The 230,686-nt window shown below is 64.5% G+C and carries 179 protein-coding genes, 2 tRNA genes and 27 pseudogenes (2 of these 208 cut by a window edge); 99 read left to right on the forward strand and 109 right to left on the reverse strand.

The window, feature by feature from the left end:
- From AB8Z38_RS21435 to AB8Z38_RS21450, 4 genes and pseudogenes are all read right to left on the reverse strand, one after another.
- A protein-coding gene (locus AB8Z38_RS21435; RefSeq protein ID WP_369719817.1) for an amidase family protein crosses the window boundary here: on the reverse strand, positions 1 to 717 show its 5' portion. The gene continues 198 nt to the left of window position 1, outside the view; 717 of the gene's 915 nt are visible here — the first part of the coding sequence; its start codon is at positions 715 to 717; its stop codon lies beyond the left edge, outside the window.
- A gap of 128 nt (positions 718 to 845) precedes the next feature.
- A pseudogene (locus tag AB8Z38_RS21440) lies at positions 846 to 1,184 on the reverse strand (amidase family protein); the annotation flags it as partial.
- 92 nt (positions 1,185 to 1,276) lie between these two features.
- Positions 1,277 to 2,562, reverse strand: a pseudogene (locus AB8Z38_RS21445) (cytochrome P450).
- Positions 2,563 to 2,766: 204 nt separating this feature from the next.
- A pseudogene (locus AB8Z38_RS21450) lies at positions 2,767 to 3,987 on the reverse strand (citrate synthase family protein).
- 79 nt (positions 3,988 to 4,066) lie between these two features.
- Between AB8Z38_RS21450 and AB8Z38_RS21455 the strand changes: the two are divergent.
- Both AB8Z38_RS21455 and AB8Z38_RS21460 read left to right on the forward strand, forming a co-directional pair.
- Positions 4,067 to 5,160: pseudogene (locus AB8Z38_RS21455) on the forward strand (citrate synthase/methylcitrate synthase).
- A gap of 144 nt (positions 5,161 to 5,304) precedes the next feature.
- On the forward strand, positions 5,305 to 6,351 hold the full coding sequence (locus tag AB8Z38_RS21460) for a sensor histidine kinase (RefSeq protein ID WP_369719818.1): 1,047 nt from the start codon (positions 5,305 to 5,307) through the stop codon (positions 6,349 to 6,351).
- A 14-nt stretch (positions 6,352 to 6,365) separates the two neighbouring features.
- Here the strand turns inward: AB8Z38_RS21460 and AB8Z38_RS21465 are convergent, their stop codons facing one another.
- Complete coding sequence (locus tag AB8Z38_RS21465) at positions 6,366 to 7,001, reverse strand: J domain-containing protein (RefSeq protein ID WP_369719819.1); 636 nt, start codon at positions 6,999 to 7,001, stop codon at positions 6,366 to 6,368.
- Between the two features lie 121 nt (positions 7,002 to 7,122).
- Here AB8Z38_RS21465 and AB8Z38_RS21470 point away from each other — a divergent pair, with 121 nt between their 5' ends.
- Positions 7,123 to 7,398, forward strand: a complete 276-nt coding sequence (locus AB8Z38_RS21470; protein WP_369726565.1) for a BolA family protein — start codon at positions 7,123 to 7,125, stop codon at positions 7,396 to 7,398.
- 117 nt (positions 7,399 to 7,515) lie between these two features.
- Here the strand turns inward: AB8Z38_RS21470 and AB8Z38_RS21475 are convergent.
- From AB8Z38_RS21475 to AB8Z38_RS21485, 3 genes and pseudogenes are all read right to left on the reverse strand, one after another.
- Positions 7,516 to 8,824 (reverse strand): annotated as a pseudogene (locus AB8Z38_RS21475) (HlyC/CorC family transporter).
- Positions 8,825 to 8,972: 148 nt separating this feature from the next.
- On the reverse strand, positions 8,973 to 10,121 hold the full coding sequence (gene aroB / locus AB8Z38_RS21480; protein WP_369719820.1) for a 3-dehydroquinate synthase: 1,149 nt from the start codon (positions 10,119 to 10,121) through the stop codon (positions 8,973 to 8,975).
- Positions 10,118 to 10,743: pseudogene (locus AB8Z38_RS21485) on the reverse strand (shikimate kinase). Before AB8Z38_RS21485 ends, aroB begins: the two are co-directional and overlap by 4 nt.
- Positions 10,744 to 10,886: 143 nt before the next feature.
- Between AB8Z38_RS21485 and AB8Z38_RS21490 the strand changes: the two are divergent.
- The 4 genes from AB8Z38_RS21490 (at position 10,887) to AB8Z38_RS21505 (ending at position 15,332) form a co-directional block, all read left to right on the forward strand.
- Positions 10,887 to 11,033 (forward strand): histidine kinase, encoded by a 147-nt coding sequence (locus AB8Z38_RS21490; RefSeq protein ID WP_369719821.1) that lies wholly within the window; start codon positions 10,887 to 10,889, stop codon positions 11,031 to 11,033.
- Between the two features lie 17 nt (positions 11,034 to 11,050).
- Positions 11,051 to 12,022: a site-specific tyrosine recombinase XerD gene (gene xerD / locus AB8Z38_RS21495; protein WP_369719822.1), complete on the forward strand. Its 972-nt coding sequence runs from the start codon at positions 11,051 to 11,053 to the stop codon at positions 12,020 to 12,022.
- A gap of 312 nt (positions 12,023 to 12,334) precedes the next feature.
- Positions 12,335 to 13,297, forward strand: a complete 963-nt coding sequence (locus AB8Z38_RS21500) for an acetyl-CoA carboxylase carboxyltransferase subunit alpha (protein WP_369719823.1) — start codon at positions 12,335 to 12,337, stop codon at positions 13,295 to 13,297.
- A 511-nt stretch (positions 13,298 to 13,808) separates the two neighbouring features.
- Positions 13,809 to 15,332, forward strand: coding sequence for a L,D-transpeptidase family protein (locus tag AB8Z38_RS21505; RefSeq protein WP_369719824.1), 1,524 nt, complete (start codon positions 13,809 to 13,811; stop codon positions 15,330 to 15,332).
- Positions 15,333 to 15,424: 92 nt separating this feature from the next.
- Here the strand turns inward: AB8Z38_RS21505 and AB8Z38_RS21510 are convergent, their stop codons facing one another.
- From AB8Z38_RS21510 to AB8Z38_RS21540, 7 genes are all read right to left on the reverse strand, one after another.
- Positions 15,425 to 16,120 (reverse strand): ABC transporter ATP-binding protein, encoded by a 696-nt coding sequence (locus tag AB8Z38_RS21510; RefSeq protein ID WP_369719825.1) that lies wholly within the window; start codon positions 16,118 to 16,120, stop codon positions 15,425 to 15,427.
- Positions 16,113 to 16,847, reverse strand: a complete 735-nt coding sequence (locus tag AB8Z38_RS21515) for an ABC transporter ATP-binding protein (RefSeq protein WP_369719826.1) — start codon at positions 16,845 to 16,847, stop codon at positions 16,113 to 16,115. Before AB8Z38_RS21515 ends, AB8Z38_RS21510 begins: the two co-directional genes overlap by 8 nt.
- The gene (locus tag AB8Z38_RS21520) at positions 16,834 to 17,928 is read right to left on the reverse strand and encodes a branched-chain amino acid ABC transporter permease (RefSeq protein ID WP_369719827.1); all 1,095 of its coding nucleotides are present in this window, start codon (positions 17,926 to 17,928) and stop codon (positions 16,834 to 16,836) included. The genes AB8Z38_RS21515 and AB8Z38_RS21520 overlap by 14 nt, the downstream gene beginning before the upstream one ends.
- Positions 17,929 to 18,183: 255 nt before the next feature.
- The gene (locus AB8Z38_RS21525) at positions 18,184 to 19,404 is read right to left on the reverse strand and encodes a substrate-binding protein (protein WP_369719828.1); all 1,221 of its coding nucleotides are present in this window, start codon (positions 19,402 to 19,404) and stop codon (positions 18,184 to 18,186) included.
- 4 nt (positions 19,405 to 19,408) lie between these two features.
- A complete protein-coding gene (locus tag AB8Z38_RS21530; RefSeq protein ID WP_369719829.1) occupies positions 19,409 to 20,266 on the reverse strand; it encodes a branched-chain amino acid ABC transporter permease in 858 nt (285 codons plus the stop codon).
- Between the two features lie 36 nt (positions 20,267 to 20,302).
- Positions 20,303 to 21,817, reverse strand: a complete 1,515-nt coding sequence (locus AB8Z38_RS21535) for an amidase (RefSeq protein ID WP_369719830.1) — start codon at positions 21,815 to 21,817, stop codon at positions 20,303 to 20,305.
- A gap of 167 nt (positions 21,818 to 21,984) precedes the next feature.
- A complete protein-coding gene (locus AB8Z38_RS21540; protein ID WP_369719831.1) occupies positions 21,985 to 23,166 on the reverse strand; it encodes a substrate-binding domain-containing protein in 1,182 nt (393 codons plus the stop codon).
- A 180-nt stretch (positions 23,167 to 23,346) separates the two neighbouring features.
- On the opposite strand from AB8Z38_RS21540, the gene AB8Z38_RS21545 reads away from it, so the two are divergent.
- Positions 23,347 to 23,781: a MarR family winged helix-turn-helix transcriptional regulator gene (locus AB8Z38_RS21545; RefSeq protein ID WP_369719832.1), complete on the forward strand. Its 435-nt coding sequence runs from the start codon at positions 23,347 to 23,349 to the stop codon at positions 23,779 to 23,781.
- Positions 23,782 to 24,127: 346 nt separating this feature from the next.
- On the opposite strand, the pseudogene secA reads toward AB8Z38_RS21545, so the two are convergent.
- A pseudogene (gene secA / locus AB8Z38_RS21550) lies at positions 24,128 to 26,967 on the reverse strand (preprotein translocase subunit SecA).
- A gap of 353 nt (positions 26,968 to 27,320) precedes the next feature.
- On the opposite strand from secA, the gene AB8Z38_RS21555 reads away from it, so the two are divergent.
- The 3 genes from AB8Z38_RS21555 to AB8Z38_RS21565 all read left to right on the forward strand — a co-directional run bounded on the left by AB8Z38_RS21555 (position 27,321) and on the right by AB8Z38_RS21565 (position 30,050).
- Positions 27,321 to 28,256, forward strand: a complete 936-nt coding sequence (locus AB8Z38_RS21555) for a peptidylprolyl isomerase (RefSeq protein WP_369719833.1) — start codon at positions 27,321 to 27,323, stop codon at positions 28,254 to 28,256.
- A 101-nt stretch (positions 28,257 to 28,357) separates the two neighbouring features.
- Positions 28,358 to 29,599, forward strand: coding sequence for a bifunctional glutamate N-acetyltransferase/amino-acid acetyltransferase ArgJ (gene argJ / locus AB8Z38_RS21560; RefSeq protein ID WP_369719834.1), 1,242 nt, complete (start codon positions 28,358 to 28,360; stop codon positions 29,597 to 29,599).
- Between the two features lie 40 nt (positions 29,600 to 29,639).
- A complete protein-coding gene (locus AB8Z38_RS21565; RefSeq protein WP_369719835.1) occupies positions 29,640 to 30,050 on the forward strand; it encodes a (deoxy)nucleoside triphosphate pyrophosphohydrolase in 411 nt (136 codons plus the stop codon).
- Between the two features lie 169 nt (positions 30,051 to 30,219).
- Here AB8Z38_RS21565 and AB8Z38_RS21570 read toward each other — a convergent pair whose 3' ends face one another.
- Positions 30,220 to 31,068: a methyltransferase domain-containing protein gene (locus AB8Z38_RS21570; protein WP_369726566.1), complete on the reverse strand. Its 849-nt coding sequence runs from the start codon at positions 31,066 to 31,068 to the stop codon at positions 30,220 to 30,222.
- Between the two features lie 64 nt (positions 31,069 to 31,132).
- On the opposite strand from AB8Z38_RS21570, the gene AB8Z38_RS21575 reads away from it, so the two are divergent.
- Genes AB8Z38_RS21575 through AB8Z38_RS21590 form a run of 4 tightly spaced genes read left to right on the forward strand, consistent with a single transcriptional unit; the run spans position 31,133 to position 33,619 of the window.
- Positions 31,133 to 31,930, forward strand: a complete 798-nt coding sequence (locus AB8Z38_RS21575) for a ComF family protein (RefSeq protein ID WP_369719836.1) — start codon at positions 31,133 to 31,135, stop codon at positions 31,928 to 31,930.
- 47 nt (positions 31,931 to 31,977) lie between these two features.
- Positions 31,978 to 32,253 carry a glutaredoxin 3 gene (gene grxC, locus AB8Z38_RS21580; RefSeq protein WP_369719837.1) on the forward strand — a complete coding sequence of 92 codons (276 nt, stop codon included), beginning with the start codon at positions 31,978 to 31,980 and terminating at the stop codon, positions 32,251 to 32,253.
- Positions 32,250 to 33,128, forward strand: coding sequence for a carbon-nitrogen hydrolase family protein (locus AB8Z38_RS21585; protein ID WP_369719838.1), 879 nt, complete (start codon positions 32,250 to 32,252; stop codon positions 33,126 to 33,128). The genes grxC and AB8Z38_RS21585 overlap by 4 nt, the downstream gene beginning before the upstream one ends.
- Positions 33,125 to 33,619, forward strand: coding sequence for a DUF1178 family protein (locus tag AB8Z38_RS21590; RefSeq protein ID WP_369719839.1), 495 nt, complete (start codon positions 33,125 to 33,127; stop codon positions 33,617 to 33,619). Before AB8Z38_RS21585 ends, AB8Z38_RS21590 begins: the two co-directional genes overlap by 4 nt.
- Here the strand turns inward: AB8Z38_RS21590 and AB8Z38_RS21595 are convergent.
- From AB8Z38_RS21595 to AB8Z38_RS21605, 3 genes are all read right to left on the reverse strand, one after another.
- Positions 33,616 to 34,515 (reverse strand): EamA family transporter, encoded by a 900-nt coding sequence (locus AB8Z38_RS21595; protein WP_369719840.1) that lies wholly within the window; start codon positions 34,513 to 34,515, stop codon positions 33,616 to 33,618. The two genes, AB8Z38_RS21590 and AB8Z38_RS21595, sit on opposite strands and share 4 nt — an antisense overlap.
- 258 nt (positions 34,516 to 34,773) lie before the next feature.
- Positions 34,774 to 35,547, reverse strand: a complete 774-nt coding sequence (ubiG, locus tag AB8Z38_RS21600) for a bifunctional 2-polyprenyl-6-hydroxyphenol methylase/3-demethylubiquinol 3-O-methyltransferase UbiG (protein WP_369719841.1) — start codon at positions 35,545 to 35,547, stop codon at positions 34,774 to 34,776.
- Positions 35,548 to 35,561: 14 nt separating this feature from the next.
- Positions 35,562 to 36,029, reverse strand: coding sequence for a PH domain-containing protein (locus AB8Z38_RS21605; RefSeq protein ID WP_369719842.1), 468 nt, complete (start codon positions 36,027 to 36,029; stop codon positions 35,562 to 35,564).
- Positions 36,030 to 36,190: 161 nt separating this feature from the next.
- Here AB8Z38_RS21605 and AB8Z38_RS21610 point away from each other — a divergent pair.
- The 3 genes and pseudogenes from AB8Z38_RS21610 (at position 36,191) to prfA (ending at position 41,145) form a co-directional block, all read left to right on the forward strand.
- A pseudogene (locus AB8Z38_RS21610) lies at positions 36,191 to 37,448 on the forward strand (aspartate kinase).
- Between the two features lie 282 nt (positions 37,449 to 37,730).
- Positions 37,731 to 40,000 (forward strand): annotated as a pseudogene (gene ptsP, locus AB8Z38_RS21615) (phosphoenolpyruvate--protein phosphotransferase).
- 59 nt (positions 40,001 to 40,059) lie between these two features.
- Positions 40,060 to 41,145 (forward strand): peptide chain release factor 1, encoded by a 1,086-nt coding sequence (prfA, locus tag AB8Z38_RS21620; RefSeq protein WP_369719843.1) that lies wholly within the window; start codon positions 40,060 to 40,062, stop codon positions 41,143 to 41,145.
- A gap of 3 nt (positions 41,146 to 41,148) precedes the next feature.
- On the opposite strand, the gene AB8Z38_RS21625 is transcribed toward prfA, so the two are convergent.
- The gene (locus AB8Z38_RS21625; RefSeq protein ID WP_369719844.1) at positions 41,149 to 41,631 is read right to left on the reverse strand and encodes a MarR family winged helix-turn-helix transcriptional regulator; all 483 of its coding nucleotides are present in this window, start codon (positions 41,629 to 41,631) and stop codon (positions 41,149 to 41,151) included.
- Between the two features lie 109 nt (positions 41,632 to 41,740).
- The gene (locus tag AB8Z38_RS21630; RefSeq protein WP_369719845.1) at positions 41,741 to 42,139 is read right to left on the reverse strand and encodes a hypothetical protein; all 399 of its coding nucleotides are present in this window, start codon (positions 42,137 to 42,139) and stop codon (positions 41,741 to 41,743) included.
- Positions 42,140 to 42,590: 451 nt separating this feature from the next.
- On the opposite strand from AB8Z38_RS21630, the pseudogene AB8Z38_RS21635 reads away from it, so the two are divergent.
- The 4 genes and pseudogenes from AB8Z38_RS21635 (at position 42,591) to AB8Z38_RS21650 (ending at position 47,476) form a co-directional block, all read left to right on the forward strand.
- Positions 42,591 to 43,936, forward strand: a pseudogene (locus AB8Z38_RS21635) (substrate-binding protein).
- 110 nt (positions 43,937 to 44,046) lie between these two features.
- Complete coding sequence (locus tag AB8Z38_RS21640) at positions 44,047 to 44,922, forward strand: branched-chain amino acid ABC transporter permease (RefSeq protein ID WP_369719846.1); 876 nt, start codon at positions 44,047 to 44,049, stop codon at positions 44,920 to 44,922.
- An 11-nt stretch (positions 44,923 to 44,933) separates the two neighbouring features.
- The gene (locus tag AB8Z38_RS21645; protein ID WP_369719847.1) at positions 44,934 to 46,781 is read left to right on the forward strand and encodes an ATP-binding cassette domain-containing protein; all 1,848 of its coding nucleotides are present in this window, start codon (positions 44,934 to 44,936) and stop codon (positions 46,779 to 46,781) included.
- The gene (locus AB8Z38_RS21650; RefSeq protein WP_369719848.1) at positions 46,778 to 47,476 is read left to right on the forward strand and encodes an ABC transporter ATP-binding protein; all 699 of its coding nucleotides are present in this window, start codon (positions 46,778 to 46,780) and stop codon (positions 47,474 to 47,476) included. The genes AB8Z38_RS21645 and AB8Z38_RS21650 overlap by 4 nt, the downstream gene beginning before the upstream one ends.
- Positions 47,477 to 47,482: 6 nt before the next feature.
- Here AB8Z38_RS21650 and AB8Z38_RS21655 read toward each other — a convergent pair whose 3' ends face one another.
- Positions 47,483 to 47,908: an HIT domain-containing protein gene (locus AB8Z38_RS21655; protein ID WP_369726567.1), complete on the reverse strand. Its 426-nt coding sequence runs from the start codon at positions 47,906 to 47,908 to the stop codon at positions 47,483 to 47,485.
- 88 nt (positions 47,909 to 47,996) lie between these two features.
- Between AB8Z38_RS21655 and prmC the strand changes: the two genes are divergently transcribed.
- Both prmC and AB8Z38_RS21665 read left to right on the forward strand, forming a co-directional pair.
- On the forward strand, positions 47,997 to 48,890 hold the full coding sequence (gene prmC, locus AB8Z38_RS21660) for a peptide chain release factor N(5)-glutamine methyltransferase (protein WP_369719849.1): 894 nt from the start codon (positions 47,997 to 47,999) through the stop codon (positions 48,888 to 48,890).
- A 456-nt stretch (positions 48,891 to 49,346) separates the two neighbouring features.
- Positions 49,347 to 50,120, forward strand: a complete 774-nt coding sequence (locus tag AB8Z38_RS21665; protein WP_369719850.1) for a DUF4167 domain-containing protein — start codon at positions 49,347 to 49,349, stop codon at positions 50,118 to 50,120.
- Positions 50,121 to 50,183: 63 nt separating this feature from the next.
- Here AB8Z38_RS21665 and AB8Z38_RS21670 read toward each other — a convergent pair whose 3' ends face one another.
- Complete coding sequence (locus tag AB8Z38_RS21670; RefSeq protein WP_369719851.1) at positions 50,184 to 50,924, reverse strand: methyltransferase domain-containing protein; 741 nt, start codon at positions 50,922 to 50,924, stop codon at positions 50,184 to 50,186.
- Positions 50,925 to 51,032: 108 nt separating this feature from the next.
- Between AB8Z38_RS21670 and gloB the strand changes: the two genes are divergently transcribed.
- The 3 genes from gloB (at position 51,033) to AB8Z38_RS21685 (ending at position 53,018) form a co-directional block, all read left to right on the forward strand.
- Complete coding sequence (gene gloB, locus AB8Z38_RS21675) at positions 51,033 to 51,800, forward strand: hydroxyacylglutathione hydrolase (protein WP_369719852.1); 768 nt, start codon at positions 51,033 to 51,035, stop codon at positions 51,798 to 51,800.
- Positions 51,801 to 51,836: 36 nt separating this feature from the next.
- Positions 51,837 to 52,259 (forward strand): cupin domain-containing protein, encoded by a 423-nt coding sequence (locus AB8Z38_RS21680; RefSeq protein WP_369719853.1) that lies wholly within the window; start codon positions 51,837 to 51,839, stop codon positions 52,257 to 52,259.
- Between the two features lie 75 nt (positions 52,260 to 52,334).
- Positions 52,335 to 53,018, forward strand: coding sequence for a flavin reductase family protein (locus AB8Z38_RS21685; RefSeq protein WP_369719854.1), 684 nt, complete (start codon positions 52,335 to 52,337; stop codon positions 53,016 to 53,018).
- Between the two features lie 163 nt (positions 53,019 to 53,181).
- Here AB8Z38_RS21685 and AB8Z38_RS21690 read toward each other — a convergent pair whose 3' ends face one another.
- From AB8Z38_RS21690 to AB8Z38_RS21700, 3 genes are all read right to left on the reverse strand, one after another.
- On the reverse strand, positions 53,182 to 54,051 hold the full coding sequence (locus tag AB8Z38_RS21690; RefSeq protein ID WP_369719855.1) for a DMT family transporter: 870 nt from the start codon (positions 54,049 to 54,051) through the stop codon (positions 53,182 to 53,184).
- Between the two features lie 207 nt (positions 54,052 to 54,258).
- The gene (gene phbB, locus AB8Z38_RS21695) at positions 54,259 to 54,984 is read right to left on the reverse strand and encodes an acetoacetyl-CoA reductase (RefSeq protein ID WP_369719856.1); all 726 of its coding nucleotides are present in this window, start codon (positions 54,982 to 54,984) and stop codon (positions 54,259 to 54,261) included.
- A gap of 293 nt (positions 54,985 to 55,277) precedes the next feature.
- A complete protein-coding gene (locus AB8Z38_RS21700; protein ID WP_369719857.1) occupies positions 55,278 to 56,456 on the reverse strand; it encodes an acetyl-CoA C-acetyltransferase in 1,179 nt (392 codons plus the stop codon).
- 303 nt (positions 56,457 to 56,759) lie between these two features.
- On the opposite strand from AB8Z38_RS21700, the gene phaR reads away from it, so the two are divergent.
- Positions 56,760 to 57,359 carry a polyhydroxyalkanoate synthesis repressor PhaR gene (phaR, locus tag AB8Z38_RS21705; protein WP_369719858.1) on the forward strand — a complete coding sequence of 200 codons (600 nt, stop codon included), beginning with the start codon at positions 56,760 to 56,762 and terminating at the stop codon, positions 57,357 to 57,359.
- A gap of 115 nt (positions 57,360 to 57,474) precedes the next feature.
- Positions 57,475 to 58,095 carry a trans-aconitate 2-methyltransferase gene (locus AB8Z38_RS21710; protein WP_369719859.1) on the forward strand — a complete coding sequence of 207 codons (621 nt, stop codon included), beginning with the start codon at positions 57,475 to 57,477 and terminating at the stop codon, positions 58,093 to 58,095.
- A gap of 64 nt (positions 58,096 to 58,159) precedes the next feature.
- Here the strand turns inward: AB8Z38_RS21710 and AB8Z38_RS21715 are convergent, their stop codons facing one another.
- A complete protein-coding gene (locus tag AB8Z38_RS21715; protein ID WP_369719860.1) occupies positions 58,160 to 59,047 on the reverse strand; it encodes a branched-chain amino acid aminotransferase in 888 nt (295 codons plus the stop codon).
- 161 nt (positions 59,048 to 59,208) lie between these two features.
- Between AB8Z38_RS21715 and AB8Z38_RS21720 the strand changes: the two genes are divergently transcribed.
- Positions 59,209 to 60,144, forward strand: a complete 936-nt coding sequence (locus AB8Z38_RS21720) for an alpha/beta hydrolase (protein WP_369719861.1) — start codon at positions 59,209 to 59,211, stop codon at positions 60,142 to 60,144.
- Positions 60,145 to 60,390: 246 nt separating this feature from the next.
- Here the strand turns inward: AB8Z38_RS21720 and AB8Z38_RS21725 are convergent, their stop codons facing one another.
- From AB8Z38_RS21725 to AB8Z38_RS21740, 4 genes are all read right to left on the reverse strand, one after another.
- Complete coding sequence (locus tag AB8Z38_RS21725; RefSeq protein ID WP_369726568.1) at positions 60,391 to 60,639, reverse strand: hypothetical protein; 249 nt, start codon at positions 60,637 to 60,639, stop codon at positions 60,391 to 60,393.
- A gap of 111 nt (positions 60,640 to 60,750) precedes the next feature.
- Positions 60,751 to 61,311: a carboxymuconolactone decarboxylase family protein gene (locus AB8Z38_RS21730; protein WP_369719862.1), complete on the reverse strand. Its 561-nt coding sequence runs from the start codon at positions 61,309 to 61,311 to the stop codon at positions 60,751 to 60,753.
- 125 nt (positions 61,312 to 61,436) lie between these two features.
- Positions 61,437 to 62,582, reverse strand: a complete 1,146-nt coding sequence (locus AB8Z38_RS21735) for a PLP-dependent cysteine synthase family protein (protein ID WP_369726569.1) — start codon at positions 62,580 to 62,582, stop codon at positions 61,437 to 61,439.
- Between the two features lie 66 nt (positions 62,583 to 62,648).
- Positions 62,649 to 63,113: an Lrp/AsnC family transcriptional regulator gene (locus AB8Z38_RS21740; protein WP_369719863.1), complete on the reverse strand. Its 465-nt coding sequence runs from the start codon at positions 63,111 to 63,113 to the stop codon at positions 62,649 to 62,651.
- Between the two features lie 162 nt (positions 63,114 to 63,275).
- On the opposite strand from AB8Z38_RS21740, the pseudogene AB8Z38_RS21745 reads away from it, so the two are divergent.
- Positions 63,276 to 64,288: pseudogene (locus AB8Z38_RS21745) on the forward strand (1-aminocyclopropane-1-carboxylate deaminase).
- 227 nt (positions 64,289 to 64,515) lie between these two features.
- Here AB8Z38_RS21745 and recQ read toward each other — a convergent pair.
- The 5 genes and pseudogenes from recQ to AB8Z38_RS21770 all read right to left on the reverse strand — a co-directional run bounded on the left by recQ (position 64,516) and on the right by AB8Z38_RS21770 (position 69,999).
- A pseudogene (gene recQ / locus AB8Z38_RS21750) lies at positions 64,516 to 66,382 on the reverse strand (DNA helicase RecQ).
- Positions 66,383 to 66,475: 93 nt separating this feature from the next.
- Positions 66,476 to 67,218: pseudogene (locus AB8Z38_RS21755) on the reverse strand (polysaccharide deacetylase family protein).
- Between the two features lie 105 nt (positions 67,219 to 67,323).
- Positions 67,324 to 68,326, reverse strand: a pseudogene (locus AB8Z38_RS21760) (homoserine O-succinyltransferase).
- A 12-nt stretch (positions 68,327 to 68,338) separates the two neighbouring features.
- A pseudogene (locus AB8Z38_RS21765) lies at positions 68,339 to 69,639 on the reverse strand (O-acetylhomoserine aminocarboxypropyltransferase/cysteine synthase family protein).
- A 270-nt stretch (positions 69,640 to 69,909) separates the two neighbouring features.
- Positions 69,910 to 69,999: transfer RNA gene (locus tag AB8Z38_RS21770), tRNA-Ser, on the reverse strand.
- A 197-nt stretch (positions 70,000 to 70,196) separates the two neighbouring features.
- Here AB8Z38_RS21770 and AB8Z38_RS21775 point away from each other — a divergent pair.
- Positions 70,197 to 70,538 carry a hypothetical protein gene (locus AB8Z38_RS21775; RefSeq protein WP_369719864.1) on the forward strand — a complete coding sequence of 114 codons (342 nt, stop codon included), beginning with the start codon at positions 70,197 to 70,199 and terminating at the stop codon, positions 70,536 to 70,538.
- A gap of 88 nt (positions 70,539 to 70,626) precedes the next feature.
- Here the strand turns inward: AB8Z38_RS21775 and AB8Z38_RS21780 are convergent, their stop codons facing one another.
- From AB8Z38_RS21780 to AB8Z38_RS21795, 4 genes are all read right to left on the reverse strand, one after another.
- Complete coding sequence (locus AB8Z38_RS21780; RefSeq protein ID WP_369719865.1) at positions 70,627 to 72,096, reverse strand: trehalose-6-phosphate synthase; 1,470 nt, start codon at positions 72,094 to 72,096, stop codon at positions 70,627 to 70,629.
- A gap of 239 nt (positions 72,097 to 72,335) precedes the next feature.
- Positions 72,336 to 73,160 carry a trehalose-phosphatase gene (gene otsB / locus AB8Z38_RS21785; protein ID WP_369719866.1) on the reverse strand — a complete coding sequence of 275 codons (825 nt, stop codon included), beginning with the start codon at positions 73,158 to 73,160 and terminating at the stop codon, positions 72,336 to 72,338.
- 3 nt (positions 73,161 to 73,163) lie between these two features.
- Positions 73,164 to 74,651, reverse strand: coding sequence for an MFS transporter (locus AB8Z38_RS21790; RefSeq protein ID WP_369726570.1), 1,488 nt, complete (start codon positions 74,649 to 74,651; stop codon positions 73,164 to 73,166).
- 273 nt (positions 74,652 to 74,924) lie between these two features.
- Positions 74,925 to 76,964: a methyl-accepting chemotaxis protein gene (locus AB8Z38_RS21795; protein WP_369719867.1), complete on the reverse strand. Its 2,040-nt coding sequence runs from the start codon at positions 76,962 to 76,964 to the stop codon at positions 74,925 to 74,927.
- A 307-nt stretch (positions 76,965 to 77,271) separates the two neighbouring features.
- On the opposite strand from AB8Z38_RS21795, the gene AB8Z38_RS21800 reads away from it, so the two are divergent.
- The 4 genes and pseudogenes from AB8Z38_RS21800 (at position 77,272) to AB8Z38_RS21815 (ending at position 82,332) form a co-directional block, all read left to right on the forward strand.
- Complete coding sequence (locus tag AB8Z38_RS21800; protein WP_369719868.1) at positions 77,272 to 77,757, forward strand: (2Fe-2S)-binding protein; 486 nt, start codon at positions 77,272 to 77,274, stop codon at positions 77,755 to 77,757.
- Between the two features lie 85 nt (positions 77,758 to 77,842).
- Positions 77,843 to 80,184: pseudogene (locus AB8Z38_RS21805) on the forward strand (xanthine dehydrogenase family protein molybdopterin-binding subunit).
- Positions 80,185 to 80,196: 12 nt separating this feature from the next.
- A complete protein-coding gene (locus AB8Z38_RS21810; RefSeq protein WP_369719869.1) occupies positions 80,197 to 80,997 on the forward strand; it encodes a xanthine dehydrogenase family protein subunit M in 801 nt (266 codons plus the stop codon).
- 198 nt (positions 80,998 to 81,195) lie between these two features.
- Positions 81,196 to 82,332, forward strand: a complete 1,137-nt coding sequence (locus AB8Z38_RS21815) for a CaiB/BaiF CoA transferase family protein (protein WP_369719870.1) — start codon at positions 81,196 to 81,198, stop codon at positions 82,330 to 82,332.
- Between the two features lie 218 nt (positions 82,333 to 82,550).
- Here AB8Z38_RS21815 and hppD read toward each other — a convergent pair whose 3' ends face one another.
- The gene (hppD, locus tag AB8Z38_RS21820; RefSeq protein ID WP_369719871.1) at positions 82,551 to 83,669 is read right to left on the reverse strand and encodes a 4-hydroxyphenylpyruvate dioxygenase; all 1,119 of its coding nucleotides are present in this window, start codon (positions 83,667 to 83,669) and stop codon (positions 82,551 to 82,553) included.
- A gap of 121 nt (positions 83,670 to 83,790) precedes the next feature.
- Between hppD and AB8Z38_RS21825 the strand changes: the two genes are divergently transcribed.
- Together AB8Z38_RS21825 and AB8Z38_RS21830 are read left to right on the forward strand one after the other, a co-directional pair.
- Positions 83,791 to 84,270, forward strand: coding sequence for an Lrp/AsnC family transcriptional regulator (locus tag AB8Z38_RS21825; RefSeq protein WP_369719872.1), 480 nt, complete (start codon positions 83,791 to 83,793; stop codon positions 84,268 to 84,270).
- Positions 84,271 to 84,343: 73 nt separating this feature from the next.
- Positions 84,344 to 84,520, forward strand: a pseudogene (locus AB8Z38_RS21830) (DUF1272 domain-containing protein); the annotation flags it as partial.
- A 140-nt stretch (positions 84,521 to 84,660) separates the two neighbouring features.
- Here AB8Z38_RS21830 and fahA read toward each other — a convergent pair.
- The 5 genes and pseudogenes from fahA to AB8Z38_RS21855 all read right to left on the reverse strand — a co-directional run bounded on the left by fahA (position 84,661) and on the right by AB8Z38_RS21855 (position 90,317).
- A pseudogene (gene fahA / locus AB8Z38_RS21835) lies at positions 84,661 to 85,931 on the reverse strand (fumarylacetoacetase).
- Positions 85,932 to 86,125: 194 nt separating this feature from the next.
- Positions 86,126 to 87,472: a homogentisate 1,2-dioxygenase gene (hmgA, locus tag AB8Z38_RS21840; RefSeq protein WP_369719873.1), complete on the reverse strand. Its 1,347-nt coding sequence runs from the start codon at positions 87,470 to 87,472 to the stop codon at positions 86,126 to 86,128.
- Between the two features lie 2 nt (positions 87,473 to 87,474).
- A complete protein-coding gene (locus AB8Z38_RS21845) occupies positions 87,475 to 88,431 on the reverse strand; it encodes an MBL fold metallo-hydrolase (RefSeq protein WP_369719874.1) in 957 nt (318 codons plus the stop codon).
- Positions 88,432 to 88,454: 23 nt separating this feature from the next.
- A complete protein-coding gene (locus AB8Z38_RS21850; protein WP_369719875.1) occupies positions 88,455 to 88,679 on the reverse strand; it encodes a DUF2783 domain-containing protein in 225 nt (74 codons plus the stop codon).
- A 9-nt stretch (positions 88,680 to 88,688) separates the two neighbouring features.
- Entirely contained in the window at positions 88,689 to 90,317 is a 1,629-nt protein-coding gene (locus AB8Z38_RS21855; protein ID WP_369719876.1) for an FAD-dependent oxidoreductase, read from the reverse strand.
- A gap of 109 nt (positions 90,318 to 90,426) precedes the next feature.
- Here AB8Z38_RS21855 and AB8Z38_RS21860 point away from each other — a divergent pair, with 109 nt between their 5' ends.
- Positions 90,427 to 90,969, forward strand: coding sequence for a MarR family winged helix-turn-helix transcriptional regulator (locus AB8Z38_RS21860; protein WP_369719877.1), 543 nt, complete (start codon positions 90,427 to 90,429; stop codon positions 90,967 to 90,969).
- Between the two features lie 99 nt (positions 90,970 to 91,068).
- Here AB8Z38_RS21860 and AB8Z38_RS21865 read toward each other — a convergent pair.
- Together AB8Z38_RS21865 and AB8Z38_RS21870 are read right to left on the reverse strand one after the other, a co-directional pair.
- Positions 91,069 to 91,254: pseudogene (locus tag AB8Z38_RS21865) on the reverse strand (lanthionine synthetase); the annotation flags it as partial.
- Positions 91,255 to 92,529: 1,275 nt separating this feature from the next.
- Entirely contained in the window at positions 92,530 to 93,336 is an 807-nt protein-coding gene (locus AB8Z38_RS21870; protein WP_369719878.1) for an N-acyl homoserine lactonase family protein, read from the reverse strand.
- Positions 93,337 to 93,706: 370 nt separating this feature from the next.
- Between AB8Z38_RS21870 and AB8Z38_RS21875 the strand changes: the two genes are divergently transcribed.
- From AB8Z38_RS21875 to AB8Z38_RS21890, 4 genes and pseudogenes are all read left to right on the forward strand, one after another.
- On the forward strand, positions 93,707 to 95,221 hold the full coding sequence (locus tag AB8Z38_RS21875; RefSeq protein ID WP_369719879.1) for a caspase family protein: 1,515 nt from the start codon (positions 93,707 to 93,709) through the stop codon (positions 95,219 to 95,221).
- Between the two features lie 140 nt (positions 95,222 to 95,361).
- Complete coding sequence (locus tag AB8Z38_RS21880) at positions 95,362 to 96,033, forward strand: OmpA family protein (RefSeq protein ID WP_369719880.1); 672 nt, start codon at positions 95,362 to 95,364, stop codon at positions 96,031 to 96,033.
- A 144-nt stretch (positions 96,034 to 96,177) separates the two neighbouring features.
- Entirely contained in the window at positions 96,178 to 97,107 is a 930-nt protein-coding gene (locus AB8Z38_RS21885) for an efflux RND transporter periplasmic adaptor subunit (RefSeq protein WP_369719881.1), read from the forward strand.
- A pseudogene (locus AB8Z38_RS21890) lies at positions 97,107 to 100,270 on the forward strand (efflux RND transporter permease subunit). The gene AB8Z38_RS21885 and the pseudogene AB8Z38_RS21890 overlap by 1 nt, the downstream one beginning before the upstream one ends.
- A gap of 77 nt (positions 100,271 to 100,347) precedes the next feature.
- Here the strand turns inward: AB8Z38_RS21890 and AB8Z38_RS21895 are convergent.
- On the reverse strand, positions 100,348 to 101,022 hold the full coding sequence (locus tag AB8Z38_RS21895; RefSeq protein WP_369719882.1) for a Crp/Fnr family transcriptional regulator: 675 nt from the start codon (positions 101,020 to 101,022) through the stop codon (positions 100,348 to 100,350).
- A 261-nt stretch (positions 101,023 to 101,283) separates the two neighbouring features.
- On the opposite strand from AB8Z38_RS21895, the gene AB8Z38_RS21900 reads away from it, so the two are divergent.
- The gene (locus tag AB8Z38_RS21900) at positions 101,284 to 103,362 is read left to right on the forward strand and encodes an AsmA family protein (protein ID WP_369719883.1); all 2,079 of its coding nucleotides are present in this window, start codon (positions 101,284 to 101,286) and stop codon (positions 103,360 to 103,362) included.
- Between the two features lie 150 nt (positions 103,363 to 103,512).
- Entirely contained in the window at positions 103,513 to 105,975 is a 2,463-nt protein-coding gene (locus tag AB8Z38_RS21905) for an adenylate/guanylate cyclase domain-containing protein (RefSeq protein ID WP_369719884.1), read from the forward strand.
- 312 nt (positions 105,976 to 106,287) lie between these two features.
- Here the strand turns inward: AB8Z38_RS21905 and AB8Z38_RS21910 are convergent, their stop codons facing one another.
- The 3 genes from AB8Z38_RS21910 to AB8Z38_RS21920 all read right to left on the reverse strand — a co-directional run bounded on the left by AB8Z38_RS21910 (position 106,288) and on the right by AB8Z38_RS21920 (position 109,211).
- Positions 106,288 to 107,568, reverse strand: a complete 1,281-nt coding sequence (locus AB8Z38_RS21910; RefSeq protein ID WP_369719885.1) for a Spy/CpxP family protein refolding chaperone — start codon at positions 107,566 to 107,568, stop codon at positions 106,288 to 106,290.
- 386 nt (positions 107,569 to 107,954) lie between these two features.
- Positions 107,955 to 108,989 (reverse strand): LysM peptidoglycan-binding domain-containing protein, encoded by a 1,035-nt coding sequence (locus AB8Z38_RS21915; RefSeq protein ID WP_369719886.1) that lies wholly within the window; start codon positions 108,987 to 108,989, stop codon positions 107,955 to 107,957.
- A gap of 33 nt (positions 108,990 to 109,022) precedes the next feature.
- Complete coding sequence (locus AB8Z38_RS21920; protein WP_369719887.1) at positions 109,023 to 109,211, reverse strand: hypothetical protein; 189 nt, start codon at positions 109,209 to 109,211, stop codon at positions 109,023 to 109,025.
- On the opposite strand from AB8Z38_RS21920, the gene AB8Z38_RS21925 reads away from it, so the two are divergent.
- The 4 genes from AB8Z38_RS21925 (at position 109,184) to AB8Z38_RS21940 (ending at position 113,714) form a co-directional block, all read left to right on the forward strand.
- Complete coding sequence (locus AB8Z38_RS21925; RefSeq protein WP_369719888.1) at positions 109,184 to 109,879, forward strand: hypothetical protein; 696 nt, start codon at positions 109,184 to 109,186, stop codon at positions 109,877 to 109,879. The genes AB8Z38_RS21920 and AB8Z38_RS21925 overlap by 28 nt on opposite strands.
- Positions 109,880 to 110,188: 309 nt before the next feature.
- On the forward strand, positions 110,189 to 112,852 hold the full coding sequence (locus AB8Z38_RS21930) for an EAL domain-containing protein (protein WP_369719889.1): 2,664 nt from the start codon (positions 110,189 to 110,191) through the stop codon (positions 112,850 to 112,852).
- Between the two features lie 192 nt (positions 112,853 to 113,044).
- Positions 113,045 to 113,404 carry a hypothetical protein gene (locus AB8Z38_RS21935; RefSeq protein WP_369719890.1) on the forward strand — a complete coding sequence of 120 codons (360 nt, stop codon included), beginning with the start codon at positions 113,045 to 113,047 and terminating at the stop codon, positions 113,402 to 113,404.
- Between the two features lie 49 nt (positions 113,405 to 113,453).
- Positions 113,454 to 113,714 carry a hypothetical protein gene (locus tag AB8Z38_RS21940; protein ID WP_369719891.1) on the forward strand — a complete coding sequence of 87 codons (261 nt, stop codon included), beginning with the start codon at positions 113,454 to 113,456 and terminating at the stop codon, positions 113,712 to 113,714.
- Positions 113,715 to 113,862: 148 nt separating this feature from the next.
- Here the strand turns inward: AB8Z38_RS21940 and AB8Z38_RS21945 are convergent, their stop codons facing one another.
- From AB8Z38_RS21945 to AB8Z38_RS21955, 3 genes are all read right to left on the reverse strand, one after another.
- Complete coding sequence (locus AB8Z38_RS21945) at positions 113,863 to 115,962, reverse strand: methyl-accepting chemotaxis protein (RefSeq protein WP_369719892.1); 2,100 nt, start codon at positions 115,960 to 115,962, stop codon at positions 113,863 to 113,865.
- Positions 115,963 to 116,107: 145 nt separating this feature from the next.
- On the reverse strand, positions 116,108 to 116,230 hold the full coding sequence (locus tag AB8Z38_RS21950; RefSeq protein ID WP_369719893.1) for a hypothetical protein: 123 nt from the start codon (positions 116,228 to 116,230) through the stop codon (positions 116,108 to 116,110).
- Positions 116,231 to 116,355: 125 nt separating this feature from the next.
- Positions 116,356 to 116,544, reverse strand: a complete 189-nt coding sequence (locus AB8Z38_RS21955) for a hypothetical protein (protein WP_369719894.1) — start codon at positions 116,542 to 116,544, stop codon at positions 116,356 to 116,358.
- A 149-nt stretch (positions 116,545 to 116,693) separates the two neighbouring features.
- Here AB8Z38_RS21955 and AB8Z38_RS21960 point away from each other — a divergent pair, with 149 nt between their 5' ends.
- From AB8Z38_RS21960 to AB8Z38_RS21970, 3 genes are all read left to right on the forward strand, one after another.
- A complete protein-coding gene (locus tag AB8Z38_RS21960) occupies positions 116,694 to 116,831 on the forward strand; it encodes a hypothetical protein (RefSeq protein ID WP_369719895.1) in 138 nt (45 codons plus the stop codon).
- 182 nt (positions 116,832 to 117,013) lie between these two features.
- Positions 117,014 to 118,144: a lactonase family protein gene (locus tag AB8Z38_RS21965; RefSeq protein WP_369719896.1), complete on the forward strand. Its 1,131-nt coding sequence runs from the start codon at positions 117,014 to 117,016 to the stop codon at positions 118,142 to 118,144.
- A 330-nt stretch (positions 118,145 to 118,474) separates the two neighbouring features.
- Entirely contained in the window at positions 118,475 to 119,368 is an 894-nt protein-coding gene (locus AB8Z38_RS21970) for an efflux RND transporter periplasmic adaptor subunit (RefSeq protein ID WP_369719897.1), read from the forward strand.
- A gap of 250 nt (positions 119,369 to 119,618) precedes the next feature.
- Here the strand turns inward: AB8Z38_RS21970 and AB8Z38_RS21975 are convergent, their stop codons facing one another.
- Entirely contained in the window at positions 119,619 to 120,485 is an 867-nt protein-coding gene (locus AB8Z38_RS21975) for a caspase domain-containing protein (RefSeq protein ID WP_369719898.1), read from the reverse strand.
- A 400-nt stretch (positions 120,486 to 120,885) separates the two neighbouring features.
- Between AB8Z38_RS21975 and AB8Z38_RS21980 the strand changes: the two are divergent.
- From AB8Z38_RS21980 to AB8Z38_RS21995, 4 genes and pseudogenes are all read left to right on the forward strand, one after another.
- Positions 120,886 to 122,612 (forward strand): annotated as a pseudogene (locus AB8Z38_RS21980) (hypothetical protein).
- Positions 122,613 to 122,787: 175 nt separating this feature from the next.
- Positions 122,788 to 123,528, forward strand: coding sequence for a thermonuclease family protein (locus AB8Z38_RS21985; RefSeq protein ID WP_369719899.1), 741 nt, complete (start codon positions 122,788 to 122,790; stop codon positions 123,526 to 123,528).
- 106 nt (positions 123,529 to 123,634) lie between these two features.
- Positions 123,635 to 124,822: an alanine--glyoxylate aminotransferase family protein gene (locus tag AB8Z38_RS21990; protein ID WP_369719900.1), complete on the forward strand. Its 1,188-nt coding sequence runs from the start codon at positions 123,635 to 123,637 to the stop codon at positions 124,820 to 124,822.
- 257 nt (positions 124,823 to 125,079) lie between these two features.
- Complete coding sequence (locus AB8Z38_RS21995; RefSeq protein WP_369719901.1) at positions 125,080 to 127,182, forward strand: S9 family peptidase; 2,103 nt, start codon at positions 125,080 to 125,082, stop codon at positions 127,180 to 127,182.
- Positions 127,183 to 127,378: 196 nt separating this feature from the next.
- Here AB8Z38_RS21995 and AB8Z38_RS22000 read toward each other — a convergent pair whose 3' ends face one another.
- Complete coding sequence (locus AB8Z38_RS22000; RefSeq protein WP_369719902.1) at positions 127,379 to 128,098, reverse strand: ribonuclease activity regulator RraA; 720 nt, start codon at positions 128,096 to 128,098, stop codon at positions 127,379 to 127,381.
- 141 nt (positions 128,099 to 128,239) lie between these two features.
- Positions 128,240 to 129,978 (reverse strand): annotated as a pseudogene (araD, locus tag AB8Z38_RS22005) (L-arabinonate dehydratase).
- A 261-nt stretch (positions 129,979 to 130,239) separates the two neighbouring features.
- On the opposite strand from araD, the gene AB8Z38_RS22010 reads away from it, so the two are divergent.
- Together AB8Z38_RS22010 and AB8Z38_RS22015 are read left to right on the forward strand one after the other, a co-directional pair.
- Positions 130,240 to 130,668, forward strand: coding sequence for a response regulator (locus AB8Z38_RS22010; RefSeq protein ID WP_369719903.1), 429 nt, complete (start codon positions 130,240 to 130,242; stop codon positions 130,666 to 130,668).
- Positions 130,669 to 130,735: 67 nt separating this feature from the next.
- Positions 130,736 to 134,244, forward strand: a pseudogene (locus tag AB8Z38_RS22015) (PAS domain S-box protein).
- Between the two features lie 110 nt (positions 134,245 to 134,354).
- Here the strand turns inward: AB8Z38_RS22015 and AB8Z38_RS22020 are convergent.
- The 9 genes and pseudogenes from AB8Z38_RS22020 to AB8Z38_RS22060 form a co-directional block, all read right to left on the reverse strand.
- Complete coding sequence (locus AB8Z38_RS22020) at positions 134,355 to 134,990, reverse strand: response regulator transcription factor (protein ID WP_369719904.1); 636 nt, start codon at positions 134,988 to 134,990, stop codon at positions 134,355 to 134,357.
- 138 nt (positions 134,991 to 135,128) lie between these two features.
- Entirely contained in the window at positions 135,129 to 135,314 is a 186-nt protein-coding gene (locus AB8Z38_RS22025; RefSeq protein WP_369719905.1) for a hypothetical protein, read from the reverse strand.
- Positions 135,315 to 135,346: 32 nt separating this feature from the next.
- Positions 135,347 to 135,850, reverse strand: coding sequence for a response regulator (locus tag AB8Z38_RS22030; protein ID WP_369719906.1), 504 nt, complete (start codon positions 135,848 to 135,850; stop codon positions 135,347 to 135,349).
- Positions 135,851 to 135,992: 142 nt separating this feature from the next.
- A complete protein-coding gene (locus tag AB8Z38_RS22035; RefSeq protein WP_369719907.1) occupies positions 135,993 to 136,304 on the reverse strand; it encodes a PilZ domain-containing protein in 312 nt (103 codons plus the stop codon).
- A 2-nt stretch (positions 136,305 to 136,306) separates the two neighbouring features.
- Positions 136,307 to 137,185 (reverse strand): protein-glutamate O-methyltransferase CheR, encoded by an 879-nt coding sequence (locus AB8Z38_RS22040; RefSeq protein WP_369719908.1) that lies wholly within the window; start codon positions 137,183 to 137,185, stop codon positions 136,307 to 136,309.
- Positions 137,186 to 137,255: 70 nt separating this feature from the next.
- Positions 137,256 to 137,642, reverse strand: coding sequence for a PleD family two-component system response regulator (locus AB8Z38_RS22045; RefSeq protein ID WP_369719909.1), 387 nt, complete (start codon positions 137,640 to 137,642; stop codon positions 137,256 to 137,258).
- 30 nt (positions 137,643 to 137,672) lie between these two features.
- A complete protein-coding gene (locus AB8Z38_RS22050; protein ID WP_369719910.1) occupies positions 137,673 to 138,146 on the reverse strand; it encodes a chemotaxis protein CheW in 474 nt (157 codons plus the stop codon).
- Positions 138,147 to 138,174: 28 nt separating this feature from the next.
- Positions 138,175 to 140,972, reverse strand: a pseudogene (locus AB8Z38_RS22055) (chemotaxis protein CheW).
- Between the two features lie 420 nt (positions 140,973 to 141,392).
- Positions 141,393 to 141,860: a response regulator gene (locus tag AB8Z38_RS22060; protein WP_369726571.1), complete on the reverse strand. Its 468-nt coding sequence runs from the start codon at positions 141,858 to 141,860 to the stop codon at positions 141,393 to 141,395.
- A gap of 717 nt (positions 141,861 to 142,577) precedes the next feature.
- Here AB8Z38_RS22060 and AB8Z38_RS22065 point away from each other — a divergent pair.
- The 3 genes from AB8Z38_RS22065 (at position 142,578) to AB8Z38_RS22075 (ending at position 144,169) form a co-directional block, all read left to right on the forward strand.
- The gene (locus tag AB8Z38_RS22065) at positions 142,578 to 143,273 is read left to right on the forward strand and encodes a Crp/Fnr family transcriptional regulator (RefSeq protein WP_369719911.1); all 696 of its coding nucleotides are present in this window, start codon (positions 142,578 to 142,580) and stop codon (positions 143,271 to 143,273) included.
- 170 nt (positions 143,274 to 143,443) lie between these two features.
- Positions 143,444 to 143,821: an Hpt domain-containing protein gene (locus AB8Z38_RS22070; protein ID WP_369719912.1), complete on the forward strand. Its 378-nt coding sequence runs from the start codon at positions 143,444 to 143,446 to the stop codon at positions 143,819 to 143,821.
- A gap of 99 nt (positions 143,822 to 143,920) precedes the next feature.
- Complete coding sequence (locus tag AB8Z38_RS22075; RefSeq protein WP_369719913.1) at positions 143,921 to 144,169, forward strand: hypothetical protein; 249 nt, start codon at positions 143,921 to 143,923, stop codon at positions 144,167 to 144,169.
- A gap of 69 nt (positions 144,170 to 144,238) precedes the next feature.
- Here AB8Z38_RS22075 and AB8Z38_RS22080 read toward each other — a convergent pair whose 3' ends face one another.
- Positions 144,239 to 144,850, reverse strand: coding sequence for a LuxR C-terminal-related transcriptional regulator (locus tag AB8Z38_RS22080; RefSeq protein ID WP_369719914.1), 612 nt, complete (start codon positions 144,848 to 144,850; stop codon positions 144,239 to 144,241).
- A gap of 341 nt (positions 144,851 to 145,191) precedes the next feature.
- On the opposite strand from AB8Z38_RS22080, the gene AB8Z38_RS22085 reads away from it, so the two are divergent.
- The 3 genes from AB8Z38_RS22085 to AB8Z38_RS22095 all read left to right on the forward strand — a co-directional run bounded on the left by AB8Z38_RS22085 (position 145,192) and on the right by AB8Z38_RS22095 (position 149,524).
- The gene (locus AB8Z38_RS22085) at positions 145,192 to 146,355 is read left to right on the forward strand and encodes a hypothetical protein (RefSeq protein WP_369719915.1); all 1,164 of its coding nucleotides are present in this window, start codon (positions 145,192 to 145,194) and stop codon (positions 146,353 to 146,355) included.
- A gap of 325 nt (positions 146,356 to 146,680) precedes the next feature.
- Positions 146,681 to 148,018 (forward strand): MFS transporter, encoded by a 1,338-nt coding sequence (locus AB8Z38_RS22090; RefSeq protein WP_369719916.1) that lies wholly within the window; start codon positions 146,681 to 146,683, stop codon positions 148,016 to 148,018.
- 291 nt (positions 148,019 to 148,309) lie between these two features.
- On the forward strand, positions 148,310 to 149,524 hold the full coding sequence (locus tag AB8Z38_RS22095; protein ID WP_369719917.1) for an EAL domain-containing protein: 1,215 nt from the start codon (positions 148,310 to 148,312) through the stop codon (positions 149,522 to 149,524).
- A 68-nt stretch (positions 149,525 to 149,592) separates the two neighbouring features.
- On the opposite strand, the gene AB8Z38_RS22100 is transcribed toward AB8Z38_RS22095, so the two are convergent.
- The 5 genes from AB8Z38_RS22100 to AB8Z38_RS22120 all read right to left on the reverse strand — a co-directional run bounded on the left by AB8Z38_RS22100 (position 149,593) and on the right by AB8Z38_RS22120 (position 156,031).
- Positions 149,593 to 150,204 carry a GDYXXLXY domain-containing protein gene (locus AB8Z38_RS22100; RefSeq protein WP_369719918.1) on the reverse strand — a complete coding sequence of 204 codons (612 nt, stop codon included), beginning with the start codon at positions 150,202 to 150,204 and terminating at the stop codon, positions 149,593 to 149,595.
- Complete coding sequence (locus AB8Z38_RS22105) at positions 150,201 to 151,469, reverse strand: DUF2157 domain-containing protein (RefSeq protein ID WP_369719919.1); 1,269 nt, start codon at positions 151,467 to 151,469, stop codon at positions 150,201 to 150,203. The genes AB8Z38_RS22100 and AB8Z38_RS22105 overlap by 4 nt, the downstream gene beginning before the upstream one ends.
- 217 nt (positions 151,470 to 151,686) lie before the next feature.
- The gene (locus tag AB8Z38_RS22110; protein ID WP_369719920.1) at positions 151,687 to 152,667 is read right to left on the reverse strand and encodes a Bug family tripartite tricarboxylate transporter substrate binding protein; all 981 of its coding nucleotides are present in this window, start codon (positions 152,665 to 152,667) and stop codon (positions 151,687 to 151,689) included.
- A 53-nt stretch (positions 152,668 to 152,720) separates the two neighbouring features.
- The gene (locus AB8Z38_RS22115) at positions 152,721 to 154,364 is read right to left on the reverse strand and encodes an FAD-dependent oxidoreductase (protein WP_369719921.1); all 1,644 of its coding nucleotides are present in this window, start codon (positions 154,362 to 154,364) and stop codon (positions 152,721 to 152,723) included.
- Between the two features lie 977 nt (positions 154,365 to 155,341).
- Positions 155,342 to 156,031, reverse strand: a complete 690-nt coding sequence (locus tag AB8Z38_RS22120) for a hypothetical protein (RefSeq protein WP_369719922.1) — start codon at positions 156,029 to 156,031, stop codon at positions 155,342 to 155,344.
- A 113-nt stretch (positions 156,032 to 156,144) separates the two neighbouring features.
- On the opposite strand from AB8Z38_RS22120, the gene AB8Z38_RS22125 reads away from it, so the two are divergent.
- Positions 156,145 to 156,276: a hypothetical protein gene (locus tag AB8Z38_RS22125; RefSeq protein WP_369719923.1), complete on the forward strand. Its 132-nt coding sequence runs from the start codon at positions 156,145 to 156,147 to the stop codon at positions 156,274 to 156,276.
- Positions 156,277 to 156,824: 548 nt separating this feature from the next.
- Here the strand turns inward: AB8Z38_RS22125 and AB8Z38_RS22130 are convergent.
- The 5 genes from AB8Z38_RS22130 to AB8Z38_RS22150 all read right to left on the reverse strand — a co-directional run bounded on the left by AB8Z38_RS22130 (position 156,825) and on the right by AB8Z38_RS22150 (position 161,811).
- Positions 156,825 to 157,955, reverse strand: coding sequence for a hypothetical protein (locus AB8Z38_RS22130; RefSeq protein ID WP_369719924.1), 1,131 nt, complete (start codon positions 157,953 to 157,955; stop codon positions 156,825 to 156,827).
- Positions 157,956 to 158,198: 243 nt separating this feature from the next.
- Positions 158,199 to 158,630, reverse strand: a complete 432-nt coding sequence (locus AB8Z38_RS22135) for a hypothetical protein (RefSeq protein WP_369719925.1) — start codon at positions 158,628 to 158,630, stop codon at positions 158,199 to 158,201.
- Positions 158,617 to 159,819 (reverse strand): tyrosine-type recombinase/integrase, encoded by a 1,203-nt coding sequence (locus AB8Z38_RS22140; RefSeq protein ID WP_369719926.1) that lies wholly within the window; start codon positions 159,817 to 159,819, stop codon positions 158,617 to 158,619. The genes AB8Z38_RS22135 and AB8Z38_RS22140 overlap by 14 nt, the downstream gene beginning before the upstream one ends.
- 128 nt (positions 159,820 to 159,947) lie before the next feature.
- A tRNA-Ser gene (locus AB8Z38_RS22145) sits at positions 159,948 to 160,037 on the reverse strand.
- A 637-nt stretch (positions 160,038 to 160,674) separates the two neighbouring features.
- A complete protein-coding gene (locus tag AB8Z38_RS22150; protein WP_369719927.1) occupies positions 160,675 to 161,811 on the reverse strand; it encodes an ROK family protein in 1,137 nt (378 codons plus the stop codon).
- Between the two features lie 333 nt (positions 161,812 to 162,144).
- Here AB8Z38_RS22150 and rplU point away from each other — a divergent pair, with 333 nt between their 5' ends.
- The 3 genes and pseudogenes from rplU (at position 162,145) to AB8Z38_RS22165 (ending at position 163,645) form a co-directional block, all read left to right on the forward strand.
- Positions 162,145 to 162,534 (forward strand): 50S ribosomal protein L21, encoded by a 390-nt coding sequence (gene rplU / locus AB8Z38_RS22155; protein ID WP_369719928.1) that lies wholly within the window; start codon positions 162,145 to 162,147, stop codon positions 162,532 to 162,534.
- Positions 162,535 to 162,631: 97 nt separating this feature from the next.
- Positions 162,632 to 162,900: pseudogene (gene rpmA, locus AB8Z38_RS22160) on the forward strand (50S ribosomal protein L27).
- Between the two features lie 151 nt (positions 162,901 to 163,051).
- Positions 163,052 to 163,645 carry a GNAT family N-acetyltransferase gene (locus AB8Z38_RS22165; RefSeq protein ID WP_369719929.1) on the forward strand — a complete coding sequence of 198 codons (594 nt, stop codon included), beginning with the start codon at positions 163,052 to 163,054 and terminating at the stop codon, positions 163,643 to 163,645.
- 178 nt (positions 163,646 to 163,823) lie between these two features.
- On the opposite strand, the gene AB8Z38_RS22170 is transcribed toward AB8Z38_RS22165, so the two are convergent.
- On the reverse strand, positions 163,824 to 164,738 hold the full coding sequence (locus AB8Z38_RS22170; RefSeq protein ID WP_369719930.1) for a DMT family transporter: 915 nt from the start codon (positions 164,736 to 164,738) through the stop codon (positions 163,824 to 163,826).
- Between the two features lie 263 nt (positions 164,739 to 165,001).
- Here AB8Z38_RS22170 and AB8Z38_RS22175 point away from each other — a divergent pair, with 263 nt between their 5' ends.
- The 3 genes from AB8Z38_RS22175 (at position 165,002) to AB8Z38_RS22185 (ending at position 168,634) form a co-directional block, all read left to right on the forward strand.
- The gene (locus AB8Z38_RS22175; protein ID WP_369719931.1) at positions 165,002 to 165,481 is read left to right on the forward strand and encodes a MaoC family dehydratase; all 480 of its coding nucleotides are present in this window, start codon (positions 165,002 to 165,004) and stop codon (positions 165,479 to 165,481) included.
- A 247-nt stretch (positions 165,482 to 165,728) separates the two neighbouring features.
- Positions 165,729 to 166,769, forward strand: a complete 1,041-nt coding sequence (gene obgE, locus AB8Z38_RS22180) for a GTPase ObgE (RefSeq protein ID WP_369719932.1) — start codon at positions 165,729 to 165,731, stop codon at positions 166,767 to 166,769.
- A 230-nt stretch (positions 166,770 to 166,999) separates the two neighbouring features.
- Complete coding sequence (locus tag AB8Z38_RS22185) at positions 167,000 to 168,634, forward strand: alkaline phosphatase family protein (protein ID WP_369719933.1); 1,635 nt, start codon at positions 167,000 to 167,002, stop codon at positions 168,632 to 168,634.
- Between the two features lie 137 nt (positions 168,635 to 168,771).
- On the opposite strand, the gene AB8Z38_RS22190 is transcribed toward AB8Z38_RS22185, so the two are convergent.
- On the reverse strand, positions 168,772 to 169,749 hold the full coding sequence (locus AB8Z38_RS22190) for a Bug family tripartite tricarboxylate transporter substrate binding protein (RefSeq protein WP_369719934.1): 978 nt from the start codon (positions 169,747 to 169,749) through the stop codon (positions 168,772 to 168,774).
- A gap of 190 nt (positions 169,750 to 169,939) precedes the next feature.
- On the opposite strand from AB8Z38_RS22190, the gene proB reads away from it, so the two are divergent.
- The 10 genes from proB (at position 169,940) to AB8Z38_RS22240 (ending at position 179,664) form a co-directional block, all read left to right on the forward strand.
- Positions 169,940 to 171,061 (forward strand): glutamate 5-kinase, encoded by a 1,122-nt coding sequence (gene proB, locus AB8Z38_RS22195; RefSeq protein ID WP_369719935.1) that lies wholly within the window; start codon positions 169,940 to 169,942, stop codon positions 171,059 to 171,061.
- A gap of 276 nt (positions 171,062 to 171,337) precedes the next feature.
- On the forward strand, positions 171,338 to 172,582 hold the full coding sequence (locus tag AB8Z38_RS22200; RefSeq protein ID WP_369719936.1) for a glutamate-5-semialdehyde dehydrogenase: 1,245 nt from the start codon (positions 171,338 to 171,340) through the stop codon (positions 172,580 to 172,582).
- Between the two features lie 22 nt (positions 172,583 to 172,604).
- Entirely contained in the window at positions 172,605 to 173,249 is a 645-nt protein-coding gene (locus AB8Z38_RS22205; protein WP_369719937.1) for a nicotinate-nucleotide adenylyltransferase, read from the forward strand.
- Between the two features lie 214 nt (positions 173,250 to 173,463).
- Positions 173,464 to 173,820 (forward strand): ribosome silencing factor, encoded by a 357-nt coding sequence (gene rsfS, locus AB8Z38_RS22210; RefSeq protein WP_369719938.1) that lies wholly within the window; start codon positions 173,464 to 173,466, stop codon positions 173,818 to 173,820.
- A 103-nt stretch (positions 173,821 to 173,923) separates the two neighbouring features.
- A complete protein-coding gene (gene rlmH / locus AB8Z38_RS22215; protein ID WP_369719939.1) occupies positions 173,924 to 174,406 on the forward strand; it encodes a 23S rRNA (pseudouridine(1915)-N(3))-methyltransferase RlmH in 483 nt (160 codons plus the stop codon).
- Between the two features lie 33 nt (positions 174,407 to 174,439).
- On the forward strand, positions 174,440 to 175,765 hold the full coding sequence (locus AB8Z38_RS22220) for a murein hydrolase activator EnvC (RefSeq protein WP_369726572.1): 1,326 nt from the start codon (positions 174,440 to 174,442) through the stop codon (positions 175,763 to 175,765).
- On the forward strand, positions 175,762 to 177,123 hold the full coding sequence (locus AB8Z38_RS22225; RefSeq protein WP_369719940.1) for a S41 family peptidase: 1,362 nt from the start codon (positions 175,762 to 175,764) through the stop codon (positions 177,121 to 177,123). The genes AB8Z38_RS22220 and AB8Z38_RS22225 overlap by 4 nt, the downstream gene beginning before the upstream one ends.
- Positions 177,124 to 177,270: 147 nt before the next feature.
- Positions 177,271 to 178,500: a divergent polysaccharide deacetylase family protein gene (locus tag AB8Z38_RS22230; RefSeq protein WP_369719941.1), complete on the forward strand. Its 1,230-nt coding sequence runs from the start codon at positions 177,271 to 177,273 to the stop codon at positions 178,498 to 178,500.
- A 72-nt stretch (positions 178,501 to 178,572) separates the two neighbouring features.
- Entirely contained in the window at positions 178,573 to 179,076 is a 504-nt protein-coding gene (locus AB8Z38_RS22235) for an RNA pyrophosphohydrolase (RefSeq protein WP_369719942.1), read from the forward strand.
- An 81-nt stretch (positions 179,077 to 179,157) separates the two neighbouring features.
- A complete protein-coding gene (locus tag AB8Z38_RS22240) occupies positions 179,158 to 179,664 on the forward strand; it encodes an RNA pyrophosphohydrolase (protein WP_369719943.1) in 507 nt (168 codons plus the stop codon).
- A gap of 235 nt (positions 179,665 to 179,899) precedes the next feature.
- On the opposite strand, the gene AB8Z38_RS22245 is transcribed toward AB8Z38_RS22240, so the two are convergent.
- The 6 genes from AB8Z38_RS22245 to AB8Z38_RS22270 all read right to left on the reverse strand — a co-directional run bounded on the left by AB8Z38_RS22245 (position 179,900) and on the right by AB8Z38_RS22270 (position 186,794).
- A complete protein-coding gene (locus AB8Z38_RS22245) occupies positions 179,900 to 181,543 on the reverse strand; it encodes an adenylate/guanylate cyclase domain-containing protein (RefSeq protein WP_369719944.1) in 1,644 nt (547 codons plus the stop codon).
- Between the two features lie 150 nt (positions 181,544 to 181,693).
- Positions 181,694 to 182,101, reverse strand: a complete 408-nt coding sequence (locus tag AB8Z38_RS22250; RefSeq protein WP_369719945.1) for a F0F1 ATP synthase subunit epsilon — start codon at positions 182,099 to 182,101, stop codon at positions 181,694 to 181,696.
- A gap of 86 nt (positions 182,102 to 182,187) precedes the next feature.
- Positions 182,188 to 183,630: a F0F1 ATP synthase subunit beta gene (atpD, locus tag AB8Z38_RS22255; RefSeq protein ID WP_369719946.1), complete on the reverse strand. Its 1,443-nt coding sequence runs from the start codon at positions 183,628 to 183,630 to the stop codon at positions 182,188 to 182,190.
- 52 nt (positions 183,631 to 183,682) lie between these two features.
- Entirely contained in the window at positions 183,683 to 184,558 is an 876-nt protein-coding gene (locus tag AB8Z38_RS22260; RefSeq protein ID WP_369719947.1) for a F0F1 ATP synthase subunit gamma, read from the reverse strand.
- A 146-nt stretch (positions 184,559 to 184,704) separates the two neighbouring features.
- Positions 184,705 to 186,234: a F0F1 ATP synthase subunit alpha gene (gene atpA, locus AB8Z38_RS22265; protein WP_369719948.1), complete on the reverse strand. Its 1,530-nt coding sequence runs from the start codon at positions 186,232 to 186,234 to the stop codon at positions 184,705 to 184,707.
- A complete protein-coding gene (locus AB8Z38_RS22270) occupies positions 186,234 to 186,794 on the reverse strand; it encodes a F0F1 ATP synthase subunit delta (protein ID WP_369719949.1) in 561 nt (186 codons plus the stop codon). Before AB8Z38_RS22270 ends, atpA begins: the two co-directional genes overlap by 1 nt.
- Positions 186,795 to 187,432: 638 nt before the next feature.
- Here AB8Z38_RS22270 and AB8Z38_RS22275 point away from each other — a divergent pair.
- Positions 187,433 to 187,942 (forward strand): septal ring lytic transglycosylase RlpA family protein, encoded by a 510-nt coding sequence (locus tag AB8Z38_RS22275; RefSeq protein WP_369719950.1) that lies wholly within the window; start codon positions 187,433 to 187,435, stop codon positions 187,940 to 187,942.
- 186 nt (positions 187,943 to 188,128) lie between these two features.
- On the opposite strand, the gene AB8Z38_RS22280 is transcribed toward AB8Z38_RS22275, so the two are convergent.
- Positions 188,129 to 190,339, reverse strand: coding sequence for a primosomal protein N' (locus AB8Z38_RS22280; protein ID WP_369719951.1), 2,211 nt, complete (start codon positions 190,337 to 190,339; stop codon positions 188,129 to 188,131).
- A gap of 121 nt (positions 190,340 to 190,460) precedes the next feature.
- Here AB8Z38_RS22280 and AB8Z38_RS22285 point away from each other — a divergent pair, with 121 nt between their 5' ends.
- On the forward strand, positions 190,461 to 191,426 hold the full coding sequence (locus AB8Z38_RS22285) for a tyrosine recombinase XerC (RefSeq protein WP_369719952.1): 966 nt from the start codon (positions 190,461 to 190,463) through the stop codon (positions 191,424 to 191,426).
- Between the two features lie 82 nt (positions 191,427 to 191,508).
- On the forward strand, positions 191,509 to 192,102 hold the full coding sequence (locus AB8Z38_RS22290; RefSeq protein ID WP_369719953.1) for a DUF4337 domain-containing protein: 594 nt from the start codon (positions 191,509 to 191,511) through the stop codon (positions 192,100 to 192,102).
- A 165-nt stretch (positions 192,103 to 192,267) separates the two neighbouring features.
- Here AB8Z38_RS22290 and AB8Z38_RS22295 read toward each other — a convergent pair whose 3' ends face one another.
- The 11 genes from AB8Z38_RS22295 to zapE form a co-directional block, all read right to left on the reverse strand.
- Positions 192,268 to 192,798: a hypothetical protein gene (locus tag AB8Z38_RS22295; protein ID WP_369719954.1), complete on the reverse strand. Its 531-nt coding sequence runs from the start codon at positions 192,796 to 192,798 to the stop codon at positions 192,268 to 192,270.
- Between the two features lie 36 nt (positions 192,799 to 192,834).
- Entirely contained in the window at positions 192,835 to 194,235 is a 1,401-nt protein-coding gene (gene lpdA, locus AB8Z38_RS22300; RefSeq protein WP_369719955.1) for a dihydrolipoyl dehydrogenase, read from the reverse strand.
- Between the two features lie 56 nt (positions 194,236 to 194,291).
- Entirely contained in the window at positions 194,292 to 195,041 is a 750-nt protein-coding gene (locus AB8Z38_RS22305) for an SDR family oxidoreductase (RefSeq protein WP_369719956.1), read from the reverse strand.
- A gap of 14 nt (positions 195,042 to 195,055) precedes the next feature.
- Entirely contained in the window at positions 195,056 to 195,280 is a 225-nt protein-coding gene (locus AB8Z38_RS22310; protein ID WP_369719957.1) for a hypothetical protein, read from the reverse strand.
- 11 nt (positions 195,281 to 195,291) lie between these two features.
- Complete coding sequence (gene odhB, locus AB8Z38_RS22315) at positions 195,292 to 196,536, reverse strand: 2-oxoglutarate dehydrogenase complex dihydrolipoyllysine-residue succinyltransferase (RefSeq protein ID WP_369719958.1); 1,245 nt, start codon at positions 196,534 to 196,536, stop codon at positions 195,292 to 195,294.
- A 179-nt stretch (positions 196,537 to 196,715) separates the two neighbouring features.
- The gene (locus AB8Z38_RS22320) at positions 196,716 to 199,697 is read right to left on the reverse strand and encodes a 2-oxoglutarate dehydrogenase E1 component (protein ID WP_369719959.1); all 2,982 of its coding nucleotides are present in this window, start codon (positions 199,695 to 199,697) and stop codon (positions 196,716 to 196,718) included.
- Positions 199,698 to 199,830: 133 nt separating this feature from the next.
- Complete coding sequence (gene sucD, locus AB8Z38_RS22325; RefSeq protein WP_369719960.1) at positions 199,831 to 200,715, reverse strand: succinate--CoA ligase subunit alpha; 885 nt, start codon at positions 200,713 to 200,715, stop codon at positions 199,831 to 199,833.
- 33 nt (positions 200,716 to 200,748) lie between these two features.
- The gene (locus AB8Z38_RS22330; protein ID WP_369719961.1) at positions 200,749 to 201,228 is read right to left on the reverse strand and encodes a DUF1579 family protein; all 480 of its coding nucleotides are present in this window, start codon (positions 201,226 to 201,228) and stop codon (positions 200,749 to 200,751) included.
- 4 nt (positions 201,229 to 201,232) lie between these two features.
- Positions 201,233 to 202,429, reverse strand: coding sequence for an ADP-forming succinate--CoA ligase subunit beta (sucC, locus tag AB8Z38_RS22335; RefSeq protein WP_369719962.1), 1,197 nt, complete (start codon positions 202,427 to 202,429; stop codon positions 201,233 to 201,235).
- 212 nt (positions 202,430 to 202,641) lie between these two features.
- On the reverse strand, positions 202,642 to 203,610 hold the full coding sequence (gene mdh / locus AB8Z38_RS22340; protein WP_148755121.1) for a malate dehydrogenase: 969 nt from the start codon (positions 203,608 to 203,610) through the stop codon (positions 202,642 to 202,644).
- Positions 203,611 to 203,852: 242 nt separating this feature from the next.
- Positions 203,853 to 205,037: a cell division protein ZapE gene (gene zapE / locus AB8Z38_RS22345; protein ID WP_369719963.1), complete on the reverse strand. Its 1,185-nt coding sequence runs from the start codon at positions 205,035 to 205,037 to the stop codon at positions 203,853 to 203,855.
- A 140-nt stretch (positions 205,038 to 205,177) separates the two neighbouring features.
- Here zapE and AB8Z38_RS22350 point away from each other — a divergent pair, with 140 nt between their 5' ends.
- On the forward strand, positions 205,178 to 205,432 hold the full coding sequence (locus tag AB8Z38_RS22350) for a type II toxin-antitoxin system VapB family antitoxin (RefSeq protein ID WP_369719964.1): 255 nt from the start codon (positions 205,178 to 205,180) through the stop codon (positions 205,430 to 205,432).
- A gap of 68 nt (positions 205,433 to 205,500) precedes the next feature.
- Here AB8Z38_RS22350 and thpR read toward each other — a convergent pair whose 3' ends face one another.
- On the reverse strand, positions 205,501 to 206,037 hold the full coding sequence (thpR, locus tag AB8Z38_RS22355) for an RNA 2',3'-cyclic phosphodiesterase (RefSeq protein WP_369719965.1): 537 nt from the start codon (positions 206,035 to 206,037) through the stop codon (positions 205,501 to 205,503).
- Positions 206,038 to 206,210: 173 nt separating this feature from the next.
- Complete coding sequence (locus AB8Z38_RS22360; RefSeq protein ID WP_369726573.1) at positions 206,211 to 206,855, reverse strand: arylesterase; 645 nt, start codon at positions 206,853 to 206,855, stop codon at positions 206,211 to 206,213.
- Positions 206,856 to 206,910: 55 nt separating this feature from the next.
- Between AB8Z38_RS22360 and AB8Z38_RS22365 the strand changes: the two genes are divergently transcribed.
- The 4 genes from AB8Z38_RS22365 (at position 206,911) to AB8Z38_RS22380 (ending at position 212,073) form a co-directional block, all read left to right on the forward strand.
- Positions 206,911 to 207,633, forward strand: a complete 723-nt coding sequence (locus AB8Z38_RS22365; RefSeq protein WP_369719966.1) for an ABC transporter ATP-binding protein — start codon at positions 206,911 to 206,913, stop codon at positions 207,631 to 207,633.
- Positions 207,630 to 210,200 carry an ABC transporter permease gene (locus tag AB8Z38_RS22370; protein WP_369719967.1) on the forward strand — a complete coding sequence of 857 codons (2,571 nt, stop codon included), beginning with the start codon at positions 207,630 to 207,632 and terminating at the stop codon, positions 210,198 to 210,200. Before AB8Z38_RS22365 ends, AB8Z38_RS22370 begins: the two co-directional genes overlap by 4 nt.
- Positions 210,201 to 210,471: 271 nt before the next feature.
- Complete coding sequence (locus AB8Z38_RS22375; protein ID WP_369719968.1) at positions 210,472 to 211,263, forward strand: Bax inhibitor-1/YccA family protein; 792 nt, start codon at positions 210,472 to 210,474, stop codon at positions 211,261 to 211,263.
- 279 nt (positions 211,264 to 211,542) lie between these two features.
- Positions 211,543 to 212,073 (forward strand): N-acetyltransferase family protein, encoded by a 531-nt coding sequence (locus tag AB8Z38_RS22380; RefSeq protein ID WP_369719969.1) that lies wholly within the window; start codon positions 211,543 to 211,545, stop codon positions 212,071 to 212,073.
- Positions 212,074 to 212,174: 101 nt separating this feature from the next.
- Here AB8Z38_RS22380 and AB8Z38_RS22385 read toward each other — a convergent pair whose 3' ends face one another.
- The 3 genes from AB8Z38_RS22385 to acnA form a co-directional block, all read right to left on the reverse strand.
- On the reverse strand, positions 212,175 to 212,546 hold the full coding sequence (locus tag AB8Z38_RS22385; RefSeq protein WP_369719970.1) for a DUF2794 domain-containing protein: 372 nt from the start codon (positions 212,544 to 212,546) through the stop codon (positions 212,175 to 212,177).
- 590 nt (positions 212,547 to 213,136) lie between these two features.
- The gene (locus AB8Z38_RS22390; RefSeq protein WP_369719971.1) at positions 213,137 to 213,916 is read right to left on the reverse strand and encodes a DUF1223 domain-containing protein; all 780 of its coding nucleotides are present in this window, start codon (positions 213,914 to 213,916) and stop codon (positions 213,137 to 213,139) included.
- A 228-nt stretch (positions 213,917 to 214,144) separates the two neighbouring features.
- Positions 214,145 to 216,865 (reverse strand): aconitate hydratase AcnA, encoded by a 2,721-nt coding sequence (gene acnA, locus AB8Z38_RS22395; protein ID WP_369719972.1) that lies wholly within the window; start codon positions 216,863 to 216,865, stop codon positions 214,145 to 214,147.
- Positions 216,866 to 217,132: 267 nt separating this feature from the next.
- Between acnA and ccmA the strand changes: the two genes are divergently transcribed.
- The 5 genes and pseudogenes from ccmA (at position 217,133) to AB8Z38_RS22420 (ending at position 220,374) form a co-directional block, all read left to right on the forward strand.
- Entirely contained in the window at positions 217,133 to 217,735 is a 603-nt protein-coding gene (gene ccmA, locus AB8Z38_RS22400) for a heme ABC exporter ATP-binding protein CcmA (protein WP_369726574.1), read from the forward strand.
- 312 nt (positions 217,736 to 218,047) lie between these two features.
- The gene (gene ccmB, locus AB8Z38_RS22405; protein WP_369719973.1) at positions 218,048 to 218,716 is read left to right on the forward strand and encodes a heme exporter protein CcmB; all 669 of its coding nucleotides are present in this window, start codon (positions 218,048 to 218,050) and stop codon (positions 218,714 to 218,716) included.
- Between the two features lie 92 nt (positions 218,717 to 218,808).
- A pseudogene (locus AB8Z38_RS22410) lies at positions 218,809 to 219,599 on the forward strand (heme ABC transporter permease).
- On the forward strand, positions 219,596 to 219,793 hold the full coding sequence (gene ccmD, locus AB8Z38_RS22415; RefSeq protein ID WP_369719974.1) for a heme exporter protein CcmD: 198 nt from the start codon (positions 219,596 to 219,598) through the stop codon (positions 219,791 to 219,793). Before AB8Z38_RS22410 ends, ccmD begins: the two are co-directional and overlap by 4 nt.
- On the forward strand, positions 219,790 to 220,374 hold the full coding sequence (locus tag AB8Z38_RS22420) for a DsbE family thiol:disulfide interchange protein (RefSeq protein WP_369719975.1): 585 nt from the start codon (positions 219,790 to 219,792) through the stop codon (positions 220,372 to 220,374). Before ccmD ends, AB8Z38_RS22420 begins: the two co-directional genes overlap by 4 nt.
- Positions 220,375 to 220,470: 96 nt before the next feature.
- Here the strand turns inward: AB8Z38_RS22420 and AB8Z38_RS22425 are convergent, their stop codons facing one another.
- Positions 220,471 to 221,073, reverse strand: coding sequence for a septation protein A (locus tag AB8Z38_RS22425; RefSeq protein WP_369719976.1), 603 nt, complete (start codon positions 221,071 to 221,073; stop codon positions 220,471 to 220,473).
- A 3-nt stretch (positions 221,074 to 221,076) separates the two neighbouring features.
- A complete protein-coding gene (ftsY, locus tag AB8Z38_RS22430; protein WP_369719977.1) occupies positions 221,077 to 222,024 on the reverse strand; it encodes a signal recognition particle-docking protein FtsY in 948 nt (315 codons plus the stop codon).
- Between the two features lie 44 nt (positions 222,025 to 222,068).
- On the opposite strand from ftsY, the pseudogene AB8Z38_RS22435 reads away from it, so the two are divergent.
- Positions 222,069 to 222,771: pseudogene (locus AB8Z38_RS22435) on the forward strand (RluA family pseudouridine synthase).
- A 206-nt stretch (positions 222,772 to 222,977) separates the two neighbouring features.
- Entirely contained in the window at positions 222,978 to 224,087 is a 1,110-nt protein-coding gene (locus AB8Z38_RS22440; RefSeq protein ID WP_369719978.1) for a DUF2336 domain-containing protein, read from the forward strand.
- A 188-nt stretch (positions 224,088 to 224,275) separates the two neighbouring features.
- On the opposite strand, the gene mtaB is transcribed toward AB8Z38_RS22440, so the two are convergent.
- Together mtaB and dapF are read right to left on the reverse strand one after the other, a co-directional pair.
- On the reverse strand, positions 224,276 to 225,529 hold the full coding sequence (gene mtaB, locus AB8Z38_RS22445) for a tRNA (N(6)-L-threonylcarbamoyladenosine(37)-C(2))-methylthiotransferase MtaB (protein ID WP_369719979.1): 1,254 nt from the start codon (positions 225,527 to 225,529) through the stop codon (positions 224,276 to 224,278).
- Positions 225,529 to 226,404 (reverse strand): diaminopimelate epimerase, encoded by an 876-nt coding sequence (gene dapF / locus AB8Z38_RS22450; RefSeq protein WP_369719980.1) that lies wholly within the window; start codon positions 226,402 to 226,404, stop codon positions 225,529 to 225,531. The genes mtaB and dapF overlap by 1 nt, the downstream gene beginning before the upstream one ends.
- 233 nt (positions 226,405 to 226,637) lie before the next feature.
- On the opposite strand from dapF, the gene AB8Z38_RS22455 reads away from it, so the two are divergent.
- Positions 226,638 to 227,366, forward strand: coding sequence for a GyrI-like domain-containing protein (locus AB8Z38_RS22455; protein WP_369719981.1), 729 nt, complete (start codon positions 226,638 to 226,640; stop codon positions 227,364 to 227,366).
- Positions 227,367 to 227,371: 5 nt separating this feature from the next.
- Positions 227,372 to 228,073, forward strand: a complete 702-nt coding sequence (locus AB8Z38_RS22460) for an SIMPL domain-containing protein (protein WP_369719982.1) — start codon at positions 227,372 to 227,374, stop codon at positions 228,071 to 228,073.
- 208 nt (positions 228,074 to 228,281) lie between these two features.
- Here the strand turns inward: AB8Z38_RS22460 and AB8Z38_RS22465 are convergent, their stop codons facing one another.
- Positions 228,282 to 229,346 (reverse strand): MBL fold metallo-hydrolase, encoded by a 1,065-nt coding sequence (locus tag AB8Z38_RS22465; RefSeq protein ID WP_369719983.1) that lies wholly within the window; start codon positions 229,344 to 229,346, stop codon positions 228,282 to 228,284.
- Positions 229,347 to 229,796: 450 nt separating this feature from the next.
- On the opposite strand from AB8Z38_RS22465, the gene ffh reads away from it, so the two are divergent.
- Positions 229,797 to 230,686, forward strand: partial view of a signal recognition particle protein gene (gene ffh / locus AB8Z38_RS22470; protein WP_369719984.1) — the 5' portion only. Its footprint extends 664 nt past the window's final position; only the first 890 of its 1,554 coding nucleotides appear in the window; its start codon is at positions 229,797 to 229,799; its stop codon lies beyond the right edge, outside the window.

Genomic DNA, 230,686 nt, shown 5'->3' on the forward strand with positions numbered 1-230,686 from the left:
GTAATGACCCAGCCGGCTGTTAAGGTTGACGGGGTCCTCCAGCATGTCCGCAATGGTGTAGGGACGTGGTGCGGTCGGCACCACAAGAACATCCATTTGCCTGAACAGCAGCTCCACCTGCCGCCGCAGCTTCAAGAGACGGTGTTGCGCCGCGAATGCATCCGCTCCGGTGAACTGCGCCGCGGAATGCAGAACCTTGCGCGTGACCTCCAGCAACTCACCATGATCGATGTCGATGAGCTTGCTGACCGACGCATAGCGTTCGGCGATCCAGGGTCCCGAAAACAGCATTTCGCCGGCCTCGGCGAAAGGCGTGAAGTCGATCTCGATGGCCTGGCCCCCCAAGCCCGCAAGCCGCTCGCAGGCCTGCTCGTAGAGCGCGTCGCATTCGGGCATCCCGAATGAATTCAGCTGTGAAGCGGACATGCGTCCGAAGCGGAATCGATCGGGAAAAACGGGCGATGCAGCCAGTGCCTTGCGGCTATATGGATCGTGGTCGTCGAAGCCCGCGATGAGCTCCAGCAACAGTTTGCCCTCGGCGGCGGAATTGCAAAAGATCGACGGACAATCGAGCGTCGGGCAGTTCGGGACCAGCCCGCGCGACGAGACCAGGCCGACCGTCGGCTTGACGCCGACGATGCCGTTGAAACCTGCCGGTATCCGGCCGGAGCCGCCGGTGTCGGTTCCAAGCGCGAAAGCAACATGGCCGGCCGCCACGGCAACCGCCGAGCCCGAACTCGATCCGCCCGAGACATAGCGCTCGTCGGCGACGCTCGGGCAGACGCCATAGGCGACCGGGCGCCGGAGAGCCCGGTGGCGAACTGATCCAGATTGGTCTTGCCCAGACAAATGGCGCCCGCGGCAATCAACCGCTCGACGCAGCGGGCCGACCGCTCGGCAACATGAGCGAATGAGGGACAGGCCGCCGTGGTCGGCATGCCCGCCACGTCGATGTTGTCCTTCACGCCGAAGGGAACGCCGAGGAGCGGCAGGTTTTCGCCTTGCGCGCCGCGCCGCGCGAGAGCCTCAACCTCCGCCAGCGCCTGATCGATCGGCTTGAGATGAATCCAGCAATGGCGGCGCCTGTCACGTTCGATGCGGTCGTAGGCCGTTGCGATCGCCGAGCTGAGTTCGGCGGATGTGCGAGGGGCCGGGCTTCGGCTATGCAGGGCGGCTTGCGACACGAACGGCTCCCGGGGAATGACAAGGCGCTGCAACGTGCCGCAGGGAGCGACCGCGGGTAAAGCAATTAAGCGCTCACCTGTTATGTGAGGCCCTAAAGGGCCTTGTTTTGGATTAGTCGCATCGGCAGCCCGTTTGCGGGACGCAGCGTGATGCGCTGGAGCGGCCAGACTTCGGCGTGCGGCAGCAGCTGCATCTGGAAATCGCGGGTCAGGACGGCCAGGACGATTGCAGCCTCCTGCAAGGCGAAAGTCGAGCCGATACAGGTCCGCGGCCCCACTCGAAAGGCAAATAGGCAAAACGCGGAATTGCGCTGCGGGCCTCCGGGAGAAATCGTGAGGGATCGAATGCATCCGGGCGGCTCCAGAGCCGGCGATGTCGATGGAGAACATAGGGCGCGATCACGATCAGCGATCCTGGCTTGACCGCCATGTCACCCAGCACGTCGGCATCGAGCGCGGCACGGCTGAGTGCGGCGATCGGCGGGTAGAGGCGAAGCGCTTCTTCGATGACGGCCTTGGTCACGATCAGCCGGTCGGCCAGGTCATCCCCTGGATTGGTCAATTCCCGTTCAGCTTCCTCAGCGACGCGCGAGCGCCATTCCGGTGCCTGCGACAGCAGGAAGATCGACCAGGCGAGCGTGTTGGCCGTCGTCTCATGTCCCGCCGAAAGAAAAGTGAGGATGTTCGAGCGAACCTCGGTGGGGCTGAGCTGCCGGCCGGTCGAGGGATCCAGCGAACGCAACAGCAGCGTCAAAAGATCGTCCGGCCCCTCGTTTGTGGCAATGGCCGCAAGCCTTTGCTGTCTTGTGCGTATGATGGTGTCGATCACCCCTTCGAAGTAAGCCATCGTGCGACGCAAGCGGCGATGGCCCGGGCGTGGCACGAACTTGGGGACGCCGAACAGGTCGAGCACCCCGATCCGGCCGATCACGCTGAAATAGGCATTCATGGCTTCCCGAAATTCATCGAGGTCGCCACCGATCCCGTCGGAAAAGATCGTGAGCGCGAGCACGTTCAGAGTGACCAGAGCCATCTCTGCGGCGACGTCGACGGTGGCGCCTGGCCCCAAGGCGGCCCACCGCGCGGCCAGTGCGTTGGCAGCCGACAGCATGGCCTTGCTGAAAGAGTTGACGGTCCTGCGCGCGAAGATGGGTGCGAGAATTCGCCGCTGCAGCTCCCAACGCTCGCCTTCGACGCTCAACAAACCGTCGGACAGACCGGCCGCGAGGATGCGGCGCTGGATCGCATCTTTCCGATAGTTCTTGGCATTGTCCATCAGCACGCGCTTGATGGCCTTGGGATCATGAACCAGAAGAGCGTCGGCGAATGGCAGGCGAAGTTTGGCTATCGGCTCGTGGAAAAATCCGCGCTCCAGCATTCGAGCGGGTTTCGCTTCAATCTGATCAACAGCTCGACGAATCCCAGCCGGACGGGCGGCGGATCCGGGGCAGGCGGGCAATAGTGCAATTCGGGGCGCTGCAACATGGCGCGACCAAAAAGAAAAGAGATGCCTGAACTGTAGCGGAATCGGAAAACGTGGCAATCGGTTCCTCGCGCAATCCTTGAGCGGCGGATGGCTTGCCTACCCCTTGGACGCCGTCGCCCTCCGCCCCGACGCCGGCTCCACATAGCGCGCCCGCGGGCGGATCAGTTTGCCGAACTGCAGCTGTTCGCTGGCGTGCGCGATCCAGCCGACGCTGCGGGCCATCGCGAACAGCGCGAGCTCGCTGCCGGCCGGACAGCGCAGCGCGTGCACGAGGACGGCCAGCGCATAGTCGATGTTAACGAACTCGCCGGTCGCCTCCGCGATCCGCTCCGGCACTTCGCGGGTGAATTTTCGCGGTGCGCCGGCGCGCGAGAGCGCGTTGAGCAGCGATTGCGCACGCGGATCGCCGTGCTTGTAGACGCCGTGGCCGAAGCCGGCAAAGCGCTCGCCGAGCGCGACGCGTTCGCGCACCATCGGAGCGACGTCGCGATCGATCAACGCCTTCACGAGCTGCGAGGCGAGCACCCCGGCGCCGCCGTGCTTCGGCCCCTTCAGCGCGGCAAGGCCGGCGATGACGGAATCATAGAGATTGAGCCCGGTCGAGGCCGCGCAACGCGCGGTGAAGGTCGAGGCGTTCAGTTCATGATCGGCCAGCAGCACCAGCGCGCGGCGGATCAGATCCGCGGCATGCTTGTTGTCCGGCGCCCAGGCCCGCGCGATCTGCTGGTGCAGCGGCTCGGATGATGGCTCGGTCGTGAGCATGATCGCAACAAGGAGCCGGACGATGCGCGCGCCGACCAGCGCGCGGCCCTCGGGCGCGCGTGAAGGCGCGGGGATCGGCGCTCGAGGCGAGTGCGAGCACCGCGATGGCGCGGTCAATCGGCGCGGCACGGCGCGCGGCCACCCGATCGCGCGCATCTCGTCGGATATCTCGGGCATGTTGTCCGGCGCAAAAGGATCGATGCCCGAAACGTCCCAAAGCAAGGTCGCGGTGTGCTCGAGCGTGTCGTTCTCGGCGAGGTCGACGCAATTGACGCCGCGGTAGATCGCGCCCGCTTCGGTGATGGTGGAGATCTCCGTGTCCATTACCGGCAAATCGGCGTCGAAACTGCGCAGGCCACGCGGCTCCGGCGACGGCACGCGGCGCTCCTTCAGGGCGCGGACGTCCTCGGCGCGATAGCGGTTTTTTCGCGAGTCCTGGGTCGGCTCGGAGCGGATCAGGCCGCGGCTGACATAGGCGTAGAGGGTGGCCGGCGAGATCGCCAGTTCGGCGGCGGCCTCGCGGGCGGAGAGGTAGAGGCCTTCGGCATTTTTCATATTGATTGATGTAATCAAGATTGATCAATCTGTCGAGAGGCCCGATTTTCCTTGTGGGTAGAACAAGGAGATTTGGGCCATGAACATTCACCTCACCAAAAGCCAGATCGGGCTGGACGGCGTTGCCGCGGCCGAAACCGTGCTGAGCCATGTCGACGGCGAGCGCGGCGAGTTGATCATCGCCGGCGAGCATGTCGGCCGGCTGGCCGCCCAGTCGAGCTTCGAGGGCGTAACCGCCCGGCTCTGGAACGGTGCCAGCAAAACCACGCTGAGCGAGGCCAATATCCGGTCGAGCCTGGGCGCGGCCCGTGAGCGCGCCTTCGCCCGGCTGCCGGACCTACTGCCGGCGACGCGTGGCATGGGCATTGTCGACGGATTTCGTGCGGCGGTCGCCGGCCTTCGCGCCGAGAACGGTTTGGAGCACGAAGCGACCATCGTCGGCGCGTTTCCGGTGATCGCAGGCGCGCTGGTCCGGCGCGCCAAGGGGCTCGATCCCGTCACGCCGGATCCGAACGCGAGCCATGCCGCCGATACGCTTCGGATGCTGCGGGGCACGCCCCGGAGCCGCGTGAGGTCGCAGCGCTGGATGCCTATTTCGTCACGGTCTGCGACCACGGCATGAACGCGTCCACCTTCACCACGCGCGTGGTGGCGTCCACGCAAGCCGATCTGTTCGCTGCGGTCACCGCCGGATATTGCGCACTGACGGGTCCCCTGCATGGCGGCGCGCCCGAGCCCGTGCTGGAAATGCTGGACGCGATCGGCTCGCGCGAGCGGATCCAGCCCTGGGTCGATGCGGCGCTGGCGCGCGGCGAGCGGCTGATGGGTTTTGGCCATCGCGTCTATCGCGTTCGCGATCCGCGCGCCGACGTGCTGAAGGCCGCGATCGAGCGGCTGTCCTCCGATGGCGCCGACCTGCCGTTCGCCGGCGAAGTCGAGGCCTATATCCGCGCAGCGTTGCGCAAGAAGAATCCGGAGCGGCCGCTCGAGACCAATGTCGAGTTCTTCACCGCGATCCTGCTCGATGCGCTCGCGATCCCTCGGCAGGCGTTTACGCCGATCTTCGCGGTCGCGCGCGCCGCAGGGTGGACCGCGCATGCGCGCGAGCAGCAGCGGACGGGGCGGCTGATCCGGCCGAGTTCGTCCTATGTGGGGGCGATGCCTGGCGAATGACGCGCAGGCTGCATGCAGCGAAGCGTATCCGGGTCTACCGATCGTGGTTGCGCGAAAGGCCGGATGACGCTTGCGCTGCATGAGGCTTGGAACGCCGGGGCTTCTGACGACTTATCTATCTGCCCCCCGCGGATCTGGAACGCAATGCTGGACTTGTTTGGACAATCGGACGAGGCCAGGATTGGCGAGATCGCGACCCGATATGCGGCGAGCCGGAGCGAGGCGGGCCCGGATCCTGAACGGCGGTTCCGCGACTTGCTTCAGGCGCTGCCTGCCGCGATCTACACGACCGACGCTGAGGGTCGCATCACCTTCTTCAATCATGCCTGCATCGATTTCGCCGGTCGCACGCCAAAGATCGGCGAAATGTGGTGCGTGACCTGGAAGCTCTATCTGCCCGACGGCACCCCGCTTCCGCACGACGAATGTCCGATGGCCATCGCGCTCAAGCAGAACCGGCCGGTGCGCGATGCCGAGGCGATCGCGGAACGGCCGGACGGCTCCCGGATCTGCTTCATGCCCTATCCGACGCCGCTGCGCGACGAGCGCGGCCGGCTGGTCGGTGCGGTGAACATGCTGGTCGACATCACGGCGCGAAAGCAGGCGGAGGAGCGGATGGTGCTGCTCACGTCCGAAGTCGATCACCGTGCGAACAACTTGCTCGCAGTGGCTCAGGCGATGCTGCGGCTGACCAAGGCGGATAGCGCGGAAGAGTTCCAGGCCGCCTTTCAAGGCCGGCTCAGCGCGCTTGCCAACGTGCAGCGGCTGTTCTCGGCGTCGCGCTGGACCGGCGCTAATCTGAAGACCATCGTCGAAGAGGAACTGAGGCCTTATGCAAGCCGCGACGGCGAGCGGATCAGGATCGCGGGAGACGACGTCCAGCTGCCGGCGACGCTGGCGCAATCGATCGCAGTCGCCGTGCACGAGCTTGCAACCAACGCCGCCAAGTACGGATCGTTGTCGACGCCTTCGGGAAAGCTGGAGATCCGCTGGCGGACCGATGATGCAGGACCTCTCGTGCTGCACTGGTCGGAGAGCGGCGGTCCGGGGGTCAACGCGCCACCGACGCGCAAGGGCTTTGGGGTCGGCGCGGTCGACGGCATCGTCCGGACCTTGCGCGGAAGGGTCACCCGGCAGTGGAGGTCGGAGGGACTGTTGTGCGAACTGTCCTTCCCGCAGATCGTTGCCTAGCCTAGCTCTGTTGCCTAGCTCTCGCGCACCACCGTCTTCAGATAATTATACGCCTTGATGATCTCGATCAGGCGGTCCTCGGTGGAGCGATCGCCGCCATTGGCATCGGGGTGGTGCTGCTTCACCAGCGCCTTGTACTTGGACTTGACGTCGGCGAGCGTGGAATCGGGGCCGAGGCCCATGACCTGGAGCGCCTTGCGCTCGGCGTTCATCACCTTGCGGGTTTCAACCTTGGGCTGGGCCTCCGGACCCTTGCGCCAGCCGGTGCGGCCGTTGAGCTCCGCGAACATGCTGAACGGATCGAAGGCGCCGTCGATCTCGGCTTCGGCGCCCTTCTTGACGCCGCCATTGGCGCCCATTTTCCAAGTCGGACGGTGGCCGGTCAGCGCATCCTTCTGGTAGCGCGCTACGGCGTCGGCATTCATGCCGGAGAAGAAATTGTAGTTCTGGTTGTACTCGCGCACATGGTTCAGGCAGAAGTGCCAGTACTCGCGCGAATTCTCGCGGCCCTTGGGCGCGCGGTGCGCGCCCTTGTTCTGACACCCCGTCCATTCGCAATTGACCACGGTATCGCGCGGCTTCGCTTCCGGCTTGCCCTTGGTCGGCTTGACCCGGATCGAGTCGAAGAATTTTGATGAATCGATCGGCATGACCAACTTTGACTACGCAATGCAAAAACGTTCAAGTCTTGACATTGCAATTAGGACGAAACGGCCGCCAAGGCGGCCTATCGGCATTGACGGCGTGCGATCGCGCACCTTAATGGCAAACATGGCCACACGAGACACTATCAGCAACAAGTTGCAGGAAGCTTTCACGCCGGAAAGCCTCCGCGTCGTCGACGAGTCACATTTGCATGAGGGCCATTCCGGCCATCGGCCGAGCGGCGAGACGCACTTCCGCGTTTATATCGTGTCTCAGGCCTTCAAAGGGAAGAGCCGGGTCGAGCGCCACCGCATGATAAATGCGGCGCTGGCCGCGGAACTCTTGGGCAGCGTGCACGCGCTGGCGATCCACGCGCAGGCACCGGGGGAAGGCGGGACGTAAAACTCCGCCGTCATGCCCCGCGCAGGCGGGGCATCCAGTACTCCGCGGCAGTACGGCAGGAAACGAACCGCCGCGGCGTACTGGATCGTCCGCTTTCGCGGACGATGACACCGTAACTTAAAACGACGTTCCGGCCCGTCTCGGCTTGGCTTCTTCCATCTCCGCGTCGCGCGCCACCGGTGAAATACGGAGTGCGGTGATGCGGTTGCGTTCGCGGCGGAGGACGCGGAAGCGGAAGCCGTGGAAGGTGAAGCTCTGGCCGCGGTCGGGGATCGAGCGCGCCTCGTGAATGACGAGGCCCGCCACCGTCGTTGCCTCTTCGTCAGGCAGGCGCCAGTCCATGGCGCGGTTGAGGTCGCGGATCGGCACCGAGCCGTCGACCACGACCGAGCCGTCCGGCTGGGGCGCGCACGCCGGCCACCACGACGTCGTGCTCGTCGGAGATATCACCGACGATCTCCTCCAGAATGTCTTCCAGCGTCACGAGACCTTCAACTTCGCCGTATTCGTCGACGACGAGCGCGAAATGGGTTTTGCGGCGCCGGAACGCCTTGAGCTGTTCGGAGACGGGGCGCATCTCCGGCACGAACCAGGGCGGCAGCGCGATAGTGGAGACGTCGATGCGCGAGGTATCGCCGTCCGAAGCCCGGATCGCGCGCAACAGATCCTTGGCGTGAAGCACGCCGATGATGTTCTCCGGCTTCTCGCGCCACAGCGGGATGCGGGTGTATTCGGTCGCCAGCACCTCGCGCACCAGTTCCTCCGGCGGCAGGTCGGCATTGATCATCATCATCTCGGTGCGATGGATCATGACGTCGGAGACCTGGAGTTCGCGCAGATCGAGCAGGCCGCCCAGCATGTCGCGGTCGAGCTTCTCGACCTTGCCCTCGTGGTGCAACAGGTCGACCGCGCCGCGCAGGCGCTCGGTCGGCGACAGGATCGGCTGGTTCTCGCCGATCGCGACGCCAAACAGCCGCATCAGGAACCGCACGATGGTTTCGACCACCGCGAGCACCGGGCCCAGCACAAATACGGTGAACCGCATCGGCCGCGCCACCGCCAGCGCGGTGCGGTCGGGCGCGTTGATGGCGATGGTCTTGGGCAGCACCTCCGCGAAAATCACGACCAGCGCCGTCATCACCCCGGTCGCGTAGAGCACGCCGACCTCACCGAACCAGGCGGTGAAGATGCCGGTCGCAATCGCCGAGGCGCCGATATTGGCGATGTTGTTGCCGAGCAGTAGCGCGCCGATCAGCCGTTCGCGATTGGCGATCAGCCGCGAGACGACGACGGCGTCATGATTGCCCTGTTTCGACAGTCGCAGCATGCTGGCGCGCGAGGCGCCGGTCAGCGCCGTCTCACTCGCGGCGAAGAATGCTGAGACGAGAAGGCAGAACACGACGATGGAGAGTCCGAGCCAGTCCATGCACCACTCTGGTTTCTTGCTTTGACGCGTTATCCCGCCGCGAACCGTACCCGCTTCGCTCGAAAACACTCTGTTATTTGAGCATGATCTTTTCGGAAAACCGCTTCGGACTTGTCCGGATCATGCTTTAGCGCCGTTCAGCCACGCCTCATATCTTCTGCGCGAGCTTTTCCTTGAGGAAGTCGCGGACCGGAGCAGGCTCGACGTCGTTGGCGATGACGGCGCGCCCGACCGCCTCCAGCAGAATGAACGTCAGCTTGCCGCGCTTGACCTTCTTGTCCTGCGCCATCAAGCCCAGCAGCGCGTCGGCATCGGCAAGGCCTTCCTGCGCGAAGCCTGCGATATCCTGCAAGCGGGTCGGCAGGCCGGCCTCGATGAGATGGCGTTCGACACGCGCCGCATCCGCCTCGCTGATCATGCCGAGCCTCGCCGAGAACTGCGCGGCCAGTGTCATGCCGATCGCGACGCCCTCGCCGTGGAACAGACGATCGGAGAAGCCGGTCGCGGCTTCCAGCGCGTGACCAAAGGTATGGCCGAGATTGAGCAGCGCGCGTTCTCCGGTCTCGCGCTCGTCGCGTGAGACGACACCTGCCTTGGCGCGGCAGGACGTCGCGATCGCGTGCTCGCGCGCGGAGCCGCCCTTGGCGATATCGGCGTGGTTTGTCTCCAGCCAGCTGAAGAAGCCCTCGTCGCCGAGCACCCCGTATTTGGCCACCTCGGCATAGCCGGCCCGGAATTGCCGCGGCGACAGCGTGTCGAGCACGGCGGTGTCGGCGACCACCAGCACCGGCTGGTGGAACGCGCCGAGCAGGTTCTTGCCCTGCGGCGAATTGATGCCGGTCTTGCCGCCGACGGAGGAATCGACCTGCGCCAGCAGCGAGGTCGGGACCTGCACGAAATCGACGCCGCGACGCAGGATCGCCGCCGCAAAGCCGGCGAGATCGCCGACCACGCCGCCGCCGAGCGCGATGACGAGATCGTTGCGCTCGATTTTTGCGGCGATCAGGGCCTCGCTGACCTTGCTCAGCCCGGCATAGGTTTTCGAGATCTCGCCTTCCTCGACGACGATGCGCGAGGTCGGAATGCCGCTCGCCGCGAGCGACGCCTCGGCGGGTTCGAGCCAGTGCTTTGCGACGGTGCGGTCGGTCACCACAGCGGTGCGCACGCCCGGCCGCAAGGCCGCAATCCGCGCCCCCAGCGAGCCAAGCACGCCGCGGCCGATGACGATGTCATAGGCACGGTCGCCGAGCGCGACGTCGACGACGACGGAATCGGAATGTTTCAAAGGCGCAGTCATCGTACGGCACTCGCGACGTCGGCTGGGGTTCGGATGCGGCGGCCTGGCCGCAGAGATGCGCGTGCAGCGTCTCGATGGTCTCCTCGACGATCTTGTCGTGCGGCACGTCGCGCGAGGCGATCGTCAGATCGGCATTGCCGTAGACCGGCTCGCGCTCGGTCAGCAGCCGCGTCACGGTTGCTTCGGGATCGGCGGTCTGGAGCAGCGGACGATCGGCGCGGCGGCGCACCCGGCGCATGATGACGTCGTGGTCCGCCTTGAGCCAGATCGAGACCGCCTTGGCGGCGATGCGGGCGCGCGTCTCCTCGCGCATGAACGCGCCGCCGCCCGTCGCCAGCACCACGGGCCCGCCGTCCAGCAGCCGCGCGATCACCCGCGCCTCGCCGTCGCGGAAATGCCGCTCGCCATGGCGCTCGAAGATCTCCGGTATGGTCATGCCCGCCGCCGCCTCGATCTCGGTATCGGCATCGACGAAGGGCAGCTTGAGCCGGGCTGCCATGCGGCGGCCGATGGTCGACTTGCCGACCCCCATCATGCCGACCAGCACGATCGAACGCGTCCCGAGCGCCGACAGGATGTCGGCCTCAGGGGAAGCAGGTGCTGGCAACGCGGCGTCGGACATGTCCCTCGCTCGATCTGCCGCCAGATGCGGCATCCGGCCACCTATACTACCCCCAAGCTTCCCTCGCCAGAGGACTCTTGCCACGAAACGGCGAACATGTTGGATGATTTCATTGGTAAATTTGGTTATCCGAGACCCTGCCGATGCCCAGCCTGTTCCGCTTCCTGACGGTCGTCGCCGTGATCGCCGGCATCGTCTACGGCGTGGTCTTCGCGCTGGCGAATTACGTCAATCCCAAACCGCGGGAAATGACCGTGACCATCCCGCCGGATAAGTTTCTCAAGAAATAGCAGCTAGGCTGCGGGCCATGCCTGTCAAATCTTCCGCCAGCAAGCCCTCTGACACCAAGCTCACCGGCCTGTTCCTCGACATGCTGGCCGCGGAACAAGGCGCCGGCGCCAACACGCTCGATGCCTATCGCCGCGACCTCACCGATTTCTCGGAATTTCTCGCCCGCGCCGGCCATCATTTTGCGGACGCGGAGACGCAAGATCTGCGCGACTACCTCGCCGATCTCGACGCGCGCGGCTTCAAATCCTCCAGCGTGGCGCGGCGGCTGTCGGCGATACGGCATCTGTTCCGCTTCCTCCTCAACGAGCGCATCCGCAGCGAGGATCCCGCAGCGATCCTGTCCGGGCCCAAGCGCGGCCGCGGCCTGCCCAAGGTGCTGTCGATCGCCGACGTCGACCGCATGCTGACGCACGCCAAGGAGATGAGCGAGGCGGCGGAGGTTTCACCCTCGCAGCGGTTGCGCGCCTTGCGGCTCTATTGCCTGCTGGAGGTGCTCTACGCCACGGGCCTGCGCGTCTCCGAGCTGGTGGCGCTGCCGCGTACGGCGGCCAAGCGCGACGCTCGCATGATCGTGGTGCGCGGCAAGGGCGACAAGGAACGGCTGGTGCCGCTCAACGAGGCCTCACGGCAGGCCATGGCGGATTACCTTGCGGCGACCGACGCCGCAAAGGCGGACAAGAAAAGCAGCCTCGCCGCCTCGAAATGGCTGTTTCCCTCGTTCGGCGAGAGCGGACACCTGACGCGGCAGCATTTTGCCCGGGACCTGAAGGAACTCGCGGTCGCCTCGGGCCTCCAGGCCCGGCTGGTCTCCCCGCACGTGCTGCGCCATGCCTTCGCCAGCCACCTCCTGCACAACGGCGCCGACTTGCGCATCGTGCAGACCCTGCTCGGCCATACCGACATTTCCACTACGCAGATCTACACCCATGTGGTCGAGGAGCGGCTGAAGAGCCTGGTCCGCGACCTGCACCCGCTGGCGGAGAAGTGAAACTGTCGTCCCGGCGAAGGCCGGGACCCATACCGCGTGATCTATCCCCAACGGGCGGTATCGGTACCGCGGAAGGACCTCTTCACGATAAGTCTTCGCCAAACGCCTCCCTGTGGTTATGGGTCCCGGCCTTCGCCGGGACGACAACTCCGCCTTGACTTCGTCGACATCTCCGCAGAAACAGCCGGGGCCTCACGAAGGATTTGGCGCGCTGCCGAGCAGCGCACAGGTCAACTCTTTGAAGAAGCTACACTTCTTTCCGAGAAGCCAACCTCGCTTCGCTCTCCAGCCCCGTCCCGCTATATTGAGTTGATGCCAGACCCGATGCGCAGCTATCTCGATTTCGAAAAGCCCGTCGCCGAGCTCGATTCCAAGCTCGACGAATTGCGCAATTTGGCTGCCTCAGGCAGCGACATCGCCGAGGAGATCGGGCGGGTCGAGGACAAGGCGGCGCAGGCGCTGGCCGACCTCTATACCAACCTGACGCCGTGGCAGAAGACGCTGGTCGCACGGCACCCGCAGCGGCCGCATTTCTCCGACTTCATCAAGGGCCTGGTCACCGAATTCACCCCGCTCGCCGGCGATCGCAAGTTCGGCGAGGACGAGGCGCTGGTCGCGGGCTTCGGCCGCTTCCGCGGCGAGGCGATCTGCGTGATGGGCCAGGAAAAGGGCGATTCCACCGACAGCCGCATCAAGCACAATTTCGGCATGGCGCGCCCCGAGGGCTATCGCAAGGCGGTGCGGCTGATGGAGATGGCCGAGCGTTTCGGCCTGCCGGTGCTGTCGATCGTGGATTCCGCCGGCGCCTATCCCGGCATCGGCGCGGAGGAGCGGGGACAAGCCGAAGCGATCGCGCGCTCGACCGATGCCTGCATGGCGCTGGGCGTGCCGAATGTCGCGGTCATTACCGGCGAAGGCATGTCGGGCGGCGCCATCGCCATCACCACCACCAACAAGGTGCTGATGCTGGAGCACGCGATCTACAGCGTGATCTCGCCGGAGGCCGCCTCCTCCATCCTCTGGCGCGACGGCACCAAGGCGCAGGAAGCCGCCAACAACATGAAGATCACCGCCCAGGACATGCTCCGTTTCGGGGTGATCGACAGCATCTTGAAGGAGCCGGTCGGCGGCGCCCACCGCGACCCCGCCGCCATGATCGCCACCACCGGCGAGGCCATCGCCAAGGCGTTCGACGAGCTGCGCGGCCTGGACGCGGACGCCATCCGCAAGCAGCGCCGGCAGAAATTTCTCGATATCGGCCGGAAACTGGGCTGATTCGGACGGGTTTTGTGCCCCGACGGACGCGTCAACCTCCGCCCGTCGTCCTGGCGAACGCCAGGACCCATACCGCGGAATCTCTCGATTGGAGGCGCTAGGAGTACCGAACAACGGATCTTCGCCAAACCACTCGTTGGGGCTATGGGTCCGGTCCTTCGCCAGGACGACACTGAATTTGAGACCGGGCCACACCGACTACCGCCCCCGGTAACCCCGCATTAACCCTTTTTTTGCCCAAATCAGCGATCTCAGTCGTAATTGGGCCGGAAGGCCCAACTAGCGTCCAAGTTCAGTCTCTGTTGACTATGCCGATGGGCCAACGGGCTCGTGATCCCCGCTCGGGTTGCGACGCCATGACCCAGCGGTTAGAATTTTAATCAATGGCTTCAGGGCATAAGGCTTGGAGCTTGGCCACCAGGACACCGTCGATACCGATCTCGGATCGACGGTCCGGCCAAGCTTGCAATCGGGGTTTCCGAGCCTTGCCCGGCACGTTGTGGGGTTCGTCTTGACTGCTAGCTCGCTTGCTCGCGCGATTTTGGCTTCGGTTGCGCTTGCCGCCAGTGTTGTGCTGGCCGGCTGCGATACCGATCAGGTCTCGCTGGCGACCAACGCCAAGGCCAATCAGCCGGTGCCGCCAAAACTTCTCGCCGCGATGGTCGAGAAGGACATGGACCTGCAATCGCCGATCCTGGTCCGCCTGTTCAAGCAGGAGGCCGAGCTCGAGATCTGGAAGCAGACACGCTCCGGCCAGTTCGCGCTGCTCAAGACCTATCCGATCTGCCGCTGGTCGGGCGATCTCGGCCCGAAGGTTCGCGAAGGCGACCGTCAGGCGCCCGAGGGATTCTACTCGATCAATCCGAGCCAGATGAATCCGCAGTCGGCCTATTACCTCTCGTTCAACACCGGCTTCCCCAACGCCTTCGACAAGGCACTCGGCCGCACCGGCTCGCAGCTGATGGTGCATGGCGATTGCTCGTCGCGTGGCTGCTACGCGATGACCGACGAGCAGATCGCGGAAATCTATTCGCTGGGGCGGGAGTCGTTCTTCGGCGGCCAGAAGGCGTTCCAGTTCCAGGCCTATCCGTTCAGGATGACGCCGGTGAACATGGCCAAGCACCGCAACAATCCGAACATGGCGTTCTGGAAGATGATCAAGGAAGGCTATGATCATTTCGAGGTGACGCGGCAGGAGCCGAAGGTCGATTTCTGCGAAAAGAAATACGTGTTCGACGCGGCGAAGGCGCCCGACGCCAAGCGCGATCCCGTGTTCGACGCCTCGGCAAAATGCCCGGCCTATGTGATCCCCGAGGACATCGCCAGCGCCGTGCGCGAGAAGCAGGCGCGCGACGAGGCGGAATACGCGAAGCTCGTCGCCAAAGGCATCCCGGTGGCGCGCATGAACACCGGCATCGACGGCGGCATGAACAAGGTCTTTGCCGCCAAGATTCCGGAAGCAAGCACCGGGCTATCGGAGGAAGCCGAAGGCTCGACGCTGCAGCTGCTGGCGATGTCGAAGGCGCCGGGCACGATCCCCGGCACCGTCAACCCGCCCAAGCCGAATTTCGGGGCAACTGCGGCCGCCGCGCAGGAAGAGCCGGTCGTCGCCGTCGCTCCGTCCGCCACGAACACCCGCCTCGCCACCGCCCAGCCGGCCGAGAAATCCGGTGGCTTCTTCGCCAATCTCGGCCGCAAGATGGGCATGGGCACCGCTGAGACCACGGCCACCGCGACGCCGCCGCAAGCCACCGCATCTGTCGCTCCGGCCGCAACCCCATCGACCGCAGCCTCGAGGCTGAAAGCCGCAGTGACCCGCTTCGTGCCCAGCCGCGACACGTCCAAGGACGCGCCGAAATCGGTTGTCGCGGTGAAGCCGCCCGAGCCCGCCAAGCCGGATACGCGGCTCGCCGCAACACGGCCGGCCTTGAAGCCTTCGGTGTCGGAGCGCGCAGGTGACAGCACGCAGCTGGCCGGCGCCGCGCCGGTGGTGCAGTCGAACTCGTTCGACAGCCGGTTCGGGGCAGTGAAGTAAGGGCGAAGGCTGCGCGCGTTCTCTCCGGTCCATCCCAGACTGACGGCGCCATTCCCGGCGAAGGCGGGGAATCGCAGCGTACTCAGCCGCGCCTACGGCGCCAGATAGCGCAGCAGCTCCGGATTGCCGCGCACCTCGGCCGCCGCGCCGTGCAGCGCGACGCGGCCGCGATCGAGGACATACGCATAGTCGGCGACGCGGAGCGCGAGGTCGAGATGCTGCTCGACGATGATGACGGCGATGCTTTTCGCGAGCTCGATCAGGCGCTCGGTGATCTCCTCGATGACGCCGATCCAGACGCCTTCGGTCGGCTCATCGAGCAGCAGCAGTTTTGGATCGCCTAACATCGCGCGGCCGATCGCCAGCATCTTGCGCTCGCCGCCGGAAAGCGTGCCGGCGGGCTGGTCGAGGCGTTGGCCGAGTTTTGGGAAGATGGTCAGCACGTGGTCGACCGCGTCGGCTTTCCTGCTCGCGAGCGAGCCGACCGCGAGGTTGTCGCGCACCGACAGGCGCGCGAACACCGAATGCTCCTGCGGCACGTAACCGATGCCGGCGCGCACGCGCTCCTGGGTCGCGCGGCGGCTGATGTCGCGGCCGTCGAACCCGACTTCGCCCTTCCATACCGGCAACTCGCCGACGATGGTCTTCATCAGCGTGGTCTTGCCGGCGCCGTTGCGCCCCAGCACGGCGACGCCGCCGCGCCAGGGAATACCGAGGTTGACGTCGAACAGGACCTGGCTGCGGCCATAGCCCGCGTCGAGATGCTTGATCTCCAAAAATTCAGGCACGGCGCAGATAAATCTCCTGGACGGCCTTGTTGGCCTGGATTTCGGACACGGTGCCGGACGCCAGCACCTTGCCCTGGTCGAGCACGGTGAGGCGATCGCAGATGTCGCGGATGAAATCGAGATCGTGCTCGACGATGACCAACGAGCAATGCTGCTTGATCGGCTGCAACAATTCGCCGGTGACGCGCCGCTCTTCGAGGCTCATGCCGCCGGTCGGCTCGTCGAGCAGCAACAGTTTCGGCTTGCCGGCGAGCGCCATCGCGATCTCCAGCCATTGCTGCTGGCCGTGCGACAGCGCAGCCGCCGCGTCGAACGCGCGATCGGCGAGACGAAACTGCGTCAGCATGGTCATGACCTGATCGTGGAGAACGTCGCGCGTGCGGGAGAACACCAGGTCGAACAGCGAGGACTGCGCCTGGAGCGCGAGCAGGATGTTGTCGTACAGCGTCAGCGACGGCAGCACCGAGGTGATCTGGAATTTCAGGCTCATGCCGGCCCGCGCACGCTCGGTCGGCGTGAACGCGGTGATGTCGGTATTGATGAAGGAGACCTTGCCCTGGGTCGGCACCTCGGCACCGGCAATGCACTTCATCAGCGTGCTCTTGCCCGAGCCGTTCGGGCCGATCAGGCCGTGAAACTCGTGCTCGCCGACGGTGAGCGCGGCGCCATCGAGCGCGGTGAGCTTGCCGAAGATCTTTTTGATACCGGCGGCCTCAAGGAGCGGCATTGCGCTTCTCCTTGCGTGCCGCACCGAAGCTGCCGACCCGTTCGCGCTCTCCCAACACGAAGCTGATCAGCCCCAGCGGGCGGAACAGGATGACGAGCAGCAGCAACACTCCCAGGATGATCGGCCAGATGTCGCGGTAATTGTCCGAGAGCCAGAAGCTGACGCCCTCGACGATGACAGCGCCGATCACAGCACCGATCAGCGTGCCGGAGCCGCCGAACAGGACATAAAGCACCACTTGCGTCGAGACGACGACGCCGACCATGTTGGGCCAGACGAAACCTTCGTGGAACGCATAGAGGCTGCCGGCAAGGCCGGCGACCGCGCCGCCGATCGCAAAGATGATCGCCTTGAGATGTTGCGCCTTGTAGCCGAAGAAAGCGATGCGCTGCTCGTTCTCGCGCAGCCCTGCCAGCGCCAGCCCAAACTGCGAGCGCACCAGGAAGCGACAGAGCAGATAGACCACCACGAGAATGCCGAGCACGAGATAGTAGAAGGGAGGACCTTCCGAGAACTCGTAGCCGCCGAGCGTCATCGGCGCGATCGAGGGGATGCCGTTCTGGCCGCCGAGATAGTACCAGCCGCGGGCAAGCCGGTCGGCGGCATAGGAGCCGGTGAGCGTGCCCAGCGAGACGAAGATGACGCTGGACGGGTGCCGGCCCAGCAGCAGGAAGCCGCCGAGCAGGAGCGCGAAGGTGAGTCCGATGATCGTGCCGGCCGGAAGCACCAGGAAGATGTTGGTGATGTCGAGGTCACGCGCGAGCAGCGCGACGCCATAGCCGGCCGAGCCGAAAAAGAGAGCCTGGCCAAAACTCATGATGCCGGCATAGCCCCAGACCAGGTCGAACGATAGCGCGAACAGCGCGAGGATGATCACGCGGGTCGCGAACACGGTGAGATAGTCCTGGAGCAGCAGCGGCGCGACGAGCGCGGCGACGAGCACCACGCCCTCGACGATCGGCAGGATGTTTCGGCCCGAGCGGACCGGTCCCGCTGCTGTGCCTTCGGCCATCGCACCATCCGCTTCATCGCCCGTGTCGGCGACGATGGCTTCTCTTACCACACTCATCGACTTCAGCATTCCGAGTTAAACATCGTGAGAAGCGGCTGGTTGGTGGCGGGTTCACCTCTCCCCAACGGGGAGAGGTCGGATTGCTTCGGCGCGCAATTGCGCCGGAGCAATCCGGGTGAGGGGCCGCCGCCGCATCCAGCGAGACCTGATCCCCTCACCCGGATCGCATCTTGCGATGCGATCCGACCTCTCCCTCCGGGAGAGGTGAAGAGCGAGCCCTCTGGCTCGCACCGCTGCAAGGAAAGATGATGGCTCGGCATGGCCTCAACATTCCTTGGGATCGACGAGCCCGTCGCTGCGCCCGACGATCTCGTAGTTTCCGCCCTTGGCGACTGCGGTGTACATCTTCATCTTGCAGTGCCGCTTGCCCGGAACCATCTCGGCCGGTCCGCCCGGACCTTCCGCGATCTTGGCGTGGTCGAGCGCGGCGGCGACCGACTCGCGATCGACCTTGCCCGCCTCTTTCACAGCGGCCTCCCACAATTTCAGGCCGCGATAGGTGCCGGTCGCGGCGCTTCCGGCGGCGAACAGGAAGTTGCCGGGAAACTCCTTCTCATAAGCCGCCTGGATGTTCGCGTCGAACGCATCCTCCTTGGTCAAGACCTTGAAATAGTCGAGACAGCTTGCCAGCCCCTCGATCTCGGCGGCCTGATTGATGTTGAGGGTGTTCTCGTCATAGTAGACGCAGGCCAAGCGCCCGCCGTTCTTGAGGAAGCCGGCCTCATAGAGCTGCTTGAAGAAGGGGCCGACGCCCGGCGGAATGACGGTGTTGAAGACGACGTCGACCTTGTTGGAGATGATGCGGTTGACCGTCGAGGAGAAGTCGATCTGGTCGAGCGGGTAATATTCCTCGAACACGACCTCGCCGCCATTGGCCTCGATCACCTTGCGGGCATAGACATTGAGCGTGTGCGGCCAGACATAATTGGCACTCGGCAGTGCGAACTTCTTGCCACCGTTCTTGATCAGCCAGGGGATGAATTCGTCGCATTGCTGCGCCGGCGTCGGACCGGTGCAGAACAGATAGGGCGTGCACTCCTTGCCCTCATAGAGCTGCGGATAGATGTAGAGCGTCTTGCCGCGCGCCACGATCGGATCCTTGATGGCGTTGCGCATCGACGAGGTGATGCCGCCCAGCACCATGTCGACCTTGTCGCGCTGGATCAGCTTTCGCACGTTGCCGACGGCGACCGATTCGTTCGAGGCGGTGTCCTCGATATAGAGCTCGAGCGGCCGGCCGAGCAGGCCGCCGGCATCGTTCATCTGCTTGACAAGCATCTTGGCGACGTTGGCGTCCGCCGTGCCGGCATAGGCGATCGGTCCGGTCAGATCGGTCGCGATGCCGACCTTGATTGGCCCTTCCGCCGCATTGGCCCAGCCGGCTGGGATCACCCAGCTGCCCACGCCGGTCGCGACCGCGCCGGTGGCAAAGGCGAAATTGCCGAGAAAGCGGCGGCGGGTGAGATTGGATCGATCAGTAAACATTGGACTAAACCCCTTTTCCAGCGATGAGGCCCTGTGGGCGGAATTTGATGAAGACAATGGCGAGTACGAAAACGAGGACATCCGCGACGACAGGTGCCATCACCCATGGCAGCGCGGCACTCAGCGTGCCGATGACGCCGGCGCCCGCGACCGGCCCGATGAAGGAGCCGACGCCGCCGACCATGACCGCGACAAAGCCCTGGATGAGGAAGCGCAGGCCGAGATCGGCAAAGAGACTGAACACCGGCACGATCAGCGCGCCGGCAAGTCCGGCGAGCGCTGCGCCGAACGCGAAGGTTGCGCCGTAGATCAGCGGCGTCGAGATGCCGGACGCCCGGGCCAGCGCAGGATTTTCCAGCGTGGCACGCACGCGCAGGCCGAAGCTGGTGCGTGACAGCAGCAGATAGCAGCAGCCCATCACCAGCAGCGTGATGATGATGATGGTGAAGCGCCATGCCGAGATGTGCATGGCCCCGATATCGATGGAGCCGCCGATCGGCTCGGGCACGGTCAGATAAAAGCCGCCGATCAGGCCGCGCACGGTCTCGCGGATGATCAGGCCAAGCGCATAGGTGCCGAGCATCGCGACGATCGGTGCGGCATAGAACCGGCGGATGATCAGCGCCTCCAGCACGAAGCCGAGCGCGCCGACCAGGAAGGGCGCCGCGACCATGCCGGTCCAGATCGGCAGGCCTTTGGCATAGGCCAGATAGGCGATGTAGGCCCCGAGCAGGACGAACTCGCCCTGCGCGAAGTTGAAGATGCCCATCATGCTGGCGATGATCCCGAGCCCCAGCACGATCAGGACGATGATCGCGCCAAAGCTCAGGATCTCGAACGCCGCGACGAACGCGTTAGCCATGTGATGCTGTTCCGTTCGCCTGCATCAATGTCTCGCTCACATCTTCTTCCAGTCGCCGATCTGCTCGAAAGCGTGCGCGGCGCGGTAGATGGTGGATTCCTCGAACATGCGGCCGACCAGCATCAAGCCGACGGGAAGGCCGTCGACCATGCCGCAGGGCAGCGACATCGCGGGATGATGGGTGATGTCGAACGGCGCGGTGTTGGAGATCATCTCCAGCGCCCGGGCGACATAGTCCTCGCGGCTCGCGGTGGGCTCCGGCAGCTTGGTCGCCTTCATCGGCGTCGTCGGCAGCAGCAGCAGGTCGTATTCGCCGAACGCCTTGTCATACGCGGCGGTCAGGCGGCGGGAGATGTTGAGCGCCTTGCCGTAGTAGCGCGGACCGAAATTGTTGTTGATGTAGGTCCCGAGCAGCAGGAACAGCTTCGTCGTCTCGGACAGCGAATCCGCCTGACGCCGCCAGCCGCGATGAAAATCCATCAGCGAGGTCGAATAGAGATCGGACCGGCTGAGACCATAGCCATCGCCATACATCATGGTCTGGGTCATGCCCTCGGTCCCGATCGGCGTCCAGATCGCAGGGCCCATGAGGTGCATCGGGATGGAGATGGTCTCGACATTGGCGCCGAGATCCTTGAAGCGTTTTGCCGCCTCGCGCACGCTTTCATTGACCGCCGCTTCCGCATTCGCCTGCTCAAAGCCCTCCTTGAGAATGCCGATCTTCATCCCCTTCACGCCCTGGCCGAGCGCCTTGGTGTACTCTTCGACCTTCGGGGCCTTGATGCGAGGATCGTAGCCGTCGTCGCCGGCGAGCACTTCGAGCATGAGCGCGTTGTCGGCGACATTGGCCGTCATCGGGCCGGTGTGATCGACGAAGATCTCGATCGGCATGATGCCGGTGTAAGGCACGAGGCCCCAGGTCGGCTTCATGCCGTAGCTGCCGCAGAACGAGGACGGCATGCGGATCGAGCCGCCCTGGTCGCCGCCCATCGCCATGTCGGCTTCGCCCAGGGCCACGACAACACCGCTGCCCGAGGACGAGCCTCCGGCCGAATAGCCCATCTTGTAGGGATTATGCACCGCGCCGACCGCGCCGGTGTGGCTGCCGCCGGACATGCAGAAGGATTCACAGTGGGTCTTGCCGAGGATTTCCCCGCCGGCATCCAGGATGCGCGTGACGACGGTGGCGTCGAAATCGGGGACGTAGCCCTCGAGCGTCGCCGAACCGTTCATCATAGGAACGCCGGCGAGCATGATGTTGTCTTTCAGCGCGACGGTCTTGCCCTTGAGCTTGCCGTGAGCTGCGCCCTTCACGGTGGATTTGCGATACCAGGCGTTGCGTGGGTTCTCTTCAGCCGGCGGCCGGTAGCCCGGCGTACGCGGATATTTCACCTCCGGCACCTCGTCCGGCATGGCGCCGACGAGATTGTAGGCTTCGATCGAGCCTTGCATCAGGCCGCGGAACGAGGCGACGTCTTCATCGGTCAGCGCGAGGCCGCATTGCTCGGCGACGCTGCGAAGTTGGGCGGGCGTGGGAAGGGCAACTGTCACGGCGCTCTCCTTGAGGCTTCTTGATCCCTGGCTTTGGACGGACAGCCTCTCGGGTCGCGCCTGCGCGGCGCGGCCCAATCGGCGTCACGTCGATATTACAGACGGAAATATTTTCCTTTTCAAGTATTATTTAGGATCGAGGTCGTATCGGAATGGCCGCGCCGGCGTCAGACCGGCTTGATCAGCTTGAAGTCGAGGCCGTCGGCTTCGGCGAGATACATCTGCATCCGGGCATGGCCGTTGCGAACGGTGACGGGGCCGCGCGCGCCGCCATAGACGATGTTGCGGCCCGCCGTGAGCATCGGCCCCATCGCCAACGTGCCGGCCTTGTTCGCGACGGCTTCGAGGAAACGCAGCCCTTCATAGGTGGATTGGCCGAGCGAGCCGATCGGCGGCCCGTTCGGCCCGAACATCAGGCGGTAGCGGCTTTGGAAGTCGTCATTAGCCCGCGAGCCGATGCCGGGAAAATAGCCGGAGGCGCAGAACATGTTCTCGCTGTTGTCGGCGCCGATGCCGAGCAGCACGGTCTCGTCCATGGCACCGGCCAGCCGCAGCGTCGTGGCGGCAAGGCCGCATTCGCCGAACGCGCGGTTGAAGGTGATGCTGTCGGTGCCGATCAGCGAGATCAGGACGACGTCCGGCCTCGCGGCACGGATACGCGCCAGATGCGGCTCGTGATTGTCTTCACCGAGAGGAACGAACTCCTCGCCGACGACCTGGCCTCCGGCCTCCTTGATGTAGCGCTTGACCGCGCGGTGGGACTGCCATGGCCAGACATAGTCGCTGCCGATCAGGTACCAGCGCGCCGCCTTCTTGACGTCGGCAAGCCAGTGGATCGACGGCCGGCTCTGCCAGCGCGGCGTCTCGCCGATCGCCATGACGCCCGGCGTCTGCTCGCCGCCCTCGTAAACGGGCGTGTAGATGTAGGGAATGCGGTGCCGCGTGGTGACCTTGCGCAGACCGACCCGTACCGCGCTGGTGTGCAGTCCGACGATGAGATCGACCTCGTCGAACGCGATCGCCTGCTCGGCGCGGTCCAGGATCTCGTCGAGTGGACCGCCGGCGTCGTAGATCGAAAGCTCGATCTCGCGTCCGAGAATGCCGCCGCGCTTGTTGATCTCGGCGACCGCGAGCTGCGCACTGCTGGTCGCACACGGACCCCAGACGCCGGGCGAGCCGGTGCAACAGATGAAGCCGCCGATGCGAAGCTTGTTGGCGCCGCGCCGCTTGAGGAAGGCATGATCACCCGGCGAGAGCGCGCCGTCGGCCACCGACGACAGATTCCGCAACAGCAAGGACGGCGGCAACGCCGGACCGCCGTGAGCCGGGAAGTTTACCGTCGCGTGCACGCCAACTCCTGTCTGGCACCAGACTTGAAAGCACATTGAGGCAGGCGGCCGCGGCATCCGCCCTTTTGTTGTGCAATCATCCTATTTTGAAAATATTGAATATTCAAGAATTGAAGTGCATATAGATGCAGCATTGATTGCAAGACATTCACTCAATTGGGTCAAGACGAAGCCTTAGCCGTGGCAAAACCGAACTCCCCGATCACCGAACACCTCGCTTATTTGCTCGCGCAAGCCAACCGGGAGATCAACCGGCAGCTGGAACTGCGGTTGAGCAAGGAAGGCGTCCCCGTCGAGCAGTGGCGCATCCTCAAGGTTCTCTCCGATGGCAACGGCCATTCGATGGGCGAGCTTGCGGATGCCGTGCTGCTCAACCATCCGACGCTGACCAAGATGATCGACCGCATGGTCTCCGACACGCTGGTCTATCGCGTGCAGGACCCCAACGACCGCCGCAAGGTTTTGATGTTCATCTCCGACCGCGGCAAGGTGCTGAGCAAGAAGCTCAACACGCTCGCGGTGGACCAGGAGGAGCACATCCTGGAGAGCTACGGCGACAAGTCGACGAGCGAGCTCAAGCGGTTGTTGGAGAGTTTGATCGACAGCTCGAATTGAGTGTTGGTTAGCGCACGCCATCTCAACACACGTCGTCCTGGACCAGCGAAGCGGAGCGCCGATCCAGGACCCATTACCCCAGAACGCGGCTTGGCGAAAACTCGCCGTCGCCAGCTTCGCGCCACAACCTCTCCCCGGGATAATGGGTCCTGGCTTTCGCCAGGACGACGTGGTGAGAGCGCTGAGCACCACACACAGCTGTCATCGCCCGATTTAATCGGGCGATCCAGTATTCCAGAGACTGATGTGTTTTGAGCCGAGAAGCCGCGGCGTACTGGGTCGCCCGGCTAAACCGGGCGACGACAGCGGAGAGTGAGGCACCGACTTCGCACCTCACACCTTATGTCTACGCGTACCGCCCGTGGCAGTGCTTGTACTTCTTGCCTGAGCCGCACGGGCAGTCCTCGTTGCGGCCGATCTTGCCCCAGCTTGCCGGATTCTTCGGATCGCGCAACGCGGCGTCGGTGGCCTGCGCGCCGAGCGTGATGCTGGCGAGCGCCATCTCGTCTTCGCCGGTGTTCGGGTCGAACTTGTGCGCTTCCATCGCGGGCAGCACCGGGGCTTCCTGCTCCGGCGGGACGATCTCGACCCGCATCAGCTGCGCGGTGACGGCCTCACGCAGATGCGCGCTCATTTCCTGGAAGAGGTTGAAAGCCTCGGTCTTGTACTCCTGCAACGGATCGCGCTGGCCGTAGCCGCGCAGGCCGATCACCTGGCGCAGATGGTCGAGCATGATCAGATGCTCGCGCCAGAGATGGTCGAGCGTCTGGAGCAAAATGGTCTTCTCGACGTAACGCATCACGTCGGGGCCCCATTGCCCGACCTTGGCCGCCATGTGCTCGTCGGCGCGGGTCTCGATGCGGCTGAGCAGCTCCTCGTCGGCGATGCCCTCTTCCTTGGCCCAGTCCTGGACCGGCAGGTCGAGATCGAGCACGCGCTTCAGCTCTTCCTTCAGACCGGCGACGTCCCACTGCTCGGCATAGGCATGCTCGGGCACGTGTTTGGCGACGAGGTCGTCGATGAAGGCGTGTCGCATGTCGGCGACCGTCTCGGCGACGCTCTCGTCCCTCATCAGCTCGACGCGCTGGTCGAAGATCACCTTGCGCTGGTCGTTCTGGACGTTGTCGAACTTGAGCAGATTCTTGCGGATGTCGAAGTTGCGGGCTTCGACCTTCTGCTGGGCCTTTTCGAGCGCCTTGTTGATCCAGGGATGGATGATGGCCTCGCCCTCCTGCAGGCCGAGACGCTGCAGCATGCTGTCGAGACGATCCGAGCCGAAGATGCGCATCAGATCGTCTTCCAGCGAGAGGAAGAACTTCGAGCGGCCGGGGTCGCCCTGACGGCCGGAACGGCCGCGGAGCTGGTTGTCAATGCGGCGGGATTCATGCCGCTCGGAGCCGATGATGTAGAGGCCGCCCGGCTTCGTCACGGTCTTGGCGGGCTTCGATCCCTTGGCCGGCTCGATCTCGACGGTCTCCTCGGCCTTCAGCACGATCTCGCGGAAGCGCTCGACGTCGGCCTTGATCTGCTCGATCTTCCTGGCCTTCTCGGCCTCGTCCTCGATGCCGGCAGTTTCCTTTGGGATGCGCATCTCGAGCGAGCCGCCGAGCTTGATGTCGGTGCCGCGGCCGGCCATGTTGGTCGCGATCGTGATCGCGCCGGGCACGCCCGCTTCGGCAACGATATAGGCTTCTTGCTCGTGGAAGCGCGCGTTCAGCACCGCGAACAACTTTGCGGGCTTGCCAGCACGGGCGGCGGCATAGAGCTTGTCGAGGGCGTTGTCCTTGCCGAAATCGATCTGCTTGTAGCCGTGTGCCTTGAGGAACTCGGCGAGCACTTCCGACTTCTCGATCGAAGCGGTGCCGACCAGCACCGGCTGCAGCCGCGAATTGGCGCGCTCGATCTCGGCGAGGATGGCGCCGTATTTTTCCTTCTGGGTGCGATAGACCTCGTCGTCCTCGTCGAGGCGCCCGACCGGCACGTTGGTCGGAATCTCCACCACTTCGAGCTTGTAGATGTCAAACAGCTCGTCGGCTTCCGTCAACGCCGTGCCGGTCATGCCGGCGAGCTTCTCGTACATCCGGAAATAGTTCTGGAACGTGATCGAGGCCAGGGTCTGGTTTTCCGGCTGAACCTGCACGTGCTCCTTGGCTTCCAGCGCCTGGTGCAGGCCTTCGGAATAGCGGCGGCCCTGCATCATGCGTCCGGTGAACTCGTCGATGATGATGACCTCGTCGTCGCGGACGATGTAGTCCTTGTCGCGGGTGAACAGCGTGTGGGCACGCAGCGCCTGGTTGATGTGGTGCACGACGGAGACGTTCTCGACGTCGTAGAGCGATTCGCCCTTGAGCTGGCCGGCGTCGCGCAGCAGCGTCTCGATCTTCTCCATGCCGGCTTCGGTCAGCGTCACCGTGCGCTGCTTCTCGTCGACCTCGTAATCGGTCTTGTCGAGCTTGGGCAGGAAGCCGTCGATGGTGTTGTAGAAGTCGGAACGGTCGTCGAGCGGGCCGGAAATGATCAGCGGCGTGCGCGCTTCGTCGATCAGGATCGAGTCGACTTCGTCGACGATCGCGTAGAAATGCGGCCGCTGGACCATGTCCTCGAGCCGGTACTTCATGTTGTCGCGCAGATAGTCGAAGCCGTATTCGTTGTTGGTGCCGTAGGTGATGTCGCAGGCATAGGCCGCCTTGCGCTCGGAATCGTCGAGGCCGTGGACGATGACGCCGGTGGTCAAACCGAGGAAACTGTAGATCTGGCCCATCCAGGCGGAGTCGCGGCGGGCGAGGTAGTCGTTGACGGTGACGACGTGGATACCTTTGCCGGCCAGCGCGTTGAGATAGACCGCAAGCGTCGCAACCAGCGTCTTGCCTTCGCCGGTCTTCATCTCGGCGATGTCGCCCTCATGCAGCACCATGCCGCCGATCAGCTGGACGTCGAAATGGCGCTGACCGAGCGTGCGCTTGGCGGCCTCGCGCACGGTGGCGAAGGCCGGCACCAGCAGATCGTCCAGCGTCCTGCCCTCGGCGAGCTGCTTCTTGAATTCGGCGGTGCGCGCCTTGAGCTCCTCGTCGGAGAGCTTGACGAGCTCGGGCTCCAGCGCGTTGATCGCGTTGACGCGGGACTGATATCCCTTCACCCGCCGGTCGTTGGCGGAGCCGAAAACTTGCGGGCGAGCGCGCCGATCATACCTAGTTCCTGTGTTCGCGATTCAACCGCGTTGCGGCCAAGAAGTTGTCGTCCGCCTGCCCATCAACTCGCCGTGACGCCCGATGGCACCAGAGCCCGGACCGCGGGGTTCATCCGCCATATGGGTGGGAATTGAGCAAGTCCGGGTTCAACGGCCAAAAACGCAGCAAAATAAACGCCATCGCCATGGTCGCGACCGGGCAGAGATATGGCCCGGTCAGGGCCTTGTCAACGGCAGCCGCATTGCCGCTAATTCATCATTTTGACAGAGTTTTCGCGTTGCCAAGCCCCCCTGAATTGGGCGAGTGTCCGCCCCGCTCGAGCAGCCCCCTGCTTCAACAAAAGGATTTTCCATGACCACCTCGTTCCCGGTAACCAAAACCGGCCTGCGCTTCGGCCTCGCCACCGCCCTCGCGGGCTGCCTTGCGCTGGCGCTGATCGCAGGTCCCGGCCGGGCCGCCGATGACCCTGTTCTGGCCAAGGTCAACGGCGCGGACATCAAGAAGAGCGACGTGGCCATGGCCGAGGAGGAACTCGGGCCGAGCCTTGCCCAGATGGACCCCGCGACCAAGGACGAGAACGTCCTGTCCTTCCTGATCGACATGAAGATCGTGTCCAAGGCCGCCGAGGACAAGAAGGTCGCCGACGGCGAGGAGTTCAAGAAGCGGATGGCGTTCGCCCGCAACCGCCTGCTGATGGACAGCCTGCTCGCCCAGGAGGGCAAGGCCGCCACCAACGATGACGCCATGAAGAAGGTCTATGAGGAGGCCTCCAAGCAGATCACCGGCGAGCAGGAGGTGCGCGCCCGCCACATCCTGGTCGAGACCGAGGACGAGGCCAAGGCGGTGAAGGCCGAGCTCGACAAGGGCGCCGATTTTGCCGAACTCGCCAAGAAGAAGTCCAAGGATCCGGGCTCTGCCGACGGCGGTGACCTCGGCTTCTTCACCAAGGAGCAGATGGTGCCGGAATTCTCCGCGGTCGCCTTCGCGCTCGAGCCGGGCAAGATTTCCGACCCCGTCAAGTCGCAGTTCGGCTGGCACATCATCAAGGTCGAGGAAAAGCGCAACCGCAAGGCGCCGGAGTTCGAGCAGGTCAAGCCCCAGATCGAGCAGTATGTGACCCGCAAGGCCCAGGCCGATTATGTCGCCAAGCTGCGCGCCGAGGCCAAGGTCGAGCGGATGGACCAGCCGACTGCCGACGCGTCCAAGGACGCCAAGCCGGCTGACGCTGCCAAGCCTGCCGATGCAAAGCCGTCCGACAGCAAGATGGCGCCGCCCGCGAAGAAGTAAGAATTCGCTGTCACTTCGCGGACGCCAATAGTATCTAACGTCGCAATGGCCGGGCTTTGCCCGGCCATCTGCGTGTCCAGACCCTACCAAGGCGCCCTCCGATGTCCTCAGCCGTCTCCCCGCTCGCCCCGACACATGTCCCCGAGATGCCCGCAATCGCGGGAATCCGTCTCGCCACGGCCGAGGCCGGCATCCGCTACAAGAACCGCACCGACGTGCTGCTGGCGGTGATGGACAAGGGCACCGCAGTCGCGGGCGTCTTCACCAAGTCGAAATGCCCGTCCGCGCCGGTGGAATGGTGCCGCGCGAAACTGAAGGGCGGCAAGGCCCGCGCCCTCGTCGTCAATTCCGGCAACGCCAATGCCTTCACCGGCAAGACCGGCCGCGGCTCGACCGCGCTGACCGCGAAGATCGCGGCGAAGGCGGTCGGGTGCAGCGAGAGCGAGATCTTCCTGGCCTCGACCGGTGTGATCGGCGAGCCGCTGGACGCGACCAAGTTCGACGGCGTGCTCGGACGGCTGGCCGAGACCACCGAGCCGGCCTCCTGGCTCGGCGCGGCCCAGGCGATCATGACCACCGACACCTTCCCGAAGGTCGCGACCGCCACCGTCAAGCTCGGCAAGGCCAAGGTCACAATCAACGGCATGGCCAAGGGCGCCGGCATGATCGCCCCCGATATGGCGACGATGCTGTCGTTCATCTTCACCGACGCGCCGATCGCGCCCGCCGCGCTCCAGGCGCTGCTCAAGAGCGGCGTCGAGGACACCTTTAACGCCGTGACGATCGACGGCGACACCTCGACCTCGGACACGCTGCTGGCGTTCGCGACCGGCGCCGCCGCCGAGCAGGGCGCGCCGAAGATCAGCCGCGCCAGCGATCCGCGCCTGAAGGCTTTCACCGAGGCGTTCCATCGCGTGCTGGCCAATCTCGCCGAACAGGTGGCGCGCGACGGCGAAGGTGCGCGCAAGCTGGTCGAGATCACGGTCGAGGGCGCCGTTTCGAAGGCATCGGCGCGCAAGATCGCGATGTCGATCGCCAACTCGCCATTGGTGAAAACCGCAATCGCCGGCGAGGACGCCAATTGGGGCCGCGTGGTGATGGCGGTCGGCAAAGCCGGCGAGCCGGCCAATCGCGACAAGCTCTCGATCGCCTTCAACGGCATCCGCGTCGCCAAGAGCGGCGCGCGCGATCCGTCCTATGACGAGGCGCAGGTGTCGGAAGCGATGAAGGCGCCGGAGATCGCGATCAAGGTCTCGCTTGGCCTCGGCAAGGGCCGCGACCGTGTGCTGACCTGCGACCTCACCAAGGAATATGTCGCGATCAACGGGGATTACAGGTCATAGATCCTCTCCCTCAACCCAAACGCGGGCAGCCTTTCCGAGCATGGCCGATCTCAAACTGACATTGGTGGTGGCCTGCGCACTGATCGACGCCGACAAGCGCGTGCTGATCGCGCAGCGTCCCGAGGGCAAGACGCTGGCCGGCCTGTGGGAATTTCCGGGCGGCAAGTGTGAGCCCGGCGAGCGGCCGGAGCAGAGTCTGATCCGGGAGCTCGACGAGGAACTCGGCATTACCGTCGCCGAACCTTGCCTCGCGCCGCTGACCTTTGCGAGTTACGCCTACGAGACCTTCCACCTGCTGATGCCGCTCTACGTCTGCCGCCGCTGGGAAGGCTTGGTGACGGCGCGCGAGGGCCAGACGCTGGCCTGGGTCCGCGCCAACAAGCTGCGCGACTATCCGATGCCGCCCGCCGACATCCCGCTGATCCCGCATTTGATTGATTTGCTGATGTGAGACGATACGCACAGCACGCCTCAATCTCCATCGTCGTCCCGGACAAGCGCGCCCAAAGCGCGCGCAGATCCGGGACCCATAACCACAGGGTCATATTGTAGAGGAAGTGGTCACTCCGAGTCGTGGCAACAACTGCTTCCTGTGGCTATGGGTCCCGGCCTTCGCCGGGCTATGTCTTCCTCACCTTCTTCACCGCCTCCGCCAGACTGGCTTTCGCCGATCCCGGCTTCAGCGGTTGCTGCTGGCTTGCATGCGGCGCCCAGCCGGAAAGCCAGATGATGTCGAAGGTCGCGCGGATGCGGCCGTCGGCATCGGCAAAGCGCTCGGCATAGATTTCGGCCATGCGCAGCAGCGTCGCGCGCCGGGACGGTGTGCGGCGCCGCTCGATCAGCACATTGGCCGCGCCCATGCGGCGGAGATCCTGCATCAGCGCAAAGGCGTTGGAATATCGCACCACGACGCGGTCGACGTCGGTGACGGGCAGCGCGAAGCCCGCCCGTTGCAACAGCGCGCCGATGTCTCTGAGATCAGCGAAGGGTGCCACGCGCGGCGATACGCCGCCCTCGCATTCGGCTTCGGCTGCCGCGAAAGCCTGGCGCAGCTCGGTCAGGCTGTCGCCGCCGACCATCGCCGCCAGTAGCAGCCCGTCCGGCTTCAGCGCGCGACGGATTTGCGCGAGCACGCCCGGCAGGTCATTGACGAATTGCAGCGCCAGCGCCGACACGACGAGGTCGAGGCTCTCGGGCGCGAAGGGCAGCTTCTCCTCGCCGGTTGCACCAGGCGCAATCCGCTGAAGAGAGGGCAACTGTGCACGCAAGGCTGCGAGCCCCTCGCCGGACGTCCAGAGATCGGCCGGAGCGTGAAACTCGCGCATCACCGCGCCCAGCCGGTCCGACATGTCCTCGGCCACGCGATCGAGCAGAAATCTCACCGCACCTTGCGCCTGCGCGCGCCGTTGCCGCGCATGCAGCAACGCACGATCGAACAGAGCGGGCGGGATTTGCGAGTCTTGAGCCATGCCGCTGGTTACGCCGATCACGACGGTTCTGGCAATCCACTGCGTGTGGCGCTAGCCTTCCCCTATGGAAGTCGACACCGCTCGCTTGCGTTCCATCGCTGCGCCCCTGCGCAGCGCGTGGACGGCCGGCCGCCACGTGCTGTCGCACGCGGCAAGGCTCGCGCTCGACATTGCGCTGCCGACCTTGTGCGTATCCTGCCGCGAGCCGGTCGATGGCGAAGGCGTCTGCGCGGCCTGCTGGGCAAAATTGTCGTTCATCGCCCCGCCCTATTGTCCGCGGCTCGGCATTCCCTTCGTCTACGACCCCGGCCCCGACATGCTGTCGATGGAGGCGATTGCAAGCCCGCCGGCGTACCAGCGGGCCCGCGCAGCGGTGCGCTATGACGACGTCGCGCGCACGCTGGTGCATGCGCTGAAATACCAGGACCGCACCGATCTGGCGCCGGCCATGGGCCGCTGGATGGCGCGGGCGGGGGGCGAGCTGCTCACGGGTGCCGACATGCTGGTGCCCGTTCCGCTGCATTGGCGAAGGGCCTGGCGCCGCCGCTACAACCAGTCCGGGGCGCTGGCGCGCGTCATCGAGCGCCAGAGCGGCGTGAGGGTGCGCGGCGAGGTGCTGCGCCGGGTGCGCGCCACCGAGCAGCAGATCGGCCTGTCGCGGGCCCAGCGCGCCACCAACGTGCAGGGCGCGTTCCAGGTATCTGCTGACCGTCAGCCCGAGGTTCAGGGCCGCCGTATCATCCTGATCGACGACGTTCTGACCTCCGGCGCGACGCTGGACGCCTGTGCGCGGGCCTTGCTCCGGGCCAAAGCGGCGCAGGTCGACGTGCTGGTCTTCGCCCGGGTTGTCGAGAGCCGGTGAAGTCCCATATAATTCAATGAATTCATGACATGAGAGCGCCAGGCAACATGACCGCTGCTGTCGAGATCTACACCAGGCCGGGCTGCGGCTACTGTTCCGCCGCCAGGTCGCTCTTGGCCCGCAAGAAGGCCAGTTTCACGGAATTCGACGTCGCCAAGAACCCGTCCTGGCGCGACGAGATGTACGATCGCGCCGGCGATGGCGCGACATTCCCGCAAATCTGGATCGGCGGAACCCATGTCGGCGGCTGCGACGAACTTTACGCACTCGACCGCGCAGGCAAGCTCGACGCCCTGCTTGAGAGCGTGAAAGCCGTATCATGAGCGAGAATCGGAGCTTCACCGCTGCCATGGTGCAGATGCGCACCGGCCTGATGCCCGAGCCGAGCCTCGCGCAGGCAACCAGGCTGATCCGCCAGGCGGCGGCGAATGGCGCCGACTACGTGCAGACGCCCGAAGTCAGCAATATGATGCAGCTGAACCGCAAGGCGCTGTTCGAGCATCTGCAGCGCGAAGAGGACGACACCTCACTGAAAGCCTACCGCGCGCTCGCAGCCGAGCTGAAGATCCACATCCATGTCGGCTCGCTGGCGCTGCGCTTCTCCGAGGAAAAAGCGGTCAACCGTTCCTTCCTGATCGGGCCCGAGGGCGATCTGCTCGCGAGCTACGACAAGATCCACATGTTCGACATCGAGCTGCCGGACGGCGAGAGCTATCGCGAATCCGCCAATTACCAGCCGGGCGAGACCGCCGTGATCTCCGACCTGCCGTGGGGCCGCATCGGACTGACGATCTGTTACGACGTGCGCTTCCCAGCGCTCTATCGCGCGCTCGCCGAGAGCGGCGCCTCCTTCATCACCGTGCCCTCCGCCTTCACCCGCAAGACGGGCGAAGCCCACTGGCACGTGCTGCTGCGGTCGCGCGCGGTCGAGACCGGCTGCTTCATCTTTGCCGCGGCACAGGCCGGCCTGCACGAAAACAAGCGCGAGACGTTCGGTCACTCGCTGATCGTCGATCCCTGGGGTGAGATTCTCGCCGAAGGCGATGTCGAGCCCGGCATCATCATGGCGAAGATCGACCCGGCCAAGGTCGAGACCGCGCGCCGGGCGATCCCGTCGCTCCAGCACGGCCGCCGCTTCGGTGTCGCCGACCCCAAGGCGGGGCCGGACCATCTGCACCTGGTGCGGGGATCGGCATGATTCGCTACGCGCTCCACTGCGACCGCGACCACGCGTTCGAAAGCTGGTTCCAGAGTTCGGCCGCGTACGATTCGCAGGTGAAGCGCAAGCTCGTGACCTGCCCGGCCTGCGGTTCGGCCAAGATCGAAAAGGCGATCATGGCGCCGCGAATCGTCGGCAAGAAGGGCCGCGGACGGGCAACGCCGCCGCCGGAGCCGGCCACCACGACCACCACGCCCCCCACACCGGAGGCTGCGCCGTCCGGATCGACCTCGCTGCTGATGGCGCAGGAGCGCGAGCTGCGCAGCAAACTAAAGGAGCTGTGCGATCACATCGTCAAGAACGCCGACAACGTCGGCGAGCGCTTTGCGAATGAAGCCCGCGCGATGCATTACGGCGACAAGGAGCACCGCCCGATCTACGGCGAAGCCTCGCCGGACGAGGCGAAGTCGCTGATCGACGAGGGTATCGAAGTGTCGCCGCTGCCGACGCTGCCGGAAGACCGGAATTAGGCGCCCACCAGCACCGCGACGCCGATCACAATCAGCACGATGCCGAAAATTTCGCGCGGGGCGATCGGCTGCTTGAACGAGTAGTACGCCACCGCTTGCGCGAACAGCACCTCGATCAGTGCGAGCGTGCGGACATTGGCGGCGGCCGTCAGCGCGAACGCCAGGAACCAGAACTGAGAGGCGAAGGCGCCCATGAAGCCCGCCAGCAGCGACGGTTTCCACAAGCCCAAGATCGCCTGAAGCACTTTCGGCGCGCGCCAGAGCAGGTAGATCGTCAGGATCAGCGTCTGCACGAACAGGCCGAGCACCAGCGTGAACGATGCCGCCGTCACGAACGAGATATCAGGCACATTGATGATCGCGCCGCGAAAGCCGACTGCTGAGAGCGCGAATGCCGCTGCGGCGACGAGGCCGGTGATGGTCGGCTTCAATTCGGCAAAGCTCTTCTCACCGCCCGGCCGCAGCGCCGTGATGACGACGCCGACGGTCGCGATCACGATCGCCAGCACCTTCAGCCATGTCAGGTGATCGCCGAGGAAGACGAAGCCGAAGATCGCGGTCTGGATCGCCTCGGTCTTGAGGTACGCCGTCGTCACCACGAACGAGCGGTCGTTCATCGCGAGCAGCATCAACCCGGTGGCAACGATCTGGCTGAGCGCGCCGAGCAGGAGCCACGGCCAGAACACCGACGGCGGCATGTCCAGATGATCGCCGGTCGCGACCAGCACCGCGCCGAGGAACAACAGCGAGAACGGGAAGCCGAACAGGAAGCGGATATTGGTCGCGCCCCAGGTCCCCAGTGGCTTGGTCAGCGACCGCTGCATCGCATTGCGCGCGACCTGCCCGAGCGCGGCAATAACGGTGAAGGGAATCCAGAGGCTGGTGACGGTGAACATGGGGGGTGTGTGCGATGGGGAGAGGAAGATTGCGGCCAACGTGCCGTCAGCAGTTCGGCAGGTCAACTGCACGAACGTCATGGGAGCGATGCCGGCGTCTCGAATACGCTGTCGTCCTGGCGAAGGCCGGGACCCATAACCACAGGATTTGGTTTGGCGAAGACTCGTGGTTACGAGCTTCGCGCCACGACTGCTCCCTGGGGTAATGGGTCCTGGCTTTCGCCAGGACGACACCGAATGTTTGCGAGCCGCGCCGCCTCACACCATCGCTTCCGCCACCACCATGTAGTTCACGTCCATGTCGGAGGAGAGCGTCCATTTGTCGGCGAAGGGGCTGTACACGACGCCGGTCTGCTCGGTGATGACGAGACGGTTGTCGAGGAGATGCTTCGTCAGCTCGTCGGGGGTGACGAATTTGTTCCACTCGTGGGTGCCGCGCGGCAGCCAGCGCAGGACGTATTCGGCGCCGACGATTGCGAGCGCAAAGCTCTTCCAGTTCCGGTTGAGCGTCGAGACCACCATCAGCCCGTTCGGCTTCAGCATCGACGCACAGCGCTTCAGGAAAAGCCCGACATCGACGACGTGCTCGACGACCTCCATCGCCAGCACGATGTCGAAACGCTCGCGGGGGTCGATCTCCTCCACCGTGGTGCAGCGATAGTCGATCGACAGATGGCTCTTGTCCGCATGCAGCTTTGCGGCCGCGATGTTGCTGACCGACGGATCCACGCCGATGACCTGCGCGCCCAGCCGGGACAGCGGTTCGCATAACAGGCCGGCGCCGCAGCCGATATCGAGCACGCGCAGGCCGCCGAGACAGTTGAGGCTGCGCATATTGCGCTCGAACTTGCGGCAGGCGGCATCGCGGATGTAGCCGAGCCGCAGCGGATTGATCCGATGCAGCGGCGCCATCTTGCCCTTGGGGTCCCACCACTCCTCGGAGAGCTTTGAGAATTTTGCGATCTCGGCGGCGTCGACGGTCGAGCCCGGCTGCGGGCTTGCGGTTGCGGAAATATCTTGCTGCATGCTCATGATTGCGCGCGGTCCTACCGCGTGGTGATCGAACTACGGAAAGCGAGCGGCGAGGCAATGGTCGCGATGGTTTCGCGCCCCTCGCCGACACCGTTGATGGTGACGTCGCCATAGTTGAGAATTCGTCCGAGAATCGTCTGGTTGACGTCGACGCTCTCGACCTTGTCCAGCGCCATCTCGAAGGTGCGGCGCTTGATGAATCCGGTCTTGTGCACGACCCGCAGATTGGTGACGTCGGTCTCGGTGGTGAAGCGGTGGAACCAGCCCCTCACCGTCCAATAAAGTGCCGCCAGCGCCACCAGGCCGGAGGCGACGAGGCAGAGCAGCACAAGTCCTTCGACGATGGTTTGCCGGGACAGGATGAACAGGATGAGGGCTGCGATCCAGGCCAGAATGGCCGGGAAATAGAAGATCCAGTGCGCATTGGTCGAGTACAGCACCCGCTCGCCCGGCTGGAGGATCTCGTCGATATAGCGCGCCATGATCTCGGTTAACCCATTGCCCCAAGCTTGACCTCAAGCCTGCCCCCGCAGGAACCCGCTTGCCCCCGGCCCCGCCGCTATGTATACGCGCGGTCGGCATCCGTGGCCCCGTCTCGCGCGGGTCACCATACTTATCATTATAAGGGAATGCACGCGTCGTCATGAGCCGCCTCGTGATGAAATTCGGCGGCACATCCGTCGCCAACATCGAACGTATCCGCAACGTCGCACGCCATGTGAAGCGTGAGGTCGACGCTGGCCACGAGGTGGCGGTGGTGGTCTCCGCGATGTCCGGCAAGACCAACGAGCTGGTGGCCTGGTGCACCGAGGCCTCGCCGATGCATGACGCGCGCGAATACGACGCGGTGGTCGCCTCCGGCGAACAGGTCACTTCGGGCCTGCTCGCCATCGTGCTCCAGGGCATGGGCATCCAGGCCCGCTCGTGGCAGGGCTGGCAGATCCCGATCAAGACCAGCGACGCCCATGCCTCGGCCCGGATCGAGGAGATCGACGGCACCGAGATCATCAGCCGCTTCAAGGAGCAGAAGGAAGTCGCGGTGATCGCCGGCTTCCAGGGCATCAATCCGCAAACCAATCGCATCACCACGCTCGGTCGTGGCGGCTCCGACACCTCGGCGGTGGCGATCGCCGCCGCCGTCAAGGCCGACCGCTGCGACATCTATACCGACGTCGATGGGGTCTACACCACTGACCCGCAGAATCGTGCCGAAGGCCAAAAGGCTCGACAAAATCGCGTTCGAAGACATGCTGGAACTGGCCTCCCAGGGCGCGAAAGTGCTCCAGGTGCGCTCGGTGGAACTCGGCATGGTCCACAACATGCCGATCTTCGTCCGCTCGAGCTTCGACAAGCCCGAGGATATTGACCCGCATGCCAACCAGCCGCCCGGCACGCTGATCTGCAGCGAGGAGGAGATCATGGAAAGCCACGTCGTGACCGGCATCGCTTTTTCGAAGGACGAGGCCCAGATCTCGGTGCGCCAGATCGAGGACAAGCCCGGCGTGGCTGCGTCGATCTTCGGCCCGCTCGCGGATGCCAACATCAACGTCGACATGATCGTGCAAAACGTCTCCGAGGACGGCAAGACCACCGACCTCACCTTCACCGTGCCGGCGGCCGACTACACCCGCGCCAGGGACACGATCACCGGTGCCAAGGCCAAGATCGGCTACCACAGGCTCGACACTGCGACCGACGTCGCCAAGATTTCGGTGATCGGCAGTGGCATGCGCAGCCATGCCGGCGTCGCCGCCCAAGCGTTTTCGGCCCTCGCCGGACGGAACATCAACATCCGGGCCATCACAACCTCCGAGATCAAATTCTCGGTTCTGATCGACACTGCCTACACCGAGCTTGCGGTGCGCACGCTGCACACGCTCTACGGCCTCGATCAATCTTAGACTAATTTTCTCTTAGCGGCCGCAGCAAACGCGAAGGTGTAGACACCTTCGCGTTTGGCAGGCGTTTTGCTTGGCAAAACAAGCCCCAATTCGCTATACGGCGAACAGGGTGGTCTGCCACAGACTGCGCCCCAGTTGAGGCGGTGCTGATTCGGCTCAGGCGTGGGCCCGGACGATTGCCTGGGCCGGCGCCGGATGAGCAAATTCGTTGTTTTTCTGGATTTTTCGGGTGAGCCGCCGGCGTCCCTTTCGGGCCCGGCTGACGAGGGAGATTGAGGGGACATGCGGAGCGCGTCGGGAGGTCCCCGCGTCTTGTTGAGACGGCTCCGCGAAACCATGGCGGAGCAGGTCTCGGCCCAGGAGCGGCTGGACAAGATCGTGGTGCTGATCGCCGCCAACATGGTGGCCGAGGTGTGCTCGGTCTACGTGCTGCGCGTCGACAATACGCTCGAGCTCTACGCCACCGAAGGCCTCAACCGCGAAGCGGTGCACCACACCGTGCTGACTGCCCATGAGGGCCTGGTCGGTCTCGTCGCCAGCGAGGCAACGCCACTCAACCTGAACGACGCGCAGAGCCATCCAGCCTTCTCGTTCCGCCCCGAGACCGGCGAAGAAATTTACCACTCCTTCCTCGGCGTGCCGATCCTGCGTGCCGGCAACACGCTCGGCGTGCTGGTGGTGCAGAACCGCGCCAAGCGCACCTATGTCGAGGAAGAGCTCGAGGCGCTGCAGACCACCGCCATGGTGCTGGCGGAGCTGATCGCCTCCGGTGAATTGTCCGCGCTGGCCCAGCCCGGCCAGGAGCCGGCTGCGCGGCATTCCATGCAGAAGGTCGGCGCCATTCTGTCGGAAGGCATCGCGCTCGGCCATGTCGTGCTGCACGAGCCGCGCGTCGTCATCAAGGATTACATCGCAGAGGATCTGCCCAAGGAGATCAAACGGCTCGACACCGCGCTCGCCAAGCTGCGCTCCGACCTCGACCGCATGCTGGAGCGCGGCGACGTCGCCGAAGGCGGTGAGCATCGCGACGTGCTCGAAGCCTACCGCATGTTCGCCAACGACCAGGGCTGGTCGCACAAGCTGCACGAGGCCGTGGCAACCGGTCTCACGGCGGAGGCCGCCGTCGAGCGCGTGCAATCCGACACCCGCGCCCGCATGCTGCGTTCGACCGATCCCTATTTGCGCGACCGGCTGCACGATCTCGAGGATCTCGGCTACCGGCTGATGCGGCAGCTGGTCGGCCAGGACCACGCGCCCTCGCGCGAGCAACTGCCCGACAACGCCATCGTCATCGCACGCGCGATGGGACCGGCGGCGCTGCTCGACTACGACCGCAAGCGCCTGCGCGGCATCATCCTGGAGGAAGGCACCGCCAATTCCCACGTCTCGATCGTGGCGCGCGCGCTCGGCATTCCCGCGGTCGGCGAAGTCCCGAATGCGCCGGGTATCGCCGATCCCGGCGACGCCGTCATCGTCGACGGTACGTCGGGCTCGATCTATGTGCGCCCGTCGCAGGAAGTCGAGGCGGCCTTCGCCGAGCGCGTGCGCTTCCGCGCCCGCCGCCAGGCGCGCAGTATCTGGCGCTCCGCGACCGGCCTTGCGTCACCAAGGACGGCGAGAAGGTCGAGTTGCTGATCAACGCAGGGCTGGCGATCGACCTGCCGCATATCGAGGACACCGGCAGCGCCGGCATCGGCCTGTTTCGCACCGAGCTGCAATTCATGGTCGGCCAGAGCCTGCCCCGCACCAGCGACCAGCTCGCGCTCTACCGCGCCGTGCTGGATGCGGCGGGCAGCAAGCCGGTCACCTTCCGCACCCTCGACATCGGTGGCGACAAGGCGCTGCCCTATATGGAGACCGTGATCGAGGAGAACCCGGCGCTCGGCTGGCGCGCGATCCGACTCGGGCTCGACCGTCCCGGGCTGCTGCGCGGCCAGATCCGCGCGCTGTTGCGCGCCGGCGGCGGCCGTGCGCTGCGCATCATGTTCCCGATGATCTCCGAGGTCGCCGAGTTCGATGCGGCAAAGGCGCTGGTCGAACGCGAGCTCACTTATCTTCGCCAGCACGGCCATACGCTGCCGGAGCGGATCGACATCGGCACCATGGTCGAGGTGCCGGCGCTGCTCTACCAGCTCGACGAGCTCCTGAAGAAGGTCGATTTCATCTCGGTCGGCTCCAACGATCTGTTCCAGTTCCTGTTCGCGGTCGACCGCGGCAATGCCAAGGTCTCGGAGCGCTTCGATACCATGTCGGCGCCGATCCTGCGTGCGCTGCGCGACATCGCGCGCAAATCGCACGCGGCGAAGAAGTCGCTCTCGCTCTGCGGCGAGATGGCCTCGAAGCCGATCGGTGCACTGGCGCTGATCGCGATGGGCTATCGTTCGCTGTCGCTCTCGGCGACCGCGCTCGGCCCGGTCAAGGCGATGGTGATCGACCTCGACGCCAAAAAGGCCGAAGCGATGCTCGGCCCGTTGCTGGACGCGCCCGCCGGCAGCGTCTCGATCCGGCAGAAGCTGACGGAGTTCGCCGAGGCTGAGGGGCTGGCGTTGTAGCGGGCCTGTCCGCCCGTCTTCGCCGCCTCGCCTCCGTCCGCCCTTTTGAGACCATACCGATGTCGTCACTCCCCGAAGCCAAACTGGATGTCCTGCTCGCCCATCACGCCTCCCTCGAGGCCGAATCGCTCGGCCAGCTCTCCTCCGAGCGTTATGTGCAGATCACACGCGAGCTCGCCGAGATCGGTCCGCTGATCGAGGCGGTCAAGGCTTATCGTTCTGCCGCCAAGGAGCTCGCGGATACCGAGGCGCTGATCGCCGATCCCGCCACGGACGCTGAGATGCGCGGCATGGCGGAGGCCGAGCGCGACGAGCTACGTCCGAAGATCGAGGATCTGGTCCAGAAGATCCGGGTCGCGCTGTTGCCCAAGGATGCCATGGACGACCGCAACGTGGTGCTGGAAATTCGCGCCGGCACCGGCGGCGACGAGGCTTCGCTGTTCGCCGGCGATTTGTTCCGGATGTACGAGCGCTTTGCGAGCTTGCAGGGCTGGAAGGTCGAGGTGATCTCGGCGAGCGAGGGCACGGTCGGCGGCTACAAGGAAATCATCGCGGAGGTTCAGGGTCGCGGCGCCTTCTCGAAGCTGAAGTTCGAGTCCGGCGTGCATCGGGTGCAACGCGTGCCCGACACCGAGACCCAGGGGCGCATTCACACGTCCGCAGCTACCGTCGCCGTGATGCCGGAGGTCGAGGAGGTCGACGTCGAGGTCAAGAACGACGATTTGCGCATCGAGACCATGCGCGCGGGAGGCGCCGGCGGGCAGCACGTCAACAAGACCGAATCGGCGATCCGCATCACGCACATCCCGACCGGCATCGTGGTGATGATGCAGGACAGCCGCTCGCAGCACAAGAATCGCGCGTCCGCCATGAACATCCTGCGTTCGCGCATCTACGACGCCGAGCAACAGCGGCTCGACGCGGCGCGCTCGGCCGAGCGCAAGGAAAAGGTCGGGTCCGGCGACCGCAGCGAGCGCATCCGCACCTATAATTTCCCGCAAGGACGCGTCACCGACCACCGCATCAATCTGACGCTCTACAAGCTGCCGCAAGTGATCGCGGGCGAAGCGCTGGGCGAGCTGATCGACGCGCTGACCACCGAGCACCAGGCCGCGCAACTCGCCGCGCAAGGCGCGGCGGCGTGATGCTCACAGCTCCTTGAACTCTCGAAACGACTTCAGCAACCGGCTGAGCGCCGGACTCGCGGCGCGGCGAAGCTCCTCGAGGTTTTTCCGCGAGAGCGCGTGGAGCTTCTGCTCTCCCTTCTTCGTCAGCCTGAGATGAACGCGCCTGGCGTCCTCGGGATCGGCAAGCCGGCTGACCAAGCCGAGCTTTGCGAGACGGTTGATCAACTCGACCGCCGAATGATGCCGGATCAGCAGGAACCGTGCGACATCGCCGACGGTCGAGGGGCCCGGACCAGCAAAACCCTTGATGCCGAGCAGCGCCTGATGCTGCGTCGGCGTCAATCCCTGCTGCGCGGCGGCTGCCTCGCTGAACGCCAGAAAGCTCCGGATCTGGTAGCGAAACTGCGCCAGTGCGGTGTAATCGGCGTCGCGCATCGTGCGCTTGCTCGGACGGCGAGCGGACGCTGCCGCCTTGGATCGCTGTGGCCTCTTCGCCTCCGCCATGCCGCGCTGTCCGACTCTGCTGCCCGGCGAGGCGGGCAGCTTGGCAAAGTAACAAGCCACCGGCTCCGGACCAACCGGCCGGTGTGGCGATACACAGATATCCGGTCGCCTATTCGAAGCTGGAGAGCAGGATTTTTACGAGAATGACCTGGAATGCGATCGGTATGCGGACGCTCTTCCGCCGGATCGACCGCTGCAGCGCACTGGCGACCTCAGCGCTGGTCAGAGCGCCGGAAGCCGCGTTGGCGATCAACCGTTCCCACATCTTCGAGAGCGAGCCGCCGGGCCGGAGCACCGGCGTGATGGTCACCCCGCATCCCTGCGCCCAGACGATGATCTCGCGCATCGTGCGAGGGCCGCAATTGCGCGCAGTTGCGAGGCGCTCGGCGGTCAGCGCCAGCAGCAACTCGCGAGAGGGCGACCATTTCCCCTTCGGCGGCTGCTCGCCGGTGAGCTCGACCGCGAGTTCCTTGAGCACGTTCTGGGCGCGCACGCTCAGCGTCATCATCGGGCCGGGCGCCCGCTTCCCCTGAACCGAGCCTGCGGACGTACCGCGCCAACCTCCCGGGCGGTTGCGCAGCTCGGATATTTGGGGCGTGTCGCCGGGCTGCGGGCCCGTGCGCTGGTCGCCTCCGTCAGCGGCCGGCCGCTCCGCTACTTGCGGCCAGGACTGCCGCTTCCGACCCTCCGCTGCTCGCCTCTGCCGTGTCATCGCGCTCGCCAAACCCGCCCGTCTCGTACTCACAAAGGCTAATGTATATCGTGAGACGATATGTTTTCACGAGATAATTTTCGTCGTTCGACCAAAGGCGAAATTGACAGAAAGCCTTCACAAGCAATGCATAGGGCAAGAACTACACGCGGATGTGACGCGCCCGGCGTTCGGCGATCGAGACCGGACACGCCGGGCGGGTTCCGTCTCGCCGGCACGCAAGACCGTCATTCAGGAGGAACCGATCATGAAGGACTCACTCATCCACCGCGGCTTGGCCTACGATATCTCGCGCCGCCGCCTGCTCCAGGGCGGCGCTGGCATCATCGGCGGCACGCTGCTGCCCGCGCTGCCGGCATTTGCAGAAGACCAGCCGGCGATCGGCACCTATCCCGCAGGCGTGTCGGGTTCCACGGCGTTCATCGGGATCTCGGTGCCGCGCACCGGCACCTATGCCGTGCAGGGTGAGGACGAGCTCAAGGGTTATCAGCTTGCGATCGAGCACATCAACGAGGGGCACGACCTGATCAAGAAGATCTCGCCCAAGACCAGCAAGGGCGTGCTCGGCAAGGAGCTGAAATATGGCGTTGCGGACTCCGCTGCCAAACCAAACGAAGCGGTGCAGGCGCAACAGCGCTTCATCAGCGAGAACAAGGCAATCATGATCACCGGCGGCACGTCAAGCGCCGTTGCGGTTGCGCTCAACAAGCTCGCGCAGCGCGAGCGTGTCCTGTTCGTGTGCGGCATTTCCGGCTCGAACGACACCACCGGCAAGGACTGCGTTCGCTACGGCTTCCGGCAAAACTTCTATGGTCAGACCGCGGCCGCGGCGATCGGGCCGGTGATGGTGAGGAGTTCGGCAAGAACAAGAAGGCCGCCTATCTGACGCCGGACTACACCTACGGCCACACGGTCACCAAGTCGATGCAGGATTTCCTCGCGACCGCGGGCTGGACCACGGCGACCGATCAGGTCGCGCCGCTCGGCGCCCCCGATTATTCCTCTTATCTCCTCAATGTCGCGAACTCCGGCGCGGACGTGCTGATCAACGTCAACTGGGGCCACGACGCGGTGCTGTCGACCCAGCAGGCCAAGCAGTTCGGCGTGCTCGACAGGATGAAGCTGGTCGTCCCCTATCAGGTACCGTTCATCGCGCGCGAGACCGGCGGGCTGATGCAGGGCGTCTATGCCGCCACGGACTATTGGTGGACGGTCGAGGACAAGTTCCCGCTGGCGAAGATGTTCAACGAGGCCTTCGAGAAGAAGTACGGCTACAAGCCGGAATGGGGCGCGGAGAACGCCTATGTCAGCTTCGCGCACTGGGCCCACATGTGCGAGGAGGCCGGCACTTTTGATCCGCCCGATGTGATCAAGACCTATGAGAAGGGCGAGACCCTGCCTTCCCTGGTCGGCGACGTGCACTACCGGCCCGAGGACCACCAGTGCGTCCGTCCCGTCATCATCGTCAAGGGCAAGATGCAGAAGGACATGAAGAACAAGGAAGATTGGTACGACGTCGTCGAGATCGTCCCGGGCGAAGGCCTGATGCAGAAGCCGGACGCGTTCGGTTGCCATCTCGGCGCCTACACCTGATCCCGTCTTCATCCCTGTGACGCCGCGGGCCGCATCTGCTCCTGCGGCGTCACGTTTTTTCGTCGCTCCTGCTTTCGTGCGCTCCCTGCGCCCAACCGCGACCGTCATGCATGATTAGTTGGCCCAATCTCGTTTCGCAGCTGTTCAACGGCCTCGCGCTCGGCGCGTTGCTTGCGCTGATCAGCTCCGGCCTGACGATCATCTACGGTACGCTCGGCGTGCTGAACCTTGCGCATGGCGCGATGTTCATGATCGGTGGCTATGCCGGCTTCGTGGCCTTCCAGTACACAGACTCGTTCATTCTCGCGGTCCTCGCCGGCTCGCTGTTCGTGATGCTGCTGGGCGTTCTGATCGAACGAATCATTATCCGTCATTTCTACCACCGTCCGCACGAAGACCAGTTGCTCGTCACCTTCGGACTCGGCATCTGCTTCGTCGAGACCGTGCGCCTGATCTTCTCGAGCCAGTCGCTGGTCGTGCCACCCCCGGCGCTGTTCCAGGGCATCACCAATCTTGGCTTCATGTTCTACCCGACCTACCGCCTCGCGCTGGTCGGCATCGTCGCGATCGCGCTGGGCGCGCTGTTCCTCGTCCTCTACCGCACCCGGCTCGGCATGATCGTGCGCGCCGGCATCGAGGACTCCGTGATGGTGGATTCGCTCGGTATCAACGTCTATCGCGTCTTCATGGTGGTGTTCGGCATCGGCGCCATGGCCGCCGGGTTCGCCGGTATCGTCAACGCGCCGGTGGTGTCGCTGACGCCGGGTGTCGGCGACGACATCCTCGTCGAAACCTTCGTGGTGGTGGTGATCGGCGGCGTCGGCTCGTTCCCGGGCGCCATCCTCGGCGGCCTGATCGCCGGCGAGATCATCAGCGTCACCTCCATGTTCAACCCCGGCTATGCCTATGTGATGCTGTTTGCGGCCATGACGCTCGTACTGGTGGTACGTCCGCACGGCCTGCTCGGCGTCCAGGGCCGCGAATAAGTGACCCCCAGATGCTCAAGCAACGCCCGTTCCTGATCGAGATCCTGACCGCGGCCGGGCTGATCGTAGCTCCCTTCGTGCTGCCTCATCTCGGCTTCGCACCGAACACCGTGAACCGAATCCTGGTCTGGGGCCTATTCGGGCTCGGCTTCGACATTCTGTTCGGCTTCACCGGGCTGCTGTCGTTCGGCCAATCCGCCTTCTACGGCACCGGCGGCTTCGTCGCGGCCTATCTGCTGACCCGCGCCGGGTTCAGCAATGTGCTGGGCGCGCTGGTCATCGGCATGATCGCTGCGGCTGCGACCGGCTATCTGGTCGGGCTGGTCGCGCTGCGCCGGACCGGCATCTACTTTGCCATGATCACGGTCGCCATCGCGGAGGTGTTCTTCTTCGTCGAGTTCAATCCGCTCTCCGACTTCACCGGCGGCGAGAACGGCCTGCCGGGTGTTCCGATGCCGAGCTTCAATCTCGGCTTCACCGCGATCCACTTCACCGACGGCTGGTCGCTCTATCAGTTCATTGCCCTTTGTTATTTCATCGGTGTCGTGATCGCGCTCAGGATCGTTCGCTCGCCGGTCGGCGCCATCTTCAGCGCGATCCGCGACAACCCGCTGCGCGCCACCGCGGTCGGCCACAATATCCACGGCTACAAGCTGACCGCCTTCGTGATCGCCGCGGCCTATGCTGGATTCGCCGGCGGCCTTCTCGGCGTGCTCCAGGCCTTCATGCCGCCCGATGCTTTCACCTTCGACACCTCCGGCCAGCTCGTGATGCAGACCGCGATCGGCGGCAGAGGCACACTATTCGGCCCGCTGGTCGGCGCCGCTGTCTGGCTCTTCCTCCAGGACTTCCTCCAGGGAGCGGTGGGCCTGGGAGCGGCCTGGAAGCTCGTGCTGGGCATCGTATTCGTGCTGCTGGTCTGTTTCCTGCGTGGCGGCATCGTCGGCGGTCTCGTGGACCTCTATCACTTTGTGTTCGGCAAGCGGTCGCGGCCGGATACGGAGCCGGACCAACAGAGCGCCCACGTCGAGGGCGCCCAGCAATCCCTCCCGGCCCCGATGCAAGCGAAGCAGATCGAAAACCCCGCCTTCTCCGGACCGATCCTGAAAGCCAGCGGCCTCACCAAACGTTATGGCGGCCTCCTCGCCAACAGCAACATCGACTTCAGCGTCAACCAGGGCGAGCTGCGCGGCATCATCGGCCCCAATGGCGCCGGCAAATCGACCTTCTTCAAGATGCTGACCTGTGAGATCGCGCCAAGCTCCGGCCGAATCACATTCGAGGGGCGCGACATCACCGGATTGAAGATCACCGACGTCTGCCAGCTCGGGCTCACCAAGAGCTACCAGGTCAACCAGCTCTTCACCGGACTGACGGTGCGGCAGAACCTCACAATCGCCGCGCTCGCCGAGTTGCGCGGAAAGTTCCGGCTCGATCTGTTCCGCAAGCTCTCCAGTGTCAAAGGCCTGTCGGAGCAGGTGGAGCACACGCTTGCGCTGGTCAACCTGACCGGCCGCGCCGACACCGAAGTCGCAGAGCTCGCCTATGGCGAAAAGCGGCGGCTGGAGATCGGGCTCGCGCTCGCCACCTCGCCCCGCCTGCTCCTGCTCGACGAACCGCTCGCCGGCATGAGTCCGCGCGAACGGGTCGAGACCGTCAAGCTGCTCAAATCAATCGCCCGCGGCCGCACCATGATCATCATCGACCACGACATGGATTCGCTGTTCGAGCTGGTCGAGCGCGTCACGGTGCTCCAGGAGGGTCGGGTCCTGCTCGACGGCACGCCGGAGGAGATCAGGACCAACGCCGCGGTGCAGGAAGCCTACCTCGGCGGCGTGCATGGAGAGATCGCCGCATGAGCCTGATCGAGGTCAACGGCCTGAACAGCTATTACGGGGACTCCCACATCCTGTTCGACGTCGCCATGCACGTCGAACAGCACGAGGTGGTCGCGCTGCTCGGCCGCAACGGCGCCGGCAAGAGCACGACGCTGAAGAGCCTGATGGGCGTCGTCACGCCGCGCAGCGGTACCGTGAAATTCGACGGCATCGATATCGCCGGACGCAGGAGCCACAAGATCGCTCAGGCCGGGATGCAGCTGGTGCACGAGGAGCGCCGCATCTTCGGCAGCCTGTCGGTCGAGGAGAACATCGTCATCGCCGGGATCACCGCGCCGAAACGCTGGCCGCTCGCGCGCATCTACGAGATGTTTCCGCGATTGAAGGAGCGTCGCAACAACCGTGGCACCGAGCTCTCCGGCGGCGAGCAGCAGATGCTCGCGATCGCCCGGGCGCTGGTGCGCGATCCCAAGATCATCCTGCTGGACGAACCCTTTGAAGGGTTGGCACCCGTCATCGTCCATGACCTCATCAAGGCCTGCCGCGAGCTCGCGGCCGCCGGCCAGACCATCGTGCTGGTCGAGCAGAACCTCGCGGCGACGCTTGCGCTGGCAAGCCGCATCTACATCATCAACAATGGCCACATCGTGCACGAGGGCCCGGCGCAAGAACTCAAGGCTCAGCCGGAACTGCTGCAGCGTTATCTCGGCGTCTAGATTTCGTCAGCCGCCGATCGCCGCGATCAGGCGCCTGGCGTGGTCGGCGAGCACGGCGGGATCCTCTCTGCGCGTCTGCGCCGGCAGCAGTTCGACACCAGCCTTGACCGGCATGACGTGCATGTGCAGGTGCAAGACCACCTGCCCGCTGGCCGGCTCGCTGAACTGCTGGAGGATGATGCCCTCGGCATCGAAAGCCTTCATTGCCGCGATCGCAACCCGTTTGGCGGTTCGGGCCACAGCGGCGAGATCGTCCTCCGCGACGTCAAGGATGCCGCGCGCCGGCGCCCTGGGGATCACCAGCGTGTGCCCGGGCGAGCGCGGCATGATGTCCAGGAAAGCGAGGCTGCGGTTGTCCCTGAACACCTCGAGGCAGGGAATCTCGCCGCGCAGGATTTTCGCGAAGACATTCTGATCGTCATAGGCCGTCATGGTCTCACCGCCGCTGCCGCCGCGATCAAACGCCACCATGTCCGTTGACGCAAGCAGGCCCGCCGATCTATCCACGATGCCAGGCAGGATGGTTCCATTGGCAGATTCCGGGTCCGGATCCAGCATCGAGAGTGCGCGGCGTGCGCTTGCGGCACGGCTGCAATCGGCCGGCATCGAAGAAGCCGCGCTCGATGCGCGCCTGCTGGTCGGCGCCGCGCTGGGCCTCGATCTGACCGCGATGGTCATGCAGGCGGGACGACGGCTCACGCCCGAGGAGGTCGTGCGGGTCGAGGGATATGCGGAGCGCCGGCTCGCGCATGAGCCGGTCGCGCGCATTGTCGGCGCGAGGGAATTCTGGGGCCTGCCGTTTCGCTTGTCCGAAGCGACGCTGGTGCCGCGCCCCGACACCGAGACGGTGGTCGAACTGGCGCTCGAGCTTTTCCGCGAGCTCACCATATCGGGACGGCGCCCGCGCATCGCCGACATCGGCACCGGGTCCGGAGCGATCCTGCTCGCGCTGCTGCACGAAATTCCAGACGCCTTCGGGGTCGGCACAGATCTCAGCCTCTCCGCGCTCGACACCGCCAGGGGCAATGCCGCGGCTCTCGGTCTTGCCGACCGCGCGGCCTTCGTCGCCTGCTCCTATGCGACCGCGCTTTCGGGCCCGTTCGATCTCATCGTGTCGAATCCACCCTACATTCCTTCGGCTGAAATTCCGAAATTGAGCATCGAAGTCCGCGCGCACGATCCCCATCTGGCGCTCGATGGCGGCAACGACGGATACGACGCCTACCGCGCCTTGATGCCCCAGGCGGCCGAGCGCCTCGCCCCCGGCGGAGCGCTGATCGTCGAGGCAGGCCAGGGCCAGGCGCGAAACATTGAAACCTTGATGGCCGCCGCCGCGTTGGTGGTGGACAGGCCGCCCAAGGCCGATCTGGCGGGAATCCCGAGGGCCGTTTCGGCCCGAAAAATGCCCCCATAAAAGCCGGATTGGGCGCCAAAAAACCTCTTGGAATATCCTATGGGAACGACTACCTTCTGCTTAGCACATCGGTGTCGGCCCCGTAGAACTACGGGCGAAAGCCGGGCTCTCGAGCGAGAGCTTCACTGATTTTAGGTTCCAAGCCGCAGGTCCCGTTAAGCGCGATAGCCCTTGAGGTGCGCTGCTTTCCGACCGCAACGTGAACGAAAGCCTGATATTGCGCGCGAAGACTAACGCAAGAAAACAAGGCTTGTTTTGGCAAGCAAAATGAATGGGTTCGCTGGCGCTGAATGCTGGCGGATGGGGAACGCGTCTTTGTTGAACGCGACGGTCGACGAACATCGGCAGGGTCTAGTCCGCTCTTGTGCGCAGTGCGCGCGAGACGTGTGAACCGCTGGGTCAGTCTCAGCAATCAGTAATGCGTACAACCTTTAGGGCTGGAATTAAAGGCAGGACATGAGAAACGGTCAGAACAAGCAGCGGATGCGCAACCGCAACAACAACAATAACAGCAACAACAATCATAACCGGCGCGGCCAGAACCCGATGACCCGGGTCTACGAATCGAACGGACCCGACATCAAGATCCGCGGTACGGCCTCGCACATCGCCGAGAAATATCTTCAGCTCGCGCGCGATGCACGTTCCTCAGGCGACCCGGTCGCCGCCGAAAACTACTACCAGCATGCCGAGCATTATTTCCGCCTGATCGCGACGGCCCAGGAGCAGTTCCGCCAAAACCAGCAGCCGCGCGGCGACGAGCCCGTCAGCAGCAGCGACGACAGCGAGGACGACGGCGAGAATTTCTCGAATTTCGGCCAGGAGCCGGGCTTCGTGCCGCAACCGCCGCCGCAGCCTTATGTGCGCGAGGGCCAGCGCGAGCACCAGCGCGATTTTCAGCCGCGTGACAACCACCCCTATCAGCGTGACAATCAGCAGCCGCGCGAGCACCGCGAGCGCGACCACCGTCCGCAGCCGCAATACCAGCCTCAGCCGCAGCCCCAACCGCCGAACCAGCCGCAGCCCGCGATCGCCGAGGCCGGCAACGTGGATCGCCTGCCCTCTTTCATCACCGGCCCGCAGCCGCAGTTGAACGGCGGCCAGAGCGTGGAAGGCGGTGGTGCTGGCGAGCGCTTCCCGCGGCGGCGCCGCCGGCCGCATGCCGGCCCGCGCCCCGAGCGCGAGGCAGCGCCGGCCGCTTCCGGCGACGATCTCGCCCCCAGCGAGTGAGCCGCAGCGCCTCTTCTGATGTCCCGAACCGCATCGTCCCGGCCTCGCCGGGACGATTTGCTTTTATGTGCGTGTCACGGTCGAGGACGGCACCAGAACCGGCTTCAACGACGGAATCAGCCGCGCCCGCTCGCGCTTGGCGGGGATCGCCCGATAGACCTGCTTGGTGGCCTCGACGATGTGGACGCCGGCAAAGGGCAGCGACAGCGCCGCACCGGCGCGCTCCCACATCTGCGCCGATTTGAGCACCCAGCCACCGGCGTAAGGCGGCATGAACAGCGCCTCGCCCCACGAGGTCGGCGTGAACCAGGTCTGGCGCAACAAGTCCGTGATCTGCGAACGCGAATAGGGCCGACCGTGGCCAAATGGCGTGTTGTCGCTGCGGGTCCACACCCCGCGCCGGTTCGGAATCACCGCGATCACGCGCCCGGACGGCGACAGCACCCGCCAGATCTCGCGGAGCAGCGCCGCCGGATCGTCGGACATCTCCAGTGCATGCACCAGCAGGATGCGGTCGACCGCGGCGTCCGGCAACGGCAGGGAGAATTCATCCACCAGTGAGGCCAGCGCCGGGCGCCCTGTCGGCCATTTCAAGACACCCTGGGCCGCCGGCATGAAGGCGATGCAGCGCTCCGCGTCTTCGCGGAACAAGCCAAGATAGGGGGTGGGATAGCCGATGCCGAGCACACGCTGACCCTTGGCGCCGGGCCAGCGCTCCTTGATGCCGCGATTGATCATTTGCCGCGCCACGATGCCGAGGCGCCGGGAATAAAACTCGCGAAGGTCGACGACATCGATGGTCATGCGGGTAATGTAACATGCACAAGGCAGCAGCTGCGCGCTGAATATTGCATTGCCTGAGCAACGCTAACGCCATATTTGTCTGGCGGGGCTGAGCCCGATGGAGATGTCATGGCCGCCGAAATTCGTACTTTCAACTGTTTAAACGACAATTTCGGTTATCTGATCCACGATCTGGAAACCGGCGCGACGGCGTCGATCGACGCGCCCGAGGCCGGTCCCATCCTTGACGCTCTGGAGCACGAGGGCTGGCAGCTCACCGACATCCTGATCACCCATCATCACGGCGATCATGTCGGAGGCGTCGCCGAACTCAAGCAGAAATACAATTGCCGCGTCGTCGCGCCGCATGACAAGACGACCAGGATTGCGAACGTCGACTTGCGCGTCGCCAACGCCGACGTGGTCAAGATCGGAAACCTGCTGGCCCGCGTGCTGGAGACGCCCGGCCATACGCTCGACCACATCTCCTACGTGTTCGACACCGAAAAGACGCTGTTCGCCGCCGACACGCTGTTCTCGATCGGCTGCGGCCGCGTGTTCGAGGGCAATTATCCGATGATGTGGGACTCGCTTCTCAAGCTGCGCGCCCTGCCCGACGACTTCATGCTCTATTGCGGCCACGAATACACCGCGTCCAACGTCAAGTTCGCGCTCACCGTCGAGCCCGACAATGCGGCGCTCCAGGCGCGCGCGGCGGAGGTGGCGAAGCTTCGGGCAGAGAACAAGCCGACGATTCCCTCGCTGCTTGGTGACGAGAAGCGAGCAAATGTGTTCCTGCGCGCTGATGAACCCTCGGTCGCGGCCAGGCTGCACATGAAGGGCGCGGATGCCGCCACGGTGTTCGGCGAATTGCGCGAGCGCAAGAACAAGTCCTGAAGAACAAATCCTGAAGAAAAATCCGGACGGGGATCGATGCCGACCGCAGCCGAGATCATCGCACGTCTCGAACTCCGCCCGCATCCCGAGGGCGGACATTACCGCGAGACTTTTCGCGACCAGGCTACCGACGCCAACGGCCGTTCGCGCTCGACCCTGATCTATTTCCTGCTCGCCCGTGGCGAGCGCTCGCACTGGCATCGCATCGATGCGGCCGAGATCTGGCACTACTACGCCGGAAGCCCGCTTGCGCTGCGCATCGCGCACGATGGCTGTTCGCAGCACGAGGTGCGCCTCGGCACCGATCTCATCAACGGCGAACGGCCGCAGGCGATTGTTCCGGCCGATGCCTGGCAAATGGCGGAGACGACCGGCGAATGGACGCTGCTCGGCTGCACCGTGGCGCCCGCATTCGAGTTCGCAAAATTCGAGCTCGCGCCGAAGGGCTGGGAGCCGTAACGCCCTATCTGGAATCGGGTGGGTTCGATCCGTTGCACAACGTAACACAGCGCATCCAGTGAACAGGAGCGCGTGATGCACGGAACATTTGACCCGCCAGCAATTCAGATAGACCCGGCCATTTTGTATTTCGGAACGCCCGTCGTTTTGATTGGCTCAACCAACGAAGACGGCTCCTCCAATCTCGCGCCAATGTCGTCGGCATGGTGGGTGGGATGGCGCGGCATGCTCGGGCTCGCGCGCAATTCCAAGACCACGGAGAACATGATTCGCACCGGGGAATGCGTGCTCAACCTGCCGTCCGCGGACCTCGTCGCTGCCGTCGACCGCCTCGCCCGCACCACAGGCTCGGATCCGGTGCCGCCGGGAAAGCTCCATCGCGGTTACCGGCACGAGAAGGACAAGTTCGGTCTTAGCGGATTGACGGCGCTACCGGGCGAGACGGTCGGCGCGCCACGCGCCGCCGAGTGTCCGGTGCAGCTGGAAGCAAAGGTCGCGCATGTGCATGAGATGGCGCAGGACGACGCCGTCTGGCGTGGTCATCTCGCCGCAATCGAGGTCCGTATCACGCGGGTCCATGCGCATCCCGACATTATGATGGAAGGAGCGAGCAATCGCATCGATCCCGACAAATGGCGGCCACTGATCCTGAGCTTCCAGGAATTTTACAGCCTGACGCCGCAGCGATTGCAGCGCTCCGAGCTCGGGCAGATTCCGGAAACGATGTATCGACCGCCCGGCTGGCAGCCGGCGCCTTAGCCGCGGATCAATCCTGATCGATCGCTTATCGTAACCGTCTCGGGCCGGCCATTCGCGTGCTCGTTCCGATAAATGCCGGTGAACGTTTCAGGCGTCGCACGGACTTGCGCCATGGCGCCCGGAGCAGCGAGCATCGAGATCAACAGTACGGCGAACGAACGCCTCATCGCTTCCGCAGCACCATGTCTTTCGCCGCAATCAGACCGCCGCCGGCGATCAGGATCGCGGCGATCGCGATGTTTGCACTCGCCTTGGCGAAGCCGGCAGCGATGAGGAAGCCGGTCGAGAGCAACGGCGTCGCATAGGATGCCGCGCCGAGCACACGGATGTCGCCGCGCTTCATGCCGATGTCCCAGGCGTAGAACGCGGCACCGACCGGGCCGATGCCGAGCGCGATGACGGAGAGCCATTGCAGTTTCGTCTCCGGCCACACCGTCGTCTCGAGCGCGGCATGCATCAGCGCGGCAAGCGCGGCGGTCACAAGGCAGAATCCTGCGACCGCATCGGTCGGCACCGCCTTGAGCCGGCGTGACAACACCGAATAGGTTGCCCACACGAACGCGGCGACGAAGGCCGCGATCAGTCCGGGCCACTGCCCCTGCGCGAAGCCAGCGGTGTTGCCGGCGAACAGCAGCACGGTGCCGACGAGGCCGAGCATGGCGCCGATGATGTGATGCGGGGCGAGCCGCTCGCCAGGCAGCAACGACGAGAACAACACGATCAACAGCGGCCAGAGATAATTCAACAGGCCCGCTTCGGCCGGTGGCGCGAAGCGCAGCGCAAGGAAGTACAGCGCGTGATAGCCGAATAGTCCGCCAACGCCGACGGCCCACACGACGGCTGGCTGGCGCAAGCTTTTCGCCGCCTCGCCGCGGCCGATCCAGGTGAGAAGGCCGACCAGACCGCCAATCGCGAACGTCATCGCGGCGAGCTGGAACGCCGGAATCCTTCCGGTCGCCACCGTCATCACGGAGAGCAGCGACCACATCAGGATCGCGGTCAATCCGATCAACGTCGCCGTGCGGGGAGTCATTGGCCAAATACTCTCGTCATGGCCGGGCGTAGCCGTCCGAGGGACGGCGTCGCTTGCGCTCGCCTATGTCCCGGCCATCCACGTTCTTTCGTGGCGACGGCTGTTGTAAGGCCGTGGATGCCCGGGACGTCTAGCGCGAAGACGCGCTTCGCGCTTTTGCCCGGGCATGACGAAGTTACCGATATGATCAAGCGTGATGCGATCGCATCACACCATGTACTGGCCGCCGTTGACGGTCAGCGTCGAGCCGGTGATGGCGCCGGCTTCATCGGCGGCGAGGAACACGACCGCGCGTGCAATTTCTTCGGGCTCGCCGAGACGGCCGATCAGGATCAGCGGCAGGATGGCCTTTTCCAGCACGTCCTTCGGCACGGCCTGCACCATCTCCGTGTTGATGTAGCCCGGGCAGATCGCGTTCACGGTGACGCCGGCCTTGGCGTTCTCCAGCGCGAGCGCCTTGGTGAAGCCGATCTCACCGGCTTTGGCTGCGGAATAGTTCACCTGGCCGAACTGGCCCTTCTGTCCGTTGATCGAGGAGATGTTGATGATGCGGCCGAACTTGCGGCCACGCATGCCTTCGATGACCTGGCGCGACATGTTGAACAGCGAACCGAGATTGGTCCCGATCACGGCGTTCCACTGCTCGAGGCTCATCTTGTGGAAGGCGCCGTCCTTGGTGATACCGGCGTTGTTGACGAGCACATCGATTGACCCGACCTCGGCTTCGACCTTCTTCACGCCTTCGGCGCAGGCATCGAAACTGCTGACGTCCCATTTGTAGACGGCGATGCCGGTCTCAGCCTTGAATTTGTCCGCAGCCGCATCGTTGCCGGCGTAGCTCGCCGCGACCTTGTAGCCGGCCGCCTTCAGCGCCTTGCTGATCGCAGCTCCGATGCCCCGCGTACCACCCGTCACCAATGCAACACGTGTCATATCGTATTCCTTCCCTAGGACTCTTCGGACGTTTCTGAGTGATCGTTTTAGATGCGGATTATGCGGGACGTTTGATGGACATCAAGAACAAAACGCCCGGCATCGAGCCGGGCGTTTCTCTTTAGTCGAGGCTTGCGCGATTGCGAAGAATATTTGATTTGCAACCGCCGCCTTTTTAATCGCGTGCAATGCACTCACTCATGTGTGCAACGCACGCACAGATGAGGCGTAAGCTGCGCGTCAGCTGTTTCAGTCGCGCGCGATGCATGTCCTCGTTTGGTGCCTCGCCCGCATCAATCGCGGGCGATGCACATGGCAATGCCCATGCCGCCGCCGATGCACAGCGTGGCGAGGCCCTTCTTGGAATCGCGCTTCTGCATCTCGTGCAGCAGCGTCACCAGCACGCGCGCACCGGAGGCACCGACCGGGTGGCCGATCGCGATCGCGCCGCCATTGACGTTGACCTTGGAGGTATCCCAGCCGAGGTCCTTGTTGACGGCACAGGCCTGCGCCGCGAAGGCCTCATTGGCCTCGATCAGGTCGAGATCGCCGACGTTCCAGCCGGCCTTCTTCAGCGCGGCACGCGAGGCCGGGATCGGGCCCGAACCCATGATCTTCGGATCGACGCCGGCCTGCGCCCAGGACACGATGCGCGCGAGCGGCTTCTTGCCTTCCTTGGCGGCCTGCTTGGCGGTCATCAGCACCACGGCGGCGGCGCCGTCATTGATGCCGGAGGCCGAGCCCGCGGTGACCGTGCCTTCCTTCTCGAAAGCTGGCTTCAGTTTTGCCATACCGTCGAGCGTTGCGCCGTGGCGCGGATATTCGTCGGCGCTGACGACGATGTCGCCCTTGCGGGACTTGATGGTGACGGGGACGATCTCGTCGTTGAACTTGCCGGCCTTCTGTGCGGCCTCCGCCTTCTGCTGCGAGGCGACCGCGAACTCATCCTGCTGGGCGCGGGTGATCTGCCACTGCCGCGCGACATTCTCCGCGGTGTTGCCCATGTGGTAGCCGTTGAAGGCATCCCACAGACCGTCCTTGATCATGGTGTCGACGAACTCGACCGGGCCCATCTTGACGCCGCCGCGCAGATACTGGGCGTGCGGGGCCATGCTCATGGATTCCTGGCCGCCGGCGACCACGATCTCGGAATCGCCGTTGAGCAGCGCCTGATAGCCGAGCGCGACGGTCCGCAGGCCCGAGCCACAGAGCTGGTTCACGCCCCAGGCCGGGCTCTCGACGGGAATGCCGGCATTGATCGAGGCTTGGCGGGCGGGGTTCTGGCCTTGGGCAGCAGTCAGGATCTGGCCCATGATGACTTCGGAGACCCGGCCGGGCTCGATGCCACCGCGCTCGAGCGCGGCCTTGATGGCGATCGCGCCGAGATCATGGGCGGGAAGGGTCGCGAACGCTCCGTTGAAGCTTCCGACCGGGGTGCGGGCGGCGCTGACGATGACGACATCGTCTGACATGGGCATCTCCTGGGTTGTATGGGGGCAGACGGGGCTGGGAAAACGGCTCGCCAGTCTCGGACGGCATCCTGTTAACGTCGTTGAGGCATGTCAATCGGCTGGCGATCGAATTCATGCCGCAGCGCATTCAAAATAGCGTTCTTGGCGATTTCGCAAGCACGTTTTTGCTGTGCAATTAACCGTGCCGCACAAAACGGTAGCGTGCCCCCGTTGAAAATGCTTATTTTGTTGCGTTGCGTACTCTTCCCGCCCTGCGGCATTGCCCGTCAGGTTCCCGTTCTCCGTGCTTGCAAGTGAGAGCCCATGGCGAAATCAGACCAACCCACAACCATCAAGAAATACGCGAACCGCCGGCTCTACAACACCGGAACGAGCACCTATGTGACGCTGGAAGACCTCGCGTCCATGGTCAAGGACGGCGAAGATTTTCTGGTCTACGACGCCAAGACCGGCGACGACATCACCCGCTCCGTGCTCGCCCAGATCATCTTCGAGCAGGAGAACAAGGCCGGCCAGAACCTGTTGCCGACCACCTTCCTGCGCCAGCTCATCCGCTTCTACGGCGACAGCATGCAGATGGTGGTGCCGAAATATCTGGAGCAGGCCATCGCATCGCTGACCCAGGAGCAGGAAAAGTTCCGTAAGCAGATCGCCACCTCGCTCTCCGGGACCCCATTTGCCCCGCTCGAAGAACAGGTCCGCCGCAACATGGAGCTGTTTCAGCAGACCTTCTCGATGTTCAAGCCTTTTGTCCCCACTCCGGGCCGCCCGGCGGGAGCCCCACCGGAGGCCGAGCCCGAGGCCAGCGCCGAGCCGGCAAAGGACACCAACATCGACGACCTGCGTCAGCAGATGAAGGAGATGCAGGAACGCCTCGAGAAGATGTCGAAGAAGGAAGAGTAGATCCTTCATTCGCGCGGAGTGCCCGCGGGCAGCGGCCGCTTTTACCGGACGCCGCCAACCGGTCTGGGTCGTCCCCGAAGGCCTGCTGACACGCCGGAGGGCCAAGGCATACGCCATGTCCGACCGAACCACGCATTGGGACCACGTCTACACCACCAAAGGCGAGACGGAGGTCAGCTGGTTTCAGGACACGCCGACGATCTCGCTGGGGATGATCCGCGCGGCCGATTCGGATCATACTGCCGCGATCATCGATATTGGCGGTGGCGCGTCACGATTGGCCGACAGCCTTTTGCAGGCGGGATATCGCAACATCGCCGTGCTGGATCTCTCGGTCAGCGCGCTTGAGGCCGCAAAGACGCGAATCGGGGCGGCCGCCGCAGCGATCGACTGGATCGTGGCCGACGCAACGACATGGCGACCGGCGAAGGCATACGATGTCTGGCACGATCGCGCTGCATTCCACTTCCTGACAGATCCGGGCGACAGGGCAGCTTACGTCGACCGCCTGCGGTCGGCGGTCGCGCCCGGCGGCCACGTCATCATCGGCACCTTCGCGCCGGATGGTCCCGAAAGGTGCAGCGGCCTGCCGGTCCAGCGGCATGACAGCGCGAGCCTTTCGATGGAGCTCGGACCGGGATTCGAACTCGTCGAAACGCGCGGCGAGACGCATCATACGCCGTGGCGTTCCACGCAGGCCTTTCAGTTCAGCCGATTTCGACGGAAAACCGGTTAGCTACCGCGTACGCCTGCCGCACTGTCAGTATCGTCTCGGCGAAAAACAGGACGCGCGTGAAGGCCTACGCCGCCAGTTTCACCGCATGCGCAAAATCCCAATAGAGCTTGCGCGCCCTGGTGTAGAGCGGACCCGGCTTCAGCTCGCGCTCGTCGATGCGGATCACGGGCGCGACCTTCGCAAAATTGCCGGTGGAGAAGATCTCGTCGGCGGCAACGAAGTCGGCGTAGCGCAGCGTCGTCTCGACCACGGTCACTCCGTCGGCGCGAAGCAGGCCGATGACGCGCTGGCGGGTGATGCCGTTGAGGAAGGTGCCGTTCGGCGCCGGCGTGAAGACCACGCCGTCCTTTGCCATGAACACGTTGGAATTGCCGAACTCCGCGACGTTGCCGAGCATGTCGAGCATCAGCGCGTTCTGGAAGCCGCGCGAGGCGGCCTCCGCCAGCGCGCGCGAATTGTTGGGATAGAGACAGGCCGCCTTGGCTTCGACCGGCGCGCATTCGGCGGTGGGCCGGCGGAACGGCGACAGCGTGATCGCGTTGCCGACCGGCTTGGGCATCGGCGCCTCGTAGATGCACAGGCACCAATTGGTGGTGTCGGGGTCGAACAGCACGCCGCCGCCGGCGCCGTTCTGTGCCCAGTACATCGGCCGGATATAGAGCTCGGCATTCGCCGCGAAGCGCGCAATGCCTTCCTTCGCGAGCGTGAGCCAGGTGCCGGCATCGACCACCGGCTTCAGACCGAAATTGATCGCGGATTGATTGGCGCGCGCGATGTGGCGATCGAGATCAGGCGCGACGCCCTCGAACGCGCGCGCGCCGTCGAACACGACCGAGCCGAGCCATGCGCCATGCGTGCGCGGCCCCATGATCGGCACGTTGCCCTCATGCCATTTGCCCTCGAAGAAGGTCCAGCTCGGCGAATATGCGATAGGCTTTGCGATATTGGCCATGACCGGCCTCCTTGGGTAATATCCGGTGCACTATTCTCCCAACTTCTAAACGATTTCCTGCGGGAAAGGCACCTCCCCCGGGAGCTCGGCCAGTAATGCCGGGGCGACACCAAATCGAGCACAAAGCGGGCTATAATGCGGGTTACCTTACGGAGTGTTCCATGCCACTCGATCCGCTTGCCAAGCGCTTGTTGACCATGATGGCTGCGGCTGCGCCGGAGGCGCGGAGCCGGCCCAGCGTCGAGGCCCGGCGGCAGTCGCTGGCGAAGCTGATGCAGTTCGCGCGTACTGATGCGCCGGATGTAACGACGTCCGACGGCGCGCTTCCCGGCCCGGGCGGCGAGCTTCCCTATCGCCTCTACACGCCCGCGGGTGCCGGCGAGCGCGCACCCGGCTTCGTGTTCTTTCACGGCGGCGGTCTCGTCGCCGGCAGCATTTTGACCCACGACCGCATCGCCGCAGCCCTCGCCCATGCGACCAACTGCCGCCTCGTCTCGATCGACTACCGCCTCGCGCCCGAGCACAAATTCCCCGCCGCCGTCGACGACGCGATGGCGGCGACCGAATGGGTCGCCCGCGAAGCGGCATCGCTCGGCATCGACGCCGAACGGCTGGTGATCGGCGGCGATTCCGCCGGTGCCACGCTGGCTGCGATCGTGTGCCAGGAGGCGCAGCAAAGCGCCGGCCTATCGATCGTGGCGCAATGCCTGATCTGTCCCGTACTGGATTTCGAGGAGGCATCGCCTTCGCGCGAGGCGTTCGCGGAAGGCCATCTCATCGACCGCATCACGATCGAGGCCGATCTCGCCGACTATCTGCCGGAGGGCATCGATGCCGCGGATCCCCGCGTCTCGCCGCTGCGCGCGACGCGACTCACGGGCCTGCCGACGACGATCATGCACACCGCCGAGTTCGACCCGATGCGCGACGAAGGTAACGCCTATGCCCGCAAGCTGCTCGGAGCCGGCGTCGTCGTCGAGCACGTCTGTCACGACGGCATGGTTCACAATTTCCACGCCATGGGCGCCATCCTGCCGCAAGCGCAGCTGGTGCTGTCGCAGATCGGCGAGCAGGTGCGGCGGGCCGTGGAGAGGTGAGATCCTCCCGCGAAGGGGACAGGGCTATCGCATATGGCTGTGGCCGGCCAAGCGCGCGCCTCGTCCTTCGAGACGACCGCTTCGCGGTCTCCTCAGGATGAGGCTAAGCGGCAATCGGAGCCCGTTAAAATTGCTACCGCACACTCGGTCCTCATCCTGAGGGCCCGCCAAAGGCGGGCGTCTCGAAGGGTGGCCACAGAGAAATCGACCTCATATGCGATGACCCTGCGCGAGGAGCGAAGGGGCTTACGCGCGTGCGTCGATCAATGCACGCGCCGCTCCGATATACTCGCGCCAATGCGCGTCTGCGTAACGCTCCGCCCGGTGCGCGCGCTTGACATTGGGCGCATGCGCCGCGGCGATCATGCGTGCGAAGCGCTCTTCGGCCACGGTCGCGTCTTCCGCGGCCTGTGGCGCCGCGAAGGCGGACGCCTCGGTTGGAATCACAGCAAGTCCCGCAAGTCCAGCGAGCAAGATGCGGCGTGAGGGCTTCATCGCTTTCATCTCAATTATCCTGCAGTTGGATCGTGCATGGCGAATCCACCGCCGTGGCGGCGGCAGGGTAGCCTTGCGCTTGCGTCGGGTCCAGCAGTCTAGATCGGCCAGCTATTCCGGCACCGGTACGTCGAACGTATTCAGCGTGACGGACACCATGCAGTAGATGCCGACGAGATAGGACAGCTCGGCCGCGCCGTGCTCGCCGAACTCCTTCACCGCGGCCCGATAGGTCAGCTCCGGCAGCACGCCGCCGCTCACCAGCGCAGACGCGACGTCGTAGGCGACCGCCTCTTGCTTGGTAAGATCGACCGGACGCTGCCCGGCGACGATGGTCGCGAGTTTTTCGTCGGTCAGGCCGCGCTGCTCGGCGACCAGAACATGGGCATAGAGCTCGTAGCCGGAGCGGAAATGCGAACCGGTGACGAGGATGGCGACCTCGCGCACCGGCGCCGGCAACAGCGGATTCGATGCGATCGCCTTGACCAGCTCCCACACCGGCTTGCCGAATCGCGGCTCGCGAACCCAGGGATTCCAGGGCCCGAGCAGCGCGCCGTCGTCGCGCATGTTCACGAAGCCCTTGAAGTGGTCCGTGATACCCGCGCGCATGTCGTCATAGAGCGGCTTCTGTTCGGCACTCAGGTCTTTCGGATCGAGAATGGGAAGGCGCACCGCAGGCTCTCCTCGTTGAGAAGTCGCGACCGTCGCCTGCGTAGGCGTGCAAGGCAAGTGAAGTTGCCGTGACATCCACAGCTCGGGCGAGTGCCCCGACGGCATCGGTGATGATGCCCAACGCCCTATTGGGCTTGTGGATTGGCGACGTCGTCGAAGGCGAGCGTCAGCGGCTCGCCGGTCGCGAGGAAAGACGACAGCGCCGCCTCGAACGGCGCCGGATCGAGGCCACGCTTTCTCAGCCATTCGGGCTCGTAATAGGTCTGCCGGTAACGTTCGCCGGAATCGCAGATCAGTGTCACCAGCGATCCCGTCTGGTTGGCCTTGCGCATCTCCGAGGCAAGCCGGCACAGCGCCAGGAAGTTGGTGCCGGTGGAGCCGCCCACCACGCGGCGCAGCCGGCGCGACAGCACGTTCATGGCCGCGATCGTCGCCGCATCCGGGATCTTCATCATGCGGTCGACCACGCCTGGCACGAAGGAGGTTTCGCAACGCGGCCGGCCGACGCCTTCGATCAGCGAGGGACGTTCGCAAACATGGGAGCGATCCTGGGTGCGGAAGCAGTCAAAGAAAGCGGAATGCTCGACATCGGCCACGCACAGCCGCGTCGGATACTGGCGATAGCGCAAATAGCGTCCGATGGTGGCCGAGGTGCCGCCGGTACCAGCGCCCATCACGATCCAGTCCGGCAGCGGGCGCGGCTCGCCCTTCAATTGCGTGAAGATGGACTCGGCGATGTTGTTGTTGCCGCGCCAATCGGTGGCACGCTCGGCGAAGGTGAACTGGTCCATGTAGTGGCCGTTCAGGCCAACGGCGAGCGCGGCGGCCTCGGCATAGAGCGCGCGGCCGTCGTCGATCAGATGGCAGTTGCCGCCATAATGCTCGATCGCGGCGATCTTCTCAGCCGAGGTCGTGCGCGGCATCACGGCATAGAAGGGCACGCCGATCATCTGCGCGAAATAGGCTTCCGAAACTGCGGTCGATCCCGACGAGCCTTCGACGACAGGCGTGCCTTCGCGGATGTGGCCGTTGCAGAGGGCGTAGAGGAACAGCGATCGCGCCAGCCGATGCTTGAGGCTGCCGGTCGGGTGCGTGGATTCGTCCTTCAGATAGATATCGATGCCGGCGAGCGCCGGCACGATCAATTTGATCAGATGCGTGTCGGCCGTGCGGCACTGGTCGGCTTCGATGGCGGCCACGGCGTCGTCGACCCAGCCGCGCTGGTAAGCCGGCCCGACCGGATTGTGCTGGCGGAAGGCAGGCGGCTCCATCGGCATGATCGGGTGATTCCTTGAAAGCGTACGTCAAGCTACCACGGGAGGCCTCGTCCGCGCGGCTCAAAACTCCAGCGGCGCGTTGTCGACAACTTCCTTCATGACGAAGAAGGTGCGGGTCTGGCGCACGCCGGGCAGCGCGATGAGCTGCTCGCCGTGGATGCGGTTGAAATCCTCCATGTCGCCGACGCGGATCTTGAGGAAATAGTCGAAGTCGCCGGCGACGAGGTGGCAGTCGAGCACGAATTTCAGCTTTGCGATCGCCTGCTCGAAGGTGGCAAAGCTCTCCGGCGTCGAGCGGTCGAGCACGACGCCGACCATCATGAGGGCGCCCTTCGCCACCTTTTTCGGCGCGACCATGGCGCGGACGGCGACGATGAAACCATCCGCGAACAGGCGTTGGGTGCGGCGATGGCAGGTCGCCGGGCTGATCGCAACGGTTTCGGCCAGTTCAGCATTGCTGAGCCGGCCATTATTCTGAAGCAATCTCAATAGCTTAAGGTCGGTGCGATCAAGGCGCGCGGACATGGAAGGATCTTCCGATATTTATGTACTATCTGAATGAAATACTAACGAAGCTGGCGCACGCCGCAAGGTTTGGCGCAATATGGCCGCAGCATTCGAGAGCACCTTTCTCCCGAGAAATGTTAGTCGGCATCCAACATTAACGCCAATCGGGATGACCTGACCATGCTCGAAAAATTCGCGCGCTATCCGCTGACCTTCGGCCCGACTCCCATCGAGAAGCTGGAGAGGCTCTCAAAGCATCTCGGCGGCAACGTCGAGATCTACGCCAAGCGCGAGGATTGCAATTCCGGCCTCGCCTATGGCGGCAACAAGCTGCGCAAGCTCGAATACATCATCCCCGACGCGATCGCTTCCAACGCCGACACGCTGGTCTCGATCGGCGGCGTGCAGTCGAACCACACCCGCATGATCGCGGCCGTCGCCGCCAAGATCGGCATGAAATGCCGCCTCGTGCAGGAAGCCTGGGTGCCGCACGAGGACGCCGTCTATGACCGCGTCGGCAACATCATGCTGTCGCGCATCATGGGCGCCGACGTGCGCCTGGTCGACGATGGTTTCGACATCGGCATCCGCAAGAGCTGGGAGGACGCCATTGAAGAAGTGAAGGCGGCGGGCGGCAAGCCTTACGCGATTCCCGCCGGCGCTTCCGTGCACAAATTTGGCGGCCTCGGCTATGTCGGCTTCGCCGAAGAGGTGCGCAAGCAGGAAGCCGAGCTCGGCTTCAAGTTCGATTACGTCGTGGTCTGCACCGTCACCGGCTCGACCCATGCCGGCATGCTGGTCGGCTTCGCGCCGACGGTCGCGCGCGGAAGGTGATCGGCATCGATGCCTCGTTCACGCCGGCGCAGACCAAGGCGCAGGTGCTTTCGATCGCCCAGAACACGGCCAAGCTGGTCGAACTCGGCAAGGACCTCGTCGCTGACGACGTCGTGCTGATCGAGGATTACGCTTATCCCGCCTACGGCGTGCCGTCGGAGGAGACCAAGGAGGCGATCCGCCTCACCGCGCGGCTCGAAGCAATGATCACCGACCCCGTCTACGAGGGCAAGTCGATGCAGGGCCTGATCGACCTGACGCAGAAAGGCTATTTCGAGAAGGGCGCGAAGATCCTCTACGCGCATCTCGGCGGTGCGCCGGCGCTGAACGGTTACGGCTACGCGTTCCGGAACGGCTGAGGGCTCAGCTCGCACCTCATACACCGGTGTCGTCCCGGACAAGCGTAAGCGCAGATCAGGGACCCATAGCCACAGGGAGTGGTTTGGCGAAGATTTGCTGTTCGGTACTCCTATCGATTGCAATCGATAGATCCCGCGGTATGGATCCCGGATCTGCGCTCCGCTTCGCTGCGCTTGTCCGGGATGACGATTGAGGGATTGCGGTGCGTTATCGGCCGCCGCGCCTCCTACCGCGTCCGCACGATCTGGAGCAGCTCGTCCCCGTAATGCTCGAGCTTTTTTGTCGCCGATACCCGGCACGTTGCGCAATTCGTCCAGCGTGGTTGGCCAGGCCCGGACGATGCCGTCGATGGTGGCGTCGTGCAGCACGACATAGGCCGGCACGCCGCGCTCGCGTGCAATGTCCGAACGCCAGGCGCGCAGCCGGGCACGCAATTCAGGATCGACGTCGCTTTGCGGCGTATTGGCCGCAGGCGCGAGGTCGCCGCGGCGCGATTTTGCGCGGCTTGACCTGATCCGGGTGCCGGGCGCCTCCTCGCGCAACCACACCTCGGTCTCGCCGCGCAGCACGCCGCGCGAGGACTCCGTCAGCTTCAGCGCGCCAAAGGCTTCGCTGTCGCTCTGCAAGTACCCCATCGCCACCAGCTGCCGCAGCACGGTGCGCCACTGCTTTTCGTTCAGCTCGCGCCCGATGCCGAACACGGAGAGCTTGTCGTGGCCGAACTGCGTCACCTTCTCGGTCAAGCGTCCGATCAGCACGTCGATCAGGTGCATGGCCCCAAAACGCTGCCCGGTGCGATAGGCGCACGAGAGCAGCTTTTGCGCCAGCACCTTGCCGTCGCGCATCCGCGGCGGGGTCAGGCAGTTGTCGCAATTGCCGCAACTCTCGCCATGCATGGTCTCGCCGAAATAGCCGAGCAGCCGCTTGCGCCGGCACTGCGCGGTTTCCGCAAGACCCACCAGTGCATCGAGCTTGCCGATCGAGACCCGCTTGAACTCGTCCGATGCGGTGGACTCGTCGATCATGCGGCGCTGCTGCACGATGTCCGAGAGACCGTAGGCCATCCAGGCCGCCGACGGCTTGCCGTCGCGTCCGGCGCGACCGGTCTCCTGGTAGTAGGACTCGATGCTCTTGGGCAGATCGAGATGGGCGACGAAGCGCACGTCGGGCTTGTCGATGCCCATGCCGAAGGCGACGGTCGCGACGATGACGATGCCGTCCTCGTTGAGGAAGCGGTCCTGGTTGCGCGAGCGCACGCCGCCATCGAGCCCGGCGTGATAGGGCAGCGCCGCGATGCCGGCGTCGTCGAGCGCAGCGGCGACCTCCTCGACGCGATTGCGCGACAGGCAGTAGACCACGCCAGCGTCGCCCGCATGGCGCTCCCGGATGAACTCCTTCAGCTGCGACACCGCGTTGCGCTTGTCGACGATCTCGTAGCGAATGTTGGGCCGGTCGAAGCTCGAGACGAATTGCGGGCTGCCTGCGAGGCGCAGCCGCTCGACAATTTCCTTGCGCGTCAACTCGTCGGCGGTCGCCGTCAGCGCGATGCGCGGGACGTCGGGAAAGCGCTCGGCGATGATGGAGAGGCCGACATATTCGGGCCGGAAATCGTGGCCCCATTGCGAAACGCAGTGCGCTTCGTCGATCGCAAACAGCGCCACCTTCGCCTGCGCCAGCATCGACAGGCAGCGCGGCGTGACCAACCGTTCCGGCGCGACATACAGCAGGTCGAGATCTCCGGCGATCAGGCGGCGCTCGATGTCGGAGGCCTCTTGCGGCGTCAGCGAGGAATTCAGCGCGGCAGCATTGACGCCGGCCTCGATCAGGCCCGCGACCTGGTCGCGCATCAGCGCAATCAAGGGCGACACCACGATGCCGCAGCCTGGACGCAACAGAGCCGGCATTTGGTAGCACAGCGACTTGCCGCCGCCGGTCGGCATCAGCACCAGGCAATTGCCGCCGTCGGTGACATGCCGGATGATCTCGCCCTGCGCGCCGCGAAAGCCCGGCAGGCCAAACACCGAATGCAGCACCGACAGCGCGTTGCGGCCATCGACTGAGGCAGGCAGCGAAGCGGTGGAGGGAGCGGACATGGGCGGAACTGGACCGGGCCGTGAGATTCGTCACAACGCCAGTCGCATGACCGCGCGGGCATGGCAAGACTGTTTGCGCGGCAAGGCGGCGGTCTAGGCCCCAATCCTTCGCAAAGCCTCGGCAACCGTCACGATCGGCATGTTGCGCGTCTCGGCCGCCTTCAGCGCGTGACGGAGCAAGGCCGGCGTACAGCCATAAGGGCTCGGCTGGTCGACGACGTCGTGGCCGTAGAAGATCAGCCAGCCGCCGCTTGCGGTCGCTTCGTCGAAATAGCGATCCACGCCTGCCGCATCGATCTCGCAATCGACGAGGGGCGATGCGCGCAGGAACTGGAGGTCGATGACATTGCGATTGACGCCGGGAAGAATGCCGCGCGCGGAGCGAAAGATCTTCGCGAGCTGCGGCTTGCGCGAGACCGAGGCAAGGCCATACGGATAAGCAAAATTCTCCAGCCTGATCGAGGGATCGAGGCGATGGAAGTAGTTGCGGTTCTGCTCGATCTCGCGCGCCATGGCGGCCTGGTCGAGATCGACGGCGCGCAGATGCGAGAAGGTGTGGCAGGCAATCTCGTGGCCGCTGCGATGCAGCCCCACGATCGCGTCGTTGGACAGGCCGTGCCAGTGATCTCCCGGCTGATCGATCAGGCTGCCGGCGAGATAAAACGTGCCGCGCCCGCCATGCTCTTCCAGCAGTGACGCGCCCACGCCCGCGGCGCTGTCGGGGCGTCATCGAAGGTGAAGCTCACCATCGGCGCATGCGCCGGCAAACGGTGCGGTACGCCGCGGAAATGCCGGGACAGACGATTGCTCACGCGCTGCTGGAGTACCGACCACACGATTGCATTTCCTGTCTTTCGGTGCGGCGCTACTGAAGCATTCGTGCGCCGGATGAGGCAAGCTTCACACCTGGTTAATCCTAACGCGGAACCCGCGCTCTTCAGCTAGCGCGCGAGCAGCGGCGCCTTGGTGTCCGCCGCAAGATCGTGCAACCAGTTGCGAAACAGCACTGCCGCCGCGCTGCCGGCCGCGATATCGGCGCGCAAATTCAGCGCGGGCAATTCGTTGGTGAGCGCGGGATGGCGCTGGTGCCTCGCGCACTTCTCGAATCGCGCAAGTCTCTCTTCAGTTGCTGCGTCAAAATAGCTCACGGGCAGGTGCGGGTAAGCCTCCCGCTCACGCGCAAGAAAGCGGCCGATGTCACGCAAATATTCGCGCTGGAGCGACAGCGCGTCATATTCGGGATGGCCCTGGAGGAACACGAAGCGGCTGGCATATTGGCGGACGAAGATGTCGACGCCGGCCAGAGCCGAACGTGTCAGCACCTGATAGCCGGCCTGCGCGAGGTCGCGCTCCCTGACTTCGTTCAGGCGCGAGTGCGAGATCCTCAGGGGCGCCGGCGCCCCGCGCGTCAGCAGAATCGTTCGTCACGGCGTCGCAGTCGAAGATGCCGTGGCATTTCGCCGGCAGCCGCTGCCGTTCGATCCGATCGAGATGCAGCACCGCCGCGTGCGCGGCGAGGCATGACCAGATCGTCGAGCGCGTGTTGGTCCTGGCCCAGTCAATGAGGTCGGTGAGGTCGCGCCAATACGGCTCCTGCTCGAGCTCGGGCGCGACCGGCTCGGCCCCGGTCACGATCAGCCCGTCGAATTTTTGACGCTTGAGATCGGAGAGATCGGAATATTCGCTCTCGACGTGCCACTTCGCTTCGGGCGAGCGCATGACCGACGGCAGGGAGAAGCAATGGAAACGGATGCGGCGCGGCCCCGCCGCGGCCTGGAGCAGCTTCATGAACTGCCGCTCGGTGGCCTTCAACGCCGGGTCGGGCATGTTGTTGATCAAGCCGATGGTAAGCTCGCCGCGGCTGTGATCGCGCGCGAGCTCGACTTCGGCCGGCACCAAGGCCGGGCTCGAGATACCTTGATCCCTGTCGATCAAGATGCTCATCGGGGCGGTCGCCTACTCCGCGGCCTGAAGACGCGCGGTCGAACAGGCCTTTTCCAGCGCCTGGTCGATGTCCTCGATGATGTCGGCCGCATGCTCGATGCCGATCGAGAGGCGAATCGTCTCCGGCAACACGCCGGCGGTGCGCTGCTGCTCCGCCGACATCTGGCGGTGCGTGGTCGACGCCGGATGGCACGCCAGCGACTTGGCATCGCCGATATTGACGAGACGCGTGATCAGCTTCAGCGCATCGTAGAAGCTCTTGCCCGCTTCCATCCCGCCCTTGATGCCGAAAGTGAACAGCGAGGAGGCATTACCGTCGAGATATTTCTGGACCAGCGGATAATAGGGGCTATCCGGGAACCCGGTGTAGTTGACCCAGGCCACGCGCGGATCCGCACGCAGGAATTCCGCGACCTTTCTGGCGTTCTCGCAGTGACGCTCCATGCGCAGCGCCACGGTCTCGATGCCCTGAAGCAGCAGGAAGGCGTTGAACGGCGACAGCACCGAGCCCATGGTGCGCTGATAGATGCTGCGCGCGCGCTCGATATAGGCGGTCTTGCCGAAACGCTCGGCATAGACGAGGCCGTGATAGGACGCGTCCGGCTTGTTGTAGCCGGGGAAGCGGTCGGCGTGCTTCGCCCAGGGGAAATTCCCGGATCGACGATGGCGCCCCCGAGCGTGGTGCCGTGGCCGCCCAGAAACTTGGTCAGCGAATGCACGGCGATATCTGCACCGTAGTCGAACGGCTTGAGCAGGATCGGCGTTGCGACGGTGTTGTCGACGATCAGCGGCACGCCATGCGCATGCGCGATCTTCGCCAGCGCCTCGATGTCGCAGACATTGCCGGCGGGATTGCCGATGGTCTCGGCGAACACAGCGCGCGTATTCTCGTCGATGAGTTTTTCGATCGCCTCGGGCTTGTCGCTCTCGGCAAAGCGGCCAGTGATGCCCTGGCGCGGCAGGATGTGAGAGAGCAGCGTGTGCGTGGTGCCGTAGAGCTGCGGCACCGAAACGATGTTGCCGCCGTGATCGGCGACGTTGACGAAGGCGAAATGCAATGCCGCCTGGCCGGTTGCGACCGCGAGCGCGCCGACGCCGCCTTCGAGCTCACTGATGCGCTTCTCCAGCACCGCGCTGGTCGGATTGGCGATGCGGCTGTAACGATATCCCTCGGCCTCGAGATTGAACAGCGCCGCGCCATGATCGGCGCTGTCGAAGGCATAGGCTGCTGTCTGGTAGATCGGCACGGCCACCGCGTGCGTGGTGGCTTCGGGTTCGTAGCCGGCGTGAATAGCGATCGTCTCGTTGCGCATCGTCCACCTCCGCGTGGGGCGGGCCGCACTTATTGGCCTGGATGAGGATGTGCGTTGTCCGCCGTCCTCGTGTTAGAGGCGGGTGGTAAAGCGGGCAATAATTCGTCTAGAGATCGAGGAAGTAACCCTAATGGTTGTTGGGGAATTGGCTAAAACTTGAATCAAATTAATCCGCCGCCTGCGCAGCCCTCACGGCTTCCTCGCTGAGATCGACACGACCGCGTTCCGCGCTGAAGCGCGGGGGGACGGAAAATGGCGAAATGAGGCTGATGGCGGAGAGAGTGGGATTCGAACCCACGGTACGGTTTCCCGCACACACGCTTTCCAAGCGTGCGCCTTAAGCCACTCGGCCATCTCTCCGGAGCGCCCTCTCTTGAAGGGACGCTGGTGATTTTGCAAGGGATCGCGGGTAAATCGGGCGAATTTTCCCTAAGTCATTATGTTGACAGGTAAATATCCGGCCGGCGCAATGGACTTGGCGAACCCGCTGGCTGAACCGGAGGCGGCTCTGCTGCGACGATTCACAACAGGCCGCCAAACCATCCCCTGGGGACGCCATGACCATCCGCAACACCACCGCCGCGCTGAGCCTGATTTCGGCCCTTGGCGCCGGCTTCGTTGGGTCCGCCGCCGCGCAAATCTGCACGCGCCAAGGGGTCGATGTGAGCTGCGACGACGGAGGGCGCGGGGTGCTGTCGGGCGATGCCATCCTCTGGCCGGACGGCACGCGCTCCAGCACCACGCCGCACCAGAGCGTGATCATCGGCAACAAGAGTTCGGTCCATGTCGGGCCCGGCGTCTTCGTCGGCCAAGGCAACGGCATGGTTCCGATGGATGACCCCAACGCGCCGAACAAGCGGCGCTGCGCGATTCTGGACGGCGTGTCGTATTGTTATTGAGGGCGCCGTCTTTCTCACTTTTTTCGGAAACAGCCCCGCGCCCCTCTCCCCGCAAGAACAAGACGAGGGAGAAGGGCCCAAGACTAAATCAGAGACTAGTCAGCCGCACGCCCGAGATCGCCGATTTGAGCCAACGCAACGCTTGCGGCGGCTGAGCGGCAAGCGGTGCGACCGCGGCCTTTTCGATGCGGCACTTCTCGAGCCTGGCGACAAAATCGGCGGACCATTGCTGAATGGTATGGCCGCGCAATGTCTTCATCATCGCTTCCCAGCGCATCTTGCGCTCGGTGAGCGGCATCGCGGCTGCGATCGCGATCGCGCGGGCCATTCCGTCGATGTCGTGCGGATTGACGAGCAGCGCGGCATCGAGCTCGTTGGCGGCACCCGCAAACTTTGACAGCACCAGCACGCCGGGATCGGCCGGGTTTTGCGCGGCGACATATTCCTTCGCGACCAGGTTCATGCCGTCGTGCAGTGGCGTCACCACGCCGATCTGCGCCGTGCGATAAAGGCCTGCGAGCACGGCCTGGCTGAAACCCTTGTTGAGGTAGCGGATCGGGGTCCAGTCGACCTCGCCATGGCGACCGTTGACGTCGGTGACCAGGCGCGCAACCTCGTTCTGGAGATTGCCATAGGCTTCGATGGCGCCGCGCGAGGGATTGGCGATCTGTAACAGCGAGATGCTGCGCGCAAACTGCGGATGCTCGGTCCAGAGCCGGTCGAACGCGCTGATGCGGTTGACGAGGCCCTTGGAATAGTCGAGCCGGTCGACGCCGATCGCGAGCCGCTCGCCGTTGAGGCTGCGGCGCAGCCGCGACACGTCGGGATGCGAGACCGATTTCGCCGCATATTGTGCAAACTTCTCCGCATCGATGCCGATCGGAAACACTTCGCAACGCGTGCGTCCGTGCTGTGAGATGACGACCCCGTCATCGACGGACAGGCCAAGCTCAGTGGCGGCATAGCCGACGAAATTCTGGCAATCCTCTTCGGTCTGGAAGCCGAGAAGATCGTAAGCCAGCATCGCCGTAATCAGCTCGCGATGATTGGGCACGCCCTGCATCACCGCGGCCACCGGCCAGGGCGTATGCAGGAAGAAGCCGATCGGATCATCGACGCCGAGATCGCGCAGCTCCGCGCCGAGCGCCAGGAAATGATAATCCTGCACCCAGAATGCCGTCCCGGCCTTTCGGAACCGCATCAAGGCGCGCGCCATGAAGGCGTTCACCTCACGATAGCTGACATAATCGTCGCGCGAGACGCGGATCAGGTCGCTGCGCGAATGCAGTGCCGGCCACAGCGCCGAATTGGCAAAACCTTCATAATAGCCGCCGTAATGCGCGGCCGGCAGATCCAGCGTCGCGATCGCACCCGAGCCGAGCGCCTCGATCTCCGCAAACGGTTCCTTCTGATGGCCGTCCCGCACGCGGCCGGAGGAACCCACCCAGATCGCGCCCGAATGCTCCACCACAGGGAGCAACGCCGCAGCGAGGCCCCCCGTCATCGGTTCGTTGGGTTTGCTGCGGGCCACGCGGTTCGAAACGACGATCAAGTTCACAGGTCGTCCCCTCCTGTTCATTCCACCCTGTTTAACTGATGTTCATCAATATGGTTCCTGACCATCGTTCCAACCAAATGAAACCAAAATCGGGCGCGCGCGTTGGAACTGGTTTCGCTGCGGAACCCACAAATTTCAATGGAGAACACAGTTTTTGCGGCTGTTTGCGCAGCATGAATTGCAGGCGCAACGGAACCGCGCGAGCCGCATTGTGTCCCGTCAGTGGCGCCGCCTTGCTTTTACCTTGGATCGTCAAGCAGGCGCGCAAGAAACGCGCGCACGTCGCTGGGCGCGTCGAAGTGACCGTTGACGCCCATGGCACGGCGGCCGACCGAGAAGGAGAGGCCGCTCATGTCGGGCATGATCGCGAATACGGTTTCGTCGGTGACGTCGTCGCCGATAAAGATCGGGCGGCGCCCCCTGAATGGTTCATGCGTCATCAATTCGCGCACGCCGGTCGCCTTGGTGAAGCCGGAATGCTTGATCTCGCAGACGAACTTGCCGGGCAGCACCTCGATCGGTGCATTGGGCAGATCGGCGCGGATCAGCGAGACGGCTTCGTAGATCGCCTTCTCCGCATGTGGCGCGAGGCGGTAATGCAGCGCCAGCGAATAGCCCTTGTCCTCGAGCAGAATGCCCGGGCTGAGCTTTGCGATGGCCGCGAGCCGCCGCTTCAGCTCCTTGTCCATCGGCGGCGCATGCACGTCGTCGGCTTCATTGCCGACGGACAGGCGCATCTCCGCGCCATGACCGGCGACGGCGCGAAATACGTCAGGCGCGAAGATCAGGTCGATGTCGTTGAGCGACCGGCCGCTGACCAGCGCCAGCGCACCGGACGTGCGCTCCACCAGCCGCTGGAGCGTTTCAGACAGGCCCGGCGGCACCCAGACCTCGCGTGGCGTCGGCATCAACTCGAGCAGCGTGCCGTCGACGTCGAGCAGGATCGCGATCTCGTCGAGATGCGGCACGAGCGCATGCGGCACCGGGACTGCGTCGGGCGCCTCGTCGCCATCGGGCATGATGCGCTTCTGGTCCAATGCCATTTCCGCCAGTTCAGATGTCATAGTCTACTCCATGAAGGCGAGCGGCCGGGCGATTTCTTCGAGCGATTTGCGCTCCGCGGAGATGGCGTAGCGCCACGCCACGATCGCGGCCGCGATCATCAGGAATGCTCCCAGCAGGTAACCGGCAAATACGCTGGTGCGTGATCCGGTGTCGATCAGTGCGCCGAACAGCGCGGGCCCGATCACGCCGCCGATGCCGGTGCCGACCGCATAGAACACCGCGATCGCCAGCGCGCGGACCTCCAGCGGAAAGCTCTCGCTGACGGTGAGATAGGCCGCGCTCGCTGCCGGCGAGGCAAAGAAGAAGATCACCATCCAGGCGATGGTCTGTCCCTGCGCGGTGAGCGCACCGATCGAGAACAGATAACCCGACAGCGCCAGCAGCAGGCCCGACACGCCATAGGTGAACATGATCATGGCCCGGCGACCGAGCGTATCAAACAGGCGGCCGAGCAGCAGCGGACCGAGGAAGTTACCGGCAGCGAAAGGCAGCAGATACCAGCCGACGTGATCGGCACTGATGCCGTAGAAGTCGATCAGAACCAGCGCAAAGGTGAAGAAGATCGCGTTGTAGAAGAACGCCTGCGCGACCATCAAGGTCAGCCCAACCAGCGTGCGCTGGCGATAGCTGAAGAACAGCGTATGCACGACCTCGCTGATCGGGGTGTGATCACGCATCTTGATGCAGATCCTTGCGAAGCGCCTGTCGCTTGCGTTCTGGTCGTGTCCGAGCACCGAGCGCTCGATCTCGTCGACGATATCGTGGGCCTGCTCGGGTCGGCCATGGATCATCAGCCAGCGCGGGCTTTCCGGGATCCACATCCGCATCAGCAGCACGACGAGCCCGATGGTGGCGCCGATGAGATAGGCGAGACGCCAGCCGAGATCGGGTCCGATCGTTGCGGGATCAAGCAGGACGATGGCCGCCACGGCGCCCATCGCGGCGCCGATCCAGAAACTGCCGTTGATGACGAGATCGGTCCAGCCGCGATAGCGCGCCGGGACCAATTCCTGGATGGTCGAGTTGATCGCGGTGTATTCGCCGCCGATGCCGGCTCCGGTAAGAAAACGGAACAGGGCGTAGCTGGCGACGTTCCAGGACAGCGCGGTTGCGGCGGTCGCGGTGAGATACAGCGCGAGGGTGATGAAGAACAGCTTCTTGCGGCCGATGCGGTCGGTGAGCCAGCCGAAGCCGAGCGCGCCGAGCACGGCGCCGGCAAGGTAGGCGGAATTGGCGATGCCGAGATCGAGATTGGAGAAATGCAGCGACGGGCTCTGCTTCAGCGCGCCTGAGAGCGCCCCGGCGAGCGTCACCTCAAGCCCGTCGAGAATCCAGGTGATGCCGAGCGCCAGCACGACGCGGGTGTGAAATCCCCTCCACGGCAGCGCATCGAGCCGCGCAGGAATGCTGGTCTCGACGATGCGATCGGCCGCTGCCACCGCGGAGACGACAGGGCCAAGGTTCAGCGCTGGGCTTTGCTGCAATTCCATCGCGTTGTTGCGTTTGACCAATGCGATCAGCCCCGAATGTCGCAAGACGTGGACGGGGTCGATCCAATCATGCGGGTGCGGCGTTCCGCCTGCCACCCGCGACAACGTCTGCGGCAACAGCAGGTTCCCACATGAACAGCACCGAGGGCCGTCCGTTTCCGACGGGGCCGCAAGGAGTTGACGCATGGCTCACGTCAGAAAGACGACACATTCGCGCAAAACGGCCGCGCCGGAGTGTCGATGGCTGCGGAGGATCTGACGCGTCGCGGAGAGCTACGCTGCCCTGATATTCGCCATGAAGCGGTCGAGCTCGGCGCGAAGGCGGGTGCTTTCGCTCGACAATGTCTTGGCCGAGTTCAGCACCTCTTCCGAGGCCGAGCCGGTTTCGGCGGCGCCGCGGTTGACCTGGCCGATGTCAGTGGCGGCCGTCTGGGTGCCCTGAGCGACGGTCTGGACGCTGCGCGCGATCTCCTGCGTCGCGGCGCCCTGCTCTTCCACGGCGCTCGCGATCGACGTCGAGATCGAGGATATCTTGCCGATGGTCGCGCCGATTTCCTTGATCGCAGCGACCGATTCCGCCGTGGCGCCCTGCATGCCCGTGATGTGCGACGAAATCTCGTCGGTGGCTTTGGCCGTCTGGCTCGCCAGCGATTTCACTTCGCTCGCGACCACCGCAAAGCCGCGGCCGGCCTCGCCGGCACGGGCCGCTTCGATGGTGGCGTTGAGCGCGAGAAGATTGGTCTGCTCGGCGATCGCCGTGATCAGCTTGACAACTTCGCCGATCTGCTGCGCGGCATGCGAGAGTTTTCCAATCCGGCTATCGGTCTCCTTGGCCTGCACCACGGCGGCCTCAGCAATGCGGCTGGAGTCGCGGACCTGGCGGCCGATCTCCTCGACGGAAGCCGAGAGCTCTTCCGTGGCGGTCGCCACCGACTGCATGTTGCTCGAGGCCTGCTCGGAGACGCCGGCGACCTGGCTCGAGAGGGTCTGCGTGGTCTCAGCGGTACGGGACAGCGTCGACGCCGAGGATTCGAGCTGCACGGCGGAGGCCGAGACGTTGGACACGATGGCGCCGACCGCGCTCTCGAAATCGTCGGCAAAACGGATCAGCTCGGAACGGCGCGCCGTGGCCAATTCCTTGTTCTGGGCTTCGCTGGCCGCCGCATCGCGCTCGGCCTTGGCCACGGCCTGAACCTTGAACTCTTCCACCGCGCCGGCCATCTCGCCGATCTCGTCCTTGCGGCCAAGGCCAGGCAGCACGACGTCGAAATTCCCCGACGCAAGCTCCCGCATCGCCTTGCACATTGCGATCATCGGGCGCGAGATGCCGGTGCCGAGCAGGAAGGCGAGGACTGCGCCGAGCAGCGTGCCGCCGACGGCGAGCATCAGCACCAGGTGCTCGGTCTTCGCGATCGTTGCTTCTGACTCGGACTCCAGCCGCTGCTGCTCGGAAACAAGGTCCGCCTTCATCGCGGTGGCGCCCTGAAGGATCGCACCTGCCGAGCCGCTCATCTCCGTGACGAGATCATCGACCATCTTGGCGTTGGCGATCAGCTTCTCCAGCGCCTCGCGATAGGCCGCGAGCAGCGCCTTGGCATCCTTGAGGCCGGCAACGATCTTGTCGTCCATGGAATAGACCGCGCCGAGGGAGTTATCGACGAATTTCAGTCGGGCCAGCGCGCTTGATGCGATCGCCTGGTCGGACGTCAGCACAAAATTGGTCGCCGCCGCGCCCGCGGTCTGGAACTGGGCATTGACTTGCTTGGTGCCGAACTCGATCGCCTGTGCCTCCGAATCGGAAGCATTGTTGCCGATGTCGTCGAGCTTGTATTTCAGCAGGTTGGCGTTTCGCATGAGCTGGTTCTGCACCAGCAGCGCGCTGTCGCGCTTGGCCTGAAGAACCTTGGCAAAGCTCGCAGCGTAATTCGAAAACTCCTTGGCAAGCTTGTTGAGGCCCTCCAGCCGCGCCGGCGTCTTGGCGCCCTTGATCGCCTGGTCGATGGCATTCTTGAGGTTGGCTTCAGAGTCCAGGGCGGCTTTGGCGTCATCTTCCTTGCCGGTGACGACGAAATACCTGACGGCCGAGCGGTAGGCGAGCAGTTCGCGGTCGATATTGCGGGCGAGATCGGCCTCCGACACGCTGGTGCGATAGGACCCGACGCCGGACGAGACCCGCTCGAACCCGAAATAGGCGAAGGCCATGCTGCCGGCCGAAATCACCAGCACCGCGGCAAAGCCGAGGATGATTTTGGCGCGGAACCTGAGGGTCGGAAACATGGTGCGCTTAGATGGTGACGCAATACGCCCGGACATTCCCACCCCCGATTTTCCATTCAATCGCGATTCGGAGGCGCCCCGCCTCCAGACCGGATGCGCAAAACTAAGGCAGAATCAATAAGGGGTGGTAAATTCGGCGCAGCTTGTAACTCTGGCTGGTCCTGATGCCGGGCAACCCACCCGGCCGGCGCCCTGCCTAAAACAGCCGACTCCCGACCGGCCAGCCATCGCACCTGCCGACCCCGTGACTTTTCCGTGACGGAGGCGCCCAAAATGCCAGTTGCAAAGTCGGGGGCCGCTGTCTCTAAGTGGAAACAATCAAAATCAGTCGGGGAGGTATCACGTGTCTACAGTCAAACTGACGGTGAACGGCAAGGCCGTTGCTGTCGACGTCGAAGACCGCACGCTGCTGGTCCAGCTGCTGCGGGACAACCTCAACCTCACCGGCACCCATGTCGGCTGCGATACCAGCCAGTGCGGCGCCTGCGTCGTGCATATCGACGGCAAGGCCGTGAAATCGTGCACCATGCTGGCGGGCCAGGCCGACGGCGCCAACGTCACCACCATCGAGGGCATCGCCAAGGGTGACGAGCTGCACCCGATGCAGGCCGCCTTCCGCGACAATCACGGCCTCCAGTGCGGCTATTGCACACCGGGCATGATCATGTCGGCGATCGACATCGTGCACCGTTATGGCGGCCAACTCGACGAAGAGACCGTCCGCCACGAGCTCGAAGGCAATATCTGCCGCTGCACCGGCTATCACAACATCGTCAAAGCCGTGCTGGATGCGGCCGGACGCATGAAGGTTGCGCAGGCGGCCGAGTAAAGCGGCCGTCTCGAATACATAATCACCACCCGCAGCTTTCGATGGAAAGGGCGGTCAAACAGAATTCCGGTCGGGAGGACAGGACATGGGTGTTGAAGGCATCGGCGCAAGCGTCGTGCGCAAGGAAGACAAGCGTTTCATTACCGGCAAGGGCCGCTACGTCGACGACATCAAGTTGCTGGGCATGACGCATGCCCATTTCATCCGCAGTCCGCACGCGCACGCCAAGGTCAAGGGGATCGACTCCTCCGCCGCCCTGAAGATGCCGGGCGTGGTCGCGGTGCTGACGGGCCGAGAGATCGTCGACGACAAGGTCGGCAACCTCATCTGCGGCTGGGCCATCACCTCGAAAGATGGCAGCCCGATGAAGATGGGCGCATGGCCGGCGATGGCGCCGGAGACGGTGCGCTTCGTCGGACAGGCCGTCGCGGTCGTGATCGCCGAAACCAGAATCTGGCGCGCGACGCGGCGGAAGCGGTCGTCGTCGACTATGAAGAGCTTCCCGCGGTCGCCGACGTGCGTGCCGCCATCAAGGCCGGCGCGCCGCAGCTTCATCCCGAGGCCCCCGGCAACCAGGTCTACGACTGGGTGATTGGCGACGAGGGCGCCACGGACGCCGCCTTCGCCAAGGCGGCCAATGTGGTCAAGCTCGACGTCACCAACAATCGCCTCGCCCCGAACGCGATGGAGCCGCGCGCGGCGATCGCCGATTACGACCAGGCGGAAGAGCATTTCACGCTCTACACGACCTCGCAGAACCCGCACGTCGCCCGCCTCGTGCTGTCGGCGTTCTACAACATCGCCCCCGAGCACAAGCTGCGCGTGATCGCGCCCGACGTCGGCGGCGGCTTCGGCTCGAAGATCTTCATCTATCCCGAGGAGATGGTGGCGCTATGGGCCTCGAAGAAGGTCGGCCGTCCGGTGAAATGGACCGGCGACCGCACCGAGGCCTTCCTCACCGACGCGCATGGCCGCGACCACGTCACCCATGCCGAGATGGCGTTCGATGCCAACAACAAGATCACCGGCCTGAAGGTGAAGACCTACGCCAATTTCGGCGCGTATATGTCGCTGTTCTCGTCGTCGGTGCCGACCTATCTCTACGCGACGCTCCTGTCGGGCCAGTACAACATCCCGGCGATCCATGCCGAGGTGATCGGCGTCTACACCAACACCACGCCGGTCGACGCCTATCGCGGCGCCGGCCGCCCCGAGGCGAGCTATCTGCTCGAACGTCTGATGGAGACGGCAGCGCGGCAGTTGAGCGTCGATCCTGCGGCTCTTCGCCGGACCAACTTCATCACCCAGTTCCCGCACCAGACGCCCGTGATCATGGCCTATGACACCGGCGACTTTAATGCGTCGCTCGATGCCGCGATGAAGGCGATCGACTACGCCGGCTTCGCCGGCCGCAAGGCCAAGGCGAAAGCCGACGGCAAGCTGCGCGGCATCGGCGTGTCCTGCTACATCGAAGCCTGCGGCATCGCGCCGTCGAAGGCGGTCGGCAGTCTCGGCGCCGGCGTCGGCCTGTGGGAATCGGCCGAGGTGCGCGTCAACCCGGTCGGCACCATCGAGATCCTCACCGGATCACACAGCCACGGCCAGGGCCACGAGACCACCTTCTGCCAGCTTGTGGCGGAGCGTCTCGGCGTTCCCATCAGCCAGGTCTCGATCGTCCATGGCGACACCGACAAGGTGCAGTTCGGCATGGGCACCTATGGCTCGCGCTCCGCGGCCGTGGGTCTCACCGCGATCCTCAAGGCGATGGAGAAGATGGAGGCCAAAGCCAAGAAGATCGCCGCGCATGCGCTGGAGGCGTCCGAGGCCGACATCGTCATCGAGAACGGCGAGTTCAAGGTGACCGGCACCGACAAGGCGATCGCACTGCCGATGGTCGCGCTCGCGGCCTACACCGCGCACAATTTGCCTGACGGGATGGAGCCGGGACTGAAGGAGAGCGCCTTCTACGACCCGACCAACTTCACCTTCCCGGCAGGCACCTACATCTGCGAGCTCGAGGTCGATCCCGGCACCGGAAAGACCTCCTTCGTCAACTTCGTCGCCGCCGACGATTTCGGACGGCTGATCAATCCGATGATCGTCGAGGGACAGGTCCATGGCGGCCTTGCCCAGGGCATCGGCCAGGCACTGCTCGAGCACGCGATCTATGATGCCAACGGCCAGCCGGTCACGGCCTCGTTCATGGACTACTCCATGCCGCGCGCCGACGATCTGCCGTCGTTCAAGCTCTCCCACACCACGACGCTCTGCCCGGGCAATCCGCTCGGCATCAAGGGTTGCGGTGAGGCCGGCGCGATCGGCGCCTCTGCGGCCGTGATCAACGCGATCACGGACGCGATCGGCAAGAACAATCTGGAAATGCCCGCAACCCCGGATCGGGTGTGGCGCACGATCCACGCGGCCTGAGAGGAGAGAAAGATGTACCAGACCACATATCATCGCGCCTCTTCAGTCGATGAGGCCGCCTCTCTCTTCGCGAAGGGCAGCGACGCAAAGTTTCTCGCCGGCGGCCAGACGCTGCTGCCGGTCATGAAGCAGCGCCTCGCCAGCCCCTCGGACGTGATCGATCTCGGCAAGATCAAGGAGCTGATCGGCGTCGAGGCCTCCGGCGACACGGTGACCATCAAGGCTGCCACGCCGCATTATGACGTCGCGACCAGCGATGCCGCGAAGAAGGCGATCCCCGCGCTCGCCTACCTGGCGTCGCTGATCGGCGATCCTGCCGTCCGCTATCGCGGCACGATCGGCGGCTCGATCGCCAACAACGATCCCGCCGCGGACTATCCGGCCGCGCTGCTCGCACTCGGCGCTACCGTGAAGACCAACAAGCGGTCGATCACGGCGGACGACTTCTTCAAGGGCCTGTTCACGACCGCTCTTGAAGACGGCGAGATCATCACCGCCGTATCGTTCCCGGTTCCGGCGAAAGCAGGCTACGCCAAGATGCGGCATCCGGCCTCTCGCTTCGCGCTGACCGCGGTCTTCGTCGCGCAGACCAAGTCGGGCGAGGTTCGGGTGGCCGCGACCGGCGCTTCCCAGAGCGGCGTGATGCGGGTGCCCGCGATCGAAGCCGCCCTGAAGGCAAACTGGTCGCCGGCCGCGATCGACGGCGTGAGCATTTCGGCGAGCAACCTGCTGGCCGATATCCACGGCACTGCGGAGTACCGCGCCAATCTGGTCAAGGTGATGGCACAGCGCGCCGTAACCGCCGCCGGGTGATAGCGCCTCAACACAAATCTTCCGCGGCGCGCAGCGATGCGCGCCGCTTTTATTTTGGCCAGTCGTGACGAAAACCGCTTGCCTCGCTGGCGTGAAGGCGAGAAAAGTTAATCAGCCAATTAACTCGCCCACAGAGGAACGTCCCGAGCGCTTGCCCGGACCATCGGCAATCCGCCCGCGACCCGAGGAAACAACAAATTGCTCGACAAACCAGCCGAAGAAAAACCAGAAGAAAAACCAGAAGGCTCCTCCGTTCGCAACTCGGGCCCGCTGTCAGGCTTCCGCATCGTCGAATTCGCGGGCATCGGGCCCGGCCCGTTCGCCTGCATGTTGCTGGCCGACATGGGAGCGGAGGTCGTCACGCTTGATCGCGTGGGCGCCAGGAAGAGCATGAAGTCGGTGGCCGGCCGCGGCCGCAAGGTGATCGAGCTCGACCTCAAGGACAAGGCGGCAATCGCGCAAGCGCTCGACCTGCTTGCGAATGCCGATGCACTGGTCGAGGGCTTTCGCCCCGGCGTGATGGAGCGGCTGGGCCTCGGGCCCGATGTCGTGCTCGCGCGCAATCCAAAGCTGGTCTACGGCCGCATGACCGGCTGGGGCCAGGAAGGCCCGCTTGCGAACGCCGCCGGCCACGACATCAACTACATCTCCATCACCGGCGCGCTTGCCGCGATCGGCACCAAAGAGGCGCCGGTGCCGCCGCTCAACCTGGTCGGTGATTTCGGCGGCGGCGCGCTCTACCTCGTGGTCGGCGTGCTCGCGGCGCTGCTGGAAGCGTCAAGGTCCGGCAAGGGCCAGGTGGTCGACGCAGCGATGTGCGACGGCGCGGCATCGCTGATGTCGTTCTTCTTCGACATGACGGCGATGGGCCGCTGGACCGAAGGCCGCAACCAGAATTTCCTCGACGGCGGCGCGCATTTCTACGGCGTCTATGAATGCGCCTGTGGCCATTTCGTCTCGATCGGCTCGATCGAGCCGCAGTTCTACGCATTGCTGCGCCAACACGCCGGCCTGACCGATGCCGATTTCGACGCGCAGATGGACCGCAAGGCCTGGCCCGCGCTGAAGGAGAAGCTCAAGACCGTGTTCAAGAGCAAGACGCGCGAGGACTGGTGCAAGATCATGGAAGGCACCGACATCTGCTTCGCACCGGTGCTGACCATGTCGGAAGCAACCGAGCATCCGCACATGGTCGCGAGAAAGGTGTTCGTCGAGCGCCACGGCGTGAAGCAGCCGGCACCCGCGCCGCGATTCTCGCGCACGCCGTCGACCGTGCGCGAGCCGGAGGGGGCGGAGATCGGGGCGGTGACGAAGGCGTGGACAACCGGAAGATAAACTCCCGGTCGCGCCCCAGCCTGCTCTCGTCATCCCGAACAAGCGCAAGCGCAGATCCGGGATCCATAGCCACAGACGGATGTGATTACGAAGACTCGGAGTGGCCGCCTTCGGCTTGCGACTACGTCCTGTGGTTATGGGTCCCGGATCTACGCGCGCTTTAGGGCGCGCTTGTCCGGGACGACAGCTGCGTTTTGACGCGGCAGTGTGCCCGAAAGCTACGCCGCATTCTCCACCTTCAACACCCCGCGCCGGATCTGATCCTCCTCGATCGATTCGAACAGCGCCTTGAAGTTGCCCTCGCCAAAGCCGTCATCGCCCTTGCGCTGGATGAACTCGAAGAAGATCGGGCCGATCGCATTGGCGGAGAAGATCTGGAGCAGCACTTTGGTTTGGCCGCCCTCGACGACGCCTTCGCCGTCGATCAGGATGCCATTCTTCTGCAAGCGCGCAATGTCCTCACCATGCTTCGGCAGTCTTGCGTCGATCCGCTCGAAATAGGTGGCGGGCGGCGCCGGCATGAACGGCAGGCCGGCTTCGCGCAGGCCTTCGATCGTGCTGTAGATGTCGCGGCAGCCGCAGGCGATGTGCTGGATGCCCTCGCCGCGATAGATATTGAGATATTCCTCGATCTGGCCGGAATCGCCAGCGTCCTCGTTGATCGGAATCCGGATCTTGCCGTCGGGGCTGGTCAGCGCCCGCGAGAACAGGCCCGAGGCGCGGCCCTCGATGTCGAAGAAGCGGATCTGGCGGAAGTTGAACAGCTTCTCGTAGAAGCCGGTCCAGACATCCATGCGGCCGCGATGAACGTTATGGGTGAGGTGATCGAGATAGAACAGCCCGGCGCCATCGGGCCGCGGATCGCGCGCGCCCACCCATTCGAACTCGGCATCATAGGCCGAGCCCTTGGCGCCATAGCGATCGACGAAATAGAGCAGGCTGCCGCCGATGCCCTTGATCGCCGGGAGATCGAGCGTCTTCTGCGCGGATGACAGATCCGCAGGCTCGGCACCGAGCGCAATCGCGCGCGCATAAGCGGCCTTCGCATCGACCACGCGGAACGCCATCGAGGGCGCGCAGGGACCGTGGGCGGCGACAAAGTCGAAACCGTGCGTGCCGGGCTGCTCGTTGACGAGATAGCTGATGTCGCCCTGGCGATACACCGTAATTGCCTTGGTCTTGTGGCGGGCAACGGGCGCATAGCCCATCAGCTTGAACAGCGCGTGCAGCTCTTGCGGCTTGGGATGGGCATATTCGACGAACTCGAACCCGTCGGTGCCCATCGGATTTTCGGCCGTGATCGTGGCCGGCGGTGCATCGTGCGGAAACGGACCCATTGGCTGCTCTCCCAAATTGCTCTGCAAGAACTATCCTTCATGGCGCGCGCAATGGGCGTGCAAACTGGACGTAGTTGAGCTAGGTTATGCATGCTTTGTGCATGAACAGGGCTTTTCGCGCATGATTTCAGTAGATGCCTTCGACCTCAAGATCCTGAGCGCGCTCCAGGATGACGGCCGCCTCACCAACCAGGAGCTCGCCGATCTTGCGGGCCTGTCGGCCTCGCAATGCTCGCGCCGCCGGATGCGGCTGGAGCAGGAGAAGGTGATCTCAGGCTATCACGCCGACCTCTCCAGCGAGGCCCTGGGCTTTGGCGTGGTCGCCTTCATCCAGGTGACACTGGCGACCCATTCACCTGACAACGCCAAGCGCTTCCGCACCCTGGTCAACCGCATCGACGAGATCCAGGAGGCGTATTCGTTGACGGGCGACGCTGACTATGTGCTGAAAGCCGTGCTGCACGATTTGAGGGGACTCTCCAACCTCGTCAACGATGTGTTGATGCCACACCAGAGCGTAGCGCATGTGCGCTCCTCGATCGTGCTCGACAGGTTGAAGGAAAGCTCGCGACTGCCGCTGAAGAATTTGAACCCTGGCTGAAATCGAGGGAATTGCGGCCTTCGCGCTGCCGGTCTGATTTGCGAAGATCCGAGCCAAACCCGGAGATTCAGCCATGGCGCTCCAGCTTCGCCCGAACTGCGAGTATTGCGACCGCGACCTGCCGCCCCATGCAACGGAGGCGCGGATCTGCTCCTATGAATGCACATTCTGCGCGGACTGCGTCGAGACGAAGCTGTCGAACGTCTGCCCGAACTGCGGCGGCGGCTTTGCGCCACGCCCGATCCGGCCAACGCGGCAATGGCGACCGGGCGTCTGCGTGATGACACACCCGCCCTACGAGACCTGCCTTCGCGGAAAGATTCTGGATTGCTTCGCTGCGCTCGCAATGACGGAGAATGTGGATAGAGCGTCGCGTCGCTCCCCCAGCAATCACTCCGCCGGCAAAATCGTCCCCTCGACCTCGCCGAACCCGACGCGGTAGCCGTTGCCCTGGCACCAGCCGCGCATCACGAGGCTGTCGCCGTCTTCCAGGAACGACCGCTTGGCGCCGCCGGCGAGCTCGACCGGCTCGGTGCCATTCCAGCTGATCTCCAGCAGGCTGCCGCGCTGGCTTTTCTCCGGACCGGAGATCGTACCGCTCCCTAAGAGATCGCCGACATTCATCGCGCAGCCGCTGGAGGCGTGGTGCATCAGCTGCTGCACCGACGACCAGTACATGTATTTGAAATTGGTGCGGCTGATGCGCGTTGGCGCATTCGTGCCGCCGGGACGCAAGGAGACATCGAGCTCGACATCGTAGTTCTGCGCCTTCGCCTGCTTGAGATAATCGAGCGGCGCCGGCTGCTGCTCCGGCCCCTTCAACCGGAACGGCTCCAGCGCCTCGCGCGTCACCACCCACGGGCTGATCGAGGTCGCAAACGCTTTGGCGAGGAACGGACCCAGCGGCACATATTCCCATTGCTGGATGTCGCGCGCGCTCCAGTCGTTGAGCAGCACGAAGCCGAAGATCATCTCCTCGGCCTGCTGCTCGGTCAGCATGCCGCCGATCGGCGACGGCTGGCCGACCACGACGCCCATCTCCAGCTCGAAGTCGAGCCGCTTGCACGGCGCAAAGCTCGGCACTTCCACATTCGGCGGCTTCAACTGCCCGCGCGGCCGCTTCACCTTGGTGCCGGACACCACGACGGTCGATGCGCGGCCGTTATAGCCGATCGGCATGTAGAGCCAGTTCGGCTGCAGCGCGTTGTCCTTGCCGCGGAACATCACGCCGACATTGGTGGCGTGCTCCTTCGAGGAATAGAAATCGGTATAGCCGGAGACCGCGAAGGGGAGATGCAGCGTCACGCCCGCCATCGGCACCAGCGCCCGCGCGCGCAGCTCCCGGTTGTCGCGCAGCTCCGGATGATCGGCGCGCAACAGTTCGCTGATCCGTGCCCGCGTCCTTGCCCAGACCTTTGGCCCCAGCGCCATGAAGGGATTGAGCGACGGCGCGGAGAACACGGCGAGCGGCCCGACATCGAGCCGGGGTCCTGCTCGAGCTCCCGGAGATCCAGCACGTCATTGCCGATCGCGACTCCGATCCGCGGCGTCGGATTGGCCGCAGTCGAGAACACGCCGTAGGGCAGGTTCTGGATCGGGAAGTCGGAGACGGGATCGACGTCGATGAAAGAGCGGAGGCTGGGGTCGTTGGGGTGGGGCATTTTTTTCCCGATACGAATTCTGGTGCCGAACAACCCTCCCCTGGAGGGGGAGGGTCGGTTCGCATGAAGCGACGCGGAATGCGAAACGGGGTGGGGTGATCTCTCAACTCGGGCACCGCCTCAATGGAGAGACTGTCACCCCACCCCGCTCGCTGACGCGAGCGACCCTCCCCCTCCAGGGGAGGGTAAGCAAGTCACGGCTTGCTGGGATCGAACCTTTTCTCCAGGCCCTTCCAGCAATCCGCGTAATCGTCCTGCAACGTTGCCGCGTTCGCGGCGTGCGCAGTTACGCGCTGCGGATAGCGGGTCTCGAACATGAAGGCCATGGTCCCGGTCAGCTTCACCGGCTTTAACTCGCCGTTGCTGGCGTGCTCGAACGCATCGCGATCCGGGCCATGCGGCAGCATGCAATTGTGCAGGCTCATGCCGCCGGGGACAAAACCTTGCGGCTTGGCGTCGTAGACGCCGTAGATCAGTCCCATGAACTCGCTCATGATGTTCATGTGATACCAGGGCGGACGGAAGGTGTTGTCCGCGACCATCCAGCGTTCCGGAAAGATGACGAAGTCGATATTCGCCGTGCCGGCGGTCTCCGACGGCGAGGTCAGCACGGTGAAGATCGAGGGATCAGGATGGTCGAAGGCGATCGCGCCGACCGGCGAAAACGTGCGCAGATCGTATTTGTAGGGCGCGTAATTGCCGTGCCAGGCGACGACGTCGATCGGCGAATGCGGCAATGTGGTTTTGAACAGCGCGCCGCCCCATTTGACGAACAGCTCGGTCGGCGTGTCCTTGTCCTCGTAATAGGCGACGGGCGTGAGGAAGTCGCGCGCATTGGCGAGGCAATTGGCGCCGATCGGCCCGCGCTCCGGCAAGGTGAAAGCGCCGCCATAATTCTCGCAAAGATAGCCGCGCGCCGGCCCGTTGGGAATCTCGACGCGGAACTTGACGCCGCGCGGGATCACCACGATTTCGCCGGGCTCGGCGTCGATGCGGCCGAACTCGGTGACCAGACGCAGATTGCCCTGCTGCAGCACGAACATCAGCTCCCCGTCGGCGTTATAGAAATGCTGGTCCACCATCGACTTGGTGATGAGATAGACATGCGCGGCCATGCCGGCCTGCGTGTTGACATCGCCGGCCGTCGTCATGGTCTGCACGCCCTGGAGGAAGGTCATGTCCTCCTTCGGGATCGGCGTCGGGTCCCAGCGCAATTGCGCGATCGGCAGATCGTTCTCATGGCACGGCGCTGAGCGCCACAGCCCGGCATCGGCCTTCTCGAAGCGACCGGAATGCTTCACCGACGGCCGGATACGATAGAGCCAGGACCGCTCGTTGGTGCCGCGCGGCGCGGTGAAGGGCGAGCCGGAGAGCTGCTCGGCATAGAGACCGTAGGCGCAGCGCTGCGGCGAGTTGCGCCCGATCGGCAGCGCGCCCGGAAGCGCCTCGGTCTCGAAGCTGTTGCCGAAGCCGGACATGTAGCCCGGCGTCACCTGCGCCGAGCTGCGGATGATCTGATCGGGCGAGGTATTGATGTTCATGACTATCCTCCTCCTTGCAGGGCGGCCCACATCTCCTGGTCGCGCTTGTCGGTCCAGATCACGGGATCGTCGATTCCCGAAGCTTCGTCGTAGGCGCGCGACACGTTGAACGGCAGGCAGTGCTCGTAGATGGCGAAGCCTTGGAATTTCGGATCCATCACCTCGCGCGTTGCCGCCATCGTCTCCTTCAACGTGCGTCCTTTGGCGACCGAGATTTCGGCGGCGACATAGAGCGAGCTGACGAAGTCGCGCGTCATCGCGATCGCTTCGCGCACGGTGGCGACACCTTTCAACGCATCGCCGCGGCCTGGCGCGATCGCCTTGGGATTGAAGTTGCGGATCTCGTTCAGGGTCAGCGGCCATTCACGCAAATGCGCATCGCCGCAATAGCAGGCCGAGTGATATTCGATCAGGTCGCCGGAGAACATGACTTCCGCGTCGGGCACCCAGGCGACGATGTCGCCGGAGGTGTGGCCGGCGCCAAGCTGCATCAGCCGCACCTCGCGCTTGCCGAGATAGATCGACATCTCGCCCTCGAAGGTCAACGTCGGCCAGGTCAGGCCGGGAATGCTCGCGGCATCCTGGAACAGGCGCGGGAAGCGGCCATATTCGGAATCCCAGTCCTGCTGGCCGCGCTCCTCGATCAGCCGATAGGTCTCCTGCGACGAAACGATGCCTTGCGCCTTGTAGGCGGACGCCCCCAGCACGCGGACGGCGTGATAATGCGACAACACGACATATTTGATCGGCTTGTCGGTGACGGTGCGCACGCGCTCGATCACCTTGTTGGCCATCGCCGGCGTCGACTGTGCGTCGAACACGAGACAGCTGTCGTCGCCGACAATGACGGCGGTGTTGGGGTCGCCTTCGGCGGTGAAGGCGTAGAGGTCAGGGCCGATCTCGGAAAAAGTGATCTTCTTCTCGGAGAGGTCGCCGGTGGATGCGAAATTCTTCGCCATCAGTTCATCCTTGGATTCACGGGTTATTGTTGTTGCTGTTGTTGCTGCTGGCCGTCGATCATGCGGCGCTTCGCAAGCCCGATCGCCTCGCGCAGCACGTCGATGTCGCCGATGTGGTTGGCGAGGATCAGAACCAGTGCTGCGTCGAAATCGGCGCTCTGCTCGTCGGTGAGACCGCGATGCGCCTCGACGAGGGCGCGAAAGGCGTCATCGGGCCGCGCGAAGTTGGAGCTGGTGGAGAGCGGCATGTGCTGACCTCAATTCAAGCCTTGTGCCCGCGACAGCGCGGCCGCCACGCCAGCGCGCGTCGGCTGGCGGAAGCGTGCGGCGACATAACCGTCCGGCCTGAGCAGATAGGCTGAGCCGGGCTCGGCATCGTAGCGCTTCGCGACGAAACCCTCTCGATCCGCCAGCCCGCCCTCACCGCCGATGCGGATGTCCTTGATGCCCTCGGGCGCTTTGATGGCCTCGCCGTTGCTGAACGACAGCAATGTGAAATCCGTTCCACCCTTGCGGAATGCATCCGTCAGATAGCCCTGCTCGCCCGCGCGCGTGGCAACGGGCGCATCGAGCATCGAACAGCCGGGAGACGGTCCGCCGCGCCACGCATCAGCATCGGGCGATGACAATGGAGAATCGTAGCTGCAAGGCACCGACAGCCGGCCGCCATTGACCATCCGCTTGCCGAACTCGGTCTCCTTGGCCAGCGACAGCACCGCCTTGCGCAGCCGCGCCTCCTGATGCGAGTTCGGCGCCATGAAGTCGGTCGAACGAGTGGATTCGCGGATATTCTCGTCGGCTGCCATACCGCGCTCGACATGATAGCTCTCGAGCAGGCTCGCAGGCGATGCGCCGCGCAGCACGCGGTCCAGTTTCCAGGAGAGATTTTCGGCATCCTCCAGACCCGAGTTGGCTCCGCGCGCGCCGAAGGGTGAGACCTGATGCGCCAAATCCCCGGCAAAAATCACGCGGCCATGGATGAAGCGGTCCATCCGTCGGCACTGGAATTTGTACAGCGAGATCCATTCGAACTCGAACTTGTCGTGGCCGAGCATGCGCGCGATCCGCGGCCGCACGTTTTCCGGCTTCTTCTCGACGATTGGATCGGCATAACGATTGAGCTGGAGATCGATGCGCCAGACATCATCGGGCTGCCGGTGCAGCAGCGCGGAGCGCCCGGCATGAAACGGCGGATCGAACCAGAACCAGCGCTCGGTCGGAAATTCCGCGGTCATCCTCACGTCGGCGATCAGGAACTGATCCTCGAACACCTGCCCGGCGAAGTCAGCGCCGACCATCTGCCGTAGCGACGACCGCGCGCCGTCGCAGGCAACGACATATTGGGCGTGCAGGCGATAGGCTCCATCCGGCGTCTCGATCGTCAGCGCGACGCAGTCGTTACGTTGCTCCAGCGCCGTGACCTTGTTGCGCCAGCGCAGATCGATCCCGGGCAGCTCCTGCACGCGATCGGCCAGGTAAGCCTCGGCGTAATATTGCTGGAGGTTGATGAAGGCTGGTCGCTTGTGGCCGTCCTCCGGCAGCAGGTTGAACTGATAGAGCTGGGACTCGCCGTGAAAGATGCGACCGACGCTCCACACCACGCCCTTCTCGACCATGCGGTCGCCGACGCCGAGCCGGTCCCAATATTCCAGCGAACGCTTCGAGAAGCAGATCGCGCGCGAGCCTTCGCCGATGCGGTCCGCATCGTCCAGAAGGACGACGCGCTGGCCGCGCTGGGCGAGATCGATCGCCAGCGACAGCCCGACCGGGCCCGCGCCGACGACCACGACCGGATGCTCGGCCGGATTCTGGACGGGACGATCCTGATCGGGGTGGCGGCGGTAGCCGAACTGGGTTTTGGCCTGATGGGTATTGGCCTGCGCCATGCACGAACCTCGGCTCTGGTCAGGAGAGGACTAATCTGCTAGATAGTCTCATGTGCAACTATTTTGGACCGGAGCCGGCCGGCCGTCAACTGGAATTCGGAGCGCTGACTTGGCGAGGACATCCGGCGATATCGCGCTGAAGACAAGAGGGGCGGATGAGGCGTTGCCGATGGCAAAGTCTCGGCTCGACCTGTTCAAGTTCGTCCCGTTCCGTCTCAACCGGCTCGCGGCAGAAGTCAGTTCCGCACTCGCGGTCGAATATCAGGAGCGCCACGGCCTCGACATTCCGGCTTGGCGGGTGCTCGCGACGCTCGGCTTCCGCAACGATGCCTGCAGCGCGCAATACATCTCGCAGTGCACCCGCACCCACAAATCGACCATCAGCCGCGCGGTGACCGCGCTGTTGCATCAAGCATTGATCGAGCGGGTCGAGAACGAAGCCGACCGGCGCGAGTTCCGCCTGCAACTGACGAAGAACGGCCGCGCGCTGTACGAGGAGCTGTTTCCGCAGCTGCTGCGGCGGGAAGATGAAATACTCTCCTGCCTCTCGGTGCAGGAGCGCAAGCAATTGTCGGCCCTGCTCGGCAAGATCGAGCAAAGCCTGGACCTGATCCAAACCAGCGCAGAGGCGGACGCAAAAGAGGCGTATTAGCGCCCTCATAAAGCGCATATGTCAGCTTCTTGGGCCAAGACACAGTACATCTGCAAGAGCACTGCCGCTCGCGACCCGAAGCGGTCTCAGCTCGCGGAGTCAGAACACGTCGATGGTTGGAAACCGAGCATCCCCTGTGACGCAATCCCAAAGATAGATTGCAAGACCGACGTCCCCGGTCCAAAGCGAATACCGACCGCGGCCAGCAACGATCTGAGCGCCGCGATATTGCAAGATGGCAGTCATGGCGAACTGGCGCGCCCGATCGAACCAAATCGGGTCGTTCGTGCGTCGGTAGAGCTTGAGGAATGCGTAGCCATTTCCGCCTGTACCGTGGCAAAGATTCTGAGCCCTTCGTTAACGGTCCGGCGGCCCAGGCGAAGCGCCCGCCATCCAACAGAAGCGCGTCAAATTCCGGTGTGGCGAACGGCGCGTCAGCAAAGGCCGTCACCATTCCCGGCGCACCGTGACAGTGCTGACAAATGAAAAGCCGCTTCTCGCGCTTGCTTCTCGGGCCCCACGTTGTTCCAATTTCGTGCCGCCATGCATTCGCTTCAAGCGCCTTCGGGACAAACTCAGTCACGTGCGCTTGCTGCGCGGGCGTCAACCAATCCCATCCGAGTAGCAATGGGATGACGTTGCCAGCGAAGCCGTGCACGGGCCCGAGAAAGCGGTCTTTGGTACCGTAAAGATCCTGCGTCCAAAGCGGCCCCTGCGGGGTATCCTCCAGTTCGGCCAACAGGCGGGCCGCTTGCACTTCGAAGAGGCAGCGCCAGCGCGCTTCCTGGGTCATCTTGGCCATATGGACCGCCGCGACCATCGAGCCAGGCATGCCCCACATGAGCTCTCGAATTGGCAATCCGCTATTTGCTTCGGCGCGCCTATACACGAGATCAGCGAGGCTCGCTGTCGGCGCAAGGCGCATGGCGAGAAGTGCGGCACCCATGTCTCCAAAAAGCAAAGAGCCATGTTTCGCATAATCGGCCGGCGAATTGCTTTGGAAGGCGGCGATTGTCCGCTCCAGAAGCTTGGGCAGCACAGGCCGAAAATCGTAAGCGACACGAGTCGCGCCCATCCGATGCAAATAGTCTAGCCCCCAGATGGTGCCGGCCGCGCCATAGTAAAAGCTGGGGTTCCCATCTCCAACCCCTTCGTCGCTAGGGTGAGCCGGCCAGAATGTGTCGGGATCGAAATGAGCAACCGCATCGGCCGCAATTTCTTCGATCGCGCTCCGAACAGTCGATTCACTCCAGTCGTCCTGTGCAAGCGGACGATGACGTCCGGCGGTAATCATGGCGTAGGGGCTCCTGAGCACTGTCCATCTAGCACTTCAGATGAAGCAAGCAAGGATCGCGCGGTTGAACGAAAGCTATCTAAAAGCGTGCCGCGCGGCAAACCAACCGTGCCTGAACGGGTCCATGGGTCGCAATATTGCGCCTGTCCAATGGGTCCGCTCGGAGATCTGGTAATATCCGCTGTCGCCCACTTTCGAGGCGCGACGGACTCATACGCGCCCCGAGTTCGGCCTGAGCTACTAGGTACACGCCTAGTTTGCTGCCGTCACTTCGCAAACGACTTCGTCGGCGGCAGATGCAGTGCCCAGGCATCGACCTTGTCGCTGGCGCGCGGATAGATCTGCGTCACGATCGGGTCGTGTCCGGGAATGAACCGGTCGGGATGGCCGGCGAGGCGCTCGATCGTCTCCCAGCCCTGCGCCATGTCGCCGACGTTGTAGACGATCGGAAACGGGCTGCGGCGCTGGAGGTTGGCGTAATAATGCGCGGCATCGGAGGCGAGCACCACCGGGCCGCGCGCAGTCTCGACCTTGACGACCTGCAAGCCGTCGGAATGGCCCCCGACGCGATGCACGGTGACGCCGGGCGCGACCTCGCCATCGCCCGAATAGAAATTGACGCGCTCGCCATAGACATGGCGCACCATCTGCGTGACGTGCTCGACCGAGAACGGATGTCGCAGCAGTCCGTTGCACATGCAGCGCCCGGTCGCGTAAGCCATCTCGCGCTCCTGGAGATGAAAGCGCGCGTTCGGGAAACGATCGAGATTGCCGGCATGGTCGTAATGCAGATGTGTCACGATGATGTCGCGAATGCTCGACGCCGCGACGCCGAAGCGCTCCAGCGCATCGACCGGGTTGAGCGTCAGCTTGCGCGCGCGCAAGCTCGCCTCCTCGGCATTGAATCCGGTATCGACCAGAATATCGCGGCCGCCGCCACGGATCAGCCAGACGAAATAGTCGAGGTCCTGCGCCGCGCTGTCGTGCGGATCCGGCGCCAGGAAATTCATGCCGGGGGTGCGCGGCGACATCGTCGCATAGCGCAGCGCATAGATTTCGTAGGCGTTTCCCATGGTTTTTGCTTTTATCTGAGGAGGACTGCGGAACGATCCCGCGCACCAAGCCATCGTCGGCCGCAAAGGTCAAACATTGCAGGTTGCGGCCGACGCGGGTCCACAATGTGAGACCAATCACATTTTCCGTCGTCAGTGCCGGCCTAGCATGGCCGCCAGACCCCAGCACCCGAATGCATCGAGCAGAGCCATGACCGCCGCATTATTCCCCTCGCAGCTTGCCCGTGCGGCGCGGTCAATTGTCGCGATAACGCCGAATCTCCAAGCAGTTGACGCCCCCTCTCCCCGGTTTGATAATGCCCCTTGCGTAAGTTAAGGTCGCCGCGGCGCAAGCTGGACACGGCGCCTTTTTGGCTGGACCGCGCTCATTATGAAAATTCGCTTCCTTCTTTGTCTGCCATTGCTTGCATCGCTGATCCCGACCGCGCCATCGCTGGCGGCCGGCGACCGCTTTGCGCTGGTCATCGGCAATGCCAAATATCCGGACGCGGACGCCCCGCTGAAGGAACCGATCAACGACGCGCGCGACGTCGCCGACGAGCTCAAGCGCGACGGCTTTTCCGTGGAGGTCGGCGAGAACCTGACCGCCGACGGCATGCGCCGCGCGTTCGACAAGCTCTACAGCAAGATCAAGCCGGGCTCCGTCGCGCTGCTGTTCTACAGCGGCTTCGGCATCCAGTCGGCACGCCAGAGCTTCATGATCCCGGTCGATGCCCAGATCTGGACCGAATCCGACGTCCGCCGCGACGGCTTCAGCATCGAGACCATCCTCGGCGAGCTCAATACCCGCGGCGCCGGGGTCAAGATCGCGCTGATCGATGCCTCCAGGCGCAACCCGTTCGAGCGTCGGTTCCGCAGCTTCTCGGCCGGATTGACACCGGTGATCGCGCCAAACGGCACGCTGGTGATGTATTCGGCCGCGCTGGCCTCGGTGGTCTCGGACGCCGGCGGCGACCACAGCCTGTTCGTCCAGGAGCTGCTGAAGGAAATCCGCGTCCCCGACCTAATGGCGGAGGAAACGCTGAACCGCACCAAAATGGGTGTCACCCGCGCCTCGCGCGGCGAGCAGGTGCCGTGGATATCCTCCTCGCTGGCCGAAGATTTCTCGTTCATTCCCGGCGCCGGCGGATCGCGTCCGACCGCGACGGCGCAGCCACCGGCCCCTCCTGCGCCGCCGGCTCCCGCCGTCGCGAACAATGCGACTCCGCCCGCCCCACCTCCGGCACCGGTCGTTGCAAACAATCCGCCGCCGGCGCCTCCCGCGCCGCCAGCACCATCGCCGAAGCCGCAGATCGAGGCCGCTTTGCCGCCGCCGCCCCCGCCGGTCAAACCGGCCGATATAGCAACCGCGCCGACCACGGAGAGCGGTCCGAGCCAGGCCATGCTGGCCGAGGACCCCACCATCAAGAGCCTGACGGCGAAGATCGCCGCCAATCCGGACGACGTGAATGCGCTGTACCGGCGCGGCCAGGTCTATGCCAGCAAGGGGGCTTTCGGCCTCGCCATTAAGGATTTTGACGACACGCTGCGGATCAATTCGAAGGACGTCGAAGCCCTGAACAACCGCTGCTGGACCCGCACCGTGGTCGGAGACCTCCAAGGTGCGCTGAAGGATTGCAACGAGGCGCTGCGGCTGCGGCCCAATTTCGTCGATGCGCTGGACAGCCGCGGGCTCGTCAACCTGAAATCCGGAGCGGCCAAGAACGCCATCGCCGATTTCGACGCCGCGCTGAAGATCAACCCGCGCCTGACCTCCTCGCTCTATGGGCGGGGGATCGCCAAGCAGCGCAACGGCTCGGCCCAGGAAGGTGCGCTCGACATCGCCAATGCCAAGGCGATGGACCCGAACATCGTTCAGGAATTCGCAAGCTACGGAGTACGTTGATATTTTTTGATTTGAGGCCGGACGCATCTCGAACCCCCGACGGCCCGGCGAAGACTAATTCAACGGATGCCGCGAGCGGCCTTGCCGGCGGACTGCTACAGGAATTTGGATCGGCGCGGGCTGCGCAGGAGGGACTGGCAATGAGATTGGCTGCAAAAGGACTGACCGCAATCCTGTCCATCATCACCATCGGCGCCGCGCTGTCGCTGCCGGTCTCGCCCGCGCGCGCAGGCGACGACGGCAACAGCAAGAACGTCACCGAGGACGAGATCGTGCGCGCCTTGGCGCCGCCGCCGAAGAAGCCCTTGACCCGCGGCCTCTCGATCGGTCCGCAAACCGATCCGGCGCCGAGCGCGGCAGACGCCAAGCTGCTCCAGACCATCCGCGGCCGTGCAACGCGCTCGCTGTCGTCGACCGAGCGCGAGGAGATCGCATCGGCCGCCAAGGACAAGCCCAATATCGACCTCGAAATCACCTTCGACTACAACTCGGCCGATATCAGCGCCAAGTCGCTGCCGTCGGTGCAGGCGCTCGGCCGCGCGCTGACCAGCCCCGACCTGAAGGGTTCCACCTTCGTGGTCGCCGGCCACACCGACGCCGCCGGCGGCGAGGCCTACAACCAGGAACTGTCTGAGCGTCGCGCGGATTCGATCAAGCGCTATCTCGTCGACAAATACGGCATCGCCGCCCCCGACCTCGTCACCGTGGGCTACGGCAAGAGCAAGCTGAAGGACCCGAGCCAGCCGATGGCGGAGGTGAACCGTCGCGTGCAGGTCGTCAATATGGAAAACAAGACCACCGCATCGAAGTGACCACGACTTAATCCGTTGAAGTGACAAGTCGTGATGTGGTGTAAAGTCTTGCTTCCAAAGCGCGTCCTGCAGCCTTGCGGGACGCCGCTTGGTTTCAGGGAAACGCCCCCCAGCAACCACGAGCCAGGCCAGGATGATCCGGCGATGAACGTCACCGAATATCTCAAGCCTGCCGGAACCGTGCTCTTCATCGTCGCGCTCGGAATCGGCTATTACTGGTTCGAGCACCGGCATCGCCCGGAGGCAAAGGACACGCCGGGCGAGGCGCTCGTCATCGTGACCAAATCCACCAATGCCTGCTTTTCCGACCTCGTACGTGTGACCGGCTTCTTCGTGCCGCGGCGCGAGGCGGTGGTCATCGCCGACCAGGAAGGATCGAAGGTCACCGACCTCTTCGTCACCGAAGGCGCGGTCGTCACCGACAATCAGGAGCTGGCGCGGCTGACGGCGCCGCCGCAGATGCCGGGCCAGCCGCAACGGCAAGGTCCGCAAGGACCGATCTCGCTGAAGGCGCCGGCCCCTGGCCTCATCACCGAGGTCCGGACCATCGTCGGCGCGCCGGCCTCGCCGCAGGCCGGGCCGATGTTCCGCATTGCCGTCAGCGGCGAGATCGAGCTCGACGCACAGGTTCCGGCCGTGCATATGCCGAAGCTCAGCCCCGGCGCGACGGTGCGGATCAGCAGGGATGACGCCGCCGACCTGATCGGCCGGGTCCGCCTGGTTGCACCGGAGATCGACCGCGCCACGCAGCTCGGCCACGTCCGCATCAGCGTCACCAACAATCCGTCGCTGAAGATCGGGACGTTCGCCCGCGCCTCGATCGACGCCAAGCGAAGCTGCGGCGTCGCGGTGCCGAAGACCGCGATCGACCATCTCACGGTTCAGGTCGTCAAGAACAACACGATCGAGACGCGCAAGGTGCGGGTCGGACTGACGTCCGACAGCCAAACGGAAATCCTGGAAGGGCTCGACGTCGGCGAAATCGTCGTGGCCGACGCCGGTTCTTCGCTCCATGACGGCGACCAGATCAAGACCATGTTCGCCGATGAACTCGATCGCACGCGGGTACGCTGATGGCTCTCAATATCTCGGCATGGTCGATCCGCAATCCGCTGCCGTCGGTGGTGTTTTCGATCATCCTGCTGATCCTCGGCTGGGTCTCCTTCACCAAGCTCGCGGTGACGCGGCTGCCCTCGGCCGACATCCCCGTGATTTCGGTCGCGGTGTCGCAATTCGGCGCGGCGCCGACCGAGCTGGAGTCCCAGGTCACCAAGACCGTTGAAGACGCGGTCTCCGGCGTCGAGGGCGTGCGGCACATCACCTCGTCGATCACCGACGGACTATCGGTCACCACCATCCAGTTCGCGCTCGAGACCAACACCGACCGCGCGCTCAACGACGTCAAGGACGCGGTGACGCGCGTGCGCTCCAATCTGCCGCAGAACGTCACCGAACCGCTGATCCAGCGCGTCGACGTGATCGGCCTGCCGATCGTCACCTATGCCGCGATCTCGCCCGGCAAGACGCCGGAGCAGCTCTCCTATTTCGTCGACGACGTGGTCAAGCGCGCGCTGCAGGGCGTGCGCGGCGTCGCCCAGGTCGAGCGTATCGGCGGTGTCGAGCGCGAGATCCTGGTCTCGCTCGATCCCGACCGACTTCAGGCGATGGGACTGACCGCGGTCAATGTCAGCCAGAGCCTGCGCGGCACCAATGTCGACGTCGCCGGCGGCCGCGCCGAAATCGGCAAGAACGACCAGGCGATCCGCACGCTGGCCGGCGCCAAGACGCTGAGCGACCTCGCCGGCACCATGATCCCGCTGTTCGGCGGCGGCGAGGTCCGGCTCGACGATCTCGGCACCGTCACCGACACCATTGCCGACCGCCGCACCTTCGCCCGCTTTAACGGCGAGCCGGTCGTCGCACTCGGCATCAAGCGCTCCAAGGGCGCCAGCGACGTGGTGGTCGCCGCCGCCGTGCAGAAGCGCATCGACGCGCTGAAGGCGGCCTATCCCGACGTCGACCTGAAACTGATCGACACCTCGGTCGAATATACCAAGGGCAATTACGAAGCGGCGATCTCGACCTTGTTCGAAGGCGCGATCCTTGCGGTCGTGATCGTGCTGTTGTTCCTGCGCGATCTGCGCGCCACCATCATCGCCGCGATCTCGCTGCCGCTGTCGATCTTCCCGGCGTTCTGGGCGATGGACATCCTCGGCTTCTCGCTCAATCTCGTCAGCTTCCTCGCCATCACGCTCTCGACCGGCATCCTGGTCGACGACGCGATCGTCGAGATCGAGAACATCGTACGGCACATGAACATGGGCAAATCGCCCTACCGCGCCGCACTGGAGGCCGCCGACGAGATCGGCCTCGCCGTCATCGCGATCTCGCTCACGATCATCGCGATCTTCGCGCCGGCGAGCTTCATGTCAGGCATTGCCGGACAGTTCTTCAAGCAATTCGGCATCACCGTGTCGGTGCAGGTGTTCTTCTCGTTGCTGGCGGCGCGCTTCGTCACGCCGATGCTGGCGGCCTACTTTCTCAAACATGGCAATCACGAGGAGCCGCCGCCGGGCCGGGTGCTGCGCGGCTATCATAAGGTCGTAACCTGGTCGGTGAGGCACTATTTCATCACCGTCCTGATCGGCTTCGGGATTTTCGCCGCCTCGATCTGGAGCATTACGCTGCTGCCGCAGGGCTTCCTGCCCGCGCAGGACAGCGCCCGCTCGCTGCTCGCGATCGAGCTGCCGCCGGGCACGCAGCTGTCCTATACCGAGAAGGTCACGGAAGACATCGTTGCTCGCCTGCGCAAGCGCTCCGAAGTGAAGAGCATCTTCGTGGATGGCGGCCGCGTCCCGCCCGGGACGCAGGAAGTTCGCCGCGCCGCCCTGATCATCAACTACACGCCCAAGACCGACCGCGACATCACCCAGCGCGAACTCGAATTCTCGATCAGCCAGGAGCTGGAGAACATCCCCGACATCCGGTTCTGGTTCCTCGACGAGAACGGCTTGCGCGCGATCTCGCTAGTCGTCACCGGCGTCGACGCCAACATCGTCAACAACGTCGCCAGCGAACTTGCGACGCAGATGAAGCGAATTCCGACCATCTCCGACGTGATCTCGGAAACCTCGCTGGAGCGGCCCGAACTGCGCATCGAGCCGCGCGCCGATCTCGCCGCGCGCCTCGGCGTCTCGACCGAAAGCCTGTCCCAGACCATCCGCGTCGCGACCATCGGCGATGTCGGCCCGGCGCTCGCCAAATTCGACGTCGGCGATCGCCTGGTGCCGATCCGCGTACAGCTCGAAGATGCCGCGCGCGGTAATCTGAAGACGCTGGAACAGTTGCGCGTGCCGCTCGGCGAGCACGGCGAGAAGGGCGGCGTGCCGCTCTCGGTCATTGCCGACGTCAAGCTCGACCAGGGTCCGACCAGCATCAACCGCTACGACCGCGAACGGCAGGCGACCGTCGCCGCCGACCTCGTCGGTGCCGCGGCGCTCGGCGATGCCACCAAGAAGATCTACGATCTTCCGGTCATGAAGAGCCTGCCGAAGGGCGTGAAGGTCTCCCCTCCGGCGATGCCGAAAGCCTCAACGAACTGTCCGATGGTTTTGCCACCGCGATCACCGCGGGCCTGATGATGGTCTATGCGGTGCTGGTGCTGCTGTTCGGCACCTTCCTGCAACCGATCACCATCCTATTCTCGCTGCCGCTCTCGATCGGCGGCGCGATCGCGGCCCTGCTCGTCACCGGCAAGCAGCTCACGACGCCGGTGTGGATCGGCATCCTGATGCTGATGGGCATCGTCACCAAGAACGCGATCATGCTGGTGGAATTCGCGATCGAGGCGATCCATGCCGGCAAGGCGCGCGACGAGGCGATGATCGACGCCGGCATGAAGCGCGCCCGCCCGATCGTGATGACCACGATCGCGATGGCCGCCGGTATGATGCCGAGCGCGCTCGCGGTCGGCGCCGGCGGCGAGTTCCGCTCACCGATGGCGCTCGCGGTGATCGGCGGCCTGATCTTCTCGACCATCCTGTCGCTGGTGTTCGTGCCCGCGATGTTCATGGTGATGGACGACCTCGGCGCCCTGATCTGGCGCTTCGGCAAGCGCCTGATCGTGCACAGCGAGGATGCGGAGACCGGTGATCATCATGCCGCTGCGCCCACCGGCGCTATGCCCGCCGAAACGGGACCGGTGCCGAAGCGCGTCGTGCACCCGGCCGCGGAGTAGTCGCGGCACCAATGTCAGCGAGGCGCTTCTGACGAGCTACTCGCTATGAGGGTAGCGAAACAGACGGGCTGCGTCCCCTACTCGTTCCGCGCAATCGCCGTCAGCTTGGTCATGTTCCTGAGCAAAATCCGCCCGCGCTGCAGATCCAGGATCGCCTCCTTGCGCCAGGCCTGAAGCTGGCGGTTGACGCTTTCGCGGGCGGCGCCGACGAAGACGCCGAGCTGCTCCTGCGAGATGTGCACCTCGGAACCGAAATCGGCGGCGAGCGCGCAGAGTCGCCGCGCCAGCCGCACCGGCAGCGGCTGCAACATGGATTCTTCCATACGCTCGCTCTGCCAGCGGATGCGCTGGCACAGCAGCCCGATGATCTTGATCGCGACCTTCGGCTCGCGCTCGAGGAAGGCCAGGAAGTCTTCGCGCCGCAGCACGAACAATTCGCTGACCTCGCCTGCGGTCGCATCCGCGGTGCGGCTCTGCCCATCCAGCACCGCGACTTCGCCGAACAGATCGCCCGGACCCATAAAGTTCAGCGTCAGCCGGCTGCCGTCGGAGGCACCGGTCTCGATCCGGACCTGTCCGCGCCGCACGCCAAACAGCGCATCGCCGGGATCGCCCTTCTGGAACAGCACCTCGCCGTTCCCCAGATGCTGGGTGTGGCACAGATTGGACAGCCGCTGGAGCTCGTCGGTGCCGAGATCAGCGAACATCGCATTCATCTTCAGAATGACCGCAAATTCGGCCTGCTTGCTCATTTCAAAGTCCTTGTGAATGTCTTTGGCCAGTTGGCCCGGCCGGTTTCCTCGGCAAATCGCTTGGAAGCATCAACTTCAGAATCGCGTAAAACCGCGCTGGAGAAGTGTGTCACAAGTCACACAACTTTACAGCTCCCCCGGACTATTTTTGTCCGCTTGGAGCGGCTTCCCGTCCGGGGATAAACTCAGGCGTAATCGACGGATGCAAAGGACGGGTATCTGCCGGGTTCGGCATCGCTCGTCCGTCGTTGGAAAATCGACATGAGAGCAGTCAAATTCGCCGGCGCGGCATTGGCCGCCGTCATCATCGTGATCGCGCTTCTGCTCGTGGTCGGGATCCCCTCGGGCTTCCTGACCGCGACGATTGCCTCACGCCTCGAGAGCGCCACAGGCTATCGCCTGTCGGTCGACGGCACGACGAAAATCAGCCTGTGGCCGACGCTGAACATCACGCTGAACGACCTCGCGCTTGCCGACCCCAGGGACCGCAGCGGCATCACCCGCCTGACGATCGATCGCGTCCAGGTCGACATGTCGCTGTCCAGCCTGTGGTCGGGCCACCCGAACATCAGCGAGATCATCGTCAGCCATCCCGTGCTCTACCAGCCGCTGCTGCGCGAGCGCCTGCCGAACGCCGATGCATCGCCGAAGCCGCTCGCGCTCGACATGGATGGCGCGAGCATCGACCGCATCAAGATCACCGACGGCGAAGTCGCATTCGCGCGCGTGCGCGACCGCGTCGAAAGCCACGTCAGCGCCATCAATGCCGACGCCGTGCTGGGCCGCGACCGCAAGATCAATGTGACCGGCACCGCGCGGGTCGGCGAGCACCCGACCAAATTCGACATCAAGGCGGCGGCGCCGACGCTCCCGATCGAGCGGCAGACTGTCCCGGTGGATTTCGCCATCGACATGCCCGACGTGTTGACGTCCCGGCTCGCGGGCCATGCCGAGCTGCGGCTCAACAGCGGGGTCGTGATGATCAACGGCGTCAACGGCACGCTCGGCGACGACGCTTTCAACGGCTGGGCTTCGGTCGACATCGCGAGCAAGCCGCTGGTGAAAGTCGATCTCGACTTCCAGCGGCTCGCGATTCCGCTGGCGAAATCGCGCGACGGCGGCTCCGGCCAGCCCTGGAGCGATGCGCCGATCGACGTCTCCGGCCTCAACTATATCGACGCGCAAATCCGGATCTCGGCGAACGAGGCCGTGATCGGGGAGGCGAGCCTTGCGCCGCTGGCGCTCGATGCAAAACTCGCCGGCGGCATCTTGAAGGCCGGCACGGCTAATCTCGGCGCCTATGGCGGCCAGGTCTCGGGCGAGGTGATCCTCGATGCGACCAGCGGCGCGCCGAGCTTTGCGATGCATTCCGACCTGGTCGGCGTCCGTGCGCTGCCGCTGCTGCAAGGCCTCGCCGAATTCGACCGCATCGACGGCAAGCTGCAGGCCAAGCTCGCGCTGCGCAGCGCCGGCGCCAGTCAGCGCGCGCTGATGGCCAATATGCAGGGCACGGCCTTCGTCAGTTTCCAGGATGGCGCCATCCGCGGCATCAATGTCGCGCAGATGATCCGCTCGCTGACCTCGGGAACGCTGTCCGGCTGGCAGGACAACCAGAACGTCGGCGACGCAGAGAGCACCGATCTGTCGCAGCTCTCCGCCTCCTTCCGCATCGACAAGGGCCAGGCGGTGACCACCGATCTCAACCTGGTCGGACCGCTGGTGCGCGTCACCGGCGCCGGCACCGTCGCGCTCGACACCAAGATGATGGGCTTTCGCGTCGAGCCGAAGCTCGTCATGACGACCGAAGGCCAGGGCCGCGCCTCCGAGCCGGTCGGCTTCGGCATCCCCGTGATGATCCAGGGCTCGTGGTCGCAGCCGCGGATCTTTCCGGACATGGCGGGCATGCTGGATAATCCGGATGCCGCCTATGCCAAGCTGCGCGAGATGGGCAAAGGCCTGTTCGGCCCCGATGGCGGCGGGCTCGGCAATCTTCTGGGCAGCCTCGGTAACCTCGGTGGTAACCTTGGTGGTAATCCTGGCGGCAATCCTGGGACCGGCGGCGCCGCGCCAAGTGGCGGCAACGCCGCCGGCAGCGCCAATCCGCAGGCGCAGCCGCCGGGGCAGAACAATCTGCTCGGCGGCCAGCTCGGGGAAGCCATCGGCAATCTGATCCAGCAGGGGCTCTCGAACGGTGCCGCGACAGGCACCGGGCGAAGCCGCAGCCTGCCCGCAACGCCGACAACGCCGCAGGCGTCGCCCGCGCCCCCGGACGACCCGCCCCCACCGCAGCAGGACAGCCAGCCGATGAATGACGTGATGCGGCAGCTGTTTAACCGGTAGTTCGCGGACCCTCGCGCGGGTAACCACGCCGGTCGCTCACCGGTCCTGCGCCCGTCGCCTGGCAGTCCCTCGGCCTGAATTGTGATAGAAAGCTCCGAGGGCCCGTGCGGCCCGTAGCGCCGGCATGGCTGGCGGCGCGAGAGGATCCGGATGGCAGGAGCGAAAGACAAAAGCCGGTTTCTGCGCGAGGGCCTCTTCGCCAAATACGTCATCTCCCTCGTCGGCCTCGTCGTGTTCGTGCTCGCCGTCAACGGCGCGATGGAGACGTGGATCTCCTACCGTGCCACCAAGACGTCGCTGACCGACGCCCTCGAGGACAAGGCGCAGGCCGCCGCCCGGCGTATCGAGCAGTCGGTCTCCGAGCTCGAGCGCCAGATCAGCTGGGTGACGACGGCAAGCCGGGACACGATCGAGAAGCGCCGCGCCGACTACGTCCAGCTGCTGCAGCAAGTCGCTGTCGTCTCGCAATTGTATCAACTCAACGGCGACGGCCGCGAGGTGCTGCGCGTCTCGCGCCAGTCGACCACGACAGGCGGCAATGCCGACCTCTCGCGCGACATGCGCTTCACCGATACGGTCGCGCGCGGCGTGAGCTACTCGCCGGTCAGCTTCGTCGACCAAAAGCCGGGGATGTCGATCTCGGTGGCGCATTCCGGCTTCAAGGCCGGCGTCACCGTGGCCGAGATCGATCTCGATTTCCTCGCCGACTACCTCACCGATGCCCAGGTCGGGAAGGTGGCCTTCGCCTATGTCGTCGATGCGCGCGGCCGCGTAATCGCCACGTCGTCGAAGGGGCCCGATGTCGGCAAGGATTTGTCGAAGCTGCCGCAGGTCGCGGCGGCGATCGCCCCTGGCCGCGAGCCCGACACCACAGGCACCGACTTCAACGGCCATGCGGTGCTGTCAGCCGCGAGCACCGTGCCAAAGCTCGGCTGGAGCGTGCTGTTCGAGCAGCCGACCCTGCAGGCGCTGACGCCGATCCGCGACCAGGTCGTGCGCGTCGCACTGCTGATCGGCATCGGCCTGATGGTCGCGATCCTCGCCGGCACGCTGCTGGCGCGCCGCATGATCATCCCGATCACGGCGCTGCGCGACGGTGCGCACAAGCTCGGCGCGGGCGATTTCAGCCATCGCATCGACGTGCACACCGCCGACGAGCTGGAAGAGCTCGCCGACCAGTTCAACCGCATGGCCGGCCAGCTGCAGGAAACCTATTCGGACCTGGAGAGCAAGGTCGAGGAACGCACCCGCGATCTCGCGCAGTCGATCAACGAGCTCAAGGTGCTCGAAGAGGTCGGCCGCGCGGTCGCCGCTTCGCTTGATCTCAACGCGGTGCTGCCGACGATTGCCGCCCGCGCGCTCGAGATCAGCCATGCCGACGCGGTGCTGATCTACGGCTATGACGCCGAGACGCGCCGCTTCAACCTGGTCCAGGCCGACGGCATCGACAAATCGGCCGAGGGCGCGCATGTCACGATCGGCGAGGGCGACAGCATCCTGAGCGATGCCGCAATGAGCGGCGAGCCGATCGCGATCGCCGATCTCGATCATACCACCGAGCAGCCGCTGCGCGAGGTCGCGGTCAATGCCGGCTTCCATTCGGTGCTCGTGGTGCCGCTGCTCGACCAGCAGGGCACGCTCGGCTCGCTGGTGGTGCTGCGCCGCGCCAGCGGTGCGTTCGCGGGCAGCCTCACCGGGCTGATGCGCACCTTTGCCAACCAGGCGGTGCTGGCGATGCGCAACGCGCGGCTGTTTACCGAAGTCGACCACAAGGGCCGCGAGCTCGCCGCCGCGCACAACACCGTGCAGCAGCAGGCGGCCAAGCTCCAGGAGCAGACCGAGCAGCTCCGCAACTGGAATCGCTCGCTGGAAGAGCGCGTCGAAAAGCAGCTCGGCGAGATCGGCCGTATCAAGCGGCTCGAACGTTTCCTCGCGCCGCAGGTAGCGCAGCTGATCGCATCCTCCGACGGGCACGATGCGCTGCTCGACAGCCATCGCCGCGAGGTCACGGTGGTGTTCTGCGATTTGCGCGGCTTCACCTCCTTCACGGAGGCGACCGAGCCGGAAGAGGCGATGAACGTGCTGCGCGAATATCACGCGGCGCTCGGCGAGCTGATCCACCGCTATGAGGGCACGCTCGACCGCTTTGCCGGCGACGGCGTGATGATCCTGTTCAACGCGCCGATCCAATTCGCCGACCACACCAAGCGTGCGGTGAAGATGGCGGTGGAGATGCGCGACGTCATCGGCGCGCTGACCGAGAAATGGAAAAACCGCGGCCATTCGCTCGGCTTCGGCGTCGGCGTCGCCATGGGCTATGCCACGCTCGGCCAGATCGGCTTCGAGCAGCGGCTGGAATATGCCGCGATCGGCAGCGTCACCAACCTCTCCTCGCGGCTGTGCGACGAAGCCAAGGCCGGCCAGGTCGTGGTCAGCCGCCGCGTCTACGGCATGGTCGAGGCTTTCGTCGAAGCCCGCGCGCTCGACGACCTCGTGCTCAAGGGCTTCAACCATCCCGTGCTGGCGATGGAGATTTTGAGCTGGCGCGAGGAGGCGGGGACTGTGGTGGACGCGTCCGCGGCACGGCGGAGAGGTAGCGCAGCCGAGCGCTAATCGCTCCGCCGTCATGCCCCGGCTCGACCGGGGCATCCAGTACGCCGCAGCCTCTCGATTAAACCCGACCGCCTCTGGAATACTGGATTGCCCGCTTTCGCGGGCAATGACGGCCATCGACAACAAAAAAATCGAAAACAACCCCATGCACAGTAGGCGGGGGCTGTTGGATCAATGGGTTACGCGGGTGTCCCAGCCGACGCTTTGACACGTCGGGCAAAACACTGGCAGAATGGCATCATCGGGCGGTCGTGACTCATCTGGTCTCATCTCGCGAAGACAGCTGAATGGATTGCGGACAGGCCCTCGCCCTCACGCCCCCCGCTTCGGCCCAATTGCCTCAAATCCTGCCTTCTGCTCGTCGCTGAGGCCGAACTCGAAATCGTCGAGTGCGTCGGCGACGCCGGCGACTGCTTGCAGCATCGTCTCAAGCCGCGCCTTCACTGCCGTGAGGCGGGCTTGTGGGGTTGGCGCAGGGCTCGACGGGCATGGGCTCAGCGACTGCATGGTGCGCAGCGTGGTGTCCTGGAGCACGTCGAGGCGGGCGCGGGCGGTGTCGTCGAGGTGCAAGCTTGTGGCGATCTCGTCGGCGGGCCATTGCTGCTGCACCAGCTGCTGGTATTGGCGCTGCGCCTGCTCGTCGTAGCGAGGGTCTTTGTCCGGTTGGCAGGCCGCAGTCGCCTGTGCGTCCTTGCGCTGGATTGAGGCGAGCGCGGCATGACGTTCGTTCGCCAGCGAATCGAGCTTCGCCTTTTGGCCATCATCGAGGAGACCTGTGAATTTCGTCAGCGGCGGGGCGAGCGCGTCCGTGGCCTTGATCATCGCGTCCAAGCGCGCCTGCATCACGCCGAGGCGCTCCGAGGCTGTTGCCGGCGCCTCTCTCGGGCAGGAGGCGCGAATGGTATCGCGCGCAGCGAGCCAGGCGCTTGCGAGCTCATCCAGCGCAGTGCGCTGCATTTCGTTCGGCTGCACGGCGGCGGCGATGCGCTCGACGGGCCGGCCGCCGGTGTCGGTGGCTTCGCAGACATTCTCGGCCGACGGAATCCGTCGCGCGCGGCGGCCGTGCGGCGCGGTGTAGGCGGCGAGCTCCGCCGCCGCATAGGGCGCGAAGATCGCGGCATAGATATCGCCATAGCCGTAAAGCGAGAGGCTGGTCGCATCACCGTAGATGATGGCGTTGGTGAGATCGTCATCCGCGAACGGCCAGAACACCGGGCCGACCCAGCCATAGCTGCCGTCGGGATGCCGCCACCAGCCCTGCGGACGACGGCCGCCATGCCAGCCCGACAGCGCGGCTCCCGCTGTGAGCACCGCACGCAGGACATAGGGATTGGCGAGCTGAGCACGCTCGGCGCCGCGGGGATCAATACGGGGGTCCTGCGACCGCAAGGCAGCCGAGCGGCTACGGCCGCCCCGCACCGCCATGCGGGCATGGCGCAGGCGCGACAGGCCGAGGACGTGGCCGACGGCGAAGCGCGCCACACCGAGCGGGCCGCCGCGGAATCCAAACTGGGCCTCGGCCGGGTTCGGCAGCAGCAGGGACATCATGAGCAGAACGCCGGCCAGTGCCGGTCCCGGGCGGGATCTCGACATGAGCATCGAACTGACCACTGAACTGGCCAATTCCTGGCCCTCCTCCAGCGCCACGCGCGCATTGCCTCGCAGGGACAAGACGCGCGAGGGAACTAAAGGTTCCCTGGCGCCGGCGGCCGAAGCGTCGCGGAACGCTGCCTTACCTCGCCCGCTTGCGGCAGGGCGACCGGATATGATGTGCACGATGCTGCGGGATCGGCACTGGGCTCCCTCTCCCGCTTGCGGGAGAGGGTTGGGGAGAGGGGTGTCTCCACATCGGGATTGTCGAGAATTTGCGGAGGATGTCCCTACGTGGTGAGAACCCTCACCCGCCGCGCTCGGGACGATGCTTCGCATCGCCCGGGGCGCGTCGGCCTCTCCCGCACGCGGGAGAGGCGGAGCAAGCCTCACTGCGCCTTGTGCGGCAGCACCAGGGTCTGACCGGGATAGATCAGATTGGGGTTGTGGATCTTGCCGCGGTTGGCGTTGAAGATCACCGCGTAGCGGGCGCCGTCGCCATAGGCGAGCCGGCTGAGAGTCCACAGGCTGTCGCCGCGGGAGATGACCTTGCTGCCGCCCTGCTCTGCCGGCGCAGGCGTAGCGCCGAACACTTCGGTGGGCGACGCCGATGCGACCGTCGCGCCGGCGGTCTCGCCTTGCGCCCTGGCCAAAGCCGTCGGTCGTGTCGGCTTCGCTGGTCCCATCATTCTGGGCCGCGCCCTCTCCGGCACCGAGGCGAGGTGCGATGCGGCTGGAGGCAAGGATGCCACGATGTCCGATTTGTCGTCCGGCTTGTCGCCCTGTTTCGTTTCCGGTTTGGCGATCGACGCAACACGCGCGGGCGGCGGCGCGGCTTCGGCGATCGTCACCGGCATGGTGCGGCCCGATTGCAGGACGGTGCCGTCCGGCGCCTTGGCGCGCAGGCTCAGCTCATAGCTGCCGGCGGGAAGCTTTGGCGGTGTCATCACGAACTGACCCGAGGCATCGGCCACCACGGTGTCGAGCGGCTGGCCGTCGCGCAGCAGCTCGACCTTCGCGCCCGGCGCGGCCTGTCCCGCGATCACCGCCGCCTCGCCGTGATCGTCGACGCGCGCGACGTCGAAACGCGGGCCGGAATCGGTTACAGCCGGCGGTGCCTTGACCGGGGCGAGATCGGCGAGCGCGGCCGTGACTTGCTTCTGGGTCTCGGCCAGCGCGGTTGGCGCCGGGGATGCGGGCGGCGCGGGCGGTGCAACAGCAGCGAGCTTCGGCTCTTCAGTCTTCAGTTCCGCTTTGGTCTCGGCTTTGGCCTCGGGTTTGATTGCAGGTCTGGCGGCGACGGCGATCTCGGTGTTCGCCCCGCCGGGCAGCAGGCGGCGCAGCTCGGTGGGGCCGATCACCAGCACGGTGCCGGCCAATGCGAGCACACAGAATGCAACGAAGGCCTTGGACGCGGTGATCATCAGACTTCAGCCCCGGTCGTAGAAAAACTTGGATCACAAATCAGCCCCGGCAAACTGCGCTGATTTGGCTGCCGCAGCAAGACCGATGCGCTGTTCGCGCCCCTGTTCCCGGATGCCGCGGATGAACCGGCGCGGCCCCATCGGCGACAAATCGCCGAGGCCGCATCGCGGCACATTTTTAAGGAATTTTTTCCGTGAACGCATTTTGCCGCGCTGCGCCATGGCTGGCGCTTGCCCTGACGCTGGCCTCTCCAGCGCTCGCCGCCTCCGGCCCGCCGCCGGGCTACATCCTCTCCGAGAATTCCGGTCTCGCCTTCACCTCGCCCGACGGCGCCACCAAGCTCGAGCAGTACATGAAGGATGGCGGCGACTGGGACGTCAAATGGCAGGTCTGGGCGCGGCACGGCGCGCAGATGACGGAGCTGAAGCCGGAGCAGGGCTACGGCGCCGGGTTCCGCTTCACCCCGGACTCGCAATGGCTGGTGCGGATGCAGAAGACCGGCTCGGGCGAGCAGGACCTCTATCTCTACCATGTCGAGAAGGGTGCCTTCGTGAACGCGATCAAGCGTTCGCTCAGCGATCTCGCCTGGGCTTATTTCTACGGCCGGCCGGAGACCAAGCGCTTTGCCAAGCTCGACTTCCACATCTCGGCCAATCTCGTCGAAGGCACGGAAGAGGCCTATCGCCAGCTCGGCGCGGAATGGCCCAACAACGGCTATCTCGTGATCTCGCTCGCCGGCGAGTATGACAAGCATCCGAAGAACGTCGCCTTGAAGGGACTGGGCGGCTGGACATGCCGCTATGATCTCGCGACCGGAAAGTTCGACGTGCCGGCGATGTTCGCCAAGCATAATGCGGAAGCGCTGACATGGGAGGTGAAGCGGCAGTGATGGGCTTCTCGCACCTGGCAGGTGCGAGCTTGCGCGACGCGCCCGGCCTGCATGGTTCGAGACGCCTGCTTTGGCGGGCTCCTCACCATGAGGGTCTGATAGCTCGCCGCAAAACGCGACCTCATCCTGAGGGCCCGCCGCAGGCGGGCGTCTCGAAGGAGGGCCGGCCGAGCGAGCACAACTCCACCGTGCGGATCAAAGTTGTGCACGCCAACCCTCTGATTTTGTTCCCATTCATACTTCCCTAACCTTTGCTGGTAACCCGGTCTTGTCAGTTTTGCTGCATCTTGCATTCCACGGGAGGGTTGGATGGGTGCATCAATTCGATGGACCGCGCGGATGCGCGCGGTGCTCCGGCGTTGGCAGAGCGCGCCGCTGATATGGCTGATCGTCGGCGGCTTCGTGCTGATGGCCGCGACCGCGATCGGCACTGCGCTCACCGTCGACCGCTTCCGCCAGAACGCCATCGAGAGCGGCCGCGATAGCCTCGAGAGCGCGGTCCGGCTGCTCGCCCGCCATTTCGACCGCGAGTTCGCGGATTTCGCGGTACTCCAGAAGAGCATCATCGCCGAGCTCGAAAGTCATGGCATCGAATCCGCCGATGTCTTCCGCAGCGAAATGGGCACGCTCGCCGTGCATGAAGTGCTGCGCGCCAAGGCGAGCGGCTGGTCCGACGTCGCCGGCGCCAATCTGTTCGATTCCAGCGGCGTGTTGATCAATTCGTCGCGGCGCTGGCCGGTCGCAGACATCTCCGTCGCCGACCGCGGCTATTTCAACCGGCTCAAGAACGACCCGGCATCGCAGGAAGAGATCGAGGTCGTGCCGGGCCGGTTCGGCGACGGTCAGGCGATCGTGTTCGCTCGCCGCGTGTCCGGGCCGCATGGCGAATTCCTCGGCATCGTTACGCGCGCGATCGCGCCCGAGCAGCTCGAATCATTCTTCGCCTCGTCAGGGCTCGGCGAGGACTCCTCGATCGCGATGCACCATCAGAACGGCCAGTTGCTCGGGCGCATTCCGCAGGTCGACGGCATGATCGGGAAGAATTACCGCACCGGCTCCCCAGAGCAAATGGCGGTGTTCGAGCGCACCTTCGTCACGACGGAGCTCGCCAGCCCGATCGACGGCAAGCAGCGCATCGTCGCCGCGCGCCTGCTGACCGTCGTGCCGCTGGTCATTGTCGCGACCAAGTCGCTGGACGCGACGCTCGCCACCTGGCGCACGCAGACGAAATTTTTCGTCACCGTGGCCGTGCTGTCGATCGGCCTGCTCGTGCTGACCCTGGTCCTGATCTTCCGGCAGATGACGCGACGGCTCTCGGTGGAGAAGCAGCGGCTCGACACCGCGCTCAACACCATGACGCAGGGCCTGCTGATGTTCGACCAGGACCAGCGGCTGATCGTCTGCAATCGCCGCTACACGGACATGTACCGGCTGTCTACCACGGTGGTGAAACCCGGCGTCCATTTCCGCGACGTGATCCAGCACCGGCACGACACTGGTTCGTTCGAGGGCGACGTCGATGCCTATTGCGATGCCGTCCTCGACGGCGTCGGCCGGATCCAGAGCAACATCGTGGAGACCGCCGACGGCCGCCTGATTGAAATCAAGAACCAGCCCGGGGCCGGCGGCGGCTGGCTCGCAACGCACGACGACGTCACCGAGCGCATTCGCTCCGACGAGCGCATCGCGCATATGGCGCATTACGACGCGCTCACCGATCTGCCCAACCGCGTGCTGATGCGCGGGCACCTGGAGCGCCGCGTGGCGGAGCTTGCCCAGGGCAAGCCGTTCGCGATCCTCTATATCGACGTCGACGAGTTCAAGGGCGTCAACGATTCGCTCGGCCACGAGGTCGGCGACGAGCTGTTGCGCCAGGTCGCGAACCGGCTGCGCGCCTGCGTCAGCGGCAACGATCTGGTGGCGCGGCTCGGTGGCGACGAATTCGCCATCGTCAAGGCCGGTACCTGCGACCAGGCCGAGCTGACCGCGCTCGCCGAGCAGATCCTCACGATGCTGCGCAGGCCGGTGGACTGCAAGGGCCAGGAGATCGCGACCGATGCCAGCATCGGCATCGCAATCGCGCCCGACCACGGCGACAATCTGGACGATTTGCTCAAGCGCGCCGATCTCGCAATGTATGCGGCGAAATCCGAAGGGCGCGGCACCTTCCGCATCTTCGTGCCCGAATACGACGCCAAGGCCCGGCTGCGCCGTCAGCTCGAGATCGACCTGAGGCTGGCGCTCGGCCGCGGCGAGTTCGAGGTGCACTACCAGCCGCTGGTCGACCTGGCGGCCAATGTCGTCACCGGCTGCGAGGCGCTGCTGCGCTGGCGCCATCCCGCGCGCGGCATGGTCTCGCCTGTGGACTTCATTCCGGTTGCGGAAGACACCGGCCTGATCAGCGAGATCGGCGAATGGGTCTTGAGGCAGGCCTGCACCGAGGCGGCCTCCTGGCCCGGCGATATCCACATCGCGGTCAACGTCTCGCCGGTGCAGTTCCGCTCCAGGACGCTGGCGCTGAAGGTCGCCGCCGCGCTTGCGGAATCAGGCCTCGCGCCGGGACGGCTGGAGCTCGAGATCACCGAAACCGTCCTGATCCGCGACGACGAGGAGGCGCTCACGGTGCTGCAGCAGCTGCGCGAGCTCGGCGTGCGCATCGCGCTCGACGATTTCGGCACCGGCTATTCGTCGCTGAGCTATCTGCACAGATTCCCGTTCGACAAGATCAAGATCGACCGCAGCTTCATCAGCGACATCGGCGAGCCCGAAGATTCCTCCCCCATCGTCCAGGCCGTGGTGCACATGGCCGCCGCCCGCCACATGGCGACGACGGCGGAAGGCGTCGAGACCGAAGCCCAGCGCGAGGTGCTGCGGAAGCTCGGATGCAGCCAGATGCAGGGCTGGCTGTTCAGCCCGGCCGTGCCGGCGGCAAAACTGAAGCAATTACTGTCGAATCAGGCGGCGGCGGCCTGAAATCGGCTCCTTCGCCAGCAATGATCTGTCCGCAGCCTCCCCGAAAATAGGATCAAACGCCCCGGCCCGCGGTTATGGCCCTGCTGAGACGGCTGGAACCCGGCCGGCCGGCGGGTAGGCCAATCGCATCACGCGCATCGCGGACGCTTGCGTCTCGCGCGTTGCGCGCATGCGCAGATCGAGCGAGGCGGCATGGCAATGTTGTGTTTGCGAATGATTCTTGTTGCTGCGGCGATGGCCCTGATCGGCGCGCCCGCGGACGCACGCGACGACGGGCGCTTCGCGAACTCTCCCCTCAAGGGCTGGTTCGAGAGCCTGCACAGCAAGGGCGGCGGGCCCTGTTGCGCGGACGCCGATGGCACCGCGCTGGACGATGTCGATTGGGACACGAGCAACGGGCATTATCGGGTCCGGCTCCAGGGTGAGTGGATCCAGGTGCCCGACGACACCGTGATCACCGAGCCGAACCGCGTCGGCCGCACCATCGTCTGGCCTTACTACGTCAACGGTCGCGCCCTGATCCGCTGCTTCATGCCGGGCAGCATGACGTGAGGTCACGAGCCGACCTTGCATTCGCGCAGCCGTTCCATATCTCATCGCCATGATGAAGCTCACACTTGTTCAGGACCAGGCGATACAGGCGCTGATGGCAGGCGTCGTCGGCGCCGAGACGTTCGACCGGCTGTTCGCCGGCATCCGCTTCGATAGGGTCGACGGCACGATGCTCTATGCGTTCGCCAAAGACGAGGCGATCGCGTCCGACATCGAGGACAGCTACTCGCCTTACATCGCCGCTGTGGCGTCGCAGATCCTGGACAAGCAGGTCGATATCGTCGTCGTGATGCCGAAGGTGCTGCAATAGGACGACGCGCGGGAATCGCCGCGACGAAGATTTCGTAGGGTGGGCAAAGGCGCGCTCTTCGCGCGCCGTGCCCACCATCATTCAGCGTTCGTGGTGAGAATGGTGGGCACGCCGCGCTTTGCCCACCCTACGGAACTACGGATTCGACTCAAGCCGCCCTGAGATCGCCGACGAAGCGGTCGACGTCGCGCTTGAGATCATCCGACAGGCGCGCCAGCATCTTGGCCGAGTCCAGCACTTCGCCGGCGGCCGCACCGGTCTGCCCAGCGGCGTCCGACACCCCCGAGATGTGGCGCGAGACTTCGTTGGTGCCTTGCGAGGCCTGCTGCACGTTGCGGGCGATCTCGCGTGTCGCGGCGCCCTGCTCCTCGACGGCGGCCGCGATCGCAGCCGCAATCTCGTTGACCCGCTGGATGGTGGTGCCGATCGACTGGATCGCGGTCACCGACAGCCGCGTCGCGCCCTGGATCGCCGCGACCTGGCCGGTGATCTCCTCGGTCGCCTTGGCGGTCTGCGTGGCGAGGTTCTTCACCTCGGAAGCGACCACCGCGAAGCCGCGGCCGGCGTCGCCGGCGCGCGCGGCCTCGATGGTGGCGTTGAGCGCGAGCAGATTGGTCTGCTCGGCAATCCCTGTGATCAGCGCAACGACGTCGCCGATGCGCTGCGCGGCATCGGCGAGCGCCTGCACCTCGGCATTGGTGCGATCGGCTTCGCTGGCCGCGGCGCCGGCAATGCTGGAGGATTCCGCGACCTGGCGGCTGATCTCGCTGATTGAGGCCGAGAGCTGTTCCGTCGCCGCCGCAACCGTCTGCACGTTGGACGAGGCATCGCCCGACAGGCTCGCGACCGAAGCCGCCTTGGACGAGCCCTGCTCGGCGGTCGACGACATCGATTGCGCGGTGGCGTTCAGCTCACCGGAGGCCGAGGCGAGCGTTTGCAGCGATTCCGTGACCGTCTTCTCGAACTGCTGGATCAGCCCGTCGACGGCGAGCTGGCGGCGTTCCTTGCGCCCCTGCTCTGCCGCCTGTTCCTGGGCGAGGCGATCGCCGGTGATCATGTTCTCCCTGAACACGGACACCGCGCGCGACATTTCCCCGATCTCGTCGCCGCGCTCAATGCCTGCGAGCTCGATCGCGTAATCGTTCTCGGCCAGCGAACGCATCGCCTGCGTCAGCTTGCGGATCGGCGCGCTGACGCGGCGATGCACCAGGATGAATCCAAAGATCGTGATGGCGAGCGCGACGAGCATCATCACGCCGTTGAGCGCCAGGCTCCATTTCGCCGAAACCATCTGCTGCCCGGCGCGCGCGACCATTTCGGCCAGCGCGGCCTGGCCGGCCTCGACGCTGGAGTTGAGGATGGCGGTGTTGAGCTTGGAGAGATCCTCGACCTTGATGTCGATGGTCTGGTTGTTGCTCAGCGCCTTGATGAAGCCCTGCTGCCGCTCGGTCATGGCGGCGGCCTCGCCCTGCTTCGAGCGCGCGACCACGTCGGTGAGGCTGGCGGGCGCATCAGCGCGGCCGGCGGCGTCCAGCACCTGGCTCCAGGCCTGCTTGGCGCGGCCGGTATCCTCGGCGGCACCGACGATGTCGGCGGCGCTCCAGGGTTTGACGCTGGCGGCTGCTGCTTCGAGGCGGATGGCGACCAGGCCGCCGAAACTGCGCGCGGCCCAGGCCGACTGCTTGATGCCGAGGAGATGATCGACCACGGGATCGGTGAGCTTGAGCGCGTTCTCGATCTCGGCGGTCAGCGCCAGGATCGCATCGAGATAATCCTGCGCGGCTTTGCGGAACTCGTCACCCACCTTGGCGTCACGCTCGGCTTTGGCCTGATGGATCACGGCTTCCGCCTTGGTCCGCAGCGGCATCAGCACATCATGGATCGCGACGAGCTTGCTTGACGCGGCGGCAACACCCGAATTCGACACGCCGTCGAGCTGCTCGAGCACATTCTTGTAAGCCGCCTCCGACAATTGCCGGTTGGTGGCGATGCGGGTGTCGGCATTGGCATTGGCGGGCCCCTCCGCGACCAGCGCCGACAGAAAGGTGCCGCGCTCCAGCCGGAAGCCGAGCAGGGTCGCGAACAGCTGCTGGTCGGTGCTGGCGAAGCGATCGAGCTTCTGCGCGGCGCCGTTGCGCGCGACCGCACCCAGAAGTCCGGTTGCGAGCTGCCCGATCAGGAACAGGCCCAGGACACCGATGATGGCGCCGAGAACCGAGCGGATCGAGGGATTGCCGAATAATGCCATGGGGGAGCGCCGGATCAGTGAAAAGATGCCGAAAACTACCGGCCGGCTCCTAAGATTCGGTTCACCAAACGCGTCTGCGCCCGCAGCTTGTGCGGGCCGGACTCAGTTGAACTACGGAGGTGGAGGGCTCAGGTGCCGTGGACGTTCATTTCGGCTGCCGCGCCGCCTGGATCTCGGCGAACTCGGCGTCGGGATGCGTGACGATGGTGGTGAACATGATTCCGCTGATGATGAGCGACCAGGCGGTGTCCCAATAAATCCAAAACACGTGCCAGCCTCCGTTTTGCCGTCCTCGGCCCGCGAGACCGGGATAACGGCGGGACGTGACTGCCGTTCCAGAACGGTCGTTCCGCCGGGACCACCGCCGCGAGAATGAGCCAGCGAATCGCAGCGCTACTTGGTGTTGGTCGGCCGAACCTTGCGATCGGTTTGACCGGTGTGGCGCTTTGCCACGACATCTTCATCCTGCGCGCCGCCTTTATCCTGCGGGCGCGGGCGCGGCGGCAGCTTGGGTTGGCCGGCCTGGCCACCGTGCTTGCCGCCCATGTCGGGCTTACCTTCAAGATCGTTTTCACGCGGCATGCCGGGTCAATGCATTCACCCGGCAATGGTTCGCAATTGGCTTACGCGTGGTTCGCCTGTGAGGGAGTTCATAGGAACGCCGCCTTTTGCAGTGCACGATGGGTCGCGTGCGCTCCGGCGCATCGAACTTTCGACGGACGATTTGGCTGATGCGCAAACGACTAGTCGCCTGGACCATCCTGACCTCGGCGCTGCTGGCAGTCGCGGTGTGGACCGTGCTTGGGCCGCCCGAACATCAGGCCGGCCCGCACCTGCCCTCCCGCGACCTGACCGCGGCGGCGCGGTAGATTCCTGTTTTGACGCGTTTTCTTGACGCGAAGCGGCATCCGCTTCGCTCGAAAACGCTTCGGACGTCCAACGATGCGATTTCAGCATCGATCGATCCCAATTGGATTTTGGTGTGAGGCGGGGCCTGCCGCTATCCTCTGCGGCAAAACGACAATGCCGCACCGGCTCGAGGAGGACGTCCATGCCCAAACCGACACGACGCATCGCATCCAGCGCGATCGCGACCACTCTTTTCACCTTCCTTGCTCTCATCGCTGGAGACCGTGCCGGCATGGCCGAAACCTTCGCCTATGTCGGCAATGCCGACAGCAACGACATCAGCGTTTTCAAGATCGCCGAGAGCGGCGAGATGACACCGGTGCAGACCGCCGCCTTCACGGGCGCCGGGAAGCCGGGATCCTCGACGCCGCTCGCGATCACGCCCGACCACCGCGTGCTGATCGCCGGCGTTCGTTCGCAGCCGTTCGTCGCGGTGAGCTTTGCGATCGATCCCAAAACCGGCCGGCTGAGCCATATCGGCAACGGACCGCTCGCCGACAGCATGGCCAACATCGCAATCGACCGCAGCGGCAAATTCCTGTTCAGCGCGTCATACGGCGGCAACAAGGTCGCGCTGAATCCGCTGCTCGCCAACGGTGTCGTTGGCGAGCCGAAGCAGGTGATCCCGACCGGGCTGAACGCGCACGCCTTCCTGCCCTCGCCCGACAACCGGTTCGCGTTCGCAACCAATCTCGGCTCCGACCAGGTGCTGAGCTTTGCATTCGATGCCAGCACCGGCGAGCTGACGCCGAGCGATCCGCCGATTCACAAGGTGCCGGAAAAATCAGGACCGCGGCACTTCGTGTTTCATCCGAACGGCAAGTTCGTCTATCTCATCCACGAGCTGAACGCCGACGTCGCGGTGTTTGCCTATGAAGCCAAGAGCGGCGCGTGGGACGAGATCCAGCGGACCACTGCGCTGCCGGAAGGATTTACAGGTAAGGACTCTGACAAGAAGCCCTGGGCCGCCGACATCCACATCACCCCGGACGGCCGCTTCCTCTACGCCTCCGAGCGCACCACCAACACCCTCACCGCCTACAAGGTCGATGCGACCAGCGGCAAGCTGACCACGATCGGCAGCGTGCCGACCGAGAAGCAGCCGCGCGGCTTCAACATCGATCCATCCGGCCGCTTCCTTGCCGCCGTCGGCGAACTGTCCGACGGCATCAGCGTCTATGCGATCGACCAGAGCAGCGGCGCGCTCGCCAAGCTGAAATCCTATGCCACCGGCAAGAAGCCGAACTGGGTGGAGTTCGTTAGCCTGCCGTGAAGCGGGTCTCCCTGGAAGACCATCGCAGTTGAACATTCACCAGAGGTCGTCATGCCCGGGCTTATCCCGGGCATCTACGTTCTCTCGGCTGCCAAGAAAGGCCGTGGATGGCCGGGACAGGCCCGGCCATGACGCTGTGGACGCTTCAAAGCCCTCGAAGCACTCACGTCACATGCTGGGCAAGGGACCGCGAACCTCCGCTCCATTTCCGCGACTAATTCACCAGGCGGCATCGCGCAGCCTGCGCTGCTGCCGCGTCTGCGGCCCCTCGCGCCCATGGCCGGCCGCTGCGGCTTCTGCTATCGATGAGGCCGTCACGGCCCAACCGGAATGACCGATGCGTCCATCGCCTGCGCGTTTCCTGTCCCAGGTCTCGTTGCGTTAGCCGGACTGGTGCTGCTGGCGGCGCAGCCGGCGCTTGCTGCCGACGACGACGCGCCCAAGGGCCCGGCGGTCACAGTGCTGAAGGCGGCAAAGTCGTGCTTCTCCGACATCGTCGAGGCCACCGGCTCGATCATCGCGCGCGAGGAGACCTCGGTGCGGCCCGAGCGTCCGGGGCTGAAGATCACGGAGGTGCTGGCGGAAGCCGGCGAGACCACCACGGCCGGCCAGGTTCTGGCGCGGCTGGCGCTGCCCGAAGGCGGTACGCTCCAGGTCACGGCACCCGTGGCTGGCGTGATCGCGACGTCGACGGCGCAGATCGGCGCGCCGGCCTCGGCCAAGGGCGAGGCGCTGTTCACGATCGTGGCGCGCAGCGAATACGATCTCGTCGGCCTGGTGGCGACAAACGACGTGAGGAAGCTCGCGGTCAACCAGCCGGCCACCGTGCGCATCGCCGGCATCGGCGATATCGACGGCAAGGTGCGCCGCATCGGCCCGACGGTCGAGCCCAACATCCAGCAGGGCATGGTCTATATCGGCATCTCGTCGCAGCGCAGGCTGCTGCTCAATGCGAGCGGGCGCGCGCTGATCAAGACCGGCCAGAGCTGCAACGTCGCGGTGCCGCTGACCGCCGTGCAATATTCGTCCGCCGGCACCGTGGTGCAGGTGATCCGCCGCAACCGCGTCGAGACCAAGCGCGTCGAGATCGGGTTGATGTCGGGCGGCAATATCGAGGTCCGTGACGGACTCAACGAAGGCGACATCGTCGTCGCCCGCGCCGGCGCATTGTTGCGCGAAGGCGATCCCGTGCGCCCGGCCATGGCCGCGGAGGCGGCGAAGTAGGATGGGCCCTATCGTCATTGCGAGGAGCGAAGCGACGAAGCAATCAGAATCTTTCCACGGAGGAGGTCTGGACTGCAATGACGATGTGGGTGTGCAGGTGTGCGCCAAGCACGCGATATCGTAGGGTGGGCAAAGCGCAGCGTGCCCACGTCTTTCTTTTCTATGCCTGAAAAGACGGTGGGCACGGCGCTTTGCGCCTTTGCCCACCCTACGAGAGTTCGCTGCGAGAGCTCGCGGGGCTTAAGAAAAACTAGCTGCCGGCTTCGCTGAGGTTGACGTCTTCGAGCAGCGAGGAGGAGACGGCCGGGACCTGGTCGCCTTCGGAGGCGCGGGAGACGGCGACGCGGGTCTTGTTGAAGATGCTTTCGGCGCTGCCCTGCGCATTGAGGTTGGCCAGGAGCTCGCTGACCAGCGTGCTGTGCTCGCCCTTGCCGTCGTCGGCGACCTTGCCGGGCGAGGCGGAGGACAGGATCAGCGCGTTGTCGGGCGTGCCGATCGGCGCCAGGCCGTGCGAATAGGAGCGGAAGCGGCGCTCATAGGGATTGCGGCGGGACGCGTCGACCACGACGAGCTTGGCCTTGGCGCCCTGCTCCTTCATCATCTCGAGCACGCCGTCGATGGAGACGCCCTGGCGACGGACGTCGCTCTCCTTCCAGATCACGGCATCGACCGGCAGCATGTAGCTTTCGCGACCGGCCTGCACGCCGTAACCGCCGAAGAACAGCATGACGACGCTGTCGCGCTTGATCCGGGACTTCAGGCGGCTGATCGCACGCGCCATGTCGTCCTTGCTGGCGTCTTCCACCATGTCGACGTCAAAGCCGTTCTTGCGCAGGGTCGAGGACAGCGCGCGGGCGTCGTTGATCGACTGCGTGAGCGGCGCGTTGGCGTCGGGATAATGGCCGTTGCCGATGACGAGCGCGAGGCGCGAGGTCTGGCCCAGCGAACCGCTGATTTGATCGGTCGGGACGGCCTTGGCGGCATCGAGCGAGCGCATGTTGAGAGCAGCATGGGCGCCGATCGCCAGCGACACCGTGCCGATGAGGGCTGCGGCGACTGCAATCGTGCGTCGCGAGAGATCGAGCTGCCTACATTCATCTCGGTTCGTTCCTGTCATTACCAAAAACCACCCAAGGCGCGCACATGTTAAGTAGCGCGATAGCGGCTTTGGGTTTGAGGATTGGCCGGGGGTGTGCCCCCGAATTGCGCGCAATTTGCGGCGCCGCACCAAACAAACCCTTAACCGGATATCGCCCCGGCGGCAATAGATCGCCGAAATTTTGAGCTAAGTCGCTGAAGAGATTGGTTAATTCACCAGTCCCAAAGTCTCCATTTTCGGCGCCCCCGTAGCCTTCCGGAGCCCTGTCATGCAGCCCTCGTGCCGCGTTTTTCCGTGACTTACATCACATTTGTATTTCCTGCAGATCCGGGTAGCTTTTTCAACGACTTGCAGGGGGTGGCACGCCGATGGGGGCGTCCCGGCCGGCTCCGGGCAAGGCCCCGCGACCAGGTATTTCATGAGCTTTCATTATTTCGCAGGTGCCGCGTGCCGGGCGCTGACGGCGCGGAAAGACGGCCCCTCACTTTATGAGGTCTGCGATCCCGTGTTGTCGGGACAAGCCAGCGGCGATCCGCATCTGGCCAAATTCTACAAGACCGCGCTCGGCAATCCCGCATTGCGAATGCTGCTCCGCCGCGCCGGTCTGCCCGAGCTGCGCGACGAGACCAGACTGACCCGGCTGCGCGAGGCGATCGCCCGCGCTCGCGATGATGCCGAGCCTGATTGGGCGGCGGTCGGTCAGCCCGTTGCCGATCTCGTCGACACCATCGCGCTCGATCATCCCAAGCCGCCGCCGGCGATGTTCGCCGGCAGCATGCCGGCGCCAGCGCAGATCGACGGCGTGATCCGGGACTGCGCGCAGCATCTGCTGGGCTCGTACCGCAAGAACGGTTTTCTGCCGACCTATGCTGCCTTCAACCTGATCGGCGATCCCGACCTGCGCGGGCGTGAGCTGATCATGGCACTGACCGGCCTGAACGCGCGCGGCTACAAGAATTCCTCGCTGCTGTTCAACCTGGCGCGAGTCTTCATCGCACGCTCACCGGCGCGCGCCGTGGTCAATCCGCCCTGGACCGGCATCGCCGAGCCGATGTGGGAGCCGGTGCAGATCCGCCACCGCTCGGCCTATTACGACGCGTTCTTCATCGAGGCGCTGCTCGGCTATTTCGAGACCGGGCTCGCTTCGCCCACCGAGGCGATAGCGGCCAAGCGCGCGGTCGCCGACATGGTCGATTTCTGCGTCAACACCAGCCGCGAGCAGGTCGAGGGCACCGACGGCGCCCGCTTCGACGTCATCACTGCGCTGGCGCCGGCGCCGCATCCGCGGTTTTCCGCTTCTTCGGCCAGATCAAGCAGGACCTCGGCTTCGGCGTCTACGTGCCGGATTGCGACACCACGGCGTGCTCGATCTCCGCCGCGACGCAGGCCGGCTGCACCGATCCGATCCTCGACCAGCCGCTGCTGGATTTCTACGCCGGCTATCAGGTGCGCGCCGGCGTCAACGAGCCGCGCGTGACGGTGCCGATCAACGACAATATCGACTACGAGGGTGGAGTAGCGACCTGGATCGACAATCTCCGGGGCGAGCGGCCCTATGGCAACGATCTCGATCCGACGCTTAATCTCGACATTCTGGAGGTGAGCTTTCGCAATCTCGCGCGCTGGAAGATTTTGGAGACGCCGGCGCGGCTTGCCACCGTGCATCGGATCATCGGCTTCCAGAAGCGGCTCGCCGCAAGCGGCGCCTTCGCCAATCCGCGCTCGCACATCTATTATTTGCCCGAACTCTACAGCGCCTATTTCGGCCGCTGCTATGCGGCTTTCCTGGCGCTGCCACTGGCGGCGCAGGCCGCGATCGACCCCGACGGCGATTTCGATCTCATCCGCCACCGCGTGCTGTCCTACGTCAAGGGCGAGCTGATGGCCGCGGAGATGAACGTGTTCGACGCGGCACTGGCCCTGATCGCACTCGGCCATCTCGGCGCCGACCCGCGCGCCTTCGCGCCGGCGCTGAACGTGATCGTCAATGCTGTCGGCGAAGGCGGCCGCCGCGGCCCGTTCCGCGCCTATGAATGGAACAAGATGAAGACGCCCACACGGATTCTGGTGGGCGGACCGGAGGTGACGTCGGCCTTCGTGCTGATGGCGCTGGCGGTGGCGAGAAAGGTGATGGCGCGGGGTTAGGTCTCGCGGGATTCTTCACCCTCCCCTGGAGGGTCCCCTCAAGGGAGGGTAAGTAACCTCCGCGCCACAATGACGGGAAGTTGACAGCCCGTCTGTCGGGCAGGCGCTGGCCGCGGGGACAAAAGCCGACCACAATTGGGGGCTTTATCGAGAGTTTCATCAGACGCGGACCGGCATGTTGCGAAAGTTCCTGATTGCGCTGTCTTTGCTCGCTTTGTCTTTCCCGGCCTCGCCGTCGCTGGCACAGGCCGCCGACATCACCGGCACCGCCAAGGTCCGTGACGGCGATTCCGTCCTGATCGGCAACACGCGGATCCGGCTCGGCGGCATCGACGCGCCTTCAGTCGACCAGCTCTGCCTCAACAACAAGGGCGAACGCTGGACCTGCGGCATCGCGGCCCGCGACGCGCTCGCGAAGTACACCGAAGGCAAGAATTGGGTTTGTCACGCGCGTTCGATCGACCGGCGCGGCCGCACGGTGGCGCGCTGCGAGGTCGGCGGCGAGGACATCCAGAAATGGCTGGCGCACAGCGGCTGGGCACTGGCTTACGCCCGCCTCTCCCACGATTATGATTCCGACGAAGCCGCCGCGCGCGAGGCAAAAGCCGGGATGTGGCAGGGCGCCTTCATCGCACCCTGGGACTGGCGCGTGCGCAACAAGAAGACGACCATATTGGGCGCCACCAAGCCATCGGAGGGGGCGCATTCCGTGCTGCTCGCCTCGGCCTCGGGGCCGGTCGCCCCCTCGCCGGACTGCACCATCAAGGGCAACGTCAACACCGCAGGCGAGTGCATCTATCACACCCCGACCAGCCGCTGGTACGCCCAGATCAAGATGAAGATCAGCAAGGGCACGCGCTGGTTCTGCTCGGTCGAGGAGGCGGAGGCCGCCGGCTGCCGCGAGACGAAGCGATAAGAGCCCCAGACCTGCGTTTTGCGCGCTTTTCTTGGATGCCCGCGCCGCGTAAAAGCGTCATGCGATGACCCTCCAGACCGTCTTCACGACATAAGGACAAACGAAAATGACCGTTCGCGCGGGCCGGGAATTTCTGGCCATCCCCGGGCCCACCACGATGCCCGATGCGGTGCTGCAGGCGATGCATCGTCCGGCGATCGACATCTACTCCAAGCAGATGACCGATCTGACCGAGAGCCTGCTCCGCGACATCTCGAACCTGTTTGCGACCAAGGGCAAATCCTACATCTACATCGCCAACGGTCACGGCGCCTGGGAAGCGGCGCTGAGCAACGTGCTGTCGCGCGGCGACAAGGTGCTGGTGCTGGAGAGCGGGCGGTTCGCGATCGGCTGGGGCCATGCGGCTTCGCTGATGGGCGCCGAGGTCGAGGTGCTCAAGGGCGACTGGCGCCGCGCGGTGCGGCCGCACGAGGTCGAGGAGCGGCTGCGCCGCGACAAGGAGCACACGATCAAGGCCGTCGTGGTCGTCCAGGTCGATACCGCCTCCGGCGTGCAGAACGATGTCGAGGCGATCGGCAAGGCGATCAAGGCGAGCGGCCATCCCGCGCTGTACATGGTCGACACCGTGGCTTCGCTCGGCTGCATGCCGTTCGACATGGACAAATGGGGCATCGACGTCGCGATGTCCGGCTCGCAGAAAGGCCTGATGACGCCGCCCGGTCTCGGCTTCGTTGCGGCGAACGCGCGCGCGCTCGAGGTGCACAAGAAGGCCAACATGAGCACGCCCTATTGGAGCTGGAGCGAGCGCGAGGGCACCGAGCACTATCGCAAATATGCCGGCACTGCGCCGGTGCATCTGTTGTTCGCGCTGCGCCAGGCGATCGATCTGTTGCACGAGGAAGGGCTGGAGAACGCCTTCCGCCGCCATAGCCTGCTCGGCGAAGCCGCGCGCCGTGCCGTCGGCGCATGGTCTGAAGGCCAGGTGCTCGGCTTCAATATCGCCGAGGCGAGCGAGCGCTCCAACACGGTCACCACCGTGACCATGAGTAACGGCCATGATCCGGCGGCACTGCAACGCTATTGCAAGGAGAAGTGCGGCGTGGTGCTCGGCACCGGCATCGGCGACCTCTCCGGCCAGGCCTTCCGCATCGCCCATATGGGCCACGTCAATGCACCGATGCTGCTCGGCACGTTAGGGGTGATCGAGGTCGGGTTGAATGCGCTGAAGATCCCGCACGGCAAGGGCGGACTCGAGGCGGCGGTGGCGTATCTGGGTGAGCAGGTCGCGGTGTAAGGCTTAGGCGCGCGCCCAACACTCCGCTGTCGTCCCGGCGAAGGCCGGGACCCATAACCCCGACTGGCTGTGATCCGAAGACTCCAACTCCAAGCTATCGCCAAACTACTCCCTGTGGGTATGGGTCCCGGCCTTCGCCGGGACGACACGGGAGTTTGATGAAGCTCCCGAGTTTCACATCGGTCTTCCCGCTTCTTTAAATCCCCTGCCTTCGATCTGATATAGGGACAACACCCGCCCCTATCTCGAGGATCGATTTGCCCAACACCGCCAGCAAGACCCCGCCCATCGCCCCGCGCCGGCCGCACAGCTTCACCCGGCACGGCATCACCGTCACCGACGACTACGCCTGGCTGAAGGACGCGAACTGGCAGGAGGTGCTGCGCGATCCCAAGGTGCTTGATCCCGACGTCCGCAAATATCTGGACGAGGAGAACGACTACACCGACAGCCTGCTCGGTCACACCGCGCCGCTGCAGAAGACGCTGGTGCGCGAGATGCGCGGGCGCATCAAGGAGGATGATTCCAGCGTGCCGTCGCCGGATGGGTCGTTCGCTTACTTCCGCAAATTCCGCGAGGGCGGACAACATGAATTGTTCGGCCGCATGCCGCGCGACGGCGGTGATGGCCATATCGTGCTCGACGGCGACGCGCTCGCAAAGGACCACGCGTATTTCAAGTTTGGCGGCAGCCGGCACTCGCCGGATCATAAGCTGCAAGCCTGGAGCGCGGACACCAAGGGCTCCGAATATTTTTCGATCCGCGTGCGCGACTGGGCAACGGGGAAGGATTCTGACGATATCGTCGAGGAGACCGACGGCGGCATCGTCTGGAGCAAGGACTGCAAAAGTTTCTTCTATGTGAAGCTGGACGACAATCACCGGCCAATGCAGGTGTGGCGGCACCGGCTCGGCACCAGCCAAGCCGACGATGTCCTGGTCTATGAGGAGCAGGATTCCGGCTGGTTCACCCATCTGCACGAGAGCACCAGCGGGCGCTTCTGCGTGATCGCCGGCGGCGATCACGAGACCTCGGAGCAGCGGCTGATCGACCTCGCCAATCCCGAGGCGCCGCCGCGCCTGGTCGCGGCGCGCGAGGACGGCGTCCAATATTCGCTGGCGGACCGCGGCGACGAGCTCTTCATCCTCACCAATGCCGATGACGCGATCGACTTCAAGATCGTCACCGCGCCGCTCGCATCGCCCGAGCGCGCGAACTGGCGCGACCTGATCCCGTATCGTCCCGGCATCTACATCATCGATCTCGATCTCTATGCCGGCCATTTGGTGCGGCTGGAGCGCGCCAACGCGCTGCCGGGAATCGTGGTCCGCGATCTGGCCTCCGGCGAAGAGCACGCGATCGCCTTCGACGAGGCGGCCTACTCGCTCGACACGATGGGCTCCTACGAGTTCGACACGACGAATTTGCGCTTTGCCTATTCGTCGATGACGACGCCGTCGGAAGTCTACGACTACGACATGGCGAAGCGGACGCGGGTGCTTCGCAAGCGCCAGGAGATTCCGTCCGGCCACAACGCCGCCGACTACGTGACCACCCGCATCATGGCCAAGTCGGATGACGGCGCCGAGGTGCCGGTCTCGATCCTCTATCGCCGCGGCTTGAAGCTCGACGGCTCAGCGCCGCTGCTGCTCTACGGCTACGGCTCCTACGGCATGGCGATGCCGGCCTCGTTCAGCGCCAACCGCCTGTCGCTGGTCGACCGCGGCTTTGTTTACGCCATCGCCCATATCCGCGGCGGCGCCGACAAGGGCTGGGGCTGGTATCTCGATGGCAAGCGCGACAAGAAGACGAATTCGTTCGACGATTTTGCGGCCAGCGCGCGGGCGCTGATCGACGCCAAGTACACCAGCGCAAAACGCATCGTCGGCCATGGCGGCTCGGCCGGCGGCATGCTGATGGGCGCGGTGGCGAACCGCGCCGGCGAATTGTTCGCCGGCATCGTCGCCGAGGTGCCGTTCGTCGACGTGCTCAACACCATGCTCGACGACACGCTGCCGCTGACGCCGCCGGAATGGCCGGAATGGGGCAACCCGATCGAAAGCGAGACGGATTTTCGCACCATCCTGTCCTATTCGCCGTACGACAATGTCGCGGCAAAGGAGTATCCGGCGATCCTGGCGATGGGCGGCTTGACCGATCCGCGCGTCACCTATTGGGAGCCCGCCAAATGGATCGCGCGCCTGCGCGCCACCATGAGCGGCGGCGGCCCAATTCTCCTGCGCACCAACATGGGCGCCGGCCACGGCGGCGCCTCGGGGCGGTTCAACCGGTTGGACGAGGTCGCGATCGTGTACGCGTTCGCGCTGTGGGCGGCGGGGATGGCGGAGGCCAGGGTATAGGCCACACTCTGGGCTGTCGTCCCGGCGAAGGCCGGGACCCATACCGCGTGATCTATCGAAGGCGCGCGGTGCTAGTAGCATGCTTAACTGCAGGTCTTCGCCAAACTTCTCCCTGGGGGTATGGGTCCCGGCCCCCGTGCGCAATTGCGCACTAGGCCGGGACGACAACGATGTTGTGGCGTTAGTAGCTGACCAACTACCTTCCGTTCTTCTTCCGCCATTCCGCGAAGTCGGTCAGGGTCTGCGGGTCCGTTGCCGGATAGAGCCCGAAGATGCCGCGGCCCTTGTTGACTTGCTCGGTCACGAAATCCTCGAAAGCGGTCATCTCGAAGGTCTCGTTCGCGATCTCGTCCGCGAGATGCGCGGGAATCACGATGACGCCGTCGGCATCACCCAAAATGACGTCGCCGGGAAACACCGGCGCATCGCCGCAGCCGATCGGGACGTTGATCTCGATGGCCTGGTGCAGCGTCAGATTGGTCGGCGCGCTCGGGCGATGATGGTAGGCGGGGATGCCGAGCTTTGCGATCTCGGCGGAATCGCGAAAACCGCCGTCGGTGACGACGCCGGCGACGCCGCGCTTCATCAAGCGCGTCACCAGGATTGCGCCGGCCGAGGCCGCGCGCGCGTCCTTGCGGCTGTCCATCACCAGCACGCTGCCCGCCGGACAATCCTCGACCGCCTTGCGCTGCGGATGGGAGCGATCCTTGAACACGTCGATGGTGTTGAGATCCTCGCGTGCCGGCATGTAGCGCAGCGTGAAGGCCTCGCCGACCATGGTCGGCTGGTTCGCGCCCAATGGGTGCACGTCCTGGATCATCTGGACGCGCAGGCCGCGCTTGAACAGCGCGGTGGCCAGGGTGGCGGTGGAGACGGTCTTGAGCTTGTCGCGGGTGGCTTCGGTGAGTTTGGACATATTCATCCTCTTGTCATTCCGGGGCGCGCGGAGCGCAAACTAAGATGCGCAATTGCGCATCTGGAGAATCCATCAGGCCGCACGCTCTGCGGAGAAATGGGTTCCGGGTTCGATGCTTCGCATCGCCCCGGAACGACAACGTCAATAAATCGACGGCTCGCCGATCGGCGCGCCGAAATCGGTCTCCAGGAAGTCGAAGTCGCAGCCATCATTGGCTTGCCTGATATGCTTGGTGAACATCCAGCCATAGCCGCGCTCGAAGCGGCGCTCGGGCGGCTTCCAGGCGGCGCGGCGCTTTGCAAGCTCGGCTTCGGACACATCGAGATTGATGGTGCGGGCGGCGACGTCGAGCGAAATGCGGTCGCCATTCCGCACCAAGGCGAGCGGACCGCCGACGTAGGACTCGGGCGCGACGTGCAGAATGCAGGCACCGTAGCTGGTGCCGCTCATGCGCGCGTCCGAGATGCGCACCATGTCGCGCACGCCCTGCTTCACGAGCTTGGTTGGGATCGGCAGCATGCCCCATTCCGGCATGCCCGGCCCGCCCTGCGGCCCCGCATTGCGCAAAATGAGAATGTGGTCTTCGGTGACGTCGAGATCGGGATCGTCGACCGCCTTCTTCATCGCGGCATAGTCGTCGAACACCAGCGCCGGCCCGGTGTGCTTGAGGAACCGCGGCGCGCAGGCGCTCGGCTTGATGACGCAGCCGTTGGGCGCGAGATTGCCCTTGAGCACGGCAAGCGCGCCTTCCTTGTAGATGGGATTGTCGACCGAGCGGATCACGTCGTCATTGTGGACTTCGGCCTGCGCGATGTTCTCGCCGACAGTCTGGCCGGTGACCGTGATGCAGTCGAGATGCAGATGCGGCTTGATCTGGCTCATCAGTCCCGGCAGGCCGCCGGCATAGAAGAAATCTTCCATCAGATAAGCATCGCCGCTCGGCCGCACGTTGGCGATGACGGGCACCTTGCGGCTCGCAATCTCGAAATCGCCGAGACCGATGTCCTGGCCGGCGCGGCGGGCCTGCGCGATCAGATGGATGATGGCGTTGGTCGAGCAGCCCATCGCCATCGCCACTGCGATCGCGTTCTCGAACGCTTTGCGCGTCTGGATGGTCTTCGGCGTCAAATCTTCCCACACCATCTCGACGATGCGGCGGCCGCATCCGGAGGCCATGCGGATGTGGTTGGCATCCGCGGCGGGAATCGAAGAAGCACCGGGCAGCGTCATGCCGATCGCTTCGGCGATCGCGGTCATGGTCGAGGCCGTGCCCATGGTCATGCAAGTGCCGTAACTGCGCGCGATGCCGGCTTCGATATCGAGCCAGTCCTTGTCGGAGATCTTTCCGGCGCGGCGCTCGTCCCAATATTTCCAGCCGTCCGAACCCGAGCCCAGCGTCTTGCCCTTCCAATTGCCGCGCAGCATCGGGCCTGCCGGCAGGTAGATCGCCGGGATATTCATCGAGGTCGCCCCCAGCAGCAGCGCCGGCGTGGTCTTGTCGCAGCCGCCCATCAGCACCACGCCGTCGACGGGATGGCTGCGCAGCGCTCCTCGGCGTCCATGGCCAGCAGATTGCGGTAAAGCATCGTGGTCGGCTTGAGCAGCGATTCCGACAGCGACAGCGCCGGCAGCTCCAGCGGCAGGCCGCCGGCCATCAGGATGCCGCGCTTGACGTCGTCGACGCGCGACTTGAAGTGCATGTGACAGGGTTGCGCGTCCGACCAGGTGTTGAGGATCGCGATGATCGGACGATCCTTCCACTCCTCGGGTGCATAGCCCATCTGCATGGTGCGGGAGCGGTGGCCGAACGAGCGGAGGTCGTCGGGCGCAAACCAGCGCGCGCTGCGGAGCTGCTCGGGCGTCTTTTTCCTGGTTGTCATTTTCCTGTCCGTCGAGGGATTCCGCCCTGCTCTTCCCATAGGCCATCCGTCCCTCGCAAGACGCCGGGCTGACCGGAAACGGGCGCCTGCTATGCACACAGGCGTGCATAGGTCCGGGTGCGCTGCAACAACAAGGCCGATGGCTCGGCGACCAGCCGCGAAATCCTTGCAGGTTGAGTGGAATCCGCGCAACACTTTCACATTTGGTGCGTCGACTGACTAACCGATTTGCCCTCGCATCCGGCCCAGAGGATTGGAATTTTGGCCAACATCCTGATCGTGGATGACGATCCGGCCGTACAGCTCACGATCCGGCTGCTTCTGGAGCGGGCCGGTCATCACGTCACAGTGGCAGGCGATGGCCACCAGGCGCTCGCTTTGTTCGAGGCGAGCCAATTCGACCTGCTGTTCCTCGACATTTTCATGCCCGGCATGGACGGGCTCGAGACGATGCGCCACATCCGGGCGCTGCAACCGGCCATTCCGATCGTCATCATTTCCGGCCGCTCGATCACCCCGGATGCCTATGCCGAACCGGACTTCCTGAACACGGCGACCAAGCTCGGCGCCGCGGCGAGCTTGCAGAAGCCATTTCGGGCCGACGCACTGCTCGCGACGGTCGACGGCTGCCTGAAATCGGTGCAATCATCATCCCCGCCGCAGCCCCAAGCCGGCGTCGGCATCCCATGACGGGGTCATCCATGGTGCGCCGGTCCAGACCATCCGGCTCCAGTCTCGACGCGGCGCGAAGGCCAACATGACTCTCGCAACACGGCTGGCCATCGCGATGATCCTGCTGGTGGCTGTTACCGTGGCCGCCGTGGGCTGGCTCGGCTATCGCAACATCACCCAGGCCGTCATTCCGCGCGTGCTGGAACGCATCGAAGCCCAGTCACGCCTGCGGGCGACCAATCTGGAATCCTATGTGGCCGGAGCTCGCGGCGACCTGGTCGGCTATCGCTCTGCCGCGGCCATCAATGGCCTGATTCGCGCGCACATCGGCGGGGGCATCGACGCCGCCGACGGCGTGTCGGAGCAAACCTGGCGCGAGCGCATTGCAGCGCGGCTCGCGGCCGAGATCGAGGCCAAACCCAGCTACGGACAATTTCGGATCATTGGCGTTGACGACGACCAGCGCGAGCTGGTCCGCGTCGATCGCTCCGGACCGAATGGTGCGGTACGGGTCGTCCCCACCAGCGAACTGGAGCCCAAGAGCGAGCGAGCCTATTTTCAGGAAACGATTCGACTGGCACCCGGCGATATCTACGTTTCGCCCATCGACCTCGCCACCCGCCAGGGAGGGACCACTGCCCTTCACACGCCCACCTTGCGGGTCGCGACGCCGCTGTTCACACCCGACGGCAAGCCGTTCGGCATCATCATCGCCAATATCGACATGCGTCCGGCACTTGACCGCGTCCGTTCGACCGGCGGCGGCGCGGACGGAGATATCTACGTCGTGAATTCGCGCGGCGACTATCTCGTCCATCCCGATCGCGCGCGCGAATTCGGCTCCTTGCGAGGCCACCCCACCGATTGGCGCAATGACTTTCCATTTTTTGCGGCCTTGGCCGGCACACTGCAAGGATCCACGCAGCTCGTCACCGACGCGTCGGGCCGGCCGAGCGGCGCGGCGATCGCGCCAGCGCTGCTTGCGGGCAAGGAATGGGTCGCGATCATCGAGACGGTTCCTCCGGCGGTGTTCGGCCGCGTGCCCGCTGCCATTCAAAAAACGTCCTTACTCGTCGGCGTGCTTGCCGTCCTCGCCGCGGCTTCGCTCGCAGTGCTCCTGGCACGGTCATTGACGCGCCCGATCGGGCGCCTGACCGCGGCGGTCGAGGCGATCGGCAGCGGGCGGCGTGCCGGCATACCCGTCGATGCAAGCGGCGAGACCGGCGTGCTGGCGCGGGCTTTTGCCCACATGGTCGAGGAGACGCGGGCGAAAACAGCCGCGCTCGAGCGCGAGGTCCGGGAGCATCGCCGCACCGAGGCGGCACGAAGCCATCATGCGGAGCGCGAGCGCCTGTTCAGCGCCGCTGTCGAATCATCCGACGAGGCCATCGTGATGCAGTCGCTCGACGCTATCATTACCGGCTGGAATCCTGCCGCTGAGCGCCTCTATGGCTATTCGGCGAACGAGGCGATCGGACAATCCACCTCGATCATCGTCCCGCCCGAGCGCCGGGAGCAGGGTAAGGACTATCTGGCCCGAATCGCCCGGGGCGAGCCGATCGAACGGTTCGAGACGGTGCGCCTGCGCAAGGACGGGACGTCGGTCGACATCTCGCTCAACCTCTCGCCGATCAGGGGGACGTCGGGCGAGATCATCGGCGTCTGCGGCAGCGCGGGCAGCCTGACCGAGGCGCGGCGCGCCGAGCGGGCGCTCCAACAGCAGATCGAGGAGCGGCGGCAGCTTTTCGACACCTCGCAAGACCTGATCATGATCATGAACGCGCGGGGCCATGTCGTGCAGATCAGCCCGAGCAGCGCGGCCATTCTGGGCTACCAGCCGGGCGAAATGATCGGCCGCAGCGGCGCCGATTTCATTCACCCCGCCCATCTCGATCAATCCCGCGACGAGATGCGCGCGCTGCGGCGCGGCGAGCGTCTGAGGCTCGCCGACACCCGCTGCCTCCACAAGGACGGGCGCGAGGTCTGGCTATCCTGGCTCGGCAGCTGGTCCGACCAGGCCCAGCGCTTCTTCTTCGTCGGGCGTGACATGACCGAGGCCAGACTCGCGCAGGAGGCCTTGCGCGAAAGCGAGCAGCTGGCGCGCAACATCGTGGACACCGCGCTCGATGCCTTCACGCAAACCGACCAGACCGGCACCATCCTGAACTGGAACTCGCAGGCCGAGAAGCTGTTCGGCTGGCCGCGCGAGGAGGCAATCGGGAAGAATGCCATCGATCTCTTCGTCGCCCCCACCGAGCGCGAAGGCGTCAGGGCCAGACTACAGCTCTTTCTCGAATCCAAGGCGCAGGAGCTGCCCGGTCCACGGCGCGAGCTTCTGGTGCGCCGGCGCGACGGCAAGGAATTCAGGGCCGAGCTCAGCGTCACGGCGCTGCGTCGGCGCGACGGGTCTTCTTCAATTCGTTCTACCGCGATCTCACCGAGAAGATCGCGGCCGAGGAGCGCATCCGTCAAGCGGAGAAGATGGAGGCGGTCGGCCAGCTCACCGGCGGCGTGGCACATGATTTCAACAACATCCTCACGGTCATCACCGGCACGATCGAGATCCTGGCTGACGCGGTGGCCAAGGAGCCGGACCTTGCGGCGATTACCAGGATGATCGACGAGGCCGCCGGACGCGGCGCCGAGCTGACCCAGCACCTGCTCGCCTTTGCGCGCAAGCAGCCGCTCCAGCCGCGCGAGATCGACATCAATTCGCTGATCATCGACACCGCGAAGCTGTTGCGACCGACGCTCGGCGAGCAGATCCAGATCGAATCCGTGTTCGAGGACGAGAGCTGCGTTGCGATCGTCGATCCCAACCAGCTCACCACGGCGATCCTCAACCTCGCGCTCAACGCCCGCGACGCCATGCCCGGCGGCGGCAAGCTGATCGTGGAGACGGGCGCCGCCTATCTCGACGAGACCTATGCCAGCAGCAACGACGTCCCGCCCGGACACTACGTGCTGATCGCCGTGAGCGACACCGGCTCGGGCATCCCCGCCAACATGCTGGCCAGGGTGTTCGATCCCTTCTTCACCTCGAAGGGGCCGGGCAAGGGCACCGGACTCGGGCTCTCCATGGTCTACGGTTTCATCAAGCAGTCGGCGGGACACATCAAGATATACAGCGAGGAGAGCCACGGCACCACGATCAAGATGTACCTGCCGCCCGGCAAGACGCCTACGGCAGTCAGCGAAGGCGTGACGCCGACGTCGATCGAAGGCGGGCACGAAACGATCCTGGTGGTCGAGGACGACCGGCTGGTTCGCGACTACGTGCTGGCGCAACTGCATTCGCTCGGCTACGTCACGCTGCAAGCCGCGAACGCCGCCGAGGCGCTCGCCATCGTCGGCTCCGGAACGCCGTTCGACCTGCTGTTCACCGACGTGATCATGCCCGGCAACATGAACGGACGGCAGCTCGCCGACGAGGTGTTGAAGACGCGTCCCGATCTGCGCGTGGTCTACACGTCCGGCTACACCGAGAATGCGATCATCCATCACGGCCGACTGGATTCAGGCGTTCTGCTGCTGGCAAAACCTTATCGCAAATCCGATCTCGCGCGGATCATCCGCAAGGCGCTGGGCGGGTGAGGCTGCGCAGGCAGGATGAAGCCGAGCGTGGTCCGGGACAAATCTATGCGTGAAGAAACAACCCCGGATTCGCTGCGCTCCATCCGGGCTACAAGATTGCGGAAGCAACCCTACGACGCGCGCTGGGCTGCCGTCATCACGATACGGATCAGATCGGCAGCATTGCGGGCGCCGAGCTTCTTCATGATGTTGGCGCGGTGATCCTCGATGGTGCGCGGGCTGATGCCGAGGGTGCGGCCCGCCTCCTTGTTGGAGGCCCCGGCGGCGAACTGCTCAAGCACCTCGCGTTCCCTCCGGGTCAGCGGCTCGCGTCCGGGGAAGTGCAGCGAACCGAACTTCGGGGACGCATTCTCCGCCTGCCTGCGGGCATAAGCCCCGATCGCCTCGTCGAGCCGCCCGACGATCTCACTGCCGCGGAACGGCTTCTCGATGAAGTCGAGCGCGCCGCTCTTGATGGCGCCCACCGCCATCGCGATATCGCCCTGCCCTGAGATCATGAAGATCGGTGCGGGATAATCCTCGCCGTGCAGCTCCCTGAGAATGTCGAGACCCGACTTTCCGGGAATGTGCACGTCGAGCAGGATCGCGGCCGGTGTGCGGTTCCGCGCGACGGAGAGCAACGCTGCGCCGTCCGCGAAACAGATCACCTCATAGCCCGCCGCCTTCAACACCATCGACAGGGTGTCGCGAACGGCAGGATCGTCGTCGACCACGAAGATTTCACCACGGGGGGTTTGATCGGCCATGTGCCAAATCCATCTGTGCCAAATCCATTTGGCATTAAGGAGTAGCGTCCGGGCCAACCGTTATGGCGTTCGGCGCGGATTGGGCCCACCATATATGTACGGGACATGGACTTAACGCACAAGTAGCCGCGCAGTGCCTTATTGCGGAGGACGGAGAATACCCATGTCAAATTTCGCCGGCACGGCGCTACCGTGGCTGAAACCGACAGCCGACAGTTGATCGCGGCCGATCTTCGCCGTCTGATCGGGCGGATCGAGGCTCCGCATGCGCCTGATCGGCGCTGCCATGGAACTGGACGGGAGCGTCACGATGTCCGGCGACATTTTCGCGCCCGATCGCATCGGCGCTCCGCGCCTTACCCGCGGTGCCGTTCCACGATCGCGTCGGTGGCAACACCGCCCCAGGTATGCATCGCCGGGAGCCCCATGGCCGTCTTGCCGAGATTGGCAAGGCTGATGCGAAGCGCCGCGAGATCCAGCGGCTTGGGCAGGCTCTGAAGCTCGATCCCCACCGAGCGGGCGAAGCTGCGAGCACCACTGCGGCGCTTGCCCTCCATGCCGCTGATCACGATCACGGAACCTGAGAATTTCGCCGCCGCCATCTCCCGCAGCACGTCGACGCCGTCGCCGTCCTCCAGCACGAGATCGAGCGTCACGCAGTCGAAGCGAGCGGTGCGGAGCTTTTCAATCGCTTCCGCGACCGACGGCGCCACGGTGACTTCGTGGCCGGCCTGCTTGGCAGCGACCGCGATCAGACTGCGTTGCGTGGCATCGTCGTCGACCACGAGCAGCTGAAGCGCGCGCCGCTCGGCGACGTCGGGCAGGTTGGACGAAACGGGAGAGAGGGAGCTTCTTGGCATTACCGAACCCTGAGATTGAGACCGGCAATCGATACACGGAACGCGCTTCAGCCCCGTAAAGCCGTTGCGACAAATTCATTCGGATGTTTTCAGAAAATGTGAAGCAACGCGTCGGGAAACGGGCACCGCGCAGGCGCGAGGATCAGACCACCGCGTCGTGGCCGGTGGTCCGCTTCTTCCGATTCTTACCGCGCAGGAACTGGATGTCCATTTCGGCGCCGTTGACGCGCACCAGCTCGCAGCGGCGGTAGGCGAGGCCCGTGGACGACAGCAGCAGGAAGAACTCCTTCAGGTTCAAGCCCTGGATCGAACCTTCCACCGTGAGGATGGCGTCGGTGTCGGAAATCGCGTTGAGCTTGCAGTCGCGGCGCCAAGTGCCGTCGATGGCCATGATGCAGACGTCATAGCCGCGACTGAACGTCACGCGTTCCAGACCCTTTCCATCCTCGGCCATGCTTATCGTCCCATTACTGCTGCCATCCGCGGCGGCGCGCCGGCGAGCGCCGGCTTGGCTGCCGTCGCACGCGGATCGTTGGGCTTGTAGAGGCCGCGCCGTTCCGGAATCGGCTTGAAAGTATCGGTCAGTCCGACCACCGTCTCGGCCGCGCCCAGCACCAGGAAGCCGTCTCCCTCGATCTGGCGGGCCAGGCGGTTGAAGATGTTGATCTTGGTGTCCTGGTCGAAATAGATCAGCACGTTGCGGCAGAAGATGACGTCGAAGGTGCCGAGCTGGGCGAAGTCGTGCAGCAGGTTGAGCTGCCGGTGCTGAATCATCGCGCGCAGCTCGGGATTGATCTGCCACGTCTCGCCAGTCTGCTTGAAATATTTCATCAGCATCTGGATCGGCAGGCCGCGCTGCACTTCGAACTGGCTGTAGATGCCCGCCTTGGCCTTCTCCAGCACTTCCTGCGACAGGTCGGTTGCGATGATCTCGACGCGCCAGCCCGTGAGGGCCGCGCCCATCTCCTTGAGGCTCATCGCCAGCGAATAGGGCTCCTGCCCGGTCGAGCCGGCTGCGCACCAGATGCGCACGCTGCGGCGGCCGGCGCGCGCCTTGATGACTTCCGGCATGATGGTGTCGCGGAAATGATCGAACGGGACCTTGTCGCGAAAGAAGAAGGTCTCATTGGTGGTCATGGCTTCGACCACGCTGGTGACGAGCGCGCTCGAGCCGCCTTGCAGCTTCTGCACCAGCTCGCCGATGCCGGACAGCCCGGCCTTGCGGGCGAGCGGTAACAGCCGGCTTTCGATCAGATATTGCTTGTCTGCGGACAGGTCGAGCCCGGAGTGATCCCTCAGGAACTTACGCAAATACTCATACTCGGTGGGGGTCACGGATGGCCTCTCGGAAGCTATACTGGGAACACTCTGCCGAGCGACTTGCTCAGCGACTCGGGCCAGACACTCAGACCATGACTTGTCCAACGGGGATCAAGCCGACTTCAGCAAATTTGTCGGCGATGATGTCTTTGTCGAAGGGCTTCATGATGTACTCGTTGGCACCGCCGCTGAGTGCCTGAGCGATATGAGCCACATTGTTCTCGGTGGTGCAGAACACGACCTTGGGCTGGTCTCCGCCGGGCAGGCGGCGCATGTGGCCCATGAACTCGAAGCCATCCATGATCGGCATGTTCCAGTCGAGCAGCACCGCGTCGGGCAATTTGCGCTGGCAGATCTCGAGCGCTTTCGAGCCGTCCTCGGCCTCGGTGACTTCGAATTCCAGGCCTTCCAGGATCCGGCGTGCGATCTTGCGCACGACGCTGGAATCATCGACCACCAAACATGTCTTCATTTTTGTTCTCCGGCTTCGATGTATTGGGGGTCACGCAGCCATTTGCACTTCGGTTTTGAGTTCGAGGACGCGATCGACGTCGAGGACGACCATGAGCTGACCGTCGAGGCGGTGGACGCCGCCGGCAAGCTTGGCCATGCGGGGGTCGAGGTTGACGGGGTTGTCTTCCTTGCCGTCCTCGGACAGGCGCAGCACCTCGCCGATCTGGTCGATCAGCAGGCCATAGGATTCGCCGCGCAAATCGACCCCGACCGCCATCGGCACCTTGCCATCCTCAGGCTTGGGCAGGCCGAGCCGGGCGCGCATGTCGACCACGGTGACGATGCGGCCGCGCAGGTTCAACACGCCCGCGATCTCGCGCGAGGACAGCGGGACGCGGGTGACACGCTCGGGCATGAACACGTCCTGGACCCGGGAGATCGGCAGGCCGAACAGCTGGCCGCCGATCATCGCGGTGACGTATTCGACCATGGCGCCTTCGCCGGACTGGGTCTTCTTGGTCATGTGCGTCTCTCCTGATCCATCCCGCTGGTTACGCCGCTGCCCGGCTCAGCTCGGAGGCGCCGGCGGCGCCCGCGGTCTGCTCCTTGAGCGCCGCGATCAGACCGGGACGGTCGAACTTGGCGACATAGTCGTGGAAGCCGGCCTGACGGCCGCGCTCGATCGCCGCCGGCGACACCAGCGCCGACAGCCCGATGATCGGCATCGCGCCGAGATTGCTGTCGGAGCGGATGGTTTCGGCAAACTCGAACCCGTTCATGTCGGGCATCTCGATGTCGGTCAGGACCACGTCGAAGGTCTGCGCGCAGCAGCGGCCAGGCCCTCCTGCGCGGTCGGCGCGGTGCGGACGCGGTAGCCGGCGGCCTTGAGCACCGGAGCCAGCATGTTGCGGAAGAAGGCACTGTCGTCGACCAGCAGCACCGATTGCGAGTGCAGCGACGGCTTCATCTCCTTGCGGGTGAACCAGTCGGCGAACGCCATCGGCAGGAAGTGGCCGACGTCGATCACCTCGGTGGCCTGGCCCTTGATCACGGCCGAGCCCAGGATGCCCTGGCTGGAGCCGCCGACCTCGATGTTGAGCCGTTCCTCGACGATGTCGATGATCTCGTCGACGACGAGGCCCATGGAGCGGCCGTCGTCGGAGAACACCAGGATCGGCTGGGCGCCCTGGCTCGCAATGGTGACGCTCTCCATCGCCACCAGCGGCATCAGCTGCTCGCGGTACTGCACCATGTAGCGGCCGTTTGAGAACTCGATCTTGTCGGCGGGCAGCTCTTCCAGGCGGGTGACGAGCCCGAGCGGGACCGCCTTGGGCTGGGACGAGCCGGCGCGGAACACCAGCAGCGAAGTGGTCTGCTCGCCGCTTCCGATGCTGTGAGCCCCGTTCTCGCTGTTCATGTCATGGGCCGAGGAGCCGGCGGCGCCGAGCGCCTTGGCGATGCCGTTGGGGTCGATGATCATGATGACCGCGCCGTCGCCCAGGATGGTATTGCCCGAGAACATGTCGATGTGACGCAGCTTGGTCGACATCGGCTTGACCACGATTTCTTCGGTGTGGAACACGCCGTCGACCACGATGCCGAAGGTCTGGCTGCCGACTTGCGTCACCACGATGAAGCCGTTCTCGGGATCGGAGACGGCGCCGTCGTCGATCTTCAAGAGCTTCTTGAGGTGGATCAGCGGCAACAGCTTGTTGCGCAACCTGAGAACGGCGGTGTCCTTGATGCGCTCGATGCGGTGCTCGGAGTTGGCGCGGGCGCGGACCAGCTCGACCACCGAGAGCTGCGGGATGGCAAAACGATCGCCGGCGGCTTCCACGATCAGGGCGGAGACGATCGCCAAGGTCAGCGGGATCTTGATGGTGACGGAGGAGCCCTCGCCGGCCACCGACTTGATGTCGATGGTGCCGCCGATCTGGTCGATATTGGTGCGGACCACGTCCATGCCGACGCCGCGCCCCGACACCGAGGTGATGGCGGCCGCGGTCGAGAAGCCCGGCGCGAAGATGAACTTGTGGATCTGGGCTTCGCTCATCTTCTCGAGCTCGGCCTCGGTGACCAACCCTGAGGAGATCGCCTTGGCCTTGATCCTGTCGGTGTTCAGGCCGCGGCCGTTGTCGGCGATGCAGATGATGATGTGGCCGCCCTCGTGATAGGCGGACAGCCGGATGGTGCCCTGCTCGCCCTTGCCGGACGCGAGCCGCTCGGCGGGGGTCTCCAGGCCATGGTCGGCGGAGTTGCGCACCATATGGGTGAGCGGGTCCTTGATCAGGTCGAGCACCTGGCGGTCGAGCTCGGTGTCGGCGCCGTGCATCTCCAGCTCGATCTGCTTGCCGAGTTCGCTCGAGAGGTCGCGCACGATGCGCGGCAGCTTCTGCCAGGCATTGCCGATCGGCTGCATGCGCGTCTTCATGACGCCTTCCTGCAGTTCGGCGGTGACGTTGGACAGCCGCTGCAACGGCACCTTGAACTCGGTGTCCTCGTTGCGCCGGCTGATCTCGAGCAGCTGGTTGCGGGTCAGCACCAGCTCCGAGACCATGGTCATCAAATGCTCCAGCGTATCCACGTTGACGCGGATCGACTGTTTGGCGATGCGGTCGCCCTCGCCGGCGCCCTCGTCGGCGGCGATCGACTTCTTGGGCGCGACCTTCTCCTTGGGCGGCTTGGTCTCCTTGGCGATGTCCTTGGCAACAGGCACTGGCGCTTCAGCGGCCGGCGCGGGCTCGGCCTTGACTTCAGCTTTGGCAACCGGGATCGGCGCTTCGATCGCGGTCTCGCGGAAGGCGCGCTCGAGCTCGTCGAGCGACACTTCGCCCGGACGCAGCGGACGCTCCAGGGTCTGGTCGGCCAGCGCGCCCTGGCTTGCGGGCGCAGCTTCCACGGCAACCGGCGCGTCCGGCACCAGCGGCGGCGCTTCAGCAACAGGGGCCGCCGCACCGGCAGCCATTGCCGCCATGCCCTGCTCGACCATCGCTTCCAGCTTGTCGATCAGATCGCGGTCGGTGCCCTCGGGCTCGGCTTCGCTCGCCTCCAGCCCGGCCAAAATCTCCTTGATGCGGTCGATCGAAGACAGGATCACGGTGACCGCCTGCCCGGTCACCGGCATGCCGTCGCGGAACTTGCCCATCAGGGTCTCGCCGGCATGCGCCAGCGCTTCCAGACGCGGCAACCCCAGGAAGCCGCAGGTGCCCTTGATGGTGTGGACCAGGCGGAAGATGTTATCCAGGATCTTGGCGTTGTTCGGCTCCTGCTCGAACTTCACCAGCTGATTGTCCACCGTGTCCAGGCTCTCGCTGGTCTCCGTCAGAAACTCCCGCAACAGATCATCCATGCGATACGCCTTAACTGAGCTGGACTTCGACGCCTGAGCCGCGCGTGGAATCGACGGAGGCCCGCTGCTAGATCGTTAGACATCCCATTTCACGGTCCCGTTAATTTCAGCCTCCGTGCTAATACGGATATTGAAAAGAAGTTTGTCATTCGACTGCATGCGACTGTGATTTTCGACAAATCCGGCGCCGCGCTTCATCACGCAGAGGCGACAGGTAAACGCGCCGATAACAGATTTACGGCATGCGCAAAAAAATCCTGCCGGCAAGGGACGATATGCGCCGTTTGCGCGAATTGAATCAAATCACTCGCCTTCGCGATCGCGCACGCGGCCTTCTAATTGGTCTTCTGCTGAAATCCGAAGGCATTGCACTTGCGGTAAACAGATGCTTACCCCGCGGCCTGTGCAATCCATACCGCGCTAACCCAACCGCGCGGCAGCAGCATGGTGCTGCGTCAGGCAATCCTTGATGGCGGCGAGCAAGGCATCCGGCGTGAACGGCTTGCGCAGGCAGCGCGCCGCGCCGAGCTCCAGCGCCATTCTCAGGAAATCGGGTGCGGGCGAGTTCAGGTTTGCGAAGGCGTAGCCCGACATCGCGATGAGTGGAATGGCGGGTGCGCGCTCGTGGAAGAGTCGGATCGATTCGAACCCGCGCATATGCGGCATGAAGATGTCGATGATCATCAGATCGAAATGTTCGTTTTCGAGCGCGCGAAGTCCTGCTTCTCCCCCTTCGGCAATCGTCACCCGAAAATTGTTCCGCTGCAGATAGATCTCGATGGCCATGCACACCATCGCGTCGTCGTCGACAACCAGAACATGGCGTGGATTTTCTGTCCCCGTTTGAGTTTGCGGCTTCGGCGCTTCAATCGTTGAACCGTGGGACACGCCTTTCTCCTCTGGCTTGGATTGATGGTGACGACCGGCCGCGCGGTCGACGTGGCGCATAAGGCGGACGCGACAGAGCCAAAACCTGCGGCCACGCTACGCAACGCTCGAGGCAATCGGCGACGACTTGGTGGACAAGCGAGCCAGCCCGCGTCGATGTCCGATCTCGTTGGGGACGCAATAAGCCGTCGAGCGCCCGCCTTCCCCCATAAGCGCCTGCCGGTGCTCGTGACCGCCAGCCAGTACCGGTGCGTCTGGCGCGTGCGCGAATCAATGCGCAGTTCTTACTTCCGCCGCAAATGAGAGAGGCTGTCTGCCCTCCAACAGGTATATGGACGGCAACACAACCTTTATACTACTTTTCATTAGCACACAACCAAGGCCGAAAGCGCGACCTACGACCGATTGGACGTGCGGGATTGATCCTGCACGAGCGCGAGCTGCGCATTGCCCGTCAGTCAGCGAATACTGGATCGGGCAGCTTTCGCTCTGCTGCGTCCTGATCTCGCTACAACTGAAATGGTCAGAGAGGCTGTCCTGGGGAAAGCGGATCCGCACAAGTAGACGTAAGCCATTACCGATGTCTCGGCCATGACCAATGAACGAATTGCCAATATATCGCGACGGGAAGATGATGGAACCTACCCCTGTGACAGATCTGAATTCGCTGACAGGAGTTTACCGGCGGAGGAAGACGGGGAGGCAGCTTTGGAAACGATGGGGCGCCCATCCAACGGTTTCCTGTCGGCGCTGTCGGCCGACGACTATGAATTGGTCCGTGCATATCTTCGCACGATCGATCTGCCGCATGACGCGGTGCTGGTCGAAACCGGCGAGACGCTCAAGCGCGCCTACTTCCCGCATCGTGGCGTGATCTCGCTGGTCGTGAAACTGGCCAAGGGCGAGCATGTGCAGGTCGCCATGATCGGCCGCGACAGCCTGCTCGGGACGCTCTCGATCATGGGCGATGCCTGCGCGCTGAACACCGCAGTCGTGCTGGTCCCGGGCGTCGCATCGGTGATGGACCTCGACCGGCTGCGCATCGCTGCCGATCAGAGCACGACGTTGCGGACGCTGCTGACGCGCCACGGGCTGGCGGTCTACGCGCAGGTCCAGCAGACAGCCGGTTGCAATGCCGCCCATCCCGTGGAGTCGCGGCTGTCGCGCTGCCTGTTGCACACGCATGATTTGTCGGGCGACTGCCGGCTGCTGCTGACCCAGGAGACCATGGCGCAGATGATCGGGGCGCGGCGCAACAGCGTGTCGCTGGTCGCCAACACCTTGCAGCAGGCCAATTTCATCCACTACAGCCGCGGGCACATCCAGATCCTCAATTTGGATGGACTGCGCCAGACCGCGTGCGAATGCTACGCCGCGGTAAAGGCCCAGTACGACAGACTGCTCGGATCCTGACCAAGCACGACGCGCTTGCGCAGAGCGCGACATGGTAAACCAACCGCTTACGGCTGCCCGCAAACACCGCGCGTCTCGCTACCGGAACCGAAATCGGAATGGGAGTAGATGTCCCGACGCATCGTGCCCCCAGGGCTCGCGATGCGCACCAACGGGACCGAGACCAAGTCATGCTTGACGCCTCTTTCGCGCCTGCGCGGAGCACGCTCGAAACCGAACCGCTGCGCGAACCGGGTGCGTTCGAGGCGCTCGTGCGCGAGATCGGCCAGGACGGTGCCGCTGAGGTCCTGGACGTGTTCTGGAGCGATACGTCCGCGCGGCTCGAACTGTTTCGAACGCTCGGCCTCGGGCAGCACCGCAGCAAGGTTGGGCGCGAGGCACATTCGCTGAAGAGCACCGCCAGAACGTTCGGCTATCTCCGGCTGGCGGCGCTGGCGCTCGAGTTGGAGACAACCGCGGAGGCGCTTGGCGAGGCCGAATTTTGCGATCTCCTCAATCGGATGGATGCCGCCTACGCGGCTGCGCGAAAGCAGGAGCCGCAGGACTGACCACCCTCGCGTGCATCTCCGCCGTACTTATACGGTTTACGATTTTCATATAAGACTAATCATAGCTGGCGATAGTCGCCGGAAACCAGGAGGGTTTCCATGTTCACCTATGAGACTGCGGACCAGAAAGAAGTCCGTCGCTTCCGCATCGCGCAGTTCAACGGCCGGATGGCCACGGTGAAGGCGGGCGAGTCGACGGTGACAGGCTTCGTGCGTTCGGTGCTGGAGCAGGAATCCACGATCCCGCCGCGCTGGATCATCACGATCATCCCGAATGCGGCCAAGGAAGAGCCGAAGGCGCTACGGCCCACCTCGCGCGCGCGCCCCTTCGCTGAAGACTATTTCTGAGCGGGATCGGGCCGCTTGCGCCCTCCCGCCTTTGACCGCGCCGCCGCCCGGCGGCGCAAGACAACGGACTCAATCGATCGAATGCAGCAGCGCCGCGCGGACAAGATCTGCGGTGTTGCGTGCGCCGAGCTTGCGCATCGCTTCAGCCCGATGGCTCTCGAAGGTGCGCGGGCTGATCTGCATCCGCAGTGCGCCCTGCTTGTTCGAATAGCCTTCGCTGATCAGCCTCAACACTTCGCGCTCGCGCTTGGTCAGCCGCTTGCCCGACAGGCTCGATGGTTCGGGGCTCGCCACACGCGGCATCTGCGGCGCGCGGACGGCCTTCAGCTCGGCATCCTCGGTGGCGGACGGCGTCGCCAAACTGCCCTTGTGAGGACCGGCGAGCTGCTTGACGAGGCCGCAGACACGCTCGGTCTGCGTCAGCGCGTTCTCCACCACCCGCTGCAAATAGGCGCGTTCGCCCGACACCGGCGCGAGCCGGTCGCTGTGATGCTTGATCTCGCCCATGTAGAGCAGGAGCGCTGTGAGGGGGCCATTGAGCTCTCGGGCAATGGCCGCGGCCATCTCGTCGGCCGCTTTGGTGCGAGCGGCATTCAGCCGGAGCTCTTCAGGCCGAGAAGCGCTGCCTTCGTACCAATCCGACGGCCGCGAATCAGTGGCCGTATCGTTCTGTGACCCCATGTGATTCGTTTAGCGGAACCCGGGCCGATCTGTGGTTAACTTTTTGGTCCGTAAGACTACGGTTATTTTGTCGGTTTTGTGCTGAAACACCGACGCGGGCACAATTTATGCTTGTGTTGCGGCGTAGCAGACCATGCGCAGGTTGATGAACTTGCCCGGATTATGGGCAGGCACGCAAAAGTCTCATTAACGCTCCGCTCCACATCGGATGTCCGCACCCCCGTATTTTACCGATAAATTAACGGCCACTTGCTTCTCTATGTCACAGTCGAGAGCGCGCAAATGCGTCCAGGCATTGGGTCGGCAGGCCCGCTGGGATCGTTGCGGAAGAACTGCGTGCCATGAACGAGATTAACCAGCTAGCGGAGTTCTTGCAGAGGCTGACGCCTCTGTCGCGCAGCTGTCTGCTGAGCGAGCTCGAGCGGCTCGAGCTGTGCGGCATCGACATGCCGGGCTCGGGCGACATCCAGGCCAAGCTGCGCGCCGAGTTTCGCAAGGACGGATCGACCCAGGCGCGCGCCGCCAATCCCTCGCGTTATTTCTTCGCGCCGCTCGAACTGCTGCTGATCGACGGTGCCCCCGAGCATGCCAATGCAGGACGGATCTCGCGCAATACGCTGACCCCGATCTGGGAGTGGATCTGCCGCGACCTGCTGCCGACCATGGCGCGCGACTACGTCAAGGCGATCAACGACCAGGTCAACGCCAACAATCCGAAGGAAGTGCTGAAGATCGCCTCGACCTTTCAGGTCAAGGTTGTCAAGGTGCTCGAGAATACCCTCGCCTCGGCCGAGAGCACCGAGTTCGCGCGCGCCAAGCTCGCGCAATACACGGCCTCGCGCACCGCCTTCGACGACGTCAGGAAGATGCAGCATGTGCTGCGCGCCGGCGACGCGTTGCCGAAGTTCAATGCGAAGCTGCCCGAGAAGATCACGAAATTCCACGACAGCCAGGTCGCCCAGATCACCGCACAGCTCGACGCCTTCAAGAAGGCTCGCCCCGATGCGCTGCCCTTTGCGCTGGCGCTGGTCGCCAGGCGCCTGAAGACGCCCTGGCACCTGGTGCGCCTCGCCACCAAGCCGGCCGCGAGCAAGAGCGCGGCCGACGTCGCCGCCACGCCCTATGCCTGCGTCGTGCACATGGTGCTCGACCGGCTCGACGACATGCGCCTCGCGCTGCGGATCGCGCTCCGGCACAACCGCGTGCTGATCGCGCGCGACCTGCTCGCCGAGATCTACGACACCGAATATGCGCTCAAGGTCCGGATCGACGGCATCGAGACGAGCGAATGGGGCGTCCGGCTTCAGCAATTGATGGATGCCATCGCGACGCTGGTGACGGCCGAGGTCAGCCGCTTCCCCTCCAACGTTGGCCACATCCTCGGCTCGCGCCGGCTGCGCAGTCACGACACGCTGGGCGGCAAGCTGAGCTATCTGGCCTGGAAGGGCCGCGACGCGGTGCAGGACGGTGCGGCGGCGTTTCGCAAATTGATCGGCGCGGATTAGTCGCCGCATACGTCAGGTGGTGTGCGCGGCAGGCACAGGAAGCGATCGAGAAATCGCCCTGACAGCACGAACCTGAACCACCAATACATCAACCGCCGCGTCGTCATAGCTGCGATCCAAAACAGCCCACCACCGGCTCCGTTGACCAATAGCGCAGGTGCGGCAATGCGCGTGTGAGGTGCTTCACATTGGCTTCGAGCCGGTCTGGTCCGGCTGCAACGCCGATCCAGGACGATCATCATGGAACCGTCGCGCCAGGTCGGAAGTTTTCGTCAAAACAACCCTATGCACCGTCGGGGGCACCGCACCAGGAAAGGCTGCTGCCATGTCCCTGTCCCATCTCGACCCCGTCTCGCTGCCAGACAGCGAGCACCAGCTTCAACTGCGCCGCGCCGTGATTGCCTCCACCATCGGCACGGCCATCGAGTGGTACGATTTCTTCCTCTATTCCACCGTCACCGGCCTTGTCTTCGCAAAGCTGTTCTTTCCGCGCTCCGACCCCTGGGTCGGCACGCTGGAAGCCTTTGCGATCTATGCCGTGGGTTTCATCGCGCGCCCGATCGGCGCCGCCATTTTCGGGCACTATGGCGACCGCATCGGTCGCAAATCGACGTTGATCGCCACGCTCCTGCTGATGGGGCTGGCGACCTTCGCGGTGGCGCTGGTGCCGACTTATGACAGCATCGGCGTCTGGGGCGCCGTGATCCTGACCGTGCTGCGCTTCGTCCAGGGTGTGGGCGTTGGCGGCGAATGGGGCGGCTCGGTGCTGATGTCGATGGAATGGGCGCGCAACGATCATTCGCGCGGGCTGGTCGCCTCATGGCCGCAATTCGGCGTACCCTGCGGGCTGTTCCTGGCAAATCTCGCCGTGCTGGCCTTCAGCCAGATGTCCGGCGAACAGTTCTTGTCCTGGGGCTGGCGCGTCCCGTTCGCGCTGAGCCTCATCCTGGTCGGCGTCGGCCTCTACATCCGCCTCGGCATCATGGAGACTCCGGTGTTCGCTCGGCTGATCGCGGAGCGCAAGGTCGAGCGCACGCCGATGCTCCAGGTGATCAAGGAGCATCCGAAGGAGATCCTGCTCTCCGCCTTTGCGCGCATGGCCGAGCAGGCGCCGTTCTACATCTTCACCGCCTTCGTCTTCTCCTATGGGATCGGCACGCTGCACGTGTCGCGCGACTTCCTGCTCACCGCGGTGCTTGCGGCCTCCGTGCTGTCCTTTGTCTCGATCCCCGTGTTCGGCCATCTGTCCGACCGCATCGGGCGCAAGAACATGTACATCATCGGCGCAATCGTGACCGGCGTGTTCGGCTTTATCTATTTCCGCATGCTCGACACCGGTTCGCATCCGATCATCTTCTTCGCCATCATCCTGTCACTGATCCCGCACGACATGATGTATGGACCGCAAGCCGCGCTGATTGCGGAAAGCTTTACCGGGAGGCTTCGCTACAGCGGCGCTTCGCTCGGCTACCAGCTCGCCTCTGTCATTGCCGGCGGTCCGGCACCTCTGATCGCGGCATGGTTGTTCGGCACCTTCCATTCCGCGACGGCGATCGCGGCCTATATCGCGGTCTGCGCGGTGATCTCGGTGGTCGCGACCGCCGCGATGACCGACTACACCGGCAAGAACATTTCGGGCGAGTACGGATCGAGCCGAGGCTGACGCTGGCGCTCGCCGCAGCTTTGTAGGGTGGGCAAAGGCGCAAAGCGCCGTGCCCACCACTTCTGCTTCAGTCTTGAATGGTGGGCACGCGGTGCTTTGCCCACCCTACGGTATATGCGTGCACGCCACGCGCGAGCAAACGTAAAAGCTGCGCGAAAGAGATCCGAACAATTTTAGGAATGATGCGCGCTTTAAGGTTACCCAAATAATCCACCGATCGCGTGAAGCTCTCCATATTTGAATCCCCTCCGCGCCGTTAACACGTCGTTCACGGAACGGGAGTGGTTTGCGATGAACGATGCGATCGGTGAGCTCGCCGGACGAAGGCCAAAAAGCTTCGGACGGCGGAAGGTGATACCGCGGGCCTGCGTGGCCGACAGCAAGCGCCATCTGCGCGCGTTCATGCGCGAGGTGCTCGAGGATCTCGGTTTTGTCACCAGCGAATGCGCCAGCCCGGACGAGCTGCGAGCGATGCTCGGCACTGATCTGCCGGACCTGATCCTGCTCGGCATCGCCGCCGACGGCATCGAGCCCGGTCGGTTTCTGGAGACGCTGGTGCGCGATGCCTTCGACGGCAAGGTCCTGACCGTCGGCGCCCGCGACTCGATCATCGTCAAGGCGGTGCAGCAGGTCGGCGAGGAATATGGGCTGGCGATGCTGCCGCCGCTGACCACGCCCTTCGCCGCGGAGACGCTGCGCCAGCGCGTCGCCATGCTGCTGCCGGAGGAGCCGGCGCCGAGCCCGGCCGTGCATGTCGGCGAGGCCCTGCATGCAGGCTGGCTCGAGCTCTGGTACCAGTCAAAGATCGACGCCCGTTCGCTCGTCCGCTGCGGCGCCGAGGCGCTGGTGCGGATGCGACACCCGACCTGGGGCGTGGTGCCGCCGGCCTATTTCATCCCCGAGCCGCACGATCCGCATTTCCGTGAGCTGTCGGAGTTCGTGATCGAGCGTGCCGTGCAGGACTGGCATTATCTTCTGGAGCGGCAGAGCGCCGTCGATCTGTCGATCAATCTTCCCGCGCCTTATCTGAAGCAGCCGCAGGCCGTACGCGATCTCTGCCGCCGGGTGCCGACGCATCCGGCCTTCGGCGGGCTGACGATCGAGATCGCGAGCGAGGAAGCGATCTCCGATCTCGCATTCCTCACCGAGGTCGCGCGCGAGATGCGGTTTCACAATATCGGGCTCTCGATCGACAATCTCGGCGCCAACTGGCCGGCGCTGATGGGCCTGGACAGGATTCCCTTCATCAAGGTGAAGGCCGACCGGCAGTTCGTCACCGGCTGCGGCAATGACCGTCTGAAGCGGACGGTGTGCCGCCACATCGTCGAGCTCGCGCAGGGCTACGGCGCGCGCGCCATCGCCGAAGGCGTCGAGAGCCGCGGCGACCTGCTCGCGGTCAACGAGCTCGGCTTCGACCTCGTGCAGGGCTATCTGTTCGGCAAGCCGATGCCGCTGAAGAAGTTTGCCAGGAGCGCGCTGACGAAGACGGTGATGGGAGCAGGGTGAGACCTCGCTCGACCTCTCCCGCACGCGGGAGAGGCGGGGAGCAAGCAGCCAAAGCTGATCGTCATGCTCTAGTACAACGGCTCCTCATAGACCGGCTGGCCGTCGAGCAAGAGGCGTTTGATTGCGGCGCGGCCCGAGGGCAGGACGGCGGCGACGACCCGCAGCTTCCGCTGGTTGCGGGCTTGCTCGAGCGTCTTGCCCTCGCCTTCGGGCACGAAATAGCTTTCCAGACCGTAGCGGACCGTCAGCGTGTCGCAGAACGCGCGCCCGGCCGAACCGCAGGACGTGCCGTAGGCGACACGGCCGCGGATCAGCACTTGCGGAGCCGTGACCGGGACAGGCGCGGCATGCACCGAGACCGCCTCGTAAAGGCCGCTGGCATTGGACGCGAGCTTGACGAACACGATCGGGTTGCGCTCGGCGGTCGGCTGGCCGGCGAGTGCGCCAGCTGCAAGTTGCGAAATGTCGTAGCCGAGCACGACATAGTCGCCACGCAGAAGATCGCGCGGGTCCACCAGCTGCGTCTGCAGGGTGACCTCCGTACCGTCGCGCAGGATCTGCATGCGATCCGCGACTATCAGCATCAGCAGCACGCATTGAAGCAGGATGGCGACACCGAACAGCACGGCCTTCGGGATACGCTGCCAGAGATCGCTGACGGACGCGGCGAGCTTGATCATCGCGTGGCCCTCGGCAGCGCGCGATTGAGCGCGGTCGCGAATGCGACGGTGATGGCGCCGGCCGCCGCGAGAAAGGCCGAGCGGCCCAGCAGCGAGCCCTTGACCGCCCAGGTGATGCCCGCGATGACGCCGGCGATTCCAAGCCAGCCGGCAACGATGCGCGGACGAACCGCATCGAGCATGCCGGAGACGACGAGGCAGAGCATGGCGCAAAGAATGGCGGCGTAGGCCAACCAGGGCTCACCGGCCGCGGACGCGGGCCAGATCGGTGCGGCAAGCAGGACGAGGCCGATCGCGCATGCGGCGAGGACTTCGCCGGCGCGATGACTGATCCTGGCCGATGCGAGAGCAAGGCTTACACCCGCAGCCCCGCACATGACGGCCCAGAGCGGTTGGGCCGGCGCCGCGCTCCGAAACCGGATCACCTCGTCAACCGTCGTCACCTCCAGAACGGCGACAACGGCCAGCGCAAACGCGCCGTAGATCGACAGGACAGTGCCGAAGCGCAGCGCCCTTGGCGATGGCGCGGCGGCGATCGCGAGCCCGGCCCCGAACAGCAAGGCCGCGCCGTCCGCGAGAATGAATGCCGGCTGCGCACCATCGAGGTCGAAGCGAAGCGCCGTGGCGATCCACCAGGGAAGTGCTGCGATCGCGACGAGGTGGGCGGCCGCGCGGGAATTCCAGGCGAAAGCGAGAGCGGCGGCGAACAGCCAGACCGCCACGAACGGCAGATGCAGCGCGACCGGCGCGTCATAGTTGCGCATGCAGGTCCAGATGCAGGCGGCCGCGAGGCCGACCGCGAGCGCGCCGCGCGAGCCGGTCAGCAGCGCCGCCGCGAGCGCGCCGATCGACCACAGCAGCATGCCGCCGGCAAAGTCGGAGCCGAGATGATACATCTGGCCGACCAGCGCGATGCCGGCGCCAAAGACGATCGCACCGATGCTGGCGCAGAGATCGGCGAGAACCGTGCGGCCCGTATTGGCGAACCAGGCGCCGAGCCCGCCGGCGACAACCATGCCGGCGATCAGGATCGCGAACCGCACCAGCCGCGCGATCTCCGTCCAATGCGCCGCGACGAAGGCGAGGAAGGCGGCGGCGATCAACAGCCCGCCGACGATGGCGACGACCACCGCGATGTTGATGCCGGGCGAGAGCGGCGGCAGCGCGCTGCGGATGCCGGCAGCCGCCGCCGGCGCGATCACGCCATCGGCTTCCCATTGCGCAAGATCAGCCTCGAGGCGCTGCCGGTAGGTCTTGTCGAACATCGTCGTGGATCACCTGACTCCCTGCCGGCCGGCGGGATGTTGCTGGGTCGGAGCGCGCGGGTCGCGGGTTCAATTTGGCACCGCCTGGCGGGGCTTTGCGCGACCGGACAACAAAAAAGGTCGAAAACAACCCCATGCACAGTAGGCGGCGGCTGCAAGATCAATGACTTACACGGCGATCGGAATCGCCTGTATGACACGCTGCATGAGGGGGTATCTAGTTCGCCTTGATGCCGGCCTCATTGATGAGCTTGCCCCATTTCGTGCTTTCACTCTGAATGAAGCGGCCGAAGCCATCCGGCGACGTGGGTGCGGGCTCCGCGCCCAGGGTCCGGATCTTCTCGGCCACCGAGGGGTCTTTCAGGGCCTTCACGAAGGCCTCATTCAGCCTGTTGATGATGTCGGCAGGCGTGCCGGCCGGAGCGACAAGCCCGAACCAGCCGACGGCTTCGAATCCCGCGAGACCACTCTCGGCAAGCGTCGGCACATTGGGCAAGGATGAAAGGCGGTTGGCAGAGGACACGCCAATCGCGTTCAGCTTGCCATCGAGGATCAGTTGCAGCGAGGCGGGGATATCCAGCACCGCGAACGGGACATGGCCTGCGAGGACGTCGACCGCGGCCGGCGCGGTCCCGCGATACGGAATCAGCTCCATGTCGATCCCGGCCTTCTGCGTGAACAGCGCGGCCGTCAAATGCATCGCTGTCGAATTGCCGCCATGTCCGATCGACAGCGCACCCGGCTTGGTCTTGGCGAGCGCGATTGTTTCCGCCACCGTGTGCGCCGGCACGTTCGCCGACGCGACGAGCACAAAGGGAATTTGCGCAAGCAGGGTGATGGGCGCGAGGTCCTTTGGATCGAACGGCATCGCCGGATTGAGGTGCGGGTTCACGGTCAGCGCGCCCGCTGGCGCGACGCCGAGCGTGTAGCCGTCGGGCTTCGCCTGCGCGACCGCGGCCATGCCGATATTGCCACCAGCCCCGGCGCGGTTCTCGATCACCAGGCTCTGCTTGAGCTCGGCACTCACCAGCGGTTCAAGCGCGCGGATGACGGTATCGGCGCTGCCTCCGGGCGGGAAGGTCACGATGACCTTGATCAACTGCTCCGGATAAGCCGCGTCGCAGGCTCCCGGCGGCAGAACTGCGAAAATCACACCCGACAGCACAGCGAGAATGCAGCGCCTTGCAGTTTGAAACACATTCTCCTCCTCGACATTTATTATTGTAGTCGACGGCCGGTCAGCCTGGGTGATCAGACCGTGGCCGCGCCAGTGATGCGCGCCAGCAATGCTTGCGGACTTTCAGGCACCGCCTGCCCACGCCAGGAGATGTGTTGGTCGGGCCGGACCAGCACGAGCTTCTCGGCATAGGCGCCGTTTGCCTCGGCAGGCGTGATGTCGATCCGTGCGAGTGGGATGCGGCGCTGTTCGGCCGCAGACAACAGCGGCGCCACATCGATCGTCGGGTCAAGCCGCAACAGATTGTATCCCATCCCGAATGCGTCGTAGAGCGATCGTCCGTCGCGCAAGAACACGTGGGGCGCTCGCGCGCCGGGCACGGTGGAGGGCGTGAAGCTTCCCATCGCATAAGGTGGCGGAGTTTCGCCATCATAGGCGATAATCGGCGAGGCATCGTAATAATAGCCGAAGTTCAGTCCGGCGCAGCAATATTGCTGCACGTTGAGATCGTAGGCTGCTCTGGCAAGAGCCGCGCGCGCGGCGTGACCACGCGGCGTGTCGTCCTCGATCTCCACTGACACGCCGCCGCGCTGCGCCATCATGGCCATCGCATGGTCCATTGCAAAGCGCGACACCTGTTCGGTGATGGGCTGACGCTCCGCTTCATAGGCGCCGAGGATCGAAGCCGGCGCCCACCCGTTCAAATGCGCCGCCAATTGCCAGCAGAGATCGACGGCATCGGCGATGCCCGCATTCATGCCGTAGCCCGCATAGGGCATCCACAAATGCGCGGCGTCGCCGCAGATGAACACCCTGCGGTCGCGGAAGCGGTCGGCCACCAGCCGGCGCCCGACCCAGTCCTCTTTGCTGAGGACGCGGTATTCGAAACGCTCGTCGACGCCGAGGATGGCACGGATGGCCCAATCCCGATCGACCGAATCGAACTCCGGCTCGTCAGGCTTGAGATGATTGTGGATCAGCCAGCGGTCGTGACCGTCGATCGCGACTGTCGTCCCGGAGCGTCGCGGGTTCAGCGAGAGCACCATCCAGGCAGGCTTATGCGCCCCCATCAGCTCCTTGAGCTGCGGGGCCTCGATATAGGTCGATTGCACGCGCTGGATCACCGGCGTTCCGGACAGGCTTGCACCGATCGATCTGCGGACCAGCGACCGGCTGCCGTCGCATCCGATCACGAAGCAAGCTTCGATGCGCAGTGAGTTCCCGCTATCGAGATCAAGCGCCTGTGCCACCACATGATCGTCGTCCTGTTCGACCTCGGTGATTTCCGTGCGCGCCAGAACGGTGATCCGCGACTGAGCGGCAGCATGGCCGAACAGGATCGGCTCGAGATAGACCTGGTTGATCCGGTGCGGCGGCTCGGGTGTCGGCCACCAGGTGTCGGGACCGCCCGTTGCGCTGTAACGGCGCACGCGGGAGGGAATGTCGATGCGGCAGAGCTCGATGCCGGTAGCCGTGGTTCGATAGGAGCAATCGTTGGGGAAGTCCGCGGGCAGGCCTGCGTCGCGCAGCCTTGCGGCCACGCCGAGCCGGCGGAAGACTTCCATCGAGCGCGCCGACACGTGATTGCACTTGACGCTGGGCGGATCGCCGGCGTGGCGGATTTCCGCGACGACGACGTCGATCCCGCGCGCGGCCAGATCCATGGCCGCCGTCAATCCGACGGGTCCGGCCCCCACGATCAGAACCTGTGTCCTCATGCTCACTCCGATCCCCCCCCTGCATGGCCGTGGCTTCGCCGCGCGCGTGTTGTGCATTTTAGTGCAGGGGCGGTTATAAGGTAAGCCAGAAAGAACTCATCGATTCATGAGCTTTACCTTTGAATCTCACGCGGCAGCTACGGGGCTTTCACCGGCGTCGCGCGTCATTGATCCGTCGGGGCAAAACAGGGGCACGATGCGATCATGCAAGCGCCGATCGGCACGGACGCTATTGGGTCCATCGAAGCGGACGCGGTGACATGCGACCTAGTTCAGGCGCGCTCAGGGTCGGTCGGGCGCGCCGCAAAATTTTGGCACTGTCACCGTAACGGGAACGCGATTGGACGCCACGCTGCGCCATATGTCGGCGCACCTGCATACTGCCGTCCCTTACATTCAGATCAGCCAATATTCGGAATCCCGCGCATTCGTGCCACAAGTGTTCTCGCCCGTGTGCATCCACCACACTCGGCCAGCTCTTACGGGGCGCTGCGTTGATCAAAGGACTTGCCGTCAGGATCAGCGGCTGATCCGTTGGCTATGGGAGGGCTCTTCCCGAGACTATTGATTGGGCAAGCGCTTCTAGGCGTCAGATGCCGCCAATTCTGTGGCTCATCGGGCTTCCGAACTCTCCAGGGCGATCGGCACGGCTCCGGCCAGCGAAGCGGAAGCCATGCAGGCCGAGCTGACGCGGCTCAATTCCCATACAAGCCTGAGATGTCGCGAGAACGCGGTCCGCGGGTCGAAACCCATCCATGGCGAGTACCGTGGATGGCGAGATGAGCCAGCGACACTCGTCACCCGCAATGTTTAGGCTGCTTCATCACTCAGAATAATTCTTGAGCCGAAAGATTGCGATGCGCTCTTCGCCGACTTTCACGGTCTTGAGTAGTGAGCCCACGAACTGCTTGTTGCCTCGCAGATCAATCAAACGCCAGCCTCGCCCCGTAGATATCCGCTTCCCACGACTGCCCCTCTTACCTCTTACCGCTACCTGCGTTGTTTTTTTGCCATTTTACACCTCTACGCGCAGAGATAACAGAGTCGCAGATAAAAGCGAGCCGCCGCACGAACGCCGGACGAATGAGGCGGCGGCTCGCGTGCCTGGCGGTCGTCTCTTCAGGGCTGAAAGGCGGCTTGGCTTCGCGGATGCAATCCACGATCGCCATCCCGGTCGGAGCATCTAGGTGACCGATTGCCAGCGTATAGCTGTCCTGCCCCGAACCGCCTGCGGGGTCCAGGAAGGCCGAGTAAGTGACGCCTCTTTCGGCCGGCCGCTCGTATATCCCATCGGACACGCAAGCGAGCACCGCATCCAGCGAAATGTAGCTTTCGATGTCGTTACGGAACTGCGCTCCGAATTCGGCTGACGCGCTCGCCGGATCAGCGGCGTAAGCTTCATCGATCTCGGATTGCGGGACACTCGGGTTCATTGTCCGGGTATCGGCTTGCCAGACAAGCGTCGGATCGCCCTCCTTGCCGAAGTGATCGCGATAAGCCTCGTAAAGGATGCCGCGCTTGGCATAGGGCGACGAAGCGACAAGCAGCATCGCGTTGGGGATCGTGGACATCGCTGGCTTGATGGCCTTGACGATCTCGGCATCCGGCGAAGCCGAGCCCTCATCGGTCGTAAAGAAGGCTGCCTCACCTTCGCGTGTCGTCCCCATCCGATCTCTCTGCTCAATCGAAGCTGCTGAGCGGTGAGGCTCGCATAGCTCTGTAAGAGTGACTGAGGCGGCTCTTTACGCGAGCGCCGCAATCGCGCGAGGCGATCCTCGATATGGACAAGCTCGGCCTCCAGCGCGCCGATGCGCCGGCATGCGATACGCTGCGGATCAGTCACGGCATCGTCACCGCCGCAATGAGCGATCAGCGCTCGATAGGTTGCCTTGAGCAAGCGAGCCCATCGTGATCGTCCATCTTCATTCGGCAGAAGATCGCGCCCGGTGCTGATGCGTGATGAGTGCCGACCATCCGCGCCGCTTCCCCGAGGGCAAGTAGGTGGCTTCTTCTGAGTCGCTTTCACTCGCTTCGGCATTGCTCAAATTGCCCAATCTGCGCTGCGCGTTATGGGGCAGCGTGTCTGGGTAGAGCTAGCGTCAGCTTCGGTGATCGATGCAACCGGCCTTAAAAAAAGCGTGCAGTCGCTTACCGGTTAGGCGGACACCATGTCCGCTGACGATGAGCCAATCGCGCAAATTCCTCACGATTTCATTCGGCTTGATTTGTCCGATGTACCGTCAAAATCGGCCATCTCAGTCGGTCTCAATTCCGCGTCATGGGTATTGAATGCGCGCGCTGCGCTAGCCTTGGCTCACCGAGTTTTCGGCTTAAGGGGATCGCTGGAAATCCGGCGCGAGTGTCGTCTGCCATGATTACCGCGAGCACGTCGAAGTCTGATTTCGGTCTCGGAGATCGCCGAGTCCGAGGATCGATAGTGCTGGATTGCTTTGCGACGATCTAGGTTTTGGCGGCCGGCTCCAAGCCGCCTCCCCTCATATAGCGGATTATCTCTGAATTAGCACTGACACTGATACGCTCCATGAAGCGATCCATTGGAATGAAGTGGTTGAGTCGATCATAGACATTCTGAATGGAGATCGCCGCATAGATGTCTTCATAGCCAAGCATCTCTTCCATCTTCAGTCCGGCTTTGCGCTCTTTCTTGCCGAGCTTGATCTGCTCAGCGCTGAAGTAGCCGAGTGTGCGGATCAGCAGATGCCCGGTGCGATTATCGATATTCATGCTGATGTGGTCGGTGATCTTCTTGATGCGCGACTTTCTCCGCGACTTACTGGTGGGGTCTTTTCGCCGCTCCAGATAGTTGAAGTAGGCGCGGCCGAGACCTTCGACATCGGCGATGCGGTAGTAGTGGAGATTGTCATTCCAGAAGCGCAGATGGTCGAAGCTGAGCAGGTCGCGCAGGCTGATGCCTTTGCGCTTCAGCATCTGGGGCCCTTGGTCTCGCTCCTCGATATGGAGTGCTGGGGCTTTGGCCATCTTGGATACGCAGGGATAGGCGACAAGCCGGCTCTTGGCCGAACGCTTGGCGTCGTACGCTGTCGATTGGCCATCTTCGCCGAAGCAGATCGTCATCTGCTGGCCGCGCCGATCTTTCCGGAGTACGTGCGCCAGATGAAAGCGGAATGCCTCGTCGCGCTCGCTTGTGCTCCGATAGATCAGGTCGCGGGCCAGCTCGGCATAGTTGAAGTGCACATCATTGCGCCGCGCCAGCCATTCGATGGCTTCACGCGAGGGCTGGCGGAGGACAAGCCGCTGGATCAATTCCGGATCGATCCGGCTTGTGCGATTTTCAATGCGCGGCTTGCCGCCACATAGGCTCCGCAGATGGGCCAGATCGGCAGCATCCATGGGGCTGCGGAGCCAGATGGCGAAGGCGTCGGGGAAATCGATGATTTGGAGCGGGCAGCCGAGGCCGTTGGAGGCGTCCGGATAGCTCAGGAGGTGATCGGGGGCATCCGGCTGCGGAAGGGGCTTGGACGGCCGTCTCTGACGGCCAGCGCGGCGCGTCGGCGCGCGATCTCCGGCACGGGTGGCAGCTACGGACGCTCTATGGCAAGCTTTGGACACGGCAGCATCCCTTTCATGCTGTCAGCGGCAATAGCGCTCTTGGCGGAGCGGCTATCGCAAGCGATCGGGGCGCATCTTGGTGGTCGATGCGCCCCTTAAGGCCTGTGCGCTCCTTCACCGCGGGCAGGCGTAGAAAACAAAAGTCCATTGGTTACTCCTCGCAGAGCTTCGTCAGAAGCCGGGGAGCAGCGTAGATTTATCGGGGCAGATGAAAATGGCGACTAAAGCGCCCGAGCGTTCCAATTAATCATCATAGTCGCCGATCAGGCGCTTGATAGGCCCGCGGCGTCCGAAGTCTTTAAGCTCGCCGCTCTTCCGGTGGCGATTTACGAGCTCGCGCACCCGCTCCTGGTTCGCGGCCGGAAACTCGGCGCATGCACGCTCGATGAAATCATTCATGGTCGCTTTCGGGACCCGGCTGGCGCGGCCCAGCTTTTTCTGCTGATGCTGAAACCGCTGTATGTGGCTCAAGGCGCGACGAGTGGCTTTGTGATTGCCGTCGACTTCAGGGCTCTCAACGAGGTGTCCTTTTGGGCGTCCTCGCGGTCGCTTCGGCAGAGCCTTTATCGCGCTCTCAATCTGCTGAAGCTCCTCCTTAAGAGCTGCCTTGGCGGCTTGGAGGCGCGCGCGGCGCCTCTCGACCTTCTCCCAATCAAGGTCATCACCCTGCGCCATAGAGGTAGGCCTCCCACTCATTCAAGAGCGCGCGGCGCTTCTCGAGAAGATCGCCACGACGATAAGCTGCCTCGGTCTTGTTCTTGATCGTATGCGCCAAACACATTTCGATCACTTCGTGCTTGGCGTCGATCTCCTCGTTGGCCCAATCGGTGAAGCTGGATCGAAAGCCATGAGGTACGTAATCCGGCGCGATCTTCCGCATCAGTTCCAGCATCGTCATATTCGAGATGTGGGTGCCGGGCTTTTGGCCCATGAACAAGAAGGGGCTTCCCTTCTCGCGGGGGATGGTGCGCACAATCTGCTGGGCCCGCTGGCAGAGCGGTACGACATGCTCTTTGCCACCCTTCATCCGCACGCCGGGGATGGTCCAGGTGTGCGCATTTCGGAGATCAAGCTCGTTATCTCGCATCCCGATCAGCGATCCAGTCCGGGCTACAGTCAAGATCAGCAACTCGAGGGCGCGCGGTGCAATGCCATCCCGCTTGACGAGGTCGCTCATAAAGGCCGGCAAGTCATCATAAGGCATCGCCGGATGATGCCGCTGCGCCTTTTTCTTACTCGGCAGAAGATGGTCGAGGTGATTTTTCCAAATGGCCGGATTGTCGCCAGAGCGCAGCTTGGCCGCTTTGGCGGCATGGAGGATCTTCTCAATCCGCCCGCGCACGCGATCAGCGGTCTCAAGCTTGGCCGCCCAGATCGGCTTGAGCACGCGGAGCACATCGGCAGTCTCGATTTCGGCCACGTTCATCTTGCCAATAATGGGATAGGCGTACGCCTTCAGCGTCGAAGTCCACTGCTTGCGGTGTATGTCATTGCGCCAAGAGGGCGAATGCGTCGCGACGTATTCAGCCGCGAATGCTTCAAAGCTCTGAGATAGGGCGGCGTCGACGACCGCTGCACGGCGCTCGGCGTCCTTCTCTGCAATCGGATCGATACCATCGGCCACTTTTTCGCGGGCAGCTTTCGCGCGCTTGCGTGCCTGCGCGAGAGACACGTGCTCGTAAGAGCCGAGGCCCATCTGCCGTACCTTGCCCTTCCAAGAGTATTGAAAGAGCCATGCGCGGGTAACGCCGCCTGTCTTTCTGGCCGTCACCTGCAAGTAGAGCCCGCCCCCATCGGCATATCGGCCGGGCTTCCGGTATTCGGGCTTTCGGGTGATCGCGACGGAGCTGAGCTTTTCGAGCATGCCAAAGCTTATCGCCCGCGACACCCGCGCCCCACCGCGAAGACCCAATATGCTTAATTGGTAGCGGAAGGGGTACGTTGACTTGATGGCGCCAAAAAGCCCGAAAATTCCTGCCTTTTGAGATCGCCTGGCGGAGAGGGAGGGATTCGAACCCCCGATAGGCTTGCACCTATGCCGCATTTCGAGTGCGGTGCATTCAACCACTCTGCCACCTCTCCTGAAGGCGCCAAGTCAGGAGCAGGGCCCCCGGTGGTTGGGGCGTTAATAGGCGAGGATGGCGGGTCAGACAAGGCGCGCGAGAGGAAAATCGGGCCGGTTTTCTACCCCGGAGCCCGCGATGTCGCGGTGGCGACCTGAACGATTGCGGATTTGGGCGGTGGTTTGCGCGGATTGGGCGCGAACCGGCCGTCGATGACGGAGTGCGGACGGCGAGGCGGCGCATGGGATCCCGAATCACGCGGCGAGCGGAAGGCGGGATGGGACCGCCAGACGCGGTAAACACTGGCGGTCCCGTGCCGCTCATTAAAATACTGGCCAGGAAGGGCGGCTTCGCTGGTCAGGTGAGGCGACGGTTCCACCATAGGCTGTGTTCCGTGCACCGCAACGCAATCCGGTTCTTAACCTAACCAAGCAAGGTTAAGCTGGGGCGTTGCGTTCGGGATTGCCGAGGGGAATGTCCCCGAGGGTGAGAGCCCTCACCCGCCGCGCGCGGGACGATGCTTTGCATCGCCCGGGGCGCGTCGGCCTCTCCCGCAGGCGGGAGAGGCGGGGCAAGCCCCGCGGGCGGTGGATATAAGCTGACGGCGTTCCTGTCGTTCTTGCCGGTCGTTCTTGCCTCGCTGATCGTCTTGCGGGCTAGTCGTTTTTACTCTTTTTCTTGGCTGTGTCCTTGCCGTTCTCCGCGGCATCCCGATCCTTGCCGTTGCCGCCATCCTTGCGGCGGTTGGTGAAGCGGGCATTGCCAAGGCCGGTGCCGATGGTGAGCACGCCCCAGCGCTCGATGTCCTGCATGAACGGCACCTCGGAGAGGCCCTGAACCACGCCGTCATTGTGCATCAGGATCGCGGTGTCGTGCGCGCCGATCTGCGGAATGCCGTCGATCAAACTCGCCGGGAGGTTGAACTTGCTGCTTTCCCAATTGCCCGGCAGGTTCTGCGCGCCCTTCTCGATGGAGCCGTCCTCGTCGATGACGCCGGGACAGGCGATGCCGATGAAGGGCGCCAGCTTGAAGCCCTCGTTTTCGGCCTCCGTGATCAGCCCTTTCAGCATCTTGACCAGCCGCTTCACCGCGCCCTCGCGCGTCGGCTCATCGTCGGCATGACGCCACAATTCGGACTTCCACACCGCGGCCTTGGACAGATCCTCGGCCTTCTTCCATCGCGTCTCGACCACGCCGCAGCGGATATTGGTGCCGCCGATATCGACCGCGAGAATGCTGTCATAGGCCTCGAAAATCCAGGACGGCGCCAGATGCAGCGCGCCGATCAGGCCGGCCTCGTCCGGATGGGCGCGGATCGGCATCATGTCGATTTTGAAGTCCTCGGATTTCAGAATGATCTCGGTGCGCGCGATGGCGAGCTCGCCGAGCCGGGAGTCGCGGAAACCGCCGCCGACCACGATGCGCTCGGTCTTGGCCCAGGCCTTGGACTTGAGGAAACGCCGCGTGACATAGGCGAGCTCCTGGGCGAACTCCTCGATCGCACTGTGCACCACCGCGGAGGCTTCGGTGTCGTCGCCGACCAGGATGGCGTCCAGCGTCTTCTTGCTGATCGCCTCGGTCGGCTCCTTGCCGAACGGGTCCTCGCCGGATTTGCGCAGCGGCTTGCGCCAGCGCTCGAGAATCTCGCGGAACGCGCCCTTGCTGGCGCGGTCGCCGAGAAAACCGTCCTCGTCCTTCATCTCGATGTTGAAGCTGTCGATCTCCACCGACGGCAGCCGCATCGCACCGTGGGTGGCGATGCCCGTCGTCTTGACCAGTTCGTCCGTTGCCATGGAAAGCCCTGCCCGCGTGCGAATTCACGGGGACAACGGCGCGGGAACCGGTTTGGTTGCAGCTTGGTCTGAGAAACGGTCTGGGAGCCGGAAGGCGGCCCAAATCCTTCAATTCCGGGCCTTTTCAGGCGGTTTTCCTTGACTCTCGAGGGCTTGCGGCTATAAGTCCGACAACCGGCGCGGGGCGTTTCTCGCGCCGCTTGTTTTTGCGTGGGTTTTCAAAGGGATAAGCCCCGCCCGCACAAAACTCGGATAAACCCATAGCGACTGACAAAAAGCCGGCCCCGACGCTATCAGTCGCGAGGCCGGGATTGAACACGAAGGAAAACAACGATGTTCGCAGTCATCAAAACCGGCGGCCGGCAGTACCGCGTCGTTCCGGATGATGTCCTGGAAGTTGGCAAGATCGAAGGCGAAGTCGGCACGATCGTGCAGCTGAATGAAGTTCTGGTGGTCGGCGGCGACACGCCGATCCTGGGCCTGCCCACGGTGGCCGGTGCGTCCGTCGCGGTCGAGGTGCTCGACCACAAGCGCGGACCGAAGGTCATCGCGTTCAAGAAGCGCCGCCGCAAGAATTCGCGCCGCAAGCGCGGCTATCGCGACGAGATCACGGTGCTGCGCATCAGCGAGATCCTGACCGACGGCGCCAAGCCGACCAAGGGCCCGCGCCCGAAGCGGGAAAAGGTCGTCAAGGAAGAACAGACGGAAGAAGCCGCCGCATAAATTGATCACGCCAATTCACGAATTGATGCGTGAGAAATTGTGAAATGATTCCGTCAAGGAATTGATCTAGACATACGCAAGGTTTCGGAGACGAGCTATGGCTCATAAAAAAGCAGGCGGTTCATCGCGCAACGGTCGCGATTCAAGGGCAAGCGCCTTGGCATCAAGGCATTCGGCGGGGAAGTTGTGATTCCCGGCAACATCATCGCGCGTCAGCGCGGCACCACCTGGCATCCCGGCCTTAATGTCGGCATGGGCACGGACCACACCTTGTTCGCCAAGATCGAGGGTCGCGTCACGTTCCAGGCCAAAGCCAATGGCCGTACCTTCGTATCGGTGCTCCCGCTCGCAGAGGCGGCTGAATAGACGGTGGATCAAATTGGAGTCCGCCGGGTCCTACCAAACCGGCGGAGTCCAGGAGATCGCAAGATCGAAGGCTCCAGGGGAGGCGGGAAACCGGCCTCCCCTTTCGTTTGACCAATGCTTGCTTGAATTGGTGATGTTGACGGAGCCGGACATGTTGCAGGATTTTTCGGGCGCGACCTTGCGGGAGGCGAGGCCTGGTGTCGTCGCCACCGAGCGGCTGACCTTGCGTCGGCCGACCCTCGCCGATGTGAGGGCCATCGCTCATCTCGCCAACGACCGCCGGATCGCGGAGAACACCCGCCGCCTGCCGCATCCCTATTCGCAGGACGACGCCGTCGCTTTCATCCGCGCCACCGCCGAGCTCGGCAGCGAGACCGTGTTCCTGATCGAGCACGACACCACGCCGATCGGCATGGTCGGGATCGACTGCGCGAAGCCCGACAATGCCGAGCTCGGCTACTGGCTCGGCGTCGAGCATTGGGGCCGGGGCTTTGCCACCGAAGCCGCGCGCGGCGCGATCGACTTCTTCTTCGAGGAGTTCGAGGACGATCATCTCTATGCGGGAGCGCGCGTCACCAACCCGGCCTCGCGCAACGTGCTGGAGAAGTGCGGCTTCCAGTGGAGCGGCGTGCAGCTGCACCGTTTCCTGGCGCTGGGCTCGTCGACCCCGGTAGATTGCTTTCGTCTCTCGCGCGGCGTGTGGGCGTCGCTGAAGAGCTGGAGCAGCGCGCGACGGGTGAGGTAGGGGGCGCACGTAGCGCCTCATTCTCCGGTGTCGTCCCGGCGAAGGCCGGGACCCATAGCCACGACTGCTCGTGAGGCGAAGGCTCCCACTCCGAGTCTTCGTCAAACGACTCCCTGTGGGTATGGGTCCCGGATCTACGCTCCGCTTCGCTGCGCTTGTCCGGGACGACGGCGGAATATCACGCCGGCGGATTGACCTGCTCGTCGCCGCGTCCCAGATCGCGCTCGCGCAAGTAAATGTAGAAGCCGGCTCCGATGATGATGGCGGCGCCGACGAGGGTGGCGAGCTGCGGCACGTCGCCGAACACGACGAAGCCGAAGATCACGGCCCAGACGATCATCGAATATTGATACGGCACCACCACGCTGGCGGCTGCGAGCTTCAGCGAGCGGTTGACGCAGAGCAGCGCCGTCACCGAGATGAATCCGGCGAGCGCGAAGATCACGAGGCTGCCGCGGCTCGGCGGCACCCAGTGATATGCCGACAGCACCGCGCCGAGCAGGAAGGTGCCGACGAATTGCGAGGACGCCATCACGATGTCGGGCGTCTTGCGCAGGCTGCGTGTGATCAGCATCAAGGTTGCAAACGACAGGCTGCCGCCGAGCGCGATCAGCGCCGGCAGGCTGACCGTCTGTGCCGACGGGCGTAGCGCGATCAGCACGCCGCAGAAGCCGATCAGGATCGCGGTCCAGCGCCGCCAGCCGACCTTCTCGCGCAGGAAGATCGCCGACATCGCGGTGACGAAGATGGGGCCGGCGAGATAATAGGTGATGACGTCGGCGAGCGGCAGATAGACGGTGGCGAGAAAGAAGGCGGCCACTTCCAGCGTCGACAGCGCGACCCGAAACAGCTGCAGCCATGGCCGCTCCAGCTGCAGGAATTCACGGCGCTGACGCCAGACCAGCGGCGACAGCAGCAGCAACGCCGCGCAGGCGCGCAGGAACAGCAGCTGCCCGACCGAATAGGTCCCGACCAGGAATTTGCCCATGGCATCGCCGAACGAGAACATCAAGATCGACAGCAGCATCAGCGCGATGCCGGCCAGCCGCGCCGAGCGTTCGTCATAGGCGGAGAGTTTTTTGAAGAGGGGCATTGCTGTCGTTCGTAAAAACCCGTCATTGCGAGCGAAGCGAAGCAATCCAGTCTGTCTCCGCGGAAACGGGCTGGATTGCTTCGTCGCGAGGGCTCCTCGCAATGACGGTGGAGGGAGCATCGGGAACCGGCGACCAAGCTGGCGTCTGGCTGTTGTAACGACGTGGATGCACCGGACAACCCCACACTGAGCGAATTGAAAGGATTGTCGCACTGTTCACGCCGCGGTAGCGATAGGCGTCACGCTGCGAGAGAGCGCCCGAGATGACCGAGTTCGACCCGACGCTGCACCGCATGATCCCGACGCAACGCTGGTTTGAGGATTTCGTCATCGGCGAGCGCTTCGTGCTGCCGAGCCGGACCCAGACCTCGGCGGTGTTCACCGCATTCCAGACCGCGAGCGGCGACACCCATCCGGTGCACTATGACGTCGAATATTGCCGCGGCCGCGGCATGCCGCATCTGCTCGCGCATGGTTTCCAGACGCTGATCCACACCGCACCGGGCGCCGGCCTGTTTCCGTTCATGGTCGAGGACTCCCTGGTCGGCTTCCTCGAGCAATCGAGCAAGTTCCTCAAACCGGTCTTTGCCGATGACACCATTTACCCCGCACTCGAGGTCACCGAGCTCGTGCCGGGCCGCACCACGGGCCTGGTGACGCTGACAAGCACCGTCTACAACCAGGGCAAGGAGCTGGTGCTGGAGGGGACGCAGAAATTCCTGATCCGCCGCCGGCCGCTCTGACGTCGTCCCGGCGAAGGCCGGGACCCATAACCACCGGCGCATGTTGGGTCACAAGATAGCAATTGCCTGTCTTCGCCAAATCCCTTCCTGTGGTTATGGGTCCCGGATCTGCGCTTCGCTTGTCCGGGACGACGCGTAGGGGGCCGCCGGCCGGAAGGTTAAGCACCGGGCAAGAATCGCCGAAATTCGGCCCGTTTACGGGTAACTCCGGGTTGCCGCGCGGGACCGGCTGGCCTACCTATGGCCCATGAAATTCCTCGACGAAGCAAAGGTCTATATCCGCTCCGGTGACGGCGGGAACGGCTGCGTGGCGTTCCGCCGCGAGAAGTTCATTGAATTCGGCGGACCGTCCGGCGGCAATGGCGGCCGCGGCGGCAGCGTCATCCTCGAGGTCGCTGACGGCCTCAACACGCTGATCGATTACCGCTACCAGCAGCATTTCAAGGCCCAGAAGGGCGAGAACGGCGCAGGCTCGGACCGCCACGGCGCCAACGGCAAGGCGATCGTGCTCAAAGTGCCGGTGGGCACGCAGATCTTCGACGAAGACCGCGAGACGCTGATCCACGACTTCACCAATGTCGGCGAAAAATTCGTGCTCGCCGAGGGCGGCAATGGCGGCTTCGGCAACGCGCATTTCAAGTCCTCGACCAACCGCGCGCCGCGCAATGCCAATCCCGGCCAGCCCGGCGAGGAGCGCTGGATCTGGCTGCGGCTGAAGCTGATCGCGGACGCCGGCCTTGTCGGCCTGCCCAATGCCGGCAAATCGACCTTCCTCTCCAAGGTCAGCGCGGCCAAGCCGAAGATCGCCGACTATCCCTTCACCACGCTGCATCCGCAGCTCGGCGTCGTGAATGCCGACGGCCGCGAATTCGTGCTGGCCGACATTCCCGGCCTGATCGAGGGCGCGCATGAAGGTGCGGGTCTCGGCGACCGCTTCCTCGGCCATGTCGAGCGCTGCCGCGTGCTGCTGCATCTGGTCGATGCCACTTGCGAGCATGCCGGCAAGGCCTACAAGACGGTGCGCAACGAGCTCGATGCCTATGGCGGGCTGCTCACCGACAAGATCGAGATCGTCGCGCTGAACAAGATCGACGCGGTCGAGCCGGACGAATTGAAGAAGCAGAACGACCGGCTGAAGCGCGCCGCGAAGAAAACGCCGCTGCTGCTTGCCGGCGCCACCGGCCAGGGCGTCAAGGAAGCACTGCGCGCGCTCGCCGAGGTGATCGGCGAAAGCCCGGTCTCCGCCAAGGCGAAGAGCGCGGCCGAAGCGGAGCCGTGGTCGGCCTAAACTCTCGCCGTCGTCCCGGCGAAGGCGGGGACCCATACTCCTCACAAGAAGTTATGGCGCGAGATGGCAATGACCAATCTTCGCCAAATCGCATTCGGTGGTTATGGGTCCCGGCCTTCGCCGGGACGACGTGGAGTATGCAGCGGCAGGCTGGCGTATTCCTCGGGGAGCGGTTGTCACCGGCGTTCCAATAGCGCAGCATAAAAATCAAGAAACGACAGGGATGACACATGGCGCGGGCGAAGAATGTTCTCTGGATCATGTGCGACCAGCTTCGCTACGACTATCTCGGCTGCACCGGCCATCCCACATTGAAGACGCCGAACATCGACGCCATGGCCAAGCGTGGCGTGCTGTTCACCAAGGCCTATGTGCAGTCGCCGATCTGCGGGCCGTCGCGGATGTCGTTCTACACCGGCCGCTACATGCGCTCGCATGGCTCGCACTGGAATGGCTGGCCGCTGCGCGTCGGTGAGCCCACGCTGGGCGATCACCTGAACAAGATCGGCGTGCGCAACGTGCTGGTCGGCAAGACCCACATGGCGCCCGACCTCGAAGGCATGAAGGCGCTCGGAATCCCGCCGGAATCGATGATCGGCGTGCATGTCGCCGAATGCGGGTTTGAGCCCTACGAGCGCGATGACGGATTGCATCCGACCGGCCGGCCACGCCCGAAATACGACGCGTATCTGCGCCAGCAGGGCTTCGAAGCGCCGAACCCGTGGGAGCACTGGGCCAATTCCGGCGCTACCGACGACGGCGCGTTGCAGAACGGCTGGCTGCTGGTGCACGCCGACAAGGCCGCACGCGTGCCGGACGAGCATTCCGAGACGCCTTACATGACGCGGCGCGCGATGGACTTCATCAGCGAGGCCGAGACCGACGGCAGGCCGTGGTGCCTGCACCTGTCCTACATCAAGCCGCACTGGCCCTATATCGCGCCCGAGCCCTATGCCGGCATGTATTCGACTTCGGACATGATCCCGGTGATCCGCTCCGAGCGCGAGCGGCAAAATCCGCATCCGGTGTTCGGCGCCTATATGGACATGCGCTACTCCCGCAACATGGCGCGCGAGGAAGCCCGCGAGAAGGTGATCCCGACCTATATGGGCCTGATCACCCAGATCGACGACCAGATGGGCGTGCTGATGAGATTCCTGGAGGACCGCGGCCTCACGGAAACAACCATGATCGTGTTCACCTCCGATCACGGCGATTATCTCGGCGATCACTGGATGGGCGAGAAGGACCTATTCCACGAACAGTCCGCGAAGATCCCGCTGATCGTGATCGATCCCTCCAGCGAGGCCGACGCCACACGCGGCGCGCGCAGCGATGCGCTGGTCGAGGCGATCGATCTCGCGCCGACCTTCGTCGATTATTTCGGCGGCAAGGTGCCGGGCCACATTCTCGAAGGACGCTCGCTGCTGCCGCTGCTGCGCGGGCCGACGCCGTCCGACTGGCGCAAGGCGGCGTTCTCCGAATACGATTATTCCATGCAGGACGTGCGACTGAAGCTGAACCAGCCGATCGAACGCTGCCGCCTGTTCATGGTGTTCGACGGCCGCTGGAAATACATCCACGCCTCCGGCTTCCGCCCGATGCTGTACGACCTCGAAACCGATCCGGACGAGTTTTTGGATCGCGGCGACGATCCGGAATGTGCAGGGATCATCGCACGGCTGCAGGCCGAACTGTTCGACTGGGCGCTGCATCCGGGCGGCCACATCACCACCCCGCGCGAGAAGATCGCGGCCTATGCCGACAACCAGCTCCAGGTGAAGGGCGGGATTTTGATCGGCATCTGGGACGAGGCCGAGCTGGCGTCGATCAAGGACGGAATAGCGCAGCGCGCGAAGATGTGAGTCAGGGAGCAAAGCTCTCTCACTTCGTCATGCCCGGGCTTGTCCCGGGCATCCACGTCTTACCTCAATCGCGGATACGCGTGGATGGCCGGGTCAAGCCCGGCCATGACGACCTCACGCGTGGTGCCGCCCCGAGTTCAATTCTCGATCTTATATCCCGTCGCCTTGACGATCGGCTGCCACAACGCGACGTTCGCTGCGAGCTCCTTCGTCAATCCTTCCGGCGTCGACCCGACCGGAATCAGCCCGATCGCCGTGAGCTTCTCCTTCACCTCCGGCTTGGCAAGCGCGGCGCTCGCGGCGGCGCCGAGCTTGCCGGCAAACTCCGGTGGGCTGCCGGCGGGGAGCCACATACCGTACCAGGCATCCGCGACGAGATCGATGCCGCTCTCCTTCAGCGTCGGTACCTCGGGTGCAAACGGCGAGCGTTCCGCACTGGAGACTCCGATGATCGTCACGCCCTTGGCGCGGTGCTGCGGCAGCGCATCGGCCAATGTCGTAATACCAAACGAGATGTGGCCGCCGATGATGTCATTGAGGATCGGCGCGCTGCCGCGATAGGGCACGCGGGTCAAGGGAATGCCGAGGTCCTTCTCCAGCTTCGAGCCGGCAAAATGCGGAATGGTGCCGTTGCTCGGCACGCCGAACGAGGTCTTGTCCGGATGCGCCTTCAGCCACGCCACGAATCCCTTGAAGTCGTCGACATCCATAGCCGGACCGACCACGAGCGCGAATTCGAACCGCGCCAGCAGCGACACCGGCATGAAATCCTTCGCGGTATTGAAGCTCGGCGTGGTCTCCACCATCGGCAGCAGGTACATGGTGGGCCCTGTCGTCACCAGCACCATGCTGCCGTCGGCATTGGCGCCCTTCACCGCCTTGATGCCGATCAGGCCGTCACCGCCGGTGCGGTTCTCGACCACCATGGTCCGTTGCAGCACCGGCGCCATCTCCTGGGCAATCAAGCGACACAGCGTGTCGCCGCCCGCTCCTGCCGCGAACGGAAAGATGATCTTCGTGAGCCCGGCCTGCGCTCGCGCATCGCCCGCCTGCGCCAGCAGCGGCAGGCCGAGATATCCCCCGAGACATCCGGCCATGAACTTGCGGCGATCCATGCGTTTCCTCTTTCGGCCCGTTATTGCTTGCAGGCATTAGAACCGGGCCGGCGCCCAAGACAAGGCCGACCTTGGTGCCGTTTACCGGGCCGGCCGCCTTGCGCCGGCCATCGTCCTGCTGCAAAAGCAGGCCTTACCGGCGCCGGCTTTCGCTGCGCCGTTTCCCCGGTGAAAACAATACGCACGCGCCATGGCCAGCCCTGAACTCAGCCAATTCCGCCGCATCGTCGTCAAGGTCGGCTCCGCCCTTCTGGTGGATTCCGACAAGGGCGAAGTGCGCGCCGCCTGGCTGGCCGCGCTCGCCGACGACATGGCCAAACTGCACCGCGAGGGCCGCGACGTCCTCGTCGTGTCGTCGGGCTCGATCGCACTCGGCCGCAGCCGGCTTAAGCTGCCGCGCGGAGCACTGAAGCTGGAAGAGAGCCAGGCGGCGGCGGCCGTCGGCCAGATCGCATTGGCGCGGATCTGGTCGGAGGTGCTCGGCGCGCACGGCATCGGCGCCGGCCAGATCCTGGTGACGCTCCAGGACACCGAGGAGCGCCGCCGCTATCTCAATGCCCGCTCCACCATCGGCAAGCTGCTGGAGTGGCGCGCGATCCCCGTGATCAACGAGAACGACACCGTCGCCACCAACGAGATCCGCTACGGCGACAATGACCGCCTCGCCGCGCGCGTCGCCACCATGGCGAGCGCCGACCTGCTGGTGCTGCTGTCCGACATCGACGGGCTCTACGACGCCCCGCCGAAGAACAATCCGAACGCCAGGCTCATTCCGGTGGTCGACAGCATCTCCTCGGAGATCGAGGCGGTGGCGGGCGATGCCGAGTCCGAACTATCGCGCGGCGGCATGCGCACCAAAGTCGAAGCGGCCAAGATCGCCACCACCGGCGGCACGCATATGCTGATTGCCTCCGGCAAGATCGAGCATCCCCTGCAGGCGATCGCCGATGGCGGCCGCTGCACCTGGTTCCTGACGCCGGCCAACCCCATCACCTCGCGCAAGCGCTGGATCGCGGGGACACTGGAGCCGAAGGGGACGCTGACCATCGACGCCGGCGCCGTCACGGCGCTGCGCGCCGGCGCCAGCCTGTTGCCGGCCGGCGTGATCAAGGTCGAGGGCCAGTTCGCCCGTGGCGATGCCGTGATCGTCCGCGGCCCCGACAGCAGCGAGGTCGGCCGCGGCCTGATCGCCTATGACGCCGAGGTCGCCGAGCGGATCAAGGGCCGCTCCTCCCCGGACGTGATGGCCATTCTCGGCATCAGCGGCAGGTCCGAGATGATCCACCGCGACGATCTCGTGGTGGGCGGATAGCGCTCGGCAGGCGCCCAAACCGTCATGCCCGGGCTTGTCCCGGGCATCCACGTTCTTCCTTGCGGCAAAGACGTGGATGGCCGGATCAAGCCCAACCATGACGCGGCGGCTGAGCCAGTGCCCGAGCCCGAACCCACCTCCCGAAGCCCTGCCATACCCGCCCGGCCCTTCGCAAAAGCGGGATTTCCGTGCTAGGACACTGCCTTAGCAGAAGGTTCGAACTCCCATGGCCGCCCCCTCAAAGCCGTCGACGGCAATGCCGATCTTGCGGCGCTGATGACCGATCTCGGTACCCGTGCTCGCGCTGCCGCGCGCGTGCTGGCGCTGGCGCCGCCGGAGCAGAAGAACCGGGCGCTTGAGGCCATGGAGCGGGCGATCCGCGGCAAAGCGGCAGCGATCCTCGCCGCCAATGCCGAGGATGTCGCCGAGGCCCGCGCTTCGGGCAACGCCACCTCCTCCTTCATCGACCGGCTGACGCTGAGCCCGGCGCGGGTCGAGGGGATGGCCGAGGGCATCGGTGTCGTCCGCGGCATCGCCGATCCGGTCGGAATCGTCACCGAGAGCTGGCAGCGCCCGAACGGCATGACCATCGAGCGCGTGCGCGTGCCGCTCGGCGTCGTCGGCGTGATCTTCGAAAGCCGCCCCAATGTCGCGGCGGATGCCGGCGTGCTGTGCCTCAAGGCCGGCAATGCCGTGATCCTGCGCGGCGGCTCCGACAGCTTCCGCTCCTGCCGCGCCATCCATGAATGCCTGGTGCAGGGCCTGCGTGATGCGGGTCTTCCCGAGGCCGCCATCACGCTGGTACCGACGCGCGACCGCACGGCGGTGGGCATGATGCTGGCCGGGTTGAACGGCGCCATCGACGTCATCGTGCCGCGCGGGGGCAAGAGCCTGGTCGCGCGCGTCGAGGCGGAAGCGCGCGTGCCGGTGTTTGCGCATCTCGAAGGCGTCAACCACGTCTACATCGATGCCAGCGCCGACCTCGCCATGGCGAAGTCGATCGTGCTCAATGCCAAGATGCGCCGCACCGGCGTCTGCGGCGCGGCCGAGACGCTGCTGGTCGATCGCGCCGCTGCCGCGAGCAGCCTGAAGCCGCTGATCGAGATGCTGATCGAAGCCGGCTGCGAAGTGCGCGGCGACGACGCGGTCCAGCACATCGATGCACGCGTAAAACCCGCCAGCGAAGACGACTGGGACACCGAATATCTCGACGCGATCATCGCGGCGAAGCTGGTCGACGGCGTCGACGGCGCGATCGCGCATATCCAGAACCACGGCTCGCATCACACCGACGCGATCGTGAGCCAGGATGACGCTGCCGCGAAGAAATTTTTGAGCGAGGTCGACTCCGCGATCGTGCTGCACAATGCCTCGACGCAGTTCGCCGACGGCGGCGAGTTCGGTTTCGGCGCCGAGATCGGCATCGCCACCGGCAGATTCCATGCCCGCGGGCCGGTCGGCGCAGAACAATTGACGAGCTTCAAATATCGCGTCCACGGCACCGGGCAGACACGGCCGTAAGCAACGTCGCGAGGCGCGAACATTGAGTAACAATTTCGTCGCGCCGCGCTTCTTCGCGCAGGCCATACCGCCCTACACCGAGGGCATGCGCGTCGGACTGCTCGGCGGCTCGTTCAATCCGCCGCACCAGGCCCATCGCGCCATCAGCCAGTTCGCGCTGAAGCGATTGCAGCTCGACCGCGTCTGGTGGCTGGTAACGCCGGGCAATCCGCTGAAGGAGAACGGCACGCTGCACGAGCTCGGCGAGCGCATGCAGGCGGCGCGCGACATGGCCAACGATTCCAGGATCGAGGTGAGCTGTCTCGAATCCGTCATCCGTACCCGCTACACTATCGACACGATCAACACCTTGCGCCGCCGCCTCTCGGGCTTGCGCTTTGTCTGGATCATGGGCGCCGACAATCTCGCTCAATTCCATCGTTGGCAGCACTGGCGGCGCATCGCCGACCAGGTGCCGATGGCGGTCATCGATCGCCCGCCCCAGAGTTTTCGCGCCCTTGCCTCGCCCGCCGCCCAGGCGCTTGCGCGCTATCGCCTGCCGGAGAATGAGGCAGCCCTGCTTGCGGACCGGCCGGCGCCGGCCTGGGTTTTTCTGACCGGATTGAAGCTGAATCTCTCCTCGACCGGCTTACGGAACCCGGACGGGAGCTGGAAAGGTACGAAGTGAGACAGAATGCGCGGGCTTTAGGGGCTCTCTGGCATATTGAAACCCTTAACCCCACATGATGTAGTGTAACCAGCGAAGGCCGGATTCGGCGTTCGCGATACAGTGAAAGGAATGGTCCCTGGCCACGTCTGTATTGTCAAAGACAGCTTCACCCAAGTCTGTTTTACCCAAGGCAACGAAACCGGCGCGTAAAACATCGACCAAAGCTGCGGCCTTGAAGGCGCAACCCGACGCCGACAAGACCCTGAGCCTGATCCTCTCCCGCCTCGAGGACATGAAGGCGGAAGAGACGGTCACCATCGATCTTCGCGGCAAATCGGCCTACTCCGACTACATGATCGTCACCACGGGCCGGGCCAACCGGCACGTTGGCGCGATCGCGGAGAACGTCACGAAGAGCCTCAAGGAAACCGGTCTCAAGAACATCCACGTCGAGGGCTTGCCCAATTGCGACTGGGTGCTGATCGATTCCGGCGATGTGATCGTGCACGTGTTCAGACCCGAGGTCCGCGAGTTCTACAGTCTCGAGAGATTGTACACTCAGGGCCCAGGGGCGGCGAAGGCGATCTAGAGGCTACAGGCCGATAACGAATCGGCTGACGCGCATGCTAGCGTCGTGCGCGCGCGGGATGCGCGCGATCTCCAGGCACGACCCTCAAGCACCTTAAGGACTCATGCGTGTCATTGTCATCGCGGTGGGCCGGCTGAAGCAAGGCCCCGAACGGGAGCTTGCCGAGCGCTATTTCGAGCGGTTCGACGAGGTCGGCCGCAAGCTCGGTTTCCGCGAGCTCAACGTCCACGAAATTCCAGAGAGCCGCGCGCGCGACGCCGCGACGCGGATGACTGAGGAAGCCGCAGCGATCTCCGCGCATATCCCGGAGAAATCGATCCTGGTGGCGCTGGACGAACGCGGACAAAATCTCGATTCCACCATATTCGCACGGCATCTCGGGCGCTGGCGCGACGAGGGCGCCGGTCATACTATCTTCATGATCGGAGGGGCGGACGGACTTTCGCCCGAATTGCGCCGTAAGGCCAAGCTCGCGATTGCGTTCGGCTCTGCGACCTGGCCGCATCAAATGGTCCGCGTCATGCTTCTGGAACAGCTTTATCGGGCCGCCACCATTTTGGCCGGCCATCCCTATCACCGCGCGTGATGCGCGCCACAACGAGCACCTTTGTCAAAAGCGATGCGCGCGCCGATTCTCAATTTGTTGCTGATTGCGGGCTTCGCCGGCGCAAGCCTCGCGCAAGCCCAGACGGCAACGCCGGCGCCACAGACCGCAGCGATCTCGCCCGACGCCATCAAGCAACGCGAGCAGGAACTGGAAGCCGCGCGCGCGAGGCAGAAGAGCGCGGAGGAGGCGCAGGCCAAGCTCAAGGCCGAGATCACGTCGCTCGGCCAGGATCGTACCCAGCTCAATCAGCAATTGATCGACACCGCGGCCAACGTACGCACCGTCGAGACCAAGATCGACGAAGCCGAAGCGCGGCTGCGCACGTTGAACGGCCGCGAGCAGGCGACGCGCGCCTCGCTCGATTCGCGCCGCGCCGACATCGTCGAGGTGCTGGCGGCGTTGCAGCGCGCCGGACGGCGCAGCCCGCCGGCGCTGCTGGTGCGGCCGGAAGATGCGCTGCAATCGCTGCGCACCGCCATGCTGCTCGGCGCCGTGGTGCCGGAATTGCGCGGCCGCGCCGAAAAGATCGCAGGCGAGCTCGGCGAACTCGTGGCCTTGCGCAAGACCATCGCCGCCGAGCGCGACCAGCTCGCCTCCGACCGCGACAGGGTCCGCAATGACCAGACCCGGCTTACGGCGCTGGTCGACGAGCGGCAGCGCCAGCAGGCGGCGCGGGAAAAGGACCTCGACGCCGAAAATTCGCGCGCGATTACGCTGTCAAAACAGGTCGGCGACCTCCAGGGCCTGATCGTCAAGATGGAGCAGGACCTGCAAAGCGCCGCCAAGGCGGCTGAGAAGGCGGCCGAGGCCGCCAAGCAGGCCGAAGCAAAGGCGGCGGCGAGCGCCAAGCCCGGCCCGGGCACTTTCAAGGACCGCTCCCGAACCAGCCCGGCGATCCTGTTCGCCTCGGCCAAGGGCCTGCTGCCCTTGCCGGTTAACGGTAACAAGATCAGGGACTTTGGCGGTTCCGACGGGATCGGCGGGGTGCAAAAGGGCATTTCGCTGGCTACCCGGCCCGGCTCCCAGGTCACGACGCCGTGCGACGGCTGGGTGGTCTATGCCGGTCCGTTCCGCAGCTATGGACAACTCTTGATCCTCAATGCCGGTGGCGGGTATCATGTCCTGATCGCCGGGATGGAGCGCATTTCGGTAAACATCGGCCAGTTCGTGCTCACGGGAGAGCCGGTCGCGACCATGGGGTCGACATCTCAAGTCGCCTCCATTCTTGCCACGAACGCGAGTCAACCTGTGCTGTATGTCGAGTTCCGCAAAGACGGCACTCCAATCGATCCAGGCCCATGGTGGGCCGCAAATGAAGGCGAGAAGGTTCGCGGATGATGCGCAAGACTTCAGTTATCCTCCTCAGCGCGGCCACCGGTGCGGCGCTGACGCTGTTCGTGACCCAGCCGCGCGCGGTGTTCATCGGCTCCAGCGCGCGAGCCGCGACCGCGGACACCTATCGCCAGCTCAATCTGTTCGGCGACGTCTTCGAGCGCGTGCGCTCCGACTATGTCGAGAAGCCCGACGACACCAAGCTGATCGAATCCGCCATCAGCGGCATGCTCTCCGGCCTCGATCCGCATTCGAGCTACATGGACGCCAAGAGCTTCCGCGACATGCAGGTGCAGACCCGCGGTGAGTTCGGCGGCCTCGGCATCGAGGTCACCATGGAAGACGGCCTGATCAAGGTGGTCTCGCCGATCGACGACACGCCCGCTTCGCGCGCCGGCGTCATGGCCAACGACATCATCACCAATCTCGACGACGAGGCGGTGCAGGGCCTGACCCTGAACCAGGCCGTCGAGAAGATGCGCGGCCCCGTCAACACCAAGATCAAGCTCAAGATCGTCCGCAAGGGCCAGGACAATCCGATCGACGTCACGCTGGTGCGCGACAACATCCGCGTCCGCTCGGTGCGCGCGCGCGTCGAGGCCGACGACATCGCCTATATCCGCATCACCACCTTCAACGAGCAGACCACCGAGGGCCTCAAGAAGGAGGTCGCCAACCTCTCGAGCCAGATCGGCGACAAGCTCAAGGGCTACGTCATCGACCTCCGCAACAATCCGGGGGGCCTGCTCGAGGAAGCCGTGACCGTGTCCGACTCCTTCCTGGAGAAGGGCGAGATCGTCTCGACCCGCGGCCGCAATGCCGAGGAGACCCAGCGTCGCACCGCCCACGCGGGCGACCTGACCAAGGGCAAGCCGGTCATCGTGCTGGTCAACGGCGGCTCGGCTTCGGCCTCCGAGATCGTCGCCGGCGCGCTGCAGGACCACAAGCGTGCGACCATCGTCGGCACGCGCTCGTTCGGCAAGGGCTCGGTGCAGACCATCATCCCGCTCGGCTCGGGTAACGGCGCGCTGCGTCTGACCACGGCGCGTTATTACACGCCGTCGGGGAAGTCGATCCAGGCCAAGGGCATCGTGCCCGATATCGAAGTGCTTCAGGACGTGCCGGATGAGTTGAAGTCCCGCACCGACACCAAGGGCGAGGCCTCGCTGCGTGGCCATCTCAAGAACGACGGCGACGAGAAGACCGGCTCGCAGTCCTATGTCCCGCCGGACGCCAAGGACGACAAGGCGCTCAAGCTCGCCGACGATTTGCTCCACGGCATCAAGAGCAGCGCCTCCGCGGCGCCCACGCCGGGCAGCGACAACAAGGGCACGCCGACCGACAAGCCCAAAGCGGCGAACTAGCTCGTCGCTTCACTGATCTCTCGACAAAGGGCGGCTCCCGGAGCCGCCCTTTTTGCTTGGGCGTTTCACGCGCTCTCCGGCCTATCCCGGCCTGCCGCCGCCTGACCCCGGCGTGGTATCGTCGGCGCCAGTGATTCGGGATCGCGCATGACTGAAATGACCGATGATCTGAGCACCCCACTCGGACAGGACAAGCCGCGCCGAAAACGCCGGCTGCGGCTGCCGTTCACGGCCATGCAGGCGCTGGCCATGCTGCTCGGCCTGTTCCTGGCCGCCTTCGCCGGCTTCGCCATCTTCAACAAGGATCCGCTTGGCGGCGAGCCGATGACCCGGCTTGCGATCCGCGACCCGAAGACTACCGACGCGAAACCCGCCGCGGAACCGGCCGGACATGGGCAGGAGAGCAAACAAGAGAGCAAGCACGACACCAAGGAGGCGCCGAAGCAGACCTCCTCCGGCGAGAACAAGACCGTCACCATGATCGACGGCTCCACCGGCGCACGCCACGACGTGGTGATCGGCGGTGGCGACGCCGCCGACAAGGGCGAGGCTGCCTCCGCGGCACCGGCCGTCGTGGCCGGGATCGACTCCAAACTACTGGAGAAGTCGCGCTACGGCATGATCCCGGCGATGTCGGGGGATCTGAAGCCGTTCAACGTCTACGCGGCCGAGGCCGACCGCGCCAAGGCCGCGAAAATGCCAGTGGTCGCGATCGTGATCGGCGGCCTCGGCGTCGGTGCCGCCAAGACCACCGAGGCTATCATGAAGCTGCCTGCGGCGGTGACGCTGGCCTTCACGCCCTATGGCTCCGATCCCGGCAAGCTCGCCGAGCGGGCCCGCGCCCAGCGCCACGAGATCTTCCTCCAGATTCCGATGGAGCCCTACGATTTCCCGGACAATGATCCGGGCCCGCAGACGCTGCTGACCTCGCTGACCGTCGACCAGAACACGGACCGCCTGTACTGGCACCTGAGCCGGATGCAGGGCTACGCCGGCATCACCAATTTCATGGGCGCCCGCTTCGTGGCAACCGAGGCGGCGATGCAACCGATCATCCGCGAAGCCTCCAGGCGCGGGCTCGGCTTCTTCGACGATGGCTCCTCGCCGCGCAGCATCGCGCCCCAGGTCGCGGGAAGCCTGGCGGTTCCGTTCGGCAAGGGCGACATCGCCATCGACGCGGTGCCAACCCCGGCCGAGATCGACCGGGCCCTGAACAAGCTCGAATCGGTCGCGCGCGAGCGGGGTGTCGCGGTCGGCACCGCCTCAGCCCTCCCTGTCTCGATCGAGCGGGTCGGCGCCTGGACCAAAACTTTGAGTGACCGGGGTATCCTTTTGGTGCCATTGACAACCGCGATGCTGAAATCAAAATCCAGCTAAATCAACGAATTGGCACGGCAGTGGTCCCAGGGCTCGACAGGCCGGCCGGCAGTACGCGAGAGGTCTGGCGGAATGGCGCGTTATGAGGATCTGCCCTACCGAACCTGCGTCGGAGTGATGCTGATCAACAACAAGGGCCTGGTGTTCATCGGCCGCCGCGCCGGCGGCATCGAGCATGTCGACGACACCCATGTCTGGCAGATGCCGCAGGGCGGCGTCGATCCCGGCGAGGACACCTGGGAGGCCGCCAAGCGCGAGCTCTATGAAGAGACCAGCGTGCGCTCCGTCGAGCGGCTCGGCGAGGTGCCGGACTGGCTGATCTACGACATCCCGCGCACGGTCGCCGGCCGCGCCTGGAAGGGCCGCTACCGCGGCCAGCGTCAGAAATGGTTCGCGGTGCGCTTCACCGGCAAGGACAGCGAGATCAACGTCGCCAATCCCGGCGGCGGCCACAAGGCCGAGTTCGTGAACTGGCGCTGGGAGCCGATGAAGAACCTGACCGAGCTGATCATTCCTTTCAAGCGCCCGGTCTATGAGCGCGTGGTGAAGGAATTCTCCGCGCTCGCGGAGCAGTGATTACGCCGTCAATCCCGGACATGCGAAGCAGGACCTCAGGTGCGCGATCGCGTGTCTGGGGATAAGCGAAGAAAGAAGTCCGTGACTGATCAAAAGCCCTACCGTCCCAATGTCGGGATCGCGCTGTTCAACACCGATGGCCGTGTCCTGATCGGTCATCGCTTCAAAGGCGATGGGCCAGAGATCATCCTGCCCGGCCTCGATTGGCAGATGCCGCAAGGCGGCGTCGACGAAGGCGAGAACCTGCGCGACGCCGCGATCCGCGAGCTCTGGGAAGAAACCAGCGTCACAAGCGCGGACTATCTTGGCGAGACCGATTGGTTCACCTACGAATTCCCGCCTTACGACGGACCGCAGACCCATCGCTTGGCGAAATTCCGCGGCCAGCGCCAGAAATGGTTCGCGCTGCGCTTCACCGGTCGCGATGACGAGATCGACCCTTTGACGCCGCGCAACGGACAGCCTGCGGAGTTCGATGCGTGGCGCTGGGAAAATCTCGATCGGGTCGCCGATCTCGTCGTGCCGTTCCGGCGCGAGGTCTATCAGGTGGTGGCGAAGCAGTTCGCGCGCTTCGCCAGCAAGATTTGAAATCGCGAAAACAGGCGCGGCGCGCCTCGTCCTTCGAGACGACCGCTTCGCGGTCTCCTCAGGATGAGGCTAAGCGCAATCGCAGCTCGTCGAAACTGCTGCCGCACACTCGGTCCTCATCCTGAGGGTCCGCCAAAGGCGGGCGTCTCGAAGGATGGCCGCAGAGAAAACCTCCCCCACAAGGGAGAGGGAACGCAGCTTCGTCGGAGCGCCAAGCGAGCCTCGTCCATCAGCTCTAATTCGTCGGCCCGACCGTGAACGGGCCGATCGCGATCACGTGGCAGTCGCTGTCGTGCTTGACGCAATCGGCGAGCGCGGCGTTGACCGCGGTCTGCTCGTCCGCGGCCTTGAGGCCGAGGCCCGGGCGGCCTGAGGTGCCGACGGCGACCGCATTCCAGCCCATGGCGTCGCCGAGCTTGCGCACGACATCGTCGCGCGCATCGGCGACGATCGACGAATTGCTCGCGGCGTGGAAGAAGCCGGTGACCCTGAGCAGGGTGGGGATCGGCACGACGAAATTGTCGTCGACCGCAACAACCATGCAGGCAACCCCGGCGAGCGCACCGCAGGATTCCAGCGATCGCCGCGTCGCTTCGTCCACCGATGGAGCGCCCAGCGTCATGAAGTACTGGCCACCCGGCCCGAGCGCGACCGCGCGGGATTTCGCGGCCGGTGCAAACATGTTTTCGAGGCGTACCTTTGTCGCATCGCGCACCATCGGAAAATCCTTCGACGCGAACGGATGCTCGGTCGTGGCATCGTGCCGAAGCCAGGGTTGCGGCGGCATCGGCGGCTTGCCATGCGTATAGACGACCGAATTGCCGACGGCGTAAAGCTCGCAACGTCGCGGCGATTGCGCGGCATCCGCACGCTTCTGGCATTGATCGAGCGCCATGTTGCGCGCTGCTTCTTCGCTCGGCTGGTTGAGGCCGGTCCCGCTGAACCCGGCAATATTCAGGGCGTAGGCTTTGTAATCGTTGGATGCCGCGTACTCATTACTGAGAAAGCCGCGGGCGCGGTCGCTGATGAAGGGCACGCTGTCAGCGGAAAACTTGCCGCCTGAGGCGGCCGGCGGCGACGGCGTGGCCGCAGCCGCCGCGCTTTGGGTGGGCGTCGGCATGGGCATCGGCGCCTTCATAGCCGTCGTGGGTGTTGGGCTGGGTGACGCCGTCACCACCGGGCTCGGCACCGCCGCGACGGAAGAGGATCCGTCCTTGCTGGTCTCGAGCTTGGTGAAATAGAGGAAGCCGCTGACACCGATCGCGACGACGGAGACCACGCCGACCACCAGCGGCCACATCCAGTTCGGCGCGGGTGCGGCCTTCGCCACCTTCTTGATCTGCGGCGTTGCGTAAGTACCGTCCTCGCGCCGCATCGCCACCATGTAGGCGTGCACCGGCGTCGGGATGTTCTTGACCTCCTGCGCGCCGATATCCGCAAACTGCACCGACAGCTTGTTGGCGACCTGCTCGTGCACGGCGCGGGAGATGCAGATGCCGCCGACTTCGGCGAGGCCTTCCAGCCGTGCCGCGATGTTGACGCCGTCGCCGAGAAGATCGCCGTCGCGTTCGACCACGTCACCGATGGTGATGCCGATGCGAAACGACATCTGCCGGCTCGGCGGATAAGCCATGTTGCGGGTCCGCAAGCTTTCCTGGATGTCGATCGCGCAGCGCACCGCGTCGACCGCGCTCGGGAATTCCGCGAGCACGGCATCGCCGGCCGTGTTGAAGATGCGTCCGTTCGCCTTGGCGATGAAATCGTCGACGACGGAGCGATAGGACGCGAGACGCCGCAGCGTCTCCTCCTCGTCTTCCGCGACCAGCCTCGAATAACCGGCAATATCGGCCGCGAAAATCGCCGCGATCTTGCGTTTCATCTGCGACCGGCCCCTGGAACAAAATCCGCGAGCAGAATGCCGCTATCGGCGGCGCGGTGCAACAAAGTTTCAGCGCCCGCCACGGCCGTGACGAGCGCTGAACTTATTCAAGAATCTCGCGTCCCAAGCCCCGGAGCGGTACCCCGGGGCTTAGTGCATGGCTGTCGTATTGAGCTGCTGCTGAATGCTCTTGAAGTGATCGAGCCGCTCGATGGCGAGATCAAGCTCGCTGCCCTCGTGCTCCTTGAGGTTTTCTTCCATCTCCGAAATGGTCTCGGCGAACTGGGCCCGGTCGAGCTCGGCCAGCGAGGTCGCGACATCGGCCAGCACGGTCAGGCCCTTCTCGGAGACCTCGGCGATACCGCCGAGCACAATGATCTTCTCGTGCTTACCGGCGTTGGTGACGGTGAGAATGCCGGGCCGGATCGCAGCCACCACCGGCGCATGTCCCGCCAGCACGCCGAAATCACCTTCGACGCCGGGAATGTCGACCTGATCGACCTCGCCCGAGAATGCGAGCTTTTCCGGAGAGACGAGATCAAAATGGAAGGTGGCCATAACAAACCTGCGAATGGTGAGTAGCGAATGGCGAGTGGCAAAATAGGGAGCAGCTATTCGCCACTCCCTCTTCGCTATTCGCCAGCTTAGGCGGCCTCAGCGGCCAGCTTCTTGCCCTTCTCGATCGCCTCTTCGATGGTGCCGACCATGTAGAAAGCGGCTTCCGGCAGGTGATCATACTTGCCTTCGCAGAGGCCGCGGAAGCCCTTGATGGTGTCCGCGAGGTCGACGAACTTGCCGGGCGAGCCGGTGAAGATTTCGGCGACGTGGAACGGCTGCGACAGGAAGCGCTCGATCTTGCGGGCGCGGGCCACCGTCAGCTTGTCCTCTTCCGAAAGCTCGTCCATGCCGAGAATGGCGATGATGTCCTGGAGCGACTTGTAGCGCTGCAGCACCTGCTGGACCTGACGTGCGGTGTCGTAGTGCTCCTGACCGACGACCAGCGGCGAAAGCATGCGCGAGGTCGAATCGAGCGGGTCCACCGCGGGATAGATGCCCTTTTCAGAGATCGCGCGATTCAGCACCGTGGTCGCGTCCAAATGCGCGAACGAGGTCGCGGGCGCCGGGTCGGTCAAGTCGTCGGCCGGAACGTAGATGGCCTGCACCGAGGTGATCGAGCCCTTCTGGGTGGTGGTGATGCGCTCCTGCAGCGCGCCCATGTCGGTCGCAAGCGTCGGCTGATAACCGACCGCCGACGGAATACGGCCGAGCAGCGCCGACACTTCCGAACCGGCTTGCGTGAAGCGGAAGATGTTGTCGACGAAGAACAGCACGTCCTGGCCCTGGTCGCGGAAGTGCTCGGCGACGGTCAGGCCGGTGAGGCCGACGCGGGCGCGGGCGCCGGGCGGCTCGTTCATTTGGCCGAACACCAGCGCGCATTTCGACTTCACGCTCGGATCCGGATTGTGCGGATCGGCATTGACCTTGGACTCGATGAACTCGTGATAGAGGTCGTTGCCCTCGCGGGTCCGCTCGCCGACGCCAGCGAACACCGAATAACCGCCGTGCGCCTTGGCGACGTTGTTGATCAGCTCCTGAATCAACACGGTCTTGCCGACGCCGGCGCCGCCGAACAGGCCGATCTTGCCGCCCTTCGCATAGGGAGCAAGGAGATCGACGACCTTGATGCCGGTGACGAGAATTTCAGCTTCGGTCGACTGGTCGGTGTAGCTCGGCGCTTCCTGATGGATCGCGCGCTTGCCGTCGAACTTGATCGGACCGGCTTCGTCGATCGGCTCGCCGATGACGTTCATGATGCGACCGAGGGTACCGTCGCCGACCGGAACCGCGATCGGCTGGCCGGTGTCGGTGACTTCCTGGCCCCGCACCAGACCTTCGGTGACGTCCATCGCGATCGTGCGCACGGTGGATTCACCGAGATGCTGCGCAACTTCCAGCACGAGGCGGATGTTGCCGTTCTTGGTTTCCAGCGAATTGAGAATGGCCGGCAGATGGCCTTCGAACTGGACGTCGACGACGGCGCCCATGACCTGGGTGACGCGACCGATCTGGTTAGCTGCTGTAGCCATGAAGCTCTCCTTCGAAATTCTGGACTTGAACGACCGTCGTTTGGTTCGTGCGTCAGACCGCCTCGGCGCCGGAGATGATCTCGATCAGCTCCTTGGTGATCTGGGCTTGACGGGTTCGGTTGTAGATCTGGGTTTGCTTGCGGATCATTTCGCCGGCATTGCGGGTGGCGTTGTCCATCGAGCTCATCTGCGCGCCATAGAACGAGGCGTTGTTTTCCAGCAGCGCGCGGAAGATCTGCACCGCGATGTTGCGCGGCAACAGGCCGGACAGAAGCTCGTCTTCTTCCGGCTCATAATCGTAGGATGTCGACGATGCGTTCGCCGCCTTCTCTTCCACGACCAGCGGAATGATCTGCTGCGCGGTGGGAATCTGCGCGATCACCGACTTGAACTGCGCGTAGAACAACGTGCAGACGTCGAACTCGCCGGCGTCGAAACGCGCCAGCACCTTCTTGGCGATATCCTCGGCGTTGACGAAGCCGAGCTGACGCACGCCGCGCAGATCGAGATGCTCGACGATCTGCTTCTCGAACAGGCGGCGGAGCTGCTCGTAGCCCTTGCGGCCGACGCAGAAGAATTTCACTTCCTTGCCCTGCGCGATCAGGGCCTGGGCACGCTCGCGCGCCAGGCGCACGATCGAGGAGTTGAAAGCGCCGGAGAGGCCGCGCTCGCCGGTGCAGACCAGCAGCAGGTGAACCTGGTCCCTGCCGGTCCCGGCGAGCAGCATCGGCGCACCGGGCGAGCCTGCGGCGGCGCCGGCGATGTTCGAGATCACCGCGCTCATCTTGTCCGCATAGGGGCGCGCGGCCTCGGCCGCTTGCTGGGCGCGGCGCAATCTCGACGCGGCGACCATCTGCATGGCCTTGGTGATCTTCTGCGTCGCCTTGGTGGAGGCGATGCGGACCCGCATGTCTTTAAGTGACGCCATTCTTCGTTCACCCCGGCGATCAGCCTGTAGCTGGACCGCGACCCTATCTTATCGTCATGCCCGGGCTTGTCCCGGGCATCCACGTCTTCGTCTCCACGCGGTGACGCGTGGATGGCCGGGACAAGCCCGGCCATGACGGCTAACTGTTACGCGAAGCTCTTCGCGTAGCCTTCGACCACCGATTTCAGCTTGGCGGCGGTGTCGTCGGAGAGATCACGGCTGTCCCGGATCGCGTTGAGGATCTCGACGTTCTTGCCACGCAGCAGCGACAACAGCCCGTCCTCGAACGCGCGCACCTTGTTGACCGGCAGCGGATCGAGATAGCCGTTGGTGCCGGCCCAGATCACGCAGACCTGCTCTTCCATCTTCAGCGGCGCGAACTGCGGCTGCTTCAGCAGCTCGGTCAGGCGCGAGCCGCGGTTGAGCAGGCGCTGGGTCGAGGCATCGAGGTCGCTTCCGAACTGCGCGAACGCCGCCATCTCGCGGTACTGCGCCAGCTCGCCCTTGATCTTGCCGGCGACCTTCTTGGTGGCCTTGGTCTGCGCCGACGAACCGACGCGCGACACCGACAGACCGACGTTCACCGCGGGACGGATGCCCTGGAAGAACAGATCGGTTTCCAGGAAGATCTGGCCGTCGGTGATCGAGATGACGTTGGTCGGAATGTAGGCCGACACGTCGTTGGCCTGGGTTTCGATGACCGGCAACGCCGTCAGCGAACCCGAGCCCTGGTCCTTGTTCAGCTTCGCCGCGCGCTCGAGCAGGCGGGAATGCAGATAGAACACGTCGCCGGGATAGGCTTCGCGGCCCGGCGGGCGGCGCAGCAACAGCGACATCTGGCGGTAGGCGACGGCCTGCTTGGACAGATCGTCATAGATGATGACGGCGTGCATGCCGTTGTCGCGGAAGTACTCGCCCATGGTGCAGCCGGTGAACGGCGCGATGTACTGCATCGGCGCCGGATCCGAAGCGGTGGCGGCGACGATGATCGAGTATTCGAGCGCGCCCTGCTCTTCCAGCACTTTCACGAACTGGGCAACGGTCGAACGCTTCTGGCCGATCGCGACATAGACGCAATACAGCTTGATGTTCTCGTCCGGCTGCGCGTTGAGCGGCTTCTGGTTCAGGATGGTGTCCAGCGCGATCGCGGTCTTGCCGGTCTGGCGGTCACCGATGATCAGCTCGCGCTGGCCGCGGCCGATCGGGATCAGGGCGTCGATGGCCTTGAGACCGGTCGCCATCGGCTCGTTGACCGACTTGCGCGGAATGATGCCGGGCGCCTTGACGTCGACGCGCATGCGCTTGTCCGCCTGGATCGGACCCTTGCCGTCGATCGGATTGCCGAGCGCGTCGACGACGCGGCCGAGCAGGCCCTTGCCGACCGGCGCGTCCACGATGGCGCGGGTGCGCTTGACGGTCTGGCCTTCCTTGATCTCGCGGTCGGCGCCGAAAATGACGATACCGACATTGTCGGTTTCGAGGTTCAGCGCCATGCCGCGGGTGCCGTTCTCGAACTCGACCATTTCGCCAGCCTGGACGTTGTCCAGACCGTAGACGCGGGCGATGCCGTCGCCGACGGACAGCACCTGTCCGACTTCGGAGACTTCAGCTTCCTGGCCGAAATTCTTGATCTGGTCCTTGAGGATCGCGGAAATTTCCGCGGCGCGGATGTCCATCAGCCTGCCTCTTTCATCGCGTGCTTGATCGAATTGAGTTTGGTGCGAAGCGAACTATCGATCATGCGGCTGCCAAGCTTGACGACGAGGCCACCGATGATCGAGGGATCGATCTTCACGTTGAGCGCGACGTCCTTGCCGGTCACCGACTTCAGGGCAACCTTGAGGGCGTCGAGATTCTTGTCCGAAAGCGCCTCCGCGACGGTGACGTCGGCGGTCGCCTCGCCCTTGAACTTGGCAACGAGCGCGCGATAGGCGCGGATGACGTCAGCCACCACGAACAGGCGGCGGTTGGCGGTCAGCACTTTCAGGAAATTGGCGGCGATGCCGGCGATCCCGGCCTTGTCCAGCACGGCCGAAAGCGCCCTGGACTGGGTCTCGGCCGCGAACACCGGGCTCCGGACGAGGCGCGTCAGATCGGCGCTTTCGCTCAGGAGGCCCTCGAACCGGCCCAAATCGGCATTGACCTCGTCGACCACTTTCTGGTCGCGGGCCAGCTCGAACAGGGCCGTCGCATAACGGCCGGACACACCGGAAACGGAGGTATTTTCTGCAGCCACAGACGCGCTCTTTTAGCTGTCAAATTCGCAAGGGAAAAACCGTCGCCACAAAGCGGCGCCTAGCGATCCAAGCCCTTGGAATTCAAGCGGGACTTCGATTTTCGGCCGGCACGGGACGTGCCGGGACCGTTAAAATCGCGGCTTTGCTAACATAGCAGGCGCGCACGTGCAACATGACGCCAAATTAAAGGCACGAGGTTCTGTCGCCGGTTCATCGCAGTTGGCGACCTGTCCACGCCGACTTTCATGTCGCCCTGCCGTGTCACGGAATTGCCGCGAGCATTACCGTCGCAAGCGCGCCCATTCGTTCCTGCCCTCAGCGCATAGCGGCCATGAACACGGCTCGCTGATCCGTGAATCCGTCCGCCCGCCGAATACTTACCGAATTCTAAATGCCGCCCGCGATAACTTCATTTTACAGTATTCGTAAGTAATAGTTAGGTTAATAATTGGTTAAAGCGAAAGATTACGGAACATTGGTTGAATATCAGCGCCGGTAACAAGATGTTTCAGCCGCACACATAGCGGAATTACTGCCCAATTCACGCCTCATTGCGCAACGAAACGCCAACCCGCTCACAAACTGATGGGGGCTCCTCTAGCCACATATGTGGCAATACTAGCTTAGGGACCACTAAATGCTGTCTTTGATGAAGCTGGGCTTCGTGACCCGGCCGCGTACGGCGATCGCTTTCGCCGCTGCAACTCTCCTCATCGGTGGAACTGCCACCGAGGCTTCCGCCAAATCCAGGCATCACCACCACTACTCGCACCATTACCGCCACCACGCCGCCGAGACCGATTCCAGCGTGACCTCCGATTGGCGCAACGCCAACGCGTCCATCACGTCGTCCTCGGGCACCGGGCGCTCCTTTTCGGGCATGGCCTCGTTCTACGGCAACGAGTCCGGCAGCAAGACCGCGTCGGGCCAGCGCTTCAACCAGAACGCCATGACCGCGGCGCACCGTTCCCTGCCGTTCGGCACCAAGCTGCGCGTCACCCATGGCGGTTCCAGCGTCATCGTCACCATCAATGACCGTGGCCCGTTCGTGCGCGGCCGGGTGCTCGACCTCTCCACGGGTGCTGCCCGCGCCATCGGCCTCACCGGCGCCGGCGTCGGCCGCGTCACCGCCGAGGTCGTCTCCTAACCGCCCGACGCGCCGCGCAGCACGAGCAGCTTGCCGCGCGCGTGAACAAGCCCGCCGTCTTGGGGGACGGCGGGCTTTTTGTTGCATTGTCGTAGCCCGGAGGGAGCGCAGCGTAGTCCGGGATTCGTGCATACGGAGCGGCTGTCCCGGATTGCGCTTCGCTTCATCCGGGCTACAGCGCAGCGTCTACAAAAAGCTCTGCGGGTCGACGTCGACCTCTAACTTCTGATTGCCCTTCGGTTTCGGGCACACCGCGAGCCAATTGCGCAAATAGTCCGACAGGTCAAAACCGCGCGCGGATTTCACCAGAATGCGGAAGCGGTAGCGGCCCTTGATCACGGCGAGCGGGGCTTCCGCCGGGCCCAGCACCATCACGCGCTCGTCGCGTGGCGCCAGCGCAGCCAGCCTGCGGCCAAAGCCTTCCGCGCTCGGGCGGTCGCCGGCGGAGATGATCAGGCTCGCGAGCCGTCCGAACGGCGGATAGAGCGTGCGCTCGCGCAGATCGATCTCGCTGTCGTAGAAGGCCTCGCGGTCGCAGGCGATCAGCGCCTTCATGACGGGATGTTCCGGCTGGTGGGTCTGCAGATAGCCGACGCCGCGGCCTTGCTCGCGGCCGGCGCGACCGATCACCTGGTTGAGCAATTGCCAGGTGCGTTCCGCCGCGCGCGGATCGCCATTGCTCAGCCCCAGATCCGCATCGACCACGCCGACCAGGTTGAGCCGCGGGAAATTGTGACCCTTGGCGACGAGCTGCGTGCCGATGATGATGTCCACGCGCCCCTCCGCAATGTCGGCGAGTTCCGAGCGCATGGTCTCGATCGAGGCGATGAGATCGCTCGACAGCACCATGGTGCGCGCCTCCGGGAACAGCGCCGCCGCCTCTTCCTGCAGGCGCTCGACGCCGGGACCGACCGCGACGAGCGATTCCTCCGCCGCGCAATGCGGGCAGGTATTCGGCCGCGGCATCGAGAAGCCGCAATGGTGACAGACCAGCCGCTGGCGAAAGCGGTGATCGACCAGCCAGGCGTCGCAAATGGTGCAGGCGAAGCGGTGCCCGCAGGCGCGGCACAAGGTCAGCGGCGCGTAGCCGCGGCGATTGAGGAACAGCAGCGCCTGCTCGCGCCGCTCGATCGCGATCTTGATCTCGCCGGCAAGCCGCGGCGAGATGAAGCGGCCGCGCGCGGGCGGCTCGCGGCGCAGATCGATCGCCTCGATATGCGGCATGTGCTGGCCGCCGAAGCGCGACGCCAGCGCAATGCGCTGATAGCGCTTCTTGCGCGCATTGACCTCGGATTCGACCGACGGCGTCGCCGACGCCAGCACAATCGGAATCTTGGCGATATGCGCGCGCACCACCGCCATGTCGCGGGCGTGATAGTGCACGCCGTCGTCCTGCTTGTAGGCCTGGTCGTGCTCTTCATCGACGACAATGAGCCCGAGATTGCCGTAAGGCAAAAACAGCGCTGAGCGCGCGCCGACCACGACCGGCGCGCTGCCCTCGGAGATCGCCGCCCAATTGCGCGCGCGGGTGCGTTGGGTCAGCTCCGAATGCCATTCCAGCGGCCGCACGCCGAAGCGCTGTGCGAAGCGGTCGAGGAACTGGCCGGTCAGCGCGATCTCCGGCATCAGGATCAGGGTCTGCCTGCCGCGGCGGATGGTCTCCGCAATCGCCTCGAAATACACCTCGGTCTTGCCCGAGCCGGTGACGCCATCGAGCAGCGCGACGTGAAAGCTGCCGTTGGCGGCGAGCGCGCGCATGGCATCGACCCCGGCGCGCTGCAGCGGCGAAAAATCCGGCCGGCCAAAATCAGGATCGGGAGCAGGCGGCGGTGGCGGCGGCGGCAGCGGCTCGACCGTAAGCGTGCCTTCGTCCACGAGGCCGTCGATCACTCCGGCCGAGACGCCAGCCTCCCTGGCGGCATCGGACTTGCCGTGCAGCAACCGGTCCGACAGCAGCGCGATCACGCGCTGCCGCGCCGGGGTCAGCCGCTTCGGCGGCTCGCCGACCAGGCGCACGCCGGCGCGCACCCGCTCAGGCCCAAGATTGTCGCCCATCCGCAGGCACATGCGCAGCACCATGCCGCGCGGGCTCAGCGTGTAATTGGCGACCCAGTCGACGACCGAACGCAGTTCGGCCTTCAGCGGCGGAAGATCGAGCTTCTCGCTGACGTCCTTCAGGCGGTTGTGCAGGCGTGGATCGGGATTGGTATTTTCCGCCCAGACCACCGCGAGCACCTCGCGCGGGCCGAGCGGCACCGTGACAAGATCGCCTGCCTTCAGCTCCATGCCGCGCGGCACGCGGTAGGAATAGGCATGGTCGAGCGCAACCGGCACCAGCACGTCGACCATACGGGTCGCATTGGTTGGGGCGGTGCTGCTACTTGGCGAATGATCCATCAATGGACTTTGGCGGAGAATCGGAACCAGGGGCCTTGAGGCTAGCGCCACGCGCCGACCTTAGCGAACAGTAAACGGGTGTGATGCGATATACTGAGTGGAATCACCACGTCCAGAGCGCATGAGCAAAGCGGCCGCCCCAGCAATCGAGCTCGCCAGCGCCGATCCCTCGATCGCGCAGGAGATGGCGCGCTGGCTGTCGCATCTTGGCGCCGAACGGCGGCTGTCGCCGAAGACGCTGGAGGCCTATACCCGCGATTTGCGGCAATGCCTGGATTTTCTCAGCAATCATTGGGGCGAGCGGGTCACGCTCAAGCGCTTCGCCGCGCTCGAAGCCACTGACATTCGCGCCTTCATGGCGATGCGCCGTGCCGACGATATCGCCGGCCGCTCGCTGATGCGCGCGCTCGCGGGCCTGCGCTCCTTCGGCCGCTTCCTCGAGCGCGAGGGCAAGGGCAAGGTCGGCGCATTGTCGGCGATCCGCGCGCCCAAAGTCGCAAAGACCTTGCCGAAGCCGCTGCCGATGGCGTCGGCAAAACGCCTTGCCGACGCCGACGAGCGCGCGGGCGAGGACCGCAAGACCTGGGTCCTGGTCCGCGACGCCGCCGTGATGGCGCTGCTCTATGGCTCGGGCCTGCGCATCTCCGAAGCGCTCGGCCTGAAACGCCGCGAGGTGCCGCGGCCCGGCGAAGGCGACGTGCTGATCGTCACCGGCAAAGGCAACAAGACCCGCATGGTGCCGGTGCTGCAAAACGTGCTTGAGCTCGTTGCCGAGTACGTTGCGATCTGCCCGCACCCTCTTCCCGCCGAGGGCCCGATCTTCCTCGGCGCACGCGGCGGCCCGCTCAGCCCGCGCATCATCCAGCTGGCGATGGAGCGGCTGCGCGGCGCGCTCGGCCTGCCCGACAGCGCCACGCCGCACGCGCTGCGGCACTCCTTCGCCACGCATTTGTTGTCGCGCGGCGGCGATCTGCGCGCGATCCAGGAATTGCTGGGCCATTCCTCGCTCTCGACCACGCAGATCTATACCGGCATCGATTCCGAGCGGCTGCTGGAAGTCTATGCCAGCGCGCATCCGCGGCGGTGACACACTGACGTCATAACGTCCTTGCCTCTTGCGCAGTCCGCGCGGTTCGGTCAATCGTGGCGAACCAAGGCAGGAGGGATTTATGAGCGCACATGAAAGCATGGAGCATGCCGAGCATGCCGAGCACGCGTCCGGCGAAAACAGGAAGATCGCGCTTCTGATCGCCGTGCTGGCGCTATTCCTGGCGATCTCGGAAACGCTCGGCAAGGGCGCCCAGACCGAATCGATCAGCAAGAACGTCGAGGCCTCCAACCTGTGGGCCTTCTTCCAGGCCAAGAGCATCCGCCGCACCGTCGTCCAGACCGCTGCCGACCAGGGCAAGCTGACATTGGGCAGCGCCACCGACGACGCCATGAAGGCCGCGGTGCAGAAGCAGATCGACGACTGGCAGAAGACGGCGGCGCGCTACCGCTCGGAGCCCGAGACCGGCGAAGGCACCGAGCAGCTCGCCGAGAAAGCCAAGGAGGCCGAGCACGAGCGCGACGAGGCCACGGCGAAATATCATCATTTCGAGCTGGCGTCGGCGGCCTTCCAGATCGGCATCGTGCTGGCATCGGCGACCATCATCACCGGCATCATCGGGCTCGCTTATATCAGCGGGCTGCTGACACTCGCCGGCCTTGCGATGACCATCCTCGGCGCCTGGTGGCCGCATCTGTTGCATCTGCACGGGTAGGATTTCGTACGACACGGCGACGGGTTGCTCCCGCAAATCAGCTGTCATGCCCCGGCTTGACCGGGGCATCCAGTACGCCGCGGCTTCTCCGCAAGCAATTGAGGTTTCTGGGATACTGGATCGCCCGGTCAAGCCGGGCGATGACAACGAGTGTGTGGTAAACAGCTAGCGCGCTTCGTGCACGCTCTTGCGGAAGCGCTGGATCAGGCGGAACGTGCGTGACGACCAGCCTTCGCCGTTGCCGCGGGCGACATCCTTGAGACGCTGCTTGATCGGCTCGACGAGTTCGGAGGCCTTGGCGCGCAGCCTCAAGACCAGCTCATAGAGCCGTTCGAACCAGGCCATCTCCAACAGCTTGTCGCGCGTGACGTCGAACACGAAGGCGGTGACGCCGACGCCGAGCATCTTTGCGAACAGGATCGTGAACACCGCGCTTGTCCAGTACTCATGCGTGAGCAGCCAGAGGCCGACCAGCTTGAGCGGAAACAGCGGGATGATCGGGACCGCGAACACGATCAGCGTCATGGCCGGCGACAGCGCATCGACGCGATCCGACAGCCAGGCCTTGAACCGGGCGAGCGGGATGATGGCGACAACCCGCGCGACGATCGGTTCGAGATGGTCCCACAGCCAGGCTTCGATCAGGAAGATGATCGCCAGCAGGACCCAGACCGGTTGAAGAAGGCGGCGCAGCATGTGTTGTCCCGCCCGATTCGGCGCCGGGCGCATCGCCTACATATGGATGGCCCGCTTACCGACTGCAAGCGCGGCCTCCTTGATGGCTTCCGAGCGGGTCGGATGCGCATGGCAGGTGCGCGCGAGATCTTCGGCACTGCCGCCGAACTCCATGAGAACACAGGCTTCATGGATCATTTCGCCGGCTTCGCGGCCGATAATGTGCACGCCGAGCACGCGATCGGTCTTCGCATCTGCGAGAATCTTCACAAAGCCGTCAGTGGTCTGATTGACCTTGGAGCGGCCGTTGGCGGTAAAGGGAAACTTCCCGACGGTATAAGCCACGCCCGCCTGCTTCAGCTCTTCCTCGGTCTTGCCGACGGAGGACACTTCCGGCGTGGTATACACCACGCCCGGGATGACGTCGTAATTCACGTGGCCGGCTTGCCCTGCGATGATCTCGGCCACCGCAACGCCCTCGTCCTCGGCCTTGTGCGCGAGCATCGGGCCCGCAACGACGTCGCCGATGGCATAGACGCCCTTCAGGCTGGTGACGAAATGCGGATCGATCTGCACGCGGCCGCGATTGTCCAGCGCAACACCGGCTTCCTTCAGGCCGAGCCCGTCGGTGTACGGCACGCGGCCGATGCAGACCAGCACGACATCGGCTTCCAGCGTCTCGGCCGCGCCGCCGGCGGCGGGCTCGATGGTCGCCTTCAGCGTCTTGCCGGAGGTGTCGACCGCGGTGACCTTGGCCCCCAGCTTGAACGCAAAGCCCTGCTTTTCCAGGATGCGCTGGAATTGCTTGGCGATCTCGCCGTCCATGCCGGGCAGGATGCGATCGAGAAATTCCACGACGACGACTTCGGCGCCGAGCCGCTTCCACACTGAACCGAGCTCGAGGCCGATCACGCCGGCGCCGACGATCAGAAGCTTGCCGGGGACCTTGTCCAGCGACAGCGCACCGGTCGACGACACGATGCGCGTCTCGTCGATATCGATGCCCTTGAGACGCGCGATGTCGGAGCCGGTGGCGATGACGATGTTCTTGGTCTCGATGATCTGCGACTTGCCGTCGGCCGAGACTTCGACCTTGCCGGTGCCGAGGATCTTGCCGGTGCCCTTGAGCACGTCGATCTTGTTCTTCTTCATCAGGAACTCGACGCCCTTGACGTTGCCGTCGATGCCCTGCTGCTTGAAGTTCATCATCGCCGGAAGCTCGAGCTTCGGCGCCGAGACGCTGACGCCCATCTTGGCGAAGGAATGCGCGGCTTCCTCGAACATCTCCGAGGCATGCAGCAGCGCCTTTGACGGCATGCAGCCGACATTGAGGCAGGTGCCGCCGAGGGTTGCGTTCTTTTCCACCACGGCGACTTTCATGCCGAGCTGCGCTGCACGCACCGCGCAGACATAACCGCCCGGTCCGGTGCCGATGACGACGAGATCGTAGGATGCCATGAGAGAAAGTCCCGTAGGTTTAGCGTGATGAGGATGTGTCAGCGTCCGCCGGCGCGTCAGCGTCCGCCGGACACATCGAGAATGGCTGAGGTGACGTAGGAAGCATCGTCCGACATCAGCCAGACGATGGCATTGGCGATTTCCTCGGCGGTGCCGACGCGCTTCATCGGCACCAGATGGGCCAGACGATGGTGCCGATCGGGCTCGCCGCCGGAGGCGTGGATTTCGGTGTCGATCAGGCCGGGGCGGATGCCCGCGACGCGAATGCCTTCGCCGGCCACCTCATGGCCGAGGCCAACGGTGAAGGAATCAATCGCGCCCTTGGACGCGGCGTAATCGACATAGGTATTCGGCGCGCCGAGCTTGGCGGCAACCGATGACAGATTGACGATGACGCCGCCCTGGCCGCCATGCCTGGTCGACATCCGCTTCACCGCTTCGCGCGCGCACAGGATCGAGCCGGTGACGTTGACCGCCATCACGCGCCGGATGCGCTCGGCCGACATCTCGTCGACGCGCACACCGCTGGTGCCGACGATGCCGCCATTGTTGACGAGCGCACCGAGCGTACCGAATTTGTCCGCCTGCTTGAACAGTTCGAGAATGTCGCTTTCCTCGGCGACGTCGCATTTCACCGCGATGGCCTTGCCGTTGCTGGCTTCGATCGCGGAAACCACCTCGTCGGCGGCCTGCTTGTTGCTGGCATAGCCAACGACGACGCGGAAGCCGCGCGCCGCCGCCGCGATCGCAGTCGCGCGGCCAATGCCGCGGCTGCCGCCGGTGATGACAACGACTTTATCGGTCACATCAGGCCCCATAGCTATTCGCGCTTGCCCTCGAGAGCTGCCAATCGATCCAGCACGCCCTTGTCCGTCAAGCTCGCCAGGTGAAACAGGATGAAGGGAGTGAGGAACGGAATCAGGCACCAAGCGGCAAAACCGACACCCTTACCCTTCCTGCGACTTATCGGAATCGCAAAGAAGAAGAAAATAAGAGTGGTCAGAAGGAACGGCAGGAGGGAAAGAAGAAGCGCCGGTTCTTCCATGAAACCCTCCCTCAGAGGTCCAGCACCAGGCGCGCGGGATCTTCCAGGCTCTCCTTGACGCGAACCAGGAAGGTCACGGCTTCCTTGCCGTCGATCACGCGGTGATCGTAGGACAGCGCCAGATACATCATCGGGCGGACCTCGACCTTGCCGCCGATCACCATCGGGCGCTCCTGGATCTTGTGCATGCCGAGAATGCCGGACTGCGGCGCGTTCAGGATCGGGGTCGACATCAGCGAGCCGTAGATGCCGCCATTGGTGATGGTGAAGGTGCCGCCCTGCATCTCGTCGATCTTGAGCTGGCCGTCACGGGCGCGGCGGCCGAAATCGGCGATGCCCTTCTCGATATCGGCGATCGACTTGTTGTCGCAATCGCGCACGACGGGAACGACGAGGCCCTTGTCGGTGCCGACGGCGACGCCGATGTGATAGTAATTCTTGTAGATCAGGTCGGTGCCGTCGATCTCGGCGTTGACGGCCGGGATGTCCTTCAGCGCCTGCACAACCGCCTTGGTGAAGAAGCCCATGAAGCCGAGCTTCGAGCCGTGCTTCTTCTCGAACGCGTCCTTGTAGTGCGCCCGCAGCGCCATCACGTTGGTCATGTCGACCTCGTTGAAGGTCGTCAGCATCGCCGCAGTGTTCTGCACGTCCTTGAGGCGGCGCGCGATGGTCTGGCGCAGCCGGGTCATCTTGACGCGCTCTTCGCGGGCGGCGTCATCGGCCGGCGACGGCGCGCGCACCTGGACGGCGGCGGCGGGCTGATTGACCGGCGTCGGCGCGGAGGCCGCGCGCTCGATCGCGGCGAGCATGTCGCCCTTGGTGACGCGGCCGTCCTTGCCGGAGCCCGGAACGGTCGAGGCATCGATCCCGGTCTCGGCGGAGAGCTTTCGCACGGACGGTGCCAGCGGCGCGTCGGCCGGCGGTGCTTTCGATGCCGCGGGGGCGGCGGCCGGGGCCGCGGCGACGGGAGCAGGCGCGGGCGCGGCCGCAGGCTTGGCGGGCGTCCTTGCGACGCCTGCCGTGCCCTCGGTGATCTGCCCGAGCAGCGCACCGACCGCAACGGTGGCGCCATCGGCAGCGACGATCTCGCTCAGCGTGCCGGCGGAGGGTGCCGGGACTTCGATGGTGACCTTGTCGGTCTCGAGCTCAACCAGGGGCTCGTCGACGGCGACGGGGTCGCCCGCCTTCTTGAACCAGCGGCCGATGGTGGCCTCGGTGACGGATTCGCCGAGCGTCGGCACACGAATTTCAGTCATGGTCTTTTCCTTAAGGGATCGCCGATGCGGTCATGAATTTCACATCTCATCGCCCGCCTTGTGCACGCTTGCGCACGGGGGCGGGCGATCCAGTACGCCGTGACTTTCGTGATCAGAACGAACGCCGCGGAGCACTGGATGCCCCGCATTTGCGGGGCATGACTTTAGTCAAGAATTGATTAGCTCAATGCTTCGTCCAGGAACGCCTTCAACTGCGCCTGGTGCTTCGACATCAGGCCCGTGGCAGTCGCGGCGGAAGCGGCGCGGCCGACATAGCGCGGACGCCGGCTCGCACCGTTCACCTGGTTCAGCACCCATTCCAGATAGGGTTCGATGAAGTGCCACGCACCCATGTTGCGGGGCTCTTCCTGGCACCAGATCACTTCCGCCTTCTTGAAGCGCGACAGCTCGGCCACCAGCGCCTTGAGCGGCACCGGATAAAGCTGCTCGACGCGCATCAGATAGATGTCGTCGATGCCGCGCTTCTCGCGCTCCTCGTAGAGGTCGTAATAGACCTTGCCGGAGCAGAGCACGATGCGGCGGATCTTCTCGTCCGGAACGAGCTTGGTCGCCTCGCTCGGCTGCATCTGGGCGTCATCATAGAGGATGCGATGGAAGGTCGTTCCCTTGGCGAGCTCCTCCAGGCGCGACACTGCACGCTTGTGGCGCAGCAGCGATTTCGGCGTCATCAGGATCAGCGGCTTGCGGATCTCGCGGTGAAGCTGGCGACGCAGCACGTGGAAATAGTTCGCCGGCGTGGTCGGATAGACCACCTGCATGTTGTCTTCCGCGCACATCTGCAAGTAACGCTCGAGGCGGGCCGAGGAATGCTCCGGTCCCTGGCCCTCATAGCCGTGCGGCAACAGGCAGACGAGGCCGGACATGCGCAGCCATTTGCGCTCGCCCGAGGAGATGAACTGGTCGAACACGACCTGCGCGCCATTGGCGAAGTCGCCGAACTGGGCTTCCCACAGCGTCAGCGTGTTCGGCTCCGCGAGCGAGTAGCCGTATTCGAAGCCGAGCACGGCCTCTTCCGACAGCAGCGAGTTGATGACCTCGTAATGGCCCTGCTCGTGGCCGAGATGGTTGAACGGCGTGTAGCGGCTCTCGTCCTCCTGATCGATCAGGACCGAGTGGCGCTGCGAGAAGGTGCCACGCTCGGAATCCTGGCCCGACAAGCGGACATGGTGGTTCTCGTTGAGCAGCGTGCAGAACGCCAGCGCCTCGCCGGTCGCCCAGTCGATGCCCGCGCCGGTGTCGATCGCCTTGGCGCGGTTGTCGAGGAAGCGCTGGATGGTGCGGTGAACGCGAAAGCCGTCCGGCACCTTGGTGATCTTGCGGCCGATGTCCTTCAGTGCAGTGATGTCGACGCCGGTGACGCCGCGCCGCGCATCTTCTTCCTGATCGGCGATCTTGAAGCCGGCCCACTTGCCGTCGAGCCAGTCGGCCTTGTTCGGCTTGTAGGAGGTGCCCGCCTCGAACTCGGCATCGAGCCGCGCGCGCCAGTCGGCCTTGGCCTTCTCGACCTCGCCCTCGGTCATCACGCCTTCGCTGATCAGGCGGCGCGCGTAGAGCTCAAGCGTCGTCGGATGAGCCGCGATCTTCTTGTACATCACCGGCTGGGTGAACGCCGGCTCGTCGCCCTCGTTATGGCCATGCCTGCGGTAGCAGAACATGTCGATGACGACGGGCTTGTGGAATTTCTGCCGGAACTCGGTCGCGACCTTGGCCGCGAACACCACGGCTTCCGGATCGTCGCCGTTGACGTGGAAGATCGGCGCGTCGATCATCTTCGCCACATCGGAGGGATAAGGCGAGGAGCGCGAATAGCGCGGATACGTAGTGAAGCCGATCTGGTTGTTGACGATGAAGTGCACGGAGCCGCCGGTGCGGTAGCCCTTCAGATCGGAGAGGCCAAAACATTCCGCGACCACGCCCTGGCCGGCGAACGCGGCGTCGCCGTGCATCAACAGCGGCATCACCGAAATGCGCTGGTCCGGCGGATCGCCATGCTGATCCTGCTTGGCGCGGACTTTACCGAGCACCACGGGATCGACGATCTCGAGATGCGACGGATTGGCGGTCAGCGAGAGATGGATGCGGTTGCCGTCGAACTCGCGGTCGGATGATGCGCCGAGATGATACTTGACGTCGCCCGAGCCTTCGACCGCGTCCGGATTGGCCGAGCCGCCCTTGAATTCATGGAACAGCGCGCGATGCGCCTTGCCCATGACCTGCGTCAGCACGTTGAGGCGGCCGCGATGCGGCATGCCGACCACGACTTCCTTGACGCCGAGATTGCCACCGCGCTTGATGATCTGCTCGAGCGCCGGGATCAGGGATTCACCGCCGTCGAGACCGAAACGCTTGGTGCCGGTGAACTTGGTATCGCAGAACTTTTCAAAACCTTCGGCTTCGACCAGCTTCATCAGGATGGCGCGGCGACCTTCGCGGGTGAACGAGATCTCCTTGTCCGGCCCTTCGATGCGCTCCTGGATCCAGGCCTTCTGCGCGGCGTTGCTGATGTGCATGAACTCGACGCCGAGCGTCTGGCAGTAGGTGCGGTCGCAGATCGCGGTGATCTCGCGCAGATTGGCGTATTCGAGGCCGAGCACGTGATCGAGGAAGATCTTGCGGTCGAAATCGGCTTCGCTGAAGCCGTAGGTGCGCGGGTCGAGCTCTTCGCGGTTGCGCGGGGCTTCGATGCCGAGCGGATCGAGCTTGGCATGGAAGTGGCCGCGCATGCGGTAGGAGCGGATCAGCATCAGGGCGCGGACCGAGTCACGGGTCGCCTGAAGCACCTCGGCGGACGAAATGCCCGCCCCCTTGTCGCCGGGCTTGTCACCCGCCTTGGCCTGGGCCCTGGCGGCGATCTTGCTGCCGACCACCTTTTCGACTTCCGCCCAATTGCCGTCGAGGGCGGAGGTCAGGTCATCCTGGAGCGTCAGCGGCCAGTTGGCGCGCGCCCAGGACGGGCCTTGGGCATTGCGGCGGACATCGTCCGGCTGATCCTTCAGGCTTTTGAAGAACTCCTGCCACTCGGTGTCCACCGAGGACGGGTCCTGCTCGTAGCGGGCGTAGATTTCGTCGATGTAGGTGGCGTTGGTGCCCTGCAAAAAAGATGAAAGGGCAAAGGCTGCGTTCGCGTCCTGGCGAGACATGCTTAAGTTCCTGGCGATTTCGGTTCGCGCGTCACAAACGGCGCTGGCACTGGGCCCCCCGGCAGAGGCTCAGAGCGGCACCATTTACCCTATTTGCTGCGAAACTTCGCCCGGAAAAGTACGAAGAAGTGAATTAGCCTTTCAACTTTTCGGCAAGCGTGTGCCCGAGGCGGGCGGGAGACGGCGACACTGTAATTCCAGCCGATTTCATCGCGTCGGTCTTGGAACCGGCGTCGCCCTTGCCGCCTGAAATGATCGCGCCGGCATGGCCCATACGGCGGCCGGGAGGTGCGGTCACGCCGGCAATGAAGCCGACCATCGGCTTCTTGCGGCCGCGCTTGGTCTCGTCCTTGAGGAACTGGGCGGCGTCCTCCTCGGCGGAACCGCCGATCTCGCCGATCATGATGATCGACTCGGTTTTGGGGTCGGCGAGCAGCATTTCCAGCACGTCGATGAACTCGGTTCCCTTGACCGGGTCGCCGCCGATGCCGACCGCGGTGGTCTGGCCGAGGCCTTCCTGGGAGGTCTGGAACACGGCTTCATAGGTCAGCGTACCCGAGCGCGAGACGATGCCGACACTGCCGGTCTTGAAGATGTTGGCCGGCATGATGCCGATCTTGCACTCGCCGGCGGTCATGACGCCCGGGCAGTTCGGCCCGATCAGGCGCGACTTGGAGCCGGCCAGCGAGCGCTTCACGCGGACCATGTCGATGACCGGAATACCTTCGGTGATGCAGACGATCAGCGGGATCTCGGCGTCGATGGCTTCGCAGATCGCGTCCGCGGCGCCCGGCGGCGGCACGTAGATCACCGATGCGTCCGCGCCGGTGTTCTCGCGCGCCTCGCGCACGGTGTCGAACACCGGCAGGCCCAGATGCGTCGCGCCGCCTTTGCCCGGCGAGGTGCCGCCGACCATCTTGGTGCCATAGGCAATCGCCGCCTCCGAGTGGAAGGTGCCGTTTTTGCCGGTAAAGCCCTGGCAGATGACCTTGGTGTTCTTGTCGATCAGGATGGACATGAGGTCTGCTTTCGCGAAACTAACAGTGAGAGGTCAATGGATGCGGCGATAGACGCCGGTGAGCACGTCGGCCCAGCCTTCCGCGTCCGGCGAGAACTGGATCTTCAACGAATAGGAATTGTCGTCGATGATCTCGTAGACGTGGCGTGCATTGCCGCGTAGCGAGCCGCGCACCAGCGTCAGGGTCTTGCCGACCCAGCCACCCGAAGCGGGCGAGGGCGGCGTGTAGCCGAGCGAATCGTACCAGAACAATTTGTAGGTCCGGTCCTCGCGGTCGTAGGTGAAGAGGCCGTGGGTGGCGAAGATCGGCTTGCCGTCGCGCGTCTGGACACTGTCCTGGATCAAGTAGAACCCGTTGAGATCCATGCGCGCCACGGTGTGCGAGGTGGCCGGCCCGCCAGTGGTCCAGCGCGACGGGAAGACCACCTCTTCGCCATTCCATTCGCCGGCGAACGCGGCAAGGCGCGCGTGCTCTGCAAGTGGGGATGATGCGGCGAGATGGTCCTGGGTCATGGCCTTAGCCTCCCTTGACGGCCTTCACGATCTTCTGCGCGGCGTCGTCGAGATTGTCCGCCGGCACAACGTTCAGCCCGGATTCACGGATGATCTTCTTGCCCAATTCGACATTGGTCCCTTCGAGGCGAACCACCAGCGGCACGCCGAGGCCCACTTCACGCACCGCGGCGGTGACGCCCTCGGCGATCACGTCGCACTTCATGATACCACCGAAGATGTTGACCAGGATGCCCTTCACGTTGGGGTCCGCGGTGATGATCTTGAAGGCGGCTGCGACCTTCTCCTTGCTGGCGCTGCCGCCGACGTCGAGGAAATTCGCCGGCGCCATGCCGTAGAGCTTGATGATGTCCATCGTCGCCATGGCGAGGCCGGCGCCGTTGACCATGCAGCCGATATTGCCGTCCAGCGTGACGTAATTGAGGTCGTATTTCGACGCCTCGATTTCCTTGGCGTCTTCTTCGGTCTCGTCGCGCAACGCGAGCACTTCGGGGTGACGGAACAGCGAATTGTCGTCGAACGAGACCTTGGCGTCGAGCACGCGAAGCTGGCCCTGCTTGGTCACCACCAGCGGGTTGATCTCCAGCATCGACATGTCTTTGGCGACGAACGCCGTGTAGAGCTGCGCGGTGAGCTTCTCGGCCTGTTTGGCGAGATCACCGGAGAGCTTCAGCGCGTTCGCAACCGTGCGGCCGTGATGGCCCATGATGCCGGTCGCCGGATCGACCGAGAAGGTCACGATCTTCTCGGGGCTGTTGTGCGCGACGTCCTCGATGTTGACGCCGCCCTCCGTCGACACCACGAAGGAGACGCGCGAGGTCTCGCGGTCGACCAGGATCGACAGGTAGAACTCCTTGTCGATGTCGGAGCCGTCCTCGATGTAGAGACGGTTGACCTGCTTGCCGGCGGGGCCGGTCTGGATCGTCACCAGCGTGGCGCCGAGCATTTGCTTGGCGAATTCGGTGACTTCCGCGGCCGACTTGGCGATGCGGACGCCGCCCTTGTCGCCGGCCGAAGCCTCCTTGAACTTGCCCTTGCCGCGACCGCCGGCGTGGATCTGGCTCTTCACCACCCAGACCGGGCCCGGGAGAGCCTTGGCCGCGGCTTCCGCATCGGCCGCCTTCAGGACGGGAACGCCCTTGGAAATCGCGACGCCGAACTCGTTCAGCAGCGCTTTGGCCTGATATTCATGGATATTCATATGGTCGCTCCCTGAACCCGCGGGCGGTGACCCCATGGGCCCACCTCAGTCTTGTGGCTGGCATACCATATACCACCAGAACTGCAACACGGATTCGTTGACATCGAGACATCTGCCGGCCCGGAACCCGCCCAACCCTAAACAAGGTTTGGCGGGGCCCGGAAGTGAAACCGCCGAAGACCGGTTTCGGTCTTCGGCGGGGAGTGTTGCGGTTACCGGCCGAGAAGATCGGGGGCGATCTTCTTGCAGGCGTCGACCAGGCCCTGCACCGCGCCGACCGACTTGTCGAAGGCCTCGCGGTCCTTGCCAGCGAGCTCGATCTCGACGACGCGCTCGACGCCCTTGGCGCCGATCACGACGGGCACGCCGACATACATGTCCTTCACGCCGTATTCGCCGTTCAAATAGGCGGCCGAGGCCAGCACGCGCTTCTTGTCGCGAAGATAGCTCTCGGCCATCGCGATCGCGGAGGCCGCCGGCGCATAGAAGGCCGAGCCGGTCTTGAGCAGGTTGACGATCTCGGCGCCGCCGTTGCGGGTGCGGTCGACGATCTCGTCGAGGCGCGCCTGCGAGGTCCAGCCCATCTTGACGAGGTCGGGCAGCGGGATGCCGGCGACGGTGGAGTACTTTACCAGCGGCACCATGGTGTCGCCATGGCCGCCGAGCACGAAGGCGGTGACGTCCTCGACCGAGACGTTGAACTCGTCGGCCAGGAAGTAGCGGAAGCGCGAGGAATCCAGCACGCCGGCCATGCCGACGACCTTCTTGTGCGGCAGGCCGGAGGCCTTCTGGAGCGCCCACACCATCGCGTCGAGCGGGTTGGTGATGCAGATGACGAAGGCATCCGGAGCGTACTTCTTGATGCCGGCACCGACCTGCTCCATGACCTTGAGGTTGATGGAGAGGAGATCGTCGCGGCTCATGCCGGGCTTGCGCGGCACGCCGGCGGTGACGATGCAGACCTTCGCGTTGTCGAGCGCCTCGTAGGAGTTCGCGCCGGTGTAATGTGCGTCAAAACCGTCGACCGGCGAGGACTGCGCGATGTCGAGCGCCTTGCCCTGCGGCACGCCCTCGGCGATGTCGAACATCACGACGTCGCCCAGTTCTTTCAGGCCGATGAGGTGAGCCAGCGTTCCGCCGATCTGGCCGGAGCCAATCAAAGCAATCTTGTCGCGCGCCATGTGAACCTGTCCTTTAGACACGTAAGGAGGGGAAACTGACGAGGTGGTTATCCCTTTCGCTTGCAGCGTTCAAGTCGCCGGATGCCCAATTGTCGGGCTTGCCGAGATAGCAGCCAGAACACCCGTCCGTCATTCCGGGGCGCGCGCCAGCGCGAACCCGGAATCTCGCGCCACAACTTCGGGATTCCGGGTTCGCCCGCGAAGAGCGGGCGCCCCGGAATGACCGCGCGGGCAAATAGGACTTAAGTCTCTACCAGGCCTTTGGTCGAGCCGCTGGCGGTGGAATCCTTGCGGCCGTGAGGCAGCGCCAGATAGGATTCCGAGCTCATCTCGATCAAGCGCGACGAGGTCCGCTTGAACTCGTTGGCCTCGTTGCCTTCGTGGGCAAGATAGAGCGAAATCGGATTGGCATCGGCCGAGGCCATCAGCTTCACGGCATTGTCGTAGAGCGTGTCGATCAGGGTGATGAAACGCTTGGCAGCGTTGCGCTGGGAGAAGTCCATCACCGGAATATGGTCGACCAGGATGGTGTGATAATCGTGCGCGAGCCTGAGGTAGTCCGATGCCCCTAACGGCTTCTCGCAGAGATCGGCGAACGTGAACCGCGCCACGCCGTGGGCCGAGCACGGCACGTGCAGGATGCGGCCCTTGATCGAAATATCGCGGGACTTGCATCTGGCACCGCCGGTCATCTTCGACCAGGCGCGGTCGAGCGCGGTGTGCGCATCTGCATCCGCCGGCGTCAGCCACATCGGCACACCCTGAAGTTTCTCGAGCCGGAAGTCGGTGCGCGCATCGAGCCGCAGCACGTCCATGTGGTCGGTGATCTGCTTGATGAAGGGCAAGAACAGCGAGCGGTTCAAACCGCCCTTGTAGAGATCGTCGGGCGCGACATTGGAGGTCGCGACCACGACGGTCCCCAACTCGAACAGCTTGGCGAATAGGCGGCCGAGGATCATCGCGTCCGCAATGTCGGTGACGTGGAATTCGTCGAAGCAGAGCAACCAGCTCTCCTCGAAGATCGCATGCGCAGTCAGCGCGATGACGTCGGCATCGGCGATCTCGCCGCGCGCGATGCCCTGGCGATAGTCGTAGATGCGCTCATGCACGTCGGCCATGAACTCGTGGAAATGCGCGCGCCGCTTGTGCTCGACGCTACTGTGCTGGAAGAACAGATCCATCAGCATGGTCTTGCCGCGTCCGACCTCGCCATGGACGTAGAGCCCGTGCGGCGCCTCGTCCTTGTCACCACCGAACAGGCGGCCGAGCAGGCCCTGCTTGCGCTGCGGCTTGTAGCTCGCGAGCCGCTGGTCGAGCGCCGCATAGGCCTCGACGATCTCGGCTTGGGCTGCATCAGGCTCGATGGCGCCGGATGCGATCTGGGCCTGATAGGCCTCGCGGAATGAGGAACTGGGGGTGGAGAGCATGGCTCTTACCGCCAGAGACGGAGGCAAATTGCAATGGTATATCGATGCAAGGGGCGTATGCGCTTGACCCAGTCCACGTAGGAGCGGGCGTAGGCTTTAGATATCAGAGGGTTAAACAGGTCACCTTGGGATTCCCTGACATGGCTCTGAGCATCGAGGATTCCGAGACCGAGCGTCTGGCGCGGAGTCTGGCGCAACTCACCGGCGAGACGGTTGAGATCGCGACGAAGCGAGCTCTCGAGGAGCGGCTCAGCCGGATTGATAATCAACGCCGCAAAACCGCTCTCTTGGAAGACATGGTCGCAATCCGTCGACGCTGGAGCGAGTTGCCTGTGGTAGCCGACCGGACGCCGGACGAAATTGTGGGATATGACAAGCACGGATTGCCGTTCTGATCGCGATCGACGTTGCACGTCCTCGCGTCATATGGGCGAGCTTCACCTCATCATCTTACAAGCTAAGTTCACGGACTAAGCTCGTAGGCATCCTCGACCACATACGGCCCACCGCCGGTAGAGGCGCGGGACGAGAACAGCACGAAGCGCTCGGCGACGAAGGCCTTGCTTGGAAAATAGCCGCGCAGCGAGAGATAATCGGCGACGTCGCGGTCGGAGGCGTCGTGCAGACGGGCCAGCGTGACATGTGGGATGAACTTGCGGCCCTCGGGGTCGAGGCCGATCCGCTGCATCATGCGTTCGAGCTCGGCCTGCAATTCGATCAGCGGCTTGCTCGGTGCGATGGTGGCGACCACGGCGCGCGGCTTGCGGCCGCCGAAGCTCGTGAGGCCCTGCAGCTTCACCTCGAACGGCTTGCGGTTGACGCGAAACAACATCGAGGCGATCTCGTTGGCGGACATGCCGTCGATATCGCCGATGAAACGCAAGGTGACGTGATAATTTTCGGGATCGATCCATCGGGCGCCGGGAAGGCCGCCCCGCAAATTGGAAAGCGTCTGGCCGATCTCGGCCGGAATTTCCAGACCAGTGAACAAACGCGGCATCGTTTCGCACTCCCGATGCTTGGGCACGATCCTTGGACAAGGATCATATCCAAATTTTAGAGCCGGTGACGAATCACCGGTACCTTGATTCTATCGCAGTTGTGTGACTCTGCGAAGCATGGCGCCCGTCACCCCGGTAAAACCCTGGGAATAGGGTTAGCACTGCCTGCTTTTCAACGCCGTTGCTCGTTGATCGTGCCAAGAAATGCCTCCACACTGGGCATCATGTTGTTGACGATGATGTCGACGCCCGCAGCTGTCGGATGAATGCCGTCGGCCTGGTTGAGCTTGGCATCGGCCGCGACGCCGTCAAGAAAGAACGGATACAGCGGCACGTCGAATTTTTTCGCCAGATCCGGATAAATCGAATTGAAGCGCGCGGCATAGTCGGCGCCGTAATTCGGCGGCGCCAGCATGCCGCACAGCATGACTGAAATCTTGCGCGCCTTCAGCCGTGCGACGACGTCGGTCAGTGCGGCCCGCGTCAAATCGGGGTCGATGCCGCGCAGCGCGTCGTTGGCGCCGAGCTCGACGATCACGCCGTCGGTTCCGTCCGGCACCGACCAGTCGAGGCGGTCGCGGCCCCCGGAGGCGGTGTCGCCAGACACGCCGGCATTTGTCATGTCAACGGCTATGCCTTTGGCCTGCAAGGCTTTTTGAAGCTTGGCGGGGAATGCCTCCTGGGCCGGAAGGCCGAGACCGGCACTTAAGGAATCGCCGAGGACGACGAGCTTGATCGGTTTGGCCGCCGGCTGTGCCTGGGCGGATGGCATGTTCGCGACCGTCATCAAGGCGAGCATCAACACGGCTATGTGCATGAACAATCCGTAACGCCTCTCGACCGCGCCAGCGGAGTTGCCATATGACCGGACCATGGACAGTCGCATCGAATCCTCTTCGCTCGCCGGCACCACGCCGGACACCATCGCCATCTCCAACGTCAATCTGTCATTGGGTACGGGGGCGGCACGCGTTCACATCCTCAAGGATATCAGCCTGCGGGTCGGCCGTAGCGAGACCATTGGTCTGATCGGCCCGTCAGGCTCGGGCAAATCCACGCTGCTGATGGTGATGGCGGGGCTGGAGCGTCCTGATAGCGGAGAGGTGGTGGTCGACGGCACGCCTTTCAATGCCCTCGACGAGGACGCGCTGGCCCGCTTCCGCGGCCGTCAGGTCGGCATCGTCTTCCAATCCTTTCACCTGATCCCGACCATGACGGCGCTGGAGAACGTCGCGGTGCCGCTCGAACTCGCCGGCAATCCCGACGCTGCCAAGCGCGCCGCACAGGAACTGCAGTCGGTCGGACTTGGCGATCGCCTGCATCATTATCCAACGCAGCTCTCCGGCGGCGAGCAGCAGCGCGTCGCGCTCGCCCGCGCGCTGGCGCCAGATCCCGCAATCCTGGTCGCCGACGAGCCGACCGGCAATCTCGACGAAGCCACCGGCAAGCAGATCGTCGACCTCCTGTTCGGCAAGCATGCCGAGCGCGGCATGACACTGGTGCTGGTCACGCACGATGCCTCGCTTGCGCATCGCTGTGATCGCGTCATCCGCCTGCGCTCGGGCCGCATCGACACGCAGACGATTCAAGCATGAGCGCGGCAGCCGAAGCGTTCACGCGCCCGAACGGCGTGGCCTTGTCATTACGCTACGCATTGCGTGAATTGCGCGGCGGCCTGCGCGGCTTCTATGTCTTCATCGCCTGTATCGCGCTTGGGGTGATGGCGATCGCCGGCGTCGGCTCGGTTTCCGCAAGTCTCAGCGACGGGCTTGCGCGCGAAGGCCGAACGTTGCTCGGCGGCGACGTTTCTTTCGTGCTGTTTCAGCGCGAGGCCAAGCCCGAAGAGGTTGCCTTCCTGCGCTCGCGCGGCACCGTCTCGGTCGCCGCCACCCTGCGCGGCATGGCGCGTTCGGCCGACGGCCAGCTGGCGCTGGTCGAAATGAAGGCGGTCGACGACAGCTATCCGATGCTCGGACAGTTGACGCTGGCGCCGCAGATGCCGCTGTCCGACCTGCTCGCAGACCGCGACGGCGCATTCGGCGCCGCCGCCGATCCGACGCTGCTGGCGCGGCTATCCCTGAAGACCGGCGACCGCGTCACCATCGGCGCCGCGACCTTCCAGATCCGCAGCACGGTCGAGGCCGAACCCGACAAGCTCGCCGGCGGCATCGGCTTCGGCCCGCGTTTCCTGATCAGCGAAGCGGCCTTGCGCGCCACCGGCCTGATCCAGCCCGGCAGCCTGGTGCGTTGGGTTTACCGGGTGAAGCTGCCGGACGCCGCCAACGGCGACCGCGCCACGGATGCCTTCATCGCGGACGCGCGCAACGCCGCGCCGCAGGCTGGCTGGGAGGTCCGCAGCCGCTCCAATGCCTCGCCGCAGCTCGAGCGCAACATCAGCCGCTTCACGCAATTCCTCACATTGGTTGGCCTCGCCGCGCTGCTGGTCGGCGGCGTCGGCGTCGCCAATGCCGTGAAGAGCCATATCGATCGCCGGCTCGAGGTGATCGCAGCCCTCAAGGCCGTCGGCGCCACCGGGCGCGACGTGTTCGGTATCTATCTTGCGCAGGTGATACTGCTCGCTGCGATCGGCTCGCTGATCGGGCTTGCGCTCGGCGCCGCAATGCCCTTCGCCATCGTCGACCTGTTCGGCAAGCTTCTGCCCCTGCCGGTGGTGCCGGCCGTGCATATCGATGAGCTCGCGCTGTCGTTCGTCTACGGCCTGCTGACGGCGCTGGCCTTCGGTCTCTGGCCGCTCGGGCGCGTGCATGACGTGCCGGTCGCAGCCCTGTTCCGCGACACCATCAGCAACGAGTGGCATCGGCCACGCGCGAGCTATCTCGCCTTCATGGCCGTGGTCGTCGCGCTGCTCATTGCCGTCGTGATCGGATTGTCGTTCGACAAGCGCATCGCCGCGATCTTCGTGCTCTCGTCCGTCGTCGTGTTCGCGCTGCTCCGCGGAGTCGCTGCGCTCCTGATGGCGATCGCACGTCACCTGCCACGCACGCGACTTCCGATGCTGCGGCTTGCGATCGCCAACATCCACCGCCCCGGCGCGCTGACGCCCTCCGTCGTGCTCTCGCTCGGCCTCGGGCTCGCTGTGCTCGTGACCATCACCCAGGTCGACGGCAATCTGCGCCGGCAATTCCTGGCGGCGCTGCCGGACCACGCGCCGTCGTTCTACTTCATCGACATTCCGAGCGCGCAGGCAGCCCCATTCGACGATTATCTGCGGCGGATCGCGCCGGGCGCGAAGGTCGAGGACGTGCCGATGCTGCGCGGCCGCATCGTCGGAGCCCGCGGCGTCCGCGCCGAAGATCTCAAGCCGACGACCGATGCCGAATGGGTGCTGCAAAGCGACCGCGGCCTGACCTATACCGGCGAGCTGCCGAAAGGCTCCAAGGTGGTCGAGGGCGAATGGTGGAGCGCCGACTATTCCGGCCCGCCGCTGGTCTCGATCGAGAAGAAGATCGCCGACGGCCTCGGCCTCAAGCTCGGCGACGAGATCGTGGTCAACGTGCTCGGCCGCGACATCCCGGCCAGGATCGGCAATCTGCGCACCATCGACTGGCAGGGGCTCGGGATCAATTTCGTGCTGGTGTACTCGCCGAACGCCTTCAAGGGCGCGCCGCACACCCATATCGCAACGCTGACCGAAGCAGCAGGCGATGCCGCGGGCGACGGCAAGATCATCAAGCAGGTTGCCGACGCCTATCCGACGGTGACGAGCGTGCGCGTGCGGGAGGTGATGGAGACGGTCGGCGCGGTTGTGACCAATCTGGCGCTGGCGATCCGCGGCGCCAGCGCCGTGACCCTGATCTCGGCGATCCTGGTGCTGGGCGGCGCGCTGGCCGCCGGTCACCGCCACCGGGTCTATGATGCGGTGATCCTGAAGACGTTGGGCGCGACGCGGCTGCGGCTGCTCGGTGCCTACGCGCTCGAGTACCTCCTGATCGGGCTCGCCACCGCTATGTTCGGCGTGACCGCCGGCAGCATCGCCGCCTGGATGATCGTGACGCGGCTGATGACGCTGAGCTTCGTCTGGCAGGCCGGCAGCGCCGCCGGCGTGGTCGCGGCCGCCTTGGTCGTCACCGTCGGGCTCGGCCTTGCCGGCACGCTCTTGGCGTTGAACAAAAAGCCCGCCACGGTGTTGCGGAATTTGTGACAAATTGAAGCGGATGGCCGCGCGGGAGCCGAATCCGGGCATTCCCGTGGTTAACCACATCTGCCCGCCGGGATTGCGCGCCAAGGGCGACATTCGGCCGCGCATGGACGGTTGCAGCAGATGTGTTAGTTTCCCACATATCGGATGGGTTCGGAGCCCCGATTGTTAGCCAAATTTAATGTCGGCAGACATCGGTATCCGAGATAGAATTTGACGAACCGGCGGTATGGCAACCCTCATGCCGGACCGGGCAACCAACGGGAATTCGACCATGTCGGACCTCAACCGTAACTACGCTTCTCCTTTCGGCAGGGCCGCCGGGCGTGTTGACGCCGCGACGGTCGACGCCGGCCTGCGTGCCTACATGCTGCGCATCTACAATTACATGAGCATTGGCCTCGCCATCACCGGCCTCGCCGCGCTCGGCGTCTACATGGCCGCCGTCACGGACGTTCCGACCCCGGAAGCCGTCCGGGTCGGCAAGCTGTTCCTGACGCCGTTCGGCTACGCCATGTTCGTGAGCCCGCTGAAATGGCTGTTCATGCTGGCGCCGCTCGCCATGGTGTTCGTGATCTCGGCAGGCATCAATCGTCTCGCTCCCTCGACCGCCCAGATCCTGTTCTGGGTGTTCGCGGCGCTGATGGGCGTCTCGATGTCCTCGATCTTCCTGGTGTTCACGCACACCTCGATCGTGCGGGTGTTCTTCATCACTGCGGCGACCTTCGGCGCATTGAGCCTGTACGGCTACACCACCAAGCGTGACATGAGCGGGATGGGATCGTTCCTGTTCATGGGCCTGATCGGCATCATCATCGCGAGCCTGGTCAATCTGTTCCTGGCGAGCTCGGCGCTGCAGTTCATCGTCTCGGTGGTCGGCGTGCTGGTGTTCGCGGGCCTCACCGCCTGGGATACCCAGCGGCTGAAGAACGAGTACATCTACGGCTACGCCTCGGCCGGCGGTGACATCGCAGACCGTGCGGCGATCACGGGCGCGCTGTCGCTGTACCTGAACTTCATCAACCTGTTCACGCTGCTGCTGCAGCTCCTCGGCCAGCGCGACTAAGCGCCAGACCAGGGCGAACGACACCAACCCCGGCCGCGAGGCCGGGGTTTTTGTTTGGGCCGGACGTCGCAGCACCCACCGCTGTCATCGGCCGCGAAGGCGGGCGATCCAGTACGCCGCAGCGGCTCGGTTCTAGCCGCGCTGTCTCGGAGTACTGGATGCCCCGCCTACGCGGGGCATGACAGCAGAGAAGATGGAGGCTGCTTCGCTCGCAATGACGACGTGGAGAGAGGCTACTGCCCCCTTCCAGCCGCCGCGGGAAGGCTCTAATCTCTTGCCATGTCCGCACCCGAAATCAGGCCCACCCTTGAGGCGGACCTTCCCGCCATCACCGCCATCTACCAGCAGGCCGTTCGCGAGGGCACTGCGACGTTCGAGCTGGAGCCGCCTGACCTGGCCGAGATGACGCGGCGCTACCGCGCCCTGGTGGACGGCGGCTACCCCTATTTCGTCGCCATGCTCGAGGGGCGCGTCGCGGGATACGCCTATGCCGGCGCCTACCGGCCGCGGCCGGCCTATCGCTTCACGGTCGAGAACTCGATCTATCTCGATCCGTCGTTCCACCGCCGCGGCATCGGCCTGTTGCTGTTGGAGCGGCTGGTCATCGAATGCGAGGCGCGCGGCTTCCGCCAGATGATCGCTGTCATCGGCGATTCCGCCAATGCCGGCTCGATCGGCGTCCATGCCAAAGGCGGCTTCAAGATGATCGGCACCCATCCCAATGTCGGGCTGAAATTCGGTCGCTGGCTCGACACGGTGATGATGCAGCGCGACCTCGGTGAGGGCGCAAGCACGGTGCCGGGGAAGTAGGGCCCGTAGCCCGGATGGAGCGCAGCGAAATCCGGGGCAGATTATCCGCCGGCACGACGACCCGGATTGCGCTGCGCTCCATCCGGGCTGCGAAAGTGCGGCTACACCACCGCCAATTTCCGGTCGATCACCAGCAGCACGCGCTCGAGCTCGTGGCCGCGGCGCAGGATCAGGCCGGTCGCCGAAATCACGCTGTACATGCCCTGCTTGCGCGCGAGCCGCGGGTCTTTCTCGATGCGGTAGATCGGCACTTCGGAAGCGCGGCGAAACACCGAGAACACCGCGCGGTCTTTCAGGAAGTCGATGGCATAGTCGCGCCACTCGCCGTCCGCGACCATGCGGCCATACAGATTGAGGATACGGTTCAGTTCGAGCCGGTTGAACGTCACCCGGTTCGCTTGGGCAATCGCAGCGGCGGGACGCGCCACTGCGCGCTGTTCGCTCGGATCGGCATCCTCCGACGTCAGACTCATGGAGCGCCTCCTGTCGCATCAGCATGATCGCGTGCGCGAAGACCGTCCCCGGAACCGCCGATCATGACGGTTGCATGATTGCTCCAACCGTTCGCAATCGCAAGAGGCTCCTGCAAGGGCTGTTGCCAGGGAGCGCTCTCGCTCGGCGGCGAGGCCGGCTGCGGAATCATGACACACGCAACGGTGGAACTTTGCGGCGGCAAACCGTCACGGGATCGTTAGCAGGAATCATAGTATCGCCTTTTTTCCGCCTAGCGACTGCCGCCCTGCATTGCGAAAAGGATTGCGTGCGTTGACCCGGTCCTTTCGGTTCCGGATTCCTCAGCCCCCAGCCCCCCGGGGTCGCGAGGATCGGGTCTGTACGCACGACAAGGAGGGCCAACGCGAGTTGGTCCTTTTTTGTTTGTGGCGGGATGTTTCTGGTGCCTCGTCATTCCGAGACGCGCCTCTTGGCGCGGACCCGGAATCCATTTCTCAACTCGGCAAATGGATCGATGGATTCTCAGGTGCGCAGTTGCGCACCGTAGCTCGCGCCTCGCACCCCAGAATGACGACGGTTAATTTGATCTGAGATGATCTAGTCAGTCGCGTCAATGCAATGAGGTGTACGCCGCGCCGAGCATCGGGCCGGGCTTCTCGCGGCTGCCATCCTGGACATAGACTACCGCGCCGTCGACGCCGTCGCGCGACGTGAGGTTCTCGATCGGTACCGTCCAGCTTTCCTGATGTCCGTTCCAGTCGCCGACCTTGAGCAGGTTGCGCACGACGTTGTGGTAGGTGATCTGCTGCCCGCGGTTTTCGCCGCGGCTGATCTCGATCGGGACCGATCTTGCTATCGAGCAGATCCAGACCTCGCCATGCGAAACCGCGGGCGCGCTGCTCGGCGCCACCGAGACGTTGATCTGCTTGCCCGCGAGCGACATCGTCACGGGCACGCTCATCACGCCGGCGCCCTTGTCGGTCCTGCCGATCGCGCTTTCGATGCCGGCACGATCGCTGCCGATCACATGCGCAGAGCCGTTGACCACGACCTGCGGGGTATAGACCTCGCGGTCGCCGCGCATGCGCGAATAGGCGCGCTGCCGCGCAGAGAAGCGCGAATCGGCCAGCGTGTCCTTCCAGCCAAGATAGTCCCAATAATCGATCGGCATGCTCAGCGCGATGACCGAGGGATCATTGGCGAGCTCGCCGATGACCTTGTCGGCGGGCGGGCAGGACGAGCAGCCCTGGGAGGTGAAGAGCTCGACGACGGCGCGGGGATCGGCCTCCGCGGGACGGATGACGGCGACGATGGCGCAGATACCGAGCGCCCCCGACCAGAGTGCGCCGGACCATCGCGAAGCCAAATGAGAAGCCATCATTGCAGTCATGTCGAACCAGTCATGTCGAACGCCATTTCGTACGCGTGGAGGATATCCTATCGCCTGATGGTCACCGTAGTCTTACGGGCATAGTACATCCAACCGTCCGATGCGCGATTTTCCGCCAGTCGGGCCCATCCGAAGCATGCCTTAACGCACGAAGGCGGCCTTGTGATAGGCCGCCTTCGTTGAACCTTCTACTCACTTACCAGTGAGCCATTGTTCACAAATCCGCGCTTACGCAGCGAGCTTGCGCAGCACGTAGTGCAGGATGCCGCCGTTGCGGTAGTAATCGAGCTCGTCCAACGTATCGATTCGGCAGAGCAGCGAAACGCGCTGCAACGAACCGTCCCCGGAGACGATCTCCGCGGTCAGCTTCTGGCGCGGCTTCAGGTCACCGACGAGACCACGCAGCGTGACCTTCTCATCGCCCTTCAGACCGAGCGACGACGAGGAGGTGCCGTCCTCGAAGGTGAGCGGCAGCACGCCCATGCCGACCAGGTTGGAGCGGTGGATGCGCTCGAAGCTCTGGCAGATCACGGCGCGCACGCCGAGCAGACGGGTACCCTTCGCGGCCCAGTCGCGCGAGGAGCCGTTGCCGTATTCGGCACCGGCGAACACCACCAGCGGCACCTGCTCCTGCTGGTACTTCATCGCGGCGTCGTAGATCGACATCTGCTCGCCGTCGGGCCAGTGCTTGGTGAGGCCGCCTTCCGGAATGTTGCCGTCGGCGCCCTTGAGCATGAAGTTCTTGATGCGGATGTTGGCGAAGGTGCCACGCATCATCACTTCGTGGTTGCCGCGCCGCGTGCCGTACTGGTTGAAGTCGGCCGGACGCACCTGGTGCTCGCTGAGATACTTGCCGGCCGGAGAGGTAAGCTTGATCGAGCCCGCCGGCGAGATGTGGTCGGTGGTGATCTTGTCGCCGAACATGGCGAGGATGCGCGCCTCGACGATGTCGGTGATCGGCTCCGGCTCCTTCTTCATGCCGTCGAAATAGGGCGGGTTCTGCACATAGGTCGAGCTCATGTTCCAGCGATAGGTCTCGCTCTCGACAGTCTTGATCTTGCGCCAGTTGGTGTCGCCCTTGAACACGTCGGCATACTTCTTCTTGAAGATCGACGCGGTCACGAACTTCTTCATGAACGCGTTGATCTCCTTCGTCGTCGGCCAGATGTCCTTGAGGTAGACCGGCTTGCCGTCCTTGCCTTCACCGAGCGGCTCGGTGGCGAGGTTCTTGGTGACGCTGCCCGCGAGCGCGTGGGCGACGACGAGCGGCGGCGAGGCCAGATAGTTCGCCTGCACGTCCGGCGAGACGCGGCCTTCGAAGTTGCGGTTACCGGAGAGCACGGCGGCCGCGACGATGCCGTTGTCGTTGATCGACTTCGAAATCTGTTCGGGCAGCGGACCGGAATTGCCAATGCAAGTGGTGCAGCCGAAGCCGACCAGGTTGAAGCCGACCTTGTCGAGATCGGTCTGCAGACCGGAATCGGCGAGATAGGCCGCGACCACCTGGCTGCCCGGAGCCAGCGAGGTCTTGACCCACGGCTTGGCCTTGAGGCCCTTCGCGGCAGCGTTACGGGCCAGCAGCCCGGCGCCGATCAGGACGCTCGGATTCGAGGTGTTGGTGCAGGACGTGATCGCGGCGATCACGACGTCGCCATGGCCAAGGTCGAAATTCTTGCCCTCGACCGGGAAGCGCTTCGTGGGCTCGTCAGCCTTCTTGTATTCGCTGCTGAGCGCGAGCGAAAAGCCTTCGGCCACCGAGGGCAGCGCGATGCGGCCTTCGGGACGCTTCGGGCCGGCCATCGACGGCACGACGTCGCCGAGGTCGAGCGTGAGCGTCTCGGTGAACACCGGATCCACCGACTTCGCGGCGCGGAACAGGCCCTGCGCCTTGGCATAGGCCTGCACCAGCGCGACGCGCGGCGCCGCGCGGCCGGAGGTCTTCAGATAATCGACCGCAGCGGCGTCGACCGGGAAGAAGCCGCAGGTCGCGCCATATTCGGGCGCCATGTTGGCGATGGTCGCCTTGTCGGCGACCGAGAGGTGATCGAGGCCGGGGCCGAAGAATTCGACGAACTTGCCGACCACGCCGAGCTTGCGCAGCATCTGCGTCACGGTCAGCACAAGGTCGGTCGCGGTGACGCCTTCCTTCATCGCGCCCTTCAGCTTGAAGCCGACGACGGTGGGCAGCAGCATCGAGAGCGGCTGGCCGAGCATGCAGGCTTCGGCCTCGATGCCGCCGACGCCCCAGCCGAGCACGGCGAGGCCGTTGACCATGGTGGTGTGGGAGTCGGTGCCGACGAGCGAGTCGGGATAGGCGACCTCGAAGGTGCCGGTCTTCTTGCCGACCGTCATCTTCTCCTTCTTGGTCCAGACCGTCTGCGACAGATATTCGAGATTGACCTGGTGGCAGATGCCCGTGCCGGGCGGCACCACGGAGAAGTTCGAGAACGCTTTCTGGCCCCACTTCAGGAATTCGTAGCGCTCCTGGTTCTGCTTGTATTCCTCGGTGACGTTCTTGCCGAAGGCTTTGTTGTCGCCGAAGAAGTTCACGATCACGGAGTGGTCGATGACGAGATCGACCGGCACCAGCGGGTTGATCTTCTCGGCATCGCCGCCGAGCTTCTGCATGGCGTTGCGCATCGCGGCGAGATCGACCACGGCGGGCACGCCGGTGAAATCCTGCATCAGCACGCGGGCGGGGCGGAACGCGATCTCATGCTCCAGCGACCGCTTGCGCAGCCATTTCGACACCGCGACGATGTCGTCCTTCTTGACCGTGCGGCCGTCCTCGTTGCGGAGCAGATTCTCGAGCAGGACCTTCATCGAATAGGGGAGTTTCGAAATTCCCTTCAGACCATTCTTCTCGGCCGTGGGCAGGCTGTAATAGACATAGGTCTTGGCGCCGACCTTGAGGGTCTTTTTGCATTTGAAGCTGTCGAGCGAGGTCATGAAAGGAATCCCAATTGTTAGTTATACCCGGCAAGGGGTATCTTAACACCGTCCAGCGAATCCGGTGGGGTCGCTTGCAGGAGCAGGTTGAGTTGCTGCATCAAGTAGTTCCGGGCTTATAGAAGCTTTCTAACCGCGCCGCCACAGCCACAATCGTACCGCAGCAATTCGCGAGCCAAAAATTCCGATGCGCTACCCCAAGTTTTTCTTAGGGTTTTCCCTGAGGCCCTTCTGGAGGCTCCGTTGACGGCTTCGACGCGAAGCAGCATGCGGCTCTCCGGCCACGGCCTCGTCTGCGTGCGCGGCGGCCGCGAGGTGTTTGCCGGCCTCGATTTCGGGGCCGCCGCCGGGGAGGCACTGGCTGTGACGGGGCGCAACGGATCGGGCAAGACGTCGCTGCTGCGGCTGGTCGCGGGCCTGCTGATTCCGGCTGGTGGCATAATCACGCTCGACGGAGGCAACGCCGAGCTGACGCTTCCCGAGCAGTGCCACTATCTCGGCCATCGCGACGCCCTCAAACCGGCCCTGAGCGTGGCGGAGAATCTGGCATTCTGGGCTGATTTCCTCGGCGGAGAGCGTTTTGACGCGACCGAGAGCCTCGCCGCCGTGGGCCTCGACCATGCCACCGATCTGCCCGCAGCCTTCCTCTCCGCCGGCCAGCGCCGCCGGCTTTCGCTGGCCCGGCTGATCGCCGTTCGCCGCCCGGTCTGGCTGCTGGACGAGCCGACCACGGCGCTGGACATGGCCGGCCAGGACATGTTCGGCGGCCTGATGAGCGATCACCTCGGACGAGGCGGCATGATCATGGCCGCCACCCACGCCCCGCTCGGGATCGAGGCGCGCGAGTTGCGGATCGGAGGCATGGCGTGATTCCAGTGGACCCTCAGTTTTCCAAGCGGCCGGCCGGCGCCCTGTCCGGTCCCGCCCCCTTGTGGGGGAGAGCAATCGCCTATGGCTTTCACGGGGCTTGCTTCGCCTCTCCCGCTTGCGGGAGAGGCCGACGCGCTCGCAGAGCGCGGCGGGTGAGGGCTCTCGCCGCGCGGGGACGCTCACCGCAATCCTCAATAGTTCCAACGCGGAGACACCCTCTCCCCAACCCTCCCCCGCAAGCGGGGGAGGGAGCGCGGCTTGCCTCGGGCGCGAGCCGGGCTCACCTGGCCGCCTCGCGGCCGGAGCCACCCCATGACCGCCCTTGCCGCCCTGATCCGCCGGGACATCCGGATCGCGCTCCGCGTTGGCGGCGGGGCGCTGATTGGGGTGCTGTTCTTTCTGACCGTGGTGGTGCTGATGCCGTTCGCGGTGGGGCCGGATTTGGCACTGCTGTCGCGGCTGGGGCCGGCGATCCTGTGGCTCGGCGCGCTGCTGGCGAGCCTGCTCACGCTCGACCGGCTGTTCATGGCCGACCACGAGGACGGCTCGCTCGACCTGATCACGATGAGCCGGACGCCGCTGGAACTCGCCTGCGCCGCCAAGGCGCTGGCGCATTGGCTGGCGGCCGGCCTGCCGCTGATTGTCGCAACCCCCGTGCTCGGCCTCCTGCTCAACCTCGACATGGTCGCCACCGGCGCGGTGGCGCTGACGCTGCTCGCCGGCACGCCGGCCCTGACGTTCACCGGCATGATCGGCGCCGCCCTGGCGGTGACGCTGCATCGCGGCGGGCTGTTGATGGCGGTGCTGGTGCTGCCGCTGTCGATCCCGGTGCTGATCTTCGGGGTCGCGGCGTCGCAAGCCGCGATCAACGGGCCCATGTCATTCGGCGCACCGTTTTCGATCCTCTGCGCGCTGTCGCTGGTCAGCCTGGTGATCGGACCGTTTGCGGCGGCGGCGAGCCTGAAGCATGGACTGGACTGAGATGGGCCCGACCGGGCTTTGACCCCGATCAACTTTCGCTGCGCGCTTTCATGCTGATTGCGTGAGCAGCCCCCGGTGATTATCAGGATGCCATGACGCTGATCGACCTCGCCAACCCCTCGCGGTTCCTCGCGCTGACAGCGCGGATCTTGCCGTGGCTCGCGGGTGCGACCGTCATCCTGCTCGCCATCGGACTGTACCAGTCGGCGTTCGCACCCGACGACTACCAGCAGGGCGCGACCGTGAAGATCATGTTCATCCACGTCCCGAATGCGTGGCTGTCGATGTTCGTCTGGGGCGTGATGAGCATGGCCTCATTGGGCACTCTGGTGTGGCGGCATCCGCTCGCCGATGTCGCCGCCAAAGCCGCCGCGCCGATCGGTGCCGCGTTCACCTTCCTCGCGCTGCTCACGGGATCGCTGTGGGGACGTCCGATGTGGGGCACCTATTGGGAGTGGGATGCGCGGCTGACCTCGGTGCTGATTCTGTTCCTGATGTATCTCGGCCTGATGGCGCTGTGGCGCGCGGTCGAGGATCCTCGCGCGCGGCGCGCGCGGCGGCGGTGCTGACCCTGGTCGGCGCGATCAATCTTCCGATCATCAAGTTCTCGGTCGACTGGTGGAACACGCTGCATCAGCCGGCCTCGGTGCTGCGCATGGGCGGCTCGACCCTCGACAGAGCGTTCCTGATTCCGCTGCTGGTGATGGCGGTCGCATTCACGCTGCTGTTCGTCACATTGCATCTGGCGGCGATGCGCAACGAGATCCTCCGCCGCCGCGTCCGCTCGCTGCAAATGATGCAGGCCAGCCGCATCGCATTTTCGAGCGAATTGGGCGCCGGGGCACGTGGAGACAACGGGTCAAAGGAAGTTGGGGCCGTATGATGATGTCGCTCGGCCCCTACGCGTCATTCATCCTCGCATCCTATGCTGCCGCAGCCATCGTGGTCGCGACCCTGATCGGCTGGGTCGTGCTCGATCATCGCAACCAGACCCGGCGCCTGCGCGAGCTCGAGCGCAGCGGCATCACCCGCCGCTCGGGTCGCAGCGCAACGGACGCGCCAAGAGCGCTTACATGAGCGATCAATCGACCTCCACGACACAGCCGCGCCGCACCTTCCTGATGGTGCTGCCGCTGATCGCCTTCATCGGCCTCGCGCTGTTGTTCTGGTTCCGGCTTGGCAGCGGCGATCCCTCGAAAATTCCCTCCGCGCTGATCGGACGGCCGGCGCCGCAGACCACGCTGCCGCCGCTTGAAGGATTGCAGGCCGACAGCACGCAGGTCCCCGGCCTCGACCCGGCCGCGTTCAAGGGCAAGGTCAGCCTGGTCAATGTCTGGGCGTCCTGGTGCGTGCCGTGCCATGACGAAGCGCCACTGTTGACCGAGCTGGCGAAAGACAAGCGCTTCCAGCTCGTCGGCATCAACTACAAGGATGCGCCCGACAACGCGCGGCGCTTCCTCGGCCGCTACGGCAATCCGTTCGGCCGCGTCGGCGCCGATGCCAACGGCCGGGCCTCGATCGAATGGGGCGTCTACGGCGTGCCGGAGACATTCGTCGTCGGCCGCGAAGGCACCATCATCTACAAGCTGGTCGGCCCGATCACGCCGGACAATCTGCGGACCGTGCTGCTGCCGGAGCTGGAGAAGGCGCTGAAGTAATCACGGTCATTCCGGGGCGATGCGACAGCATCGAACCCGGAATCTCGAGATTCCGGGTTCACGCTTCGCGTGCCCCGGAACGACGCCAACCACTTCTCACCCCTTCCGCACATCCCCCGCCTCGGCCTCGCTCGTCTCCAGCGACACCGGCTCGATATGATAGCGCTTGGTCAGCGGCATCTGGGCGATGGCGAAGATCATGGTCAGCGGGGTCACGCCGAACACCTTGAAGTTCACCCAGAAATCCGTGCTCTGGGTGCGCCAGACGATTTCGTTCAAGACCGCCATGCCGGCGAAGAACAGCGCCCAACGCAGCGTGAGGATGCGCCAGCCCTGCGGGGTCAGGTTGAACATCTGGTCAAACATCACGGCGATAAAGGAGCGGCCGAACAACAGTCCGCCGCCGAGGATCGCGGCGAACAGGCCGTAGATGATGGTCGGCTTGACCTTGATGAAGGTCTCGTCGTGCAGCACCAGCGTCAGCGTGCCGAACACCAGCACGACGACGCCGGTCACGATCGCCATGATCGGGATGTGGCGCGTCACCACATAGGAGGCGATCATCGCCGCCACGATCGCGACCATGAAGGCGCCGGTCGCAGCGAACAGGTTGAACTTCGCATTGACGAAGAAGAAGACGAGCAGCGGACCGAGCTCGGTCGCAAGCTTGAACAGCGGATGCGGTTGGGTCTTGTCCATTCTTTAGCTTTCAATTCCGGCAATGGCGCGAGCGAAATCGCGCGCGGTGAACGGCGCGAGATCGTCGACGCCTTCGCCGACCCCGATGAAGTGCACCGGCAATTTGAATTTCTCCGCGAGCGCCACCAGGATGCCGCCGCGCGCGGTGCCGTCGAGCTTGGTCATCACGAGGCCGGTGACGCCGGCGGTGCGATGGAAAGCCTCGACCTGCGACAGCGCGTTCTGGCCGACGGTGGCATCGAGCACGAGCAGCACCGCGTGCGGCGCGGAGGCGTCCACCTTGCGGATGACGCGCACGACCTTTTCGAGCTCCTTCATCAGCTCGGACTTGTTCTGAAGCCGGCCGGCCGTGTCGATCAGGAGCACGTCGCTGTTCTGCTCCTTGGCCGCCGTCAGCGCATTGAAGGCGAGGCTTGCCGAATCCGAGCCTTGGGCAGCGGCAATGACGGGCGTCTTGGTCCGCTCGCCCCAGACCTTGAGCTGCTCGATGGCTGCTGCGCGAAACGTATCGCCCGCGGCCAGCATCACCTTGCGGCCTTCGGATGCGAATTTCTGCGAAAGCTTGCCGATCGTGGTGGTCTTGCCGGAGCCGTTGACGCCGACCACAAGAATGACGAACGGCTTCCTGGCCGGGTCGATCTCAAGCGGCTTTGCCACCGGCGACAACACCTTCTCGACCTCGGTCGCGACGACGTCCTTGACCTCGTCCGCCGAGATCGCCTTGTCGTAGCGGCCCGTGCCGACCGCATCGGCGATCCGGACCGCAACCTGCGTGCCGAGATCGGCGCGCAACAGCACGTCCTCGATGTCGTCGAGCATGGCGCGGTCGAGCTTGCGCTTGGTGACGAGGTCGGCGACCGCGGTCCCGAGCGAGGACGAGGTGCGCTTCAGCCCGTTGGACAGGCGCCGCCACCAGCTCAGCTTGGGGGTGTCGGAGGTGGTATCGTTCATGCTGGCGTGTTAGCCGTTCCCGGTTCTAAACGAAAGTCTTGCAATTGCTCGATGTTCCCGAATTGACCGCCGATGAAATCCTGGGCCGCGTGCTCCATCGCGACGGATTGATGCTGGTCATCGACAAGCCGGCCGGCCTGCCGGTGCATCGCGGGCCCAAGGGCGGCGCCAATCTGGAAGCCTCGTTCGACGCGCTGCGTTTCGGCCTGCCGCGCCCGCCGGTGCTTGCCCACCGGCTGGACAAGGACACCTCAGGCTGTCTCGTGCTCGGCCGCCATCGCAAAGCAACCGCCTCGCTCGGCCTGTTGTTCAAGCATGGCAAGATCGGCAAGACCTACTGGACCGTGGTCGAGGGCGGCCCCCCTCGAAGACGAAGGCACAATCGATATGCCGCTCGGCCGGCTCAACGCCGAACGGGGCTGGTGGCAGAAGCCCGACCCTGAAGGCCAGAAGGCAATCACCAAGTGGAAGGTGATGGGGCGTGGCGATAGCCTGACTTGGCTCGCCATGGAACCGGTGACGGGACGGACCCATCAATTGCGGGTGCATTCGGCGTCGATCGGCTGGCCGATCTTCGGCGATAACATTTACGGCAATGGCCCGCGTTTCGGCGAGCCGAAGCTGCATCTGCATTCCCGCGAGATCGTGGTGCCGATCTCCAGGAATAAAGACCCGGTCCGCGTGGTGGCGCCCGCCCCGCCCCACATGCACGAACGGCTCCGCGCCTGCGGCTGGAACGGGGAATAGCCTCATGGTGAGGAGCGCGGAACGCGCGTCTCGAACCATGAAGGCCCGGATCTCACCTGCGGCCGTCCTTCGAGACGCCCGCTTCGCGGGCTCCTCAGGATGAGGAGAAGCGCGCGATGGTTTACGAAACCTTCAGTGCTCGTCTCTAAAGATAACGACTGCTTAGAACAAGCCTTCGTAATCCCGCTCAGGACGAGCAGTGCGTCATGTCCACGGCCGAGCTATCGATCATCGACGAGGTCGAATCCGCGATCCGGGCCGGCTCGGCGGAAAAGGGCCTGGAAACCGCCCGCCGCGTGACCGACCTGTTCTTGTCCTCCGCCGGCAGTTTTGACGACGAGCAGATCGCGCTGTTCGACGACGTGCTCGAGCGCCTGATCGGCACCATCGAGCTGCGCGCCATCGCCGACATGGGCGCGCGCGTTGCGCTCGCCGAGATCAGCGCGCAGCTGGCGCCGATCGCGCAGGCGCCGCCCTCGGTGATCCGGCGGCTCGCCAACAATGACGAGATCCGCATCGCCGGTCCCGTGCTGCAGGAATCCGCGCGCCTCGACGATGGCGATCTGGTCAAGATCGCAGGCTCCAAAGGCGAGCCGCATCTGCTCGCAATCGCCGGCCGGTGGTGGCTCAAGGAGATCGTCACCGACGCGCTGCTGGCACGCCGCTATCCGAGCGTCAGCCGGCGGCTCGCCGCCAATCCAGGCGCGCGCGTTTCCGGCGGCGGCTTCGCCGTTATCGTCGGACAGGCCGAGTCCGATCCGGAGCTCGCCGTCAGCGTCGGCGTCCGCGTCGATTTGCCCTCGGAGTTGCGCCGCCAGTTGCTGCGCTCGGCGACGGATGTGGTTCGCACCCGCCTGTTGTCGCGCGCGCCGCCGCATCTGTTCGAGGAGATCCAGAGCGCGATCGCAGCGGTCACCGTCGGCGTCGAGCGCGAGATGTCGGGCGTGCGCGACTTCGAAGGCGCCAAGCGCGCCATCGCCAATCTCAAGGCGTCCGGCCAGCTCAATGAGGCGACGCTGTTCGGGTTTGCCAGGCAGCGACGATATGAAGAAGCCGTCGCCGCCCTGGCCGCGCTGTCCGGATCGACCATCGAGGTCATTCGTCCGTTGATGCAGAGCTTGCGCGAAGACGGCCTGCTGGTGCCGTGCCGCGCGGCGCAGCTCAGCTGGGAAACCACGGCCGCCGTGCTCGAAAGCCGGTTCGCCACCGGCGCAATGAAGCCGACCGACCTCGCCAGGGCGCAAGCCAATTTTGCCCGCATGACGCCGGAGAATGCACGGCGGACGTTGCGATTCTGGCAGGTAAGGGCGTTGTAGGTTTTTTGGGCGCGCTGCGCGCGACACATTCGGTGTCGTCCCGGCGAAGGCCGGGACCCATAGCCACAGGGCGAGGTTTGGCGAAGGCTGGTCGTTCGGGATCAGAACCGTGCGCGTTCGATAGACCTCGCGGTATGGGTCCCGGCCTTCGCCGGGACGACGTTCGGGCAAGTACAGCGTCTCAGCAGCTACACCTTCAGCCGCCCACCATCGCTCCCGCCGATCATCAGCGGCACGATGCTGCCCAGCTCTGCGCCCGCGATCGCCACCGGTAGATAATGCTCGGTCCGTCCCTGGCTCTCGCTCTCGATCAGCACTTCGCGCCTCGCGCCCACTTCGGCCTGCAGCCGCTGCCGCAGCGCCGCTTCTCCAGCCACCCGCAATCGCCTCGCACGCTGCTTGATCACGCTCCCCGCGACCTGCGGCATCCGCGCAGCCGGCGTGCCGGGGCGTGGGGAATAGGGGAACACGTGCAGGAAGGTCAGGCCGCATTCCGCGACGAGATCGAGCGAGCGCGAGAACATCTCCTCGGTCTCGGTCGGGAAACCCGCGATGATGTCGGCGCCAAAGGCGATGTCGGGGCGGAGGCGGCGCACCTGATCGCAGAACGCGATCGCATCGCTGCGCGAGTGGCGCCGCTTCATACGCTTCAGGATCATGTCGTCGCCGGATTGCAGCGACAGATGCAGGTGCGGCATCAACCGTGCATCATCGGCGATGGCCTCGAGCAGATCGCTATCCGCCTCGATCGAATCGATCGAGGAGATGCGCAGGCGCCTCAGCTCCGGCACATGCCGCAAAATCTGCCTGACCAGCATGCCGAGCTTCGGCGTGCCCGGCAGATCGGCGCCATAGCTGGTGAGATCAACACCGGTCAGCACGATCTCGGCATGGCCGCGTTCGACGAGCGCGCGGACCTGCTCGACCACCGCGCCCATCGGCACCGAACGCGAATTGCCGCGGCCATAGGGGATGATGCAGAAGGTGCAGCGATGGTCGCAGCCGTTCTGCACCTGCACGAACACGCGCGGCAGGCCGCTCGCAAAGCCGCCGACGAGATGCGGCGCCATCTGCTTCACCGCCATGATGTCGCTGACGGCGATCTTTTCGCCCGCGCCAAGATCGAACGCGTCGCGCGCATTGCGCCAGGCGGAAGCGCGCAGCTTGTCGTCATTGCCGACGACCCGATCGACCTCTGCCATGCCGGCAAACATCTCGCTTTGCGTCTGCGCGGCGCAGCCGGTGACGACGATGCGCGCAGCGGGACGCTCGCGCTTCAATTTGCGGATCGACTGGCGCGCCTGCGCCACGGCCTCGTTGGTGACCGCGCAGCTGTTGATGACGATGGTATCTTCGAGCCCGGCGCCCTCCGCCTCATGGCGGATCACCTCGGCCTCGAAGGCATTGAGGCGGCAGCCGAAGGTGACGACCTCGACCGCCATTACCCGACCGGCGCGAACAGCGCCGGATCGAAGCTGCCCTCATATTCGAAGGTCGCGGTGCCCGTCATCAGCACGTGGTCGTCGCGCTCGCGCCATTCGATGCCGAGTTGGCCGCCGGGCAGCGTGATCTCGACGTTGCGGCTTGTGCGCTTCAGCCGCGCCGCGGCAACCGCCGTCGCGCAGGCGGCCGAACCGCAAGCCCTGGTCAGGCCCGCGCCGCGCTCCCAGGTGCGGATGGTGATGTGTTCGCGATCGACGATATGGGCGAGCGTGATGTTGGCGCGGTCCGGGAAGATCGGATGGTTCTCCAGTAGCGGCCCGAAGCGTTCGAGATCATAGGCGTCGACGTCATCGACCCAGAAGATCGCATGCGGATTGCCCATGCTCACCACCGACGGCGAATGCAGGATCGGATTGTCGATCGGGCCGATCTGCAATTCGATGTAGCGGGTGTCGCGAAACTCCTCCGCCAGCGGAATGTCCTGCCAGCCAAACTTTGGCGCGCCCATGTCGACCGTGTAGAGGTCGGGCGACGGCCCTTGCCAGCAATTGAGCAATCCGGCGCAAGTCTCGAACGTCACCGCAGCCTGGCCGGTCTTCTCGAACACACGCCGCACCACGCAGCGCATGCCGTTGCCGCAGGCGCCGGCCTCCGAGCCGTCATTGTTGTAGATGCTGATGAAGGCTTCAGTGCCGGCGAGCCGCGGCTTCTGAAGCACCATAAGCTGGTCGTAGGGCACGCCGCCTTGCGCGGACGCTACCGCGCGAGCGTCATCCGGCGTCACCTTTGAGGTGGAATCGCGCATGTCGACAACGACGATCTCGTTGCCGATGCCGTTCATCTTGACAAATGCGTGGTTGTCCAGCGCGCTCATGAAAAATCCTGAATTTCGCCTGCCTTATATGGCGATCCTCGGCAGGTTGGCCAGTGATTTGGCGCCGGCAGAAGACCGTCTGCCATGCAGCCTGCCATGACGCATCTGTCATGGGACGAATTCGGCGGTCGCGTGTTAGAACGGCGCAGCTCGCGCGAGAACCGGGACGCGCGTGCGGGTTGAGGCCTTGGTGGGTTAAGGCCTTGGTACGTAAGGTTTTGGGGAGAATTAGAATGAATCTGTTTTGTCGTCTCGCTCTGGCCGCGCTGATCCCGGCGGCAACCCTGTCGGTGAGCCTTTCCGGCGGTTGGGCGCAAACCCCGAGCCCGGCGCCGGCCGCCTCGGCCAGCCCCTCTCCGGCGCCGTCGGCTTCGCCGTCCCCGGCCGCGAGCGCCTCGCCCGCTCCTGCGGCAACGCCCACGCCGGCGGCCAGCGCTTCACCCTCGCCCAGCCCGGCCCCGCCGCCCGCCGCAGCCGCCACCCCTGCCCCGGTGCAGACCGCCGATCCCTTCGGCCAGGAAACCACGCTCGAGGCTAGGAAAGTCGTGATGGTCAAGGGCACCGCCAACTGGGATTCTGCGTTCGACACGCTGGTCGACGCCTTCAAGGCGCTGAACGCGGTTCTGGACAAGCAGGGCATCAAGCACGCGGGCAATTCGATGATCGTCTACACCTCGACCGACGACACCGGCTTCACCTTCTTCGCCGAGATCCCGGTCGACCAGGATCCGAAGAACCTGCCCCAGGACATGAGCATCGGCAAATCGCCGGAAGGCAAGGCGCTGAAATTCGTCCATCGCGGCTCCTACGACAACATGGACAACACTTATGAGGCGATCACCAATCACCTCGACGACAAGAAGCTGGAAGCCAAGGACACTTTCATCGAGGAGTACCTCACCGATCCCCTCAAGACGGCCGAGGACAAGCTCGTGATCAACGTGTTCGTACCGCTGAAGTGAAACCGATGAAAAAGTCCATTGCCCTTGCCGCCGTCCTGGCCACCACATTGCTCGCAGCGCCGGCACTCGCCGACGATTTTCCATCCGCCATCTCGGTGAGCGGCGAGGCGACCGTTTCCGCCGCACCCGATCTCGCGCGGATCGATGCGGGCGTCGCCAATGACGCCAAAACTGCGAAGGAGGCCTCCGACGTCAACAACGGCGCGATGGGCAAGGTGCTGCTGGCGCTGAAGGGCGCCGATATTTCCGAGAAGGACTATCAGACCTCGCGGCTGTCGCTGCAGCCGCAATACGGCCAGAACAAATCAACTGGAGCCTCGCCGGTGGTCGGCTTCCGCGCCTCTAACCGGGTCACCGTGAAGATCCGCGACGTGACCAAGGTCGCCGGCATCATCGACACGCTGGTCGGTGCGGGAGCGAACGACATCGGCAACATCTCCTTCGAGGTGACACAGGCCTCGAAACTGCTCGACGATGCCCGCGAACAGGCGGTGGCCGATGCCCGCCGCAAGGCCGAGATTTACGCCAAGGCCACCGGCGTCACGTTAGGGGCACCGCTCAGCATCTCCGAAGGCGGCGGACCGATGCCGCTGTTCAAATCGCGCATGGCGACGGCGCCAATGGCAGCCACCGCTGCCGTCGCGCCCGGCGAGGAAACGCTGTCCGTGACGGTGAATGTGAGCTGGGCGATCAAGCAGGGGCAGTAGGGCAAGCGCCGTAAGAGGCACGCTGTAGCAACACCAGAACTGTCGTCCCGGCGAAGGCCGGGACCCATAGCCTCAGGGAGAAGTTTGGCGAAGACTGGCAGTTATCCAACACAGCGCGGTACTGTCGCCGAGTCATCGCCGATACATCACGCGGTATGGGTCCCGGCCTTCCCCGGGACGACGAGTTGTATGCGTGGGAACACCAGGACTAAATCTCCACCACTTGCCCCGGCTCCATCGCCACGAACCGCTGCTGCGGAATCTTCGCTGCACCGAGCGCCTCAAGCAGCGCCTTGGCCGGCGCGTCGATCGCTTCATCGGTCAGCTGAAACGTGCCGTGATGATGCCCGAGCGCTTGCTGCGCACCGCAGTCCAACAGCGCCTTCACCGCATCTTCCGGATTCATGTGCTGGTCCTGCATGAACCAGCGCGGCTCGTAGGCGCCGATCGGGAGGATTGCCAGACGCAACGGCCCGTGCTTCTCGGCGACGCGGCGGAAATGCCCGCCGTCGCCATAGCCGGAATCGCAGACGACGTAGATTTTTCCCGCCGGCGTCTCGAGCACGAAGCTCGCCCACAGCGCCTTGTTGCGGTCGAACATGCCGCGTGCCGACCAGTGCCGGGTCGGCACCAGCGTCACGGCGATGCCGCCGCCAAGCTCGACGCGATCATGCCAGTCGAACGCCTCGACCTTGATCGCGGAATCGGCGCTCCGCATCGTCAAATCGTTGCCGAGCGGCGTGACCACGCGCGGCGCAAAATTCTTGGCGAGCCGCGACAGCGTTGCCAAGTCGAGATGATCGTAATGGCCGTGCGAGACCAGCACGACGTCGATCTTTGGCAACTTCTCGAAGGCAATGCCGGGATCGTTGTGGCGCTTTGGTCCGGCCCATCCCACCGGCGAGACCCGCATCGACCAGACGGGATCGATCAGGATGTTGAGGCCAGCGGTCTGGATCAACCAGCTTGCATGGCCGACGAAGGAAAGCCGCACCTTGTCGCCATCGACCCGGGCCGGCGGGGTATCGGCGTGAGGGCTCGGCGCCCAGTCCGGCCAGACCGCGCGCTTGCGGCCGCCGCCGAATTGCCAGCGAAAGACTTCGCCGAGCGATCTCGGCGGCGCGCCGTCAGGATCGAAGAAGTGCAGGCCGTCGAAATGGTCGGAGACGGGTCCGTCGTAGGTTTTCATGCGGAATATCCAAAGGGACGGGATACCGACCAGTGCGGCAGCGCCGGCAAGCAGTCCGAAGATGCGGCGGCGGGTGACCGGCACGGGCAGGCTTCAGGAATGGTCGCGGCGGTAAGACATCACCGCCCTATATGGGCGAGGTCGCCGGAAAAGGAACCCATCGCCGGAAGCTGCATATTTTCAAGGCCTTGCCCTTCCGAGGGCGCCTCGACACCCTAACTTTCCTTGACTTTCGGGCGTGAGCGGCGTTTAACCCCGCCACTTCCTCGGAAAGGCTTTCTTTTCGACCCGCCCACTGGTCCTGGAGACCAGAGGCCAACGCCCGACAGCGCTGTGCGCCCTCGGGCGTAAAGGTGTTTGGAAGATCGCTTCCCAAGGGAAGTGGTCATCCCCCGCGAAGGCGGGGGATCCAGTATTCCAGAGACGGCTCGGCTTAAACCGAGGCGCCGCGGCCTACTGGATGCCCCGGTCAAGCCGGGGCATGACAGTGGTGAATACGGCAACCCTGCGCGAGCAGGACAAGGGACAACGGCATTGTTCGACAATCTGTCGGAACGGCTTGGTGGCATTCTCGATCGTCTGACGGGGCGCGGTGCGCTGACCGAAAAGGACGTCGATGCCGCGATGCGCGAGGTCCGCCGCGCGCTGCTGGAGGCCGACGTCGCGCTGGAGGTGGTGCGCAGCTTCACCGAACGCGTCCGCGAGCAGGCGATCGGCGCCACCGTCGTCAAGTCGGTGACGCCCGGCCAGATGGTGGTCAAGATCGTCCACGACGAGCTGATCAACACGCTCGGCGCCGAAAGCCAGACCATCGACGTCAATTCCGTGCCGCCGGTGCCGATCATGATGGTCGGCCTGCAAGGCTCCGGCAAGACCACCACCACCGCGAAGCTCGCCCGCCGCATGGTCCAGCGCGACAAGCGCAAGGTGCTGATGGCCTCGCTCGACGTCTATCGCCCGGCGGCGATGGAGCAGCTGGCCGTGCTCGGCCGCGATCTCGACATTCCGACGCTGCCGATCGTGGCCGGACAGCAGCCGGCGCAGATCGCGAAGCGTGCGCTGGAAGCCGGCAAGCTCGGCGGCTACGACGTCGTGCTGCTCGACACCGCCGGCCGCACCACGCTCGACGAAGAGATGATGGCGGAAGCAGCAGCCATCAAGGCTGCCGCGAATCCGCATGAAGTGCTGCTGGTCGCCGACAGCCTCACCGGCCAGGACGCCGTCAATCTCGCCCGCGCCTTCGACGAGCGCGTCGGCCTCACCGGCATCGTGCTGACGCGTGTCGACGGCGACGGCCGGGGCGGCGCCGCGCTGTCGATGCGCGCCGTCACCGGCAAGCCGATCAAGCTGATCGGCACCGGTGAAAAGACCGACGCGCTGGAGGATTTCCATCCCGACCGTATCGCGGGGCGCATCCTCGGCAT

Origin of the sequence: Bradyrhizobium sp. LLZ17 (assembly GCF_041200145.1) — a bacterium.
GTDB lineage: Bacteria > Pseudomonadota > Alphaproteobacteria > Rhizobiales > Xanthobacteraceae > Bradyrhizobium.

Coding starts and splice junctions, on each gene's coding strand:
- AB8Z38_RS21460 (WP_369719818.1), top strand. CDS start 5,305: ATGCTGGACTTGTTTGGACAATCGGACGAGGCCAGGATTGGCGAGATC.
- AB8Z38_RS21465 (WP_369719819.1), bottom strand. CDS start 7,001: ATGCCGATCGATTCATCAAAATTCTTCGACTCGATCCGGGTCAAGCCG.
- AB8Z38_RS21470 (WP_369726565.1), top strand. CDS start 7,123: ATGGCCACACGAGACACTATCAGCAACAAGTTGCAGGAAGCTTTCACG.
- aroB (WP_369719820.1), bottom strand. CDS start 10,121: ATGACTGCGCCTTTGAAACATTCCGATTCCGTCGTCGTCGACGTCGCG.
- AB8Z38_RS21490 (WP_369719821.1), top strand. CDS start 10,887: ATGCCCAGCCTGTTCCGCTTCCTGACGGTCGTCGCCGTGATCGCCGGC.
- xerD (WP_369719822.1), top strand. CDS start 11,051: ATGCCTGTCAAATCTTCCGCCAGCAAGCCCTCTGACACCAAGCTCACC.
- AB8Z38_RS21500 (WP_369719823.1), top strand. CDS start 12,335: ATGCCAGACCCGATGCGCAGCTATCTCGATTTCGAAAAGCCCGTCGCC.
- AB8Z38_RS21515 (WP_369719826.1), bottom strand. CDS start 16,847: ATGCCGCTCCTTGAGGCCGCCGGTATCAAAAAGATCTTCGGCAAGCTC.
- AB8Z38_RS21520 (WP_369719827.1), bottom strand. CDS start 17,928: ATGCTGAAGTCGATGAGTGTGGTAAGAGAAGCCATCGTCGCCGACACG.
- AB8Z38_RS21525 (WP_369719828.1), bottom strand. CDS start 19,404: ATGTTTACTGATCGATCCAATCTCACCCGCCGCCGCTTTCTCGGCAAT.
- AB8Z38_RS21530 (WP_369719829.1), bottom strand. CDS start 20,266: ATGGCTAACGCGTTCGTCGCGGCGTTCGAGATCCTGAGCTTTGGCGCG.
- AB8Z38_RS21555 (WP_369719833.1), top strand. CDS start 27,321: ATGACCACCTCGTTCCCGGTAACCAAAACCGGCCTGCGCTTCGGCCTC.
- argJ (WP_369719834.1), top strand. CDS start 28,358: ATGTCCTCAGCCGTCTCCCCGCTCGCCCCGACACATGTCCCCGAGATG.
- AB8Z38_RS21565 (WP_369719835.1), top strand. CDS start 29,640: ATGGCCGATCTCAAACTGACATTGGTGGTGGCCTGCGCACTGATCGAC.
- AB8Z38_RS21570 (WP_369726566.1), bottom strand. CDS start 31,068: ATGGCTCAAGACTCGCAAATCCCGCCCGCTCTGTTCGATCGTGCGTTG.
- AB8Z38_RS21575 (WP_369719836.1), top strand. CDS start 31,133: ATGGAAGTCGACACCGCTCGCTTGCGTTCCATCGCTGCGCCCCTGCGC.
- grxC (WP_369719837.1), top strand. CDS start 31,978: ATGACCGCTGCTGTCGAGATCTACACCAGGCCGGGCTGCGGCTACTGT.
- AB8Z38_RS21585 (WP_369719838.1), top strand. CDS start 32,250: ATGAGCGAGAATCGGAGCTTCACCGCTGCCATGGTGCAGATGCGCACC.
- AB8Z38_RS21590 (WP_369719839.1), top strand. CDS start 33,125: ATGATTCGCTACGCGCTCCACTGCGACCGCGACCACGCGTTCGAAAGC.
- AB8Z38_RS21595 (WP_369719840.1), bottom strand. CDS start 34,515: ATGTTCACCGTCACCAGCCTCTGGATTCCCTTCACCGTTATTGCCGCG.
- ubiG (WP_369719841.1), bottom strand. CDS start 35,547: ATGAGCATGCAGCAAGATATTTCCGCAACCGCAAGCCCGCAGCCGGGC.
- AB8Z38_RS21605 (WP_369719842.1), bottom strand. CDS start 36,029: ATGGCGCGCTATATCGACGAGATCCTCCAGCCGGGCGAGCGGGTGCTG.
- prfA (WP_369719843.1), top strand. CDS start 40,060: ATGTCGTCACTCCCCGAAGCCAAACTGGATGTCCTGCTCGCCCATCAC.
- AB8Z38_RS21625 (WP_369719844.1), bottom strand. CDS start 41,631: ATGGCGGAGGCGAAGAGGCCACAGCGATCCAAGGCGGCAGCGTCCGCT.
- AB8Z38_RS21630 (WP_369719845.1), bottom strand. CDS start 42,139: ATGATGACGCTGAGCGTGCGCGCCCAGAACGTGCTCAAGGAACTCGCG.
- AB8Z38_RS21640 (WP_369719846.1), top strand. CDS start 44,047: ATGATTAGTTGGCCCAATCTCGTTTCGCAGCTGTTCAACGGCCTCGCG.
- AB8Z38_RS21645 (WP_369719847.1), top strand. CDS start 44,934: ATGCTCAAGCAACGCCCGTTCCTGATCGAGATCCTGACCGCGGCCGGG.
- AB8Z38_RS21650 (WP_369719848.1), top strand. CDS start 46,778: ATGAGCCTGATCGAGGTCAACGGCCTGAACAGCTATTACGGGGACTCC.
- AB8Z38_RS21655 (WP_369726567.1), bottom strand. CDS start 47,908: ATGACGGCCTATGACGATCAGAATGTCTTCGCGAAAATCCTGCGCGGC.
- prmC (WP_369719849.1), top strand. CDS start 47,997: ATGGTTCCATTGGCAGATTCCGGGTCCGGATCCAGCATCGAGAGTGCG.
- AB8Z38_RS21665 (WP_369719850.1), top strand. CDS start 49,347: ATGAGAAACGGTCAGAACAAGCAGCGGATGCGCAACCGCAACAACAAC.
- AB8Z38_RS21670 (WP_369719851.1), bottom strand. CDS start 50,924: ATGACCATCGATGTCGTCGACCTTCGCGAGTTTTATTCCCGGCGCCTC.
- gloB (WP_369719852.1), top strand. CDS start 51,033: ATGGCCGCCGAAATTCGTACTTTCAACTGTTTAAACGACAATTTCGGT.
- AB8Z38_RS21680 (WP_369719853.1), top strand. CDS start 51,837: ATGCCGACCGCAGCCGAGATCATCGCACGTCTCGAACTCCGCCCGCAT.
- AB8Z38_RS21685 (WP_369719854.1), top strand. CDS start 52,335: ATGCACGGAACATTTGACCCGCCAGCAATTCAGATAGACCCGGCCATT.
- AB8Z38_RS21690 (WP_369719855.1), bottom strand. CDS start 54,051: ATGACTCCCCGCACGGCGACGTTGATCGGATTGACCGCGATCCTGATG.
- phbB (WP_369719856.1), bottom strand. CDS start 54,984: ATGACACGTGTTGCATTGGTGACGGGTGGTACGCGGGGCATCGGAGCT.
- AB8Z38_RS21700 (WP_369719857.1), bottom strand. CDS start 56,456: ATGTCAGACGATGTCGTCATCGTCAGCGCCGCCCGCACCCCGGTCGGA.
- phaR (WP_369719858.1), top strand. CDS start 56,760: ATGGCGAAATCAGACCAACCCACAACCATCAAGAAATACGCGAACCGC.
- AB8Z38_RS21710 (WP_369719859.1), top strand. CDS start 57,475: ATGTCCGACCGAACCACGCATTGGGACCACGTCTACACCACCAAAGGC.
- AB8Z38_RS21715 (WP_369719860.1), bottom strand. CDS start 59,047: ATGGCCAATATCGCAAAGCCTATCGCATATTCGCCGAGCTGGACCTTC.
- AB8Z38_RS21720 (WP_369719861.1), top strand. CDS start 59,209: ATGCCACTCGATCCGCTTGCCAAGCGCTTGTTGACCATGATGGCTGCG.
- AB8Z38_RS21725 (WP_369726568.1), bottom strand. CDS start 60,639: ATGAAGCCCTCACGCCGCATCTTGCTCGCTGGACTTGCGGGACTTGCT.
- AB8Z38_RS21735 (WP_369726569.1), bottom strand. CDS start 62,582: ATGGAGCCGCCTGCCTTCCGCCAGCACAATCCGGTCGGGCCGGCTTAC.
- AB8Z38_RS21740 (WP_369719863.1), bottom strand. CDS start 63,113: ATGTCCGCGCGCCTTGATCGCACCGACCTTAAGCTATTGAGATTGCTT.
- AB8Z38_RS21775 (WP_369719864.1), top strand. CDS start 70,197: ATGACCATCCGCAACACCACCGCCGCGCTGAGCCTGATTTCGGCCCTT.
- otsB (WP_369719866.1), bottom strand. CDS start 73,160: ATGACATCTGAACTGGCGGAAATGGCATTGGACCAGAAGCGCATCATG.
- AB8Z38_RS21790 (WP_369726570.1), bottom strand. CDS start 74,651: ATGGAATTGCAGCAAAGCCCAGCGCTGAACCTTGGCCCTGTCGTCTCC.
- AB8Z38_RS21795 (WP_369719867.1), bottom strand. CDS start 76,964: ATGTCCGGGCGTATTGCGTCACCATCTAAGCGCACCATGTTTCCGACC.
- AB8Z38_RS21810 (WP_369719869.1), top strand. CDS start 80,197: ATGTACCAGACCACATATCATCGCGCCTCTTCAGTCGATGAGGCCGCC.
- hppD (WP_369719871.1), bottom strand. CDS start 83,669: ATGGGTCCGTTTCCGCACGATGCACCGCCGGCCACGATCACGGCCGAA.
- AB8Z38_RS21825 (WP_369719872.1), top strand. CDS start 83,791: ATGATTTCAGTAGATGCCTTCGACCTCAAGATCCTGAGCGCGCTCCAG.
- hmgA (WP_369719873.1), bottom strand. CDS start 87,472: ATGAACATCAATACCTCGCCCGATCAGATCATCCGCAGCTCGGCGCAG.
- AB8Z38_RS21845 (WP_369719874.1), bottom strand. CDS start 88,431: ATGGCGAAGAATTTCGCATCCACCGGCGACCTCTCCGAGAAGAAGATC.
- AB8Z38_RS21850 (WP_369719875.1), bottom strand. CDS start 88,679: ATGCCGCTCTCCACCAGCTCCAACTTCGCGCGGCCCGATGACGCCTTT.
- AB8Z38_RS21855 (WP_369719876.1), bottom strand. CDS start 90,317: ATGGCGCAGGCCAATACCCATCAGGCCAAAACCCAGTTCGGCTACCGC.
- AB8Z38_RS21870 (WP_369719878.1), bottom strand. CDS start 93,336: ATGGGAAACGCCTACGAAATCTATGCGCTGCGCTATGCGACGATGTCG.
- AB8Z38_RS21875 (WP_369719879.1), top strand. CDS start 93,707: ATGAAAATTCGCTTCCTTCTTTGTCTGCCATTGCTTGCATCGCTGATC.
- AB8Z38_RS21880 (WP_369719880.1), top strand. CDS start 95,362: ATGAGATTGGCTGCAAAAGGACTGACCGCAATCCTGTCCATCATCACC.
- AB8Z38_RS21885 (WP_369719881.1), top strand. CDS start 96,178: ATGAACGTCACCGAATATCTCAAGCCTGCCGGAACCGTGCTCTTCATC.
- AB8Z38_RS21895 (WP_369719882.1), bottom strand. CDS start 101,022: ATGAGCAAGCAGGCCGAATTTGCGGTCATTCTGAAGATGAATGCGATG.
- AB8Z38_RS21900 (WP_369719883.1), top strand. CDS start 101,284: ATGAGAGCAGTCAAATTCGCCGGCGCGGCATTGGCCGCCGTCATCATC.
- AB8Z38_RS21905 (WP_369719884.1), top strand. CDS start 103,513: ATGGCAGGAGCGAAAGACAAAAGCCGGTTTCTGCGCGAGGGCCTCTTC.
- AB8Z38_RS21910 (WP_369719885.1), bottom strand. CDS start 107,568: ATGTCGAGATCCCGCCCGGGACCGGCACTGGCCGGCGTTCTGCTCATG.
- AB8Z38_RS21915 (WP_369719886.1), bottom strand. CDS start 108,989: ATGATCACCGCGTCCAAGGCCTTCGTTGCATTCTGTGTGCTCGCATTG.
- AB8Z38_RS21920 (WP_369719887.1), bottom strand. CDS start 109,211: ATGGCGCAGCGCGGCAAAATGCGTTCACGGAAAAAATTCCTTAAAAAT.
- AB8Z38_RS21930 (WP_369719889.1), top strand. CDS start 110,189: ATGGGTGCATCAATTCGATGGACCGCGCGGATGCGCGCGGTGCTCCGG.
- AB8Z38_RS21935 (WP_369719890.1), top strand. CDS start 113,045: ATGGCAATGTTGTGTTTGCGAATGATTCTTGTTGCTGCGGCGATGGCC.
- AB8Z38_RS21940 (WP_369719891.1), top strand. CDS start 113,454: ATGATGAAGCTCACACTTGTTCAGGACCAGGCGATACAGGCGCTGATG.
- AB8Z38_RS21945 (WP_369719892.1), bottom strand. CDS start 115,962: ATGGCATTATTCGGCAATCCCTCGATCCGCTCGGTTCTCGGCGCCATC.
- AB8Z38_RS21955 (WP_369719894.1), bottom strand. CDS start 116,544: ATGCCGCGTGAAAACGATCTTGAAGGTAAGCCCGACATGGGCGGCAAG.
- AB8Z38_RS21960 (WP_369719895.1), top strand. CDS start 116,694: ATGCGCAAACGACTAGTCGCCTGGACCATCCTGACCTCGGCGCTGCTG.
- AB8Z38_RS21965 (WP_369719896.1), top strand. CDS start 117,014: ATGCCCAAACCGACACGACGCATCGCATCCAGCGCGATCGCGACCACT.
- AB8Z38_RS21970 (WP_369719897.1), top strand. CDS start 118,475: ATGACCGATGCGTCCATCGCCTGCGCGTTTCCTGTCCCAGGTCTCGTT.
- AB8Z38_RS21975 (WP_369719898.1), bottom strand. CDS start 120,485: ATGACAGGAACGAACCGAGATGAATGTAGGCAGCTCGATCTCTCGCGA.
- AB8Z38_RS21985 (WP_369719899.1), top strand. CDS start 122,788: ATGTTGCGAAAGTTCCTGATTGCGCTGTCTTTGCTCGCTTTGTCTTTC.
- AB8Z38_RS21990 (WP_369719900.1), top strand. CDS start 123,635: ATGACCGTTCGCGCGGGCCGGGAATTTCTGGCCATCCCCGGGCCCACC.
- AB8Z38_RS22000 (WP_369719902.1), bottom strand. CDS start 128,098: ATGTCCAAACTCACCGAAGCCACCCGCGACAAGCTCAAGACCGTCTCC.
- AB8Z38_RS22020 (WP_369719904.1), bottom strand. CDS start 134,990: ATGGCCGATCAAACCCCCCGTGGTGAAATCTTCGTGGTCGACGACGAT.
- AB8Z38_RS22025 (WP_369719905.1), bottom strand. CDS start 135,314: ATGTCGCCGGACATCGTGACGCTCCCGTCCAGTTCCATGGCAGCGCCG.
- AB8Z38_RS22030 (WP_369719906.1), bottom strand. CDS start 135,850: ATGCCAAGAAGCTCCCTCTCTCCCGTTTCGTCCAACCTGCCCGACGTC.
- AB8Z38_RS22035 (WP_369719907.1), bottom strand. CDS start 136,304: ATGGCCGAGGATGGAAAGGGTCTGGAACGCGTGACGTTCAGTCGCGGC.
- AB8Z38_RS22045 (WP_369719909.1), bottom strand. CDS start 137,642: ATGAAGACATGTTTGGTGGTCGATGATTCCAGCGTCGTGCGCAAGATC.
- AB8Z38_RS22050 (WP_369719910.1), bottom strand. CDS start 138,146: ATGACCAAGAAGACCCAGTCCGGCGAAGGCGCCATGGTCGAATACGTC.
- AB8Z38_RS22065 (WP_369719911.1), top strand. CDS start 142,578: ATGGGGCGCCCATCCAACGGTTTCCTGTCGGCGCTGTCGGCCGACGAC.
- AB8Z38_RS22070 (WP_369719912.1), top strand. CDS start 143,444: ATGCTTGACGCCTCTTTCGCGCCTGCGCGGAGCACGCTCGAAACCGAA.
- AB8Z38_RS22075 (WP_369719913.1), top strand. CDS start 143,921: ATGTTCACCTATGAGACTGCGGACCAGAAAGAAGTCCGTCGCTTCCGC.
- AB8Z38_RS22080 (WP_369719914.1), bottom strand. CDS start 144,850: ATGGGGTCACAGAACGATACGGCCACTGATTCGCGGCCGTCGGATTGG.
- AB8Z38_RS22085 (WP_369719915.1), top strand. CDS start 145,192: ATGAACGAGATTAACCAGCTAGCGGAGTTCTTGCAGAGGCTGACGCCT.
- AB8Z38_RS22090 (WP_369719916.1), top strand. CDS start 146,681: ATGTCCCTGTCCCATCTCGACCCCGTCTCGCTGCCAGACAGCGAGCAC.
- AB8Z38_RS22095 (WP_369719917.1), top strand. CDS start 148,310: ATGAACGATGCGATCGGTGAGCTCGCCGGACGAAGGCCAAAAAGCTTC.
- AB8Z38_RS22100 (WP_369719918.1), bottom strand. CDS start 150,204: ATGATCAAGCTCGCCGCGTCCGTCAGCGATCTCTGGCAGCGTATCCCG.
- AB8Z38_RS22105 (WP_369719919.1), bottom strand. CDS start 151,469: ATGTTCGACAAGACCTACCGGCAGCGCCTCGAGGCTGATCTTGCGCAA.
- AB8Z38_RS22115 (WP_369719921.1), bottom strand. CDS start 154,364: ATGAGGACACAGGTTCTGATCGTGGGGGCCGGACCCGTCGGATTGACG.
- AB8Z38_RS22120 (WP_369719922.1), bottom strand. CDS start 156,031: ATGGGGACGACACGCGAAGGTGAGGCAGCCTTCTTTACGACCGATGAG.
- AB8Z38_RS22125 (WP_369719923.1), top strand. CDS start 156,145: ATGGACAAGCTCGGCCTCCAGCGCGCCGATGCGCCGGCATGCGATACG.
- AB8Z38_RS22135 (WP_369719925.1), bottom strand. CDS start 158,630: ATGGCGCAGGGTGATGACCTTGATTGGGAGAAGGTCGAGAGGCGCCGC.
- AB8Z38_RS22140 (WP_369719926.1), bottom strand. CDS start 159,819: ATGCTCGAAAAGCTCAGCTCCGTCGCGATCACCCGAAAGCCCGAATAC.
- AB8Z38_RS22150 (WP_369719927.1), bottom strand. CDS start 161,811: ATGGCAACGGACGAACTGGTCAAGACGACGGGCATCGCCACCCACGGT.
- rplU (WP_369719928.1), top strand. CDS start 162,145: ATGTTCGCAGTCATCAAAACCGGCGGCCGGCAGTACCGCGTCGTTCCG.
- AB8Z38_RS22165 (WP_369719929.1), top strand. CDS start 163,052: ATGTTGCAGGATTTTTCGGGCGCGACCTTGCGGGAGGCGAGGCCTGGT.
- AB8Z38_RS22170 (WP_369719930.1), bottom strand. CDS start 164,738: ATGCCCCTCTTCAAAAAACTCTCCGCCTATGACGAACGCTCGGCGCGG.
- AB8Z38_RS22175 (WP_369719931.1), top strand. CDS start 165,002: ATGACCGAGTTCGACCCGACGCTGCACCGCATGATCCCGACGCAACGC.
- obgE (WP_369719932.1), top strand. CDS start 165,729: ATGAAATTCCTCGACGAAGCAAAGGTCTATATCCGCTCCGGTGACGGC.
- AB8Z38_RS22185 (WP_369719933.1), top strand. CDS start 167,000: ATGGCGCGGGCGAAGAATGTTCTCTGGATCATGTGCGACCAGCTTCGC.
- AB8Z38_RS22190 (WP_369719934.1), bottom strand. CDS start 169,749: ATGGATCGCCGCAAGTTCATGGCCGGATGTCTCGGGGGATATCTCGGC.
- proB (WP_369719935.1), top strand. CDS start 169,940: ATGGCCAGCCCTGAACTCAGCCAATTCCGCCGCATCGTCGTCAAGGTC.
- AB8Z38_RS22200 (WP_369719936.1), top strand. CDS start 171,338: ATGACCGATCTCGGTACCCGTGCTCGCGCTGCCGCGCGCGTGCTGGCG.
- rlmH (WP_369719939.1), top strand. CDS start 173,924: ATGCGTGTCATTGTCATCGCGGTGGGCCGGCTGAAGCAAGGCCCCGAA.
- AB8Z38_RS22220 (WP_369726572.1), top strand. CDS start 174,440: ATGCGCGCGCCGATTCTCAATTTGTTGCTGATTGCGGGCTTCGCCGGC.
- AB8Z38_RS22225 (WP_369719940.1), top strand. CDS start 175,762: ATGATGCGCAAGACTTCAGTTATCCTCCTCAGCGCGGCCACCGGTGCG.
- AB8Z38_RS22230 (WP_369719941.1), top strand. CDS start 177,271: ATGACTGAAATGACCGATGATCTGAGCACCCCACTCGGACAGGACAAG.
- AB8Z38_RS22235 (WP_369719942.1), top strand. CDS start 178,573: ATGGCGCGTTATGAGGATCTGCCCTACCGAACCTGCGTCGGAGTGATG.
- AB8Z38_RS22245 (WP_369719944.1), bottom strand. CDS start 181,543: ATGAAACGCAAGATCGCGGCGATTTTCGCGGCCGATATTGCCGGTTAT.
- AB8Z38_RS22250 (WP_369719945.1), bottom strand. CDS start 182,101: ATGGCCACCTTCCATTTTGATCTCGTCTCTCCGGAAAAGCTCGCATTC.
- atpD (WP_369719946.1), bottom strand. CDS start 183,630: ATGGCTACAGCAGCTAACCAGATCGGTCGCGTCACCCAGGTCATGGGC.
- AB8Z38_RS22260 (WP_369719947.1), bottom strand. CDS start 184,558: ATGGCGTCACTTAAAGACATGCGGGTCCGCATCGCCTCCACCAAGGCG.
- atpA (WP_369719948.1), bottom strand. CDS start 186,234: ATGGACATCCGCGCCGCGGAAATTTCCGCGATCCTCAAGGACCAGATC.
- AB8Z38_RS22275 (WP_369719950.1), top strand. CDS start 187,433: ATGCTGTCTTTGATGAAGCTGGGCTTCGTGACCCGGCCGCGTACGGCG.
- AB8Z38_RS22280 (WP_369719951.1), bottom strand. CDS start 190,339: ATGGATCATTCGCCAAGTAGCAGCACCGCCCCAACCAATGCGACCCGT.
- AB8Z38_RS22285 (WP_369719952.1), top strand. CDS start 190,461: ATGAGCAAAGCGGCCGCCCCAGCAATCGAGCTCGCCAGCGCCGATCCC.
- AB8Z38_RS22290 (WP_369719953.1), top strand. CDS start 191,509: ATGAGCGCACATGAAAGCATGGAGCATGCCGAGCATGCCGAGCACGCG.
- AB8Z38_RS22295 (WP_369719954.1), bottom strand. CDS start 192,798: ATGCTGCGCCGCCTTCTTCAACCGGTCTGGGTCCTGCTGGCGATCATC.
- lpdA (WP_369719955.1), bottom strand. CDS start 194,235: ATGGCATCCTACGATCTCGTCGTCATCGGCACCGGACCGGGCGGTTAT.
- AB8Z38_RS22310 (WP_369719957.1), bottom strand. CDS start 195,280: ATGGAAGAACCGGCGCTTCTTCTTTCCCTCCTGCCGTTCCTTCTGACC.
- odhB (WP_369719958.1), bottom strand. CDS start 196,536: ATGACTGAAATTCGTGTGCCGACGCTCGGCGAATCCGTCACCGAGGCC.
- AB8Z38_RS22320 (WP_369719959.1), bottom strand. CDS start 199,697: ATGTCTCGCCAGGACGCGAACGCAGCCTTTGCCCTTTCATCTTTTTTG.
- sucD (WP_369719960.1), bottom strand. CDS start 200,715: ATGTCCATCCTGATCGACAAGAACACCAAGGTCATCTGCCAGGGCTTT.
- AB8Z38_RS22330 (WP_369719961.1), bottom strand. CDS start 201,228: ATGACCCAGGACCATCTCGCCGCATCATCCCCACTTGCAGAGCACGCG.
- sucC (WP_369719962.1), bottom strand. CDS start 202,429: ATGAATATCCATGAATATCAGGCCAAAGCGCTGCTGAACGAGTTCGGC.
- mdh (WP_148755121.1), bottom strand. CDS start 203,610: ATGGCGCGCGACAAGATTGCTTTGATTGGCTCCGGCCAGATCGGCGGA.
- zapE (WP_369719963.1), bottom strand. CDS start 205,037: ATGCTCTCCACCCCCAGTTCCTCATTCCGCGAGGCCTATCAGGCCCAG.
- AB8Z38_RS22350 (WP_369719964.1), top strand. CDS start 205,178: ATGGCTCTGAGCATCGAGGATTCCGAGACCGAGCGTCTGGCGCGGAGT.
- thpR (WP_369719965.1), bottom strand. CDS start 206,037: ATGCCGCGTTTGTTCACTGGTCTGGAAATTCCGGCCGAGATCGGCCAG.
- AB8Z38_RS22360 (WP_369726573.1), bottom strand. CDS start 206,855: ATGCACATAGCCGTGTTGATGCTCGCCTTGATGACGGTCGCGAACATG.
- AB8Z38_RS22365 (WP_369719966.1), top strand. CDS start 206,911: ATGGACAGTCGCATCGAATCCTCTTCGCTCGCCGGCACCACGCCGGAC.
- AB8Z38_RS22370 (WP_369719967.1), top strand. CDS start 207,630: ATGAGCGCGGCAGCCGAAGCGTTCACGCGCCCGAACGGCGTGGCCTTG.
- AB8Z38_RS22375 (WP_369719968.1), top strand. CDS start 210,472: ATGTCGGACCTCAACCGTAACTACGCTTCTCCTTTCGGCAGGGCCGCC.
- AB8Z38_RS22380 (WP_369719969.1), top strand. CDS start 211,543: ATGTCCGCACCCGAAATCAGGCCCACCCTTGAGGCGGACCTTCCCGCC.
- AB8Z38_RS22385 (WP_369719970.1), bottom strand. CDS start 212,546: ATGAGTCTGACGTCGGAGGATGCCGATCCGAGCGAACAGCGCGCAGTG.
- AB8Z38_RS22390 (WP_369719971.1), bottom strand. CDS start 213,916: ATGACTGCAATGATGGCTTCTCATTTGGCTTCGCGATGGTCCGGCGCA.
- acnA (WP_369719972.1), bottom strand. CDS start 216,865: ATGACCTCGCTCGACAGCTTCAAATGCAAAAAGACCCTCAAGGTCGGC.
- ccmA (WP_369726574.1), top strand. CDS start 217,133: ATGCGGCTCTCCGGCCACGGCCTCGTCTGCGTGCGCGGCGGCCGCGAG.
- ccmB (WP_369719973.1), top strand. CDS start 218,048: ATGACCGCCCTTGCCGCCCTGATCCGCCGGGACATCCGGATCGCGCTC.
- ccmD (WP_369719974.1), top strand. CDS start 219,596: ATGATGATGTCGCTCGGCCCCTACGCGTCATTCATCCTCGCATCCTAT.
- AB8Z38_RS22420 (WP_369719975.1), top strand. CDS start 219,790: ATGAGCGATCAATCGACCTCCACGACACAGCCGCGCCGCACCTTCCTG.
- AB8Z38_RS22425 (WP_369719976.1), bottom strand. CDS start 221,073: ATGGACAAGACCCAACCGCATCCGCTGTTCAAGCTTGCGACCGAGCTC.
- ftsY (WP_369719977.1), bottom strand. CDS start 222,024: ATGAACGATACCACCTCCGACACCCCCAAGCTGAGCTGGTGGCGGCGC.
- AB8Z38_RS22440 (WP_369719978.1), top strand. CDS start 222,978: ATGTCCACGGCCGAGCTATCGATCATCGACGAGGTCGAATCCGCGATC.
- mtaB (WP_369719979.1), bottom strand. CDS start 225,529: ATGGCGGTCGAGGTCGTCACCTTCGGCTGCCGCCTCAATGCCTTCGAG.
- dapF (WP_369719980.1), bottom strand. CDS start 226,404: ATGAGCGCGCTGGACAACCACGCATTTGTCAAGATGAACGGCATCGGC.
- AB8Z38_RS22455 (WP_369719981.1), top strand. CDS start 226,638: ATGAATCTGTTTTGTCGTCTCGCTCTGGCCGCGCTGATCCCGGCGGCA.
- AB8Z38_RS22460 (WP_369719982.1), top strand. CDS start 227,372: ATGAAAAAGTCCATTGCCCTTGCCGCCGTCCTGGCCACCACATTGCTC.